General features: G+C 63.3%; 194 protein-coding genes, 1 other RNA gene and 2 pseudogenes (1 of these 197 running past the window's edge). 107 read left to right on the forward strand and 90 right to left on the reverse strand.

Features of this window, described 5'->3' with window-relative positions; all coding sequences use genetic code 11:
- On the forward strand, positions 1 to 639 hold the 3' portion of the coding sequence (fusA, locus tag GEV38_RS18245) for an elongation factor G (protein WP_054572494.1). Its footprint begins 1,473 nt before the window's first position; 639 of the gene's 2,112 nt are visible here — the last part of the coding sequence; its start codon lies off the left edge, out of view; its stop codon occupies positions 637 to 639.
- A 314-nt stretch (positions 640 to 953) separates the two neighbouring features.
- Here fusA and GEV38_RS18250 read toward each other — a convergent pair whose 3' ends face one another.
- Complete coding sequence (locus GEV38_RS18250; protein ID WP_054572493.1) at positions 954 to 2,396, reverse strand: SulP family inorganic anion transporter; 1,443 nt, start codon at positions 2,394 to 2,396, stop codon at positions 954 to 956.
- 134 nt (positions 2,397 to 2,530) lie between these two features.
- On the opposite strand from GEV38_RS18250, the gene GEV38_RS18255 reads away from it, so the two are divergent.
- Together GEV38_RS18255 and aceA are read left to right on the forward strand one after the other, a co-directional pair.
- A complete protein-coding gene (locus tag GEV38_RS18255; RefSeq protein ID WP_013973379.1) occupies positions 2,531 to 3,295 on the forward strand; it encodes a secretin N-terminal domain-containing protein in 765 nt (254 codons plus the stop codon).
- A 489-nt stretch (positions 3,296 to 3,784) separates the two neighbouring features.
- Entirely contained in the window at positions 3,785 to 5,110 is a 1,326-nt protein-coding gene (aceA, locus tag GEV38_RS18260) for an isocitrate lyase (protein ID WP_013973380.1), read from the forward strand.
- 229 nt (positions 5,111 to 5,339) lie between these two features.
- Here aceA and GEV38_RS18265 read toward each other — a convergent pair whose 3' ends face one another.
- Both GEV38_RS18265 and GEV38_RS18270 read right to left on the reverse strand, forming a co-directional pair.
- Entirely contained in the window at positions 5,340 to 5,603 is a 264-nt protein-coding gene (locus GEV38_RS18265; protein WP_015271050.1) for a DUF3077 domain-containing protein, read from the reverse strand.
- A gap of 156 nt (positions 5,604 to 5,759) precedes the next feature.
- The gene (locus tag GEV38_RS18270) at positions 5,760 to 6,002 is read right to left on the reverse strand and encodes a hypothetical protein (protein WP_054572492.1); all 243 of its coding nucleotides are present in this window, start codon (positions 6,000 to 6,002) and stop codon (positions 5,760 to 5,762) included.
- A gap of 524 nt (positions 6,003 to 6,526) precedes the next feature.
- Here GEV38_RS18270 and GEV38_RS18275 point away from each other — a divergent pair.
- The 14 genes from GEV38_RS18275 (at position 6,527) to nuoN (ending at position 22,552) form a co-directional block, all read left to right on the forward strand.
- The gene (locus tag GEV38_RS18275; protein ID WP_015271052.1) at positions 6,527 to 7,189 is read left to right on the forward strand and encodes a lysoplasmalogenase; all 663 of its coding nucleotides are present in this window, start codon (positions 6,527 to 6,529) and stop codon (positions 7,187 to 7,189) included.
- Positions 7,190 to 7,572: 383 nt separating this feature from the next.
- Entirely contained in the window at positions 7,573 to 7,986 is a 414-nt protein-coding gene (locus GEV38_RS18280; RefSeq protein WP_054572491.1) for an NADH-quinone oxidoreductase subunit A, read from the forward strand.
- Between the two features lie 9 nt (positions 7,987 to 7,995).
- The gene (locus GEV38_RS18285) at positions 7,996 to 8,673 is read left to right on the forward strand and encodes an NADH-quinone oxidoreductase subunit B family protein (protein WP_003251429.1); all 678 of its coding nucleotides are present in this window, start codon (positions 7,996 to 7,998) and stop codon (positions 8,671 to 8,673) included.
- A gap of 78 nt (positions 8,674 to 8,751) precedes the next feature.
- Positions 8,752 to 10,533, forward strand: a complete 1,782-nt coding sequence (nuoC, locus tag GEV38_RS18290; RefSeq protein WP_013973384.1) for an NADH-quinone oxidoreductase subunit C/D — start codon at positions 8,752 to 8,754, stop codon at positions 10,531 to 10,533.
- A gap of 2 nt (positions 10,534 to 10,535) precedes the next feature.
- Positions 10,536 to 11,033: an NADH-quinone oxidoreductase subunit NuoE gene (gene nuoE, locus GEV38_RS18295; RefSeq protein WP_003251433.1), complete on the forward strand. Its 498-nt coding sequence runs from the start codon at positions 10,536 to 10,538 to the stop codon at positions 11,031 to 11,033.
- Positions 11,030 to 12,409 (forward strand): NADH-quinone oxidoreductase subunit NuoF, encoded by a 1,380-nt coding sequence (gene nuoF, locus GEV38_RS18300; protein ID WP_015271053.1) that lies wholly within the window; start codon positions 11,030 to 11,032, stop codon positions 12,407 to 12,409. Before nuoE ends, nuoF begins: the two co-directional genes overlap by 4 nt.
- A gap of 132 nt (positions 12,410 to 12,541) precedes the next feature.
- Positions 12,542 to 15,256, forward strand: a complete 2,715-nt coding sequence (gene nuoG, locus GEV38_RS18305; protein WP_015271054.1) for an NADH-quinone oxidoreductase subunit NuoG — start codon at positions 12,542 to 12,544, stop codon at positions 15,254 to 15,256.
- Entirely contained in the window at positions 15,253 to 16,260 is a 1,008-nt protein-coding gene (gene nuoH / locus GEV38_RS18310; RefSeq protein ID WP_003251440.1) for an NADH-quinone oxidoreductase subunit NuoH, read from the forward strand. The genes nuoG and nuoH overlap by 4 nt, the downstream gene beginning before the upstream one ends.
- 11 nt (positions 16,261 to 16,271) lie before the next feature.
- Positions 16,272 to 16,820: an NADH-quinone oxidoreductase subunit NuoI gene (gene nuoI, locus GEV38_RS18315; RefSeq protein WP_003251442.1), complete on the forward strand. Its 549-nt coding sequence runs from the start codon at positions 16,272 to 16,274 to the stop codon at positions 16,818 to 16,820.
- A gap of 10 nt (positions 16,821 to 16,830) precedes the next feature.
- Positions 16,831 to 17,331 carry an NADH-quinone oxidoreductase subunit J gene (nuoJ, locus tag GEV38_RS18320; RefSeq protein WP_003261007.1) on the forward strand — a complete coding sequence of 167 codons (501 nt, stop codon included), beginning with the start codon at positions 16,831 to 16,833 and terminating at the stop codon, positions 17,329 to 17,331.
- A 3-nt stretch (positions 17,332 to 17,334) separates the two neighbouring features.
- Positions 17,335 to 17,643 carry an NADH-quinone oxidoreductase subunit NuoK gene (nuoK, locus tag GEV38_RS18325; protein WP_003251446.1) on the forward strand — a complete coding sequence of 103 codons (309 nt, stop codon included), beginning with the start codon at positions 17,335 to 17,337 and terminating at the stop codon, positions 17,641 to 17,643.
- A complete protein-coding gene (gene nuoL / locus GEV38_RS18330) occupies positions 17,640 to 19,493 on the forward strand; it encodes an NADH-quinone oxidoreductase subunit L (RefSeq protein WP_013973388.1) in 1,854 nt (617 codons plus the stop codon). The genes nuoK and nuoL overlap by 4 nt, the downstream gene beginning before the upstream one ends.
- Before the next feature lie 49 nt (positions 19,494 to 19,542).
- Positions 19,543 to 21,075, forward strand: coding sequence for an NADH-quinone oxidoreductase subunit M (gene nuoM / locus GEV38_RS18335; protein ID WP_015271056.1), 1,533 nt, complete (start codon positions 19,543 to 19,545; stop codon positions 21,073 to 21,075).
- Positions 21,076 to 21,082: 7 nt separating this feature from the next.
- Positions 21,083 to 22,552, forward strand: coding sequence for an NADH-quinone oxidoreductase subunit NuoN (gene nuoN / locus GEV38_RS18340; protein WP_013973390.1), 1,470 nt, complete (start codon positions 21,083 to 21,085; stop codon positions 22,550 to 22,552).
- 78 nt (positions 22,553 to 22,630) lie between these two features.
- Here the strand turns inward: nuoN and GEV38_RS18345 are convergent, their stop codons facing one another.
- On the reverse strand, positions 22,631 to 22,894 hold the full coding sequence (locus tag GEV38_RS18345; protein ID WP_023662582.1) for an ogr/Delta-like zinc finger family protein: 264 nt from the start codon (positions 22,892 to 22,894) through the stop codon (positions 22,631 to 22,633).
- 200 nt (positions 22,895 to 23,094) lie between these two features.
- Here GEV38_RS18345 and GEV38_RS18350 point away from each other — a divergent pair, with 200 nt between their 5' ends.
- Positions 23,095 to 23,487, forward strand: coding sequence for a helix-turn-helix domain-containing protein (locus GEV38_RS18350; protein ID WP_003261013.1), 393 nt, complete (start codon positions 23,095 to 23,097; stop codon positions 23,485 to 23,487).
- Here the strand turns inward: GEV38_RS18350 and GEV38_RS18355 are convergent.
- From GEV38_RS18355 to GEV38_RS18365, 3 genes and pseudogenes are all read right to left on the reverse strand, one after another.
- A pseudogene (locus tag GEV38_RS18355) lies at positions 23,484 to 23,845 on the reverse strand (hypothetical protein). The gene GEV38_RS18350 and the pseudogene GEV38_RS18355 overlap by 4 nt on opposite strands.
- A complete protein-coding gene (locus tag GEV38_RS18360; RefSeq protein WP_015271058.1) occupies positions 23,838 to 24,185 on the reverse strand; it encodes a head completion/stabilization protein in 348 nt (115 codons plus the stop codon). The pseudogene GEV38_RS18355 and the gene GEV38_RS18360 overlap by 8 nt, the downstream one beginning before the upstream one ends.
- Before the next feature lie 11 nt (positions 24,186 to 24,196).
- Complete coding sequence (locus GEV38_RS18365; RefSeq protein ID WP_003261017.1) at positions 24,197 to 24,445, reverse strand: helix-turn-helix domain-containing protein; 249 nt, start codon at positions 24,443 to 24,445, stop codon at positions 24,197 to 24,199.
- 220 nt (positions 24,446 to 24,665) lie between these two features.
- Between GEV38_RS18365 and GEV38_RS18370 the strand changes: the two genes are divergently transcribed.
- Positions 24,666 to 26,732, forward strand: a complete 2,067-nt coding sequence (locus GEV38_RS18370; RefSeq protein WP_054572489.1) for a TonB-dependent receptor domain-containing protein — start codon at positions 24,666 to 24,668, stop codon at positions 26,730 to 26,732.
- 172 nt (positions 26,733 to 26,904) lie between these two features.
- Here the strand turns inward: GEV38_RS18370 and GEV38_RS18375 are convergent, their stop codons facing one another.
- Positions 26,905 to 27,465, reverse strand: coding sequence for an NADPH-dependent FMN reductase (locus GEV38_RS18375; RefSeq protein ID WP_054572488.1), 561 nt, complete (start codon positions 27,463 to 27,465; stop codon positions 26,905 to 26,907).
- 157 nt (positions 27,466 to 27,622) lie between these two features.
- Here GEV38_RS18375 and GEV38_RS18380 point away from each other — a divergent pair, with 157 nt between their 5' ends.
- Complete coding sequence (locus GEV38_RS18380) at positions 27,623 to 27,841, forward strand: hypothetical protein (RefSeq protein ID WP_015271061.1); 219 nt, start codon at positions 27,623 to 27,625, stop codon at positions 27,839 to 27,841.
- On the opposite strand, the gene GEV38_RS18385 is transcribed toward GEV38_RS18380, so the two are convergent.
- From GEV38_RS18385 to GEV38_RS18400, 4 genes are all read right to left on the reverse strand, one after another.
- Positions 27,825 to 30,074: an Orn/Lys/Arg decarboxylase N-terminal domain-containing protein gene (locus tag GEV38_RS18385; protein ID WP_015271062.1), complete on the reverse strand. Its 2,250-nt coding sequence runs from the start codon at positions 30,072 to 30,074 to the stop codon at positions 27,825 to 27,827. The two genes, GEV38_RS18380 and GEV38_RS18385, sit on opposite strands and share 17 nt — an antisense overlap.
- Positions 30,075 to 30,340: 266 nt before the next feature.
- Positions 30,341 to 31,099, reverse strand: coding sequence for a DNA polymerase III subunit epsilon (gene dnaQ / locus GEV38_RS18390; RefSeq protein WP_054572487.1), 759 nt, complete (start codon positions 31,097 to 31,099; stop codon positions 30,341 to 30,343).
- A 51-nt stretch (positions 31,100 to 31,150) separates the two neighbouring features.
- Complete coding sequence (gene rnhA / locus GEV38_RS18395) at positions 31,151 to 31,597, reverse strand: ribonuclease HI (protein ID WP_054572486.1); 447 nt, start codon at positions 31,595 to 31,597, stop codon at positions 31,151 to 31,153.
- Positions 31,598 to 31,610: 13 nt separating this feature from the next.
- A complete protein-coding gene (locus GEV38_RS18400; protein ID WP_013973399.1) occupies positions 31,611 to 32,384 on the reverse strand; it encodes a class I SAM-dependent methyltransferase in 774 nt (257 codons plus the stop codon).
- Positions 32,385 to 32,469: 85 nt separating this feature from the next.
- Between GEV38_RS18400 and gloB the strand changes: the two genes are divergently transcribed.
- The 17 genes from gloB to GEV38_RS28070 all read left to right on the forward strand — a co-directional run bounded on the left by gloB (position 32,470) and on the right by GEV38_RS28070 (position 54,147).
- Positions 32,470 to 33,249: a hydroxyacylglutathione hydrolase gene (gene gloB / locus GEV38_RS18405; protein ID WP_054572485.1), complete on the forward strand. Its 780-nt coding sequence runs from the start codon at positions 32,470 to 32,472 to the stop codon at positions 33,247 to 33,249.
- Between the two features lie 100 nt (positions 33,250 to 33,349).
- Positions 33,350 to 34,780, forward strand: coding sequence for a lytic transglycosylase domain-containing protein (locus tag GEV38_RS18410; RefSeq protein ID WP_015271065.1), 1,431 nt, complete (start codon positions 33,350 to 33,352; stop codon positions 34,778 to 34,780).
- Between the two features lie 279 nt (positions 34,781 to 35,059).
- Positions 35,060 to 36,889, forward strand: a complete 1,830-nt coding sequence (locus GEV38_RS18415) for an extracellular solute-binding protein (protein WP_024087409.1) — start codon at positions 35,060 to 35,062, stop codon at positions 36,887 to 36,889.
- Complete coding sequence (locus GEV38_RS18420) at positions 36,886 to 38,721, forward strand: extracellular solute-binding protein (RefSeq protein WP_039613094.1); 1,836 nt, start codon at positions 36,886 to 36,888, stop codon at positions 38,719 to 38,721. The genes GEV38_RS18415 and GEV38_RS18420 overlap by 4 nt, the downstream gene beginning before the upstream one ends.
- Before the next feature lies 1 nt (position 38,722).
- Positions 38,723 to 39,796, forward strand: coding sequence for a microcin C ABC transporter permease YejB (locus GEV38_RS18425; protein ID WP_009686399.1), 1,074 nt, complete (start codon positions 38,723 to 38,725; stop codon positions 39,794 to 39,796).
- Position 39,797: 1 nt separating this feature from the next.
- Positions 39,798 to 40,817 carry an ABC transporter permease gene (locus tag GEV38_RS18430; RefSeq protein WP_013973404.1) on the forward strand — a complete coding sequence of 340 codons (1,020 nt, stop codon included), beginning with the start codon at positions 39,798 to 39,800 and terminating at the stop codon, positions 40,815 to 40,817.
- Position 40,818: 1 nt separating this feature from the next.
- Complete coding sequence (locus GEV38_RS18435; protein WP_054572484.1) at positions 40,819 to 42,429, forward strand: ABC transporter ATP-binding protein; 1,611 nt, start codon at positions 40,819 to 40,821, stop codon at positions 42,427 to 42,429.
- 390 nt (positions 42,430 to 42,819) lie between these two features.
- Complete coding sequence (locus tag GEV38_RS18440; RefSeq protein WP_054572483.1) at positions 42,820 to 43,062, forward strand: hypothetical protein; 243 nt, start codon at positions 42,820 to 42,822, stop codon at positions 43,060 to 43,062.
- 156 nt (positions 43,063 to 43,218) lie between these two features.
- Positions 43,219 to 43,482 carry a DUF3077 domain-containing protein gene (locus GEV38_RS18445; protein WP_015271070.1) on the forward strand — a complete coding sequence of 88 codons (264 nt, stop codon included), beginning with the start codon at positions 43,219 to 43,221 and terminating at the stop codon, positions 43,480 to 43,482.
- Between the two features lie 181 nt (positions 43,483 to 43,663).
- A complete protein-coding gene (locus GEV38_RS18450) occupies positions 43,664 to 44,131 on the forward strand; it encodes a helix-turn-helix domain-containing protein (protein ID WP_015271071.1) in 468 nt (155 codons plus the stop codon).
- Positions 44,128 to 44,703 (forward strand): PIN domain-containing protein, encoded by a 576-nt coding sequence (locus GEV38_RS18455; RefSeq protein ID WP_015271072.1) that lies wholly within the window; start codon positions 44,128 to 44,130, stop codon positions 44,701 to 44,703. The genes GEV38_RS18450 and GEV38_RS18455 overlap by 4 nt, the downstream gene beginning before the upstream one ends.
- Before the next feature lie 214 nt (positions 44,704 to 44,917).
- Positions 44,918 to 47,848: an aminotransferase gene (locus GEV38_RS18460; protein WP_015271073.1), complete on the forward strand. Its 2,931-nt coding sequence runs from the start codon at positions 44,918 to 44,920 to the stop codon at positions 47,846 to 47,848.
- Between the two features lie 363 nt (positions 47,849 to 48,211).
- Positions 48,212 to 49,117 carry a LysR family transcriptional regulator gene (locus tag GEV38_RS18465; RefSeq protein ID WP_013973410.1) on the forward strand — a complete coding sequence of 302 codons (906 nt, stop codon included), beginning with the start codon at positions 48,212 to 48,214 and terminating at the stop codon, positions 49,115 to 49,117.
- A gap of 122 nt (positions 49,118 to 49,239) precedes the next feature.
- The gene (locus tag GEV38_RS18470; RefSeq protein WP_015271074.1) at positions 49,240 to 50,199 is read left to right on the forward strand and encodes a hypothetical protein; all 960 of its coding nucleotides are present in this window, start codon (positions 49,240 to 49,242) and stop codon (positions 50,197 to 50,199) included.
- Entirely contained in the window at positions 50,196 to 51,446 is a 1,251-nt protein-coding gene (locus GEV38_RS18475) for a T6SS effector BTH_I2691 family protein (protein ID WP_173895911.1), read from the forward strand. Before GEV38_RS18470 ends, GEV38_RS18475 begins: the two co-directional genes overlap by 4 nt.
- Positions 51,443 to 53,377 (forward strand): hypothetical protein, encoded by a 1,935-nt coding sequence (locus tag GEV38_RS18480; RefSeq protein WP_173895913.1) that lies wholly within the window; start codon positions 51,443 to 51,445, stop codon positions 53,375 to 53,377. The genes GEV38_RS18475 and GEV38_RS18480 overlap by 4 nt, the downstream gene beginning before the upstream one ends.
- A 164-nt stretch (positions 53,378 to 53,541) precedes the next feature.
- Complete coding sequence (locus tag GEV38_RS28070) at positions 53,542 to 54,147, forward strand: DUF6708 domain-containing protein (RefSeq protein WP_308700760.1); 606 nt, start codon at positions 53,542 to 53,544, stop codon at positions 54,145 to 54,147.
- Positions 54,148 to 54,270: 123 nt separating this feature from the next.
- On the opposite strand, the gene GEV38_RS18485 is transcribed toward GEV38_RS28070, so the two are convergent.
- The 13 genes from GEV38_RS18485 to GEV38_RS18545 all read right to left on the reverse strand — a co-directional run bounded on the left by GEV38_RS18485 (position 54,271) and on the right by GEV38_RS18545 (position 68,147).
- Positions 54,271 to 54,966: a response regulator gene (locus GEV38_RS18485; protein WP_013973414.1), complete on the reverse strand. Its 696-nt coding sequence runs from the start codon at positions 54,964 to 54,966 to the stop codon at positions 54,271 to 54,273.
- On the reverse strand, positions 54,963 to 57,617 hold the full coding sequence (locus tag GEV38_RS18490) for a sensor histidine kinase KdpD (RefSeq protein WP_054572519.1): 2,655 nt from the start codon (positions 57,615 to 57,617) through the stop codon (positions 54,963 to 54,965). Before GEV38_RS18490 ends, GEV38_RS18485 begins: the two co-directional genes overlap by 4 nt.
- 162 nt (positions 57,618 to 57,779) lie before the next feature.
- On the reverse strand, positions 57,780 to 58,331 hold the full coding sequence (gene kdpC, locus GEV38_RS18495) for a potassium-transporting ATPase subunit KdpC (protein ID WP_015271077.1): 552 nt from the start codon (positions 58,329 to 58,331) through the stop codon (positions 57,780 to 57,782).
- A 10-nt stretch (positions 58,332 to 58,341) separates the two neighbouring features.
- Positions 58,342 to 60,396, reverse strand: a complete 2,055-nt coding sequence (gene kdpB, locus GEV38_RS18500; protein WP_173895915.1) for a potassium-transporting ATPase subunit KdpB — start codon at positions 60,394 to 60,396, stop codon at positions 58,342 to 58,344.
- A 9-nt stretch (positions 60,397 to 60,405) separates the two neighbouring features.
- Positions 60,406 to 62,100 (reverse strand): potassium-transporting ATPase subunit KdpA, encoded by a 1,695-nt coding sequence (gene kdpA, locus GEV38_RS18505; RefSeq protein WP_015271079.1) that lies wholly within the window; start codon positions 62,098 to 62,100, stop codon positions 60,406 to 60,408.
- Between the two features lie 9 nt (positions 62,101 to 62,109).
- Positions 62,110 to 62,199 (reverse strand): K(+)-transporting ATPase subunit F, encoded by a 90-nt coding sequence (gene kdpF / locus GEV38_RS18510; RefSeq protein WP_003251485.1) that lies wholly within the window; start codon positions 62,197 to 62,199, stop codon positions 62,110 to 62,112.
- Between the two features lie 239 nt (positions 62,200 to 62,438).
- Entirely contained in the window at positions 62,439 to 63,491 is a 1,053-nt protein-coding gene (locus GEV38_RS18515; protein ID WP_015271080.1) for an AI-2E family transporter, read from the reverse strand.
- Between the two features lie 12 nt (positions 63,492 to 63,503).
- Positions 63,504 to 64,298 carry a DUF4892 domain-containing protein gene (locus GEV38_RS18520; protein ID WP_054572520.1) on the reverse strand — a complete coding sequence of 265 codons (795 nt, stop codon included), beginning with the start codon at positions 64,296 to 64,298 and terminating at the stop codon, positions 63,504 to 63,506.
- 109 nt (positions 64,299 to 64,407) lie between these two features.
- The gene (locus tag GEV38_RS18525; RefSeq protein ID WP_015271082.1) at positions 64,408 to 65,262 is read right to left on the reverse strand and encodes an alpha/beta hydrolase; all 855 of its coding nucleotides are present in this window, start codon (positions 65,260 to 65,262) and stop codon (positions 64,408 to 64,410) included.
- Complete coding sequence (locus GEV38_RS18530) at positions 65,259 to 66,047, reverse strand: alpha/beta fold hydrolase (RefSeq protein ID WP_015271083.1); 789 nt, start codon at positions 66,045 to 66,047, stop codon at positions 65,259 to 65,261. Before GEV38_RS18530 ends, GEV38_RS18525 begins: the two co-directional genes overlap by 4 nt.
- 235 nt (positions 66,048 to 66,282) lie before the next feature.
- Complete coding sequence (gene sixA / locus GEV38_RS18535; RefSeq protein WP_015271084.1) at positions 66,283 to 66,741, reverse strand: phosphohistidine phosphatase SixA; 459 nt, start codon at positions 66,739 to 66,741, stop codon at positions 66,283 to 66,285.
- The gene (locus GEV38_RS18540; protein ID WP_013973424.1) at positions 66,738 to 67,085 is read right to left on the reverse strand and encodes a DUF4389 domain-containing protein; all 348 of its coding nucleotides are present in this window, start codon (positions 67,083 to 67,085) and stop codon (positions 66,738 to 66,740) included. Before GEV38_RS18540 ends, sixA begins: the two co-directional genes overlap by 4 nt.
- Positions 67,086 to 67,121: 36 nt before the next feature.
- Positions 67,122 to 68,147: an NAD(P)H-dependent glycerol-3-phosphate dehydrogenase gene (locus tag GEV38_RS18545; RefSeq protein WP_013973425.1), complete on the reverse strand. Its 1,026-nt coding sequence runs from the start codon at positions 68,145 to 68,147 to the stop codon at positions 67,122 to 67,124.
- A gap of 184 nt (positions 68,148 to 68,331) precedes the next feature.
- On the opposite strand from GEV38_RS18545, the gene GEV38_RS18550 reads away from it, so the two are divergent.
- From GEV38_RS18550 to fabB, 5 genes are all read left to right on the forward strand, one after another.
- Entirely contained in the window at positions 68,332 to 70,479 is a 2,148-nt protein-coding gene (locus GEV38_RS18550) for a TonB-dependent siderophore receptor (RefSeq protein WP_015271085.1), read from the forward strand.
- On the forward strand, positions 70,479 to 71,369 hold the full coding sequence (locus GEV38_RS18555) for an ABC transporter substrate-binding protein (protein WP_015271086.1): 891 nt from the start codon (positions 70,479 to 70,481) through the stop codon (positions 71,367 to 71,369). Before GEV38_RS18550 ends, GEV38_RS18555 begins: the two co-directional genes overlap by 1 nt.
- The gene (locus tag GEV38_RS18560; RefSeq protein WP_015271087.1) at positions 71,366 to 73,297 is read left to right on the forward strand and encodes an ATP-binding protein; all 1,932 of its coding nucleotides are present in this window, start codon (positions 71,366 to 71,368) and stop codon (positions 73,295 to 73,297) included. Before GEV38_RS18555 ends, GEV38_RS18560 begins: the two co-directional genes overlap by 4 nt.
- A 207-nt stretch (positions 73,298 to 73,504) precedes the next feature.
- Complete coding sequence (gene fabA / locus GEV38_RS18565) at positions 73,505 to 74,020, forward strand: 3-hydroxyacyl-[acyl-carrier-protein] dehydratase FabA (protein ID WP_003251509.1); 516 nt, start codon at positions 73,505 to 73,507, stop codon at positions 74,018 to 74,020.
- Between the two features lie 11 nt (positions 74,021 to 74,031).
- Positions 74,032 to 75,252 (forward strand): beta-ketoacyl-ACP synthase I, encoded by a 1,221-nt coding sequence (gene fabB, locus GEV38_RS18570; RefSeq protein ID WP_013973429.1) that lies wholly within the window; start codon positions 74,032 to 74,034, stop codon positions 75,250 to 75,252.
- A 94-nt stretch (positions 75,253 to 75,346) separates the two neighbouring features.
- Here fabB and GEV38_RS18575 read toward each other — a convergent pair whose 3' ends face one another.
- Positions 75,347 to 76,351 carry an amidohydrolase family protein gene (locus GEV38_RS18575; RefSeq protein WP_015271088.1) on the reverse strand — a complete coding sequence of 335 codons (1,005 nt, stop codon included), beginning with the start codon at positions 76,349 to 76,351 and terminating at the stop codon, positions 75,347 to 75,349.
- A 117-nt stretch (positions 76,352 to 76,468) separates the two neighbouring features.
- Here GEV38_RS18575 and GEV38_RS18580 point away from each other — a divergent pair, with 117 nt between their 5' ends.
- Positions 76,469 to 77,332, forward strand: coding sequence for a pirin family protein (locus GEV38_RS18580; RefSeq protein WP_015271089.1), 864 nt, complete (start codon positions 76,469 to 76,471; stop codon positions 77,330 to 77,332).
- 129 nt (positions 77,333 to 77,461) lie between these two features.
- Here GEV38_RS18580 and GEV38_RS18585 read toward each other — a convergent pair whose 3' ends face one another.
- The 4 genes from GEV38_RS18585 to GEV38_RS18600 form a co-directional block, all read right to left on the reverse strand.
- Complete coding sequence (locus GEV38_RS18585; RefSeq protein ID WP_015271090.1) at positions 77,462 to 78,187, reverse strand: dienelactone hydrolase family protein; 726 nt, start codon at positions 78,185 to 78,187, stop codon at positions 77,462 to 77,464.
- 79 nt (positions 78,188 to 78,266) lie between these two features.
- Positions 78,267 to 80,171 (reverse strand): molecular chaperone HtpG, encoded by a 1,905-nt coding sequence (htpG, locus tag GEV38_RS18590; protein ID WP_023661535.1) that lies wholly within the window; start codon positions 80,169 to 80,171, stop codon positions 78,267 to 78,269.
- Positions 80,172 to 80,242: 71 nt separating this feature from the next.
- On the reverse strand, positions 80,243 to 80,725 hold the full coding sequence (locus GEV38_RS18595; protein WP_054572521.1) for a PaaI family thioesterase: 483 nt from the start codon (positions 80,723 to 80,725) through the stop codon (positions 80,243 to 80,245).
- Complete coding sequence (locus GEV38_RS18600) at positions 80,722 to 81,198, reverse strand: PaaI family thioesterase (RefSeq protein ID WP_054572522.1); 477 nt, start codon at positions 81,196 to 81,198, stop codon at positions 80,722 to 80,724. Before GEV38_RS18600 ends, GEV38_RS18595 begins: the two co-directional genes overlap by 4 nt.
- A 154-nt stretch (positions 81,199 to 81,352) precedes the next feature.
- Between GEV38_RS18600 and GEV38_RS18605 the strand changes: the two genes are divergently transcribed.
- Positions 81,353 to 81,646: a hypothetical protein gene (locus GEV38_RS18605; protein ID WP_015271093.1), complete on the forward strand. Its 294-nt coding sequence runs from the start codon at positions 81,353 to 81,355 to the stop codon at positions 81,644 to 81,646.
- A 67-nt stretch (positions 81,647 to 81,713) separates the two neighbouring features.
- On the opposite strand, the gene GEV38_RS18610 is transcribed toward GEV38_RS18605, so the two are convergent.
- The 11 genes from GEV38_RS18610 to sdhC form a co-directional block, all read right to left on the reverse strand.
- Positions 81,714 to 82,463 (reverse strand): DUF599 domain-containing protein, encoded by a 750-nt coding sequence (locus GEV38_RS18610; protein WP_015271094.1) that lies wholly within the window; start codon positions 82,461 to 82,463, stop codon positions 81,714 to 81,716.
- A gap of 295 nt (positions 82,464 to 82,758) precedes the next feature.
- Positions 82,759 to 84,072, reverse strand: coding sequence for a branched-chain amino acid transport system II carrier protein (brnQ, locus tag GEV38_RS18615; RefSeq protein ID WP_015271095.1), 1,314 nt, complete (start codon positions 84,070 to 84,072; stop codon positions 82,759 to 82,761).
- A gap of 483 nt (positions 84,073 to 84,555) precedes the next feature.
- Complete coding sequence (sucD, locus tag GEV38_RS18620; protein ID WP_004376004.1) at positions 84,556 to 85,440, reverse strand: succinate--CoA ligase subunit alpha; 885 nt, start codon at positions 85,438 to 85,440, stop codon at positions 84,556 to 84,558.
- Positions 85,440 to 86,606, reverse strand: coding sequence for an ADP-forming succinate--CoA ligase subunit beta (gene sucC, locus GEV38_RS18625; protein ID WP_003254205.1), 1,167 nt, complete (start codon positions 86,604 to 86,606; stop codon positions 85,440 to 85,442). Before sucC ends, sucD begins: the two co-directional genes overlap by 1 nt.
- 172 nt (positions 86,607 to 86,778) lie before the next feature.
- Complete coding sequence (lpdA, locus tag GEV38_RS18630; RefSeq protein WP_013973439.1) at positions 86,779 to 88,215, reverse strand: dihydrolipoyl dehydrogenase; 1,437 nt, start codon at positions 88,213 to 88,215, stop codon at positions 86,779 to 86,781.
- 93 nt (positions 88,216 to 88,308) lie between these two features.
- Complete coding sequence (gene odhB / locus GEV38_RS18635) at positions 88,309 to 89,529, reverse strand: 2-oxoglutarate dehydrogenase complex dihydrolipoyllysine-residue succinyltransferase (protein WP_013973440.1); 1,221 nt, start codon at positions 89,527 to 89,529, stop codon at positions 88,309 to 88,311.
- A gap of 42 nt (positions 89,530 to 89,571) precedes the next feature.
- Positions 89,572 to 92,403 (reverse strand): 2-oxoglutarate dehydrogenase E1 component, encoded by a 2,832-nt coding sequence (locus GEV38_RS18640; RefSeq protein WP_015271096.1) that lies wholly within the window; start codon positions 92,401 to 92,403, stop codon positions 89,572 to 89,574.
- A gap of 245 nt (positions 92,404 to 92,648) precedes the next feature.
- Complete coding sequence (locus GEV38_RS18645) at positions 92,649 to 93,353, reverse strand: succinate dehydrogenase iron-sulfur subunit (protein ID WP_011534752.1); 705 nt, start codon at positions 93,351 to 93,353, stop codon at positions 92,649 to 92,651.
- Between the two features lie 11 nt (positions 93,354 to 93,364).
- On the reverse strand, positions 93,365 to 95,137 hold the full coding sequence (gene sdhA / locus GEV38_RS18650) for a succinate dehydrogenase flavoprotein subunit (protein WP_013973442.1): 1,773 nt from the start codon (positions 95,135 to 95,137) through the stop codon (positions 93,365 to 93,367).
- 3 nt (positions 95,138 to 95,140) lie between these two features.
- Positions 95,141 to 95,509, reverse strand: a complete 369-nt coding sequence (sdhD, locus tag GEV38_RS18655; protein ID WP_003254214.1) for a succinate dehydrogenase, hydrophobic membrane anchor protein — start codon at positions 95,507 to 95,509, stop codon at positions 95,141 to 95,143.
- Complete coding sequence (sdhC, locus tag GEV38_RS18660; protein WP_012315350.1) at positions 95,503 to 95,889, reverse strand: succinate dehydrogenase, cytochrome b556 subunit; 387 nt, start codon at positions 95,887 to 95,889, stop codon at positions 95,503 to 95,505. The genes sdhD and sdhC overlap by 7 nt, the downstream gene beginning before the upstream one ends.
- Positions 95,890 to 96,241: 352 nt before the next feature.
- Between sdhC and gltA the strand changes: the two genes are divergently transcribed.
- Entirely contained in the window at positions 96,242 to 97,531 is a 1,290-nt protein-coding gene (gene gltA, locus GEV38_RS18665) for a citrate synthase (RefSeq protein WP_013973445.1), read from the forward strand.
- A 114-nt stretch (positions 97,532 to 97,645) separates the two neighbouring features.
- On the opposite strand, the gene GEV38_RS18670 is transcribed toward gltA, so the two are convergent.
- From GEV38_RS18670 to GEV38_RS18710, 9 genes are all read right to left on the reverse strand, one after another.
- Positions 97,646 to 98,251 (reverse strand): START domain-containing protein, encoded by a 606-nt coding sequence (locus tag GEV38_RS18670; protein ID WP_054572523.1) that lies wholly within the window; start codon positions 98,249 to 98,251, stop codon positions 97,646 to 97,648.
- A 33-nt stretch (positions 98,252 to 98,284) separates the two neighbouring features.
- Positions 98,285 to 98,539 carry a YkgJ family cysteine cluster protein gene (locus GEV38_RS18675; protein ID WP_023661894.1) on the reverse strand — a complete coding sequence of 85 codons (255 nt, stop codon included), beginning with the start codon at positions 98,537 to 98,539 and terminating at the stop codon, positions 98,285 to 98,287.
- 130 nt (positions 98,540 to 98,669) lie between these two features.
- Complete coding sequence (locus GEV38_RS18680; RefSeq protein WP_015271098.1) at positions 98,670 to 99,161, reverse strand: hypothetical protein; 492 nt, start codon at positions 99,159 to 99,161, stop codon at positions 98,670 to 98,672.
- Between the two features lie 63 nt (positions 99,162 to 99,224).
- Positions 99,225 to 100,667, reverse strand: coding sequence for a PLP-dependent aminotransferase family protein (locus GEV38_RS18685; RefSeq protein ID WP_013973449.1), 1,443 nt, complete (start codon positions 100,665 to 100,667; stop codon positions 99,225 to 99,227).
- Positions 100,668 to 100,956: 289 nt separating this feature from the next.
- Entirely contained in the window at positions 100,957 to 101,769 is an 813-nt protein-coding gene (locus tag GEV38_RS18690) for an OmpA family protein (protein WP_015271099.1), read from the reverse strand.
- Positions 101,766 to 102,119, reverse strand: a complete 354-nt coding sequence (locus GEV38_RS18695; protein ID WP_013973451.1) for a DUF4398 domain-containing protein — start codon at positions 102,117 to 102,119, stop codon at positions 101,766 to 101,768. The genes GEV38_RS18690 and GEV38_RS18695 overlap by 4 nt, the downstream gene beginning before the upstream one ends.
- A gap of 9 nt (positions 102,120 to 102,128) precedes the next feature.
- A complete protein-coding gene (locus GEV38_RS18700; RefSeq protein ID WP_015271100.1) occupies positions 102,129 to 102,950 on the reverse strand; it encodes an ABC transporter substrate-binding protein in 822 nt (273 codons plus the stop codon).
- 77 nt (positions 102,951 to 103,027) lie between these two features.
- Positions 103,028 to 103,957: an electron transfer flavoprotein subunit alpha/FixB family protein gene (locus GEV38_RS18705; protein WP_013973453.1), complete on the reverse strand. Its 930-nt coding sequence runs from the start codon at positions 103,955 to 103,957 to the stop codon at positions 103,028 to 103,030.
- Positions 103,958 to 104,707, reverse strand: coding sequence for an electron transfer flavoprotein subunit beta/FixA family protein (locus GEV38_RS18710; protein ID WP_015271101.1), 750 nt, complete (start codon positions 104,705 to 104,707; stop codon positions 103,958 to 103,960). It abuts the gene before it with no gap.
- Between the two features lie 538 nt (positions 104,708 to 105,245).
- Here GEV38_RS18710 and GEV38_RS18715 point away from each other — a divergent pair.
- Entirely contained in the window at positions 105,246 to 106,928 is a 1,683-nt protein-coding gene (locus GEV38_RS18715) for an electron transfer flavoprotein-ubiquinone oxidoreductase (protein WP_075045849.1), read from the forward strand.
- Between the two features lie 182 nt (positions 106,929 to 107,110).
- Here GEV38_RS18715 and GEV38_RS18720 read toward each other — a convergent pair whose 3' ends face one another.
- The 3 genes from GEV38_RS18720 to GEV38_RS18730 all read right to left on the reverse strand — a co-directional run bounded on the left by GEV38_RS18720 (position 107,111) and on the right by GEV38_RS18730 (position 109,633).
- On the reverse strand, positions 107,111 to 108,436 hold the full coding sequence (locus tag GEV38_RS18720) for an MFS transporter (RefSeq protein WP_054572524.1): 1,326 nt from the start codon (positions 108,434 to 108,436) through the stop codon (positions 107,111 to 107,113).
- Between the two features lie 72 nt (positions 108,437 to 108,508).
- Positions 108,509 to 108,988 carry a hypothetical protein gene (locus GEV38_RS18725; RefSeq protein WP_015271104.1) on the reverse strand — a complete coding sequence of 160 codons (480 nt, stop codon included), beginning with the start codon at positions 108,986 to 108,988 and terminating at the stop codon, positions 108,509 to 108,511.
- A 168-nt stretch (positions 108,989 to 109,156) separates the two neighbouring features.
- Positions 109,157 to 109,633, reverse strand: a complete 477-nt coding sequence (locus tag GEV38_RS18730; protein ID WP_015271105.1) for a sigma-70 family RNA polymerase sigma factor — start codon at positions 109,631 to 109,633, stop codon at positions 109,157 to 109,159.
- Between the two features lie 234 nt (positions 109,634 to 109,867).
- Here GEV38_RS18730 and GEV38_RS18735 point away from each other — a divergent pair, with 234 nt between their 5' ends.
- The 3 genes from GEV38_RS18735 to GEV38_RS18745 are packed head-to-tail and all read left to right on the forward strand — an operon-like array spanning position 109,868 to position 114,427.
- On the forward strand, positions 109,868 to 111,040 hold the full coding sequence (locus GEV38_RS18735; RefSeq protein WP_015271106.1) for an efflux RND transporter periplasmic adaptor subunit: 1,173 nt from the start codon (positions 109,868 to 109,870) through the stop codon (positions 111,038 to 111,040).
- Entirely contained in the window at positions 111,041 to 113,005 is a 1,965-nt protein-coding gene (locus tag GEV38_RS18740; RefSeq protein WP_054572525.1) for a MacB family efflux pump subunit, read from the forward strand.
- Positions 113,006 to 113,008: 3 nt separating this feature from the next.
- Positions 113,009 to 114,427: an efflux transporter outer membrane subunit gene (locus tag GEV38_RS18745; RefSeq protein WP_015271108.1), complete on the forward strand. Its 1,419-nt coding sequence runs from the start codon at positions 113,009 to 113,011 to the stop codon at positions 114,425 to 114,427.
- A 136-nt stretch (positions 114,428 to 114,563) separates the two neighbouring features.
- Here GEV38_RS18745 and GEV38_RS18750 read toward each other — a convergent pair whose 3' ends face one another.
- Entirely contained in the window at positions 114,564 to 116,183 is a 1,620-nt protein-coding gene (locus GEV38_RS18750) for a hypothetical protein (RefSeq protein WP_054572526.1), read from the reverse strand.
- A 346-nt stretch (positions 116,184 to 116,529) separates the two neighbouring features.
- Here GEV38_RS18750 and pvdM point away from each other — a divergent pair, with 346 nt between their 5' ends.
- Both pvdM and GEV38_RS18760 read left to right on the forward strand, forming a co-directional pair.
- A complete protein-coding gene (gene pvdM / locus GEV38_RS18755) occupies positions 116,530 to 117,876 on the forward strand; it encodes a pyoverdine-tailoring dipeptidase-like protein PvdM (protein WP_054572527.1) in 1,347 nt (448 codons plus the stop codon).
- A gap of 17 nt (positions 117,877 to 117,893) precedes the next feature.
- Positions 117,894 to 119,180: an aminotransferase class V-fold PLP-dependent enzyme gene (locus GEV38_RS18760; protein ID WP_015271111.1), complete on the forward strand. Its 1,287-nt coding sequence runs from the start codon at positions 117,894 to 117,896 to the stop codon at positions 119,178 to 119,180.
- Between the two features lie 133 nt (positions 119,181 to 119,313).
- Here the strand turns inward: GEV38_RS18760 and GEV38_RS18765 are convergent, their stop codons facing one another.
- Positions 119,314 to 120,282 carry an alpha/beta hydrolase gene (locus tag GEV38_RS18765; RefSeq protein ID WP_054572528.1) on the reverse strand — a complete coding sequence of 323 codons (969 nt, stop codon included), beginning with the start codon at positions 120,280 to 120,282 and terminating at the stop codon, positions 119,314 to 119,316.
- A 142-nt stretch (positions 120,283 to 120,424) separates the two neighbouring features.
- On the opposite strand from GEV38_RS18765, the gene GEV38_RS18770 reads away from it, so the two are divergent.
- The gene (locus GEV38_RS18770) at positions 120,425 to 121,546 is read left to right on the forward strand and encodes a cupin-like domain-containing protein (RefSeq protein ID WP_173895917.1); all 1,122 of its coding nucleotides are present in this window, start codon (positions 120,425 to 120,427) and stop codon (positions 121,544 to 121,546) included.
- 141 nt (positions 121,547 to 121,687) lie between these two features.
- Here GEV38_RS18770 and GEV38_RS18775 read toward each other — a convergent pair whose 3' ends face one another.
- The 3 genes from GEV38_RS18775 to GEV38_RS18785 all read right to left on the reverse strand — a co-directional run bounded on the left by GEV38_RS18775 (position 121,688) and on the right by GEV38_RS18785 (position 125,299).
- Positions 121,688 to 123,079, reverse strand: a complete 1,392-nt coding sequence (locus GEV38_RS18775; protein WP_015271114.1) for an aspartate aminotransferase family protein — start codon at positions 123,077 to 123,079, stop codon at positions 121,688 to 121,690.
- Positions 123,080 to 123,296: 217 nt separating this feature from the next.
- Positions 123,297 to 124,619: an ATP-binding protein gene (locus tag GEV38_RS18780; protein ID WP_015271115.1), complete on the reverse strand. Its 1,323-nt coding sequence runs from the start codon at positions 124,617 to 124,619 to the stop codon at positions 123,297 to 123,299.
- Positions 124,616 to 125,299, reverse strand: coding sequence for a response regulator transcription factor (locus tag GEV38_RS18785; protein WP_015271116.1), 684 nt, complete (start codon positions 125,297 to 125,299; stop codon positions 124,616 to 124,618). Before GEV38_RS18785 ends, GEV38_RS18780 begins: the two co-directional genes overlap by 4 nt.
- A 297-nt stretch (positions 125,300 to 125,596) precedes the next feature.
- On the opposite strand from GEV38_RS18785, the gene GEV38_RS18790 reads away from it, so the two are divergent.
- From GEV38_RS18790 to GEV38_RS18800, 3 genes are read left to right on the forward strand one after another with little or no spacing between them, the layout of a single operon-like run.
- On the forward strand, positions 125,597 to 126,943 hold the full coding sequence (locus GEV38_RS18790) for a DUF6861 domain-containing protein (protein ID WP_015271117.1): 1,347 nt from the start codon (positions 125,597 to 125,599) through the stop codon (positions 126,941 to 126,943).
- Between the two features lie 19 nt (positions 126,944 to 126,962).
- The gene (locus tag GEV38_RS18795; RefSeq protein ID WP_173895919.1) at positions 126,963 to 127,574 is read left to right on the forward strand and encodes a GAD-like domain-containing protein; all 612 of its coding nucleotides are present in this window, start codon (positions 126,963 to 126,965) and stop codon (positions 127,572 to 127,574) included.
- Positions 127,575 to 127,596: 22 nt separating this feature from the next.
- Entirely contained in the window at positions 127,597 to 128,223 is a 627-nt protein-coding gene (locus tag GEV38_RS18800) for a GAD-like domain-containing protein (RefSeq protein WP_054571876.1), read from the forward strand.
- Between the two features lie 16 nt (positions 128,224 to 128,239).
- On the opposite strand, the gene GEV38_RS18805 is transcribed toward GEV38_RS18800, so the two are convergent.
- Genes GEV38_RS18805 through GEV38_RS18825 form a run of 5 tightly spaced genes read right to left on the reverse strand, consistent with a single transcriptional unit; the run spans position 128,240 to position 134,352 of the window.
- Positions 128,240 to 128,806, reverse strand: coding sequence for an NTP transferase domain-containing protein (locus GEV38_RS18805; protein WP_015271120.1), 567 nt, complete (start codon positions 128,804 to 128,806; stop codon positions 128,240 to 128,242).
- Positions 128,803 to 129,774, reverse strand: coding sequence for an XdhC family protein (locus tag GEV38_RS18810; protein ID WP_054571877.1), 972 nt, complete (start codon positions 129,772 to 129,774; stop codon positions 128,803 to 128,805). The genes GEV38_RS18805 and GEV38_RS18810 overlap by 4 nt, the downstream gene beginning before the upstream one ends.
- A gap of 3 nt (positions 129,775 to 129,777) precedes the next feature.
- Positions 129,778 to 130,989, reverse strand: a complete 1,212-nt coding sequence (locus GEV38_RS18815) for a cytochrome c (protein ID WP_015271122.1) — start codon at positions 130,987 to 130,989, stop codon at positions 129,778 to 129,780.
- A 2-nt stretch (positions 130,990 to 130,991) separates the two neighbouring features.
- On the reverse strand, positions 130,992 to 131,528 hold the full coding sequence (locus GEV38_RS18820; protein WP_025339998.1) for a (2Fe-2S)-binding protein: 537 nt from the start codon (positions 131,526 to 131,528) through the stop codon (positions 130,992 to 130,994).
- Positions 131,521 to 134,352, reverse strand: a complete 2,832-nt coding sequence (locus GEV38_RS18825) for a xanthine dehydrogenase family protein molybdopterin-binding subunit (RefSeq protein ID WP_054571878.1) — start codon at positions 134,350 to 134,352, stop codon at positions 131,521 to 131,523. Before GEV38_RS18825 ends, GEV38_RS18820 begins: the two co-directional genes overlap by 8 nt.
- Before the next feature lie 369 nt (positions 134,353 to 134,721).
- Between GEV38_RS18825 and dsbD the strand changes: the two genes are divergently transcribed.
- From dsbD to GEV38_RS18850, 5 genes are all read left to right on the forward strand, one after another.
- Positions 134,722 to 136,437 (forward strand): protein-disulfide reductase DsbD, encoded by a 1,716-nt coding sequence (dsbD, locus tag GEV38_RS18830; RefSeq protein ID WP_054571879.1) that lies wholly within the window; start codon positions 134,722 to 134,724, stop codon positions 136,435 to 136,437.
- Positions 136,437 to 137,273, forward strand: coding sequence for a TlpA disulfide reductase family protein (locus tag GEV38_RS18835; RefSeq protein ID WP_015271125.1), 837 nt, complete (start codon positions 136,437 to 136,439; stop codon positions 137,271 to 137,273). The genes dsbD and GEV38_RS18835 overlap by 1 nt, the downstream gene beginning before the upstream one ends.
- Position 137,274: 1 nt before the next feature.
- Positions 137,275 to 138,033: a thiol:disulfide interchange protein DsbG gene (dsbG, locus tag GEV38_RS18840; protein WP_015271126.1), complete on the forward strand. Its 759-nt coding sequence runs from the start codon at positions 137,275 to 137,277 to the stop codon at positions 138,031 to 138,033.
- A 716-nt stretch (positions 138,034 to 138,749) separates the two neighbouring features.
- On the forward strand, positions 138,750 to 139,502 hold the full coding sequence (locus GEV38_RS18845; protein WP_043935785.1) for an ABC transporter permease: 753 nt from the start codon (positions 138,750 to 138,752) through the stop codon (positions 139,500 to 139,502).
- Between the two features lies 1 nt (position 139,503).
- Entirely contained in the window at positions 139,504 to 140,232 is a 729-nt protein-coding gene (locus tag GEV38_RS18850; RefSeq protein WP_015271128.1) for an ATP-binding cassette domain-containing protein, read from the forward strand.
- A 214-nt stretch (positions 140,233 to 140,446) separates the two neighbouring features.
- On the opposite strand, the gene GEV38_RS18855 is transcribed toward GEV38_RS18850, so the two are convergent.
- Positions 140,447 to 153,400, reverse strand: a complete 12,954-nt coding sequence (locus tag GEV38_RS18855) for a non-ribosomal peptide synthetase (protein WP_054571880.1) — start codon at positions 153,398 to 153,400, stop codon at positions 140,447 to 140,449.
- 686 nt (positions 153,401 to 154,086) lie between these two features.
- On the opposite strand from GEV38_RS18855, the gene GEV38_RS18860 reads away from it, so the two are divergent.
- Positions 154,087 to 154,617 carry an RNA polymerase factor sigma-70 gene (locus GEV38_RS18860; RefSeq protein ID WP_015271130.1) on the forward strand — a complete coding sequence of 177 codons (531 nt, stop codon included), beginning with the start codon at positions 154,087 to 154,089 and terminating at the stop codon, positions 154,615 to 154,617.
- Between the two features lie 53 nt (positions 154,618 to 154,670).
- Here GEV38_RS18860 and GEV38_RS18865 read toward each other — a convergent pair whose 3' ends face one another.
- The gene (locus GEV38_RS18865) at positions 154,671 to 155,684 is read right to left on the reverse strand and encodes a GNAT family N-acetyltransferase (RefSeq protein WP_015271131.1); all 1,014 of its coding nucleotides are present in this window, start codon (positions 155,682 to 155,684) and stop codon (positions 154,671 to 154,673) included.
- Positions 155,685 to 155,747: 63 nt separating this feature from the next.
- On the reverse strand, positions 155,748 to 156,548 hold the full coding sequence (locus GEV38_RS18870; protein ID WP_015271132.1) for an ABC transporter substrate-binding protein: 801 nt from the start codon (positions 156,546 to 156,548) through the stop codon (positions 155,748 to 155,750).
- A 172-nt stretch (positions 156,549 to 156,720) separates the two neighbouring features.
- Here GEV38_RS18870 and GEV38_RS18875 point away from each other — a divergent pair, with 172 nt between their 5' ends.
- The gene (locus GEV38_RS18875; protein WP_003259919.1) at positions 156,721 to 157,272 is read left to right on the forward strand and encodes an exonuclease domain-containing protein; all 552 of its coding nucleotides are present in this window, start codon (positions 156,721 to 156,723) and stop codon (positions 157,270 to 157,272) included.
- A 74-nt stretch (positions 157,273 to 157,346) separates the two neighbouring features.
- The gene (locus GEV38_RS18880; protein WP_003259920.1) at positions 157,347 to 157,631 is read left to right on the forward strand and encodes a pyrimidine/purine nucleoside phosphorylase; all 285 of its coding nucleotides are present in this window, start codon (positions 157,347 to 157,349) and stop codon (positions 157,629 to 157,631) included.
- 113 nt (positions 157,632 to 157,744) lie between these two features.
- On the opposite strand, the gene GEV38_RS18885 is transcribed toward GEV38_RS18880, so the two are convergent.
- On the reverse strand, positions 157,745 to 158,437 hold the full coding sequence (locus GEV38_RS18885) for an alpha/beta family hydrolase (RefSeq protein WP_054572583.1): 693 nt from the start codon (positions 158,435 to 158,437) through the stop codon (positions 157,745 to 157,747).
- 50 nt (positions 158,438 to 158,487) lie between these two features.
- Here GEV38_RS18885 and ccoN (GEV38_RS18890) point away from each other — a divergent pair, with 50 nt between their 5' ends.
- The 16 genes from ccoN (GEV38_RS18890) (at position 158,488) to GEV38_RS18965 (ending at position 174,169) form a co-directional block, all read left to right on the forward strand.
- On the forward strand, positions 158,488 to 159,912 hold the full coding sequence (ccoN, locus tag GEV38_RS18890; protein ID WP_013973491.1) for a cytochrome-c oxidase, cbb3-type subunit I: 1,425 nt from the start codon (positions 158,488 to 158,490) through the stop codon (positions 159,910 to 159,912).
- 13 nt (positions 159,913 to 159,925) lie between these two features.
- Positions 159,926 to 160,534, forward strand: coding sequence for a cytochrome-c oxidase, cbb3-type subunit II (ccoO, locus tag GEV38_RS18895; RefSeq protein WP_013973492.1), 609 nt, complete (start codon positions 159,926 to 159,928; stop codon positions 160,532 to 160,534).
- Positions 160,535 to 160,539: 5 nt separating this feature from the next.
- Positions 160,540 to 160,734, forward strand: a complete 195-nt coding sequence (locus tag GEV38_RS18900) for a cbb3-type cytochrome c oxidase subunit 3 (protein WP_015271135.1) — start codon at positions 160,540 to 160,542, stop codon at positions 160,732 to 160,734.
- On the forward strand, positions 160,731 to 161,672 hold the full coding sequence (ccoP, locus tag GEV38_RS18905) for a cytochrome-c oxidase, cbb3-type subunit III (protein ID WP_015271136.1): 942 nt from the start codon (positions 160,731 to 160,733) through the stop codon (positions 161,670 to 161,672). The genes GEV38_RS18900 and ccoP (GEV38_RS18905) overlap by 4 nt, the downstream gene beginning before the upstream one ends.
- Positions 161,673 to 162,132: 460 nt before the next feature.
- Positions 162,133 to 163,575: a cytochrome-c oxidase, cbb3-type subunit I gene (gene ccoN, locus GEV38_RS18910; RefSeq protein ID WP_015271137.1), complete on the forward strand. Its 1,443-nt coding sequence runs from the start codon at positions 162,133 to 162,135 to the stop codon at positions 163,573 to 163,575.
- Positions 163,575 to 164,183 (forward strand): cytochrome-c oxidase, cbb3-type subunit II, encoded by a 609-nt coding sequence (gene ccoO / locus GEV38_RS18915; protein WP_013973496.1) that lies wholly within the window; start codon positions 163,575 to 163,577, stop codon positions 164,181 to 164,183. Before ccoN (GEV38_RS18910) ends, ccoO (GEV38_RS18915) begins: the two co-directional genes overlap by 1 nt.
- 5 nt (positions 164,184 to 164,188) lie before the next feature.
- The gene (locus GEV38_RS18920; RefSeq protein ID WP_015271138.1) at positions 164,189 to 164,386 is read left to right on the forward strand and encodes a CcoQ/FixQ family Cbb3-type cytochrome c oxidase assembly chaperone; all 198 of its coding nucleotides are present in this window, start codon (positions 164,189 to 164,191) and stop codon (positions 164,384 to 164,386) included.
- Positions 164,383 to 165,363, forward strand: coding sequence for a cytochrome-c oxidase, cbb3-type subunit III (ccoP, locus tag GEV38_RS18925; RefSeq protein ID WP_015271139.1), 981 nt, complete (start codon positions 164,383 to 164,385; stop codon positions 165,361 to 165,363). Before GEV38_RS18920 ends, ccoP (GEV38_RS18925) begins: the two co-directional genes overlap by 4 nt.
- 259 nt (positions 165,364 to 165,622) lie before the next feature.
- Entirely contained in the window at positions 165,623 to 167,038 is a 1,416-nt protein-coding gene (gene ccoG, locus GEV38_RS18930) for a cytochrome c oxidase accessory protein CcoG (protein WP_054572584.1), read from the forward strand.
- Positions 167,039 to 167,053: 15 nt separating this feature from the next.
- Complete coding sequence (locus tag GEV38_RS18935) at positions 167,054 to 167,578, forward strand: FixH family protein (RefSeq protein ID WP_054572585.1); 525 nt, start codon at positions 167,054 to 167,056, stop codon at positions 167,576 to 167,578.
- Between the two features lie 155 nt (positions 167,579 to 167,733).
- Positions 167,734 to 170,208: a heavy metal translocating P-type ATPase gene (locus GEV38_RS18940; protein WP_054572586.1), complete on the forward strand. Its 2,475-nt coding sequence runs from the start codon at positions 167,734 to 167,736 to the stop codon at positions 170,206 to 170,208.
- The gene (gene ccoS, locus GEV38_RS18945; protein ID WP_013973501.1) at positions 170,187 to 170,402 is read left to right on the forward strand and encodes a cbb3-type cytochrome oxidase assembly protein CcoS; all 216 of its coding nucleotides are present in this window, start codon (positions 170,187 to 170,189) and stop codon (positions 170,400 to 170,402) included. The genes GEV38_RS18940 and ccoS overlap by 22 nt, the downstream gene beginning before the upstream one ends.
- Positions 170,395 to 171,078 (forward strand): sulfite exporter TauE/SafE family protein, encoded by a 684-nt coding sequence (locus tag GEV38_RS18950; RefSeq protein WP_054572587.1) that lies wholly within the window; start codon positions 170,395 to 170,397, stop codon positions 171,076 to 171,078. The genes ccoS and GEV38_RS18950 overlap by 8 nt, the downstream gene beginning before the upstream one ends.
- 185 nt (positions 171,079 to 171,263) lie before the next feature.
- A complete protein-coding gene (gene hemN, locus GEV38_RS18955) occupies positions 171,264 to 172,646 on the forward strand; it encodes an oxygen-independent coproporphyrinogen III oxidase (RefSeq protein WP_015271144.1) in 1,383 nt (460 codons plus the stop codon).
- 184 nt (positions 172,647 to 172,830) lie between these two features.
- Positions 172,831 to 173,565, forward strand: a complete 735-nt coding sequence (gene fnrA / locus GEV38_RS18960) for a Crp/Fnr family transcriptional regulator FnrA (protein WP_015271145.1) — start codon at positions 172,831 to 172,833, stop codon at positions 173,563 to 173,565.
- A gap of 55 nt (positions 173,566 to 173,620) precedes the next feature.
- Positions 173,621 to 174,169 carry an adenine phosphoribosyltransferase gene (locus GEV38_RS18965; RefSeq protein WP_054573138.1) on the forward strand — a complete coding sequence of 183 codons (549 nt, stop codon included), beginning with the start codon at positions 173,621 to 173,623 and terminating at the stop codon, positions 174,167 to 174,169.
- A 142-nt stretch (positions 174,170 to 174,311) separates the two neighbouring features.
- Here GEV38_RS18965 and recR read toward each other — a convergent pair whose 3' ends face one another.
- The 3 genes from recR to dnaX form a co-directional block, all read right to left on the reverse strand.
- Complete coding sequence (recR, locus tag GEV38_RS18970; protein ID WP_003259670.1) at positions 174,312 to 174,914, reverse strand: recombination mediator RecR; 603 nt, start codon at positions 174,912 to 174,914, stop codon at positions 174,312 to 174,314.
- A gap of 290 nt (positions 174,915 to 175,204) precedes the next feature.
- A complete protein-coding gene (locus tag GEV38_RS18975) occupies positions 175,205 to 175,540 on the reverse strand; it encodes a YbaB/EbfC family nucleoid-associated protein (protein ID WP_003259671.1) in 336 nt (111 codons plus the stop codon).
- 64 nt (positions 175,541 to 175,604) lie between these two features.
- Entirely contained in the window at positions 175,605 to 177,677 is a 2,073-nt protein-coding gene (gene dnaX / locus GEV38_RS18980) for a DNA polymerase III subunit gamma/tau (RefSeq protein WP_054572349.1), read from the reverse strand.
- 123 nt (positions 177,678 to 177,800) lie between these two features.
- Here dnaX and GEV38_RS18985 point away from each other — a divergent pair, with 123 nt between their 5' ends.
- On the forward strand, positions 177,801 to 178,568 hold the full coding sequence (locus tag GEV38_RS18985) for an ABC transporter substrate-binding protein (protein WP_054572350.1): 768 nt from the start codon (positions 177,801 to 177,803) through the stop codon (positions 178,566 to 178,568).
- A 181-nt stretch (positions 178,569 to 178,749) separates the two neighbouring features.
- Here GEV38_RS18985 and GEV38_RS18990 read toward each other — a convergent pair whose 3' ends face one another.
- Together GEV38_RS18990 and GEV38_RS18995 are read right to left on the reverse strand one after the other, a co-directional pair.
- Complete coding sequence (locus GEV38_RS18990) at positions 178,750 to 179,025, reverse strand: hypothetical protein (RefSeq protein ID WP_054572351.1); 276 nt, start codon at positions 179,023 to 179,025, stop codon at positions 178,750 to 178,752.
- 359 nt (positions 179,026 to 179,384) lie between these two features.
- On the reverse strand, positions 179,385 to 179,873 hold the full coding sequence (locus GEV38_RS18995) for a DUF2938 domain-containing protein (protein ID WP_061304283.1): 489 nt from the start codon (positions 179,871 to 179,873) through the stop codon (positions 179,385 to 179,387).
- A gap of 81 nt (positions 179,874 to 179,954) precedes the next feature.
- Here GEV38_RS18995 and GEV38_RS19000 point away from each other — a divergent pair, with 81 nt between their 5' ends.
- The 3 genes from GEV38_RS19000 to GEV38_RS19010 all read left to right on the forward strand — a co-directional run bounded on the left by GEV38_RS19000 (position 179,955) and on the right by GEV38_RS19010 (position 181,603).
- Positions 179,955 to 180,389 (forward strand): helix-turn-helix domain-containing protein, encoded by a 435-nt coding sequence (locus tag GEV38_RS19000; protein ID WP_054572353.1) that lies wholly within the window; start codon positions 179,955 to 179,957, stop codon positions 180,387 to 180,389.
- Positions 180,390 to 180,513: 124 nt separating this feature from the next.
- Positions 180,514 to 180,939, forward strand: coding sequence for a hypothetical protein (locus tag GEV38_RS19005; RefSeq protein WP_015271150.1), 426 nt, complete (start codon positions 180,514 to 180,516; stop codon positions 180,937 to 180,939).
- A gap of 106 nt (positions 180,940 to 181,045) precedes the next feature.
- Positions 181,046 to 181,603 (forward strand): hypothetical protein, encoded by a 558-nt coding sequence (locus GEV38_RS19010; protein WP_223997978.1) that lies wholly within the window; start codon positions 181,046 to 181,048, stop codon positions 181,601 to 181,603.
- 154 nt (positions 181,604 to 181,757) lie between these two features.
- Here the strand turns inward: GEV38_RS19010 and ffs are convergent.
- From ffs to GEV38_RS19035, 5 genes are all read right to left on the reverse strand, one after another.
- Positions 181,758 to 181,854, reverse strand: an RNA gene (ffs, locus tag GEV38_RS19015) — signal recognition particle sRNA small type.
- Between the two features lie 330 nt (positions 181,855 to 182,184).
- Positions 182,185 to 184,515, reverse strand: a complete 2,331-nt coding sequence (gene ligA, locus GEV38_RS19020) for an NAD-dependent DNA ligase LigA (RefSeq protein ID WP_041505748.1) — start codon at positions 184,513 to 184,515, stop codon at positions 182,185 to 182,187.
- A 238-nt stretch (positions 184,516 to 184,753) separates the two neighbouring features.
- Complete coding sequence (zipA, locus tag GEV38_RS19025) at positions 184,754 to 185,644, reverse strand: cell division protein ZipA (protein ID WP_015271153.1); 891 nt, start codon at positions 185,642 to 185,644, stop codon at positions 184,754 to 184,756.
- A gap of 205 nt (positions 185,645 to 185,849) precedes the next feature.
- Positions 185,850 to 189,338, reverse strand: coding sequence for a chromosome segregation protein SMC (gene smc, locus GEV38_RS19030; protein ID WP_173895921.1), 3,489 nt, complete (start codon positions 189,336 to 189,338; stop codon positions 185,850 to 185,852).
- A 3-nt stretch (positions 189,339 to 189,341) separates the two neighbouring features.
- Positions 189,342 to 190,001 (reverse strand): GntR family transcriptional regulator, encoded by a 660-nt coding sequence (locus tag GEV38_RS19035; RefSeq protein WP_054573087.1) that lies wholly within the window; start codon positions 189,999 to 190,001, stop codon positions 189,342 to 189,344.
- Between the two features lie 268 nt (positions 190,002 to 190,269).
- Here GEV38_RS19035 and xdhA point away from each other — a divergent pair, with 268 nt between their 5' ends.
- The 4 genes from xdhA to guaD all read left to right on the forward strand — a co-directional run bounded on the left by xdhA (position 190,270) and on the right by guaD (position 196,448).
- Complete coding sequence (gene xdhA / locus GEV38_RS19040; protein WP_054573086.1) at positions 190,270 to 191,724, forward strand: xanthine dehydrogenase small subunit; 1,455 nt, start codon at positions 190,270 to 190,272, stop codon at positions 191,722 to 191,724.
- Positions 191,717 to 194,116, forward strand: a complete 2,400-nt coding sequence (gene xdhB, locus GEV38_RS19045) for a xanthine dehydrogenase molybdopterin binding subunit (RefSeq protein ID WP_015271157.1) — start codon at positions 191,717 to 191,719, stop codon at positions 194,114 to 194,116. The genes xdhA and xdhB overlap by 8 nt, the downstream gene beginning before the upstream one ends.
- 171 nt (positions 194,117 to 194,287) lie before the next feature.
- Positions 194,288 to 195,133 (forward strand): xanthine dehydrogenase accessory protein XdhC, encoded by an 846-nt coding sequence (gene xdhC / locus GEV38_RS19050; protein WP_015271158.1) that lies wholly within the window; start codon positions 194,288 to 194,290, stop codon positions 195,131 to 195,133.
- Positions 195,134 to 195,143: 10 nt separating this feature from the next.
- Entirely contained in the window at positions 195,144 to 196,448 is a 1,305-nt protein-coding gene (guaD, locus tag GEV38_RS19055; protein WP_015271159.1) for a guanine deaminase, read from the forward strand.
- On the opposite strand, the gene aqpZ is transcribed toward guaD, so the two are convergent.
- Both aqpZ and GEV38_RS19065 read right to left on the reverse strand, forming a co-directional pair.
- Positions 196,445 to 197,143 (reverse strand): aquaporin Z, encoded by a 699-nt coding sequence (aqpZ, locus tag GEV38_RS19060; RefSeq protein WP_013973527.1) that lies wholly within the window; start codon positions 197,141 to 197,143, stop codon positions 196,445 to 196,447. The genes guaD and aqpZ overlap by 4 nt on opposite strands.
- A gap of 234 nt (positions 197,144 to 197,377) precedes the next feature.
- A complete protein-coding gene (locus tag GEV38_RS19065; RefSeq protein WP_015271161.1) occupies positions 197,378 to 198,133 on the reverse strand; it encodes a GntR family transcriptional regulator in 756 nt (251 codons plus the stop codon).
- A 282-nt stretch (positions 198,134 to 198,415) separates the two neighbouring features.
- Here GEV38_RS19065 and GEV38_RS19070 point away from each other — a divergent pair, with 282 nt between their 5' ends.
- Entirely contained in the window at positions 198,416 to 199,765 is a 1,350-nt protein-coding gene (locus GEV38_RS19070; RefSeq protein WP_013973528.1) for an NCS2 family permease, read from the forward strand.
- 485 nt (positions 199,766 to 200,250) lie between these two features.
- On the opposite strand, the pseudogene GEV38_RS27790 reads toward GEV38_RS19070, so the two are convergent.
- A pseudogene (locus tag GEV38_RS27790) lies at positions 200,251 to 200,493 on the reverse strand (RHS repeat-associated core domain-containing protein); the annotation flags it as partial.
- A gap of 179 nt (positions 200,494 to 200,672) precedes the next feature.
- Complete coding sequence (gene uraH / locus GEV38_RS19080) at positions 200,673 to 201,026, reverse strand: hydroxyisourate hydrolase (protein WP_003259496.1); 354 nt, start codon at positions 201,024 to 201,026, stop codon at positions 200,673 to 200,675.
- 398 nt (positions 201,027 to 201,424) lie between these two features.
- On the opposite strand from uraH, the gene puuE reads away from it, so the two are divergent.
- The 7 genes from puuE to GEV38_RS19115 all read left to right on the forward strand — a co-directional run bounded on the left by puuE (position 201,425) and on the right by GEV38_RS19115 (position 208,439).
- Positions 201,425 to 202,351, forward strand: coding sequence for an allantoinase PuuE (gene puuE / locus GEV38_RS19085; RefSeq protein ID WP_013973531.1), 927 nt, complete (start codon positions 201,425 to 201,427; stop codon positions 202,349 to 202,351).
- Positions 202,351 to 202,866, forward strand: a complete 516-nt coding sequence (gene uraD, locus GEV38_RS19090; RefSeq protein ID WP_013973532.1) for a 2-oxo-4-hydroxy-4-carboxy-5-ureidoimidazoline decarboxylase — start codon at positions 202,351 to 202,353, stop codon at positions 202,864 to 202,866. The genes puuE and uraD overlap by 1 nt, the downstream gene beginning before the upstream one ends.
- A gap of 56 nt (positions 202,867 to 202,922) precedes the next feature.
- The gene (locus GEV38_RS19095) at positions 202,923 to 203,426 is read left to right on the forward strand and encodes an ureidoglycolate lyase (RefSeq protein WP_003259500.1); all 504 of its coding nucleotides are present in this window, start codon (positions 202,923 to 202,925) and stop codon (positions 203,424 to 203,426) included.
- Positions 203,427 to 203,485: 59 nt separating this feature from the next.
- Positions 203,486 to 204,814: a urate hydroxylase PuuD gene (locus GEV38_RS19100; protein ID WP_015271163.1), complete on the forward strand. Its 1,329-nt coding sequence runs from the start codon at positions 203,486 to 203,488 to the stop codon at positions 204,812 to 204,814.
- A gap of 209 nt (positions 204,815 to 205,023) precedes the next feature.
- Entirely contained in the window at positions 205,024 to 206,379 is a 1,356-nt protein-coding gene (locus GEV38_RS19105) for a nucleobase:cation symporter-2 family protein (RefSeq protein WP_013973535.1), read from the forward strand.
- Between the two features lie 140 nt (positions 206,380 to 206,519).
- Positions 206,520 to 207,305: an outer membrane protein OmpK gene (locus GEV38_RS19110; RefSeq protein WP_015271165.1), complete on the forward strand. Its 786-nt coding sequence runs from the start codon at positions 206,520 to 206,522 to the stop codon at positions 207,303 to 207,305.
- A gap of 351 nt (positions 207,306 to 207,656) precedes the next feature.
- On the forward strand, positions 207,657 to 208,439 hold the full coding sequence (locus tag GEV38_RS19115; RefSeq protein WP_025340033.1) for an outer membrane protein OmpK: 783 nt from the start codon (positions 207,657 to 207,659) through the stop codon (positions 208,437 to 208,439).
- 137 nt (positions 208,440 to 208,576) lie between these two features.
- On the opposite strand, the gene GEV38_RS19120 is transcribed toward GEV38_RS19115, so the two are convergent.
- Entirely contained in the window at positions 208,577 to 209,491 is a 915-nt protein-coding gene (locus tag GEV38_RS19120) for a DUF808 domain-containing protein (RefSeq protein ID WP_015271166.1), read from the reverse strand.
- 132 nt (positions 209,492 to 209,623) lie between these two features.
- On the opposite strand from GEV38_RS19120, the gene GEV38_RS19125 reads away from it, so the two are divergent.
- A complete protein-coding gene (locus GEV38_RS19125; RefSeq protein WP_015271167.1) occupies positions 209,624 to 210,235 on the forward strand; it encodes a TetR/AcrR family transcriptional regulator in 612 nt (203 codons plus the stop codon).
- A 139-nt stretch (positions 210,236 to 210,374) separates the two neighbouring features.
- Here the strand turns inward: GEV38_RS19125 and GEV38_RS19130 are convergent, their stop codons facing one another.
- Positions 210,375 to 210,815 (reverse strand): heme-binding protein, encoded by a 441-nt coding sequence (locus GEV38_RS19130; RefSeq protein ID WP_013973539.1) that lies wholly within the window; start codon positions 210,813 to 210,815, stop codon positions 210,375 to 210,377.
- Positions 210,816 to 211,072: 257 nt separating this feature from the next.
- Between GEV38_RS19130 and gcl the strand changes: the two genes are divergently transcribed.
- The 6 genes from gcl to GEV38_RS19160 all read left to right on the forward strand — a co-directional run bounded on the left by gcl (position 211,073) and on the right by GEV38_RS19160 (position 218,700).
- A complete protein-coding gene (gcl, locus tag GEV38_RS19135; protein WP_054573082.1) occupies positions 211,073 to 212,848 on the forward strand; it encodes a glyoxylate carboligase in 1,776 nt (591 codons plus the stop codon).
- Between the two features lie 68 nt (positions 212,849 to 212,916).
- On the forward strand, positions 212,917 to 213,699 hold the full coding sequence (gene hyi / locus GEV38_RS19140) for a hydroxypyruvate isomerase (RefSeq protein WP_003259508.1): 783 nt from the start codon (positions 212,917 to 212,919) through the stop codon (positions 213,697 to 213,699).
- Between the two features lie 74 nt (positions 213,700 to 213,773).
- A complete protein-coding gene (locus GEV38_RS19145) occupies positions 213,774 to 214,667 on the forward strand; it encodes a 2-hydroxy-3-oxopropionate reductase (protein ID WP_003259509.1) in 894 nt (297 codons plus the stop codon).
- 258 nt (positions 214,668 to 214,925) lie between these two features.
- Positions 214,926 to 216,200, forward strand: a complete 1,275-nt coding sequence (locus GEV38_RS19150; protein ID WP_054573080.1) for a glycerate kinase — start codon at positions 214,926 to 214,928, stop codon at positions 216,198 to 216,200.
- Positions 216,197 to 217,612 carry a pyruvate kinase gene (gene pyk, locus GEV38_RS19155; RefSeq protein ID WP_013973542.1) on the forward strand — a complete coding sequence of 472 codons (1,416 nt, stop codon included), beginning with the start codon at positions 216,197 to 216,199 and terminating at the stop codon, positions 217,610 to 217,612. The genes GEV38_RS19150 and pyk overlap by 4 nt, the downstream gene beginning before the upstream one ends.
- 212 nt (positions 217,613 to 217,824) lie before the next feature.
- Positions 217,825 to 218,700 (forward strand): urea transporter, encoded by an 876-nt coding sequence (locus GEV38_RS19160; protein ID WP_054573079.1) that lies wholly within the window; start codon positions 217,825 to 217,827, stop codon positions 218,698 to 218,700.
- A gap of 7 nt (positions 218,701 to 218,707) precedes the next feature.
- On the opposite strand, the gene GEV38_RS19165 is transcribed toward GEV38_RS19160, so the two are convergent.
- On the reverse strand, positions 218,708 to 219,535 hold the full coding sequence (locus GEV38_RS19165) for an RHS repeat-associated core domain-containing protein (RefSeq protein WP_054573078.1): 828 nt from the start codon (positions 219,533 to 219,535) through the stop codon (positions 218,708 to 218,710).
- 158 nt (positions 219,536 to 219,693) lie between these two features.
- Here GEV38_RS19165 and GEV38_RS19170 point away from each other — a divergent pair, with 158 nt between their 5' ends.
- Both GEV38_RS19170 and GEV38_RS19175 read left to right on the forward strand, forming a co-directional pair.
- Positions 219,694 to 220,515, forward strand: coding sequence for an ion transporter (locus GEV38_RS19170; RefSeq protein WP_054573077.1), 822 nt, complete (start codon positions 219,694 to 219,696; stop codon positions 220,513 to 220,515).
- 216 nt (positions 220,516 to 220,731) lie between these two features.
- Positions 220,732 to 221,733 (forward strand): sulfate ABC transporter substrate-binding protein, encoded by a 1,002-nt coding sequence (locus tag GEV38_RS19175; RefSeq protein ID WP_015271174.1) that lies wholly within the window; start codon positions 220,732 to 220,734, stop codon positions 221,731 to 221,733.
- 124 nt (positions 221,734 to 221,857) lie between these two features.
- Here the strand turns inward: GEV38_RS19175 and GEV38_RS19180 are convergent, their stop codons facing one another.
- The gene (locus GEV38_RS19180; RefSeq protein ID WP_043936224.1) at positions 221,858 to 222,784 is read right to left on the reverse strand and encodes a class I SAM-dependent methyltransferase; all 927 of its coding nucleotides are present in this window, start codon (positions 222,782 to 222,784) and stop codon (positions 221,858 to 221,860) included.
- Between the two features lie 246 nt (positions 222,785 to 223,030).
- Entirely contained in the window at positions 223,031 to 223,930 is a 900-nt protein-coding gene (locus GEV38_RS19185) for a DMT family transporter (protein ID WP_054573076.1), read from the reverse strand.
- 134 nt (positions 223,931 to 224,064) lie between these two features.
- Between GEV38_RS19185 and GEV38_RS19190 the strand changes: the two genes are divergently transcribed.
- From GEV38_RS19190 to GEV38_RS19200, 3 genes are all read left to right on the forward strand, one after another.
- On the forward strand, positions 224,065 to 224,502 hold the full coding sequence (locus GEV38_RS19190) for an Lrp/AsnC family transcriptional regulator (RefSeq protein WP_003260363.1): 438 nt from the start codon (positions 224,065 to 224,067) through the stop codon (positions 224,500 to 224,502).
- A 555-nt stretch (positions 224,503 to 225,057) separates the two neighbouring features.
- Positions 225,058 to 226,590 (forward strand): NCS1 family nucleobase:cation symporter-1, encoded by a 1,533-nt coding sequence (locus GEV38_RS19195; protein ID WP_039614451.1) that lies wholly within the window; start codon positions 225,058 to 225,060, stop codon positions 226,588 to 226,590.
- 16 nt (positions 226,591 to 226,606) lie between these two features.
- Positions 226,607 to 227,335: an aspartate/glutamate racemase family protein gene (locus GEV38_RS19200; RefSeq protein ID WP_015271178.1), complete on the forward strand. Its 729-nt coding sequence runs from the start codon at positions 226,607 to 226,609 to the stop codon at positions 227,333 to 227,335.
- Positions 227,336 to 227,473: 138 nt separating this feature from the next.
- Here GEV38_RS19200 and GEV38_RS19205 read toward each other — a convergent pair whose 3' ends face one another.
- The 4 genes from GEV38_RS19205 to GEV38_RS19220 form a co-directional block, all read right to left on the reverse strand.
- A complete protein-coding gene (locus GEV38_RS19205; protein ID WP_015271179.1) occupies positions 227,474 to 228,136 on the reverse strand; it encodes a hypothetical protein in 663 nt (220 codons plus the stop codon).
- Positions 228,137 to 228,838: 702 nt separating this feature from the next.
- Entirely contained in the window at positions 228,839 to 229,177 is a 339-nt protein-coding gene (locus GEV38_RS19210; protein ID WP_003254365.1) for an FKBP-type peptidyl-prolyl cis-trans isomerase, read from the reverse strand.
- A 112-nt stretch (positions 229,178 to 229,289) separates the two neighbouring features.
- Positions 229,290 to 229,697 (reverse strand): GFA family protein, encoded by a 408-nt coding sequence (locus tag GEV38_RS19215; protein ID WP_015271181.1) that lies wholly within the window; start codon positions 229,695 to 229,697, stop codon positions 229,290 to 229,292.
- Positions 229,698 to 229,871: 174 nt separating this feature from the next.
- The gene (locus GEV38_RS19220; RefSeq protein WP_015271182.1) at positions 229,872 to 230,660 is read right to left on the reverse strand and encodes a PhzF family phenazine biosynthesis protein; all 789 of its coding nucleotides are present in this window, start codon (positions 230,658 to 230,660) and stop codon (positions 229,872 to 229,874) included.
- Positions 230,661 to 230,686 lie beyond the last annotated feature (26 nt).

Raw genomic sequence — 230,686 nt, forward strand, 5'->3', positions numbered from 1 at the left:
CGAGAGAAAATCCGCAACACCTGCGAGATCGAGGGCCGCTTCGTCCGCCAGTCCGGCGGCCGGGGCCAATACGGCCACTGCTGGATCCGCTTCGCCCCCGGTGACGAGGGCAAGGAGGGCCTGGAGTTCATCAACGAGATCGTTGGCGGCGTGGTACCACGCGAATACATCCCGGCTATCCAGAAAGGCATCGAGGAGCAGATGAAGAACGGCGTGCTGGCCGGCTACCCGCTGATCAACCTGAAGGCGGCGGTGTACGACGGCTCGTACCACGATGTCGACTCGAACGAAATGGCCTACAAGATTGCCGCCTCGATGGCCACCAAGCAGCTGTCGCAGAAAGGTGGGGCGGTGTTGCTGGAGCCGGTGATGAAGGTGGAGGTGGTGACCCCGGAGGAGTACCAGGGTGACATCCTCGGCGACCTGAGCCGGCGCCGCGGGATGATCCAGGACGGTGACGAAACACCGGCCGGCAAGGTGATCCGTGCCGAGGTGCCGCTGGGCGAGATGTTCGGCTATGCCACCTCGATGCGCTCCATGACACAGGGCCGGGCCAGCTTCTCGATGGAGTTCACCCGTTATGCCGAGGCACCGGCGAGCATTGCCGATGCCATCGTCAAGAAGAACCGCGGGGAGTGATTCGTTCGCCTGTGCTGCCCTCTTCGCGGCTATAGCCGCTCTCATAGAACAACACATGACTCATTGGTTCGGCGAGGTTCTGTAGGAGCAGCCTTGTGCTGCGAAGAGGCCGGTACTGATAAAGCCTGTCTGTTGCTTGTACCAGCCTCTTCGCAGCACAAGGCTGCTCCTACAAAGGCCGCGTCAGACGAGCGATATTTGTTCTCTGCGCGACAGCGCAGCCCAAAAGGGCTGGGTAATCTCCCACAGGGAATGCATACCCCCTGTAGGAGCGGCTTTAACCGCGAAGAGGCCAGCACAGGCAACAACCCTTCTCAGTGCTGCTCCCCAGCCCGCTTCAGCAGCTTCTTGCAGCGCTCGGACAGATGCACCACCCGCAACTGCTTGCCCGCCCTCGCATACCGCTCTCGCAAGGTCTTCAACGCCGCAATCGCCGAATAATCGACAAAGCTCAAATGCTGGCAATCCAGGGTCACCTTGTCCGGGTCGTTAGCCGGGTCGAACTGGTTCAGGAACACCGTAGTCGAGGCAAAGAACAGCGTGCCATGCACCTGGTAATGCTTGCCCTCCTCTGCATCCTCATGGCTGTCGGCATACAGCTCCCGCGCATGCTGCCAGGCAAAGTTCACCGCCGCGATGACGATGCCGAACAGCACCGCCACGGCCAGGTCGGTGAACACCGTGACCACGGTCACCGCAATGATCGCCAGCACATCGCTCAGCGGCACTTTGTGCAGCACCCGCAAAGACGCCCAGGCAAAGGTCTGCTGCGCCACCACGAACATCACCCCGACCAGCGCCGCCAGCGGAATACGCTCGATCAACGGCGACAGGAACAACACGAACAGCAAGACCATAACCCCGGCCACCACCCCCGATAGCCGACCACGGCCATTGGAGCTGAGGTTGATCATGGTCTGGCCGATCATCGCGCAACCACCCATGCCACCGCACAGGCCGGAAACCATGTTGGCCGCGCCCAGCGCCACGCACTCGCGGTCCGGGTAGCCACGGCTCTCGGTGATTTCATCGGTCAGGTTGAGCGTAAGCAGGGTCTCAAGCAGCCCGACCATGGCCATCAGCACCGCATAGGGGGCGATGATCTTGAGGGTCTCGAGGTTCCACGGCACCTCCGGCAGGGCCAGCTGCGGCAGGCCACCGGCGATGCGCGCCATATCGCCCAGGGTGCGTGTGGGCAGGCCAAGCAGGTACACCAGCAAACCAACGCCAAGGATCGCCACCAGCGCTGGCGGCACCGTACGGGTCAACTTCGGCAGCACGTAGACCACCGCCATGGTCAGCGCCACCAGTCCAATCATCAGGTACAGCGGCGTACCGCTGAGCCAGTGCCCGCCCTCCTTGAAGTGTTCCAGTTGGGCCAAGGCGATAACGATGGCCAGGCCGTTGACGAAGCCGAGCATCACCGGGTACGGCACCAACCGCACCAGCTTGCCCAGGCGCAACAAGCCGAACAGCATCATCACTACGCCGCCCAGCAAAACCGTGGCCAGCAGGTACTGCGCACCGTGCTGCACCACCAGGGCAACGATCACCACCGCCATCGAGCCGGCGGCACCGGAAATCATCCCCGGTCGACCACCGAAAAGCGCCGTCAGGGTGCAGATGATGAAGGCGCCATACAGGCCCATCAGCGGGTTCAGGTGAGCCACCAGGGCAAAGGCGATGCACTCGGGCACCAAGGCGAACGAGGTGGTCAGGCCGGCGAGCACGTCGGCGCGAAGTCGGGCGGGTTTCATGGGCATCCTGTGAGGCGGTCCGGGCGGACGGTACAAAAACAAGGGGCGCGATGTTACGGAATTTGTCTGACAGCGGCCACCGCTCAAGGGGTTTTGTAACGTGAAACCAGCAGAAGCCGGGCAAATTTGCCATCATGAACATTCCACCTGCGGAGATCATGGACATGCCGCTACGCCCCCTATTCGCCGCCTTGCTGCTGGCCGCCAGCCTCACTGCCCAGGCCGCCACCGAGGTATTGCCGCTACAACACCGCAGCAGCGCCGAACTGCTGCCCGCCGCCCAGGCATTCATCGGCAAGGACGGCACGGTCAGCGCCTTCGAGAACAAGCTGATCGTCAACGCCAGCCCCGAACGCATCGACGACCTGCGCACCCTGCTGCAACAACTGGATACCGCACCCAAGCGCCTGCTGATCAGCGTCGACAACAACGACAGCAACTTCCAGGACAACCGTGGCAACGCGCGCGTCATCCACTATGGCACCAGCAACCGTGACGGCGGCATGCAGCAGATTCAGGCCAGCGAAGGCCAGCCGGCGCTGATCCAGATTGGCCAGAGCATCCCGATCACCAGCACCAGCACCGACGGCTACGGGCGCATCCAGAGCAATACCGAATACCGCAACGTGACCCAAGGTTTCTACGTCACCCCCAGCTTGAGTGGCGATACGGTTCGTCTGCAAATAAGCACCAATAATGACCGTATCAGCCAGGAACGTGCTGATGTAGTGAAAGTACAAAGCACCGACACGACCATCACCGGCAAGCTCGGAGAATGGATCACCCTGGCGGGCTACAACCAGCAGAGCCAAGCCGACCGTAGCGCATCAAGCCACAGTTACAGCACCCAACGGGGTGAAAACATGACTTTGCGCGTCAAAGTCGACCTTCTCGACTGATCCCAGGCAATTCAAGGCCTCGACCAAAGGCCTTGAAACTGACTGCCAAGTCGCATTAGACCAAAGATGTAGTAAGTGAAAAAAACCACTACAAAACATTTGACAGGGTCTTTTTCCCAAGGGCATGATGGCCTCGCTCCCGCTAATCAGGGGCCCTGGCAAGGGCCTTCGAGGCGCGCTCCTCCCACCCCTGGAGGCGTCTCGTGTCTATACGGCCCACAAGGCGGTTCGACGGGATTGCGACTGCAACGAAGAAGTTGTCCCGAGGGACGGAAGCGCATCACCGCAGTACTGGCAATCGCGTAGCACCGCAGCAAGGCAACCACGAGCCAACCTGCCGGAGCATCCTTTCGCCTGGCCTGCACACCCTTCCCCTTCGAGCCTTCGCGTTCGCCGCCGCACTCCTGCGAACAGGACAGCCGCCAGCTCCTGATCTGCTCCGAGCATCAGCACAATTACCCCAAGATCGATGCGACGAGGTTTATTTCCATGGCACTGACACGCGAACAGCAAATTGCAGCCCTCGAGAAAGACTGGGCCGAGAACCCGCGCTGGAAAGGCGTGACCCGTACCTACACCGCCGCTGATGTCGTTCGCCTGCGTGGCTCCCTGCAGCCGGAGCACACCCTGGCCCGCCTGGGTGCAGAAAAACTGTGGAAGTTGGTCACCGAAGGTGCCCACCCGTCCTTCCGCCCAGAAAAAGATTTCGTCAACTGCATGGGCGCCCTGACCGGCGGCCAGGCAGTGCAGCAGGTCAAGGCCGGCATCCAGGCCATCTATCTGTCCGGCTGGCAGGTTGCCGCCGACAACAACTCGGCCGAGTCCATGTACCCTGACCAGTCGCTGTACCCGGTCGACTCGGTACCGACCGTGGTCAAGCGCATCAACAACGCCTTCCGCCGCGCCGACCAGATCCAGTGGAAAGCCGGCAAGAACCCGGGTGACGATGGCTACATCGACTACTTCGCACCGATCGTGGCCGACGCCGAAGCCGGTTTCGGTGGCGTACTGAACGCCTACGAGCTGATGAAGAACATGATCGAAGCAGGCGCCGCCGGTGTGCACTTCGAAGACCAGCTGGCCTCGGTGAAAAAATGCGGCCACATGGGTGGCAAGGTACTGGTACCGACCCAGGAAGCCGTGCAAAAGCTGGTGGCAGCGCGCCTGGCAGCTGACGTATCGGGCGTGCCGACCATCATCTTGGCCCGTACCGACGCCAACGCCGCCGACCTGCTGACCAGCGACTGCGACCCGTACGACCAGCCGTTCGTGATTGGCGAGCGCACCCGTGAAGGCTTCTACAAGGTACGCGCCGGCCTCGACCAGGCCATCGCCCGCGGCCTGGCCTACGCGCCGTACGCCGACCTGATCTGGTGCGAAACCGCCAAGCCGGACCTGGACGAAGCCCGCCGCTTCGCCGAAGCGATCAAGAAGGAGTATCCGGACCAGATCCTGTCGTACAACTGCTCGCCTTCCTTCAACTGGAAGAAGAACCTGGACGACGCGACCATCGCCAAGTTCCAGCGCGAGCTGTCGGCAATGGGCTACAAGCACCAGTTCATCACCCTGGCCGGCATCCACAACATGTGGCACGGCATGTTCAACCTGGCGCACGACTACGCCCGCAACGACATGACCGCCTACGTGAAGCTGCAGGAGCAGGAATTCGCTGACGCCAACAAAGGCTACACCTTCGTGGCGCACCAGCAGGAAGTGGGCACTGGCTACTTCGACGACATGACCACCGTGATTCAGGGTGGCGCATCGTCGGTGACTGCACTGACCGGTTCGACCGAGGAAGAGCAGTTCCACTGATAGTGGGTTGCTGTTGAAGAAAGGCCCGAGGCTTGTTAAAGCCCCGGGCCTTTCTTTTGGGTCTGTACCCAGAAATACACGGAACCTGTAGGAGCGGCCTTGTGTCGCGAAAGGGCTGCAAAGCAGCCCCAGCATTTTTTGCCTCGATGCTTAAATCCTGGGGCCGCTCTGCGGCCCTTTCGCGACACAAGGCCGCTCCTACAAAGCAATCGCGAAGCCCTGCAATACCTCAGTGCTTCATGCCCAGCTCCGCATCATCCATCAGCGCCTTGGCCATCGCGCTCAGATAGTGGGCGGCCCAGATCATCATCGGTTTCTCATCCATCAGGCCGGTGATGGTCAGTTCGCGCACGTAACCCATCAATTCCGAAGACTGCTCGCGGGCGTCACGACAGGGAATGCCTGACTCGATGCGGAACAGTGGGTGGGTGCCGTTTTCGCCTTGGTAGAACGTGGTCTTGCCGACAGTGAATTGGGTGTCTTCTGTGGTCATTTTTGAATCCCCTGAAAATTCTCGACTGCCTGGACGGGCCCTTTCGCGGGTAAACCCGCTCCCACAGGGACTGTGCAAGCCTTGAAGACTGTGGTGATCCTGTGGGAGCGGGTTCACCCGCGAAGAGGCCCGCCCAGACAACACATCACTCAAGCCTCAGTGCAAAGTCCGAGGCTCAGCGGGCATCTGCACCTGGATCAATGCCGACTCAAGCAAAGCCCGCAGCGCCTCAAGCTCATGCATCGAGGTCATCATCAGGATCGACGCCGGTGATTTGGGCTGCACCAGCAAGGCCTTATGCACCACGGTCGCCGCGCACAGTGCGTAGTCGGTGGCCTGGATCAGGGTGTCTTCGAGGGAATGGGGGTTGTGGGGTGGATCGGGGACAACTTTCAGCATGACTCGCTCCTTTCTTTCCTGTTTGGCTACCATCCGCCCGCTGTCAAACGGTTGGGTGGCAGCTATGCGCGGGTTGACAGACCGGTGGAAAGAAAGAAAGACCGGCGCACGCGAGCGTGCCCACACGCACAGCCGCCATTGAGGCAAAGCGAGTGCACCTTCTTTCAATTCCGGCCTGTCAAAGCCGTGTCGTTGATGTGCAACGGCACGCCGAGACTAGAGCGCTGCCACAGCAGCCGCAACGGAAAAAAGGCGGCAAGAGTATGTTTGGGAAATGGCCTACATGGAAGGGGTTAAATCCGACATCTCAGGTGTTCTGCGCCCGGTTGCGTCAGGGCGGCGAGGTGCCTGCCTTGGTTTTTGCGGTGTTGCATAGATCGAGCGCCGCCCGCGCGGCGCTCGGTCTCACAGGCGCCACATTCCTTTCATCAAGCCCATGGCAGCCCCAACACAATCCAAAGGCATCACCGGCAAAACCCACGATCAGGTCTATGCTTGAGGCAGCCCAGCCGCAAGGACCGCCCATGCCTCGCCCAAGCCACCTGATGATTCTCGCCTTGGCCGCCGCCACCCTCTATATATATGCACTGGCCAGCGACAACACCTTGCTCGCCCTCCTGGCCAAACCGATCCCGGTACTGACCCTGATCGCCTGGCTGCGCAGCACCCCTGCCACACCTTATCGCCAGTGGATCACCCTAGGCCTGGCACTCTCGGTACTCGGCGACATCCTGCTGGCCATCCCCGCCGACCTGTTCGTGTTCGGCCTTGCTGCCTTCCTCTGCGCCCACCTGGCCTACCTGCGCGCCTATTGCAGCCAGACCCTGCGCCCAGCCCTGCCCGCACTGCTGCTGAGCGGCATCACCGGCATCACTCTGCTCGGCGTACTGGCCAGCCGCGGCCTCGGCCCACTACTGATCCCGGTCGTGCTCTACGCCTTGGCCATCAGCGCCATGCTCTGGCGCGCCCTGGCCTGTGGCGGGCTCGCCGCGCTCGGCGCCTGCCTGTTCGTGCTTTCCGACAGCCTGATCGGTATCGACCGCTTCGTCAGCCCGTTCGCCGCCGCGCCGTACCTGATCATCCTCACCTACTGGCTCGGCCAATGGGCGATCGCTTCATCAGCCAGTCATCGCTCAATCGGTAAAGTATTGACCCAGGGCGGGGCAAGCGGCGTCAGAAGCTGCTAGAACAGGCGTTTTTTGCATTTGCAAGTAGGGGGAATCGCCAGATGAACTTTACAAGACACAGAACAACGGAAATATCAGACATGAGATCAAATGATATTAATTATCATTTCGAAACTTGCAATTCGTTACCATTCGCAGGAAACATAATTAACAAAACCGCACGCAATGCCCGAATCTCAAGGCTTTCAGCCAGTTACAAGCGGCTTTTGTACTTAATCCTACGAATAAATTTGCTACAGAAATTTTACTTGCACGGGGTTTACCCATAAAATCAGCGCGATTGATTCAGCTGCGACATTTGGTCACTGCATGTGCGACACCAGGTCGCCGCTCTACACTTATTTCAGACTGCAGAGCTGGGTCTCTGTATAAGGATCTCTAGCATGTCCGATTCGGCAGGACTCATCGCCCACAACTGGGGCTTTGCCATCTTCCTCCTGGGTGTCGTCGGCCTGTGCGCCTTCATGCTCGGCCTTTCCAGCCTGCTCGGTAGCAAGGCCTGGGGCCGCGCCAAGAACGAACCCTTCGAATCCGGCATGCTGCCCGTCGGCAGCGCCCGCCTGCGCCTGTCCGCCAAATTCTATCTGGTCGCGATGCTGTTCGTGATCTTCGATATCGAAGCCCTCTTTCTCTTTGCATGGTCTGTGTCCGTCCGCGAAAGCGGCTGGACCGGATTCGTCGAAGCACTCGTTTTCATAGCAATTCTGTTGGCTGGTCTTGTCTACCTATGGCGCGTCGGGGCACTTGATTGGGCTCCCGAAGGTCGCCGCAAGCGGCAAGCGATGCTGAAACAATGAGGCTTTGGCATGCAATACAATCTCACCAGAATCGATCCGGATGCGCCCAACGAGCAGTACCCGGTCGGTGAACGGGAAACCGTCACCGATCAACTGCTGGAGGACCAGGTCCACAAGAACATCTTCATGGGCAAGCTTGAAGATGTGCTGCGTGGCGCGGTCAACTGGGGTCGCAAGAACTCCCTCTGGCCGTACAACTTCGGCCTGTCCTGCTGCTACGTGGAAATGACCACGGCCTTCACGGCACCCCACGACATCGCCCGCTTCGGCGCCGAAGTCATCCGGGCATCGCCGCGTCAGGCCGACTTCATGGTCATCGCCGGTACCTGCTTCGTCAAAATGGCGCCGATCATCCAGCGCCTGTACGAGCAGATGCTCGAGCCGAAATGGGTAATTTCCATGGGTTCGTGCGCCAACTCCGGCGGCATGTACGACATCTACTCGGTCGTTCAGGGGGTCGACAAGTTCCTCCCCGTGGACGTCTATGTGCCCGGCTGCCCGCCACGCCCTGAGGCTTTCCTGCAAGGCTTGATGCTGCTGCAGGAGTCGATCGGCCAAGAACGACGCCCGCTTTCCTGGGTTGTTGGTGATCAAGGTATTTACCGTGCCGAGATGCCAGCCCAGAAAGACCTGCGTCGTGAGCAGCGCATTGCAGTAACCAACCTGCGCAGCCCCGACGAAGTCTGATCCAGCGACCTGCCGCCCGCTCCCCTGGAGCCGGCGGCCTGGCTTCATTCTTAACGTTGACCCAAAGCGACCGAGACCATGACAGCGGACAACGCTATTTTCATTCCGCCCTACAAGGCTGACGACCAGGATGTGGTCGTCGAACTGCACAACCGTTTTGGCGCCGAAGCATTCGTCGCCCAGGAAACCCGCACCGGCATGCCCGTGCTGTGGGTCAAGCGCGAGCAGCTCAAGGAAGTGCTGAGCTTCCTGCGCGGCGTAGCCAAACCGTACAGCATGCTGTACGACCTGCACGGCGTCGACGAGCGCCTGCGCACCCAGCGCCGCGGCCTGCCAGCCGCCGACTTCAGCGTGTTCTACCACCTGCTGTCGATCGAGCGTAACAGCGATGTGATGATCAAGGTGTCGCTCAGCGAAGGCGACCTGAACCTGCCGACCGTGACCGGTATCTGGCCGAACGCCAACTGGTACGAGCGCGAAGTCTGGGACATGTTCGGCATCGACTTTGCCGGCCACCCGCACCTCAGCCGCATCATGATGCCGCCCACCTGGGAAGGCCACCCGCTGCGCAAGGACTACCCGGCCCGCGCTACCGAGTTCGATCCCTACAGCCTGACCCTGGCCAAGCAGCAGCTTGAAGAGGAATCGGCACGCTTCAACCCTGAAGCCTGGGGCATGAAGCGCCAGGGCGCCAACGAGGACTACATGTTCCTCAACCTCGGCCCCAACCACCCTTCCGCGCACGGTGCCTTCCGTATCGTCCTGCAGCTGGACGGTGAAGAGATCGTCGACTGCGTACCGGACATTGGCTACCACCACCGTGGCGCCGAAAAAATGGCCGAACGCCAGTCCTGGCACAGCTTCATCCCCTACACCGACCGTATCGACTACCTCGGCGGGGTAATGAACAACCTGCCGTACGTGCTCGCGGTCGAGAAGCTGGCCGGCATCAAGGTGCCACAGAAGGTCGACACCATCCGCGTGATGCTGGCCGAGTTCTTCCGTATCACCAGCCACCTGCTGTTCCTGGGTACCTACATCCAGGACGTCGGCGCCATGACCCCGGTGTTCTTCACCTTCACCGACCGCCAGCGCGCGTACACCGTGATCGAAGCGATCACCGGTTTCCGCCTGCACCCGGCCTGGTACCGCATCGGTGGCGTTGCCCACGACCTGCCGCGCGGCTGGGACAAGCTGGTCAAGGACTTCGTCGAATGGCTGCCCAAGCGCCTCGACGAGTACGAAAAGGCCGCCCTGCAGAACAGCATCCTCAAGGGCCGTACCATCGGCGTTGCCGCGTACAACACCAAGGAAGCCCTGGCCTGGGGTACCACCGGTGCCGGCCTGCGTGCCACCGGTTGCGACTTCGACCTGCGTAAAGCCCGCCCCTACTCCGGCTACGAGAACTTCGAGTTCGAAGTACCGCTGGCCCACAACGGCGATGCCTACGATCGCTGCATGGTCCGTGTCGAGGAGATGCGCCAGAGTATCCGCATCATCGACCAGTGCCTGCGCAACATGCCGGAAGGCCCGTACAAGGCGGATCACCCGCTGACCACGCCGCCGCCGAAAGAGCGCACCCTGCAGCACATCGAAACCCTGATCACGCACTTCCTGCAAGTCTCGTGGGGCCCGGTCATGCCGGCCAACGAGTCGTTCCAGATGATCGAGGCGACCAAGGGCATCAACAGTTACTACCTGACGAGCGATGGCGGCACCATGAGCTACCGCACCCGGATCCGTACCCCGAGCTACCCGCACCTGCAGCAGATCCCTTCGGTGATCAAAGGCAGCATGGTCGCCGACCTCATTGCGTACCTGGGCAGTATCGACTTCGTTATGGCTGACGTGGACCGCTAAGCATGAACAGCACGCTTATCCAGACAGACCGTTTCGCCCTGAGCGAAACCGAGCGCTCGGCCATCGAGCACGAAATGCATCACTACGAGGACCCGCGCGCGGCGTCCATCGAAGCCCTGAAGATCGTCCAGAAGGAACGTGGCTGGGTGCCGGACGGCGCCATCCACGCCATCGGCGAAGTACTGGGCATCCCGGCCAGCGACGTCGAAGGTGTCGCCACCTTCTACAGCCAGATCTTCCGTCAGCCGGTCGGCCGCCACATCATCCGCGTGTGCGACAGCATGGTCTGCTACATCGGCGGCCATGAATCCGTGGTCAGCCAGATTCAAAGCGAACTGGGCATCGGCCTGGGCCAGACCACCGCCGACGGCCGCTTCACCCTGCTGCCGGTATGCTGCCTGGGCAACTGCGACAAGGCCCCGGCGCTGATGATCGACGACGACACCTTCGGTGACGTGCAGCCGGCTGGTGTTTCCAAATTGCTGGAGGGTTACGTATGACCATTACTTCCTTCGGCCCGGCCAACCGCATCGCGCGCACGGCCGAAACCCACCCGCTGACCTGGCGCCTGCGTGACGACGGCGAGCCGGTCTGGCTTGCCGAGTACGAATCGAAGAACGGCTACGCTGCCGCCCGCAAGGCGCTGGCGCAGATGTCGGCCGACGACATCGTGCAAAGCGTCAAGGACTCCGGCCTCAAGGGGCGCGGTGGTGCAGGCTTCCCCACTGGCGTGAAGTGGGGCCTGATGCCCAAAGACGAATCCATGAACATCCGCTACCTGCTGTGCAACGCGGACGAAATGGAGCCGAACACCTGGAAAGACCGCATGCTGATGGAGCAACAGCCCCATCTGCTGGTAGAGGGCATGCTGATCAGCGCCCGCGCCCTGAAGGCCTACCGTGGCTACATCTTCCTGCGTGGCGAATACACCACCGCAGCGAAGAACCTGAACCGCGCCATCGAGGAAGCCAAGGCCGCCGGCCTGCTGGGCAAGAACATCCTCGGCAGCGGTTTCGATTTCGAGCTGTTCGTGCACACCGGTGCCGGCCGCTACATCTGCGGTGAAGAAACCGCACTGATCAACTCGCTGGAAGGCCGCCGCGCCAACCCGCGCTCCAAGCCGCCCTTCCCTGCCGCCGTGGGCGTGTGGGGCAAGCCGACTTGCGTGAACAACGTCGAAACCCTGTGCAACGTCCCGGCCATCGTCGCCAACGGCAACGACTGGTACAAGTCGCTGGCCCGTGAAGGCAGCGAAGACCACGGCACCAAGCTGATGGGCTTCTCCGGCAAGGTGAAGAACCCGGGCCTGTGGGAACTGCCTTTCGGCGTCACCGCCCGCGAACTGTTCGAAGACTACGCCGGCGGCATGCGCGACGGCTTCAAGCTCAAGTGCTGGCAGCCAGGTGGCGCCGGTACCGGCTTCCTGCTGCCCGAGCACCTCGACGCGCAGATGTACGCCGGCGGCATCGCCAAGGTCGGCACCCGTATGGGTACCGGTCTGGCAATGGCGGTGGACGACAGCATCAACATGGTTTCGCTGCTGCGCAACATGGAAGAGTTCTTCGCCCGCGAATCGTGCGGCTGGTGCACCCCATGCCGTGACGGCCTGCCATGGAGCGTGAAGATGCTGCGCGCACTGGAGAAAGGCCAGGGCCGCGCCGAAGACATCGAGACGCTGCTGGGCCTGGTCAACTTCCTCGGCCCTGGCCGTACCTTCTGTGCTCACGCACCAGGTGCCGTCGAGCCGCTGGGCAGTGCCATCAAATACTTCCGGTCCGAGTTCGAGGCCGGTGTCGCTCCAGCTGCGGCTGGCGATGCCCTGCGCCCCGACCTGGCCAAGCCAATCCAGGCCGGGCCGATCGTGGTCGGCGCATAACAAGATGATTAGGCGGGTGGTCCGTGCCACTCGCCAGCTTGCCGGCAGGCCCGAGAAATCGTGGCGTGTCGCAAGCTCACCGATTTCCATTAGCCACGCCCGCTCACGCGGGCCAACGAAGAACTTTGAACAATGGCCACTATCCACGTAGACGGCAAAGCGCTCGAAGTCAACGGTGCAGACAACCTGTTACAGGCCTGTCTGTCGCTCGGCCTCGACATCCCTTATTTCTGCTGGCACCCGGCGCTTGGTAGCGTTGGCGCCTGCCGGCAGTGCGCGGTCAAGCAGTACACCGACGAGAACGACACCCGCGGTCGTATCGTCATGTCCTGCATGACCCCTGCCTCCGACGGCACCTGGATCTCCATCGACGATGAAGAGTCCAAGGCGTTCCGCGCCAGCGTCGTCGAATGGCTGATGACCAACCACCCGCACGACTGCCCGGTGTGCGAGGAAGGCGGTCACTGCCACCTGCAGGACATGACGGTAATGACCGGCCACAACGAGCGCCGCTACCGTTTCACCAAGCGTACCCACCAGAACCAGGACCTCGGCCCGTTCATCGCCCATGAGATGAACCGCTGCATCGCCTGCTACCGCTGCGTGCGCTACTACAAGGACTATGCCGGTGGTACCGACCTGGGCGTTTACGGCGCCCACGACAACGTGTACTTCGGCCGCGTCGAAGACGGCGTGCTGGAAAGCGAATTCTCCGGCAACCTGACCGAGGTCTGCCCGACCGGCGTGTTCACCGACAAGACCCACTCCGAGCGCTACAACCGCAAGTGGGACATGCAGTTTGCCCCGAGCATCTGCCACGGCTGCTCCAGCGGCTGCAACATCAGCCCGGGCGAGCGCTACGGCGAACTGCGTCGGGTGGAAAACCGCTTCAACGGCTCGGTAAACCAGTACTTCCTGTGCGACCGTGGCCGCTTCGGCTATGGCTACGTCAACCGCAAGGATCGCCCACGCCAGCCACACCTGGCCGACGGCACCAAGCTTGGCCTGGACGCCGCCCTGGACAAGGCCGCCGACCTGCTGCGCGGACGTACCATCGTCGGTATCGGCTCGCCACGCGCCAGCCTGGAAAGCAACTACGGCCTGCGTGAGCTGGTCGGTGCCGAGTACTTCTACTCGGGTATGGAAGCCGGCGAACTGGCCCGCGTACGCCTGGCCCTGAACGTGCTGAACAACAGCCCGCTGCCGGTCCCGACCCTGCGCGACATCGAAGACCACGACGCCGTGTTCGTGCTCGGTGAAGACCTGACCCAGACCGCTGCCCGCGTCGCCCTGGCCGTGCGCCAGGCCACCAAGGGCAAGGCCGAGGCCATGGCCGAAGCGATGAAGGTGCAGCCGTGGCTCGACGCCGCCGTGAAGAATATCGGCCAGCACGCGCTGTACCCGCTGTTCATCGCTTCGCTGGCTGAAACCAAGCTGGACGACGTCGCCGAAGAATGCGTGCACGCCGCCCCGGCCGACCTGGCCCGCATCGGTTTCGCCGTGGCCCACGCCATCGACCCGAGCGCCCCTGCCGTCGAAGGCCTGGACGCCGAAGCGAAAGCCCTGGCCCAGCGCATCGCCGACGCCCTGGTCGCGGCCAAGCGCCCACTGGTCGTAGCCGGTACCTCGCTGGCCGACCCCGCGCTGATCGAAGCCGCCGCCAACATCGCCAAGGCGCTGAAGCTGCGCGAGAAGAACGGCTCGCTGAGCCTGGTGGTGCCTGAAGCCAACAGCCTCGGCCTGGCCATGCTCGGTGGCGAGTCGGTCGATGCCGCGCTGGACGCGGTCATCAGCGGCAAGGCCGACGCCATCGTCGTGCTGGAAAACGACCTGTACGCCCGCGTACCGGCCGCCAAGGTCGATGCAGCCCTGGCCGCGGCCAAGGTAGTGATCGTTGCCGACCACTCGAAAACCCCGACTGTCGACCGCGCCCACCTGGTGCTGCCGGCCGCCTCGTTCGCCGAAGGCGACGGTACCCTGGTCAGCCAGGAAGGCCGCGCCCAGCGCTTCTTCCAGGTCTTCGACCCGCAATACCTGGACAGCAGCATCCAGATCCACGAAGGCTGGCGCTGGATGCACGCCCTGCGTGCCACCCTGCTGAACAAGCCGGTCGACTGGACCCAGCTGGATCACGTCACCAGCGCCTGCGCCGAAGCCGCCCCGCAACTGGCCGGTATCGTCAACGCCGCGCCAAGCGCCGCGTTCCGCATCAAGGGCATGAAACTGGCCCGTGAGCCGCTGCGCTACTCCGGCCGTACCGCCATGCGCGCCAACATCAGCGTGCACGAGCCGCGTACTCCGCAAGACAAGGACACCGCGTTCGCCTTCTCCATGGAAGGCTACTCGGGTTCGGCCGAACCGCGTCAGCAAGTGCCGTTCGCCTGGTCGCCGGGCTGGAACTCGCCGCAAGCCTGGAACAAGTTCCAGGACGAGGTCGGTGGCCACCTGCGTGCAGGTGACCCGGGCGTACGCCTGATCGAACCGCAAGGCGACCGCCTGCACTGGTTCAATACCATTCCGGGCGCCTTCAACCCGGCCCGTGGTACCTGGACTGCCGTGCCGTTCTTCCACCTGTTCGGCAGCGAAGAAAGCTCCTCGCGCGCCGCACCGGTACAAGAGCGCATCCCGGCAGCCTACGTGGCCCTGGCCAAGTCCGAAGCCGACCGCCTGGGCGTCAACGACGGTGCCCTGCTGAGCCTGAACGTTGCCGGTGTGGCTCTGCGCCTGCCGCTGCGTATCAATGAAGAGCTGGGCGCTGGCCTGGTCGCGTTGCCGAAAGGCCTGGCCGGCATTCCGCCTGCCATCTTCGGTGCATCCGTCGAAGGTCTGCAGGAGGCAGCACAATGAGCTGGTTCACCCCCGAAGTGATCGATGTGATCCTGACCGTGCTGCGGGCCATCGTGGTCCTGCTGGCGGTGGTGGTCTGCGGCGCGCTGCTCAGCTTCGTCGAGCGCCGCCTGCTGGGCTGGTGGCAGGACCGTTACGGTCCGAACCGCGTCGGCCCGTTCGGCATGTTCCAGATCGCTGCCGACATGCTGAAGATGTTCTTCAAGGAAGACTGGAACCCGCCCTTCGTCGACCGCGTGATCTTCACCCTGGCACCGGTAGTGGCCATGAGCGCCCTGCTGATCGCCTTCGTGGTCATCCCGATCACCCCGACCTGGGGCGTCGCCGACCTGAACATCGGCCTGCTGTTCTTCTTCGCCATGGCCGGCCTGTCGGTCTACGCGGTGCTGTTCGCCGGCTGGTCGTCGAACAACAAGTACGCCCTGCTGGGCAGCTTGCGCGCCTCGGCACAGACCGTGTCGTACGAAGTGTTCCTGGGCCTGGCGCTGATGGGCGTGGTGGTGCAGGTGGGTTCGTTCAACATGCGCGACATCGTTGAATACCAGGCCCAGAACCTGTGGTTCATCATTCCGCAGTTCTTCGGCTTCTGTACCTTCTTCATCGCTGGCGTCGCCGTGACTCACCGTCACCCGTTCGACCAACCCGAAGCGGAACAGGAACTGGCCGACGGCTACCACATCGAGTATGCCGGCATGAAATGGGGCATGTTCTTCGTCGGTGAGTACATCGGCATCATCCTCATCTCGGCGCTGCTGGTAACCCTGTTCTTCGGCGGCTGGCACGGCCCGTTCGGCATCCTGCCGCAACTGTCGTTCCTGTGGTTCGCGCTGAAGACCGCGTTCTTCATCATGCTGTTCATCCTGCTGCGCGCATCGATCCCGCGCCCACGCTATGACCAGGTGATGGACTTCAGCTGGAAGTTCTGCCTGCCGCTGACCCTGATCAATTTGCTGGTGACCGCTGCGATCGTGCTCTACAACACGCCAGCCGTCGCGGCCCAGTGAGGATTTGACCCATGTTCAAGTATATCGGCGACATCGTTAAGGGCACCGGCACCCAGCTGCGCAGCCTGGCAATGGTGTTCTCCCACGGGTTCCGCAAGCGCGACACCCTGCAGTACCCCGAAGAACCCGTGTACCTGCCGCCGCGCTACCGCGGCCGCATCGTCCTTACCCGCGACCCCGATGGCGAGGAGCGCTGCGTAGCGTGCAACCTCTGCGCGGTGGCCTGCCCGGTCGGCTGCATCTCGCTGCAGAAGGCCGAGACCGAGGACGGCCGCTGGTATCCGGAGTTCTTCCGCATCAACTTCTCGCGCTGCATCTTCTGTGGCCTGTGTGAAGAAGCGTGCCCGACCACCGCGATCCAGCTGACTCCGGATTTCGAAATGGCCGAGTTCAAGCGTCAGGACCTGGTGTACGAGAAAGAAGATCTGCTGATCTCCGGCCCCGGCAAGAACCCTGACTACAACTTCTACCGTGTTGCCGGCATGGCAATCGCTGGCAAGCCGAAGGGCTCTGCACAGAACGAAGCCGAGCCGATCAACGTGAAGAGCTTGCTCCCATAAGGACAGAAAGATGGAATTCGCTTTCTACTTCGCATCCGGGATCGCCGTGGTCTCCACCCTTCGGGTGGTGACCGGCACCAACCCCGTGCACGCCTTGCTTTACCTGATCATTTCGCTGATTTCCGTGGCCATGATCTTCTTCGCCCTGGGTGCGCCGTTCGCCGGCGCCCTGGAAGTGATCGCCTACGCCGGCGCCATCATGGTGCTGTTCGTGTTCGTGGTGATGATGCTCAACCTCGGGCCGGCTTCGGTCGCCCAGGAACGGGGCTGGCTCAAGCCCGGTATCTGGGCCGGGCCGGTGATCCTCGCCGCCCTGCTGCTGCTGGAGCTGCTGTACGTGCTGTTCGTCACCCCGAGCGGCGCCGGCATCAGCGGTACCACCGTGGGCCCGAAAGAAGTCGGCATCAGCCTGTTCGGCCCTTACCTGCTGGTGGTCGAACTGGCTTCGATGCTGCTGCTGGCCGCGGCCGTCACCGCCTTCCACCTGGGCCGCAACGAGGCGAAGGAGTAAATCATGGGTGCTATCCCTCTCGAGCATGGTCTGGCGGTCGCCGGCATCCTGTTCTGCTTAGGTCTGGTTGGCCTGATGGTCCGCCGCAACATCCTCTTCGTGCTCATGAGCCTGGAAGTCATGATGAACGCCTCTGCCCTGGCGTTCGTCGTCGCCGGTGCCCGTTGGGTCCAGCCCGATGGCCAGGTGATGTTCATTCTGGTGATCAGCCTGGCAGCCGCCGAGGCCAGTATTGGCCTGGCCATCCTGCTGCAGCTGTATCGCCGCTTCCACACTCTCGACATCGATGCTGCCAGTGAGATGCGCGGATGAACCTTCTCTTCCTGACTTTCGTCTTCCCCCTCGTCGGCTTCCTGCTGCTGTCGTTCTCGCGCGGGCGGTTCTCGGAGAACCTGTCCGCCCTGATCGGCGTCGGCTCGGTAGGCCTTTCGGCCGCCACCGCCGCCTACGTCATCTGGCAATTCAATGTCGCCCCGCCTGAAGGCGGCGCGTACAGCCAGCTGCTGTGGCAGTGGATGTCGGTGGACGGCTTCGCGCCGAACTTCACCCTGTACCTGGACGGCCTGTCGGTCACCATGCTCGGCGTTGTCACCGGTGTCGGCTTCCTGATCCACCTGTTCGCTTCCTGGTACATGCGTGGCGAAGCCGGTTACTCGCGCTTCTTCGCGTACACCAACCTGTTCATCGCCAGCATGCTGTTCCTGGTGCTGGGCGACAACCTGCTGTTCATCTACTTCGGCTGGGAAGGCGTGGGCCTGTGCTCGTACCTGTTGATCGGTTTCTACTACAGCAACCGCAACAACGGTAACGCGGCACTCAAGGCATTCATCGTCACCCGTATCGGCGACGTGTTCATGGCCATCGGCCTGTTCATCCTGTTCGTCCAGCTGGGTACCCTGAACGTGCAGGAACTGCTGGTGCTGGCACCGCAGAAGTTCCAGGCTGGCGACACCTGGATGGTGCTGGCAACCCTGATGCTGCTGGGTGGTGCGGTCGGTAAATCGGCCCAGCTGCCACTGCAGACCTGGCTGGCCGACGCGATGGCCGGCCCTACTCCGGTCTCCGCGCTGATCCACGCGGCAACCATGGTGACCGCGGGCGTGTACCTGATCGCCCGTACCAACGGCCTGTTCCTGCTGGCGCCGGACATCCTGCACCTGGTAGGGGTGGTCGGTGGCGTGACCCTGGTACTGGCCGGCTTCGCCGCGCTGGTGCAGACCGACATCAAGCGTATCCTCGCCTACTCGACCATGAGCCAGATCGGCTACATGTTCCTGGCCCTGGGCGTTGGCGCCTGGGACGCGGCGATCTTCCACCTGATGACCCACGCCTTCTTCAAGGCCCTGCTGTTCCTTGCCTCCGGTGCGGTGATCGTTGCCTGCCACCACGAGCAGGACATCTTCAAGATGGGCGGCCTGTGGAAGAAACTGCCGCTGGCCTACGCCAGCTTCGTGGTCGGTGGCGCTGCCCTGGCTGCCCTGCCGATCGTGACCGTGGGCTTCTACTCCAAGGACGAGATCCTCTGGGAAGCCTTCGCCAGCGGCAACACCGGCCTGCTGTACGCCGGCCTGGTCGGTGCGTTCATGACCTCGCTGTACACCTTCCGCCTGATCTTCATCGCCTTCCACGGCGAAGCCAAGACCGAAGCCCACGCTGGCCACGGCATCAGCCACTGGCTGCCGCTGGGCGTGCTGATCGTGCTGTCGACCTTCGTCGGCGCCTGGATCACCCCGCCGCTGGCAGGTGTGCTGCCTGAAAGCGCCGGCCACGCCGGTGGCGAAGCCAAGCACGCGCTGGAGATCACTTCGGGCGCCATCGCCATCGCCGGTATCCTGCTGTCGGCCCTGCTGTTCCTGGGCAAGCGCCGCTTCGTCAGCGCCGTCGCCAACAGCGGTATCGGTCGTGTCCTGTCGGCCTGGTGGTTCGCCGCCTGGGGCTTCGACTGGATCTACGACAAGCTGTTCGTCAAACCTTACCTGCTGATCAGCCACATCCTGCGCAAGGATCCGGTTGACCGCAGCATAGGCCTGATTCCTCGCCTGGCTCGCGGCGGCCACGTCGCCATGAGCAAGACCGAGACCGGCCAGCTGCGCTGGTACACCGCTTCGATCGCCGTTGGCGCAGTGCTGGTACTCGGCGCTGTGGTAGTGGCCGCGGTATGACCATGAACCTTGCGAACCTTGCGACCCTGCAAAAGGAAACGAACCCGTCATGATTTTGCCTTGGCTGATCCTGATCCCCTTCATCGGCGGCTTCCTGTGCTGGCTGGGTGAGCGCTTCGGCGCCACCCTGCCGCGCTGGATCGCGCTGCTGACCATGTCCCTTCTGCTCGGCATCGGCCTGTGGCTGTGGGGTAACGGCGACTACACCCTGGCACCCGCTCCGGGCGCCGAGCCTGCCTGGGCCCTGGAATACAAAGTCCAGTGGATCCAGCGTTTCGGCATCAGCATCCACCTGGCCCTCGACGGCCTGTCGCTGCTGATGATCCTGCTCACCGGCCTGCTCGGTGTGCTGTCGGTACTGTGTTCCTGGAAAGAGATCCAGCGTCACGTCGGCTTCTTCCACCTCAACCTGATGTGGATCCTTGGCGGCGTGGTCGGTGTGTTCCTGGCCCTGGACCTGTTCCTGTTCTTCTTCTTCTGGGAAATGATGCTGGTGCCGATGTACTTCCTCATCGCGCTCTGGGGTCACAGCTCGTCGGACGGCAAGAAGACCCGGATCTACGCGGCGACCAAGTTCTTCATCTTCACCCAGGCCAGCGGCCTGATCATGCTGGTGGCGATCCTCGGCCTGGTGCTGGTCAACTACACCAACACCGGCGTGATCACCTTCAACTACAGCGACCTGCTCAAGGCCGAACTGCCAGCCGGTACCGAATACCTGCTGATGCTGGGCTTCTTCATCGCCTTCGCGGTGAAGCTGCCGGTGGTGCCGTTCCACTCCTGGCTGCCTGACGCTCACGCCCAGGCACCGACCGCAGGTTCCGTGGACCTGGCCGGTATCTTGCTGAAGACTGCGGCCTACGGCCTGCTGCGCTTCGCCCTGCCGCTGTTCCCGAACGCTTCGGCCGAGTTTGCGCCAATCGCCATGACCCTGGGCCTGATCGGTATCTTCTACGGTGCCTTCCTGGCCTTTGCGCAAACCGACATCAAGCGCCTGGTCGCCTTCTCCAGCGTCTCGCACATGGGCTTCGTGCTGATCGGTATCTATTCCGGCAGCCAGCAGGCCCTGCAAGGCGCGGTGATCCAGATGCTGGCCCACGGCCTGTCCGCTGCCGCGCTGTTCATCCTGGCCGGCCAGCTGTACGAGCGCTTGCACACCCGTGACATGCGCCAGATGGGTGGCCTGTGGCACCGCATCGCCTACCTGCCAGCCATCAGCCTGTTCTTCGCCGCCGCCTCCCTGGGCCTGCCCGGTACAGGCAACTTCGTCGGCGAGTTCCTGATCCTGATCGGCAGCTTCGCCAGCGTGCCTTGGATCACCGTGATCGCCACCACTGGCCTGGTGTTCGGTTCGGTGTACTCGCTGATCATGATCCACCGCGCCTACTTCGGCCCGGCCAAGACCGACACCGTGCTGGCCGGCATGGACGGACGCGAACTGATCATGGTCCTGGGTCTGGCGGTACTGCTGATCCTGCTGGGCGTGTATCCGCAGCCGTTCCTCGACACCTCTGCCGCCACCATGAGTGGTGTGCAGCAGTGGCTCGGTTCCGCTTTCACTCAACTCGCTTCGGCCCGGTAAGAGCGCTATGGAATTCACCACTCAACACTTCATCGCATTGGCGCCGATGCTGATCACCACCATCACCACGGTGGTGGTGATGCTGGCGATCGCCTGGAAGCGCAACCACTCGCAGACCTTCCTGCTGTCCACCGTGGGCCTCAACCTGGCCCTGCTGTCGATCCTGCCGGCGCTGAAGGTTGCGCCGCTGGCGGTCACCCCGCTGATCACCATCGACAAGTTCGCCTGCCTGTACATGGCGATCATCCTGGTGGCGACGCTAGCCTGCGTCACCCTTGCCCACGCCTACCTCGGTGAAGGCTCCAAGGGTTTCCCGGGCAACCGTGAAGAACTGTACCTGCTGCTGCTGATGTCGGCCCTCGGTGGCCTGGTGCTGGTCAGCGCCAACCACCTGGCCGGCCTGTTCATCGGCCTGGAGCTGCTGTCAGTACCGGTCTATGGCCTGGTAGCATATGCCTTCTTCAACAAGCGCTCGCTGGAAGCCGGCATCAAGTACATGGTGCTGTCGGCCGCAGGCTCGGCCTTCCTGCTGTTCGGCATGGCCTTGCTGTACGCCGACGCCGGCAGCCTGAGCTTCGACCAGATCGGCAAGGCCCTGGCCGCCACCAGCATGCCAAGCCTGGTGGCCCAGCTGGGCCTGGGCATGATGCTGGTCGGCCTGGCCTTCAAACTGTCGCTGGTACCGTTCCACCTGTGGACCCCGGACGTGTACGAAGGCGCCCCGGCACCGGTCGCCGCCTTCCTGGCAACCGCCAGCAAGGTTGCGGTGTTCGCCGTTGTCGTGCGTCTGTTCATGCTCTCCCCTGCTGCCAGCAGCGGCGCGCTGAGCACCGTACTGGCGGTGATTGCCGTGGCCTCGATCCTGATCGGCAACCTGCTGGCACTTACCCAGAGCAACCTCAAGCGCCTGCTCGGTTACTCGTCCATCGCCCACTTCGGTTACCTGGTCATCGCCCTGGTCGCCAGCAAGGGCCTGGCCCTGGAAGCCATGGGCGTGTACCTGGTCACCTACGTGATCACCAGCCTGGGCGCCTTCGGTGTCATCACCCTGATGTCCTCGCCTTACGGCGGCCGTGACGCCGATGCATTGTACGAGTACCGCGGCCTGTTCTGGCGCCGTCCGTACCTGACTGCGGTACTGACCGTGATGATGCTGTCGCTGGCGGGTATCCCGCTGACCGCCGGCTTCATCGGCAAGTTCTACATCATTGCCACTGGCGTCGAGTCGCACCTGTGGTGGCTGGTCGGTGCCCTGGTGATCGGTAGCGCCATCGGCGTCTACTACTACCTGCGCGTCATGGTCACCCTGTACCTGGTCGAGCCGAACCTGCGTCGCCACGACGCCCCGCTGAAGTGGGAACAGCGCACCGGCGGCGTCATGCTGCTGGCCATCGCCATTCTCGCCTTCGTGCTGGGTGTGTACCCGCAACCGCTGCTGGAAATGGTCCAGCAAGCCGGCCTGCAACTGATCGGCTGATCGCCTCGGCAAAACAAGACACCCCGCTTATGCGGGGTGTTTTTTTATCTGCACGCTTTTATCCGTGAGCATGAAGGCTTATTCACCAGGATTGTCCTGGACGGCCCCCGGCAGCGCTGCCTTGCGTAAATCACCGTTGGCCGAAGGCAGGTACACTTCCGGGTTGGGCATGCCGCTGGGCGAGAGCTCATGGGTCATCTCGAACTCGGCACGCACCGACCAGCCACAGGCCTCGTTGGTGCATTGCAAATAGGCGATCCGCAGGAAAATATGACGCCCTTCACTGGTGCGTATACGCATCCGGCTGTGGCAATGCGGGCAAACCAGCTTGTATGTACTCACGGCAAGTACCTGCAAGCATTGTTCGGGCTTACCTTCTGTGAGAATAGTCGTCCGGTTTTGTCAGTATTGGCTGCATATATAGGTGTATTCTTCAGTTTGATGCTTCTCATTGCAGGAATGCTCCTTAAAACGCAGGGCTGTATTCATAACGAGTAGTTTAAGCCCATGGAATATCATTAAACCAGTCATGGATATTTGTTATGAGTACCCACGTACTTGCTTCGGTGCTGACCAGGCTGAAGCTTCTGACCGCTACGGAATCTGACGCCGAGCTGTCCAGAGCGCTCTCGATCAGCCCGCAGACATTGAGCAGCTGGAAGGTGCGCGACAGCATTCCTTATTCACTTTGCATAGACATCGCCAGGCAGTATGCATGCTCACTGGACTGGCTTCTGCTGGGTGAACCCGAACGACATCGCGCAGGCCTGGACGACGAAGGCTGGGAACAGGACATGCTCGCGCGCCTGCGCACCCTGTCGCTTGCCGATCGCCAAGCCGTTCTCCTGCTGGTTCAGGACAAGCAACGCATCCAGCAGCTGGAGCGGCAATTGAGCGCGCTGACCAGTCGCTCGCCCAATGCCGCCAGCGGCTAGCCCCGGCGGCGCCAGCGCTGGATGAGTTCACGCGGGTCCAGCGTATCCAGCCAGACCATCACCTTGAGGCTGATGGGGATCACCACCACGGCAGCCACGAACCCCGCCATGCCACGGCTCAGCAAGGGCACCAGTGACGAAACCAGCGGCTCGAACAGATGGCCAACCCCACGGTCACGAACACCAACAAGAGTTTCTTGCCCAGCGTCAGGCGCCTGGCCGTGTTGGTGATCAAGCGGTCGCGCGCCGCACTCACCAGCAAAGCCCCCAGCAGCGCAGCGAACAGGACATTGCCATCCACGCCCAGCAACTCCACCAGCGCCGGGGCCAGGCTGTCGACAACAGATTTTTCAGTCATGGGCAGCCCCTCGGTGTGCGGCGGGCAGGTAGGCGGTCGAGCCCAGGTTACGCATGACCGCGGCTTCGACAAAGCGGATGTAGCACACCCGCAATGCACGCCCGTGGTCATGCCCGGCCACATCCTCGAGGCGCTTGTAGCCCCGTTCTCGCAACACCGCGCGCCAGCGCGCAAATTCGCGTGCCGCGTCGATGGCAGCGCAGCGTGCGGCCACTTCCAGCACAGCCTCACTGACAGGCCGCTTCAGGTTCAGGCGCTCACGCAGCCTGTCCAGTTCCACCCGTGGCCAGAAGGGGTCATGGCAATCGGCAAAACGCCGTAACCGAGGATCGTTGCCCATGCTTCACCCCCTCACTGCTCGGCCAGCATGCCGTAGCGAATGGCCTTGATCACCGCAGCCACCCGCGTGGGCACATCGAACTTGCGCAGGATGTTCGACACATGGAAGTTCACCGTCGATTCCTTGCATTCCAGGATCTGGCCAATCTCCCACGAGCTCTTTCCGTAGGCACACCACAACAGCACTTGCCGTTCACGTGGCGTCAGGCGAACCGGGGCGTCCGCCAGGGGTTGCTGCGAGTGTCGTGCGTTGTCAGTCATGTTTGAACTCCACGGGTGATTGAGCGAGGCATCGCTGCCGGTCTGCAATCACCTTACGAAGCGCAGGTCGCCCTGCTCCATCGCTGCGGCTTGTAAAGAACTTTCGTACAAAACCGTCTGACGAAGGTTGCGCGATATTTGTCGACTTTCCTCGTGCTCCAAGCGGCATTTCGCTCGTCTCAACGCCGTTGTCCATTCGCCTTTCGCCTGGAGTCGTACAATGCGTTGCGTTTTGCCCCCACCATCCTGCCTCGGCCTGCTGGCTGCTTTCGCTGCCTCCCAGCCCGCCCTGGCGGCACCTCCGGTCGAGTTGGGCCAGGTGCTGATTACCGATGAGGAGCAGAACGACCTGACTGCAGCCAGCGAACGCCTGCACGAAGTGCCGGGCGCAAGCAACCTGGTGGACATGCAGCGCGTGGGACAAGGCCGGGTTGCCAGCAACCAGGATGTACTGGCCTACCAGCCCGGGGTATTCGCCCAATCGGCGGGCAACGATGGCATCAAACTGTCGATCCGCGGTTCGGGCATCAACCGCGCACCGGGGGCCCACGGTTCCGGGGTGTACACGATGTTCGATGGCCTGCCCCTGACCGGCCCGGGCGGCACGCCCTACGAGCTGTTCGAGCCGCTGTGGCTTAGCCGTGCCGAAGTGCTGCGCGGCGCCAACGGCTTCGACCAGGGTTCCCTCGCCCTGGGCGGTGCGATCAACTACGTCACCCACACCGGCTACGACGCCGCGCCGCTGCAGGTGCGCTACGAAGTCGGCAGCCGCGGCTACCAGCATCGGCACATCAGCTCGGGGCAGGTACTGGGCAACCTCGACTACTACGTGGCCCTGACCGATTCGGAATATGAAGGCTACCAGGCGCACAGCAGCGGCAGTGCCAAGGGTGTGGCGGCCAATGCCGGCTACCGCTTCAACCCGAACCTGGAAACCCGCTTCTACCTGCGCTACCGGGAAACCGAGAACGAGTTGGCCGGGCGCCTGACCAAGGAACAGATCAAGCACCACCCCCGCGCCGCGAACCCGGCCTACCTGGCCCGCGACGACAGCCGCCCGCAACCGGGCAGTACCTGGGTGGGCAACAAGACCACCTTCTACCTCGACGACGATGCGCTCCTGGAAGCTGGCCTGGTCTACCACGACTACCCGATGGACCTGCGCGAAGGCCCGATGCGCCTGAAGGTGGCCTATACCGATGTGAGCGGCACCTTGAACTACTTCCGCCGTGACACTTTGTTCGGCCACGAGAGCAAGACCACCGTCGGCTGGCGCACCACCAAACATCTGCCCAACAGCGGTGCTTCACAGTTCACCCGTAATGGCGACGTGTTCGGTGAGCGCATCCGTGACTTCACCTACCAGGGCTCGGACACCGTGCTGCATGTGGGCAATGACCTGGAGCTGGTACCGAACCTGTGGCTGACCACTGGCCTGGCGATGATCTATACCCGCCGTGAAAGTGATGTCACTTACCACCCTGCCGGGGGCGGCAAAGTGAGCCAGCATGACTGGGACTATGCACCACGCCTGGGGCTGCGCTATGACATCAGCCCGGACTTGCAGGTGTACGGCAACCTGAGCCGCTCGGTCGAACCACCCCATCCCTGGGCCCTGATCTGGAGTGCGCCCACAGCCAACCAACCGATCGAGATGCAAAACCAGACGGCCACCACACTGGAATTGGGTGCACGCGGCGAATCGGCATTGGGGCATTGGGACCTGGCGTGGTACTACTCGCAGGTTCGCCATGAATTGCTGGCGGTGGAGATCGTGCAAGGCGCTCCGGCCAAGGAATTCAACGCCAGCGCCACCGTGCACCAGGGCGTGGAAGCCGGCCTCGACAGTACCCTGTGGGAACGCGCCGGTACTGGCAGGCTGAGTTTGCGCCAGGCCTACACCTTCAGTGACTTCCACTACCGCGATGACGACAAGTTCGGCGATAACCGCCTGCCGGGCATCCCCATGCACTACTACCAGGCCGAGTTGCGCTATGACTGGCCGAGCGGTTTCTACGCCGGGGTGAACACGCAGATGGCGTCGAAGGTGCAGGTGGACTACGCCAACAGTTACCACGCCGATGAATATGCCTTGCTCGGCGCACGCCTGGGCTGGGATTCACCGAAGCAGGACTGGCAGACCTGGCTGGACCTGCGCAACCTGACCAACAAGCGTTATGCGGCGACGGTGACACCTGGCTACAACGATGCCGGAAAGGATGAGGCCCGTTCGACGCCAGGCGAAGGCTTTGGCGTGTATGCCGGGGTTTCCTACAGCTTCCGCTAATCCGCTGCGCACAGCTTTTTGTAGGAGCGGCCTTGTGTCGCGAAAGGGCTGCGCAGCAGCCCCGGCAATTTATGTTGCGGAGCTGAAATCCTGGGGCTGCTGCGCAGCCCTTTCGCGACACAAGGCCGCTCCTACAGGGTTCGTGCGCTCAGCGATGATTGCTCAAGGCAGGTCAAACTGCCCTGTTCAACTTCACCCAGGAAGCGAACTTGTCGATAAACGCCTGCAAGAACGGTCGGGTCTTGTCACTGAGCTTGCCCGCATCGTCGAACAGGCTAGCCGCGCCGCCAATGTAGGCCTCGGGCATCTGCATGCACGGCATGTCCAGAAACACCAGCGACTGGCGCACGGCATGGTTGGCGCCAAACCCACCAATGGCACCAGGCGACACACTGACCACTGCCGCCGGCTTGCCACTCCAGGCGCTTTGCCCGTAAGGCCGCGAGCCCACATCGATGGCATTCTTCAGGCCGCCAGGTACCGAGCGGTTGTACTCCGGGGTGACGAACAGCACCGCATCACTGCGGCGGATCTCGTCGCGAAAACGCTTCCACGCTTCCGGCAGCGCTTCGGCCTCGACATCCTCGTTGTACAACGGCAAATCGCCAATCTCGACAATCTTCAGGGCAAGGCTGGACGGCGCCAGCTCCGAGAGTGCGCGGGCGATCTTGCGGTTGTAGGAGTCCTTGCGCAAGCTACCGACGACCACTGCTACCGAATACACCTGGCTCATGGCAATTTCCAACCTCTGCTGGGTAAAGGGACGTTGTAGTTATAGATGACCGTTCCTCGGCGCCTTGGTTTTTTTTCCACGGGGCGAAAACTTCCGACGCTGTTACACGGTCTATGCCTGCAGACATTTCCCACGTAATTCAGAGGTTTCCACCCAAATGGCAGCAGTAATGGTCGACCAATTCCACGCCCGTGACGCCGAAGGCCGCATCTACCCCGTGCACGAGTTCCAGGAGTCGACCCTGCAAACCGACGGCAGCACGCTGGGCGCGCCCATCACCACCTATCGCCTGGCCATCGGCGACAAGGTCAACCATCTGGGTGAAAACCGCTTCGAACTGGCGCGCAGCGGCGTCGAGATCATTCGCATTCCTTGATGCAGTCCACCGTGTAGCGGCCGCTTTCATTCTGCAGGCCGTGCACGTCGGCGACGAAACCTGGGAAGCCCTGGTTGAACGCCCGGGCGAAGGCCAGGTAATCGACTATCGAGCGGGTCGCCTCGGTAAACCGCTCCCCCGGCATGATCAACGGAATACCAGGCGGGTACGGCACCAGCATCACCGCTGCCACCCGCCCCAGCAGCGCCTCGATCGGCACCGCCTCCACCTCACCGCGCACCATCTGGTCATAGGCCCGGGCCGGGCTCACGGCTACCTCCGGCAAGCGCGTGAACAACCGTTTCAGTTGCTTGGCCGTGGCATTGGCGCGGTAGCAGCCATGCAACTGGTCGCACAGGTCGCGCAGGCCCATGCCCTGATAGCGCGAGGCATCGGCAGCCACCACGCTCGGCAGGCAGTTGCTCAGGGCGGTATTGCCGTCATAGTGGCGCTTGAACTCCAGCAACTCGGTGAGCAGGGTGCTCCACTTGCCCTTGGTGATGCCCATGGAGAACAGCACCAGGAAGCTGTACAGGCCGGTTTTCTCCACCACCAGCCCCCGCTCCCAGAGAAACTTGCTGACCACTGCCGCCGGGATGCCATGCTCGCCCAGTGCACCGCCCGCGCTCAGGCCCGGCATCACAAGGGTCACCTTCAGCGGGTCGAGCAGCACATAGTCATCCGCCACTTCGCCAAAGCCATGCCACTCCGCCCCCGGCTGCAGCAGCCAGTCCTGCGCGGCCAGGCGGTGGATGCCTTCGGCGCTCGGCGGCTGCCAGATGCTGAACCACCAGTCGTCGGCGGCGATGTGCTCGCGCAGGTTGGCCAGGGCACGGCGAAAGCTCAGCGCCTCGTCGAACATTTCTTGCAGCAGCGAACGCCCGGCCGGCCCTTCCATCATGGTCGAGGCCACGTCCAGCGAAGCGAGGATGCTGTACTGCGGCGAGGTCGAGATGTGCATCATGAACGCTTCGTTGAAGCGGTCACGGTCCAGCTGGCGCCTGGCCCCGTCCTGCACATGAATCATCGAGGCCTGGCTGAACGCGGCCAGCAGCTTGTGGGTGGAATGGGTGCTGAACACCAGCGGGCTGTCTGCCGCGCAGGCCGTGCCCATGGCATAGCGCCCGGTAAAGAACTCGTGGAATGCCGCATAGGCGAACCAGGCCTCGTCGAAGTGCAGCACCTCGACACTGGCGCCCAGGGTCTGCTTGATCAGCCCGGCGTGGTAGCACAGGCCGTCGTAGGTGGAGTTGGTCACCACCGCCAGCTTGATGCGCTGCCCGCGATCGCGAGCAAGAGGGTTGGCCTGGATCTTCGCCTGGATCGCCTCGGGGCTGAACTCGCTGAGCGGGATCGGGCCGATGATCCCGAGTTCGTTGCGCTCGGGGCACAGATAGAGGGGAATGGCACCGGTCATGATGATCGCATGCACCACCGACTTGTGGCAGTTGCGGTCCACCAGCACCAGGTCGTCGCGGCCGACCATGGCGTGCCAGACGATCTTGTTGGCCGTGGAGGTGCCGTTGATGACGAAAAAGGTGTGGTCGGCGCCAAAGTTGCGCGCAGCCCTGGCTTCGGCTTCGGCCAAGGGGCCGGTGTGATCGAGCAGCGAGCCCAGCTCCGGCACGGAAACGGACAGGTCCGAGCGTAGGGTGTTTTCCCCGAAGAACTGGTGAAAGGCCTGGCCCACTGGGCTTTTGCGATAGGCCACGCCGCCGCCGTGGCCCGGGGTGTGCCAGGAATAATTGGACTGCGCGGTGTGCTGCACCAGGGCCTTGAAGAACGGCGGCAGCAGGCCGTCCAGGTAGATATGTGCGGCACGCGCCACCTGGCGCGCAAGAAACGGCACGGTGTCTTCGAACAAGTACAGGATGCCACGCAGCTGGTTGAGCTCGCTCATGGCTTCGGCGGGGGCGTTTTCCAGGGTTACTTGTTCGCCCAGGGCGAAAATCGGCAGGCTGGGGGCGCGCAGGCGGGCCAGGCGGATCAGCTCGGCCATGTTCTGCAGCAGGTGGGTATTCTCGCCGACGCCCTCGGCGGCAATCAGCATGCAGGCCAGGCCATGGTGGGTGGCAGCGACCAGGCAGGCCTCGGCATGGTCGGCGGCGGCGAGGACGGCAAAGCCGTCCTGGCGCAGTTCCTCGGCGATGCCCCGCACACGCTCGCCAGCGACGCTGTCAACCTTGATGGCGCGGTGCACGATGAGGATGGGGAACTTGAGGTCCTTGTACATCAGGTGGCTACCTCCGAAGGACATGGCGTCTATTTCAGGGTAGTAGAACCTGTGTGGTCAGGACCGGTATCGCCTTCAAGACATGCGCAGGATCTGTAGGAGCAGCCTTGTGCTGCGAAGAGGCCATTTCTGCTGAAGAAGATCTGTTGCCCTACCGGCCTCTTCGCAGCACAAGGCTGCTCCTACAGGTACATCACCGGCTTCGGAACTTGTGATGAACCTGTGGGAGCGGGTTCACCCGCGAAAGGGCCGGAGCAGGCGAAAGATCAGCCAGCAGGTGTCTCGGTCAGAGCCTGCCACATGGATGGCCCACCCGCCGACTTGGCAATGGCCGCCAGGCGCTCGGCATGCGCTTCCAGCTCTTCGGCACTGGCCATGATCACTCGCCCTGGCACACGCCCGGTAATACGGCGAATCTCGCTGCCACCAGCACCCGACCCTTCATCCTCGGCTTCTGCCCCATGCGCGGCCAGCGACAGGCTGGTCTGGCCACCGGTCATTGCCAGGTAGACGTCAGCCAGCAATTCCGAGTCGAGCAATGCGCCGTGCAGCTCACGGCCCGAGTTGTCGATATCGTAGCGTTTGCACAGGGCATCCAGGCTGTTGCGCTGCCCCGGGTGGCGCGCGCGCGCCAGCAGCAGGGTGTCGAGGATGGTGCAGTGCTGCGAAATGTCCGCGCGGTCCTGCTGGCCCAGCAAGGCAAATTCGTTGTTGATGAAGCCAACGTCGAACGCCGCGTTGTGGATGACCAGCGTGGCGCCCTGGATGAACTCGAAGAACTCCTCTGCGACATCGCCAAAGCGTGGCTTGCCGATCAGGAAGGCATCGGTGATGCCGTGGACGTTGATGGCGCCCTCGTCACTCTCGCGGTCTGGCTGCAGGTAGACGTGGAAGTGCCGCCCGGTCAGGCGCCGGCCGATGACCTCGACACAGCCGATCTCGATGATCCGGTGGCCTTCGCTGACCGGCATACCCGTGGTTTCGGTATCGAGAATGACGAACCGTTTATCTTGCTGCTGCTCCACGCGGGGCGCTCCAACTTGCATCAGTTACAAAGGCCGGAATTGTACCCCAGCTCAACGCTTGGCGCGCACCTCATCGACCCCACGGTTGGCCAGCTGGTCGGCGCGTTCGTTTCCGGGGTGGCCGACATGCCCGCGCACCCACTTCCAGGTCACCTTGTGGCGGTTGACCTGCTCATCCAGCTGCTGCCACAGGTCGGCGTTCTTCACCGGCTCCTTGGCCGCGGTTTTCCAGCCGCGCTTCTTCCAGTTGGTCATCCATTCGTTGATGCCCTTCATCACGTACTGCGAGTCGGTGGTCAGCACCACTTCGCATTCGCGCTTCAGCGCCATCAAGCCCTGGATCGCGGCCATCAGTTCCATGCGGTTGTTGGTGGTTTCGCGTTCGCCGCCCCACAGTTCCTTCTCGACGCCCTTGTAGATCATAAGGACGCCCCAGCCGCCAGGGCCAGGGTTGCCCTTGCAGGCACCATCGGTAAACATCTCGACGCTTTCGCTCATGTACCACTCATGTTCAGTGCTTTTCAGTATCCGGGTTGGCCGCCGTGCGGTTGACCTTGGCAAGTGGCAGCGGCAGCAGCTTGCCCATCGGCTCGCGACGCTCCTGGCGCAACGGCCGCAGGCCCACCACCATCTTGCGCGCTACCAGCAGGTACACCCCGCCACCGGAACTCTGCCAGCCGCCAGCCACCCGTTCCCAGCCCGCCAGGCGCTGCTGCCAGGCCGGTGAGGCAAGCGGCGGACGATAGCACCCGAAGCGGCGTTTCTCCAGCGCGAAGCCCAGCAGGTTGAGCCAGTCGCCCACCCGTGACGGCGAGATGCAACGGGCCTTGCGCAGGGCGCCGTGGCTGAAGAAATGGCGCATGCCCCAGCTGCTCCAGGGGTTGATCCCGACGATCAGCAGGTGCCCGCCAGGGCGCACCGCGCTGGCCGCCTCGCGCAGCAGGCCGTGAGGCGAAAGGCAGAAATCCAGGCCATGCTGCAGCACCACCACGTCGGCGGCGTGCTCGCTCAGCGGCCAGGCCTGCTCCTCGCAAACAATCTCCACCCCCGGCAGCGGTGCACCGAGGCGCACGTTGCGCTGCACCTGGGGCGCGCTGGGCGGTGGCTCGGCGCAGGGCCCGTAGTGCACAAGGTAACCCCCGAAGAAGCGCCCGAGCTCTTCTTCCAGCAGTTTTTCCTCCTCCCTGAGCATCAGTTGGCCGAGTGGGCCGTTGAACCACTCACGGGCCAGGCTGATCAGCTTGACCCAGTCCGGGTCGGCCTGGGCAAAGGCTTGGTCGGTCATTGCGCTCTCCCTCGAAGGTTCTCGCACCGCGCCATCGCGGATAAGATGCCTTCATGTGCCACGCTAGGCGAATCGGATCCGCACCATGATACAGATCGATGCTCTCCCCGCTTTCTCCGACAACTACATCTGGTTGTTACAGGATACTGCCAAACGCCGCTGCGCGGTGGTCGATCCGGGTGACGCCGGCCCAGTGGAACGCTGGCTGTCGGCCAACCCCGGCTGGGTGCTGAGTGACATCCTGGTCACCCACCACCACAACGACCACGTCGGCGGCGTGGAAAGGCTCAAGCAGCTGACCGGCGCCCGGGTCTGTGGCCCGGCCCACGAGCGCATCCCCTGCCGTGACCTGGCGCTGGACGAAGGTGACCAGGTGACCGTGCTGGACGTGACCTTCCAGGTGCTGGCCGTGCCCGGCCATACCCTGGGGCACATCGCCTTGTTCAGCGACCAGCCGGCAACGCCGGTGCTGTTCAGTGGCGACACGCTGTTCGCCGCCGGTTGCGGGCGCATGTTCGAAGGCACTCCCGAACAGATGCAGCCAGCCCTCGCCCGCCTGGCAGCCCTGCCAGAGCAGACCGAGGTGTACTGCGCCCACGAATACACCATGAGCAACCTGCGTTTCGCCAAGGCGGTGGAACCCGAGAACCCGCACGTTCAGCAGCGGTTCGAGGACGTTACCCGTTTGCGTGCCGAAAATCGCATCACATTGCCATCAACGATCGGTCTGGAGCGCCTGACCAACCCCTTCCTGCGCACCTCTGAAACATTAGTTAAACAAAAAGCAGACGAATGGAAGGGACATTCAAACCCCTCGCATGTCGCTGTTTTTGCTGCCTTGAGGTCTTGGAAGGACACCTTCTGATAACCTCAAGATATATCGCAAGCGATGGTCAAAGGTTGACCAGGCCCGGAGCGGTTCCTAGAATCGCCGAAATTTTTCGCCCGGAAACCTGTGTCAGCCGATGTCTTCACGTAGCCGCAGAACCTCTCATTCCGTCGCCCTGACGCGCCTGGCCCAAATCAGTGCGCTGGCCCTGGCCGCCACCTTGGTGGGCTGCCAGAGCACCCGTCAGCTCGACGAATCCGATAGCGTTCGCGCGCACAACTACCAGGCGCGGATCAAGCACAAGCCTTCACCGCTGCTGGTAAAGCCGGCCGAACAGGCACCACAGGACGTGTGGGAACGCATGCGCCAGGGCTTCGCCCTGCAGGACAACATCGACGTCAACCCGCGCATCGAGCAGCAGCGCCTGTGGTTCGCCAGCAATCCAAGCTTCATCGAAAGCGCCGGTGAGCGTGGCAGCCTCTACCTGCACTACATCGTCGAGCGCCTCGAAGAACGCGACATGCCGCTGGAGCTGGCCCTGCTGCCAGCCATCGAAAGCGCCTACAACCCGATGGCCTACTCGCGCGCCCATGCCGCGGGCATGTGGCAGTTCATTCCGTCCACCGGTCGTCACTTCAACCTGCGCCAGACCAACTTCTACGATGGCCGTCGCGACGTGACCGCCTCGACCAACGCCGCACTGGACTACCTCAGCCGCCTGCACGACATGTTCAACGGCGACTGGTTGCTGGCCCTGGCTGCCTACAACGCCGGCGAAGGCACGGTCAGCCGAGCCATCGAGCGCAACGAGCGGCTCGGCCTGCCCACCGACTACTGGAACCTGCCGCTGCCGCAGGAAACCCGCGACTACGTGCCCAAGCTGTTGGCCCTGTCGCAGGTGGTACTCACGCCGCAAGCCTATGGCGTGAACCTGAACCCGATCGCCAACGAACCCTACTTCGAGGCGGTGGCCGTCAACGACCGCCTGGACCTGTCACGGGTAGCGGCCTTCGCCAACATCGACGAGGATGAGCTGATCCAGCTCAACCCGGCATTCAAGAAGCGCATGACCGTGGACGGCCCGCAGCAGCTGCTGGTACCCACTGCCAAGGCGCAGCTGCTGAGCGACAGCCTGTCCAACCTCAAACCCGAGCAGCTGGTCAGCCTGCAGCCGAACAAGGCCGTGTTCGCCCGCGCCGTGGCCGAAGCCAAGGCCCCAGTGGCGGCGCGCAGCTACCGGGTCAAGCGCGGCGACAACCTGGGCGCCATCGCCAAGGCCAACCGCGTTTCGGTCAAGGACATCAAGCGCTGGAACCGTCTCTCCGGCAACAACGTGCGCGCTGGCCAGGTCCTGGCCCTGCGCGGCGGCAGCGCGCCGAGCGCTGCTGGCAATCGGGTAGCCGCCTCCGGGCAGCGCTCCACGCAGTACAAGGTACGCAAAGGCGATTCGCTGTACCTGGTGGCCAAGCGCTTCAACGTGGAAATGAAACACCTCAAGCGCTGGAACCCGCGCAGCGGCCATGCCCTGAAGCCAGGCCAGACCCTGACCGTCTACCTCTCGCATTGATCCCCGCCTACCGCATTGACGCGGTGGCTGTAGGAGCGGCCTTGTGTCGCGATAGGGCTGCGCAGCAGCCCCAGATTATTGGAGGTGATGCCGATATCGCTGGGGCTGCTACGCAGCCCGATCGCGACACAAGGCCGCTCCTACAGCTACCGCGTCATTCCCATTGGACAGAAGCAGGCACGCCCGCCAACCCCACCTTCAAAACCTCTCTTTTTCCAACCCCACCAAGCTGTTACTGTACCCCGATCAAAGCCCAACGCCTCTGGATCGGATGCCGACTTGATACGTCCCCTCCTGCTGTCTCTCAGCCTGGCCTTGAGCTTTCCCGCAGCCGCGATGGTGAGCGAAAGCCACGGATACGCGCAGTTCGGCACGCTCAAGTACCCAGCCACATTCACCCATTTCGACTGGGTCAACCCGCAAGCGCCCAAGGGCGGCACCTTGCGGGCGATGGCTTTCGGAACCTTCGACACCCTCAACCCCTACACCTTCAAGGGGTCGAGCCCGATTACCACGCCCAATTTCCAGCAGTACGGCATCAGCGAGCTGAACGAGCCGCTGATGGTCGGCACCGGCCAGTACGACCCGTCCGGCGACGAACCGACCTCCAGCTACGGCCTGATCGCCCGCTCTGTGGAGTACAGCGAGGACCGCAGCTGGGTGGTGTTCAACCTGCGCCCGGAGGCCCGCTGGCATGACGGCAAGCCGATCACCTCGGCAGACGTGGCCTTCTCTTACCGCACGCTGCTCAAGGATGGCCACCCGATCTACCGCACCAACCTGCAGGAAGTGCAGCGGGTGGACATCCTTGGCCCGCTGCGCATCCGCTTCGTGTTCAAGCGCGCCGGCAACCCGCTGCTGATCCTGCGCCTGGGCGAAATGCCGGTGCTGCCCAAGCACTACTGGCAAAAGCGTGACTTCAAGGCCACCACCTTCGAGCCTCCACTGGGCAGCGGCCCCTACCGCATCACCCAGGTCCAGCCTGGGCGCCGGTTGGTGTTCGAACGGGTAAAGAACTACTGGGGCAAGGACCTGGCGGTGAACCGTGGCAAGTACAACTTCAACCGCGTGGAATACGAGTTCTACCGCGACGCCACGGTCGCCTTCGAAGCATTCAAGGCCGGCGAGTTCGACATCTATATCGAGCACCAGGCGAAGAACTGGGCCAACGGCTACAACTTCCCGGCCGTGCGCCGGGGCGAGGTGATCAAGGCGCAGATCCCGCACCGCATCCCCACGCAAACCCAGGGCCTGTTCATGAACAGCCGCCGGGCCACCTTCAGCGACCCACGGGTACGCCAGGCGCTGGGGCTGATGCTCGACTTCGAGTGGACCAACCGCGCGCTGTTCAGCGGCGCCTACCGCCGCTCGACCAGCTACTATCCCAACAGCGAATTCGCCGCCACCGGCCTGCCCACCGGCAAGGAATGGCTGTTGCTGGCACCGTTTCGTGACCAGTTGCCGGCCAGCCTGTTCAGCGAACCTTACAAGGTCAGCCATACCGATGGCCGTGGCATCAACCGCCAGACCCTGCGCCAGGCCCTCGGCCTGCTCGCCGAGGCCGGCTGGAAGCTGAACGGCCAACGTCTGGTCGACAGCAAGGGCCAGCAGCTGCGCATGGAACTGCTGCTGGTAAACCCCAACCTTGAACGCATCCTGCAACCTTATGTCGAAAACCTGGCCAGCATCGGCATCGATGCGCGCTTGCGTACCGTGGACCGCGCCCAGTACAAACAACGCCTGGACCAGTTCGATTTCGACATGATTCTGATGACCCTGAACCAGACCCTGAGCCCGGGCCTCGAACAGTGGCTGTACTTCCACTCCAGCCAGGCAACCACCAAGGGCAGCAAGAACTATGCTGGGGTCAAGGACCCGGTGGTCGACCATCTGCTCGACACCCTGCTGGCCGCCCGCACCCGCGATGACCAGGTCGCCGCCGCCCGCGCCCTGGACCGCGTGCTCTCATGGCAGTACTACATGATCCCCAACTGGTACCTCGACAATCATCGCCTGGCCTACCGCAACCGGTTCGCCTTCGTCACCACGCCGCCCTACACCCTTGGGCTGAACAGCTGGTGGATCAAGACTTCGGAGAAAGCCCAATGACGCCAACGCACCGACTGCGCCGGTTGGCCGGCAGCCTGTTGCTTGCCTGCCTGAGCCTTCCCGCCCTGGCCGCACCGCAACACGCGCTCACCCTGTACGACGAGCCCCCAAAATACCCCGCCGACTTCAAGCACTTCGCCTACGTCAACCCTGACGCACCCAAGGGTGGCACCTTCCGCCAGTCCAGCTTCGGCGGCTTCGACAGCCTCAACCCGTTCATCAACAAGGGTGTGCCGGCCGAGAACATCGGCAGCATCTACGACACCCTGATGCGCCAAAGCCAGGACGAGCCGTTCACCGAGTACGGCCTGGTGGCCGGCAAGATCGAAAAAGCCCCGGACAACAGCTGGGTGCGCTTCTACCTGCGCCCCGAGGCACGCTTCCACGACGGCCACCCGATGCGCGCCGACGACGTGGTGTTCACCTTCAATGCCCTGATCAAGGACGGCGCGCCGCTGTACCGCCAGTACTATGCCGACGTCGCTGAAGTAGTCGCCGAAGACCCGCTGACGGTACTGTTCACCTTCAAGCACAAGAACAACCGCGAGCTGCCGCTGATTCTCGGCCAACTGCCGGTACTGCCCAAGCACTGGTACGAAAGCCGCGAGTTCAACCGCGGCAACCTGGAAATCCCGCTGGGCAGCGGCCCTTACAAGGTTGCCGAGGTCAAGGCCGGGCGCTCGGTGCGCTACGAGCGAGTCAAGGACTACTGGGCCAAGGACCTGCCGATCAACCGCGGCTTCTACAACTTCGACGTGATGACCTTCGACTCCTACCGCGACACCACTGTCGCCCTGGAAGCACTCAAGGCCGGTGCGTTCGACTATGCGCTGGAAGTCAGCGCGAAGAACTGGGCCACCGCCTACAACGTACCCGCCGTGCGCGATGGCCGCCTGATCAAGGAAGAGTTGCCCAACGGCAACCCCACGGGCATGCAGGGCTTCATCTTCAACATCCGCCGACCGGTGTTCCAGGACGTGCGCGTGCGCCAGGCGCTGAGCCTGCTGCTGGACTACGAGTGGACCAACAAGCAGCTGTTCAACGGCGCCTACACCCGCACCGGCAGCTACTTCGAAAACTCGGAAATGGCCGCCCGCGGCCTGCCCAGCCCCAGCGAACTGAAAATCCTCGAACCGCTACGTGGCAAGGTCCCCGAGCAGGTATTCAGCGAAGCCTTCCGCAACCCGGTCAGCGACGGCAGCGGCATGATCCGCGAACAGCAGCGCCAGGCCTACAAGCTGCTGCAGGAAGCCGGCTGGAAAATCGTCGACGACAAGATGGTCGACGCCCAGGGCAAGCCGGTGAGCATCGAGTTCCTGCTGGCACAGACCGAGTTCGAACGCATCCTGCTGCCGTTCAAGCGCAACCTCGCCGACCTTGGCATCGACCTGAACATCCGCCGGGTCGACGTGTCCCAGTACATCACCCGCCTGCGCTCGCGCGACTACGACATGATCGTCGGTGGCTACCCGCAGTCCAACTCGCCGGGTAACGAGCAGCGCGAGTTCTGGTCCAGTGCCGCCGCCGACAACCCCGGCAGCCGCAACTTCATCGGCTTGCGCGACCCTGCCATCGACCAACTGGTGGAACAGCTGATCAATGCCGATTCGCGGCAGAGCCTGATCGACCACTGCCGGGCCCTCGACCGCGTGCTGCTGTGGGGCTACTACGTGATCCCCAACTGGCACATCAAGACCTGGCGCGTGGCCTACTGGAACCACATCGGCCACCCGGACGTCTCGCCCAAGTACGACATCGGCATCGACACCTGGTGGATCAAGCCCGGCGTAACCCCGGCCGTCAGCGAAACCACTGCGGACGAGGCCGAATAACATGCTGGCCTACATCCTGCGCCGCCTGCTGCTGATCATCCCGACCCTGTTCGGCATCCTGATCATCAACTTCATCATCGTCCAGGCCGCCCCCGGCGGCCCGGTCGAGCAGATGATCGCCAAGCTCGAAGGTTTCGAAGGCGCCACCAGCCGCATTGCCGGTGGCGGTGCCGAAGTGTCCGTGGCCGGCTCCAACTACCGTGGAGCCCAGGGCCTGGACCCTGCACTGATCGCCGAGATCGAACGCATGTACGGCTTCGACAAGTCGCCGCCCGAGCGCCTGTGGATCATGATCAAGAACTACGCCCGGCTGGACTTCGGCGACAGCTTCTTCCGCGATGCCAAGGTCATCGACCTGATCATCGAGAAGATGCCTGTGTCAATTTCGCTGGGGCTGTGGAGCACGCTGATCATGTACCTGGTGTCGATCCCGCTGGGCATCGCCAAGGCCGTGCGCCACGGCAGCCATTTCGACGTGTGGACCAGTTCGGCGATCATCGTCGGCTATGCCATCCCGGCGTTCCTGTTCGCCATCCTGCTGATCGTGCTGTTCGCCGGCGGCAGCTACTTCGACTGGTTCCCGCTGCGCGGCCTCACCTCCAACAACTTCGACGAGCTGAGCACCACCGGCAAGGTGCTGGACTACTTCTGGCACCTGGTGCTGCCGATCACCGCGCTGGTCATCGGCAACTTCGCCACCATGACCTTGCTGACCAAGAACAGCTTCCTCGACGAGATCAACAAGCAATACGTGGTCACCGCCAAGGCCAAGGGCCTGAGCCGACCACGGGTGCTCTACGGCCATGTGTTCCGTAATGCCATGCTGCTGGTGATTGCCGGTTTCCCTTCGGCGTTCATCGGCATCTTCTTCACCGGTTCCTTGCTGATCGAAGTGATCTTCAGCCTCGACGGCCTCGGCCTGATGAGTTTCGAGGCGGCCATCAACCGTGACTACCCGGTGGTCTTCGGCACCCTGTTCATCTTCACCCTGCTGGGGCTGGTGGTGAAACTGATCGGCGACCTGACCTACACCCTGGTCGATCCACGCATCGACTTCGCCAGCCGGGAGCACTGACATGGCCTTGTCCCCCCTCAACCGCCGGCGCTTCGAGCGCTTCAAGGCCAACCGCCGTGGCTGGTGGTCGCTGTGGCTGTTCCTGATCCTGTTCGGCCTGAGCCTGGGCGCCGAACTGATCGCCAACGACAAGCCGATTGCCGTGCGCTACGACGGCGAATGGTACTTCCCTGCATTCAAGCGCTACCCGGAAACCACCTTCGGCGGCGAATTCCCGCTGGAAGCCAACTACAAGAGCCCGTACATCCGCGAACTGCTGGAGAAGAAAGACAGCTTCGTGCTGTGGGCACCGATCCCGTTCAGCTACCAGAGCATCAACTACGACCTGCGCGTACCCGCCCCGGCCCCACCGTCGGCGGACAACTGGCTGGGCACCGATGACCAGGGCCGCGACGTGCTGGCACGGGTGATCTACGGCTTCCGCATTTCCGTGCTGTTCGCCCTGACGCTGACCCTGCTCAGCTCCATCGTCGGCGTGATCGCCGGCGCCTTGCAGGGCTTCTATGGCGGCTGGGTCGACCTGGCCGGGCAACGTTTCCTGGAAGTCTGGTCGGGCCTGCCGGTGCTGTACCTGCTGATCATCCTCGCCAGTTTCGTGCAACCCAACTTCTGGTGGTTGCTGGGCATCATGCTGCTGTTCTCGTGGATGAGCCTGGTGGATGTGGTACGCGCCGAGTTCCTGCGCGGGCGCAACCTGGAATACGTACGCGCTGCTCGCGCGTTGGGGATGCGCAACGGCGCGATCATGTACCGGCACATCCTGCCCAACGCCATGATCTCGACCATGACCTTCATGCCATTCATTCTCACCGGCGCCATCGGCACCCTCACCGCCCTGGACTTCCTCGGTTTCGGCCTGCCGCCGGGCGCACCATCGCTGGGCGAACTGGTGGCCCAGGGCAAGTCCAACCTGCAGGCCCCATGGCTGGGCATCAGCGCCTTCGCCGTGCTGGCGCTGATGCTGAGCCTGCTGGTATTCATCGGCGAATCCGCCCGCGATGCCTTCGACCCGAGGAAGTGACATGAGTGAACAGAACCTGATCGAAGTGCGCGACCTGGCGGTGGAGTTCGTCACCGGTGACCAGGCCCACCGCGTTGTGAACGGCATCAGCTTCGACATCCGCAAGGGTGAGACGCTGGCACTGGTGGGCGAGAGTGGCTCGGGCAAATCGGTCACCGCGCACTCGCTCCTGCGCCTGCTGCCCTACCCCCTGGCCCGCCACCCCAGCGGCAGCATCCGCTACGAGGGCAAGGACCTGCTGCAGCAGAACGAGAAGACCATGCAGCGCATTCGCGGCAACCGCATTGCAATGATCTTCCAGGAGCCGATGACCTCGCTGAACCCGTTGCACTGCATCGAGAAGCAGATCAACGAAATCCTCCTGCTGCACAAGGGCCTGACCGGCAAGGAGGCCACGGCGCGCACCCTGGAGCTGTTGGAGATGGTCGGCATTCCCGAGCCACGCAAGCGCCTGAAGGCCTTGCCCCATGAGCTGTCGGGCGGGCAGCGCCAGCGGGTGATGATCGCCATGGCCCTGGCCAACGAGCCGGAACTGCTGATTGCGGATGAGCCAACCACGGCGCTGGACGTGACTGTGCAGTTGAAGATTCTCGAACTGCTCAAGGAACTGCAGGCGCGTCTGGGCATGGCCCTGCTGCTGATCAGCCATGACCTGAACCTGGTGCGACGCATCGCCCACCGTGTGTGCGTGATGCAGCACGGGCAGATTGTCGAGCAGGCCGAATGCGCCAGGCTGTTCAGCGCACCGCAGCACCACTACACGCAGATGCTGATCAATGCCGAACCCAGCGGGCTGCCGGCGCACAACCCGGTGGGCGCGCCATTGCTGGAGGTGGATGACCTCAAGGTGTGGTTCCCGATCAAGAAGGGCCTGCTACGGCGCACGGTCGACCATGTGAAGGCGGTGGACGGGATCAACTTCAGCTTGCCGCAAGGGCAGACGCTGGGGATTGTCGGCGAGTCAGGGTCGGGCAAGTCGACTTTGGGTTTGGCGATCTTGCGGCTGATCTCCAGCCAGGGCGGCATTCGCTTTCATGGGCAGGATCTGGAAGGGCTGAACCAGAAGGCCGTGCGCCCGTTGCGCCGGGAAATGCAGGTGGTGTTCCAGGACCCGTTCGGCAGCCTGAGCCCGCGCATGTGCGTGGAGGACATTGTCGGCGAAGGGTTGCGCATCCACCGCATCGGCACGGCGCAGGAACAGGAAGCAGCGATTATTGCGGCCCTGGAGGAAGTGGGGCTGGACCCACGCACACGGCATCGCTATCCGCACGAGTTTTCCGGTGGGCAGCGCCAGCGCATTGCCATTGCCCGGGCGTTGGTATTGAAGCCGGCGCTGATCCTGCTGGATGAACCTACGTCGGCGCTGGACCGCACGGTGCAGCGGCAGGTGGTGGAGTTGCTGCGCAATCTGCAGCAGAAATACAACCTGACCTACCTGTTCATCAGCCATGACCTGGCGGTGGTCAAGGCATTGAGCCACCAGTTGATGGTGATCAAGCATGGGCATGTGGTGGAGCAAGGGGATGCACAGGCGATCTTCCATGCGCCGCAGCATCCGTATACCCGGCAGTTGCTGGAGGCGGCGTTCTTGAAAGTGGATGCGGCTAGTTAGCTTTTGACCGCGCCGGCTTCAAGCCATGCGCTATCCCTGTGGGAGCTGGCTTGCCGGCGATGGGCCGCAAAGCGGCCCGCTTTCGGCGAGGTAAAAAACAGACTTATCCGCTTCCTTGTAGGCCATTTCCCAAACATACTCCTGCCGCGTGTTTTCCGTTGCGGCTGTTCTGGCAGCACTCTAGTCTCAGCACGTCGTTGCTCATCAACGACACGGCTTTGACAGGCCGTAACGGTATATGCACACGGCTCGCCTGTTTTGGCGGCTGTACATGGGGCACGTTCGCGTGCGCCGGAACTTGCATAGTCCGCCGGTCTGTCAACCCATGTACAGCTGCCACCCAACTGTTTGACAGCAGCCAGGTGGAAGCCCCACCAAAGGTACTATGCGATGTTGAAGATGGTCCCCGATCCACCCCACGATACCCATTCCCTCGAAGACACCCTGATCCAGGCCACCGACTACGCGCTATGCGCGGCCACCGTGGTGCATCAGGCCTTGCTACTGCAGCCCAAATCGCCGGCTTCGATCCTGATGATGACCTCGATGCATGAGCTGGAGGCGCTTCGGACTTTGCTTGAGTCGGCAGTGGTTCAGGTGCAAATGCCCGCTGAGCCTCGGACTTTGCACTGAGGCTTTAGTGTTGCGTTGTCTGGGCCGGCCTCTTCGCGGGTAAACCCGCTCCCACAGGATCTCCACAGGCCTTGAGGTAGATGCAGTACCTGTGGGAGCGGGTTCACCCGCGAAAGGGCCCGTCCGGGCAGTCGAGAATTTTGAGGGAATTCAAAAATGACCAAAGAAGACACCCAATTCACTGTCGGTAAAACCACGTTCTACCAAGGCGAACACGGCACCCACCCACTGTTCCGCATAGAGCCCGGCATTCCCTGTCGCGATGCCCGCGAGCAATCTTCGGAGCTGATGGGCTATGTACGCGAACTGACCATCACCGGCCTGATGGATGAAAAACCGATGATGATCTGGGCTGCCCACTACCTGAGTGCGATGGCCAAGGCCCTCATGGATGACGCCGAGCTGGGCATGATGCGCTGATGCCGGGAATGCCTGGGACCGAATGTTGTGACGCCTCGAAGGAAAGTCACGCTACCCAGGCACCCAGCCATCATGAGGTATCGTTTCGTTTATTGCGATTTTCGAATATTTCGAATATAACTCGGTTAGGCTGTTGCACCGTCGCAGCAGCGCCACGATCGATATCCCACTGGAGATGCCCATGACCACCGCCGACCTCTCTCGCAAGATGCTTCCCGATGAGAAAGAGATTGCCGTGGCAGTCGAATCGAGCCGAACGCTAGCAGCCTTCCTCTCGACAAAATCAGATACCCAACGGATTGAGCTGCTCAATGAAGAGAATCAGCGCCAGGTTGTTGAAGTACCTACCTTCGCGCTGCGTCTGTTTGGCGAGATTCTCAGCGAGCTGGCTCTGGGGAACTCGGTCAAAGTCGTTCCAATCCACGCCGAATTGACTACCCAAGAGGCAGCAGACCTACTCAACGTCTCTCGGCCGTACTTGGTAAAACTGCTAGACGAATCTGTGATTCCTCACACAAAAACGGGTCGCCATCGTCGGGTCAAATTCTCCGACCTGGTTGCCTACAAGGACAAACGTGACGAGGTAAGCCGTGCCGCAATGGACGCGCTGGCAGCCGAAGCCCAGGAGTTACGGATGGGGTACGAATGAAGCACTCGCCCTTCACGGCCATTTACGACGCGAACGTTCTTTATCCTGCCCCACTCCGTGATTTCCTGATGAACCTTGCATTGACAGGTATTTACCGAGCACGTTGGTCAACGAAGATTCATGACGAGTGGAAACGCAATTTATTGCTCAACCGGCCTGACCTCACCCTCGAGCAAGTAGATCGGACGTCACGGCGAATGGACGCTGCTGTACCTGACGCACTCGTAACTGACTACGAGTCGCTGGTAGAAGGGCTGGACTTGCCAGATAAGGATGATCGACATGTCCTCGCTGCTGCAATCAAGTGCAACGCTTCCGTCATCGTCACCTTCAACCTGAAGGATTTCCCCGAAACGGCTCTCGACGTTTTCGATATCGAGCCCTTACACCCGGATGACTTCATCGCCGACCTGTGGGACCTGGACAAGGCAGCAGTACTTGAGGCTGCCCAGCGGCAGCGAATGTCCTTGAAAAACCCACCTCACAGCGTGCAGCAGTATCTCGACAGACTGCTTCAGCAAAAGCTTCCCGAGTCGGTGAAGTTGCTTTCAGAATTCAAATTCCTCCTCTGAACATGCTACTCAGACGCTTTCTTGGTCTGAAGGGTGTTTGGTAAGACCGCTCCCACAGTGGAAGCATACGCCCGCTAGACAGGTGATAGCTGGCAACCACTGCTCCGGGCAGCGAATCCAATTATCAAATTTTCTGACAACAATCGTCTTCCATCATCAGCCAGATCGGACATAAATTCTCCACCGTCAACCCCAGCAGCAACGGTAGAGCCCCATGTCCAGCCCACAACACCAGCCCGCCTCCCCTGCCCTGACCACGCTGATCCAGCGCTCCGGCCTGCCCAGCCCTGCGCTCGGCGAAGCCCAGGCACATGCCGTGCTGCAAACGCACTACGGCATTGCCGGCAACCTCTCGGCATTGGGCAGCCAACAGGACCTGAACTTCCGAGTAGACGCTCCACAAGGCCGTTTCGTGCTCAAGGCCTGCCACGGCAGCTACGCCCAGGTGGAACTGGAGGCCCAGCACGCCGCCCTGGCCTACCTGCGCGAACAGGGCTTGCCTGTGCCCGCCGTGCGCCCGGCTAGCGATGGCCAGATGCTGCTGGCGTTGGAAATAGACGGGCAACCGCTGCGCATGCGCCTGCTCGACTACATCGAAGGCCAGCCACTGACCCGCCTCAAGCACATGGAGCCACGCCTGATCGCCGAACTCGGCGGGCTCTGCGCGCGGCTGGACAAGGCCCTGGCCACTTTCGACCACCCGGGCCTGGCGCGCACCCTGCAATGGGACCCGCAACATGCCCAGGCACTGATCCAGCACCTGCTGCCCGTGCTGGGCAACGCCGAGCAACGCGCCCGTATCGAACGGGCCACCCAGCTGGCCGCCGAGCACCTGGCGCCGCTGGTCGACCAGCTGCCAAGCCAGGCCGTGCACCTGGACATCACCGACGACAATGCCGTCTGGGCCCGCGATGTCGAGCGCCAGTGGCAGTTGCAAGGGGTGATCGATTTCGGCGACCTGTTGCGCACATGGCGCATCGCCGACCTGTCGGTGACCTGCGCCGCATTGTTGCACCACGCCGAGGGCGACCCGCTGCGCATCCTGCCGGCCGTGCGTGCCTACCAGGCGCTCAATCCGCTGAGCGAAGCCGAACTGCGGGCGCTGTGGCCACTGGTGCTCAACCGCGCTGCCGTGCTGGTGCTGAGCAGCGAACAGCAACTCACCGTCGACCCCGGCAACCAGTACACCCGCGACAACATCGCCCATGAATGGGAAATCTTCGACACTGCCACCGCCGTACCTTTCGCGTTGATGGAAGCGGCCATCCTGCAAGCTGCGGGCCTGCAGCCAGCCACGCCGGACCTGAGCGGCTGCGCCCTTCTGCTCCCTGAACTGGGTCGGCAGGCAGTGACGCGCGTCGATCTGGGCGTGCTCAGCGTGCATTGCGAGGCGGGCAACTGGGAGCAACCGGGCTTCGACCAGCACCTGCTGACCACGCAACAGGCCCCGGCCTGCAGCCTGCACGGGCAGTATCGCCTGTCGCAAACCCATATCGATCGCCCCGAAGAGCCTGCCACCTGTGCCCTGGGCGTCGAGCTGCATGTACCCAACGGCAGCCTGGTGCAAGCGCCAGATGCCGGCACCTGGCAGCGCCATGGCGACGGCCGTGGCTGCCTGCGCAGCGCGCACTGGGCGTTGTGGCTGCAAGGCCTGGAAGACGCGCCTGCAGATGGCCAGGCCGTGGAAAAAGGCCAGTCGCTGGGCAGCAGTTGTGGCTTCCTCAGCGTGCAACTGTGCCTGGATAGCGGCATCCAGCCGCCGTTCTTCGCCACCCCATCCCAGGCAACCGCCTGGCTGGCCCTGTGCCCGTCGCCAGCTGCGTTGCTGGGCTTCGACTGCAATGCTGAGCCGCTGCCCGACCCGCAGGCCCTGCTGGCCCGCCGCGACGCCAGCTTCGCCCGCTCGCAGAAGCACTACTACGCGCAACCGCCTCACATCGAACGCGGTTGGCGCAACTACCTGATCGACATGCAGGGCCGCTCGTACCTCGACATGCTCAACAACGTCGCAGTGCTGGGCCACGGCCACCCGCGCATGGTCGCCGAGTCGGCACGGCAGTGGTCGCTGCTGAACACCAACTCGCGCTTCCACTATGCGGCCATCACCGAGTTCTCCGAACGCCTGCTGGAGTTGGCACCCGAAGGCTTCGACCGGGTGTTCATGGTCAACAGCGGTACCGAAGCCAACGACCTGGCGATTCGCCTGGCCTGGGCCTACAGCGGCGGGCGCGACCTGCTCAGCGTGCTGGAGGCCTACCACGGCTGGTCGGTGGCCACCGATGCCATCTCCACTTCCATCGCCGACAACCCGCAGGCCCTGGAAACCCGCCCGGACTGGGTGCACCCGGTCGAGGCGCCGAACACCTTCCGCGGCCGCTTCCGTGGCGCCGACAGCGCCACCCACTACCTGCGTGACGTCGACGCCAAGCTGGCCGACCTCGACGCCCGTGGCCGCCAGTTGGCGGGCATCATCTGCGAACCGGTGTACGGCAATGCCGGTGGTATTTCGTTGCCGGCCGGTTACCTGCGCGAGGCCTATGCCAAGGTCCGCGCCCGGGGCGGTGTGTGCATCGCCGACGAGGTGCAGGTCGGCTATGGCCGCCTGGGCGAGTACTTCTGGGGCTTCGAGGAACAGGGCGTGGTGCCCGACATCATCACCATGGCCAAGGGCATGGGCAACGGCCAGCCACTGGGCGTAGTCATCACCCGTCGCGAGATCGCCGAAGCGCTGGAGGCCGAGGGCTACTTCTTCTCCTCGGCCGGCGGCAGCCCGGTCAGCTGCCGCATCGGCATGGCGGTGCTGGATGTGATGCAGGAAGAAGGCCTGTGGGACAACGCGCGCGATACCGGGCGCTATTTCAAGGCGCGCCTGCAGGCACTGGTCGACAAGCACCCGCTGGCCGGCGCGGCGCATGGTTCGGGCTTCTACCTGGGGCTGGAACTGGTGCGCGACCGCGCAACGCTGGAACCGGCAACCGAGGAAACCATGGCCCTGTGCAACCGCCTGCGTGACCTGGGCATCTTCATGCAGCCGACCGGTGATTACCTGAACATCCTCAAGATCAAGCCGCCGATGTGCACCACCCGGGCGAGCGTGGACTACTTTGTCGACAGCATTGATCGGGTGCTGGGTGAAGGGCTGTAGGTGCTTGGCTTTGGTTTTTCAGCGCCTGTGAGATCGAGCGCCGCCCGCGCGGCGCTTCGCAGCACAAGGCTGCTCCTACATTTGTTTCGGGCCAGTAACGCCTGTACCAGTGCACGCGACCGCCTTGTTTGCCCGACACGATATCGAGGTGGACACCAAGGGGCCGCGCGCCCTCGCCTCAGGATTTATTGGCCCGAAACAAATGTAGGAGCAGCCTTGTGCTGCGAAGCGCCGCGCGGGCGGCGCTCGATCTCACAGGCGCTGACAATCCCCCGGCGAACCACTCTGCGCCCTGGCGCATTCTCAAACAAAAGCCCCATAATTTTCTTCCATAGAAATTCCCCGTCATCAGGTTTACTGACAATGGCCTTTACCAGCGACTCCCTGGCAATCTTCCTCGCGGTGCTGGAGGCAGGCTCGTTCTCTGCCGCCGCGCGCAAGCTGGGGCGTGTGCCTTCGGCCGTGAGCATGGCCATCGCCCAGCTGGAGGCGGAGCTGGACCTGGTGCTGTTCGACCGGGCCACGCGCAAAGCCTTGCCAACCAGCGCCGCCCTGGCCCTGGAGCCCCAGGCCAGGCAGGTGATCTGCCAGCTCAACCTGCTCGATGCCCAAGCCCTGCAACTGCACAAGGGGCTGGAAAAGCGCCTGACTATCGCCATGGCCCCCGAGCTGCAGACCGGCCGCTGGAGCCAGCCGCTGGAAACCCTCGCCCAGGAATTTCCCAGCCTGGAAATCGAGGTGCGTTCGGCCACCCAGGCCGAAGCCATCCGCCTGCTGCATGACGGTAGCGTGCAACTGGCACTGGTCTTCGAAAGGCCTGGCATCGACGAGCGCGAGTCATTCCTGGAAGCCGGCAGCCAGTTGCTGGTGGCCGTCGCCTCCCCCCGCCATCCGGCCGGGCAGAACAGCGGCACGCCGTTGCCGGAAGAGACTTTCGCCGAACAGCGGCAGATCATCGTGGCGTCGGGCAAGGCCACCGGGTCGGACCCACGCATGGTGCTGTCGCGGCGCATCTGGCTGACCGACAGCTACCTGGCCACGCTGGACCTGGTGCAATCGGGCCTTGGTTGGGCCTACCTGCCGCAGCCTTTGGTCGAGCCGTTGATTGCTTCGGGCGCGCTGGCGGAGGTGCGTTTCGACAACATGGCCAGCCGATTGCGCTTGTGGGTGGACATCATCTGGGTCAAGTCGCGCCCGTTGGGCCTGGGCGCGCGGCGTTACCTTGACGTGATGCGCCAATGCTTTGAAACAGAATCCCCGAGGTCCTGAGCGATACGACTGCCTCGTCCGACAGCGAAAAATCCTACAGCTGGTTAGGAAGCCGATAACTACCTGCAGCATTGATTCCCCGTTAGGTTTCTGCTCGCCATCAAGAAGAAAAGGAACTTCTCATGTCGAGCCAGTCCACGCAGGGCTACGTGCAGTCGGTCGATCACTTCGCCAACCAGCAGCGCCAACCAGAAGAAGCCCTCTACCTTTTACTGGACCCATTCGCCGGCTGCCCGCCTGAGCACCCGCTGGCCATCGCTGCCCTCAGCGAAGCGCTGGGTAGTGATGCCGTAACGCGCATCGACTGCAGCCGCCTGGTGCAGGATCCCGAGTGCTGGCCAGCTCTGGTGCGGCTCGCCGAACCCGGCGATGCGCCCACAGCCCTTGCCCTATTAAGCGCGACCTGCGCCGCTCGTGAATCGGCAGCTACCTGGCACCACGTGTGTGGCTGGCTGATCAGCGATCAACCCGCCGACCTCATCGCCCAGCACATCAGCCAACAGTGTCAGGTGCTGCACCAACCAGAACCGCACGGTATCACCGCCTGGTTCGAACCCGTGCGGCTGGCGCTGCTACGCGCGACCCTGAAAAACGCAGGCGAAGTCCTCGGGCCTGTTCGCAGCTGGCTACATCCCGATGGTTCTGGCAGTTGCGAGGTATTCGAGCGAGAACCCATGGCTGGCGAACTGGCCGTCCCCGAGGCCGTAAGGGCGACCCAGCACGTCGCACCGCAGATCATTCAACTGCTCGGTGCCTGGCATCGCCTGAGTGCCGTGCAGCATCCCCATGCACCCTGGCACTTCCCAGGTTCATCAGGCCTGCCGGAAAACGCACCCACCCATGCCATGAACCTGATCCTCAAGGCCTTCAGGCAAGGCCTGCGCGACCGTGCCGATATCCAGTGCATGTGCCTGCACATGCTCATGATTCACCCACTGCTCCTTCAGCACCCGACCATCCAGCACGAGGTGGAAAGGGCCGCGGCCGGCGAGCAGCGCCTGGCGGACCGCTTCGCCAGCTACGACGACTGCACCTGGTCGCACATCGTCGCCGGCCTGCCGAAGGCAAGGAGTTACCCATGAGCATCAGCAAAGCCATCCACATCGCCATGCAGGAAGAGATCCCCAACACCTACGGCACCTGCAATGCCTGCGAACGCTCCGGCCTGCCGATTCTACTGCTGCGCGAGGCCTACGCCCCACGCCCGGACACAGGGCGCCCCTATCGCCTGGCAGACGACAGCGAAATCATCTTCCACCCGATGCACACCGACCAATTGCGCCTCCTGCGCCAAGGTTATGTCTACGTACTGCTCGACCAGGAAATCTGGCAGGCCTACGAAGTAGCGGCGGAAGGTACCTTGCAGCGCTTTCCGGTGTCGCAGATGCCCTTTGGGCCACCCAGGTCGTTACCCAAGGTATGCGCCACCGAAGGCCACGATGTGATTGCCTCGTTCATCAACATCGATACCCTGCTCTACCGCAAGGCCTGGATCGCCTTCGCCAACGACCCCTGGCCCCGTTCGGTACTCGACCGCTATCGGCAAGGCATCGCCGACAGTGACCCGGGCACCCTCGCCCGCTTCGTCGAGGTGGACCTGAACACCGCACGCAACGACCCTGCCAGCCTCGGCATCGCCATGACCGATAGCTTCCGCTTCGGCCTGGAACAGGTGCTGGAGTTTTCCACCTTTTCCTCTGCCAGGTTTACCAGCGTTCATGGCTTTTACAGCCGCCTGGGCCGCTGGCATGAAACCCGCACGCATGTGCGCAATGTCATCCAGCAGGAACAACTGCCCAATGGCGTGCTGGCGCTGACACTGCCCGACCCGGTCGGCATGGTCATGGAGCTCAACGCGCAACGCACTGGCTGGGTGCAGGCCCTGCAGGAATGGCGGGCGCAGCCGCAGCGGCACTTCGAATACTTCACCTCGCAAGCACTACTGGGCATCCGCGAATTGCACGCGGCCATGGCTGCCGTGCAAGGTGCCGAGGACGCGCAGCGGGAAGCCCGGCAGATCGAGCAGTGGAACGACAGCCCGATCGCGGCCAAGGCGTATCTGCCGCCGGTGGACATCGACGCGCAGACCGAACGCAACACCGCGCGCAAGCAGCAGGACGCCCGCGAGCGGCTGGAAGAGCGTTACGACGAAAGCGCCCGCGCCGCGTTCCAGGCCGATTACGACCGCGAACTGAAAAACTGGCAGTCGATGATCGACCAGGTTGGCGATCTGTATGCGCGGCACTATGCCAAGCGGGCTTTCAGCAGATCGGCTACTACGACTATGACGCGACCTCCCCCGTTTCGGTGGAGTACTTCATCCAGATGATGGCCGCCTGCCTGGCCGGCGGGCCCACTGAAACCTTGCCGCAGGAGGGTCAGCCGCTCGGGATCACCCAGCATATCTGGCAGCAGCTGCTGGAAGACGACCGCAGCCTGTTGTACCAGGCACTGCTGGCCAAGAATCAGAAGCTGATGCAGCAGGTGGCCAGGGCGCTGTCCGGGGACGACTTCGGCAAGGTGTACGACATCATCAAGGGCATCGCCGGTACCGCCGATGGCCAACTGCTGATGATCAAGCCGATACAGGATGCCGTTGGCCAGTTGCTGGCCGCGACCAACAGCGCAGGGAATGCGCTCAGCCAGCACCTGGGTGAACGGACCAAGACCCTGATCGGTCATGTGCATCGCTCGGCGTTTGCACTGTTCGCCGGGCAGCAGGTAACGCCGCTGCGGGTGTCGCTGACAGTGGGCGAATACATGAGCCTGCTCAATGAAGCCCTGGAAGCGCGGACCGATGCGTTTCTGCAGCAGGTAGACAAGCAGTTCCGTGACCCACTGGGCCGCAAGGTGCGGGCCATGGTGCTGAGTGGGGCGATCAATATTGCGACAGCGGGTAACCGCAGCCAGATGATCGAGGTGATGCTCTGGACGCTCGAAAGCGCCGAGAGCCTGCAGGCGCGGCTGGTGCAGTTGCGCGAGGGTGCAGCCGGCGGCGTCGGGGCGCTGGTACGCAATGTTGCGATTGGTGCGGGTACGCTGCGTGCGCAGGTTACGGGTGGTTTGAAGATCAGTTCTACGGCCGCGCAAAGCGTGGCAAGCGATGCGATGCGCAGCCTGCGGGATGCTGCAGCGAGCAGTGGAAGTGTGAAGCTGATGCTTGCCTTGGGGGGCATATGGTTCCAGCAGGATAGTCTGGGCAAGAACTATCGGGCGTTGCAAGAAACACATCAGAACAATCCAGAGGCGCTTGCGGCGATCTGGTCTTCATCGCTTGGGTTGTTGGGAGTGAGTGTCGAAGTGGCAGGCCTTGCTGTCACACTTGTACGACCGAAGATACCGTGGCCCGGAACGGTAACCATAGCTTCACTAGGAAAGAACCTAGCCAAGTATGGCGGCGCCATCACTGCACTCGCCAATGCCATGGATGCAGTGCAATACGTGAATGCGCTCGCCAGAACTAATAACCAAGGGGACAGCACCTCTGCAAACCAGTACGCTCGCGCGGCCGTGCTTGCTACAGTTTCCACTGTCTCTGGTATTTACTCGGCATTATTCGCAAGTTCGCTACTCGGCCCCTTAGGCTTTACGATCATCCTTGGTCTGGCAGCCTATACGCTGGCGATGGATGCCAAAAATCAAGAATCTTCACTATTAGAGCTTTGGTCCCGACATAGTAGATGGGGAACACCAGAGGAACATCGGCGCTGGATGAATCCACAAGATCTGGATACCGCAATTGGCTCACTGAACGCGGCAGCCTTGGGAGTTCAAGCGCAGGCTTCAATTGAGACAAGATTTCAACCAACTCACAGTACGCACACGCCAGACCAAACAAAAGCCTTCATCAGCGATGACGCTGCTGTCGCGGCAGGCTTTTATCTCGATTTGTACATAAGCTTGCCAAATTTCAGTACTGAAGACGCACAGTACAAATGGCAACTGACTGTATACCCAGCAGGGCAAAATCGACTGCCTTTTTATCTCTCTGGTAATAGTTCACATCCAAAAGTAGTCGAATACGTGCCCGAAGAAACCAAAAAAATCTTTGCTAGCCCTGAAAGCGTCAGCGAACGAATAATTTTTAAAACCACCGATAAGACCCTGCACATCAGCACTTCAATTCCACTACTGGAAAACCATTGTACAAAAGCTATTGAGCTAACGCTCACTTATTGGCCCAACAAGCATGACATGTCAGGTTATGCAAAAGTGACAATGAGAGAAAACAATCTATCCTCGCTAAGGAGTCTATTCTAATGGCCCGCCCGCACCTTAACCCGCCATGTACAGGATGGATAGAGGACCTACCCCATCCTGACATTCCCATTGCGATCGAAGCCAGCCTGGGCAATCAATCCCCTAACCATCAGGATCTTATCTACCTTGAAGTACCCAGACCCCTCGGTTGGGCAAGAGAAGTAATGGCTTTCCTTTCGCTTCCAACTATCGCCATCACCACCCCTCTGTTCAGTTTCATAAACTCCAACTTAGAACGGAGAGACTTCGAATCCGTGCTAATTGATATATTAATACTTGCATGCGGAGTATGGGCATCCGTATTTTGCCTTCGAGTAAGCATATCCCCACCCCGAGATGAACCCCTTCGCTTCAACCGAGTACGTAAAAAATTGTATGCATACAATTTCAAGTACTGCTGGTGGAACCCCTTCACGAACTGGAAAGTAGAAACAGTTTGCTACGACTGGTCCCAAGTCCGCGCCGAGCGCTGGTCCCAGGCCGGCGCACTGCCAAACGGTGGGTTAATTTTCAAATGGGGTGTCACACTCTCCATCGTTGCACCAGGCACAAACAATGTCATCGACCGTTTTCCTCTGGTTACGATGGGGGCCGACCAGCATGCCTGGGCCTACATCTGCACCTACATGCAGGAAGGCCCCTCAGCCCTGCCACCACCCGGGGAACCCAAGGATCACAACGATGTGCTCTGGTGTGAGTTCGCCCTGCGCCTGGCACCCCGAGTAGAGTGGCCAGCGGAAATGGATCTGGAGTCGAGAACCGCCCCCTGAACTTACTGTGTTGCGCTGCTTGCGTTGGCCCCATCGCCGGCATGCCAGCTCTCATAGAACTGCACATAACTCATTGAATTAGCAGGGACCCTGTGGGAGCGGGCACGCCCGCTCCCACAGGGATTACATGGTGGGCGCCACCAACCTGTATCCCACCCCTGGCTCGGTGATGATGAACCGCGGCGCCGTGGGGTCATCTCCCAACTTCTGCCGCAGATGCCCGACCACTATCCGCAGGTAATGGGTGTCATCCACATGGGTAGGCCCCCAGATATCCTTGAGCAGTTGCTGCTGGGTAATCACCCGCCCCGGGTGCCCGGCCAGTTGCGCCAGCAACGCATACTCCTTGCGGGTCAGCGCCACTTCCACGCCATCCAGGGTCACCCGGCGAAAGGCAAAGTCCACCATCAGCGGCCCAAAGCTGGCCGCCACTTCCGAGCCACCGGCCTGCGGCACCTGGCGCAGCAAGGCACGCACCCGCGCCAGAAACTCCTGGATGCCGAACGGCTTGGTCACATAGTCGTTGGCTCCACCATCCAGCGCATCGACCTTCTGCACTTCACTCGCGCGCACCGACAACACCAGCACCGGCACCGCGCTCCATTCGCGCAGGTCACGCAGTACCTGCTGGCCGTCCATGTCCGGCAGGCCCAGGTCGAGTACCACCAGGTCCGGCTTGCCCAGCGCCGCCTGGGCCAACCCTTCCGCGCCGGTGGCGGCCTCGAGCACCTTGTAGCCTTGCGAGGCCAGGCTGATGCGCAGGAACTTGCGGATCTGCGGTTCATCGTCGATGACCAGGAGGGTGGCGGACTGACTCATGGGGTTTCGCTTTCGGTTTCAGGTTGAGGGGGCAGCGGCAAGCATAAAGTGATGCTGGTGCCCTGGCCATCGATGCCTTCGCCCACGAGGATCTGGCCGCCATGGGCGCCGATCATGCCCTGGCAGATCGCCAGGCCCAGGCCGGTGCCCTGCCCGCCGCGGTCACCGCGAGCGGCGGTGTAGAACATGTCGAAGATCTTCTCGCGGTCTTCCACGGGAATACCGGGGCCCTGGTCGCTGACGGCAAAGCACAACCGGGCGTCCTGCACCGACACCTGCAGCTCCAGCCGGCCATTGGCTGGCGAGAAGCGCGCGGCATTTTCCAGCACGTTGACCAGCGCCTGCTCGATCAACGCCGCATGCACGAACAGCAACGGCAGCTCGGCCGGCACGTCGGTGTGTACCCGCAGCGGCGCCAGCACCGCGCGCAGGCGGTTGAGTGCACTGCCGACGATGTCGGCAGGCGCCACCCAGTCGCGGGCCAGCTTGAGGCCGCCGTGGCCCAGGCGGGTCATGTCGAGCAGGTTCTGGATGTAGCGGTCGAGGCGTTCGGCCTCGTTGCGGGTGCCCTCCAGCAGTTCGCGGCGGTCGGCGGCGGGGATCGCCTCGCCCAGCGCCAGCAGGCTGTCGATGCTACCGCGCATGGCGGTCAGCGGGGTACGCAAGTCATGGGAAACGGACGCCAGCAAGGCGCTGCGCAGCTGCTCGGTTTCGCCATGCAGCCGCGCGGCCTCCAGTTGTTCGGCCAGCCGGGCGCGGGCCAGGGCCTGGGCCAGTGGTTGGCCAAGGGCGGTGAGCAGGCGCCGGCGCGGGTCGCTGAGAGGCTGGCCGGAGCGTGAGCGCACACCAAGCAATGCCAGGGGCTGCTCATCCACCGCCAGTGGCCACCACCACCAGCGGCCATTGGGCAGGGTGTCGCTGCCATGACCGGCGGCCTGGCCGTGCTGCCAGGCCCATTCTGCAGCGGCGCGTTCGTTATCGCTGAAAGCATGGGCTTCGCCGCTGACCACCTGCAACTGGCCTTCGACATTGCGCTCCAGCAGGCACACCTGCATGTCCTGCCAACCGTCCAGGTGCTGGCCGGCGGCGTTGAACACCGCCTGGCGGTCGGTGGCCACGGTCAGCCGGCGCGACAGGTCGAGCAACTGGCTGGTCTGCGCCTGGGTCTCGCGCAGCGCCTGCAACTGGCGGCGCTGGCGGGCGGCCAGGTTGCCGGTGAGCGCGGCCATCAACAGGAAGAACACCAGGGTCAGCACGTCTTCTTCGCGCTGGATCCTGAACGACAGGTTGGGCGGGATGAACAGGAAGTCGTAGGTCAGGAACGACAGCACCGCGCAGGCCAGCGCAGGCCCCAGGCTGCTGCGCACTGCCACCAGCAACACCGCGGCCAGGAACACCAGCGATATGTTGGGCAGCGCCAGCACACTCGACACCGCCCAGGCCAGGCCTGCGGCCATGACCGTGGCCAGCAGCGCCAGCAGGTAATGGCGCCAGACCCACACCCGCCGTACCGCCGAACGCGGCGCTTGCGGCTGCGCGTCGCGGTCCAGCACGTTGATTTCCAGGCCGTGGCTTTCGCGCAGCAGCCGCGCGGCCACACCGGCACCGAACAGGCGCCGGCGCAGGCGGTCGCGGGACTGCCCGACCAGCACCAGGCTGGCCCGCCGTTCGGCGGCATGCTGGATCAGTGTGCGCACCACTTCGCCGGCACGCAGCAGTACCACCTCTCCACCCAGGCGTTCGGCCAGTTGCTGGGCAGCTTGCAGGCGCTGGCGTGCGGTTTCGTCGCGCAGGCGGCCGTTGTCCACGTGCACCAGGCTCCAGGGCAGGTGGCGGCGTTGCGCCACGCGGCTGGCATGGCGCACCAAACGTTCCGCCTGGTCGTCGCCATCCACGCCCACCAGCAAGCGCCCACGCAGGGCCGGGGCTTCCTGGCCGCGCTGGCGATAGCCGTGGGCAAGGTCGGCATCCACCTGGGCGGCAGCGGTCTGCATGGCCAGCTCGCGCAGGGCGGTAAGGTTGGTTTGCGAGAAGAACGCATCAATGGCGGCCCGCGCCTGCTCGGGCACGTACACCTTGCCTTCGCGCAGACGTTCGAGCAGCTCGCGGGGTGGCAGGTCGATCAGCACCAGCTCGAAGGCTTCCTGCAGCACCCAGTCCGGAAGGGTTTCGCGCACTTGCACGCCAGTAATGTCGCGGACCTTGTCGTTGAGGCTTTCCAGGTGCTGGACGTTGACCGTGGTGTACACATCGATGCCGGCGGCCAGCAGTTCCTGTACGTCCTGCCAGCGTTTGGCGTGGCGGCTGCCGGGCGCATTGGTGTGGGCCAGTTCGTCGACCAGCACCAGGGCCGGCGCGGTCTTGAGAAGGCCGTCGAGGTCCATTTCCTCGAGGGTGACGCCGCGGTACTGGCTGCGCAGCAGGGGCTGTTGCTGAAGGCCAGCGAGCAATACCTCGGTTTCGGCACGGCCATGGGTTTCAACCACCCCGGCCAGCACCTGCACGCCCTGGCGTTGCTGGGCGTGGGCAGCCTGGAGCATGGCGAAGGTCTTGCCGACGCCGGGGGCGGCGCCAAGGAACACCTTCAACCGCCCCCGGCCGCTTCGCGGGAGGGTAGCCAACAGCGCGTCTGCGCGGGCGGAGTCACTCATCTTTCATCCTTTGGTGTGGCGGCGTCCTGCAGCCTCTTTTGGGCCTGCTTCGCAGGCCTTCGCGGGCTTGCCCGCTCCCACAGGGTGATCGCAATACTCGGAAGCTGCGCTGTACCTGTGGGAGCGGGCAAGCCCGCGAAGGGCCGCAAAGCGGCCCCCATATCAGTGGCCCAGATGCTCAAGTGCCTGGTTCAAGGCCAGCACATTGACCACCGGCGGGCCGATCAATGGGTGGAGGGTGGCCTCTTCCAGCAAGCCTTGCAAGCGCTCCACCGGCAACTGCCGTGCCGCGGCCACCCGAGGGATCTGGTAGGCCACGGCCTCCGGAGGCAGGTGCGGGTCGAGGCCGCTGCCCGAGGTGGTGAGCAGCGCCTGGGGCACCGGCCCCTGCTGCGCCTGGTACAACGCAGCCGCATCGCCCTTGACCCGCTCGGCCAGCGCCGGGTTGCTCGGCGACAGGTTGCTGGCGCTGCTGGCCACGGTGGCGTAGGCGCCTGCCGATGGCCGCGCGTGGAACCAGCCATCGCCCTGGAAATCCTGGGCGATCAGCGCCGAGCCACGTACCTGGCCCTGGTCATCGCGCACCAGGCTGCCATTGGCCTGGCTGGGGAAAATCACCTGGGCAATACCGGTCACCGCCAGCGGATACAGCGCGCCGGTCACCAAGGTCATCAACAGGGCCAGGCTCAATGCCGGGCGTACATAAGCATTCATGGTGGCCTCCTCAGACCAGGTGCAGAGCATTGAGCAGCAGGTCGATCAGCTTGATCCCGGCAAACGGCACGACAATGCCACCCAGCCCGTAGATCAGCAGGTTGCGCCGCAGCAGGTGCGCCGCACTGGCCGCCTGCACCCGCACGCCGCGCAGCGCCAGCGGGATCAGCACGATGATGATCAGCGCGTTGAATACGATGGCCGACAGAATCGCACTCTGCGGGCTGGCCAGGTGCATCAGGTTGAGCACGCCCAGCTGCGGGTAGATGGCGGCGAACAGCGCCGGCAGGATGGCGAAGTACTTGGCCACATCGTTGGCGATGGAGAAAGTGGTCAACGCGCCACGGGTCACCAGCAGCTCCTTGCCGACCTGCACCACATCCAGCAACTTGGTCGGGTCGCTGTCCAGGTCGACCATGTTGGCCGCCTCGCGCGCGGCCTGGGTACCGTCGTTCATGGCCATGCCCACGTCAGCCTGGGCCAGTGCCGGGGCGTCGTTGGCGCCATCGCCGCACATGGCCACCAGGCGGCCGTCGTTCTGCTCCTGGCGGATGCGCGCCAGCTTCTTCTCTGGCGTGGCCTCGGCCAGCACGTCATCCACGCCGGCCTCGGCAGCGATGGCGGCGGCGGTCAGCGGGTTGTCGCCGGTCACCATCACCGTGCGAATGCCGAGCTTGCGCAGCTCGGCAAAGCGCTCGCGAATGCCGGGTTTGACCACATCCTTGAGGTGGATCACGCCAAGCAGGCGCTTGTCCAGGCACACCAGCAGCGGTGTACCGCCGCTCTGGGCAATACGCTCCACTTCACGGGCCAGTGCTGGTGGCATTTCCAGGCGTTGCATGCCGACGAACGCCAGTACGGCATCGACAGCGCCCTTGCGGTAGCGGTGTTGCTGAAAGTCGATCCCCGACAGGCGCGTCTCGGCGCTGAAAGCCACGGCCTCGAACTGGCCGGCGGACGGTTCGACAAAATCATGCAGCTGGCGCAGATATTCGACGATCGACTTGCCCTCGGCGGTGTCGTCCGCCAGCGAGGCCAGCAAGGCGCACTCCCCCAGCTCGCGGGCAGTGATGCCCGGTGCCGCGTGCAGCGCACTGCAGCGGCGGTTGCCGAAGGTAATGGTGCCAGTCTTGTCGAGCATCAGCGTGTGCACGTCACCGGCCGCCTCCACCGCCCGGCCCGAGCGGGCGATGACGTTCAGCCGCACCAGCCGGTCCATGCCGGCAATGCCGATGGCCGACAGCAGGCCGCCGATGGTGGTGGGGATCAGCGTTACCAGTAATGCGGCGAGAAAGATCAGCGGCAGGCTGCCACCGACAAAGTGGGCGAACGGCTGCAGGGTCACCACCACGATCAGGAAGATCAGGGTCAGGCCGATCAGCAGGATGTCGAGGGCGATCTCGTTGGGCGTCTTCTGCCGCTTGGCGCCTTCGACCAGGGCAATCATGCGGTCGAGGGTCGATTCGCCCGGGTTGCTGGTGATGCGGATCAACAACCAGTCTGAGACCAGCCGGGTATTGCCGGTCACCGCTGAGCGATCGCCGCCGGACTCGCGGATCACCGGCGCGGACTCGCCGGTAATGGCGGCCTCGTTGACCGCAGCGATACCTTCAAGCACCTCGCCGTCACCGGGAATCATTTCACCAGCTACCACGCGCACCACATCGTCCTTGCGCAGCGCGCTGGCCGCTACGGTTTCGTAGCTGCCATCGCGCTTGCGACGCTGCGCGGTAAGCCCTTGGCTGCCAGCCTTGAGGCTGTCGGCTCGGGCCTTGCCACGGCCTTCGGCCAGAGCCTCGGCAAAGTTGGCGAACAGCACGGTGAACCACAGCCACAGGGCGATCTGCACGGCCACACCGGTACTCACACCGCTGCCGGGAGCGAAACACAGGACGGTGGTCAGTACCGCAGTCAGGGCGACCACCAGCATCACCGGCGAGCGCTTGAGTTGGCGCGGGTCGAGCTTGACGAATGCCTGCACCAGCGCCGGGCGCCACAATGCGGCGAAACGGGTCTGATCCTTGGCACTTTGCCGGGCTTTTACTTCAGCAATGGGCATGTTCATGGTCGGTCCTCAAAAACCCAGACTCAAATGTTCGGCGATCGGCCCAAGGGCCAGGGTCGGCAGGAAGGTCAGGCCACCGACCAGCAGGATGGTGACCAGCAGCAGGCTGGTGAACAGCGGGCCATGGGTGGGGAAGCTGTTAAGCCCCTGGGGCGCGCTTTTCTTCGCCGCCAGGCTGCCAGCCAGCGCCAGTACCGGCAGGATGTAGCCGAAGCGGCCGATGAGCATGGCCAGGCCGATCATCAGGTTGTGGTACACCGTGTTGGCACCAAAGCCGGCAAAGGCCGAGCCGTTGTTGGCCGTGCCCGAGGTGTAGGCATACAGCAGCTGGCTGAAGCCATGCGCACCCGGGTTGCTGACTGCACCTGCCGGGCCTGGCAGGCTGGCGGCAATGGCGCCGAGCACCAACACGCCGACCGGCATCACCAGCAGGGTCGCCACCAGCAACTGCACCTCGCGGGCCTGCAGTTTCTTGCCCAGGTATTCCGGGGTGCGGCCGATCATCAGCCCGGCCAGGAACACCGCGATCAGCACGAACAGCAGCATGCCGTAAAGCCCTGCACCGACGCCGCCGAAGATCACCTCACCGACCATCATGTTGACCATTGCCACCATGCCGGTCAGCGGGTTGAGGCTGTCGTGCATGGCATTGACCGAACCGTTGGAGGCAGAGGTGGTAGTCACTGTCCACAGCACCGAACCGGTGGTGCCGAAGCGGGTTTCCTTGCCCTCCATCGGGGCGCTTTGCTGTACCTGCGCGCTCTCGAGGGCCGGGTTGGGCTGGTACTCGGACCACAACGCCGTGCTGCCGCCGATCAGGAACAGCGCAAGCATGCAGGCGAGGATGGCGCGGCTCTGGCGCAGGTCCTTCACGTAGTGGCCAAAGGTGAACACCAGCGCCACCGGAATGAGGATGATCGAAGCCACCTCGAACAGGTTGCTCCAGGCCGTGGGGTTTTCGAACGGGTGCGCCGAGTTGACTCCGAAGAAGCCACCGCCGTTGGTACCCAATTGCTTGATGGCGATCTGGCTGGCGGCCGGGCCCAGCGGGATGGTCTGCTCGGTGCCCTGCAGGGTGAGCGCATGAGCGTAGTCGGCCAAGGTTTGCGGTACGCCCTGCCATACCAGCAGCAACGCCAGCAGCAGGCACAGCGGCAGCAGGCCGTAGAGGGTGGCGCGGGTCATGTCGACCCAGAAGTTGCCCAGCGTCGTGGCGCTGCGCCGTGCGATGCCGCGGCACAGGGCGACCAGCACGGCCAGGCCGGTGGCGGCGCTGACGAAGTTCTGCACGGTCAGGCCGAGCATCTGGCTCAGGTAGCTGACCGACGCTTCACCACTGTAGGCCTGCCAGTTGGTGTTGGTGACGAAGCTGACCGCGGTGTTGAACGCCAGCGACCATTCCTGGCCGGGCAGATGCTGCGGGTTGAATGGCAGGTAGCCCTGCAACAGCAGCACGGCGAACAGCAGCAGGAACCCGGCCAGGTTGAAGGCCAGCAGGGCCAGGGTGTACTGCTGCCAGTTCTGTTCCTGGCTGGCGCGCACGCCCGCCAGCCGGTAGCAGGCTTGCTCGACCGGGCCCAGCACGGGCGACAGCCAGGTCCGCTGGCCTTCCATGACCTTGAAGTAGAACCGCCCGAGCCAGGGTGCCGGTAGCAGCACGATGGCGAAAAATGCCAACAGCAAGGCGAAATCGTAACTGTGCATGGCCACTCCCTAGCTGCGATCGGCGCGCAGCAGCGCCACCAGCAGATAAAACGCCAATGCCACTGCCAGCAGCAGTGACAGCCCGTCGAGCATGTTCATGTGTGGTTCTCCCCGTGGTGCGGCTTGGGCCGCTTTGGGGAAATTGTCCGAGCGAGGGGCGTAAAGGGGCGAGACTGGGAGGTGGGGATGGCGATAAAGAAGGCGTAAAGATCGGGAGTTGAGGTTGCCTGAACCGGCCTCTTCGCGGGTAAACCCGCTACTACAGGGACCGCACCGCTCTCCCGGGCTGTGGAGATCCTTGTGGGAGCGGGTTCACCCGCGAAGAGGCCAGTACAGGTTTACTGCTGAGGCGGCTGCGGGACGGCGTTGCGGCTCCAGTCCAGCAGCAGGCTGTAGCCGACCGCCAGCAAGGTCGGCCCGATGAACAGGCCAATGAAGCCAAAGGCGATCAGGCCGCCGAACACGCCCAGAAGCACGATCACCAACGGCAGATTGCCGCCACGGCTGATCAGGTACGGTTTGAGTACGTTGTCCACGCCACTGATGATGAAGGTGCCCCAGGCTCCCAGGAACACCGCCATGCCGTATTCGCCTTTCCATACCAGCCAGCCGGTGGCCGGAATCCATGCCAGTGGCGGGCCCATGGGGATCAGGCTGAGCATGAAGGTCACCAGGCCCAGCACAATGGCCCCGGGCACACCGGCAATCAGGAAGCCGATCAACGCCAGCACGCCCTGCGCTGCGGCCGTACCGATCACCCCGTTGACCACCCGCTGCACCGTACCGGCGACCAGCTCCAGGTAGTACTCGGCACGGTCGCCCATCAGGCGGTGCAGCAAGCGCAGGACGAACGCCGACAAGCGCGGGCCATCGCGGTAGAAGAAGAACACGAACACCAGGCTAAGGGTCAGTTCCAGCACGCCGCTGCCGATCTGCGCGCTGCGCGCCAGCAACCAGTTGCCCACCTGCCCCAGGTGCGGCTTGACCGAGGCCAGCAAGGCCGCGCCCTGCTGGTCCAGCGATTGCCACCAGCTGACCAGGCGCTCGCCAACCACCGGGATGCCACCCAGCCACGCCGGAGCGTCGGGCAGGCCGTCCACCTGCACGTCACGCACGAACGCCGTCGCGTCGCGAATATGATCGGCCAGGTTGAACCCCAGCCACACCAGCGGCAGCGCCACGATCAGGATCCAGGCAGTGGTCAGCAGGCTTGCCGCCAGGGTTTCGCGCCCGCCCAGCGCTCGCGTCAGCAAGCGCATCAAGGGCCAGCTGGCAAAGGCCAGGATGGCTCCCCACAACAGCGCTGAAATGAAAGGTGCCATTACCCACAGGCCGGCACCCAGCAGCGCCAGTAGCAGAATCTGGACCAGCAAGCGGTCATTGTTAGCCATGGTGGTGCCCGTTCAACGGATCAGTTCAAGGTGCAGGCCGTCGGTAGGTGCACTACCGACTTCGAGGCGGCCATTGCGCACGCCCGCCTTGACCAGCGCCTCGCGCCAGGCTTCAGCCTGGGCCCCACTGAGGCTGGCACGCAGGGTGCTGTCGAGGTTCAGGCTGCGGGCCAGCAGGTTCGCCCAGGCGTCTTGCGGCGCGGCCAGGTCAGGGTAGTCGAGCTTGCCGGTGTCGCGCATTTCGCGCAGCACCGTGGCGGCGGTCGGCAGCAGTTCGCCCAGCGGGCTGCCGGCGACGAACTCTTCCACGTGCAAGTAGGCGCGGCGGTTGCCGCGGGTGACACTGTACAGCGCGACCAGGGTGTCGGCCTGCTCCGCCGAGCGGCGCAGCAGGATGAACGCCTGCTGCTCGTCGCCGCCGTTGAGGCGGGCATTGCCGAACACATCATTGGCCCACAGGCTGGCCTCGCCGCAATCGCGGCCCTGGCACCAGAACAGCGGGTAGCCGCCGTCGCGCTGCAGTGCTTCGCGAGCGCTGGTGAAGACTTCGCGAGCAGTACGCTCGACCGGCAGTTCGTAGGTTACCGAGCTGACCTGGCCACGGCTTTCGACCTTGTCCTCGACCCTCAGGCGGCCGCTGATCTTGCGCAGTGGGCCCATGGGGTAGACGCGCTCCTGCTCCACGGCCGGGCGCTGGTCGACCACCTTGGCGTCCACCGGTACCGGCAGGCTGCCGGCCCACAAAACGGGGCTGGCGAACACCAGGCAGGCCGCGAAGGCATTACGGATGGCAACAGGCGCGCTCATTGGCGAACCAGACGGCGCTCAGCGCCGAGATGAAGCTCCAGGATGTCTGGCAGTTGCATGGTTGTCTCCCTGTTCAACCCGCCAAGCCTCGACACTTGTCCGATGCAAGTCAAGCAAAGCCAAAGAAGCGATTGAAACAGTCTGCGACAAGGGCCGCGCCCTGCTCATCGTTCAGGTGCAGGTGATGGCCACCGGGCAGCGTCACCTGCTCAAAGGGTAGCTGCTCCAGCAACCCGGTGTGGCGCGCCAGCATGCCGTCGGCGGCCACGACCAGGCGCGTCGGGCAACTCACCCGGTGCACATAGGCCATGGCCTGGGCCTCGCTCAGGCGCACTGGCGAAGGCAGGGTCAGGCGGCTGTCGCTGCGCCAGCTGTAACCGCCGGGCACCGGCATCAGGCCACGCTGGGCCAACAGCTCGGCCGCCTCACGGCTGACTGCGACCATGCCTTTCATGCGTGCCTGCACGCCCTGCTCCAGTGTGGTGTATACCGACTTGCGCTTGCCATCCAGGCGCAACTGGGCCTGCAGTGCCATGCCCAGCCGCTCACCGGCATCCTGCTCGGCGCCGGTCGGCGGGATGACGCCGTCAATCAGGGCCAGATGGCTGACCCGATCCGGCAGCGCGCCAGCCAGTTGCACGGAAATGATTGCCCCCAGCGAATGGCCCAGCAGAGCAAAACGTTGCCAACCCAGCTGCTCGGCCACCCGCAGCACGTCATGGGCGTAGTCGGCCAGAGCATAGCCGGCACCGAGCGGCCGGTGCTCGGAGTAACCATGCCCGGCCAGGTCCAGGGCGACGATGCGCAGGCCTTTCAGCTGCGGCGCCAGGCGGGCGAAGCTGTTGGCGTTATCCAGCCAGCCATGCAGGGCGATCACCGGCAGCCCCTGCTCCGGGCCGAACAGGTGCGCCGCCAGTTCGATATGGCCCAGACTCAGTCGGATTTCCTCGACCTGCGCGCTCATGCCTGGCTCCAGCGGTCGAACAGGCCCTTGATCAGGCTGGCGGTGTCGGTTGGCCGCTCCAGCGGGAACATGTGCCCACCCGGCACGCTGTGGTATTCGCCCCTGGGCATGCCACGCACGGCCAGCGTGTGGTGGCGGCGAATGACGTTGCTGCGCTCGCCGCGGACCATGGCCAGCGGCACCTGCAATTGCCGCGCGGGCGCAGGGCTGGTATGCGGGATGCTGCGGTAGATGCTGATTTCCGTGGCCGGGTCGAAGCGCAACTGCAGCCCCTGCTCCATCGCCTGCAGGCCGTGCTCTATGTAGGCATCGAGGCAGTCGGGGTCGAAATGGCGGAACAGTGACTTGCCGGCGAAATAGTCCCGGGCACTGTCGCGGTCATTGAAGGTTTCGCGGCGCCCCAGGGTGCGGCCAGCCGGGGTGATACGGTCAATGAAGCCGAAGCGCTTGGCGGTGCGCAGCAGCCACTGGTCGGCGCGGGTGAGCACCGGAGAGTCGAGCATCACCACGCCGCGATAATACTCGGGGCAGCGCAAGGCTGCGTGCAGGTGCAACACGCCGCCCAGCGAATGGCCGACGCCCCATACTGGCTGGTCTTGCCGAGCCAGGTGGTGCAGCAGTTCATCGACCAGGCTCTGCCAGTTGTCGTCCACCGGAAAACGCGGATCGTGGCCGTGCTGGGCCAGGTGCTGCACCTGGTAGTCCGGTGCCAGGGCGGCGAACAGCTTGCCGTAGGTGGCCGACGGGAAACCGTTGGCATGGGCGAAGAAGATCTGCTGCGACATGGCGCCGGGTCCGGATGCGAGATGATGGCCCATTGTCGGTATCGCGGGGCGGTTCGGCAACGTCCGGAAAGGTCATCGGCGAGGGCTATCAGGTCAGGCTTGTGGGCGCGGGCACTGCCTGCAGGAGCAGCCTTGTGCTGCGAAGAGGCCATAACTGCCGGAGAAGAGCTATTGCCCTACTGGCCTCTTCGCAGCACAAGGCTGCTCCTACAGGAAACCTAGATAGCCTGAGAACTCAGGCCGGCGAGTTGATCGCCCGAAGGGTCATCAACCCAGCCAGCGGCCAGTCCCCTTCCAGCTCCGCCAGGCTTGCAGTGCTCATGCCCGCTGGTTGCTGCTGGTGGCCATGCTGCAACGCCCCTACCAAGGTACCCACCAGCGGCTGGTGGCTGACCAGCAGCACATGCTCCAGGCCCAGGCGCTCGATTTCACCGATAACCTGCTGCACATCACTGTCAGGCGTCAGCCAGGGCACGGTGCGCACCGGTTCGGCGAAGCCCAGGGTGTCATGCACCAGGGCAGCCGTTTGCTGGGCGCGTACGTAAGGGCTGGCGATGATCGCCTGCAGCGGCTGGCCCAGCAGGCGGGCGGCGCTATGCAGCACCTGTTCGCGACCATGGGCGGTCAGCCGGCGCTCGGCATCGCTGTTGGCGCGCGGCTCCGCTTCGCCGTGGCGCAGAACCCACAGCTTCACAGTTTGGGCTCCTCGTCACGCACCGGGTGCGGGGCCGGGGCCACCGCATGCGGCGCCTCGCCTTCCGGGGCACGCGGTGCCGGCCAGTCGGCGAACGGCCAGGGCTTCTGGTCGCTGTGGAAGCTGCCGAAGCGGCCGATCTGCGCCAGGTACTGGCTCAGGCTGTCACCGAAGTTCATCAGGCTGGCGCTGGGGGCGCCGTACACCAGGCGGTAGATCAATTGTACCAGCACCAGGCCACCGAGCAGCAGCTCGGCCAGCTGCCAGACCACCAGGAACACCAGCATCCACAGGGCCCGCAGGATGATCGACTCGCGCTGGGCGCGTTCGGGCGTATCGTTCATGTGTTGCTCCTTGCTGTTGTCAGAGCCGCTGAAGGCTCAGTTGAAACCGCTGATGGAAATGAAATCGACATCGGTCTTCGGCTCGGCACGCATCAGGTGCTCGATCACCTGGTTCAGCGTGCGGCCTTCGAACAGGATGGCATGCAGGCCTGCCACCAGCGGCATGTATACCTGCACTTCCTGCGCCTTGGCCTTGAGCACCTTGAGGGTGTTGACGCCTTCGGCTACTTCGCCCAGGCGGCTGACCGCCTGCTCCAGGCTCAGGCCCTGGCCCAGCGCGTGGCCGACCTGGTAGTTGCGGCTCTTTGGCGAGGAGCAGGTGACGATCAGGTCACCGACACCGGCCAGGCCGAGGAAAGTCATGGGGTTGGCCCCCTGGCTGACGGCGAAGCGGGTCATCTCGGCCAGGGCGCGGGTAATCAGCATGCTCTTGGTGTTCTCGCCCATGCCCAGGGCCACCGCCATGCCAGCAATGATGGCGTAGACGTTCTTCAGCGCCCCGCCCAGCTCGACGCCAAAGCGGTCGGCACTGGCGTAGACGCGGAAGGTACGCCCATGCAGCACGGCCTGCACCTGCTGGCACAGTTTTTCGTCCTCGCTGGCGACCACCGTGGCGGTCAGCGCATGTTCGGCGATTTCACGGGCCAGGTTGGGGCCGGACAGCACGCCGATGCGCGCCTCGGGGGCGATTTCCTCGAGGATCTGGCTCATCAGCTTGAAGCTTTGCGCTTCGATGCCCTTGGTCAGGCTGACCAGGCCCTTGCCGCGCAGCAACTCGGCATGCGGAGCCAGCACGCTACGCAAGGCGCTCGATGGCAGGGCGACGAAAATCAGCTCGCTGGCCTGCAGTGTGGCCAGCAGGTCGCTGACCGGCTCGACGCCGTCGTGCAAGCGGATGCCCTTGAGGTAGCGGGGATTCTCGCGATTGACCCGCATGGCCTCGGCCTGTTCCGGATCGCGCATCCATTGGCGCACCGGCACACCGTTTTCTGCCAGCAGGTTCGCCACGGCGGTGCCGAAGCTGCCGCCTCCCAGAACTGCAACAGGTTGCTGTTCAGTCATATCCAATCCGTTAAAGCCAAAAGTTAAGTGGCGACCCAGCCATTATACGGCTCGCCTGCTACAGAACCAGTGTCAGTACCGGCCCTTTCGCAGCGCAAGGCTGCTCCTACAGGTACCGTGCATGTCCTTAGATCGGGCTTCACTGGCAAGCAGATCACTGGCAAAACCCCCACGGTCAGTTACCATGCCTGTTTCAATCCTGATACAAGGCCGCTTTGTGTTCCCTGGCACGCCCTCGTACCCGCGCCTGCTCATACTGACTGCCCTGCTCGGCGGCCCGGCCGTGGCCGATGACCTGTTCATCGACAACACGGACCTGCCGCAGGTTCTGACCGCCACGCGCCTGAAACAATCCCCCGCCGCAGTACCGGGCAGCATGACCGTGCTCGACAGCGAGCTGATCCGGGCCAGCGGTGCCCGTGACATCCCCGAGCTGCTGCGCCTGGTGCCGGGCATGATGGTGGGCTACAACGCCGGCAACCAACCCACGGTCAACTACCACGGCAGCAACGTCAACGATGCCCGACGCATGCAGGTGCTGATCGATGGCCGTTCGGTGTACCGCGCCGGCCTGGCCACGGTGGACTGGAGCGACATCCCCCTGGCCATGGAGGATATCGAGCGCATCGAGGTGTTCCGCGGCCCCAACACGGTCAGCTATGGCGCCAACGCGCTGATGGCGGTGGTCAACATCCTTACCCGCAACCCTGCCGACAGCCATGGCACGCGGCTGAAGATGACCCGCGGCCAGGACGGCATCAACGATTTCTACGCCAGCCACGGCTTCGGTTGGGAGAGTGGCGACATGCGCCTGTCGCTGTCAGGCCAGCAGGACGATGGCTTCGACGAGAACCAGTTCGGCCAGGACTACCGCGACAGCCGCCGGCTGACCCGCTTCAATATCAACGCCAGCCACAGCCTGGCACACGACCAGACCCTGGAATGGCAACTTGCTGCGAAGGAAGGCAGCAACCAGCGGCCTTATACCTACCAGCCGGTGTTCGCCAAATACGAAGCCGGTAACAACGCTGACGTCAGTGCCAAGGACTACGCCGGCTCATTGCGCTGGACCAAGGACTTCAGTTCTGAGCACAGCCTGTATATCCAAGGCTCTGCCCAACATTTCGACCGTCAGCAGGTGTGGCGTGCCTGTGACGCTTTGCAGTCGTTCAGCCCGGAATTGACCCAGCTCTGGCAAATGAACCCCGATTTCGCCGAAAAAGTGGCACGCGGCATTGCTACCGGCGCGCCACTTTCGACCAACGATCCCGTCATGAGAGGGCTTCTGGAGAAGGTCCAGCAGCAATGGGCGAACGGTGGCAACCAGCAGGTCTGCGGCGACGTCGACCAGAGCACCCGCGAAACCCGCTACGACCTGGAAATCCAGGACACCCTGAGCCTGACCGACAGCCTGCGCCTGCTCAGCGGCATGAACTACCGCTATGATCGTGCCGACTCGCAGACCTACTTCAATGGCAGCATCGACGACCAGACCTGGCGCCTGTTCGGCCAGCTGGAGTGGCGCGCCGACGAACACTGGATCCTGCAGGGTGGTGCCATGTTCGAGGACTCGCGCCTGTCCGGCAGCTCGCTGACCCCACGCGTGGCGGTCAACTACCTGATCACCCCGCGCCATGGCCTGCGTGCAGTGTATTCCGAGGCAGTGCGCTCGCCAGACATGTTCGAGAACAACGTCAACTGGAGCTACACGGTCAAGAACCTGACCCCCAACGCTTTTGGCCTGCAAAACGGCGAATACTTCGTCAAGACCCGCGGCCCGGGCGACCTCGACCAGGAACGCATGCGCTCGCGCGAACTCGGCTACAACGGCTACTTCAGCGACATCGACCTGAACATGGATGTGAAGCTGTTCTATGACGAGATCACCGGCATGATCAGCGAGCCCCTGAAGAACAACCAGTACATCGCCAGCAATGCCAACAAGGCCCGTTTCAGCGGCAGCGAGGCGCAACTGGACTGGCGCCCGACCCTGCGCGACCGCCTGCGGGTGACCTACGCCTACGTGGATGCCTGGGCCAGCAACCCCGCCGACCGCCGCCTCAGCGCGCGCAACAGCGGCTCGGCCGGATGGATGCGCGAGTGGGGTGCCGGTTGGTCGAGCGCGCTGTTCTATTACGGTGACGATGCACTCAACCAGTATCGCTACGAGCGCCTGGACCTGCGCCTGGCCAAACGTTTCCGGGTGCATGGCAGCAACCTGGAGCTGGCGGCGCTGTGGCAACAGCGCCTGGACGATGAGCCGACCACGGCAATTCAGAACCGCTACGACAGCCGCCACCGCCTGAGCATCAGCGCGGAGCTGGAGTTCTGATGGCCCTGCTGCTGCGCCTGTTGCTGTTGTGCCTGTGGCCGATGGGGCCACTGTTCGCCAGCGAAATCCTGTTGGTAGGCGCGGAAGACCAGCCTGGCATTCGCAGTTTCGTCGCCGCGCTGGAAAGCCGCCGGCCGCACGACCATGTACATTTCCAGACCACCGCCGACCTGCCACCCCCGGGCAAGCTCAAGGCTGACCAGCGCCTGATCCTGCTGGACAACGCCGCACTGGAATGGCGCCTCGGGGAAACTGCCGGCCCGCCGGCACTGGCCATGAGGGTCAGCCGGGTGCAGGCTGAACAGCGCCTGGGAAAGTCGCGGCCCGCGTTCCTCACGCTGCTGTGGAGCGATCCGCCGCTGGGCCGGCAGTTGCGCCTGGCGCGCTACCTGCTGCCGCAGGCCCAGCGCATTGGTGTGCTGTACGGTGAGCACAGCAGCTTTCTGCTCGAAGAGCTGCGCCACGCCGCCCGCCCGCTGGGCCTGGAGATCATTGCCCAGGACTGGCCCGACCCGCGCGACAGCCGCCCTTTGCAACACTTGTTGGCCAACAGTGACGTGCTGCTGGGCCTGGACGATGCCGACCTGTACAACTCCAAGACTGCGAAAAACCTGCTGTTGAGCAGCTATGGCCGGCAGATGGCGCTGATCGGCCCGAACGCCGGGTTCGTCCGCGCCGGCGCCCTGGCCAGCACCTTCAGCGACCAGGACGATTGGCTGGCGGTGCTCGACCAGTTGCTCGACCAGCCACCGGCGCGCTGGCCACGCAGCCTGTACCCGGTACGCTTCGGCGTCAGCGGCAACCAGCAGGTGGCGCGCGCCCTGGGCCTTGAACCGATCGATCCGAACGCCGCCGCCAAGGCCCTGGCCGAAGGAGAACCCACCCCATGAGCAAGCGCCTGAGCTGGGACATTCACACCCGCACCCAGATCATCAGCCTCGGCCCTGCCCTGCTGCTGACCTTGCTGCTGATCAGCTTCTTCACCTTCGTGCGTATCCAGGACCTGCGCCAGGAACTGAACCACACCGGGCAACTGATCGCCAACCAGTTGGCGCCAGCCTCGGAATACGGGGTGATCTCGGGCAACAACGAAGTGCTCGAGGGCCTGATGCGCGCCACGCTCAGCATCCCCCACGTGCGCTTCCTCGAGGTGCAGGACAGCCGCAACCACATACTGGTTTATGTGGAGCAGTCCGACGAAAGCGCCAACCGCGCGCAGCGCGTCGAAGTGTTCCAGGCGCCCATCCGCCTGCAGCAGATCCGCCTGGACAGCGACTTCCTGCAACAGGGCAAGGCCACCAGCCCGGCCATTGGCGACGATTACCTGGGCAGGGTCATCGTCGGCATGTCCGATGACGCCTTCAGCCAGCGCCAGCAGGAAATCGTGATCAAGGCCGGTATCCTCGCGCTGTTCGCCCTGCTGTTCACTTTCCTGCTGGCGCGCCGCCTGGCCCTTAGCCTCGCCAAGCCGATCAGCGACATGGGGCACGCGGTCAAGGCCATCCAGCAGGGCGAGTACCACACCCTGTTGCCGGTGGTCGATGACAGCGAACTGGGCCATCTGGCACGCCACATCAATAACCTGGCCCATGGCCTGGCGCAGGCCAGCAATGAACAGAAGCAGGCGATTGCCGAGCTTATCCAGGCCCGCGAGGAGGCCGAACAGGCCAACCGCACCAAATCGGATTTCCTGGCGATGATGAGCCACGAACTGCGCACGCCGATGAATGGCGTACTGGGCATGCTGCAGTTGCTGGAAACCACGCAGCTGAACAGCGAGCAGGCCGAGTACACCGCGGTGGCCAGCGAATCCACCGGGCACCTGCTCAAGGTCATCAATGACATCCTCGACTTCTCGCGCATCGAACGCGCCGCGCTGCAACTGGAACACATCGACTTCAACCTGGGCGAACTGATCACCAGCAGCGTCCAGTCGTTCCAGCACAGCGCCCAACAGCGCGGCCTTGCCCTGCACCTGCAAATGCCGGCGGGTATCGAGCAGCTGCAGGTGAACGGCGACCCCACGCGCATCCGCCAGATCCTGCTGAACCTGGTCGGCAACGCGCTGAAATTCACCGAACGCGGCCAGGTTCAGGTCGAGGCGCGCTGGCAGGTGCTGGACCGCCAACTGATCTGGCTGACCTGCAGTGTGCGCGACACCGGTATCGGCATCGACAACGAACGCCTGGAAATGATGTTCGTCGCCTTCCAGCAGGCCGACAGCTCGATTTCCCGCCGCTATGGCGGCACCGGGCTGGGACTGTCGATCGCCCGCACCCTGGCCGAACGCATGGGCGGCAAGCTGCGTGGCGAAAGCCGTGAGGGCCTGGGCTCGACCTTTACCCTGGAGATGCCTCTGGCCCTGGCCAGCCCTGCCCCGCTCTCGCTGACGCAACCAAGCGCTGCGCCACCGGCGGTGGCCGACAATGATCAGGTGCTGCTGGTAGAGGACAATCCGGTCAACCAAAGTGTCATCGAGGCCATGCTGCGTAGCCTGGGGCTGGCGGTATGCACGGCCGAGGACGGCCTGGAGGCGGTCGAACGGGTCAGCCAGCAGCGTTTTGCCGCCGTGCTGATGGACTGCCGCCTGCCGCACCTGGACGGCTATGAAGCCACCCGGCGTATCCGCCAGCTGCCCAACGGCGCCAGGCTACCGATCATCGCCCTGACCGCCAACGCCTTGCAGGGCGACCGCGAGCGTTGCATGGCGGCCGGCATGGACGACTACCTGAGCAAACCCTTGCGCCGCACTGAACTGCAGCGCGTGCTGCAGCGCTGGCTACCCGGTCAGACAACCGCGACTGGCGATAAATGCTAAAGTGCGGCAGTCTTAAACACTGGACAGGACCTTCATCGGACCTGAAAATAGACGTTTCAGTGCACACCTGTACTTCTTTCACCGGGTGCACTGTGACTTTCACCACAACGCAATAGTCTACCTGTAGGCTGCCGCCCCGAACGCGATGCGTATCGGGCCGGCCGGGAAGATTCATCCCCTGCCGCAGGGGGTTATTGAGGAGCTCGCATGACCAAACAACACGCCTTTACTCGGGAAGACCTGCTGCGCTGCAGTCGCGGTGAGCTGTTCGGCCCAGGTAATGCGCAACTGCCCGCGCCGAACATGCTGATGGTCGATCGCATCACCCATATCAGCGAAGAAGGCGGCAAGTACGGCAAAGGTGAATTGGTCGCCGAGCTGGATATCAATCCGGACCTGTGGTTCTTCGCCTGCCACTTCGAAGGCGACCCGGTAATGCCGGGCTGCCTGGGGCTTGATGCCATGTGGCAGCTGGTAGGTTTCTTCCTCGGCTGGCAGGGCCTGCCAGGCCGCGGGCGCGCCCTGGGTTCGGGCGAGGTGAAGTTCTTCGGCCAGGTACTGCCGGAAGCCAAGAAAGTCACTTACAACATTCACATCAAGCGCGTCCTGAAGGGCAAGCTGAACATGGCCATCGCCGATGGCTCGGTCAGCGTCGACGGCCGCGAGATCTACACTGCCGAAGGCCTGCGGGTCGGCGTGTTCACCTCCACTGACAATTTCTAAGGGTTATTCGCATGCGCCGCGTCGTTATCACTGGTCTGGGCATCGTATCGTGCCTGGGCAATGACAAAGCTACCGTCACCGAAAACCTGCGCAACAGCCGTCCGGGTATCCGTTACAACCCGGAATACAAGGAAATGGGGCTGCGTAGCCAGGTTTCCGGGTCCATCGACCTCAACCTCGAAGAACTGATCGACCGCAAGGTCTACCGCTTCGTCGGCCACGCTGCTGCCTACGCCTACCTGGCGATGCAGGATGCGATCAAGGACGCCGGCCTGACCGAAGAGCAGGTTTCCAACCCGCGTACCGGCCTGGTGGCGGGCTCCGGCGGCGCCTCGACCCTGAACCAGATGGAAGCGCTGGACACCCTGCGTGAGAAAGGCGTCAAGCGCGTCGGCCCGTACCGCGTTACCCGCACCATGGGCAGCACCGTTTCGGCGTGCCTGGCCACCCCGTTCAAGATCAAGGGCATCAACTACTCGATCTCCTCGGCCTGCGCCACTTCGGCACACTGCATCGGCACCGCCCTGGAGCAGATCCAGTGGGGCAAGCAGGACATCGTCTTCGCCGGTGGCGGTGAAGAAGAGCACTGGAGCCAGTCGTTCCTGTTCGATGCCATGGGCGCCCTGTCGACCAAGCGCAACGAAACCCCGGAACAGGCCTCGCGCGCCTACGACGCCGACCGTGATGGCTTCGTCATCGCTGGCGGTGGCGGCATGGTGGTGGTCGAGGAGCTGGAACACGCCCTGGCCCGTGGCGCCAAGATCTACGCGGAAATCGTCGGCTACGGCGCCACTTCCGACGGCTACGACATGGTTGCCCCGAGCGGCGAAGGTGCTATCCGCTGCATGCAGCAGGCGCTGTCGACCGTCGACACTCCGATCGATTACCTGAACACCCACGGCACCTCGACCCCGGTCGGTGACGTTGCCGAGATCAAGGGCGTTCGCGCCGTGTTCGGCGACAAGGCGCCGAAGATCAGCTCGACCAAGAGCCTGTCGGGCCACTCGCTGGGCGCTGCCGGCGTACACGAGGCGATCTACTGCCTGCTGATGATGGAAAACAACTTCATCGCCGGCTCCGCCAACATCGACGAGCTGGACCCGGAAGTCGCCGACCTGCCGATCCTGCGCAAGACCGAAGAAAACGCCAAGATCGACACGGTCATGAGCAACAGCTTCGGCTTCGGCGGCACCAACGCCACCCTGGTGCTCAAGCGCTGGGAAGGCAAGTAAGACGCTGCTGCGGTAAACGAAAACGCCCCGACTGATTCGGGGCGTTTTCATTTGTATTGCCTGTACCGGCCCTATCGCCGGCACAGGAAAACCCTTATTTCCGCCTGGGCAGTACAGCCAGAAAATTCTCCCTGGCCACCTTGTTGGCAACTTGTTCCGGCAATGCGTCCAGAAACGGCCTGAACCCATGCATCTGCTCCCCAAGGCTGCCAAACCGCCCCACCACATCCGAACCCAGCATGAACCGTTCCGGGAACCTCTCGACCAGTGCCAGCCACGCCTTGCGCGGCACACCCCGGTCATCCAGCAGATAGGGTTTCAGCACGCTCCACGACAAATCGACATACAGGTTCGGGTAATCCTCCAGCAACCGCGTCAGCACCGGCAGCAGAAAGTCCATCTGCGTCTGGTGCCGGTGAATCTCCATGCTGCTGCCTGCATGCGCCCAGATGAACCGCGTGTGCGGGTGATTGCGCAGCGGCTGTTCGATCTCCGCCAGGTACAGCGGGTTGCGCTCGCGCTTGGAGGTGATGTTGGAATGCAGCAGCACCGGCAGGTCGCGCTCGGCCGCCAGGTGGTAGATACGCGCCATGGCTTCGTTGTTGGCGCGCGGCGTGTCACCGCTGGTCAGAGCAGTCAGGTCATCGTGGCGGGTGAACACCTCGCCAATGCCCTGCCACAGCCCCGGATGCAGATCGAGCATGCGCTCGATATGGCTGGCGGCGTTCTTGTCCACCGGATTGAAGCCGGCCAGGAACGGATGAAAGCGCTTGCGCTGCTCGTCGGGCAGTTGCTGTAGCGCCGCCGCCACGTAGGTATCGGTGGCGCTGTACCAGTAGGCTTCGGCGTCATCCCCAGCGTAATAGCGTGGGCGCTTGGGCTCGTCTTCATGCCACTTCTTGGCCACCGGGACGCCGGAAATCATCGACTGCTCGATACCGGCGGCATCCATGGCCTTGATCAGCGCAGGCATGCCTTCGCTTTCCTGGAAGAAGTCGACGTAGTGCAGGTGGGCATCACTGTAGCGGTAGTCGCGTGCCTGCGCCGCTTGGCACAGCCAGGTGGATAACAGCACGCAGGCCAACGCTCTCACGATCATGATGAAGCTTCCTTTTCCGGGTATCAGATCTCTAGACCGGCCGGCCTACGAGACGGTTCAGCCGGGGCGGGCAAACCGCTATGCTTGGGGCATTTCCACCTTGCCTGGAGCCTTCCCATGAGCAGCCCCCTGGTCATCCGCCCACGTGCCGAATCGGTCGAGGGCCAGCCGATCCTGCGCCCGCTGCCATCGGCCCAGTGTCGCAGCGTCGGCCCGTTCGTGTTTTTCGACCACATGCTCGAAACCGACTATGCCCCGGGGCATGGTATGGACATCCGCCAGCACCCGCATATCGGCCTGTCGACCCTTACCTACCTGTTCGAAGGGGCAATCCTGCACAAGGACAGCCTCGGCTCGGTGCAGCGGGTGCTGCCGGGCGACGTCAGCTGGATGACCGCAGGCAGCGGTGTGGCCCATGTCGAGCGTACTCCTGAAGATGCCCTGGCCCATGGCTCACGCCTGCACGGGCTGCAGGTATGGCTGGCATCGCCACGCGAGCAGGAACAAGGCCCGGCAAGCTACAGCCATCACCCGGCGGCGAGCCTGCCGGTCAGCGACAGCCTGGGAGTACGCATCTGCATGATCGCCGGCAGCGGGTTCTGCCTGGAATCGCCGGTGCCGGTGCTCTCCCCTACCCTGTACGCGCATGTACAGATGCAACCGGCAACCACGCTATTGGTGCCGAACGAGCATGCGCAGCGGGCGCTGTACCTGCTCGATGGTGAGCTGGTGATGAACGATGAGGATGTGGAACCCTGCAGCCTGGTGGTCCTGCCCGAGGGTAAAGAGGTGACGCTGTATGCGGAGGGTGAGTGCCAGCTGGTGCTGATTGGTGGCGCACCACTGGATGGGCCGCGGCGGATGAACTGGAACTTTGTCGCCAGTGATGTGGAGCTGATCGAACAGGCCCGGGCCAAGTGGGCTGCTGGGGAATGGCCGGTGGTGCCGGGGGAAACCTCCAGAATCGAGTTGCCGCGGTAATTGGGGCCGCTTTGCGACCCTTCGCGGGCTTGCCCGCTCCCACTGGGACGGCGTTGCACTTACGGGCAGTTCCGTACCTGTGGGAGCGGGCAAGCCCGCGAAGGGTCGCAAAGCGGCCCCAATGCGCCATCAGCGCTGGAACACTTCGGTCAGCAGGTTATGCATCGAGCGGAACGCCCGCTCCGAGGTACGCCGATCATACTGCATCTTGCCCGGCACATTGGCACTCGGGTCGGTAAACGAGTGCACCGCGCCGCCATAGCTCAGCAATTGCCAGTCAACCTTGGCCGCGTTCATCTCCTCCTCGAACGCCGGCAACTGCTCCTTCGGCACCAGTGGATCGGAAGCGCCGTGCAGCACCAGCACCGAGCCCTTGATGCGCTTGGCATCTTCCGGGTTCGGGGTATCCAGGGTGCCATGGAACGACACCGCCGCACGCAAATCGGCGCCAGTACGGGCCAGCTCCAGTGCACAGCAGCCACCAAAGCAGAAACCAAACGTGCCGACCTTGCCCGGTTCCAGCAGCGCCTTCGACTGCCCCAACAGTTGCGCCAGGGCTTCCTGCATGCGCTTGCGCAGCTCGCCTCGGTCATTCTTCAACGGCATCATCGCCGCGCCGGCCTCGTCGGCATTGGACGGACGCACCGATTGCCCGTACAGGTCGGCAATCAGCACTACATAGCCCTTCTCGGCCACTTCCTTGGCGATGCGCTCGGCACCTTCGCCTATACCCATCCAGTTCGGCGCCATCACCAGACCTGGCCGCCCCAGCGCGCCCGGCTCGTATACCAGGCGGCTTTCATACGCCTTGCCGGACAGGTGATAGACCAGCGATTCGACGATTACTTTGCTCATCAAGCACTCCTTTGGCACTCGTCATCAATATGCTCGCCATGAAAAAAGCCCGCCGAAGCGGGCTTTCCTATGCATCAACTCAAGCAGACAGTTCGACCAGCAGCTTGTTCAGGCGACGAACGTAAGCCGCCGGGTCCTTCAAGCTGTCACCGGCCGCGAGGGCTGCCTGATCGAACAGGATGTGCGACAGCTCGGCGAAGCGGTCTTCGCTCTGCTCGTTGTCCAGCTTCTCGATCAGCGGGTGGGTCGGGTTGAACTCGAAGATCGGCTTGGACTCCGGCACCTTCTGCCCGCTGGCTTCGAGGATCTGGCGCATCTGCAGGCCCAGGTCCTGCTCACCGATGGCCAGGATCGCCGGCGAGTCGGTCAGGCGGTGCGATACGCGCACTTCGGCCACGCTGTCACCCAGCGCGCCCTTCAGGCGCTCGACCAGGCCTTCCTTGTCCTTGGCGACTTCTTCCTGGGCCTTCTTGTCTTCTTCCGAGTCCAGCTTGCCCAGGTCCAGGTCGCCACGGGCGACGTCGACAAAGGCCTTGCCGTCGAACTCGTTCAGGTAGCTCATCAGCCACTCGTCGATACGGTCGGTCAGCAGCAGCACTTCGATGCCTTTCTTGCGGAAGACTTCCAGGTGCGGGCTGTTCTTGACCTGCGCGTACGACTCGCCGGTGAGGTAGTAGATCTTGTCCTGGCCTTCCTTGACGCGAGCCAGGTAGTCGGCCAGGGCGACGCTCTGCTCGCCGCTGTCGTCCTGGGTGGAAGCGAAGCGCAGCAGGCCGGCGATCTTTTCCTTGTTGGCGAAGTCTTCGGCCGGGCCTTCCTTCAGCACCTGACCGAAGTTCTTCCAGAAGCCCTTGTACTGCTCGGGCTCGTTCTTCGCCAGCTTCTCCAGCATGTCCAGCACGCGCTTGGTCAGCGCGGTCTTCATCGAGTCGATGATCGGGTCTTTCTGCAGGATTTCACGCGACACGTTCAGCGACAGGTCGTTGGAGTCGACCACACCCTTGATGAAGCGCAGGTACAGCGGCAGGAACGATTCGGCCTGGTCCATGATGAACACGCGCTGCACGTACAGCTTCAGGCCGCGTGGCGCTTCGCGCTGGTACAGGTCGAACGGCGCGCGGGCGGGCACGTACAGCAGCGAGTTGTATTCGAGCTTGCCTTCTACCTTGTTGTGGCTCCAGGCCAGCGGGTTTTCGAAGTCATGGCCGATGTGCTTGTAGAACTCCTGATATTCCTCGTCCTTGATTTCGGTACGCGGACGGGTCCACAGGGCGCTGGCACGGTTGACGGTTTCCCACTCTTCGGCCGGCTGCTCTTCGCCTTCGGCGGTAGCTTGCTCTTTCAGCAGCTGGATCGGCATGGCGATGTGGTCGGAGTACTTCTTGACCACATTGCGCAGGCGCCAGCCATCGGCGAACTCCTGCTCGCCCTTCTTCAGGTGCAGGACGATGCGGGTGCCGCGCTGTGGCTTGTCGATGGTGGCGACTTCAAACTCACCTTCGCCCTTCGACGACCAGTGCACGCCTTCAGCGGCCGGCTGGCCGGCACGGCGGCTGTACACGTCGACCTTGTCGGCAACGATGAACGCGGAGTAGAAGCCCACACCGAACTGACCGATCAGGTGCGAGTCCTTCTTCTGGTCACCGGTGAGGTTCTTCATGAAGTCGGCAGTGCCGGACTTGGCGATGGTACCCAGGTGGGCGATGACGTCTTCGCGGCTCATGCCGATGCCGTTGTCCTCGAGGGTCACGGTACCGGCGTCCTTGTCGAAGCTCAGGCGAATCTTCAGGTCGGCGTCGCCTTCGAACAGCTCTGGCTTGGCCAGGGCCTCGAAACGCAGCTTGTCGGCGGCGTCGGAGGCGTTGGAGATCAATTCACGCAGGAAGATCTCCTTGTTCGAATACAGGGAATGGATCATGAGGTGCAGCAGCTGCTTTACCTCGGTCTGGAAGCCCAGCGTTTCTTTTTGAGTCTCCACACTCATGGTCTTCAAAACTCCGATCTGATGGCAGTTGACGCCTGGCGGCCAGGTTGGCCAGCGTTTAGCGGCGGATGTCATGCAGATGGGGGCTGCCCGGATGATTTCAAGGGCTTTTCCGGTTCGATCTTGAAATGGGCCCGAGCCGTGGCGATCGGCGACTGCCTGTCCCCCTGCCAGGCGGTGATGGCCACATTGGTCACCCGCCGGCCCTGGCGCCAAAGCTGGCATTGGGCGTAGGTATCGCGAAAGTGCCCGGCGCGCAGGTAATCGATGGAAAAGTCGATGATCTTCGGAATGCTTGCGCTCTCGCTGAAGATCAGCAGGTACAGCGCTGCCGACAGTTCCATGAAGCCCGCGATCACCCCGCCGTGGATGGCCGGCAGCAGCGGGTTGCCGATGTTGTCCTGGTTGGCCGGCAGGCGGAACAGCAGGTCATCGCCCTGACGCTCGCATTCAATGCCGATCAGGCCGCCATAGGGGATCAGCGCCAGCAAGGGCCGATAGTCTCCCACCGCATGAGCAGCGTTGAGCTGTTGGCGAACATTGTGCGGAATCATGCTCCGCCCTCCTTCAGGCTGTTGCCGAAGCGGATGCCACCCTTGATCTCCTGGCCCAGGCGCATGAACGTGCCCACCACCTGGCAGATAGGCTGAGCGGGGTCATCCTGGTAGGCCGTGCCACGGGTGAAGATCACATCGCGGGTGACCCGGTAGCATTGGGCATGGCCGTAGATGTCTTTGCCGGCCTTGGCCGGATGCATATAGTCGATGCGCAGGTCCAGTGTCGGGCACACTTCGAAGCGCGGCAGCACGCACAGCGTGGCCATGCCGCAAGTGGTGTCCATCAGCGTGGTCAGCGCGCCGCCATGCACGGCGCCGGTCTGCGGGTTGCCGACAATGGCCGCAGACCAGGGCAGCACCAGGGTCATGCCATTGGCATTGGTTTGCACCACACGCATTTGCAACAACTGACAATGTTTCAGGGCCGAGAGAAAACGCTCGGCCATGGCCATCAAGGTTGAATCACTCATTGGCTGTTTCCCTGCGCATTGCCGCAGCGGCATAAAATCGTTAAAAAGTCTATATAGAACGGGACGTTATATATGTGTAATCTTCGCGGAACTTATTCCGTGTAGTTGCACTCGAAGGAACAAGTCACTTATTCCACCAAGGAGAAACACCCCCATGCGTAAACCTTTTGCTTTTGCTCTGATGCTGGCCGCTGCCATGGGCCTGGCCGCTTGCGATAAAGCGAGCGAAGACAAAGCCCAGGACGCACAGCAACACGCCGAGCAAGCCCAGGAAAAAGCGGGCGAAGCTCAGGATAAAATGAACGAGGCTGCCAAGGAAAACGCCGAAGCCGCCAAAGATCAGGCCGAAGCCGAGCAGAAGGCCGCCGAAGAAGCCGCTCCGGCTACTCCGGCTCCGGAAGCCGCTCCAGCTACCCCAGCTGCTCCAGCCGAACCTGCCAAGCAGTAATCGGCTAAAACAAAAAAACCCGACATTGTCGGGTTTTTTTGTGCCTGAAACTTATGGATTAAACGTTTCAGGTACCAGGAGCGGTGTTTTCCTTGGCGGGTTCGATCGAAACACTTTCGGTAGGTGTGAACACCATCACATCCAATACATCCGAATGGAACTCGCGGCGGTACAGAATCAGCACCACCCCGACACTCATGACCATGAATAACCATGGGCTGATGAACCAGCTCAACATGGCCATGCCGAAGTAATAGGAACGCAGGCCCAGGTTGAACTGGTTGGCGGCAAGCGACAGCACCCGCGCCGCCCGCGAGGCGAATGCCTTGCGTTCAAGCTCATTGACCAGCCGTTCACCGATCATCGGCGCCGACCCCACCAGTACTGCCGCGAAGTTGTATTGGCGCATGCACCAGCTGAAGGTGAAAAAGGCATAGACGAAGACCATGGCCAGGCACAGCAGCTTGATCTCCGACATGCCCTGGGAGGTCTGCTGCACCAGCGGCAGATCGGCCAGCAGCGACAGCGCCCGGTCGGAAGCCCCGAGCACGGTGAGGATACCGGCGAGGATGATCAGGGTGCTGGAGGCGAAGAACGAGGCGTTGCGCTCGAGGTTGCCGATCACGCTCGCATCGGCAATGCGGTTGTCGCGCAGCAGCATGCGGCGCATCCAGTCTTCGCGGTACAGGTGCAGCACGCTGGCCAGGCACGCGGTGTCGCGGCCCTTCCAGATGGCATAACGGGTGTAACCGCCCCAGCACAGGGCGAACCAGATGATGGCCAAAAGATTGTTGAAGTTGCTTTGGATGAAGTTCATGCACGGTTCCCGGGAGGGCCAGATACCTGAAGGATAGGGACCGGATTTCGACGCTGGCAAGCGGTAAAAGGCACACATCCACCCAGAAATCCGCACTGCCTGTTCTGGCCTCTTCGCAGCACAAGGCTGCTCCTACAGGTACGGCACTGCACTTGTAGGAGCAGCCTTGTGCTGCGAAGAGGCCAGTGCAGGCAAAGAAAAAGCCCCGCATCCTTTCGGATACGGGGCTCTGGAGTTTCCACCCTTGGCGAGCACCCTTCGGCTTGTGGCCGGTGCCGCCCTCAGGCTTCGACTATCAGGCCAGCGCTTCGCGCGGCTTGCCGAGCATGCGGTCGCAGGCCACGGCGCCAACCAGGGTCACCACCGAAGGCACCAGCCAGGCCAGGCCCTGGTCGCTCAGCGGCAGGTGAGCCATGAAGTCCGGCAGCACGTGGGCAATGCTGCTGCCCTTGATCGCATCGACCATGCCGAACAGCAGCGATACCAGCATCACTGGTGCCAGGATGCGGGTCGGCGAGTTCCACAGGTCCTTCACGAAGCTCAGCCCGACCACCACGATGCACGGCGGGTAGATCGCCGTAAGCACCGGGATCGAGAACATGATCAGCTTGGTCAGGCCGAGATTGGAGATCAACAGCGAGAAGCCCGCCAGAATCACCACCAGAGCGCGGTACGACAGCGGAAGGATCTGGCTGAAGTACTCGGCGCAAGCACAGGTCAGGCCAACGGCGGTCACCAGGCAGGCCAGCGCGATCAGCACGGCGAGGAAACCGCTGCCCAGCGAACCGAAGGTATGCTGCACGTAGGCATGCAGTACCGCCGCACCGTTGGTAGCGTCAGCCGCGATCTCGTGGCTGGTTGCACCCAGTCGGAACAGGCTGATATACACCAGGGCCAGACCGACGCCTGCGATCAGGCCGGCAATGATGGCATAGCGGGTGATCAGTTTCGGCGACTCGACACCGCGCGAGCGGATGGCGTTGACGATGACGATACCGAACACCAGGGCACCCAGGGTGTCCATGGTCAGGTAACCATCGGAGAAGCCCTTGGAGAACGCTGCGGCGGCATAGGCCGGCTGCGCTTCACCAATGGTGCCGGCAGGCAGCGCGAAGGCGGCGATGCCCAGCACCGCCAGGGCGATGATCTTCAGCGGCGCCAGGAAGCGGCCCACGGTGTCGAGCAGCTTGCCCGGGTACATCGACACGGCCAGTACCACGAGGAAGTACACCAGGCTGTAGATGAACAGCGCCAGCGGGCTTTCGCCGGTCAGCGGCGCAACGCCCACTTCGAACGATACGGTCGCGGTGCGCGGGGTGGCGAACAGCGGGCCGACCGACAGGTAGCACACGGCCGCCAGCAGGCCACCGAAGAACTTGCCGATCGGGCTGCTCAGGGCATCCATGCCGCCGCCGACCTTGGCCAGGGCGACCACGGTGATGACCGGCAGGCCCACGGCGGTAACCAGGAAGCCAAGGGCCGCCATCCATACGTGCGGGCCAGACTGCAGACCGACGATAGGCGGGAAGATGATGTTGCCAGCGCCCACGAAAAGCGCAAACGTCATAAAGCCAAGCGCCAGGATATCCTGGCCTTTGAGAACTTTCATTTAAGGTAGTACCACACTGCTGAAATCGGGATTCGAGAGGGGATTTCCCTTTGGATGAGGGGAAATGCTGCCCGGCTTGATAGGCCAGACCCGTTTAGCGTGTCGTTCCCTTTTGGGGTACGGGCACAGAGTGAGCGCGTAATGTAACTGTTTTGTCAGTCAAACGCACTGGCACAGTGCTGCTTGTCCGATGTGCGTACATGTTTGTCGTCTGTGCAACCGAGGACAGCGAGAATTATCCCGATATTGGGAAGTTTGTCTGCGTGAAAATCCCTATCAAACCCATCGAAAGTTCTTCGCAGTTTGCACTGGCCCTATCGCCGGCAAGCCAGCTCCCACAGGAGACCTTCACAATCAGGGCCTGTGGTGATCTCCTGTGGGAGCTGGCTTGCCGGCGATAGGGCCAGTGCAGGATTACCCAAGCCCCAGAAACGACAAAGGCCACCCGAGGTGGCCTCTGTGCGCGTGGGGGGTGTAGCAGTATTACTTCTTGACTTCCCAGCCAGTCAGCTCGGCCAGGGCCTTGCCGATGTCAGCCAGGGAACGCACGGTCTTCACACCAGCGTCCTGCAGGGCCGCGAACTTCTCGTCCGCAGTACCCTTGCCGCCGGAGATGATGGCGCCAGCGTGGCCCATGCGCTTGCCCGCAGGTGCGGTAACACCAGCGATGTAGGAAACGACAGGCTTGGTGACGTTGGCCTTGATGTAGGCCGCAGCTTCTTCTTCAGCCGAACCGCCGATCTCACCGATCATGACGATCGCTTCGGTCTTCGGGTCTTCCTGGAACAGCTTCAGGATGTCGATGAAGTTGGAGCCCGGGATCGGGTCACCGCCGATGCCGACGCAGGTCGACTGGCCGAAGCCGGCGTCGGTGGTCTGCTTCACAGCTTCGTAGGTCAGGGTGCCGGAACGCGAAACGATACCGACCTTGCCTGGCAGGTGGATGTGGCCAGGCATGATGCCGATCTTGCACTCGCCCGGGGTGATGACACCTGGGCAGTTAGGGCCGATCAGGGTCACGCCCAGCTCGTCGCACTTGACCTTGGCATCCAGCATGTCCAGGGTAGGAATGCCTTCGGTGATGCACACGATCAGCTTGATGCCGCCGAAGGCAGCCTCCAGGATCGAGTCCTTGCAGAAAGGAGCCGGAACGTAGATCACCGAAGCGTCGGCGCCGGTAGCTTCCACAGCTTCTTTCACAGTGTTGAACACTGGCAGGCCCAGGTGGGTGGTGCCACCCTTGCCTGGGGTTACGCCGCCGACCATCTTGGTGCCGTAGGCGATGGCCTGTTCGGAGTGGAAAGTACCCTGCGAGCCAGTGAAGCCCTGGCAGATGACTTTGGTGTCTTTATTGATCAGGACGCTCATTACTTGCCCTCCGCAGCTTTGACAACTTGTTGAGCAGCGTCGGTCAGGCTGGTTGCCGCAATGATGTTCAAACCGCTTTCTGCCAGTACTTTAGCGCCCAGTTCGGCGTTGTTGCCTTCAAGGCGAACGACAACCGGAACTTTCACGCCGACTTCTTTCACTGCACCGATGATGCCTTCGGCAATCATGTCGCAGCGAACGATGCCTCCGAAGATGTTGACCAGAACGGCCGCGACATTGCTGTCGGACAGAATGATCTTGAACGCTTCGGTAACGCGCTCTTTGGTAGCACCACCGCCAACGTCGAGGAAGTTGGCCGGCTTGCCGCCGTGCAGGTTGACGATGTCCATGGTACCCATGGCCAGGCCGGCACCGTTGACCATGCAGCCGATGTTGCCTTCGAGGGCAACGTAGTTCAGTTCGAACTTGGCAGCGTGGGCTTCACGGGCGTCGTCCTGCGACGGGTCGTGGAAGGTTTTCAGCTTCGGCTGACGGTACATGGCGTTGGCGTCGATGTTGATCTTGGCATCGAGGCAGTGCAGGTCGCCGTCGGCCTTGATCACCAGCGGGTTCACTTCCAGCAGGGCCAGGTCGTGATCCTTGAACAGCTTGGCCAGACCAACGAAGATCTTGGCGAACTGTTGAACTTGCTTGCCTTCCAGGCCCAGCTGGAATGCCAGCTCGCGACCCTGGAACGGCTGAGCGCCGACCAGCGGGTCGATGGTGGCCTTGAGGATCTTCTCAGGCGTTTCGTGAGCGACTTTCTCGATGTCCACGCCACCTTCGGTGGAAGCCATGAACACGATACGGCGGCTCGAACGATCGACTACAGCGCCCAGGTACAGCTCTTTGGCGATGTCAGTGCAGGATTCGACCAGAATCTTGGAGACGGGTTGACCGTTGGCATCGGTCTGGTAGGTAACCAGATTCTTGCCCAACCACTGTGCAGCGAACGCCTTGGCGTCTTCTTTGCTGCGAACCAGCTTGACGCCGCCCGCCTTACCGCGACCACCCGCGTGAACCTGGGCTTTTACCACCCACTCGTTCCCGCCGATCTTGTCGCAGGCTTCTGCAGCTTGCTCAGGGGTATCGACAGCGAAACCCTTGGAAACTGGCAGGCCGTACTCAGCGAACAGCTGCTTACCCTGATACTCGTGAAGATTCATGCTTTTTACCGTCTTCGTTAGGTACTGCGCTTCGGCGCTGCGCCATCACTGGCGCCGCACCACCTGTGACCGTTGACCCCGGGTTTTCCCGTGTGATCCGGTCCGGCGGACTTTCCGCGGTGAGTCATGCACGCAAGACTCACGACGGGCAGCCCGCCGTGGTTTCTTATAATTAACGCTTCTTACGGTTGGCCACGTGAATGGCGCCGCCATTCACTGCCAGCGCTGCTTCATGCAACGCTTCGGACAGGGTCGGATGGCTGAAGACCATCATGCCCAGATCCTCGGCACTGGTGCCGAATTCCATTGCGATTGCGCCCTGCTGCACCAGTTCGGCAGCCGATGGGCCAATCACGTGCACACCCAGGACGCGGTCGGTCTTGGCATCGGCGATGACCTTGACGAAACCACCGGTGTCGTTGGCAGCCATCGCACGGCCGCTGGCCGCGAACGGGAAGGTGCCCACGTTAACCTCAACGCCCTCGGCCTTCAAGGCCTGTTCGGTCTTGCCGACCCACGCGATTTCCGGGTGGGTGTAGATGACCGACGGAATCAGGTCGTAGTTCATCTGGGCCTTGTGGCCCTTGATGCGCTCGACCACCATGATGCCCTCTTCCGAGGCCTTGTGGGCCAGCATCATGCCGCGCACCACGTCACCGATGGCGTACACGCCAGGCACGCTGGTAGCGCAGTAGTCGTCGACGAAGATGTAGCCACGCTCATCGATGGTCACACCGCTGTCGGCAGCCAGCAGGTCGGTGGTCACCGGGCGACGGCCAACCGCGACGATCAGCTTGTCGAAGGTGATCTTCTGCTCGCCGTTGGCGTCGGTGTAGGTCACTTCGACTTCGTTGCCGTTGACTTTCGAGCCGGTGACGCGCGCACCCAGCTTGATGTCCAGGCCTTGCTTGGTCAGGGTCTTCTGGGCTTCTTTCGACACGGCGGTGTCGGCAGCCATCAGGAAGGTGTCCAAGGCTTCCAGAACGGTGACTTCAGCACCCAGGCGAGCCCATACCGAGCCCAGTTCCAGGCCGATCACGCCAGCTCCGATAACGCCCAGGCGCTTCGGCACGGCCTGGAATTCCAGGGCGCCGGTGGAGTCGACGATGACGTTCTGGTCGACCGGAGCCGGTGGAATGTCGATCGGGCGCGAGCCGGAAGCCAGGATCACGTTCTCGGCTTCGATGACTTCGGTGGTGCCGTCAGCCTTGGTGACTTCGACTTTCTTGCCGGCCAGCAGCTTGCCGTGGCCCTGGATGGAAGTAACGCCATTGGCCTTGAACAGGGTGGCAACGCCACCGGTCAGGTTCTTGACGATGCCAGCCTTGCGGCCAACCATCGCGGCGACGTCCATCTTCACTTCGCCAGTGGAGATACCGTGGACGTTGAAGCTCTCTTTGGCTTCCTTGTACTTCCAGGAGCTGTCCAGCAGCGCCTTGGAAGGAATGCAACCTACGTTCAGGCAGGTGCCGCCCAGGGCCAGCTTGCCCTCGGCGTCGGTGTACTTCTCGATACAGGCAGTCTTCAGACCAAGTTGTGCGGCCTTGATGGCAGCAACATAGCCGCCAGGACCTGCACCAATCACCACTACGTCGAATTTCTGGGTCATAAAAGATTCCTTATCAGCTACAAGCTACAAGCCGCGGACCGCGCGGCATGGCTTCCTGCGAAGCCAGGGCCGGCACGGTACGCAGCCAGAGGGTTAGATGTCCAGCAGCAGGCGAGACGGATCTTCCAGCAGGTTCTTGATGGTGACCAGGAAGGTTACCGCTTCCTTGCCGTCGATCAGGCGGTGATCGTACGACAGCGCCAGGTACATCATCGGGCGAATCACAACCTGACCATTGATGGCCATCGGGCGCTGGATGATGTTGTGCATGCCGAGAATGGCGGCCTGCGGCGGGTTGACGATCGGGGTCGACATCATCGAACCGAAGGTACCACCGTTGGTGATGGTGAAGGTGCCGCCAGTCATCTCTTCGATGGCCAGCTTGCCATCACGAGCCTTCTTGCCGAAGGTGGCGATGCCGTTCTCGATTTCCGCCAGGCTCATCGACTCGGCGTTACGCAGTACCGGTACCACCAGGCCACGGTCGCTGGACACGGCAACGCCGACGTCGGCGTAGCCGTGGTAGACGATGTCGTTGCCATCGATCGAGGCGTTGACAGCCGGGAAGCGCTTCAGGGCTTCGGTGGCAGCCTTGACGAAGAACGACATGAAGCCCAGGCGCACGCCGTTGTGGGTCTTCTCGAACAGGTCCTTGTACTTCGAACGCAGGGCCATGACTTCGGTCATGTCGACTTCGTTGAAGGTGGTCAGCATGGCCATGCTCGACTGGGCTTCGACCAGACGCTCGGCGATCTTGGCGCGCAGGCGGGTCATTGGCACGCGCTTCTCGGTGCGGTCGCCAGCGGCAACGACAACCGGGGCAGCAGCGGCAGCGGCGGCAGGCTTGGCAGCTGCAGCAGGCGCCGACTTCTTGTTGGCGACGGCAGCGACGACGTCTTCCTTGGTGATGCGACCACCTTTGCCGGTGCCGGCAACGGCAGCCAGGTCGATGCCGTTCTCTTCAGCCAGCTTGCGCGCGGCCGGGGCGGCAACCGGGTCTTCTTCGCCAGCGTCGGCAGCAGCGGCAGCCGGGGCAGCAGCGGCCGGGGCGGCAGCTGGTGCAGCGGCGGCAGCACCGCCTTCAACGATCGAACCCAGTACTTCGTCGGACAGGACGGTGTCGCCCTCGCCCTTGACGATTGCGCCCAGCACGCCGTCGGCGGTGGCCAGTACTTCCAGGACGACCTTGTCGGTCTCGATGTCGACGATCAGCTCGTCACGCTTGACGGCATCGCCCGGCTGCTTGTGCCAGGTGGCAACGGTGCCATCGGCAACCGATTCCGGGAAGGTTGGGGCTTTGATCTCGATAGCCATTATCTGTGTTTCCTTAAATTCGGTTTCAGGTGCGCGAAGGCATTAAACAGTGAAGGCGTCTTGCAGCAGTTTTTCCTGCTGTTCGGCGTGCTTCGATGCGTAACCACAGGCTGGCGCGGCGGAAGCGTCGCGGCCGGCGTATTCCAGGACCAGTGCCTTGTTGTGACGGCCCAGGATACGGCGCATGTGGTGCTGGCTGCTGTACCAGGCGCCCTGGTTCATCGGCTCTTCCTGACACCAGACCGCATGCTTGAGGTTGGTGTAAGGCGCCAGGATTTCGACCAGGTCGTCCTCAGGGAACGGATACAGCTGCTCGATACGCACGATGGCGATGTCTTCGCGGCCTTCGGCACGGCGTTTTTCCAGCAGGTCGTAGTAAACCTTGCCGCCGCACAGGACCAGGCGTTCGACCTTGGCCGGATCGAGGTTGTCGATTTCCGGGATAACGGTCTGGAACGAGCCTTCTGCCAGGTCTTCCAAGGTCGAGATGGCCAGCTTGTGGCGCAGCAGCGACTTCGGCGTCAGCACGATCAGCGGCTTGCGCAGCGGACGGATGACCTGGCGACGCAGCAGGTGGTAGATCTGGGCCGGGGTGGTCGGTACGCAGACCTGGATGTTGTGCTCGGCGCACAGCTGCAGGTAACGCTCCAGGCGCGCGGAGGAGTGCTCCGGGCCCTGCCCTTCATAACCGTGTGGCAGCAGCATGGTCAGGCCGCACAGACGGCCCCACTTGTGCTCGCCGCTGGTGATGAACTGGTCGATCACCACTTGCGCACCGTTGGCGAAGTCACCGAACTGGGCTTCCCAGATCACCAGCGCGTTCGGCGTGGTGGTCGAGTAGCCGTATTCGAAGGCCAGTACCGCTTCTTCCGACAGGAAGGAGTCGTACAGTTCGAACTGAGGCTGGCCCGGGAACAGGTTCTTCAGCGGTACGTAGGTGCTGGCGTCCTTCTGGTTGTGCAGCACCGCGTGACGGTGCGAGAAGGTGCCACGGCCGATGTCCTGGCCGGTCATGCGGATCGGGTGACCTTCGAACTGCAGGGTGGCGTAGGCCATGGTCTCTGCATAACCCCAGTTGATCGGCAAGCCACCGGCCTGCATCTTCTGGCGGTCTTCGTAGATCTTGGCGACCTGGCGCTGGACGACGAAACCTTCCGGGATCTCCAGCAGCTTGGCCGACAGTTCCTGCAGGGTCTTGAGGTCGAAGCGGGTGTCGTGACGCGCGGTCCAGGCATGGCCCAGGTACGGACGCCAGTCGACGAACAGCTCGCGGTTCGGCTCCTTGACCAGGCTCTTCACCACGTGCAGGCCGTTGTCCAGCGCGTTGCGGTACTCGTCGATCTTGGCCTGGGCGCGCTCGGCATCGATGCGGCCGGCCTGGATCAGTGCCTCAGCGTAAAGTTCACGCGTGGTGCGCTGCTTGCTGATCTGCTGGTACATCAAAGGCTGGGTGCCGTTCGGCTCGTCGGCCTCGTTGTGGCCGCGGCGGCGGTAGCAGACCAGGTCGATGACCACGTCACGCTTGAACTGCATGCGGTAGTCGATGGCCAGCTGGGTCACGAACAGCACGGCTTCCGGGTCGTCGCCGTTCACGTGCAGGATCGGTGCCTGGATCATCTTGGCAACGTCGGTGGCGTACTCGGTGGAGCGCGCGTCCAGCGGGTTGCTGATGGTGAAGCCAACCTGGTTGTTGATCACGATGTGCACGGTGCCACCGGTCTTGAAACCGCGGGTCTGCGACATCTGGAAGGTTTCCATGACCACGCCCTGGCCGGCGAATGCTGCGTCGCCGTGGATCGAGATCGGCAGTACCTTGTCGCCAACGGTGTCGTTGCGGCGGTCCTGACGGGCGCGCACCGAACCCTCGACCACTGGCGAGACGATTTCCAGGTGGGACGGGTTGAACGCCATGGCCAGGTGCACTTCGCCACCCGGGGTCATCACGTTCGAGGAGAAGCCCTGGTGGTACTTGACGTCACCGGAGCCCAGCTCGTTCATCTTCTTGCCTTCGAACTCGTCGAACAGCTCGCGCGGGTTCTTGCCGAAGGTGTTGACCAGAACGTTCAGGCGGCCACGGTGGGCCATGCCGATCACGACTTCCTTGGTGCCGTAGGAACCGGAGCGCTGGATCATCTCGTCCAGCATCGGGATCAGGCTTTCGCCGCCCTCGAGGCCGAAACGCTTGGTGCCCGGGTACTTGGTGCCCAGATATTTCTCAAGGCCTTCACCGGCGGTCACGCGCTCGAGCAGGTGGGCCTGCACGTCAGCGGAAAACTCCGGACGGCCGCGCACGCTTTCCAGACGCTGCTGGAACCAGCTGCGCTGCTCGGAATCGACGATATGGGTGAACTCGGCGCCAATGGTGCGACAATATGTCTTCTGGAGCGCCTCGAAGATCTCGCGTAGGCTCGCCTCCTCTTTGCCGATGAACAGGTCGCCGGCACGGAAGGTCGTATCAAGATCGGCATTGGTCAAGCCGTAGTGATTGATCGACAGGTCTACGGGCGCAGGACGCTGCCACAACCCCAACGGGTCGAGCTTGGCAGCCTGATGGCCGCGCATACGATAGGCCTGGATCAGTCGCAGAACTTCAACCTGCTTCTTCTCGTGTTCACTGCTCACGCTCCCGGCGGATACCGGTTGGGCGCGGCGCTGGTTCTTTGCCAGCAGTACGAAATGGTCGCGGATTGTCGAGTGCGATACATCGGTAGCGGTGCTGCCGTCGGCGGGCAACTTCTGGAAGTAGGTGCGCCACTCTTCTGGCACAGCGTTAGGGTCGTGCAGGTAGAGCTCATAAAGCTCTTCCACATATGCAGCGTTACCACCTGAAAGGTGGGCGCTTTCCCACATGCGCTGCATCACGCTTTCTTGCATGCTTGGTCACCCTCGGTTAGGGGACTGATCGGCGAGAGCCACAGCAAACCTGGAAAAGTCCGAATACAGCGACTGAACCACGCCACTTGGATCCTGCTGATTTTCCGGGTACCAGCCCGGAAGCCCCTGCTGGTCTCATATCTTCATAGGTAATGAACGCAGGCTTTGTGGGCCCTTGTTCGGGTTTTACCTCAGTGCGGGCTCACCACCCGCACCTCGGCTTACTGCAGGTACAACTCTTTGTATCAGGTGCCGCTTTGCAGCAGCATGTTACGTACGTGGCCGATTGCCTTGGTCGGGTTCAGACCTTTCGGGCAAACGTTGACGCAGTTCATGATCCCGCGGCAGCGGAATACGCTGAACGGGTCATCCAGGGACGCCAGGCGCTCCTGGGTCTTGGTGTCACGGCTGTCGGCCAGGAAGCGATAGGCCTGCAGCAGTGCGGCGGGGCCCAGGAACTTGTCCGGGTTCCACCAGAACGACGGGCAGGAGGTCGAGCAGCAAGCGCACAGGATGCACTCGTACAGGCCGTCCAGCTTGTCGCGGTCTTCCGGCGACTGCAGGCGCTCGATGGCCGGTGCCGGGGTGTCGTTCTGCAGGAACGGCTTCACCTTCTCGTACTGCTTGTAGAAGATGCTCATGTCGACGACCAGGTCACGAATGACCGGCAGGCCCGGCAGCGGACGCAGAATCAGCTTGTTGCCCTTCACCACCGCCGACAACGGGGTGATGCAGGCCAGGCCGTTCTTGCCGTTGATGTTCATGCCATCGGAACCGCAAACGCCTTCACGGCACGAGCGACGATAGGAGAAACCTTCGTCCTGTTCCTTGATCAGTGCCAGCACGTCCAGAACCATCAGATCCTTGCCGCCGGTATCGACCTGGAAGGTCTGCATTTTCGGCGCCGAATCGGTGTCCGGGTTGTAACGATAAACTTCGACTTGCAACATAGCGGCTACCCTTAGTAAGTCCGGACTTTTGGTTCGAAGGCTGGAACAGTCTTCGGCGCAAAGTTGACGCCACGCTTGGCGACGCGTTTCTCACCCGGGTAGTACAGGGTGTGGCACAGCCAGTTTTCGTCGTCACGGTCTTCGTAATCTTCACGGGCGTGAGCGCCGCGGGACTCTTTACGGGCTTCTGCCGCGATGGCGGTAGCTTCGGCGACTTCCAGCAGGTTCTGCAGCTCCAGCGCTTCGATACGCGCGGTGTTGAAGGCCTGGGACTTGTCGTTGATCTTGACGTTGGCGATACGGTCACGCAGACCGGCCAGCTGCTCGATACCCTTCTGCATGTATTCGCCAGTACGGAATACACCGAAGTAGTTCTGCATGCAGCTCTGCAGCTCGCGCTTCAGGCTGGCAACGTCTTCACCGGTGGTGCGCTCGTTCAGCTTGTTCAGGCGGTTCAGGGCAACATCGACGTCGGTGTCGCTGGCGTCGCGGTATTCCACGCCTTCGGTCAGCGCCTTCTCCAGGTGCAGGCCGGCAGCACGGCCGAACACCACCAGGTCGAGCAGCGAGTTGCCGCCCAGGCGGTTGGCACCGTGAACAGATACGCACGCCACTTCACCTACGGCGAACAGGCCCGGGATGATGTGATCGTTGCCTTCGGCGTCCATGGTAATGGCCTGGCCATGAATGTTGGTGGCAACGCCGCCCATCATGTAGTGGCAGGTCGGGATGACCGGTACCGGCGCGACCACAGGGTCGACGTGGGCGAAGGTCTTGGACAGCTCGCAGATACCTGGCAGGCGGCTGTGCAGCACTTCCTCGCCCAGGTGGTCCAGCTTCAGCAGTACGTGGTCCTTGTTCGGGCCCACGCCGTTGCCGGCGATGATTTCCTTGACCATGGAACGGGCGACCACGTCGCGGCCGGCCAGGTCTTTCGCGTTCGGCGCGTAACGCTCCATGAAGCGCTCGCCGTGGGCGTTGATCAGGTAGCCACCCTCACCGCGGCAACCTTCGGTAACCAGTACACCGGCGCCGGCGATGCCGGTCGGGTGGAACTGCCACATTTCGATGTCCTGCACCGGCACGCCGGCACGCAGGGCCATGCCCACGCCGTCACCGGTGTTGATCAGTGCGTTGGTGGTGGAGGCGTAGATACGGCCGGCACCGCCAGTTGCCAGCACGGTGGCCTTGGACTTGATGTACAGGGTCTCGCCGGTTTCGATGCAGATCGCGATCACGCCAACGAATGCGCCGTCCTGGTTCTTCACCAGGTCAACTGCGTAGTACTCGTTGAGGAAGGTGGTGCCGGCTTTCAGGTTGCCCTGGTACAGGGTGTGCAGCAGCGCGTGACCGGTACGGTCGGAAGCGGCGCAGGTACGGGCAGCCTGGCCACCCTTGCCGAAGTCCTTGGACTGGCCACCGAACGGACGCTGGTAGATGCGACCGGTTTCGGTACGCGAGAACGGCAGGCCCATGTGGTCCAGCTCGAAGACCGCAGCCGGGCCTTCCTGACACATGTATTCGATAGCGTCCTGGTCACCGATGTAGTCGGAGCCCTTGACGGTATCGTACATGTGCCAGCGCCAGTCGTCGTTCGGGTCGGCCGAAGCGATGGCGCAGGTGATGCCGCCCTGGGCGGATACAGTGTGCGAACGGGTCGGGAAGACCTTGGTGACTACGGCAGTCTTGTGGCCGCCTTGAGCCAGCTGCAGCGCAGCGCGCATGCCGGCGCCGCCGCCACCGATGATGATGGCGTCGAAGGAAATGGTTGGAATGCTAGCCATGGATCAGATACCCCAGAGAATCTGCACACCCCAGACGAAGTAAGCGAACATCGCAACGCCGCATACCGCCTGGAACAGGAAACGAATCGCAGTAGCCGACTTGCCGAACGACATAGGCGTCAGGTAGTCGGTCGCAATGGTCCACATGCCGACCCAGGCGTGAGCGCCCAGGGCAACGAGGGCCAGCAGACTGAAGATCCGCATCGCGTTGTTGGAGAACAGACCATGCCACTGGGTGTAGTCGATGCCTGGGTGGGCGACCACGTAGCCGATCAGGAAGAGGAAGTAAGCCGCGAGAACGACCGCAGAAACGCGCTGCGCCATCCAGTCATAGAGGCCCGAACGCGACAGGTTCGTGACATTGGTTACCATACCCAAACTCCCACCAGAACGATCAGCACCACGGAGATGACGATCACGATTTTCGAGCCCAGCTTGCCGCCTTCCAGCGTCTCACCGATGCCCATGTCCATGATCAGGTGACGAACACCTGCCACGAGGTGATAAAGCAGGGCGGACAGCAGGCCCCAGGTCACGAATTTGGCCAGCGGGCTGGTCAGACACGCCTTCACCTCACCAAAGCCTTCCTCGGAACCCAGCGACTTGCCCAGTGCATAAAGCATGATGGCAAGGCCGAGGAACAGGATGACGCCGGAGATACGATGCAGGATGGACGTGTACGCAGTGACGGGGAGCTTGATGGTCCTTAGGTCTAGGTTTACAGGTCGTTGGCTTTTCACGGCTTTTTTCACACTGAAGAGCCCCTAGCGAATCAGGGCAAAGTTGTTGGTAAGTGTACTGGTCAGGTACCCACCACCCAGGGAACGGCGACCCCCAGCAGTTCGGGCTTGCAAGCCCCTGGCGGTCGGGTTGCGAGTATAGACAGTTAGGCTGCTTATGACAACGTGACGGGGTAGCCCAAATAGCGCATTGCCTTTAGCGCACAAAAGGCGTAAATGGGCGAGAATTTCGCGAAAAATCAGGCCTCAATGCCTGTTTCAACAAGCCTTTAGGCAAATTGACATCTGAATTTATCCCTCTATAGTGGTGCGGGCCCTGCGTGGGGGGTCTGTCTGATGATTTCAAGCATTAATAGGAGGCCACATGGCTGACAAAAAAGCGCAGTTGGTCATCGAGGGCGCTGCCCCCGTCGAGCTGCCCATTTTAACCGGCACCGTTGGTCCTGATGTAATCGACGTCCGCGGGTTGGGGGCCACTGGTCACTTCACCTTCGACCCTGGTTTCATGGCGACTGCCTCGTGCGAGTCGAAGATCACCTACATTGACGGCGACAAAGGTATCCTGCTGCACCGCGGCTACCCGATCGAGCAGCTCGCCGAAAAGTCCGACTACCTCGAAACCTGCTACCTGCTGCTCAACGGAGAACTGCCGAATGCCGAGCAGAAGGCTCAGTTCGTCAGCACCGTGAAGAACCACACCATGGTTCACGAGCAGCTGAAGTCCTTCTTCAACGGCTTCCGCCGCGACGCCCACCCGATGGCGGTGATGTGCGGCGTGGTCGGCGCCCTGTCGGCGTTCTATCACGACTCCCTGGACATCAATAACCCGCAACACCGCGAAATTTCCGCGGTGCGCCTGGTCGCCAAGATGCCGACCCTGGCCGCGATGGTTTACAAGTACTCCATGGGCCAGCCGATGATGTACCCGCGCAACGACCTGTCGTACGCGGAAAACTTCCTGCACATGATGTTCAACACCCCGTGCGAGATCAAACCGATCAGCCCGGTGCTGGCCAAGGCGATGGACCGGATCTTCATCCTCCACGCCGACCACGAGCAGAACGCCTCCACTTCCACCGTTCGTCTGGCCGGTTCGTCGGGTGCCAACCCGTTCGCCTGTATCGCCGCCGGTATCGCCGCACTTTGGGGCCCGGCCCATGGCGGTGCGAACGAAGCGGTACTGACCATGCTCGATGAAATCGGCGATGTCTCGAACATCGACAAGTTCATCGCCAAGGCCAAGGACAAGAACGACCCGTTCAAGCTCATGGGCTTCGGTCACCGCGTGTACAAAAACCGCGACCCGCGCGCCACCGTGATGAAGCAGACCTGCGACGAAGTCCTGCGCGAGCTGGGCATCAAGAACGACCCGCAGCTGGAACTGGCCATGCGCCTGGAAGAGATCGCCCTGACCGATCCGTACTTCATCGAGCGCTCGCTGTACCCGAACGTCGACTTCTACTCGGGGATCATCCTCAAGGCAATCGGCATTCCGACCAGCATGTTCACCGTGATCTTCGCCCTGGCACGTACCGTGGGCTGGATCTCGCACTGGAAAGAAATGCTCTCCAGCCCGTACAAGATCGGCCGCCCGCGCCAGCTGTACACCGGCGAGCAGAAGCGCGACATCGTTGCGCTGCAGGACCGCAAGTAAGCTTCCCTAGCCGAACGCAAAAAGGCTGCCCTCGGGCAGCCTTTTTTTATTCATCCTGTGCTGGCCTCTTCGCAGGCAAACCCGCGAAGAGTCCAGCACGAGCGACACAAAGCCTTAGTTCTTCTCCGCCCGCTCACGCAGCGCTTTCAGAGTATTGAACGGCGCGTCCACCACGAACTTGTTGGCCACCATCGCCGGCACGCTGCCACCCGGCTCGGTGTGCACCTGATAGGTCACTTCCGTGCTGTCGCCCTTTGGCACCAGCTTCCAGAAGCCTTCGACCTTCGCCACCCGCACAAAGCCCTTCTCTTCCGGGATATAGGTCGGCTCTTCCTTCAGGTTGCGCACCAGGCTGCCATCAGCCTTCTTCACAGTAGTCACATGCAACACCGAGTCCCGCGGCGTCACCGGCCATGGCGTATTGAACTGGGTGTAGGTCCAGCTTTGGTCACCTTCGTGCTTGAGCAGCTTCTGCGACTTGCACTCGTGAATCCATGCACAAGCCCCGACCACGTCCTCCTGCAACGCCTGCACTTTGGCCAGCGGCGCCTTGATCACCGTGACACCTTGATAGGCCTTGTACTTGGAACCGGCCACTTCGCTAAGGGAAACCTTGATCCCCTCCTCGTCCTTGGCCACCTGCCAGTTTTCGGCCCAGGCCGCAGGCGACAGCAGAACACCCATGCCACACAGCAGAGCAATACGCTTGAACGATCTCATCATGTTTATCCTTGTTTTCGAAGATCCAGCCTGTCACGCCGCCGTTATCTGTTCCCACCAGCCGAGAATCCTTATGGCCTCATCACGATCACTGCCACACACCTCGACATCCGCCTTGAAACCACCACACACCGCAGGCCGTTCGGGCTTGCCGAACAAGTCGCAGAGGTTGTCGACAGTCAGGTGCAGGCAGCGCTCGCCAGCCGGCTTGCCATTGGGCATGCGCGGCATCGCGGAGGTGATGGACGGGGCGATGCAGCAGGCACCACAGCCCTCACGACAGTTCATGGCTATTCACCAAAATAAGGACTCCCTGAAACAAAACGGGACGAACGTCCCTGGATAGTAACCGCTCAAACAGGCGTTTGAAATTGCTGGCACGATGAAATCTGCTGTGACCCGGCAGTCAGTTCGCCAGCTACTGGCGGTACTCGAAATCGATGGCCGCCCCTTCCACTTCCCGACGGCTGTCATTGCGTAGCTGCAGCTGCATTTCATTGCTGATCAACCGGCCATTGAGCTGGAACGGGCTGTCGCTGGTCTCCGGCTTTTCAGTGAACATGGGGGGCAGTAGAGGTTTGCGACGCTGTATCGGCGACAGGCTGCCCACATTTGGCTCAAGGTTATCGACCATCTCGGCCGGCAGGCTGAGGTCGAGCTTTGCCTTGGGTAGCGGCTTGGCAACCTCCTTGCTCACCTGCTTGCGCGCCGGCCTGGCCTTGCTGTTACCGGCTTTTTTTGCTGGTTGCTTGTGCGCTGGCCTGGCTCCGGCCTTCTGCACCGGCTTGGCTTTCTGCACTGGCTTGGCCGCCTGCGCCTGGCCTGCCGGCTGCGCAGCCTGGGCAACACCAGCCAGGCTGCAGAGCGGTACAAGGCACAAGATCAGGGCAAAACGGCGCAGAGCATTCATGGCAAATGGACAGACTGGCAGGAAAAGTGCGTATGCTCCCTGTTCCACAGGCGCGTGGCAAGCCTATAAAAATGCTGCCGCTGGCTCCCGGCACAATTGCTGGGCCAGCAAACCGAGGGTGATCACCGCGCGCTCGGCTTCCTTGTTCCACGGTATACCGCAATTAAGGCGGATGCAGTGGTTGAATTGCTCGGTGTTACTGAAGATCAGCCCCGGCGCAATACTGATGCCCTGCTCCAGCGCACGCACATGCAGCTCCTGGGTGTTGACCCGCCCCGGCAGGCTCACCCAAAGGATGAAACCGCCCGTCGGCCGGGTCATCTGGGTACCCTCGGGGAAGTGTTGCTGCACCGCCAGCTGGTAGGCACTGAGGTTCTTGCGGTACTCCTGGCGGATGTAACGCAGGTGCCGGTCGTAGCCGCCATTCTCCAGGTAGGCCGCCACACCCATCTGCGTCACGCTGCAGGCCGAGTGGGTGGTGAAGGTTTGCAGGCGCTGGATCTCGTCCTGATAGCGCCCGGCGATCATCCAGCCAACGCGCACGCCGGGGGACAGGGTCTTGGAAAAACTCGAGCAATAGATCACCCTGTCCAGCCGGTCGAATGCCTTGAGCGCCTTGGTCTTGCCCTGCTCGAACATCAGCTCGCCATAGATGTCATCCTCGACGATCTGGATATCGAAGTCCGACGCCAGGCGCAGCAACTGTTTCTGCCGCTCTTCCGGCACAGTGCCACCCAGCGGATTGCTGAGGCGCGCGGTCAGGACCAGGGCCTTGATCGACCACTGGTTGGCCGCCAGTTGCAGCGCCTCGAGGCTGATGCCGGTGGACGGGTCGCTGGGGATCTCGATCACCTTCAGGCCCAGCAGGTCGGCCAGTTGCAGCAGACCGTAATAGGTGGGCGATTCGGCCGCGATCAGGTCGCCTGGACGAGTCAGCACGCGCAGCGACATCTGCAGCGCATCGACACAGCCATGGGTCACGATCACTTCACGCGGGTCGACCAGGACGCCGGCATCACGCATGCGAATGGCGATCTGCCGGCGCAGCGGCTCGAAGCCGGGGCTGAACATGTAGCTGAAGGCACGCGGGCTGTGGAAGCGCGTCACCTTGGCAATCTGCTGGTGCAATGCACGGACCGGCAGGTAGTCGACATGCGGCACAGCGGCGCCGAACGGGAACACGCCATCACGGCGAGCCTCGGTCAGTACCTGCTGGATGATACTGGCGCGGGTGACCAGGCCGGGGCGCTCCACGCGGGCGATGTCCGGGGTCTGCGCGGTCAGGGCCGGGGTCTGGTGCACGTAGTAGCCGGACTGCGGCCGCGCACGAATCAGCCCCTGGTCCTCGAGATTGGCATAGGCCTGCAGCACCGTGGCATGGCTGACATTGAGCTGGGCGCTCATCTTGCGCACGGAGGGCACCCGCTCGCCTGGCTGGTAGACACCACGACGGATGTCATCGGCCAGTTGCTGGGCGATACGCTGGTACAACAGCAGGTTGGTCATGGCTGGCTCTCGACGCGCGGACGGGCTCGTTGTTCTTGTGTCTGACGGTAGAGGATACCGTAACAGTTGCAAAGTGTACTGGGACAGATCGCAGGATAGTCAACAATACAGTTGCGTGACAGCCATGGAAACGATCAAGCCCGGGTAGCCCGACGAAAAGCGGGGCTGCTTCGCAGCCCATCGCCGGCAAGCCTGCTCCCACCTTGATGCATTGACCTCAAGCCCTGTTCATCACCTGTGGGAGCTGGCTTGCCTGCGATGGGCCGCAAAGCGGCCCCTTTCACATGATTCAGCGTGCTGGCGCCAGCTTGCCCTTGTCATCGGAGAACACGATCTCCACCCGACGGTTCTGCGCCCTGCCCCGCTCCGAGGCATTGGCCTCGATCGGGTACTGGTCGCCATACCCCTCGACCTGCAGGCGCTTCTCGTCGATACCCAGGTCTACCAGCATGTCGGCCACGGCTTGCGCCCGGTCACGGGACAGCTTCAGGTTGTCCTCGGCCGGGCCGGTGCTGTCGGTATAGCCCTCGATCCGAACCACCCGGCGCGGGTTGAGCTGGAGGAACTGCACCAGCTTGAGCACGGTACGGCTGGCTGAGTTCTTCAGGTCGGCGCGGCCGGTGTCGAACAGCACGTCCCCCAGGGTCATCACCAGACCACGGTCGGCCTGCTCCGAGGCCAGCGCGGCGATCTGCGATTCGACCCACTTGCCCTGCTGCTGAACACTGGCCAGCTTGGCCTCGCGCAGGGCCAGCTGCAGGCGCTGGCGCTCCAGGTCGAGCTTGGCCTGGCGCTCCTGGTTCAACGCCAGCTTGGCATGCTCGCTGGCAATTTCGCTGTAGCGCTGGCTCAGGTAGGCGTAATGGCGCACGTCGGCACCGGTGCCGATGTAGCTGGACAGGCGCTCGGCACGGGCCAGCGACTCGCCTGCGCGAATCACGTCGCGCGGCGCGCTGCGCAGCACATTGGAATCATCCTTGACCTTCTGGAAAGCTGCAGTGGCATCATCCAGCGCTGCGCTGCTGCGCTGGCTGGCGCAACCTTGCAAACCTGCCGCCAGCGCCAGCACTGCCAGCGCGGCCAATGGCATGCGACGGATCATGGCTGCACCTCCAACTGTTTGCGCAGGCGCTGGACCCGCGACTGCAGCAGTTGCAGTTGCTCTTCGCTCTTCTGGTTCAGTACCTGGGCCTCGGCCAGGCGCGCATCCAGCTCGGCCTGCTCGGCACGCATGCGCGCATCGCGGTAGTCTTCGGTGAGCATGTTGGTCTTGGCCCGGGCCAGCTTGTCTTCAGCCAGCTTGAGCGCATCGACCTGCTCGGTGGCACCGACGGCCCTGGCCTGCTCCAGTGCCTGTTCGGAGATGCGCATCTGCTCGTTAGGGGCCGGATCGTTGGCGCAGCCAGCCAGGCCGAGCACGGCCAGGGCAAGGATTAGTGGTTGGGTTCTCACGCAATCTTCCTAGTGTTTGGGGGCGTCCGACGGCACCTGCAGCTGCGCTTTCCAGCGCTCGACATTACGTTGCAGCACGGCCTCGGATGCTCCGGAGATCGGCAATTCTGTCAGTTTTTTCGCCAATTGCCCACGCAGCCAGCTGTCATTGCAGGCCGAATTGTGCGACAGCGCCAGGTACAGGCCCGGCCGATCCACCGGCAGGCCGCGGGTGATCAGGTCATTGCTCATGCCCAGGCTCTGGGCCATGGCGATGCCCGAATAGCGGCCAGCGAGCACATAATCCACCTGGCCGAGCACCAGCTTCTGGAATGCCTGGGTCAGGTTCTGTGCCGGCACCAGCTTCAGCTGGGCCTTGGCGAAAGCGGTAAAGGCCGGGGTCAGCCGCGCGCGCTCGGACAAACTGCCTTGGTACTGGGCCAGGTCAGCCGGGCCCTCGAAGGTCAGTGTGGCGTCGTGGCGCGTCCACACCAGGTATTCGTTGAGCTGCAGGGGTGGATGGATGTAGTCCAGCGCGGTCAGTTGCTCCACCTGCATGGGGGTGTCGAGCAGCAGGTCTATCCGCCCGCTACGTACTTCTTCCAGCGCCTGGTCACGACGGCCGGCGCTCAGCACCTCCACTTTCACACCCAGCTCGCCAGCCACCTGGCGCAGCAGGTCGACGTTGGCGCCGATCAGGTGTTTCGGGTCGTTGGGGTCCTGCCATGAATAGGGCGGTGAATCAGGGCTGCCGGTTGCCACCAGGCGTTCACACTTGCCCGCCGCCATGGCCAGCGGCGAAACCAGCACCGCCAGGCATGCCAGCACCCCGCCTGCTTTACGCAGCACCATTGCTCACTCCTTGTACAGACCAAAAAAAACCCGGCCCCTGTACAAGGGCCGGGTTCTTTATAAGTGAAGCAGGCGGATCAGACCAGCTTTTCCAGCTCCGGAACCGCTTCGAACAGGTCAGCGACCAGGCCGTAGTCGGCTACCTGGAAGATCGGCGCTTCTTCGTCCTTGTTGATCGCCACGATCACCTTGGAGTCCTTCATGCCGGCCAGGTGCTGGATCGCGCCGGAGATACCGACGGCGATGTACAGCTGCGGCGCGACGATCTTGCCGGTCTGACCGACCTGCATGTCGTTCGGCACGAAGCCGGCGTCGACCGCGGCGCGCGAAGCACCGACGGCAGCGCCGAGCTTGTCGGCCAGGCTGTACAGGTGCTTGAAGTTGTCACCGTTGCCCATGCCACGGCCGCCGGAAACGACGATCTTGGCAGCGGTCAGCTCTGGGCGGTCGGACTTGGCCAGCTCTTCGCCAACGAAGGCCGAGATGCCGGCGTTGTGCGCAGCGCCAACGGCTTCGATGGCAGCCGAACCACCTTCGGCGGCCACGGCGTCGAAGCCGGTGGTACGCACGGTGATGACCTTGATGGCAGCGCTCGATTGCACGGTGGCAATGGCGTTACCAGCATAGATCGGGCGCTTGAAGGTGTCGGCGGACTCGACCGAGATGATCTCGGAGATCTGGTCCACGTCCAGCAGCGCGGCAACGCGCGGCAGGATGTTCTTGCCGTTGGTGGTGGCCGGCGCCAGCACGTGGCTGTAACCCTTGGCCAGCTCGACGATCAGCGGCGCAACGTTTTCTGGCAGGACGTGGGCGTAGGCAGCGTTATCGGCAACCAGCACCTTGGCCACGCCAGCGATCTTGGCTGCGGACTCGGCAACGCCGCCCACGTTCTGGCCAGCGACCAGCACGTGCACATCACCACCGATCTTGGCGGCAGCAGCAACAGTGTTCAGGGTGGCCGGGGCTACGGCACCGTTCTCGTATTCAGCGACAACCAGGATAGTCATTTAGATTACCTTCGCTTCGTTCTTCAGCTTCTCGACCAGTTCGGCCACCGATTTGACCTTGATGCCAGCGCTGCGGGCAGCCGGGGCTTCAACCTTCAGGGTCTTGTTGGTGGAGGCGAGGGAAACGCCCAGCGCGTCTGGAGTAACAGTCTCCAGCGGCTTCTTCTTGGCCTTCATGATGTTCGGCAGCGACGCGTAGCGCGGTTCGTTCAGGCGCAGGTCGGTAGTGACGATGGCTGGCAGGTTCAGTGCAACGGTCTGCAGGCCGCCGTCGATTTCACGGGTGACGTTCAGCTTGTCGCCAGCCACTTCGACCTTGGAGGCGAAAGTGCCCTGGGCGAAGCCGGTCAGCGCAGCCAGCATCTGGCCGGTCTGGTTGTTGTCACTGTCGATGGCCTGCTTGCCGAGGATGACCAGCTGCGGCTGCTCTTTGTCGACAACGGCTTTCAGCGCCTTGGCCACGGCCAGGGAATTCAGTTCGTCAGCGGCTTCGACCAGGATGGCACGGTCGGCACCCAGGGCCAGGGCAGTACGCAGTTGCTCCTGGGCAGTGGCCGGGCCGACGGAAACGACGACGATCTCGGACGCGACGCCCTTTTCCTTCAGGCGTACGGCTTCTTCCACGGCGATTTCGCAGAAGGGGTTCATGGACATCTTGACGTTAGCAAGGTCGACGCCGGAGTTGTCCGCCTTGACGCGAACCTTGACGTTGTAGTCGACCACTCGTTTGACAGCTACAAGAACCTTCATGGATTCCTCGTTACTCTCCGGTGAATAGATAGTCGCCAGGGGCAGAGCCCTGCGATGCGCGTGGGTACAAGGGCACCTCTAAAAACGTACCGGGAGGCGGTAACTTCACAGTGACCGAACAGTCTTGTCCGGACTCTTGCGACAAATACTCACGGGTCATTTTCTGTCGTGGCGTGTAAACTCCACTACAAACCGGCCAAAGGCCGCAAAACCCTGCTCCACACCTGGTCTTTAGAGGTGTACCTGCGCCCGGCTGCAAGCCTACGGCGAACGTAAAACCGCTCGTATCTTGACCGTAACACCCAATCCGGTCAATACGGCAAATCGGTCACCCTCCAGCCGCGTTCCTGTGATTTTACTGGCCTGCGGCAAATTCAAACAAACGTTTGTATTGGACCCGCCAAGTGGTGTAGATATAATGCGCGGCCAAGACAAAACGGTGTAGTCCGTCATTTGCCCAGCTACAGTTCCGCCGTTGCGTAGAACCGCTGCGAATGCCCCGCGCACCCAATAAGACAAAGCAACAGCACGAGCCTTGATGAGTAGGAGAGAACCAGTGGAACGCGAATACATGGAATTCGACGTGGTCATCGTCGGCGCCGGCCCGGCGGGCCTGTCCGCCGCCTGCCGCCTGAAGCAGAAGGCCGCCGAAGCCGGTAGCGAAATCAGCGTCTGCGTGGTGGAAAAAGGCTCTGAAGTCGGCGCCCACATCCTCTCCGGCGCGGTGTTCGAACCCCGCGCCCTGAACGAGCTGTTCCCCGACTGGAAAGAGCTCGGCGCACCGCTGAACACCGAAGTGAAGCGTGACGACATCTACGTACTCAAGGATGCAGGCAGTTCGACCAAGGTGCCTGACCTGTTCGTGCCCAAGACCATGCACAACCAGGGTAACTACATCATCTCCCTGGGCAACCTGTGCCGCTGGCTGGCCCAGCAGGCCGAGAACCTGGGCGTGGAAGTCTACCCGGGCTTCGCCGCCCAGGAAGCGCTGTTCGATGAAAACGGAGTGGTGCGCGGCATTGTCACCGGCGACATGGGTGTGGACCGTGAAGGCAACCCGAAAGACGGCATGTACACCCCTGGCATGGAGCTGCGTGGCAAGTACACCCTGTTCGCCGAAGGTTGCCGTGGCCACATCGGCAAGCAGCTGATCAAGCGCTTCAACCTGGATAGCGAAGCCGACGTCCAGCACTACGGCATCGGCCTGAAGGAAATCTGGGAAATCGACCCGGCCAAGCACGAGCAGGGCCTGGTGGTGCACACCGCTGGCTGGCCGCTGGACGTCATGGCCAAGGACAACACTGGTGGTTCGTTCCTCTATCACCTGGAAAACAACCAGGTGGTGGTCGGCCTGATCGTCGACCTGTCCTACGCCAACCCGTACCTGTCGCCGTTCGACGAGTTCCAGCGTCTCAAGCACCACCCGGTGATGGCGCAATACCTCGAAGGCGGCAAGCGCATCAGCTACGGTGCCCGTGCCATCTGCAAGGGCGGTTTCAACTCGCTGCCGAAAATGGTCTTCAACGGCGGCGCGCTGATCGGCTGCGACCTGGGCACCCTGAACTTCGCCAAGATCAAGGGCAGCCACACCGCAATGAAGTCCGGCATGCTCGCCGCCGAAGCGGTGGCTGATGCACTGATCGCCGGCAGCGAAGGCGGTGACCAGCTCAACGGTTACGTCAGCGCCTTCAAGGCCAGCTGGCTGTACGAGGAGCTGTTCGCCAGCCGCAACTTCGGCCCGGCCATGCACAAGTTCGGCCCGCTGCTGGGCGCGGCATTCAACTATGTGGACCAGAACTGGTTCGGCGGCAAGCTGCCGTTCACCCTGCACGACACCAAGCCGGACTACGCCTGCCTGAAGCTGGCGGCGGAGTCGCAGAAGATCGATTACCCGAAACCGGACGGCAAGCTCAGCTTCGACAAGCTCAGCTCGGTATTCCTCTCCAGCACCAACCACGAAGAGGAACAGCCCTGCCACCTGAAGCTGACCGACCCGAACGTGCCGATCGCCAGCAACCTGCCGCTGTATGACGAGCCGGCCCAGCGCTACTGCCCGGCAGGCGTGTACGAGGTTGTCACCCAGGAAGACGGCAGCAAGCGCTTCCAGATCAACGCGCAGAACTGCGTGCATTGCAAGACCTGCGACATCAAGGACCCGGCCCAGAACATCACCTGGGTCACCCCTGAAGGCGCTGGCGGGCCGAACTACCCGAACATGTAAGGCCCCTGCCCTGCACTAACAAAAAGCCCCCGGTTCTCACGAGCCGGGGGCTTTTTGTTTTACCTGTACCGGCCTCATCGCCGGCAAGCCAGCTCCCACCTCGACCGCATCGACCTCGAGCCATGCGCTATCCCTGTGGGAGCCGGCTTGCCGGCGATGAGGCCAGAACAAACAACAGAAAACTATTTTTCACCACACATTACCGGCATCGGCTCTGCCGCGAACGCCAATGGTTCCCGACGCCCAAAGTACAAGGCCGTCAGCAACCCCACCGTGCCCATGGCAAGACAAAAGCCGACACACACCCACGGGCTCCACGGCATCAGCGCAATCAGCGCCAGCGGCGTGGTGCTGGCCCAAAGCGCGTAGGCCACGTTATAGGTGAAGGAGATGCCCGACACGCGGATCTCGGCCGGGAACAACCCGACCATCACTGACGGCACCACGCCCACCACACCGCAGGACAGGCCCGCCAGCGCATAGGCCAGCCAGGTCACGCCCCACTGTCCCACAAGGCTGGCATACAACGCGCCGATGCCCACCGGCAGCAACAGGCTGTAGAGCATCAGTGCGCGCCAGGCGCCTGCACGGTCGACCAGCAGCCCGGCCAGCACGCAGCCGATGTTGAGGAAGACGATGCCCACGCTGCTAAGGGCAAAGGTGTGCCCGGCACTCATGCCGAAGCGCTGCTGCATCACTGTCGGGGTAATCACCACCAGCACCACCACGGCGGAAGTCAGCACGCAGGTCAGCAGCGCCGCCGGGATCAACGCCCGGCGGTGTTCGCCCAGCACCCGCCGCAGCGGGAAGCTCACCGGCTGTTCCTGGCGCGCACGCAGGGCGAGGAACACCGGTGTTTCGCTGAGCCAACGACGCAACCACACGCCGATCACGCCGAATACCCCGCCGAGCAGGAACGGGTAGCGCCAGGCATAGTCGAGGATTTCTTGCGGGGTGAACACTTGCGCCAGCAAGGTCGCGGTCAATGCCCCCAGCAGATAGCCAAAGGTCAAGCCGGCCTGCAGGAAGCCCAGGGCATAACCGCGCCGCCCGGCTGGCGCGTGCTCGGCGACGAAGGTCCAGGCACTCGGCACCTCGCCGCCCACCGCCGCGCCCTGCAAAATACGCAGTGCCAGCAGGATCAGCGGTGCAGCGTAGCCGATGTCGGCGTAGGTCGGCATCACCCCGATCAACAGGCACGGCAGGGCCATCATCAGGATGCTCAGGCTGAAGACCCGCTTGCGTCCCAGGTGGTCGGCGAAGTGCGCCATAAGGATGCCGCCCAGCGGCCGCGCCAGGTAGCCGGTGACAAAGATTCCGAAGCTTTGCAGCAGGCGCAGCCACTCGGGCATCTCGGGCGGGAAGAACAACTGGCTTAGGGTCAGCGCAAAGAATACGAAGATGATGAAATCGTAGATCTCCAGCGCGCCGCCCAACGCCGCCAGGCCCAGGGTCCGGTGGTCGCCGCGGCTGAACCGTGGCGGGCGAGCGGTATCGATGGCAGTCATGGCAGGGTCCGCAAATCGGCAAAGGGCAAGAGGATAGCAAATAGCTGCCCCCTTGCCCCGCCCGCTGCGGCTTTAGCGGTTGAACATGGTATTGACGAAATTGGCCTTCGGCCGTGGCCGCGCCGTGGCAGCCGGCATGGCGCCCGGCAGCGGTAGCCTGCCGACCTGCAGCGGCGAATCGATGATCGCCATGAATGCCTCCAGTGCCTCGTTGTCGGGCACCTGGGGCAAGCTCATGCTGACGGCCTGGCGCTCGGTCTGCGGCACCAACGGCACTTGCAACTGGTTGGAGTGATAAAGCAGGGCATGCTGGATCTGCGTGCTGACGCGACAGAAGCGCGCCAGATCGACCCCGACATGGCTGGCCAGCTCGATATTGCCCAATAACAGGTGGAAAGGCTGCAAGGCACTCAGCACCAGGCGCTGCAGCTCCTCGAAGCTTTCCACTGGCGCTATCCGGTAGTAGCCCAGGCCGTTGAGCAGCCGCTCCAGTTGCAGGCGCTGGCAGGGGTGTGCATCGGCGATGAGGATGCGCAGGGTCTTGTTGGCCATGGTGGGACCTGGGCAGTTGGGAAATGGTTAGGCTCCATGACCATACTGCGCCAGTAACGGCTGCTGCCTAGGCTACGCCTGGCAAGGGTCTTCTTTGATAGAAGTCGGGAAAACCGTGGAAATCAAGTGATCGACTGACGGAATTTTCATCCGCCTTCAACCCGGCGATCAGGATTCCCACTCGCGCATGCGCACACGACAGTGCTTCATGGCGTTGACGATGTGCTTTTCCACCAGGCTGCGGGAAATACCCAGGTGCTCGGCAATCTGGTGGTGTGACAAGCCTTCGAGCTTGCGCAGCAGGAAGCAGTCGCGGCAGACCTTGCTCAGCTCATCCAGGGCACGCTGCATAAGCGCCAGGCGCTGGTCGAGCTGCATGTCATGGGTCGGCGCCGGGGTGTGCCAGCGCTCGTCGTTGTCCAGCACCTCCAGTGGCTCGGCCTGGCGCACCTGGTGCCGGCGGTGGCGGTCGACAACCAGGTTGAGCGCGGTGCGGTAAAGGAAAGCACGCGGGTGCTCGATGCGCTCGGCGTCGGTGCGCTCCAGCACTCGCAGGTAGGCATCATGCGCTACGTCTTCGGCGGCCTGACGACTGCCCAGGCGCGAAGAAAGGAAACCCACCAGTTCGCGATAGTAATGTTCCACGACGTTACCTGAGATCGTCCTGCCAGCCTATGCCAGAAAGCCCTTTCAGGCAGCAACGCGGGACCGAGTGATGTCAACGTGCGATCTTACAAATTATAATTATTCTCAGCAACAAGGGTATGTCATGGGCGATCTAGCGCCTGTCGCCATACACCTGTCAGCCCCTACTCAATATTCGCTAAATCCCCTCCTGCCGCTTTCGTCTATCTGGCACCCACTCGCCTGGATGTCTGCATGAGACCTTTAACCAACACCCGTCGCCGGCTCCTGCTCAGCGGCCTGGGCCTGCTAGGCCTGGGCAGCCTGCTGGCCTGGAAGGCCCTGCCCTACGGTGCACAGCCAATCAGCACGGTTGCCGTGACCCGCGCCGACATCGAAAGCAGCGTTACCGCACTGGGCACCCTGCAACCAAGGCGCTACGTGGACGTCGGTGCCCAGGCATCGGGGCAGATCCACACCCTGCATGTGGAGGTCGGCGACACGGTGCGCAAAGGCCAGCTGCTGGTCGAGATCGACCCTTCTACCCAGCAGGCCCGGCTGGATGCCGGCCGCTACTCGATCGACAACCTCAAGGCCCAGCTGGCCGAACAACGCGCTCAGTTCCAACTGGCCCGGCAGCAGCTCAAACGCCAACGGGAGCTGGCCACCGCTGGTGCCACCCGTGACGAGGACGTGCAAACGGCCGCCGCACAGCTGAAGGTCACCCAGGCGCGCATCGACATGTTCCAAGCGCAGATCCGCCAGGCCCAGGCCAGCCTGCGCAGCGACGAGGCCGAGCTGGGCTACACGCGCATCTACGCGCCGATGGACGGCACGGTAGTGGCGGTGGACGCCCGTGAGGGGCAAACCCTCAATGCCCAACAACAAACCCCGTTGATCCTGCGCATCGCCAAGCTCTCGCCGATGACCGTGTGGGCCCAGGTGTCGGAGGCCGACATCGGCAAGGTCACCCCGGGCATGACCGCCTACTTCACCACCCTGGCCGGCGGCAAGCGCCGCTGGACCAGCACCGTGCGGCAAGTGCTGCCGATCCCGCCCAAGCCACTGGAGCAGGCCAGCCAGGGCGGCGGCAGCCCGGCCAGCGTCAGCAATGGCAGTGCCGGCAGCCAGGTGGTGCAGTACAGCGTGCTGCTGGATGTCGACAACCCGGACGGCGCCCTGATGGCCGAGATGACCACGCAGGTGTTCTTTGTCGCCGGCAAAGCCAGCCAGGTGCTGACCGTACCACTGGCCGCGCTGGACGACGGCGATGGCCTGCGCCTGGCGCATGTGCTGACCCGCGACGGCAAGGTGGAACAGCGCCAGGTACGCACCGGCCTCAGCGACCGCCTGCGCGTGCAGGTGCTGGACGGCCTCAACGAAGGCGAACGCCTGGTGATAGGCGCCCCTGGCGTCAGCGGAGGTTGAATGAGCACACCCCTGATCGAGCTGGTCGACATCCGTAAATCCTACGGCGGCATCGAAACGCCCAAGGTCGATATCCTTCATGGCATCAGCTTGCGCATCCATCCCGGCGAGTTCGTCGCCGTCGTCGGCGCCTCTGGCTCCGGCAAATCGACCTTGATGAATATCCTCGGCTGCCTCGACCGCCCCACTTCTGGCAGCTACCGCTTCGCCGGCAAGGATGTGGCCGAGCTGGGCAGCGACGAACTGGCCTGGCTGCGCCGCGAGGCATTCGGCTTCGTGTTCCAGGGCTACCACCTGATCCCCTCGGGCTCGGCCCAGGAAAACGTCGAAATGCCGGCCATCTATGCCGGCATCGCCGCCAACGAACGCCACGCCCGTGCCAGCGCCCTGCTCGGCCGCCTGGGCCTGGCCAACCGCACTGGCAACCGCCCGCACCAGTTGTCTGGCGGCCAGCAACAACGGGTGTCGATTGCCCGGGCGTTGATGAACGGTGGCCATATCATCCTCGCCGATGAACCCACTGGCGCCCTCGACAGCCACAGCGGCACCGAAGTGATGGCGTTGCTCGACGAACTGGCCAGCCAGGGCCACGTGATCATCCTGATCACCCATGACCGCAATGTCGCGGCGCGGGCGCAGCGCGTGATCGAAATTCGCGACGGCCTGATCATCAGCGATTCGGCCGCCGACAAGCCCATGGTCGAAAACAGTCGCGGGCTACAGGCCGACCAGCTGCGCCAGCGCCTGGACCATGGCGCAACCTTGCACGGGGCATGGAAAGGTGAATTATTCGAAGCCCTGCAGGCGGCCTGGCGGGTGATGTGGGTCAACCGCTTCCGCACCGCCCTGACCCTGCTGGGGATCGTCATCGGCGTGGCCTCGGTGGTGGTGATGCTGGCAGTGGGCGAAGGCAGCAAGCGCCAGGTCATGGCGCAGATGGCAGCCTTCGGCTCGAACATCCTCTACCTGAACGGCAAGCCGGCGAGCCTGGGCGAGCAGGCCGGCACCATCACCCTCGACGATGTCGCTGCCATCGGCCAACTGCCGCAGGTCAAGCACGTGATGCCGGTGATCGGCGAAAAGATGATGGTGCGCCACGGCAACAACAGCCAGCGGTTCTATGTGGGTGGCAACAACACCGGGTTCCCCGAAATTTTCAACTGGCCGGCGGTGCAAGGCAGCTTCTACAGCGATGCCGATGAAGCCAACGCTGCCGCGGTGGCGGTGATCGGCCAGAAAGTGCGGGAAAAGATGCTCGACCCTGGGCGCGACCCGCTGGGGCAGTACCTGTTGATCGGCAATGTGCCGTTCCAGGTGGTCGGTATCCTGGCCGGCAAGGGCGCCAGCTCTGGCGACCAGGACAGCGACGGGCGCATCGTGGTGCCCTACTCCGCCGCAGCCATCCGCCTGTTCGGCCAGCGTGACCCGGACTACATCGCCGTTGCCGCCCTGGACTCCACGCGTGTCAACGAAGCCGAAGCGGCCATCGACAAGCTGCTGCGCCAGCGCCACAACGGCCGCCAGGACTTCGAGCTGACCAATGACGCGGCGCTGATCCAGGCCGAGGCGCGCACGCAGAACAGCCTGTCGCTGATGCTGGGGGCGATCGCCGCGATCTCGCTGCTGGTGGGTGGCATCGGCGTGATGAACATCATGTTGATGACCGTGCGCGAGCGCACCCGTGAAATCGGTATCCGCATGGCCACCGGCGCGCGCCAGCGCGACATCCTGCGGCAATTCCTCAGCGAGGCGGTGATGCTGTCGATGGTCGGCGGCCTGGCCGGCATCGTCCTGGCCCTGGCCATAGGTGGCGGCCTGATGCTGGCCGAAGTGGCGGTGGCCTTTGCCCTGCCTGCCATGCTCGGCGCCTTCGCCTGTGCTGTCGTCACCGGCATCGTGTTCGGCTTCATGCCAGCGCGCAAGGCCGCTCGCCTCGACCCGGTCAAAGCCCTTACCAGCGAATAACCCATGACTCTGCCTAGCCGCATCAGCCTGTTGCCCCTGTGCGTATGCCTCGCCGCCTGCAGCACGCCGCAAACACCCGCCAGCGGTATTGCCGCGCCATCTGCCTGGCAAGGCGAGGCCGCGTCACCCTCGGCCCAACTGCCAACGACGCAGTGGTGGCAAGCCTTCGCCAGCCGCGAACTCGACCGCCTGGTGCAGCACGCCCTGCACAATGCCCACGACCTGGCTGCTGCCACGGCACGGGTACGCCAGGCCCAGGCCCGCGCAGTCATCGCCGGCGCGCCGCTGCTACCGGAGCTGAAGCTGGGCCTGGATGGTAGCCGCCAACGCCTGCTGCACGGTGACGGCTACGACCAGCTGGATGTCAGCCGCGGCGAACCCACCAGCACCTCGTTCGACATGCAGCTCAGCGCCAGCTACGAAATCGACTTCTGGGGTGGCCTGCGAGCGACCCGTGACAGCGCCCTGCGCAGCCTGGATGCCAGCCGCTTCGACCGCCAGACCGTGGAGCTGACCCTGGTCAGCGCGGTGGCCGACAGTTACCTGCAGGGCCTGGCTTTGCAGGAACAGTTGCGCATTGCCCGCCTCAACCTGCGCAATGCCAAGGACGTGCTGGGCCTGGTCGAGGCACGCCAGCGCAGCGGTTCCGCCACGCGCCTGGAACTGGCCCAGCAGCGCAGTCTGGTGGCTGCGCAGCAACGTCAGTTGCCGTTACTGGAACAGAAGTGGCAAGACAGCCGGGTCACCCTGGCAACCCTGCTCGGCGACCCGGTGCAGTCGCTGCCCACCAGTCAGGACGCGATCAACACCCTGCAATGGCCCGCCATTGGCAGCGGCGTGCCCAGCGAGCTGCTCACCCGCCGCCCGGACATTGCCGCAGCAGAAGCTCGGCTCGCCGCCGCCAGCGCCAATGTGCAGGTCGCCCGCGCCGCCATGCTGCCCAAGCTCACCCTCGGGGCCAACCTGGGAGCTGGCGCCAATACCTTTGCCCATTTGTTCGACAGCTCCTACTACACCCTCACCAGCGGCCTGGTCGCGCCGGTCTTCAACAACGGCCGCCTGCGCGCCGCGCGTGAACTTGCCGAGGCTGAACAGGCAGAGTTGCTGGAGACCTACCGCAGCAGCATCCTGGCCGGTTTTGCCGATGTCGAAAAGGCGCTCAATGCGATCCAGGGCGTGGACCGCCAGCGGCAGTGGCAGGATGAAGAAGTGGCGCAGGCGCGCCTGGCATTCGACCTGGCGCAGCAGCGTTATGGCGCAGGAGCGGAGACGCTGTTGAGCGTGCTGGAGACTCAGCGCACCTTGTATGCGGCGCAGGACCAGCAGGCACAACTGCGCCTGGCCCGGTTGCAGGGTAGCGTGGCGTTGTACAAGGCATTGGGGGGTGGCTGGCAACTAGAACACCTGCGCGCCCCGTTGTAGGAGCGGCCTTGTGTCGCGATGGGCCGCAAGGCGGCCCCGGCATTATCCGCATCAACGCTGAAATCCGGGGGCTGCTGCGCAGCCCATCGCGACACAAGGCCGCTCCTACAAAAAGGCGGCGCAAGCCTCGGGGGCTTCAACGCGAGCGCTGCGCCACCTTCAGGTTGCGCGCATACCACGGCCGCTGCGGTACCTTGGGCCGCAGCTTGTCGAGCAGGTCGTCATCGCTGTAGATGATGCGCAACGCCAGCTTCATGGTCTCCGGGTCCATCTCTACACTGCGCCCGGGCCGCAAACCCGGCACCGTCGAGCAACCATGGGTATCCGGCCCCAGCCACGGGTCGGCCACCTCCACCCAGCGCCCTGGCGCAAACCATGGTACGCCATTGACTTCCAGGCGCCGTACCTCGCCTGGGTGCAGCCGCTCATGGGCGTGGAACCAGTCCTCGATGCGGTCGTCGATCCAGCCATGAAAGTGCCAGAACACCGGGTTCACATGGGATGAAAACGGGTCACCGAGAAAATCGTTCTGTTCTGCGAACCAGCGTTCGGCAAAATCATCCGGCGTGCGCGCCGTCGGCACCGGCATACCGTTTGACGGGTCGCGCGGTACCGACGCCCAGCGCATGTGCAGCCAGTCGTGCAGGCCCAGTTCCACTTCCGAACCGAACTGGCCCAGGGTCAAGGTGCTCAGGTACTCCGGATCGGTGTAGCGCGACTCCCAGACCTGGAAGTTGCCATGGAAGGTATCCGGCGTCTTGATGTCGCGCACCCACTGGGTGTATTCCGCATCACCGCTGGCCAGCCAGGTGGGCGGCAGGGCATTGCCGTCATGGTTGTCGAAGTAGCGGGCGAATCCGGCCCGGTCGCGCTCCAGTTCCGGCTGCGGCAGCGGGAAGCGCGTCCATGACGGTAAGTCCTGCAAGGCACGGGCTCTGCCAAGCATGTGCCGGTGCATGAATAAAAAGTCTTCTCCCGAGCCGTTGCGGTCCTTGTGCCGGCCCCGCGCGTCACGCTCGCGATCACGTGGCCCGGGCTGCCAGCCCAGGCCACGAAGGGCGCCCTGCTTGTCCTTGCCCAGCTTGTGCCATTTGTCCCGCGACGAGTGCCACAGCTGGTGGAACAGGCGATGCTCCGGGGTGGTCAGCCAGGCCAACAACTGCGGGTTCAGCGGGGTACGCTCGCGCGCCTCGGGGAAGGTGCGCTTCAAGGCCAGGAACTGGTTGTCCTCCACGGGCAATGTCAGAGCGCGGTGCAGGCGTGCAATGCGCCCGTTGAGGGTGGCCGGCCCGGCGTTGCCGAACCGGCCCCAGACCTCGTCGAGCACGATATGGCATTCATAGCGGGCCTGGGCCGAAAACAGGCGCCAGCGCAGGGTGCCCGGTTTGTCCGCCAGCAGGTCGCCTATCACGCGGTAGCGCGGCTCATCCTGCCCACGCAGGCGCTCGGGAGTATCCAGGTAGCCGCGCAGGGCGCGTCCGCTGGTTGCCACATCCAGGAACAGCTCCAGTTCACTCGTGGGTAGGCCGTCCAGCCCCGCATCCTTGCCCAGCAGCGTCCAGCGCCAGATGCCGCGCAGGGTATCGCCCAACTGCTGCAGGCGGGTATCGGCCAACTCGACGACGGCCTCGCCAGGGGTTTCCGGGAATTCCTCGGCGGCACGCTGGCGCTGCACATACAGCGCCCCCAGCGCACCGGGCACCACCACACCCGTCAGTGCCACACCGGCGATGAAACCGCGTCGGGAAATCGTCATTGCATACCTGTGCATTCATTGCGGCCATGGAGCACGGCCCGTCCAAGGCTAGAACGTTGCACGGCAGGCGAAATTTAGCGGCTTGCCACCCCCGCCCCTGAGGGCAACTCGGTCAATGTAGGAGCGGCCTTGTGTCGCGAAAGGGCCGCAAGGCGGCCCCGGCAATTTTGCAGAGGTGCGAAGATCCTGGGGGCGCTGCGCACCCCTATCGCGACACAAGGCCGCTCCTACAGGGCCCTGCGCCAGCGACCTGATAGCGGCTAAATTTCCCGGGTGCAAGCTCGTTCACTACAGGTAGCGGCGGCCTCTGTGCCCATCCCTCGACGGTGAACCTACTGAGACCAAGATGACGACTCCACGCTGGAAGAAAGCCCTGTTTATCAGCCTGGCCGCGGCGGTTGCCGCTGGTGCCGGGTTTGCCGCCTGGCACTACTTCGCCACACCCGCTGGCTATTCCAGGGAGGTGACCCGCCAGGCCAACGACCTGCAGGAACGCATCATCTCGTTCGACAGCCACGTCACCCTGCCGCTGACCTTCGGCACCGAAGGCAGTGAGGCCGACAAGGATGGCGATGGCCGCTTCGACCTGGCCAAGGCCGCACGCGGGCGTTTGTCCGGCGCGGCCCTGACCATCTTCGCCTGGCCAGAGTCCTGGACCGGAGACGGCGGTCCGCACCGCCCGACCCCAGGTTTCGTCGAAGCCGCCCGCCACACCCAGGAGGTGCGCTACAACGCCATCACCGCCATGGTCCGCGACTTCCCGCAGCAGGTGGGTATTGCCTATACCCCGCAAGACATGCGGCGCCTGCACGGCGAAGGCAAGTTCGCGGTGTTCCTCAGCATGCTCAACGCCTATGCGCTGGGCGATGACATCGACCAGCTCGACCGCTGGGCCGCGCGCGGCGTGCGCATGTTCGGGTTCAGCTATGTGGGCAACAACAGCTGGGCCGACTCCTCGCGTCCGCTGCCGTTCTTCAATGACACCGCCGATGCCCTGGACGGCCTGTCGCCGGTCGGCAAGCGCGCCGTGCAGCGGCTGAACGACCTGGGCGTGATCATCGATGTGTCGCAAATGTCCAGCAAGGCGCTGGCCCAGGCCGTTGCCCTCAGCCGCGCGCCGGTGGTGGCCTCGCACTCGGTGCCACGGGCGATGGTCGACATCAGGCGCAACCTTTCCGACAAGGAGCTGCAACTGATCAAGGACAGCGGCGGCGTGGTCCAGCTGGTGGCCTTCTCCACCTACCTCAAGCCCTTGAGCAGCAAGACCCAGGACAAACTCAACGCCCTGCGCGCCCGCTACGACCTGCCGCCATTGGCCAACCTCGACTACGCACTGATGCCAGGTGACCCGGTGATCGCCGGCTGGCCCGAGCAGAAGGTCGGCCAGTACGCCAACGCGCTGTACGGCATTCTCGAAGAGGAGCCGCCGGCCACGCTCAAGGACTATGGCGACGCCATCGACTACACCGTGCGCAAGATCGGCATCGATCATGTCGGCCTGAGCTCGGACTTCAACGAAGGCGGTGGCATCGACGGTTGGCAAAACGCCAGTGAAGCACGCAACGTCACCGCCGAACTGATCAGCCGCGGCTACTCCGAAGCAGATATCGCCAAGCTCTGGGGCGGCAACTTCCTGCGGGTGTGGGAGCAGGTGCAGCGCGCCGCGCATCCTGTCGCCACCTCATCCCCCTGACCCTTGCGAGCCATTTGATGAACGATCGTCGCACCTTTCTCAAGCAGGCCGGCCTGCTTGCGGCCGCCCTGCCCCTCACAGGCCCACTGCTGCCTGCCGCCCAAGCGGCGGCTGCGCAGCCTGCAACCGCCAGCGACTGGGCCGGGTTTCGCAACCTGTTCGAACTGGACCCGGCGTACGCGCACTTTGCCAACTTCCTGATCACCTCGCACCCACGGCCCGTGCGCGAAGCCATCGAGGCGCTACGCGCCCGCTTCGACCACCACCCGGCCCGCATGGTCGACTGGGACAGCCAATCGGAGTGGAAGCACGAGGCCGCCGTGCGTGAATGGGCAGCCCGCTACCTCGAAGTGACGCCCCGGCAAATTGCCCTGACCGGCAGCACCACCGAAGGCCTGGGGCTGATCTATGGCGGGCTGAAGATTGCCCCGGGGCAGGAAATTCTCACCACCGTGCACGAGCATTCGGCCGCCCGCCATACCATAGGCTTTCGCACCACGCGCGATGGCACACCGGTGCACCGGTTGCGCCTGTTCGACGACCCCGCCAAGGTCAACAGCGACCAGGTACTGACCACCATCGCCGCAGCCATCGGGCCGAAAACACGAGTACTGGGCATGACCTGGGTGCACTCGGGCAGTGGCGTCAAACTGCCCGTGGGCGAGATCGGCGCGCTGGTGCGCGAGGTCAATCGCCAGCGTGACGAGCAGGACCAGATCATCTACGTGATCGACGGTGTGCATGGCTTTGGCGTCGAAGACATGCGCTTTGCAGATCTCAACTGCGACTACTTCATCGCCGGCACGCACAAGTGGATGTTCGGGCCGAGAGGTACGGGGATCATCTGCGCGGCGTCCACCGAACTGAAGCAACTGAACCCGACCATCGCCACGTTTTCCGAGAACGAGGACTTTGCCACGGTGATGACGCCCGGGGGTTACCACGCGTTCGAGCACCGCTGGGCCTTGGGCAAGGCGTTCGAGCTGCACCTGCAGCTGGGCAAGGCGGCGGTGCAGGCGCGGATTCATGGGCTTAATGGCTATCTCAGGCAGCGGCTTGAGGCGCTGCCGGGGGTCGAGTTGGTGACACCGCGCAGCACGCAGTATTCGGCGGGGTTCACCTTCTTCCGGGTCACGGGGCAGGATGCTGACGAGGTGGCCCGGTATCTCAACAGCCAGCGCATCGTGGTCGATGCGGTGTCCCGGGATGTCGGGCCGGTGGTGCGGACGGCGCCTGGGCTGTTGAATACCGAGGCGGAGATCGAGCGATTGGTGGATATTCTGAAGCGCTACCTGCGCGCTTGATGGTTGCCAGTACCGGCCCTATCGCCGGCAAGCCAGCTCCCACCCCGACCGCACCGACTTCAAGTCATGTGCGGTGCCTGTGGGAGCCGGCTTGCCGGCGATAGGGGCGCAACGCGCCCCCGGCGAGCTCAAGTCAGGACTGGCCACCGACCCGCTTCAACCACTCCCCGACATCCCGGTAAATCCCCTCCACCTGCCCCACAATCCCCGACATGCGCAAGAAGTCATGGGTCAACCCCTCCACCCGGGCAAAGGTCACCGCCGTCCCACCCGCCACCAGCCAGTCACGATAGGCCACGCCCTCATCATGCAACGGGTCATATTCAGCCACGAACAGGCAAGCCGGCGCCAATGGCTCGCGCAGCGTCGACAGCAACGGCGATACCCGCCAGTCAAGGCGCTGCTCGCGCTGCGGCGCATAGTGCTGGTAGAACCACTCCAGGGTAGGTGTCTCCAGCAGGTAACCCTCGGCATGCTCGCGATGGGACTCACGCCAGCAGGAGATATCGGTCACCGGGTAGAACAGCAACTGTGCCAGCGGCTTGAACGCCAGCGCCTCGGGCTGCTCCACTGCCGTAATGGCCAGCACCGCCGCCAGGCTGGCACCCACGCTGTCCCCTGCCAGCACCACCCGGCGGTTGTCCAGGCCCAGCGAGGCCGCCTGCTCAGCGAGCCAGTTGGCGGCGTCCAGTACATCGTGCAGGGCCTTCGGGAACTGCTGCTCCGGCGCCAGCCGGTAGTCCGCCGCCAGCACCGCGAACTCGCCCAGGGCCGCCAGGCGACGGCACACCGAGTCATGTGAATCGAGGCTGCCGACCACATAGCCGCCGCCATGCAGGTACAGGATCACTGGCTGCAAGGCAGCACCAGCATCGCCCTGGCGGTACAGACGAGCAGCCAGACGGGCACCGTCGCGCGCGGTAATCTGCAACTCGCTGGCCCTGACGTTGCCGGGCGGGCTCGGGTCGAGTACCTGCGAGCTGCCTTCGAACTCGGCACGGGCCTGGGCCACGTCCATCGCGTACATGGGCAGGCTCCTGCCCGTCAGCCGGCCAAATTCGACCAGTTCCAGAAATGCCGCCAGATCAGGGTGCAGTGCCATGTGGGTTCCTTGGGTGAACAATGTGACTCGAGCCTCCCTACGGGACGTAGCAGCAACCCGGAAAATTACCCACCCAGACGGCTAAATCGTTGGTGCAAGCACTCGTTATCCCTGCACAACGAAAGACCGCCAGAGGCATACCGTGGACCTTCAGAGCATCCTCAGCAAACTGTTCGCCAACGCCCATGCCGTCGGCATCGAAGGCGTTTTCCAGTTCGTCTTCGGCCAGGACCGGGCCTTCTGGTCGGAGGTGCGCGACAGCAGCCGCACCGGTGCCGGCCGGCACAGCGCCCCGGACGTCACCATCGAGGTGGCCGAGCGTGCCTTCATCTGCATCATGGGTGGCACCGCCAACGTCGAAGAGTTGTTCGCCAGCGCCCGGCTGAAGATCAGCGGCAACATAGGCCTGGCCACCCTGCTGCCGCAGATCATCAGCAACGCCCGGCGCGGCGCGCCGGCGACCAAGGTGTCGATGAACCAACGCTACCCGACACCGGCACGCCTCAGCGAACGGGTGTCGGCCGCGCAACCGGTGCAGCGCGAGGTGGCACGCATTGCCCGCGCCGACATGCCGCTGGCGCGCTTCCAGGGCGATTACCTGGAGCACGGCACGCCGGTGGTCATCAGCGATGCCCTGCAGGACTGGCCGCTGTTCACCATAGGCCGCGAAGCTTCGCTGGAGCATTTCGCCGAACTGCAGGGCATCACCCGGCACGGCGACTACGTGAAGAAGACCTTCTCCACCGACCGCGACTTCCGTTCCACTTCCATGGCCGACTTCATCGCCTCGCTGGACACCCCTGCCAAACCCGGCGAAACCCCGGCCTACATGGGCAACAACATCCTGCCGGAAAAGCTGCTGACGCTGATTCGCTACCCGCAGTACTTCGCCCGCGAGAAGTTCATTGCGCCGCGTATCTGGATTGGCCCCAAGGGCACACTGACGCCGCTGCACCGCGACGACACCGACAACCTGTTCGCACAGGTATGGGGGCAGAAGTCGTTCATCCTTGCCGCGCCGCACCATCGCCCGGCCCTGGGTACCTGGTCGACCAGCCCCAAGGGCGGCCTGGACGGCTGCGACTTCAACCCCGACGCCCCGGACTACCAGCGCTTCCCGGCGGCGCGCGAGGTGCCGTTCCTGCGCGTGGTGCTGCAGGCCGGTGACCTGTTGTTCCTGCCCGAAGGGTGGTTCCACCAGGTGGAGTCTGTGACCACCTCGCTGTCGGTGAACTTCTGGGTGAATTCCGGGCGCGGCTGGTAGCCGGGATTGCCAGGGGGCGCTTTGCGCCCCTATCGCCGGCAAGCCGGCTCCCACAGGTACAGCGCAAGCCTTCCGGTCGGCGCAGTCCCTGTGGGAGCCGGCTTGCCGGCGATAGGGCCGCGCAGCGGCCCAGGCAATCGATCAGACCGCCGCGATCAACGCCTCGGCAAAGCGCTGCGCGACCTCATCGATCTGCTCGCCACTGATGATCAACGGCGGCAGGAAGCGCACCACCGCCCCATGCCGCCCACCGAGCTCCAGGATCAGCCCGCGCTTGAGGCACTCGCGCTGCACCTTCGCCGCCAACTCACGGTTGGCCGCCGGATGCCCAAGCGCATCCCTGTGGCCTTGCGGATCCACCAGTTCCACCCCAAGCATCAGGCCACGCCCGCGAATATCACCCAACTGCGGATAATCCCGCTGCAACTGCTGCAGGTGCTGGCGCAGGCGCTGGCCCATGGCCTCGGCATGCTCTGCCAGGCGATGCTCGACCAGGTAATCGATCACTGCCGAGCCCGCCGCCATGGCCATCTGGTTACCACGGAAAGTGCCGGCGTGGGCGCCCGGCTTCCAGGTGTCCAGCCAGTCGCGGTACACCACCACCGCCAGCGGCAGGCTGCCGCCAATGGCCTTGGACAAGGTGACCACATCCGGGATGATGCCGGCATGCTCGAAGGCGAACATGCGCCCGGTACGGGCGAAACCGCTCTGGATCTCATCGACGATCAACGCCACGCCGGCCTGCTCGGTGATACGGCGTACACCCTTGAGCCACTCGATATCGGCCGGAATCACCCCGCCCTCGCCCTGCACCACCTCGAGGATCACCGCCGCTGGCAGCGGCACGCCGCTTTCCGGGTCGAGCAGCAGGGTTTCCAGGTAATGCAGGTTGGCCCTGACCCCGGCTTCGCCGCCCAAGCCGAACGGGCAACGGTAGTCGTAGGGGTACGGCATGAACTGCACACCGTTGCCGAGCAAGGCCCCCAACGGCTGCTTCGGCCCATGGCTGCCCATCAGGCTCAGCGCCCCCTGGCTCATGCCATGGTAGGCGCCCTGGAAGGCCAGCACGGTGCTGCGGCCGGTGGCGCTGCGCACCAGCTTCAGCGCTGCTTCCACCGCATCGGTACCGGTCGGGCCGCAGAACTGGACCTTGGCTTCACGGCGTAACGCCTCGGGCAGCACGCCGAACAGGTCCTGGACGAAGCGGTCCTTGACCGGCGTGGTCAGGTCCAGGGTGTGCAGTGGCAGTTCATCGGCCAGTACCCGCTGGATCGCCTCGACCACCACCGGGTGGTTGTGGCCCAGCGCCAGAGTGCCGGCGCCGGCCAGGCAGTCGATGAACTGGCGGCCTTCGACATCCTCCACATGGATGCCACGGGCGCGCTTGAGTGCCAGGGGGATGCGCCGCGGGTAGCTGCGGGCGTTGGACTCCTGTTGTTGCTGGCGTTGCAGCAAGGGTGAATCGGTGAACTCGTACAAGGCACGCGGCGCGCTGGCCGGCGGGACCTGGGCAAGGCAGGAAGCGGTGGACATGGGTGAATCCTCGCAAGCAAGCGAAAGTGCTGGTGTTCGTCGCTTGGAAAACGCTTGAGTGCGGGGAGGATTTAGCGGTTGCTGTGGGATTTTTGAAAGCAGGCCCGGCCTCTTCGCGGGTAAACCCGCTCCCACAGGATTGGCACAGATCTCAGGGTTGATGCAGTACCTGTGGAAGCGGGTTTACCCGCGAAGAGGCCGGCACAGGCAATAAAAATCAATTCCCCGAGCGCGCCGGCACCTGCAACAACACCCGCAACCCATCACTGCGGCTGTCGAACTTCAGGCTACCGGCACAACGCTGCACGATCGCCTGTACGATCGCCAGCCCCAGCCCGCATCCACCACTCTGCCCGTTACGCCAGAAGCGCTCGGTCAGGTGCTCAAGGTCCGCCTCGGCAATCCCCGGCCCATGGTCCCGCACCATGAAGCCCACCTGGCCGTCAGCCATCTGCACCTCAAGCTCCACCGCCTCGTCGCCGCCATGGCGCAAGGCGTTGTCCAGCAGGTTGCGCAGCGCCGCCACCGCCAACGGCGCAGGCATGCCCAGGTAGATCTGCGTAGCGGCGTCAGGCAAACGCAACACGATGCGCCGGTTGTCACCGCCGCCGGCATCCTGCACCGCCTGCCGGGCCACCTGCTCGGCGCTGCACTGCACGCCATCCTCGAACGACAGGCTGCCTTCCACCCGCGCCAGCATCAGCAACTGCTCCAGCGTGCGGTGCATGCGGTCGGCGCCCTGCTCGGCATGCTCCAGCGCCTGCTCGCGCACGGCGCCATCGGTCATCCGTGCCACCTGCAGGTGGGTCTTGATCGCCGTCAGCGGGCTGCGCAGTTCATGCGCGGCATCGTCGGTCAGGCGCCGCTCACGCTCGATGGTCTGGGCAATGCGCAGGAACAGCTGGTTCTGGGTTTCCAGCAACGGTTGCAGTTCGCTGGGCATGCCCGCCACCTGCAGCGGCTCGACGCTGTCCGCGCGCCGGCGGCGCAGGGCATCGCGCATGCGGTTGAGCGGCTCCAGGCCCTTGCCCAGGCCGATCCACAACAACCCCAGGCTGCCAAGCAGGGCCATCAGCACCGGCGCCGAGGCCGCCAGCAGGATCGACTGGTTCAGTGCCTCGCGCTCCATGTGCCGGTCGGCGGTAGTAATGCGCACATCGCCATGGTTGTAGGTAAAGGTGCGCCACAGCGCGTCGTCGATAGTCTGGTCTCGGAAACCACTGCGTTCATCGTCCATGACGCCATCGTGCTTGTGGTTGCTGGCGAGAATCTCGCCACGCAGCGAGCTGACCTGGCAAGCCATGCCGTCCGGCACGCTGAACTGGTCGGCGGAAAAGTGCGCCTCCCCACCCTTGGCAGTCAGCGGCTGCGGCAGCTGGTCGATCAGCCCGGCGACCATGCGCGCCGAAGCCACCAGGCGCTGGTCGAGGGAGAACATCATCTGCTGGCGCAGGTCGCGCAGCATCCACGCGGCGGCCAGCGCCCAGATGATCACGAAGGCGCTGCCCAGGATCAGGCTCAGGCGTACCCGCAGGCTCATGATGCGGCCTGCTCCGGCGCCTGCGCCGGGCCCAGCCGGTAGCCCAGGCCGCGCACGGTCTCGACGATGCCGTTGCCCAGCTTGCGCCGCAGATGGTGGATATGCACGTTCAGGGCATTGCTCTCGACTTCGTCGCTGAAGCCGTACACGCAGTCTTTGAGCTGCTCGCTGGACAGCACCCGCCCGGGGTTCTGCAGCAGCGCCTGGAGCAATGCCTGTTCACGCCGGGACAGGTCGACCGGCTGGCCGGCCAGGGTTGCCTCGCAGCTGCTCGGGTCATAGCGCAGCGGGCCGTGTTCGATCACATTCACCGCCCGCCCGGCCACCCTCCGCAGCAGGGTGTGCAGGCGAGCAGCCAGCTCGCGCAGGTCGAACGGCTTGAGCAGGTAATCGTCGGCGCCGGCCTGCAGGCCATCGACCCGGTCGGTGACCGCATCTCGGGCAGTGAGCACCAGCACTGGCAGCGTCTCGCCTTTCTCGCGCAGGCGGCGCAACAGCTTCAGGCCGTCTTCGTCGGGCAGGCCAAGGTCGAGGATCATCACGTCGAACTGCGCGGCCTGCAGCATCGCCCGTGCATCGGCGGCGTTGCCCACACGGTCCACGGTCAGGCCCTGGGCGGTAAGGCCGGCGCAGATGCCGGCGGCGATCAGGTCGTCGTCCTCGCAGAGCAGAACGTGCATGGTGGGGCTCCCGGAATGGTGTAGCTGGCATTGCACCTTGGGCGGATTAAGGGGGGATTATGGACCTTTTGTGGGGGATTGGGGATGTATGGCGCCTGCGGCAACGAGCACCGCGCAACTGCCACACGCTCCCGGGAGCGACAAACATTTAAAGCCCCACCCAAGGCCCACCCCGACAGCCTAACTCCGCCGAACACGCCGGAAACGAAGTCGCATTTTCCTACAACTGGCTCAGAAACTTCCGATCCGAATCCATGATGGGATTTCCCCCTGCACACGCTGTCAGGGAGACACCTCATGTACCTGGATTACCTCGTGCCCTCCTGGCACGAGATCGAGTCACGTGTCATCGCCATGGTGGGCTACCAAAGCGGTGGCCAGTTCCGCACCAGCCTCAATGAAGAGGTCGCCTCGCTAGGCCTCAACCTGCGCCGGATAGAAGCCGTCCGCACCGCCTTCTACCACGCCGAATGGCAGGCGGCGCACATGCTGCGCCAGCGCTTCGCCGACCTCGACATCAACAGCATCGTCGACGAACTGCTGATGGTCGCGCGGCAGATGGCGATGATCGTCGCCGGCAGCACCATTACCGGTGGCCTGCTTGGCGCGGGGGTTGGCGCATTCGCCGGCGGCGCCGGAACCATTCCGTTTGCCGGCGCGGGCGCGGCCATGGGCCTCAAGGTCAGTGGCTGGATCCTCGGCGCGCTAGGGCTGGCTTCCATCGCCGAGTTCTTCATCGAGGGCTTGCCGCGTATCGGCGAGTACTACGTCGACGGCATTCGCTTCGCCTGGGAAGGCACCTGCGGCAATGAAGGCACGGGCCCGCTCTGCCGGGACGACCCCTATGCGATATCCCGGGCGACGCATCAGATTGCCCAAGCCCACGTGGAAGTCGTGCTGCTGTTGTTGGGGGCGATCGTGTCGTACCTCACCCGCGGCCGCGGTGATGCCCGGGTGCTCGCGCAGGAGATGGCGGCCAGCCGCAAAGGTGCGCGGCTGGGGCAATGGATGCTCAAGCATGAAGAGGGGTTGAAGAAACGGCCGGACCTGCAGGTGCCGGAGCGGCGCAAGGGGGCGGTGGGTGAGCCGCAACCGATGCAGCCTGATCGGCCGGCAGGGAAAGACAAGGAGCCCTCGACAGGGAAGCCCGGTAGCATGCCGTTGCATACCGTGGCGTGCTTCAAGGCCGACAAATTGCCACCCGCCAAGCATGGCGAGTTTGAACGGCAGTTGAAGGGGCAGCAGGATGGGTTGAATCGGCTGACGGTTGAGGAGTTTTTAGAAAACGTTGCCAATCCCGTAAAGCGAAACCCAATTGTAGCGCGCAAAGCTCGTAAACAGATGCAAGACAAGTTAGAGCAACGGATACTGGACGACTTGCCAGACGATTTGAGCCCACGTGAAGCCCAAAGGACGGCTGCAAAATTAGCGAAGGAGACGATGGCAACGCTCGCGGCATTGCACAACCCGGACCTGACCGCTGGAGGAAGAGATGTCATTGCCGATTTCGGTGACAAACAAGTCAACTCCACCATTGGCCCACAGTGGAAAAGCAAGATCAAGGGTATACAGCAAGCTGCCGAAGAAGCATTGAAATCAGGCGGAGATGCCTCCTTCATGAACATCAAACTGATCAAGTGCTAGATTGATATGGAGCCAAATGATGGATGACGTCTATTCCGTCTTTATCGATACAATTGGACCACCTATTCACAAGCAAGAGGTTCCTCCTTCAACCATCGAGCGTTACAGGAGAAAGCTGCCGAAGAAATTATTGGAACATTGGACGACACATGGCTGGTGTGGATATGGTGATGGTATTTTTTGGACCGTCGACCCCCAAGAGTATGAAGGCGTCGTTGCATCTTGGATTGACGGTACGTCCCTGGCCGAACATGACACCTACCATGTGATCGCGCGCGGGGCGTTTGGCGACCTCTACTTATACGGAGAGAGAACCGGTTTCTCACTATGCATTGCGAGCCATATCTCACACTATTGCGGCAACAACCGCCGAATAGCAAACATTGACAGGCACGTTCAATCTTTGTTTCTACAGGTTAAAAAGGACAGCAATGACTTCGAGGATTTATTCGAACCGTCAAGAAACAATCTAGGCCCACTCAATCACGATGAAATGTATGGTTTCGTCCCCGCACTCGTCTTCGGCGGAAAAGCAAGACTGGAGCGAATTAAAAAAGTAAAAACAATTGAACACTTGATTATGCTTTCACAACTTTCGGCACTGGTACCCTACAGCTTCTCCGACTTCTAAACACTAAAACGGACTTAATCAAATGGACGTCATCTTCAGCATCTTCCTCGAAACCTTCGGCGACCCCGTCGGCCACCAACCAGTACCGCCCTCTGCCCTCGATCATTACCAAGGCAAACTCCCCAATCGTCTCCTGGATTACTGGCAAGAGCACGGCTGGTGCGGCTACGGCGGTGGTCTGTTCTGGCTGGTAAACCCTCAGGATTACGAAGACGTAGTAGCGTATTGGCTGTCAGGCACGCACTTCGAAGCACGCGACACTTATCACCTCATCGCCCGTAGCGCTTTTGGCGACCTGTACCTGTGGGGTGAGAACACCGGCTCGGTGCTGACCATTGCGGCGTACCATTCCCGTTACCTCGATGGCGCCCACAGCTCAGGCGACGAAGAGCGGGACAACAAGATCCACGGCCTGCTCATGTGGCTGATGACCGAATGCATCTATTTCGACGACCTGTTCGAACCCGCCAGGGAACGGCTCGGCACGTTGGCCGCAGACGAAATGTATGGCTTTGTTCCTGCCTTGATGCTGGGAGGGTCAGACAGCCTCGAGCGGCTTGAAAAGCTCAAAGCAGTCGAGCATCTGGTACTGCTCGCCCAACTGAGCGAGCTTCAACCCTATGAGCTGGCTGACGAACAAGATGAATAGGCCCTGACAAGTGCGTTCACCGGTGCACCGCATCAGGCTTGTCGACATCCAGCAGCACACCGGTATCCGGCACTTCTACCCTGACACAACTCGCCGGGTTGGCCTTGACCACCGAACGCGCCCCTTCATCGCCGGTCAGGCGCGCAAGCGCCGGCCAGAAATCGCGCCCGAACAGCACAGGGTGCCCTTGCTGCCCTTCATGGCAAGGCAACACGATGGTCGACGCGCTGGCCCTGGAAGCCAGCCGGGCAAGGGTTGCCTGCTCCAGCCAGGGCATGTCACCCAACAGAATCGCTACTGCCTGCGCCTCACTGTCGGCCAGCGAGGCGGCGCCGGCCGCCAGGCTATGGCCCATGCCCAATGCGAAGTCCGGGCTGGAGATGACCCGGCACCCCGCAGGCAGCCCCAGATCCACGCCCCGCTCCCCCTCGCGCAACACCACCCGCACATCGTCGAACACTGCACAGGCCCGCTCCACGCTGTGCACCAGCAAGCTGCGACCATCAACCAACAGCGCCCGACGCTTGTCAGCCCCGAAACGCACGCTGCTGCCAGCAGCCAATATCAGTGCAACCACACTCACAGCGCCACCCGCTCGATACCATTGCGCACGCGAAGGATATCGGCCAGCACCGCCAAAGCGATCTCGGCCGGGGTCTTGCTGCCCAGGTTGAGGCCGATCGGGGCGTGGATGCGGCCCAGTTCGACCTCGCCCAGGCCACCGATCCGCCGCAGGCGTTCGCGGCGCTTGTCGGAGGTCACCCGGGAGCCCATCACACCGATATAGAACGCCTCGGTGCGCACCGCTTCGAGCATGGCCAGGTCATCGATCTTCGGGTCGTGGGTCAGCGCCACCACCGCAGTGTCGGCATGGCAACCGCCATGGGCGATGAACTCCGATGGCAGCTCACGGCGCACCTCGATGCCATCCAGCTGCACGCCGTCGAGCACTTCGTCACGCGGCTCGCAAAGGATGACTTCGAAGCCCATGCCCTTGCCGAACTCGGCACAGAAATGCGCGACGCTGGAGTACCCGGCCAGCAGCAGGCGCTGGGCGGCCCCCACACGCAAGCGTACACAGGCACTTTCACGCTCCACACGCAGCCCCTGGCTGTGGTCATCGGCAAGCAGGCGCTTGCCCTCGGGCAGGCTCACTTCACGCAGCACACGGCGCTGGCCCTGCAATGCGCTTTCCAGCTCACGCAGGTGCGCCTGTACCTCGCATTCGGCCGGCAGGTTCTCCACCAGCACTTCCAGCACGCCGCCACACGGCAGGCGGATACTCGAACGCGAGTCGCTGCCATCGCCATAACGCACGATGGCCACCGGCTCGGGAAACTCCCCCCGGCCCACGCGCTCGAGAAAGTCGTCCTCGACGCAACCACCGGACAGCGAACCCAGCCACTGCCCGCTGGTGTTCACCGCCAGCAGCGAACCCGGCGCACGGGGCGCCGAGCCGTAGGTGGCGAGTACCGTGCACAACCACACCCGCTGGCCGCCGCACGACCACTGCAACGCCTGGCGGACCACCTGTAGATCGAGATGCTGCACCCTTTACTCCGCCTTCAGCTCGGCGAGCTGCTGTACGCTCAGGTCACCGGGCAATCCACCCCAGGCCTGGCGCAGGTAGTTGACCATATCCGCCACCTGCTGGTCATCGAGCTTGTCGGCAAAGCCCGGCATCGGCTGCATGCGCTCGAAGCCGGTGAACTGCTGTTCACGAATGCCTTCGAGGACCACCTTGACCAGGTTGCGCGAGTCGGCCTGGCGTAGCACCGTGTTGCCGCGCATGGCCACGGCGATGTGCGGCTTGCCCTCGCCGTCCACCCCATGGCAGCCGGCGCAGACGTTCAGGTACTGCTGGCGGCCGCGCCTGGCGCTGTCGCTCATCTGCTCCAGTGCCACCGCCTGAATGGCCTTGGCCGACGGTGGCTGGTCGCCCAGCAGGTAGGTGGCCATGGCCGCCAGGTCGGCATCCTCCAGGTGCTGGGTGCTGTGGTGCACCACCGGGAACATTTCGTTGAACATGCTGCCCTGAGCACTGATGCCGTGCTTGAGGAAGGTGGTCAGGTCCGGCTGGGTCCAGCCGCGCTCGGCCAGGTCCTGGGCCAGCAGGCTCGGGGCCAGGTAGCCACCCAGCAGGCCGCCGCTCAGGCGCTGGTCCTGCTGCAACGCACCGATCGGGTTGCGCGGGGTATGGCACTCGCCGCAATGGCCCATGACTTCGACCATGTACTGCCCACGCTGCCAGGCCGGGCTTTTGCCCTCGGTCGGCTGCAACTGCACGCTTTTACCGTACAGCATGTTCCAGCCGCTCAGCCCCTGGCGCACGTTGAACGGAAAGCGCAACGCTGTCTGCGGTGCCGGGCGGTTGATTGGCGGCACGGTCATCAGGTAGGCGAGGATCGCGTCCGAATCTTCGCGCTTGATCAGGTGGTACGAGGTGTACGGCATCGCCGGGTAGAGGTTGGCGCCGTCCTTGCGCTTGCCCTCGGTTACCGCGGCGAAGAATTCATCGGCGCTGTAGTTGCCGATGCCATACTGCTTGTCCGGGGTGATGTTGCTGCCGTAAATGGTGCCGAACGGCGAATGGATCGGCAGGCCGCCAGCATACGGCGCACCGCCTTCAGCGGTGTGGCAGGCCATGCAGTCGGCCGCGCGGGCCAGGTATTCACCGCGCTTGACCTGCGCCTGGTCGGCTGCCTGGGCAAGCGAGGTAACGGCAAGCCCGAGAGCCAGCGCCATTGCGCTACGAACAAGACCCATGCTCAACCCTCCTTGACCAGGCCGAGGTCGTTGAGCACCGTACGGGTGGCGTCGTAGTAACGCACGTAGCCGGTGCAACGGCAGATGTGGTGGCCCAGGCTCGCCTCGATGCGGTCTTCCACCTCGCTCTTCTTCAGCGGTTGGCGCTGGGCGGTTTCCACCAGCACCGTGGCGGCATTGACGAAGCCCGGCGCGCAGTAGCTGCACTGGAAGGCGAACAGGTCGACGAACTTCTGCTGGATCGGGTTCAGCGTGAGGTTGCCGGCCTCGTCCTGTCTGGCATGGCCCTCGATGGTGCGGACCTTCTTGCCCTCGAAGTAATGCGCGCCGGTAATGCAGGTACGCACCTCCTCGCTGGTGCCATCGGGGTTGTCGACGATCACCACGCAGGCGTGGCAGATACCCTGGCCGCAGCCCAGGCGCGAGCCGGTGAGGTTCTGGTGTTCGTGCAGGTAGTCGATCATCGCCAGGTCGTCGGGGACCTCGACCGGGCCGACCGGTTGACCATTGAGGGTCAGTTGCAGTGGACGGTTAGCCATTGAGGGCCTCCTTGATACGGGCTGGGGTGATGGGGAGATCGCGAACGCGCTTGCCGATGGCATGCGCGACAGCATTGCCGATGGCCCCCACGACCGGGATCATCACCACCTCGGCAATGCCCTTGGACGGGTCGGTCGGTGACAGCGGCGGTAGGATTTCACTGGTCTGCTGCCAGACCGCCACGTCGCGCGCATGCGGCAGGCGGTAGCGGTTGAAGTTCCAGTCGCCCTCCCCGGGCCCGCCCTCGTACAACGGCATTTCTTCGGTCAAGGCATGGCCGATGCCCATGGCGATACCGCCCTCGAGCTGGCCCTTGACCAATTCCGGCACCAGCACCCGGCCGCACTCGACCCAGCTGTGATGGTTGAGTACCTGCACTTCGTGAGTGCCCTTGTTCACCTTGACTTCGACAATGGTCGCCACCGGGCTGTAGTAGGTGACCATGGCGTTGTTCAGCTGAGTGTCGGGGTAGGCGGCGTTCTGCCGGTCGAGCAGGTGGTAGCCGTGGCTGCTCATCTGCGCCTTCTTGGCGCTCACCGCGCCATCGCCGTATTTGACTGCCACCGCGTCGAGCGGGAAGCGTTCGCGCACGCCATCGATGACGAAGTCGGCCTCGGCCCAGCTCCAGCGGTTGAAGCCGTGCACGCTGACGCCGGTGACCAGGCCCATATCATGAGCCTTTTGGGCCAGCTGGGCGAACGGGATAGGTGACAGGCCGTTGCCGGTCAGCTCACCGTTGACCCATACCGCATTCTCGCGGCGCACCACCAGCGGGTTGGCTTGGCCGCCGTACGGGCCCTGGCGCCAGATGGCCATGGCCGCCGGCCACAGACCGTGATTGAACAGCACGCGTGCCGCTTCGCGGGTGGCATGGCTGAAGTAGAAGGCCGAGTTGGTCGCCGACGACGGCGAAGCGAGCTTGCCGACCCAACGCGGGTTGCGCAGCGCGGCGTCCTGCTCGGGCTGGCTGATCAGGTAGGGGTTGCCGCTGGTGGTCAGCTGCAGCTCCGGCCATTCGGTGACCGCGGTCTTCACCTCGTCGGCCGAGCGGCCGAGGAAATCGCTGACAACCAGGGCCTGGGAGGTGGACATGCCGGTACCCAGCTCGGTGCCGATGTGGCGCAGGCTGATGCGCCCGTCGCGGCTGAACTCGATGCTGGCCATGGGGGCTTCGGAGCCGGTGCCGAAGTCTTTCTGGCAGATGGCAAAGCCCACGCCATACCAGTGGTCCGGGTCCTTGGCATCCATCTGCTGCTTGCGCGTGTCGCGGTTGCGCCACCAGTCGTGCACGGCGGCCTTGTCGAGAATCTCGTACAGGCGCAGGGCGCCGGCCGGGACCGCGCCCTGGGTGTTCTTCATGCCCGACTTCAGCGCGTTGGCGCGGCGCAGGTCGATGGCATCGACGCCCAGGCGCCCGGCGATCTCATCCACCATCATTTCGGTGGCGGCCATGGTCTGCAGGGTGCCGTAGCCACGCATGGAGCCGGCCTCGACGCCACGGGAATGATAGGCAGTGACCGACAGATCATTCTGCGGCATGTAGTAGATCGACTGCGCCGCCGTGGCGCCGACCGCCGCCACCGAGGGGCTGTAGTTGATACGCCCGCCGCCGTCGCAAGTCATGTCGGCGCGGAAGATCTTGAAACTGTTGTCCTTCTTGTCCACCGCCAACTGGTAGCGGATATCGAAGGCATGGCGCTTGATACCGCTCTGAAACTGCTCGTAGCGGTCGTTGGCCAGGCGGATCGGCACACCGGCGCCATACAGCGCGGCCACGGCGGCGTAGAAGACGAAGATGTTGTTGTCTTTCGAGCCGTAGCCCACGGTATAGCCCGGGTGCATGTTCAGCGTGTTCAGGGCGAAGCGCGACGGCTTGATCATGTGCACGCATTCCTGCGCCACTTCGAACGGGCACTGGGTCGCCACCACAAAGTGCAGCGTGCCGCTGGCCGGGTCGTACCAGCCGTTGCCGTTGTCCGGCTCCAGGGCGGCCGGCTCGATGGACGGCGTCTTGTAGCGCTCGTCGAACACCAGCCAGTCCTCGGGTGGGTTGTCCAGCTGCTCGGCCATGCGCTTGGCGTAGAACAGGCCCTGCTCGGTCAGGTCGCCATGCTGGTTGGGCTGCTTCGACCACACCGGCTTGCGGTTGAGGATGGTAGGGAACAGCATGGAATTCTTCAGGCTGGAGAATTCATCGTCGTCGAACGGTGTGGCACCGCCCACGCGCACGAAGCGGAAGCTGCCGTAGGGGTCGCGCTGGTACAGCGGCGCCTGGGCGCCATAGCGGATCGCCTGGTCATTGAACTGCAGCTTGCGCTTGGCCTGACGGAAGCGCTCGAAGTCGTGCCAGATCAGGATCGCCACCGGGTGGCCGATGAACATAGGCACCTTGCCGGGCGGCAGCAGCGGGTCGGGCGAGTGGGCCTCGGGCCAGGCGATGCCGTCCTTTTCCAGGTCGGCAGCGGTGACGATGCGGTCCGGCTGCAGGTCGGCGCCAAGAAGGCTGAGGTCATGGCCGGCATAGATACGATCGGCCTTGGTCGCCTTGAGCAGCAGCGCATGGCCCTGTTGCGCGGGCCAGCCGGGCATGTCCTTGGCACGGATGTCGCGAGCGAACACCTTGTCGCCGCACACCTTGGACAAGGCATCGTTACGGAAACGTGCCTTGCCATCATGGTTCATCCACTTCTGCGGCGAGGTGGTGACGCGTTCCTCCATCAGCGCGGCGAATGCCTGGCTGCCGAGCGGCGCCATGGTCACGCCGACACCAGCGATCAGGCCGCCTTGCAGGAAGGCGCGCCGGGAAATATCACGGTTGGACATGCTTGATCCTCTGGGCAGCAGGGGGTCTGCCCTTTTTTTGATTCTGGTACTAGCCTGAAAAGCTGACCTGTACGTCAACTTTACAGCAATTGTGTTGGCGCAGGCAAAGTCAAGCCGACAATATGTCGCGACATGTCTGGGATCTGGGGCGGAATTTGCTCTGGGGCTGGTAGGCGTTCGTCTTAGGATCTTCGGCGCTTGGGAGACCGAGCGCCGCCCGCGCGGCGCTCGATCTCCCAGGCGCAGACAATCCCACGGCAAACACCTGCAAGCCCTGATGCGCCCCCCCTGACCAAAAACCAGAGTTAACCTTGGGTTAATCGACCCAAGCCAGCATGACCCCTTTCAACGTACTGCCAAGGCGAAGACATGCGCGTCCTCCTGCTCTTCCTGACACTACTGCTGGCCGGCCCATTGCAGGCCAACCCGTTCGATGTCAAACCGGACTTCCTGCCGGTCAACCAGGCCTTCGTGCTTACCCACGACCGCCAGGCCGACGGCCAGGTGCGCCTGTTCTTCCAGATCCAGCCTGGCTACTACCTGTATCAGAAACGCCTGAAGTTCGACGGCCTGCCTGCCGAACAGCACCCGCAACTGCCGGCCGCTCTCAACCACCACGACGAGTTCTTCGGCGACAGTGCGGTGTACCGCGACCAGCTCGAACTGCTGCTCCCGGCCGATGCCCAGGGCCAGCTGCGCCTGGGCTGGCAGGGCTGTGCCGACGCCGGCCTGTGCTACCCCCCGCAAACCACGTTGGTCGACCTGGGTGGCAGTGTGGCGCCGGCGGTCGAACAAGCCAGTGACCAGGCCCTGGCCAGCGACCTGCAAAAAGGCCACCTGGCCTGGAGCCTGCTCGCGTTCTTCGGCCTGGGCCTGTTGCTGGCCTTTACCCCCTGCTCGCTGCCGATGCTGCCGATCCTCGCCGGGCTGGTGCTGGGCAATGGCGCCAGCGCCCGGCGCGGCTGGATACTGGCCGGGGTCTATGTACTGAGCATGGCCCTGGTGTATGCCGCCCTGGGCGTGGTCGCCGCACTGCTGGGTGCCAGCCTGCAGGCCTGGCTGCAGCAACCCTGGCTGCTGGGCAGCCTGGCGGGGTTGTTCGTGCTGCTGGCCCTGCCGATGTTCGGCGCCTTCGAACTGCAACTGCCCGCCGCCGTGCGTGACCGCCTCGACCGCGCCGGGCAAGGCACCCGTGGCGGCAACCTGTATGGCGCGGCGCTACTCGGCGCGCTGTCCGGCCTGCTGATGGGCCCGTGCATGACCGCGCCGTTGGCCGGCGCGCTGCTGTACATCGCCCAGAGCGGCGACGTGCTGCAGGGGGCGCTGGTGCTGTTCAGCCTCGGCCTGGGCATGGGCGTGCCGCTGCTGTTGCTGGTAACCCTGGGCAACCGCTACCTGCCCCGCCCGGGCGCCTGGATGAACCGGGTCAAGGGCGTGTTCGGCTTCGTGTTCCTGGGCATGGCGCTATACACCTTGCGCAGCCTGCTGCCCGCAGCATTGCTGCTGGCCCTGAGCGGCGCCTTGCTGATTGCCCTGGCCTGGGCTGCCTGGCCGGCCCTGCAGCGGTTGCCGGCGTTGCGCGCCTTGCCACTGCTGGGAGCCCTGTGGGGCGGCCTGCTGCTGGTGGGTGCGGCGGCTGGTGGCGACGACCTCTGGCAGCCGCTGCGCCCGTTCGCCGGTGGCGGCGCTGCGCCGGCCACCGGCCAGCACATCGAGGACGCCTTCGTCACCGTCAGCCGCCCCGAAGACCTGCAACGCGAACTGGATGCGGCTAAGGCCCGTGGCCAGTGGGTGATGCTCGACTACTATGCCGATTGGTGCGTGTCGTGCAAGGTCATGGAAAAACAGGTGTTCGCCCGCAGCGACGTGCAGGCCGGCCTGGCCGGTGTGCACCTGCTGCGCCTGGACGTGACCGCCGACACCCCGGCCAGCCAGGCCTTGCTGCAGCGCTACCAGGTACCCGGCCCGCCCAGCATCATCTGGGTCGGCCCGGAAGGCGACGAACGCCGCGCGCGGCGCATCACTGGTGAGGTGGATGCAGCCGCCTTCCTGCAACACTGGACCCAGACCAGGAGCCAAGGCTGATGCTGACCGTAACCCTCGGGCCACTGACCATGGCCCTCAACCACCTGCTGATGCTCACCGCCCTGGTGATCGCCAGCATGGTCGGCTGGTGGGTCGCCCGGCGTGGCGGCGAGAGCCCGGAATCGGCACTGTTCAACCTGTTCCTGATCGGCCTGCTGTGCGCACGCGCCGGCTTCGTGCTGGCCTACTGGCCGATGTACCAGGACGATCTGCTGCAGATCATCGATATCCGTGATGGCGGCTTCCTGTTCTGGTCGGGCCTTGCCGGCATCGTGCTCGGCGCCCTGTGGCAGGGCTGGCGCCATCCGGGCCTGCGCCGCCCGCTGGGCTGGGCGCTGTTCAGCGGTGCGCTGTTCTGGGGCCTGGCCAGCCTCGGGGGCCACCTGTACAGCAAGGGCACCGAACTGCCCGATTTGAGCCTGCGCAAGGCCAACGGCCAATCCGTGGCGTTGCACAGCTACCGCGGCAATCCGCTGGTCATCAACATCTGGGCCACCTGGTGCCCACCCTGCCGACGCGAAATGCCGGTGCTGCAACAGGCGCAAAGCGCTTACCCGCACGTGACCTTCCTGTTCGTCAACCAGGGCGAGACCCCGGAAAACGTCAGCACCTTCCTCGCCACCACCGGCCTGAGCCTGACCCACGTGCTGTTCGACGGCACCGGTCTGCTGGCCCAGCGCGTCGGCTCCATGGCGCTGCCCACCACCCTGTTCTACGACGCCGACGGGCGCCTGGTCGGCAGCCATCTGGGCGAGCTGTCCCGGGCCAGCCTGCGCCACGCCCTGGAGCCTTTCGACCGGGCCACCGCGCCCGCCCCTGCCGCACAAGGAAACTGACATGCGACTGACTGCACTGCTGCCCCTGTCCCTGGCCCTGCTGGCTGCCCCCACCCTGCAGGCCGAAGAGCTGCCCAAGGCGATTGCGCAACTACAAGCCAAGGGCGCCGTGATCAAAGGCAGCTTCGACGCCCCCAACGGCCTGCGCGGGTATGCCGCCGAGTACCAGAACAACGGCCTGGCGCTGTACCTCACCCCTGACGGCAAGCATGTACTGGTCGGCAGCCTGTTCGACGAACAGGGCAACGACCTCAGTGCCGAGCCGCTGAAAAAGCTGGTGTATGCGCCGATGAGCAAGGAAATCTGGGCGAAGATGGAGAAAACCTCCTGGATCGCCGACGGCAAGGACGATGCACCGCGCAAGGTGTACCTGTTCAGCGACCCCAACTGCCCGTACTGCAACATGTTCTGGGAACAGGCGCGGCCATGGGTGGAGTCGGGCAAGGTGCAGTTGCGCCATATCATGGTCGGCATCATCCGCGAGGACAGCCCGGGCAAGTCGGCGGCGCTGCTGGCGGCGAAAGACCCGGCCAAGGCACTACAGGAACATGAAAAGGCCGGCAAGGCCAGCAAGTTGAAGGCACTGGAGCAGGTGCCGGAGGCGGTGCAGCAAAAGCTGGCGGCGAACATGGCGCTGATGGAAGAAATGGGCTTGCAGGCGACCCCGGCGATCTTCTATCAGGATGAGCAGGGCAACCTGCAGAGCCAGCAAGGCGCGCCGCGGCCGGAGTTGCTTGGGAAGATTCTCGGCAAGCGCTGATGTGAAATCGCCGGGGCTGCCTTGCAGCCCATTCGTAGCACAAGGCTGTGGCGGCCCTGTGGGAGCGGGCAAGCCCGCGAAGAACTCAACGCGGTGTTATGTCACCGGCTGCGCCGGTGTTCGCGGGCATGCCCGCTCCCACAGGTACAGCGCCAAACCTCGAAAACAACGCCGTATCTGTAGGAGCGGCCTTGTGTCGCGAAAGGGCCGCATAGCGGCCCCCAAATTGCTGCATAAAAGCTGAAAATGCTGGGGCTGCTGTGCAGCCCTTTCGCGACACAAGGCCGCTCCTACAAGGGGCGATGCAGACCTCACTTGTTCTGGTCACAACCCCTCCAGCTCGTCCTCGAGCACATCGGCCCAGATGCCAGCCAATGGCCAAGTTCACATTTAGCAACACTAAGTTATACCACCTAAGGCGACAAACACTTTTCCGAACCGATCATCGGAAAACAACGCCCGGCGATAAAACATATAACAATCCCACAACAATTTCAGATCCGCCTTACAAAAAACAGACGTCTTTTTCACTCCCATGACCAGTGAACAGATCGCGATCAGACATACCCCTCAGATACATCTCACAATACCAACTGCAATTCAAACAACTAGATTACACCCCAGCCAACACATTGCCCCATCAAACTTGACGTACATGCAGCCTGAATATAAAACCCTTACCCCCTGCATTCGCGAAGACACTAAAGGCGAGAAAAATGAACAAAAAGCCATACCCCATAACGCGAAGAAAACAGATCCTCATGATCACCAAGGTGTTGATCCTGGAACACCTGCGAGAACCCACTGCGTTGCTGTGGACAGCGGCGGCGCCTTGCTTGATGTTCATACTACTGAGGCAAAGCCGTTCCCTTGCAGCGCCACCAGACACTCTCTATATATCCTCTGCTGCGTGGTTCTACGCCTACATCGCTGCAAACGTTGCCTTCTTCGGCCTCGGCTTTTATCTAATCGGACGACGAGAAAGTGGCTTCGTCCGGTCATTCATTTACCAACGCGAGGCAATTGCACTTTTCCTCACATCGCACGCCGTCAGCTACACATTGGTCAGTGTCGTGTACTCCAGCTTTTTCTACTTCATCTCCAAGCCTCTATACGGATCCTACTCGCCATCAGAATTCCTGTACCTTACAGCCGCGTTCTATACGAGTTACCTGATATTCGCCTGCATCGGCTTGGCAATTGCAGCGATGCCCATCAAATTCAGCACAGCCGGGACGCTATTTTCGCTACTTTCATTCCTGATGTTACTTTCCGGCTATTTGGGCACCACACAAGACGAACTGACCCACTGGTCAACGTTGATCAACCCCTTGCACCTGAGCACAAGAATAATTACCGGAGAGATACCACTCACTATTAGTTTTCTGACAGCTTTTGCCATTTCAACAGCGGGGCTCTATGCAACAGGAAAGCTATTCAGAATCCACCCCATATGGAGCCGCTATTAAAATGCACCTTCTCACCATCAAAAACCTGGACTTCTCATACAACAGCAGCCCTCTTTTACAAAACATCACATTACAGTTGAAAAAAGGAGAGGCCGTAGGCGTACTGGGCAGTAACGGAGCAGGAAAGACCACGCTTTTCGACCTGATCTGCAACATCAGAAAACCAAGCAACGGCACAATCATAAATTCATCCAGACAGCAGGCTTATCTGACTCAAGTACTGACACCACCGCCCTTGCTCAGGATGAGCGAAGTCTACCAACTGATTACACAGTTAAACTCCAGATCAGCACCGGATCACTGCGAGGTGCTTTCACGCCTCTCTGAATGGTCACATTCCCTGTCGAAACGGTATGCTGAAATCTACAAGAAGAAGGCATCTACTTGCAGCTATGGCGAAGTCCGGAGCTTTGTCACACTGACGCTACTGCTCATGGGCAGTGACCTGATCATCCTCGACGAGCCTACTGCGGGGGTAGACCCAGAATTCAGACACCACATATGGCTAGGTATAAAAAACGCGTGCAAAAACGGGGCTAGTGTTTTGATTTCATCTCACTATACCGAGGAAATTGCCACAAACTGCCATCGTTTCTACATGCTCGCTCATCAACACCTCGAGCCATTTGAGAATGCTCATGAGTTTCTCGCTCGCTACCATGCGAACTCTTATGATGAAGCATTCATCAATGCGTCGATGTCGCAGGAAAAAATCGGGGCCGCATCATGACGGCGAAGAACCATGGGAAAGGTGGGGTTGCAGGTATGGCACCGGCTGCGCCGGTGTTCGCGGGCATGCCCGCTCACAGGTGCAGCGCCAAACCTCGAGAACAACGCCGTATCTGTAGGAGCGGCCTTGTGTCGCGAAAGGGCCGCATAGCGGCCCCAGCAATTTCAACTTTTGTGCACCAATCCAGGGGCGGTGCAGGCCTCACCTGCTCAGGTCACAACCCCTCCAGCTCAGCCATAAGGTCACTGAGCCGGTCGACTTTATCGTCATCCAGCACACTGCCCTGCAGCCCCCGCACATACACCGCCAGTTCCTCCACCGTGCTGCACTCGAACATCGCCCGCAGCGGCACGTTCAGTTGCAGCTGCTTCTGCACCCGCGAGGCGATTTGCGTGGCCAGCAGCGAATGCCCGCCCAGCTCGAAGAAGTTGTCGTGCACCCCGACCCGCTCGGCCTTGAGCACATCCGCCCAGATACCGGCCAGTACCTCTTCCAGCTCATTGCGCGGCGCCTGGTAGGCCTGGCTGTGCTGGCCACCGACGTCGATGGCTGGCAGGGCCTTGCGGTCGAGCTTGCCGTTGGCGTTGTGCGGCAGGCTGTCGAACCAGCCCCAGTGCAGTGGCACCATGTACTCCGGCAACTCGGCACGCAGGCGCTGCTTGAGCTGTTCCAGCAACGCAGCGTCGGCTGCAACGCCCTGATGCGCCACCAGGTAACCCACCAGGTGCTTGCCATTGACGCCCTCCTGCACGCCAACGGCAGCGTCGCGGATTTCCGGCTGTTCGTGCAGGCGGGATTCGATTTCGCCCAGTTCGATGCGGTAGCCGCGAATCTTCACCTGATGGTCGATGCGCCCGACATACTCCAGCACCCCGTCCAGGCGCTGCCGCGCCAGGTCGCCAGTGCGATACAGGCGTTCGCCCGGTGCACCATGAGGATGGGGAATGAACGCCAGCGCTGTGCGCACCGGGTCGCCGACATAGCCACGGCCCACGCCGGTGCCGGCCACGCACAACTCACCTGTCGCACCCAGTGGCACCAGTGCCTGGTCCTCGCCGTACAGGTACAGGCGGTTGTTGTCGGTCGGCGTGCCGATCGGCAAGTAACTGCCACGGGTCGAGGCGGCATCGACGCGGAAGAACGCCACGTCATCGGAGCACTCCGCCGGGCCGTAGGCGTTGACCAGGCCGATCTGCGGGTAGCGCTGCAACCACTGCGCCGCCAGCTCCGGAGGCATGGCCTCGCCGGTCGGCAGCATCCAGCGCAGGCCATCGAGGGCCTGGTGGTCGTTGGCCAACATACCCTGGATCAGCGACGGCACGCTCTCCAGCACGCTGATGCCGGTGGCCTGCACATGCGCCAGCAGGCCCTGCGGGTCATGGGCGATGGCATTCGGCACGATCTCCACCCTGGCGCCGAACAGCGGCGCGGCAAGGAACTGCCACACCGAAATGTCGAAGCTCTGCGAGGCCGTCTGGGCGATCACGTCCTGCTCGCCGAGCGCCAGGTACGGCACCTTGCTCAACTGGTTGTTGAGCATGCCGCGCTGCTCGACCATCACCCCCTTCGGCAGGCCGGTGGAGCCTGAGGTGTAGATCACATAGGCGAGGTTATCCGGCCCGCTGTGAATGCCGGGGTTGTGGCTGGCCACCGGGCTGGCCTGGATGTCTTCCCAGACCAGCAGCTGCGGCCGTGCCGCCAACGCAAGCTGGTCCAGCAACTGCCGCCCTTGCCCGGCACAGGCCGCGCTGCACACCAGCACGGGTGTACGGCTGAGCTGGATGATGCTTTGCAGACGCGCCGCCGGCAGGCCCGGGTCCAGTGGCAGGTAGCCGGCGCCGGCCTTGAAGCTGCCGACGATCATGCCCAGCAGCGGTAGCCCACGCTCGGCCAGCAGTGCCACCGGCTGGTCCACGTTCACACCCGCCGCGATCAAGGCATGGCCCAGACGGTTGGCCGCCAGGTTCAAGCCGGCGTAGTCGTAGGATGCGTCCAGGCAGCGGGCCACGGTACGTTGCGGATGCGCGGCCACCTGCGCCTCGAACTGCGCGATGTAACTCTGTTCCAACGGATAGGCGCGCGCGGTGCGGTTGCAGTCTTCCAGCAGGAAGCGCTGCTCTTCCGCACCCAGCAACGGCAGTGCGCTCATCTCCCCTTCAAAGCCTTGCACCAGCGCCAGCAGCAGGCGCTTGAACTCGGCCAGCAGGCGCTCGACGGTCGGGTAGTCGAAATAGCGCTGGTCGAACGACAGGTGCAGGCCAAGGTCATCGCCCGGGTAGCACACTGCGGTCAGCGGGAAGTTGGTGTGGGTACGACCCGAGTCGGAACTGGCATTCAGGTGCTGGGCGTGGTCGAGCACGGCGGTTTCCACCGGCGCGTTCTCGAACACGAACAGGCTGTCGAACAGCGGCTGGCCCTTGGGCAGTTCGCTGCATTCCTGGATGGCCACCAGCGGCAGGTACTCATGCTCGCGCAGCTCCATGTTGTGCTCCAGCAGGCCTTGCAGCCACTGCCGCACGCTGCAGCGCTCACCCGCCACCGGCAATTGCACGCGCAGGGCGACGCTGTTGATGAACAGGCCGACGGTACGCTGCATCTGCGGCATGCTCACCGGGCGCCCGGCCACGGTCACGCCAAAGGCCACGTCGCGGTCGCCACTGTAGCGCGCCAGCACCAGTGCCCAGGCCGCCTGGGCGAAGGTGTTGACGGTGAGCTGGTGGGCCTGGGCCAGTTCGCGCAGGCGCACACCGTCGCTCACCGCCAGGCGGGTGTAACAGTCGCCGACGATCATGCCGCTACCGGCATGGTCGTGGCGCAGCGGGCGGTCGCTGGGGATGGTGGTAGCGCGTTCGAAGCCGGCCAGGTTGGCCTGCCACCAGGCTCGCGCGTCGTCCAGGCCCTGGCGTTGCAGCCAGCCGATGTAGTCGCGGTAGCGCGGTGGCACCGGCAAGCGGGCCTGGCGCCCCTCGCCGAGGGCCTGGTAGATCTCGAAGAAATCGTTCATCAGCAGCGAACGGCACCAGGCATCGATGAGGATGTGGTGGTTGCTCATCATGAACCAGTAGCGCTCGTCGGCCACACGCACCAGGCGCAGGTGGAACGGCGCCTCGCTGAGCAGCGCGAAACCAGCCTCGCGTTCCTGCTTGTGCAGGGCCTGCAGGCGCTGTTCCTGGGCGTCGTCGTCGAGGCCACGCCAGTCCTGATAGTCCACCGGCATGTTGCCCGGTTTGTGGATGATCTGCAGCATCGCCTCGCCGGTGTTCCAGCTGAACGATGCGCGTAGCGCCTCGTGGCGTGCCACCACCGCCTGCCACGCCTGGGCGAAGCGTTCGGGGTCGAGCGCGCTGTTGATGCGGTAGCGGTCCTGCATGTAGTAAAGGCCGGTGCCCGGCTCCAGCAGGGTGTGCAACAGCATGCCCTCCTGCATCGGCGTCAGGGGATAGACATCCTCGATCTGCGCTGCCGGTACCGGCAGCGCGTCGATCTGCGCCTGGGTCAGGTGCGCCAGCGGGAAGTCCGATGGCGTGAAACTGCCGTTGCCATCAGCCAGGCAATGCTCGACCAGCGCCAGCAGCTCCTGACGATAGGCCTCGGCCAGGCAGGCGATGGTCCGCTCGTCGTAGCGTTCGGCACTGAAGGTCCAGCGCAGTTGCAGGGCACCGCCATACACCTGGCCATCGACACTCAGCCAGTTGGACAGCGGTGCATCGAGGTCGTGGGCCAGGCCGGCCGCGGCGTCCAGCGGCTGGAACAGGGCTGTGCTGTCGAACTGCTGGTCGAACTGGCCCAGGTAGTTGAAGGTGATGCGTGCCTGCGGCAGGGCCGCCATCTGCTCACGCACTGCCGTATCGGCCAGGTAGCGCAGCACGCCATAACCCAGCCCTTTATGCGGCACCTGGCGCAGTTGCTCCTTGATGCGCTTGATCGAGCCTGCCCGCGCTGCATCGTCCTCGCCTGGCAGCGGGCGCAGGCTCAGCGGGTAGGCGTTGGTGAACCAGCCGACGCTGCGGGTCAGGTCCATATCTTCGAACAGCCCGTCACGGCCATGGCCTTCAAGCTGTACCAGCACTTCTTCGTCGCCGCTCCAGCGGCACAGGGCACGCGCCAGCGCGGTCAGCAGCAGGTCGTTGACCTGGGTGTGATAGGCCGCCGGGGCCTGCTGCAGCAACTGCCGGGTCTGCTCCACATCCAGGCCGATGGCCAGGGTACGGGCATGGCAGTGCAGGTTGCCGCCCTGCGGGTGATCGCATGGCAGTTCGCGGCGCACGCCGCCCAACTGGCCTTGCCACCAGCCCAGCTCGTCGCGCAGCGAATCACTGCCGGCATAGATGGCCAGGCGTGCGGCCCAGTCGCCCATGGCGTGGGTCTTGGCCGGCAGCGGCTGGCCTCGGTACAGCGCCTGAAGGTCTTCCAGCAGCACGCGCCACGACACGCCATCGACCACCAGGTGATGGATAGCCAGCAACAGGCGCTGGCCGCCCTGCCCGTCATTAACCAGCAAGGCGCGCAACAGTGGGCCCTGTTCCAGGTCGAGGCTGCGTTGCAAATCGGTGTACAGCGGTTGGCAATCGGCGAAGTCGGCGACCGTGGCTGTCCACAGCAATTGCCCGGTGGCAAGCGAAGCATATTCGGCCTGCCAGCGGCCCTGGGCCTGACTGAAGCGCAGGCGCAGGCTGTCGTGGTGCTGCACCAGGTCGGTCAAGGCTCGCTTCAGTACCCCCTCATCCAGCGGCTTGCGTGCCTCCAGCAGAACAGCCTGGTTCCAGTGCTGCGGCTGTGGCACTTTACTGTCGAAGAACCAGTGCTGGATCGGCGTGAGGCCGGCCTGGCCCTGGCGCAGGCCCTGTTCGATGCTGCTGGCGGCTTCGCTGCGCTGAACGATGGCGGCCAGGGTCTGGATGGTCTGATGCTGGAACAGGTCGCGCGGGGTGAACTGCAAGCCGGCCTGGCGGGCCCGGCTGACTACCTGGATCGACAGGATCGAGTCGCCGCCCAGCTCGAAGAAGTTGTCCTGCACGCCGACCCGGGCAACGTTGAGCACGTCGCGCCAGATCTGCGCCAGTTGCGCTTCCACCTCGTTGCCAGGCGCCTGGTACTGCTGGCGTGCCTGTTCCAGGTCCGGCAGCGGCAGCGCACGGCGGTCGAGCTTGCCGTTGCCCATCAGCGGCAGGCTGTCGAGCAGCACCAGGTGCGCCGGCACCATGTAATCCGGCAGGTGCTGGCGGGCATCGGCTTTCACCGCGTCGCGCAGCATGCCCTGGACCTCGCTGTCGGCAGCGGCCTGCCTGCACACCAGGTAACCCACCAGTTGCTTGCCGCCCGGCAGGTCGAGGGCCAGCACCACAGCTTCGTCGACATCGGCATGCGCCTGCAGGCGGCTTTCGATTTCGCCCAGCTCGATACGGAAACCGCGAATCTTCACCTGCTGGTCGGCGCGACCGACGTACTCGACAAGGCCATCGCTGCCCAGGCGCACCAGGTCACCGGTGCGATACAGGCGCCCGCCTTCGCTGCCGAACGGGTCGGCGACGAAGCGCTCGGCGCTTAGGCCCGGGCGGTCGTGGTAACCCTGGGCCAGGCCGGCACCGCCGACATACAGCTCGCCAACACCGCCTTGCGGCAACAGGGCAAGGTCTTCATCGAGGATGTAGGCCGTGCGGCTACCGATGACGCGACCGATCGGTACGCTGCCCAGCTCCGCCGGCAGCGTCTGTGGTGCCAGGCAGGCCAGCGGCATGACCACGGTTTCGGTCGGCCCGTAGGCGTTGAAGAACTGCTGCGGCGCGAAGGACTGGCGGATGCGCTGCAGGTGTTCGCCGGTCAGCGCTTCACCACCGGTAATGACCAGGCGCACTGGCAACTGCTCGCCCTGCCCGGCCAGGTACTGCGCCAACTGGCTGCCGTAGCTTGGCGTGAAGCCAAGAATGCTCACCTGCTGCTCACGCACCAGCTGGCAGATGTCTTCGGCGCCCCACTGCCCCTGGGCACGCAGTACCACGCGGGCGCCACACAGCAGCGGCACCCACAGGCGTTCGCTGGCGGCGTCGAAATTGATCGAATAGAAGTGCAGCTCGCAGTCATCGCCGCGCATACCGAACGCGTCGATCACCGCCTGGCAATGCATGGCGAACTCGCCGTGGCTGACTACCACGCCCTTGGGCTTGCCGGTGGAACCGGAGGTGTAGATCAGGTAGGCCTGGTGCTGCGGCAGGTTGAGGTTGTCCAGCGGCGCATAGCTGTAGGCTGACAGGCTGGCGCTGTCGTCCTCCAGGCTCCAGTGCGCCACGCCTTCGGGCAGCTGCCCCAGGGTTTGCAGCAGCGCGCGCTGGCTTAGCAGCAGGCCGATGCGGCTGTCTTCGATCATGTAGCGCAGGCGGTCGAGCGGGTATTCGGGGTCGAGCGGCACGTAGGCGCCACCGGCCTTGAGGATGGCCAGCAAGCCGATGACCATTTCCAACGAACGCTCCAGTGCCAGGCCCACGCGCACCTGCGGGCCGACGCCACGCTCGCGCAGGGCGCGGGCCAGGCGGTTGGCCTGCTGGTCGAGTTCGGCATAGGTCATGTGCCGGCCGGCAAACGTCAACGCGCCAGCGTGTGGCGTACGCGCAGCCTGGGCGGCGAACAGGCCGTGCACGGTCTGGTCGAGAGCGAGACCCTGCTCGCCCTGCAACCGGCCAGCCAGCAACTGCTGCTCGGCGCTGCTCAGCATCGGCAGCTCGCACAGGCGCTGTTGCGGGTTGTCGAGCAGGCCCACCAGCAATTGCTGCCAATGCTCGGCCATGCGCGCGATGCGTGGTTCGTCGAACAGGTCACGGCTGTAGGTCAGGCAGCAACCCAGGCGGCCGTCGAGGTCGGTCACCTCCAAGTACAGGTCGAACTTGGTGGCGCTGGCGTCGTTGACCAGGTAATCCACCTGCATGCCGGCAAGCTGACGGCTTTGCTGGAAGGCCCAGCGCTGAACGTTGCACATCACCTGGAACAGCGGGTTGTAGGCGCTGCTGCGCGGTGGCTGCAGGGCTTCCACCAGCTGATCGAACGGCAGGTCCTGGTGCGACTGGCCTTCGATGGCAACCTGGCGTACCTGCTCCAGCAACTGTGCGGCGCTCATCTGGCCGTCCAGCTCGCAACGCAGCACCTGGGTGTTGAGGAACGCGCCAATCAGCCCTTCGCTTTCCGGGCGGATGCGGTTGGCCACCGGCGCGCCAATGCGCAAGTCACGCTGGCCGCTGTAGCGGTGCAGCAAGGCGGCCAGGGTGGCAGTCATGGTCATGAACAGGGTCAGGCCGCGCTGGCTGTTGAAGGCATGCACGCGGGAGACCAGCGCCGGGTCGAGCTCGAAGCGGTACAGCTCGCCACGGTGGCTCTGCACTGCCGGGCGCGGGCGGTCGGCAGGCAGCGCCAGTACCGGGTGTTCATCGCCCAGGCGGGCCTGCCAGTAGGCCAGCTGGCGGGCGCCCTCGCCGCTTTCCAGCCATTGCCGTTGCCACACGCTGTAGTCCAGGTACTGCACCGGCAGCGGCGCCAGCGGCGATTCGCGGTCATCGACGAAGGCCTCGTACAGCTCGCCCAGTTCGCGGGCGAAGATGTCCATGGCCCAGCCTTCGGTGACGATATGGTGCAGGGTCAGCACGAAGAAGTGCTCGCGCTCTTCGGCTTTGACCAGGCAGGCACGCAGCAGCGGGCCGCGCTCCAGGTCGAACGGCTGGTGCGCCTGGTCGTCGGCCAGTTGTTGCAGGCGTTGTTGGCGGGCATCGGCGGGCAAGGCGCTGAAGTCCTGCCAGTCGAGGTGCAGGCTGCTGTCTTCGGCCACGCACTGATACGGCACGCCATCGATGCTGGGGAAGGTGGTGCGCAGGGTTTCGTGGCGCACCACCAGCGCCTGCAGCGCTCGCTCGAAGGCATCCACATGCAGGGTGCCGCGCAAGCGCGCCATGCCGCCGACGTTGTACGCCGGGCTGCCCGGCTCCATTTGCCAGAGGAACCACATGCGCTGCTGCGAGTACGACAGCGGCACCGCCTGGCGGCGGTCGACGCGGGCGATTGAACCTTGCAGGTTGCGCTCACCGGCAGCACGAATACGCGTGATCTCGGCACAGAAGGCGCCCAGCTCGCTGGCGTCGAACAGGGCCTTGAGCGGCAGCTCGACATCGCAGGCCTGGCGCGTGCGCGAGACAATTTGAGTGGCCAGCAGCGAATGGCCGCCGAGGGCGAAGAAGTCGTCCTGCAGGCCGATGCGCGGCAAGTTCAGCACCTCGCGCCAGATGGCGGCGACCTGCTGCTGCAACTCGGTTTGCGGCTTGACGTGCTGCCGCTGCTGCCACACCGGGGCCGGCAATGCCTTGCGGTCGACCTTGCCGCTGGGGCCCAGTGGCATCTGCGCCAGCGGGATGAGTTGTGCCGGCACCATGTAGGCCGGTAGTTGTTCAGCCAGCACCGTCAGCAATGCATCAGGCTGGGCGCTGCCACTGTAGTAGCCGACCAGTTGCGCACCTACGGCATCCTTGTGAATCAGCACCAGCGCCTGTTCGACCCCCGCTTGCGCCAGCAGGCAGGCCTGGACTTCCTCGGGTTCGACACGGAAGCCACGCACCTTGACCTGCTGGTCGAGGCGGCCAAGGTATTCCAGCGCCGCGGTCTGCACCTGCCAGCGGGCGCGGTCGCCACTGCGGTACAGGCGCTCGCCATTGCCGTCGGCCCGGGGCACGAAGCGCTCGGCGGTGAGGCCCGGGCGGCCCAGGTAGCCACGGGCCAGGCCTGCACCGCCGAGGTACAGCTCGCCCGGCACACCGGGGGCGGACAGTTCCAGCTCGTCGTCCAGCACACGGCACAGCACATTGCCCAGCGGGCGGCCGATCGGCGAGCGTTCGCCATCGGTGGCCTGGCAGTGCCAGTGGGTGACGTTGATGGCGGTTTCGGTCGGGCCATAGCGGTTGTGCAACTGCACCTGTGGCAGCACCTGCAGCACGCGGTCACGCAGTGCCGCGGACAGCGCTTCGCCACCGGAGAACAGCCGGCGCAGGCTGCCGCAGGCACCCGCCTGCGGCTCCTGGACGAACACCTGCAACAGCGGCGGCACGAAGTGCAGCGTGGTCACGCCATGGGCCTGCACCAACGCGGCGATGCGCTGCGGGTCGCGGTGCTCGCCAGGGCCGGCGAGCACCAGCTTGCAACCGGTCACCAGTGGCCAGAAGCATTCCCACACCGAAACGTCGAAGCTGATCGGCGCCTTCTGCATCAGCACGTCGCTGTCGTCCAGCACATAACTGGCCTGCATCCATTGCAGGCGCTCGGCCAGTGCCGCGTGGGTATTGCCCACGCCCTTGGGCTGGCCGGTGGAGCCGGAGGTGTAGATCACATAGGCCAGGTTGTCGCCATGCAGATGCAACCCGGGGGCATGGCTTGGCCAGCTGTCCAGGTGCAGCTGGTCGAGGGCGATGGCGCTGACGCCATCAACCTGTGGCAGCTTGCCCAGCAGGCTGCTGTGGCTCAGCAACAGGCCAGCGTTGCAGTCGGCGAGCATGTAGGCCAGGCGCTCGGCCGGGTAATCGATGTCCAGCGGCACATAGGCACCACCGGCCTTGAGAATGGCCAGCAGGCCCACCAGCAGCTGCGGCGAACGCTCGATGGCGATGGCCACGCAAGTGTCTGGGCCCACGCCTTTGTCACGCAGGTAGTGGGCCAGACGGTTGGCTTGCTGGTGCAACTCTGCGTAATCCAGGCTGCCACCGTCCCACACCAGGGCGGTGCGCTGCGGGGTCAGGCGTGCCTGTTCATTGAGCTGCTCGACCAGCAGGCGCTGCGGCGGCGCAGCGGGTGCCTCGCCCCAGCTCAGCAGTTGCGCGCGGCCAGGCTCGTCGAGCAGTTGCACCTCGCCCAGCGCCCGCTGCGGCCCGGCACACACCTGCTCGAGCAGGGCCAACAGGTGCTGGGCCAGGCGCTTGACGGTACTGGCATCGAACAATTCGGCGGCATAGTCGAAGGCCAGGCTCAGGCGGCCCTGGTGGTCTTCTTCACTGTGCAGCTGCAAGTCGAACTTGGCTTCGCGACTGTGCCACGGCAGCTCTTCGGCCAGCAGGCCCGGCAGGCGGCGCAGCGCAGACAGGTCACGTTGCTGGTGGTTGAACATGACCTGGAACAGGCCTTGCTCGCGAGCCTCGGGCAGGGCTTCGAGCAGTTGCTCGAACGGCAGGTCCTGGTTGGCCTGGGCATCCAGGGTGGCCTGGCGCACCTGGGCCAGCAACTGGTCGAACGGCAGGCGGCCGTCGAGCTGCGCACGCAGCACCTGGGTGTTGATGAAGAAGCCGACCATGCCTTGGGTTTCCAGGCGCGGGCGGTTGGCGTTGGGCACGCCGACACGGATATCGGCCTGGCCACTGTAGCGGTGCAACAGCGCCTGCCAGCCGGCCAGCAGTACCATGAACAGGCTGGCCTGCTGTTCGCGGGCCAGGCCCTTGAGCGCTTCGGTGAGCCTGGCCGGTACCTTGAGGTTGAAGCGGGCGGCGCGGTGGCCGCGCTGGCTGGTGCGCGGGTGGTCGGTGCACAGGTCGAGCACCGGCAGATCATCCCCCAGACGCGCCTGCCAGTACTGCAGCTGACGCTCGGCTTCGCCTGCGGCCAGCCACTGTCGCTGCCAGGTGCCGTAGTCGGCATAACCCAGGGTCAGCGGTGCCAGGTTGGCCTCAAGGCCCTGGCAGTGGGCGGCGTACAGTTTGGCGAATTCGTCGAGCAGGATGTTCAGCGACCAGCCGTCGGCGACGATATGGTGCAGGGTCACCCATAGTTGATGGTGTTCATCGTCCAGGCGCGCCAGGGTCACCCGCAGCAACGGCCCCCGGGTCAGATCGAACGGCTGGCGAGCTTCGGTTTCACGTTGGGCGGCGACCTGTTCGGCGGCCTGGCCTTCGAGGTCCAGGCGGCGAAGGTCGAACGGCTGCTGCGCCTGGATGCGCTGCAGGGCCTGGCCGTTCTCTTCGGCAAATAGGGTGCGCAGCGATTCATGGCGCGCAACCAGCGCCTGGAAGGCTGTTTCCAGGGCGTTTTCGTCCAGCTCACCGCGCAACTGCAGGCCGGCCGGAATGTTGTAGGCCGCCGACTGCGGGTCCAACTGCCACAGCAACCACAGGCGGTTTTGCGCCAGCGACTGGGGCAGCGCCTGGGTGCGTTCCAGTGTAGCGATGGCACCGACCCGGCCACCGCCTTCGGAGATGATCGCGGCCACGGCCTTGGCGTAGTCAGCCAGTATCGGCGCTTCGAACAGGGTGCGCAGGCCCAGCTCGATGCCCAGTTCATCGGCCAGGCGTGCGGTGGCGTGGGTGGCGGCGATCGAGTTGCCGCCCAGCAGCAGGAAGTGGTCGTCTGCCGCCACCGCCTCGACCTTGAGAATGTCGCGCCACACATCGGCGATGCGCGCCTGCAGTTCATCGCCTGCGCCCACTGAAGCAACGGGCTCGTTCACCTCAGGGAAGCGGGCGTAGCAGTCCAGGCTGCCATCGTCCATGCGCAGGCGGCAGGCCGAACGCTGCAGCTTGCCGCTGGAGGTCTTGGGCAGCGCACCCGGGTTCAGCAGCAGGACCACGGCCGGTGCCTGGCGGCAGGCGTCGGCGATCACCTGGCGCAGGGTCTTGATCAGCTCCTGGGGCTTGATCGCCTTCTGCACGTTGCGGCTGATTTCCACCGCCACGCCAATGCCCTCCTCGCCTTGCTGCTCGACGGCGAACACTGCCACCCGGCCTTTTCGCAGCACATCCACTTCGCGCTCGAGGGTTTTTTCCAGGTCCTGCGGGTACAGGTTCTGCCCGCGCACGATGAGCATGTCCTTCAGGCGGCCGGTGACGAACACTTCGCCTTCGCGCATGAAGCCCAGGTCACCGGTACGCAGCCAGGTCTGGCCGTCCATGTCGACGAAGGTGCGGGCGCTGGCCTCGGGGTTGCGCCAGTAGCCCAGGGCGATGCTCGGGCCGGCGGCCCAGATCTCGCCCACCTGGTTGTCGTCCAGCACCTGCAGGCGTTGTGGTTCGACAATGCGCACGGCATGCCCGGGCTGCGGGTAGCCACAGCTCATCAGCACACTGCCCTTGCCAGGCTCCGCACGGTTGGCGGCGAAGGCTTCGGCGTCCAGCTCCAGCGCGGCGATGCCCTGGCCACGGCGACTACCGCTGACGAACAGGGTCGCCTCGGCCAGGCCGTAGCTGGCGAAGAAGCTCTGCGGGTCGAAGCCGCAGGCCTGGAACTTGTCGGCAAAGGCCGCCAGGCTGTCCTGGCGGATCGGCTCGGAGCCAGAATAGGCCACCCGCCAGCGGCTTAGGTCGAGCCCGGCCAGGGAGGCCTCGCTGACCCGCTCGCTGCACAACCGGTAGGCAAAGTCGGGGCCGCCGCTGATGGTGCCGCCGTATTCGCTGATGGCCTGCAACCAGCGCAGCGGCCGGGCCAGGAAGTAGCCCGGCGACATCAGCACACAGGGCACGCCGCTGAAGATCGGCTGCAGCAGGCCGCCGATCAGGCCCATGTCGTGGTACAGCGGCAGCCAGCTGACGATCACATCGTCTGGGTTGAGGTCGATGCCAAAGCCTTGGCGGATCAGTTGTTCGTTGGCCACCAGGTTGCCATGGCTGACCTGCACGCCCTTGGGCAGTGCTGTGGAGCCGGAGGTGTATTGCAGGAAGGCGATGTCATCACCCTTGAGCGCGGGTTCGCGCCAGTTTGCAGCCAGTGCCGGGTCCAGGCCATCCACCGCCAGCAGCTCGGGGGCGTTGGCCGCTGTCAGGGCCTCCAGGCCCTGCAGGCTGTCGCGCAGGGCCGCGACGGTCAGCAGCAGGCGCGGCTCTGCGTCGTCGATGATCGACAGCAAGCGCTGCTGGTGGTGCTGGCGCGCGGACTCCGGCGGGTAGGCCGGCACCGCAATCACGCCGGCATACAAGCAGCCGAAGAACGCCGCCACATAGTCTGGCCCGCTGGGGAACAACAGCACTGCGCGGTCGCCGAAACCGGCCCGGCTTTGCAAGGCAGCAGCGATGGTGCGTGCGCGCTGGTCGAGGTCCCGGTAGCTGAGCACGGCCTGCTCGCCGGGAGCGTCGGCCAGAAAGCGCAAGGCGACTTTGTCCGGGGTCTGCGCGGCGCGTTGCGCCAGGGCCTGGACCAGCGAGAGCGGGAGTTCGAAGGCGTCCGTCATGGGGTGTTCCTGCCAGTGTCTGGTTGGGTCGGGCCGGCTGCTGCGCGAACGTGGGCGCAGCGGCATGTGGCGGCCTGAGGTGTACACAGGGGAACGGATGGGCGGGGGGAGAAATTAGCGGTGGTGAGGCTTTGGGGGGGGCGTGAGGGTTGCCGGGGGTTTGCCTTGAGAGATGTTGCGCCTGGGAGATCGAGCGCCGCCCGCGCGGCGCTTCGCGAGTATTCACCTTGACACTTTCTGCGCCTGTGAGATCGAGCGCCGCCCGCGCGGCGCTTCGCGGGACAAGCCCGCTCCCCCACATTTGTTGCAACGTGGCCATGCCTGTGGGAGAGGCGTTGTCAGCTTTGGTACAAGGCTTGAGACAAGTGGGGCGACAGCAATGCCAACTCAGGAATCCAGCCAGCCCAACAAGGCTGGCAACCATGGCCTGTCAGGTTCGGCACGTTGCAACAAATGTGGGAGCGGGCTTGCCCCGCGAAGCGCCGCGCGGGCGGCGCTCGATCTCACAGGCGCTGAAAATGCCCTGACATGCACCTAGCCACCCTCACACCTTAGAACTGAAATCACATGAAACTAATTACATTTCGCATTTGACAATCATTATCATTCTGAATAGCTTGTCGCCCGTCGTAGGAAGCTTCCCAAATTTGGGTGCGTCCTTTCCCCTCTGTGACAAGGTGATTTCCATGGCGGAACAACTATCCACAAGTAAGTGCGATTCACCATTACTGCAGGCCTTCGTCGACAACCGCAGCATTCTGGTCAAGATCGCTGCCCGCATTACCGGCTGTCGATCGCGCGCCGAAGATGTGGTGCAGGACGCCTTTTTCCGGCTCAGCGCCGCCCCGCAGATCACATCGTCGTTCAAGGCGCAGCTGAGCTACCTGTTCCAGATCGTGCGCAACCTGGCCATCGACCACTATCGCAAGCAGGCGATGGAGTTGAAGTACTCCGGCAGCGAGGAGGAAGGCCTTAACGTAGTCGTGCAAAACGCCTCCCCCGAAGCCACCCACATCAACCTTGCCGCGCTGGATGACATTGCCGAGGCGCTGAACGAACTGCCCCAGCGCACCCGCTATGCCTTCGAGATGTACCGCCTGCATGGCGTGCCGCAGAAGGACATTGCCAAGGAGCTGGGAGTGTCGCCGACGCTGGTCAACTTCATGATCCGCGATGCGCTGGTGCATTGCCGCAAGACGGCCAGTCGGCAGGCCTGATCAGGCAGAGTCTGCTTCTTCGCGGGCACGCCCGCGAAGAAGCCACCCCGATATCAAGCCAGTTTGCAACGATCGAAAAACCGTTCCCGCCCCAGAATCATCAACGCCGCACGCTTGTGCGGGAAGTCGAACTCCTTGTCGCAATGGAAGCACTGGTCGTGCATGTAGCCGATCATCTTGCCGTTGTCGGCACGCGGCTCGGCCACCACCCGCTGGGTGCGCGGGTCATCCAGGAACAGGTAGTGCACCAGCGCCGATAGCCAGCTGGCCACCTTGTGCGGCCCGCGGTGGCTCTCCTCCCCCACCAGCATATGGATGCCACGGTCGTAGTCATCGGCCGGGTAGAACGGCGCAATGCGGTCTTCCTTGGCCCAGTACGCCTCGAAGTAGGCAAACGGCTGGTCATCGAAGCAACCGATCAGCGTCAGGGCATGCGGATCGGCCTCGAGCTTGCCCAGGTATTCGCGATGCTGCGCAAGGGTGCCACCCTCCTGCCAGAACGCCTCCACCCGCGGGTTGTTCTGCCAGCGGTTGAAGCGCTCCAGGTCATGCTCGATCTCCAAGGTACGCAGCGATACCCAACTGCCCAGGCGCGTATCGAAGCGCCGGTACACCTCGCCACGAGGCTTGGGCGCGCGGCGTGGGTGGCGCTTGCCGTTGCTGATCTGCATCTGCTGTGGGTAGGCCACGCTGGCCGACTCGCCCAGCCACGGCTGTGGCAGCTGCCAGAACAGCGCCCGCTCGCACAGGTATTGGCCAGGCTGCTCGCCGGCCAGCAGCAGGCCACTGGTCAATGCCTGAGGCAACGGCTCGGGCAGGTGCCAGGCAAGACGCTGGCAGGCCGCATCGCGGGCCAGCAGCCAATAACAGGCGGCCCACAAGGCCACATAGGGGCGCTCGGGGCACAGCCGCTCGAGGTGGACATGCAGAGTAGCACCCATCTCCAGGCGCAACTGGATCAACGCGCGGCCTTCGAGGGACAGGCTCAGCCAGCTGTCCCCCTCCTCGGCACTGAGGCTGCGCCAGCGTGGCGCTGACTGGGGCTGTGATGCGGCATCGAACGGCATGGGCTTGACTCGCGGCAATGAAAGAAAGGCTCACTGCTGAGAACGTTGCCGCATCACGGGAATTTAGTCGCGCGGGGCCGCTACCGTGATGCGGTAGGGCTCGAAGATGCGCGCCAGCTCGCCACTGTCGCGCAGGGCCCGCAGCAGCGCCGCGAACGACTGCTCGCCGATGGGCGCCCCCGGGCGCAACAAGGCGTAGTGATGGTAGACCTGGTCAATGCGTTGCGAGGGCACCAACCGCTCCCGGCTGGCCGGGTTGCGTGCCAGGAAATCGCTGAGGTAGGAACGCGTGACCAGGGCGATGTCGGCGCGGCCTGCCTGCACCATCAGCAGGTTGCTGTCGTGGGAGTAGGTCAGGGTCGCGTTGTAGGCGGTGCGCAGGTATTCGGGGTCGGAGTTGAAGCCGGCGAACGCATAGTGATAGCCATTGAACAACGCCAGGCGCTTGCCGTTCAAGTCGTCGAAGTAATGCGGGTCACCGCCATTGGCTTGGCGAGCGACGAACACCTCGGCGTCTTCCAGGCCCATGTCCACGGTCTTGTGGGGAATCTGCTGCCAGCCCCATTGCGGGTTCTCGAAAATGGCCATGTCGGTACGGCCTTGCTGGAAGTCGCCGAAACGCCTCTGAATGGACGTGGGTACCAGAACGAAGCGGTAGTGCTGCTGCGCGCGGTTGAGCGCGTCGACCAACTGCGGCAGAAGACCGGTGTCGGCACCCTGCTCCGGGCGCACGGTGTAGGGCGGAAAATGCGCCGCGCCAATCTTCACTTCAACGGTACTTGCCGCCCATGCCGGCACCGCCAGCCAGAACACGGCCAGCAGCATCAGGGAAGACAGGGCCTTCAGGCCGGTCGCTGGAGTCAAGACGGACACTCATCACGGTTCATGCCGGGGTCCGCCTAAGCTAGGCGTTTTCCGGGCCGGACACAACTGCCGGTTAGTGGCCCTTTGCGCCAAAGCTGCGGGCAAACTGCCAGGGGATGCCGGATGCCCGGAGTTTCGCTACGCTCTAGCAGGATCTGCAAGGGAGCCTGGTATGGGCCACTGGTTGGTGATCGACCTGGAAGCCACCACCGACGATGGTGGGTGGCCGGTCACAGAGATGGAAGTCATTGAAATCGGCGCAAGCCTGGTTACCCGCGATGGCCGCGAGGTCGACCACTTCCAGCGCTTCGTGAAGCCTCGGCGGCGGCCGCAGCTGACCCCGTTCTGCCGTGAGCTGACCCACATCAGCCAGGCCAGCGTGGACAGTGCCGCGTCGTTCCGCGAGGTATGGGCAAGCTTCGAGCGCTGGCTCGGGCACCACCGCGGGCAGCTTCAGGCCTGGGTCAGCTGGGGCGACTACGACCGCCAGCAGTTGCACCAGGAGTGGCAGCAGCATGGGCTGGACAGCCTGCTGCGGACCCTGCCGCACATCAACCTCAAGCAACGCTTCGCCAAGGCCCGCCACCTGCAGCGCCCCGCTGGGCTGAACGGTGCACTGCAGCTGGCCGGCATGCACTTTTGCGGGCAGCAGCACCGGGCCCTGGAAGATGCGCGCAATACCGCGCGGCTGCTGCCGTTGAGCCTGCCGGCAGACGCTACCTGAAAGCAGATGACGGAGCCGGTGGGCTTGGGCATACTGGCCAGCCCTTTTTCATCCCCCCTTTTCAGGAGTCGCCCATGTTCCAGGTCAACGAGTACTTCAACGGCACCGTCAAGTCGATCGCATTCGCGGGCGAAGAAGGCCCGGCCACTGTCGGTGTGATGGCCCCGGGCGAATACGAGTTCGGCACTGCCAAGCGCGAGATCATGCACGTGGTTTCGGGTGCGCTGACCGTGAAGCTGCCAGGTAGCGACAACTGGGAAACCTTCAAGGCGGGCGACAAGTTCAACGTGCCGGCTGACAGCAAGTTCCAGCTGCAGGTGAAGGTGGATACCGCCTACCTGTGCGAGTACCGCGACTAAGCGTCAGCCTGGTCCGGCCTCTTCGCGGGCATGCCCGCTCCTACAGGTTCACTACAAGCTTGCGGGCCTGTGCGGTACCTGTGGGAGCGGGCAAGCCCGCGAACAATCCAGCACTATTGCGACAGGAATGCCGCAACCTTCTCAGCCGCCGCCTGCAAGTGCTGCTCATGGCTGAACCCCGAGGCCTTCAGCGGCTTCAGGTCATGGTCCCCCGCCACCAGCCAGCTCACCTCGATCGCCGGCGATAACGCATACCCTGCCACCGCCTCGCGGTTACCCAGTGCATCCCGCTCGCCCTGCACGATCAACGTCGGCGTCTTCAATTCGGCCAGGTGCTCGACCCGTGGCTTTTCCGGTTTGCCCACCGCATAGAACGGATAGCCCAGGCACACCAGTGCATCCGCTTCCAGTTCATCGGCCAGCAGGCTGGCCATGCGCCCGCCCATGGATTTGCCACCCACTGCCAATTTGCCCGCGACCAAAGGTCGCACCTGCCGGTACACCTCGCGCCAGCATTCCAGCAACACCCTCTGCGGGTTCGGCGGCCGCTTGCCGCCGGCAACCCTGCGCTCGGCCATGTACGGGAACTCGAAGCGCACTACCGCTACCCCAAGCGCCGCAAGCCTTTGCGCCATTTCGTCCATGAACCCGCTGTCCATCGGCGCACCTGCGCCATGAGCCAGGATCAGGCAGCCCTTGTAGCCGTCCTTGCCCCGAACGTGCGGGGGATCGCAGCGCAAGCCTGGGACATTTCCGACCTTCGCCCATTGATCCCCGTCAATACCGGCACTTTGCCCATTAATCATGCTTGCCTCGCTGTAAAGCCTGCCAAATAACCGTGGATGGGAACCCATACATGAACACAACCAGCAGTACCGCCTATAACTACAAGGTGGTCCGCCAATTCGCCATCATGACGGTGGTGTGGGGAATCGTCGGGATGGGGCTCGGCGTCTTCATCGCCGCCCAGCTCGCCTGGCCCTCCCTCAACTTCGACCTCCCCTGGACCAGCTTCGGCCGCCTGCGCCCCCTGCATACCAATGCGGTGATCTTCGCCTTCGGCGGCTGTGCGCTGTTCGCCACCTCCTATTATTCGGTGCAACGTACCTGCCAGACCACCCTGTTCGCACCGGGCCTGGCCGCGTTCACCTTCTGGGGCTGGCAACTGGTGATCCTGCTGGCGGCCATCAGCCTGCCGCTGGGTTACACCAGCTCCAAGGAATACGCCGAACTGGAATGGCCGATCGACATCCTGATCACCATCGTCTGGGTGAGCTACGCCATCGTGTTCTTCGGCACGCTGATGAAGCGCAACACCAAGCACATCTACGTCGGTAACTGGTTCTTCGGCGGCTTCATCCTCACCGTGGCGATGCTGCACGTCGTCAACAACCTGGAACTGCCGGTCAGCCTGACCAAGTCCTACTCGGTCTATGCCGGTGCCACCGATGCCATGGTGCAGTGGTGGTATGGCCACAACGCCGTGGGCTTCTTCCTGACCGCAGGCTTCCTGGGGATGATGTACTACTACGTGCCCAAGCAGGCCGAACGCCCGGTGTATTCCTATCGCCTGTCGATCGTGCACTTCTGGGCGCTGATCACCCTGTACATCTGGGCCGGCCCGCACCACCTGCACTACACCGCCCTGCCCGACTGGGCGCAGTCGCTGGGCATGGTGATGTCGCTGATCCTGCTGGCACCAAGCTGGGGCGGCATGATCAACGGCATGATGACCCTGTCCGGCGCCTGGCACAAACTGCGCAGCGACCCGATCCTGCGTTTCCTGGTGGTGTCGCTGGCGTTCTACGGCATGTCCACCTTCGAAGGCCCGATGATGGCCATCAAGACGGTCAACGCCCTGTCCCACTACACCGACTGGACCATCGGCCACGTGCACGCCGGCGCCCTCGGCTGGGTGGCGATGATCTCGATCGGCGCGCTGTACCACACCATCCCGAAAGTGTTCGGCAAGGAGCGCATGTACAGCATCGGCCTGATCAACGCGCACTTCTGGCTGGCCACCATCGGCACCGTGCTGTACATCGCCTCGATGTGGGTCAACGGCATCGCCCAAGGCCTGATGTGGCGCGCGGTCAACAGCGACGGCACGCTCACCTACTCGTTCGTGGAAACCCTGGTGGCCAGCCACCCAGGCTTCATCGTGCGCTTCGTCGGCGGTGCGATCTTCCTCAGCGGCATGTTCCTGATGGCCTGGAACACCTGGCGCACCGTGCGTTCGCCGGCGCTCGATGTCGCCCCTGCGAACGCCCAGCTGGCTTGAGGAGACCTGCCTGATGAAACATGAAGTCATCGAGAAAAACGTCGGCCTGCTGGCCCTGCTGATGGTGTTCGCCGTCAGCATCGGCGGCCTGACCCAGATCGTCCCGTTGTTCTTCCAGGACGTCACCAACAAGCCGGTGGAAGGCATGAAGCCCTACACCGCGCTGCAGCTGGAAGGCCGCGATATCTACATCCGCGAAGGCTGCGTGGGCTGCCACTCGCAGATGATCCGCCCGTTCCGTGCCGAAACCGAGCGCTATGGCCACTACTCGGTGGCTGGTGAAAGCGTGTGGGACCACCCGTTCCTGTGGGGCTCCAAGCGCACCGGGCCGGACCTGGCCCGGGTCGGTGGCCGCTACTCGGACGACTGGCACCGTGCGCACCTGTACAACCCGCGCAACGTGGTACCGGAGTCGAAGATGCCGTCGTACCCATGGCTGGTCGCCCAGCAGGTCGACAACAGCCATACCGACACCAAGATGCGCACCCTGCGCACCCTGGGCGTGCCGTACACCGACGATGACATCGCCGGGGCCCGCGACGCGGTCAAGGGCAAGACCGAGATGGACGCCCTGGTCGCCTACCTGCAGGTGCTCGGCACCGCGATCAAGAACAAGAGGTGAATGCGATGGGAATGGACATCGGCATGATCCGCGGCCTGGGCACCCTGGTGGTGATGATCGCCTTCATCGGCCTCACCCTGTGGGTATTCAACCGCCGCCGCGACCGTGATTTCGCCGAAGCGCGCCTGCTGCCCTTCGTCGACGACCGCCTGCCCTCTGCCGGACAGAAACCTGCTGCAAAAAGGAGTAACGGGCAATGACCACCTTCTGGAGTACGTACATCTGCGTACTGACCATCGGTAGCCTGATTGGCCTGACCTGGCTGCTGCTCGCCACCCGCAAGGGCCAGAGCAACAACACCACCGACCAGACCATGGGCCACAGCTTCGACGGCATCGAGGAATACGACAACCCGCTGCCCAAGTGGTGGTTCTGGCTGTTCGTCGGCACCCTGGTGTTCTCGGTCGGCTACCTGATCCTCTACCCGGGCCTGGGCAACTGGAAGGGCATCCTGCCGGGCTATGAAAATGGCTGGACCGGCGCCAACGAATGGCAGAAGGAAATGGACAAGGCCGACGCAAAATTCGGCCCGATCTTTGCCAAGTACGCCGCCATGCCCGTGGAAGAAGTGGCCAAGGACCCGCAGGCGCTGAAAATGGGCAGCCGCCTGTTCGCCTCCAACTGCTCGGTGTGCCACGGCTCGGACGCCAAGGGTGCCTATGGCTTCCCCAACCTCACCGACAAGGACTGGCGCTGGGGCGGCGAAGCGGAAACCATCAAGGCGTCGATCATGAACGGTCGTCACGGCGTGATGCCGGCCTGGGCCGAAGTGATCGGCGAGCAGGGCGTGGCGGATGTGGCCGCGTTCGTGCTCACCAACCTCGATGGCCGCAGCCTGCCGGAAGGGGTCAAGGCTGACGCCGCCAAGGGCAAGGAGATCTTTGCCGGCAACTGCGTGGCCTGCCACGGACCTGAAGGCAAAGGCACCCCGGCCATGGGCGCGCCAGACCTGACTCACCCGCAGGCGTTCATCTACGGTTCGAGCTTTGCCCAGCTGCAGCAGACCATTCGCTATGGTCGCCAGGGTCAGATGCCGGCGCAGGCGGAGATCCAGGGCAACGACAAGGTGCACCTGCTGGCGGCGTATGTGTATAGCCTGTCGCAGGATGGTGCTGCTGAAACCGTGACTGCCAAGTAATACCGCCCAGGGGCCGCTTTGCGGCCCTATCGCGACACAAGGCCGCTCCTACAAGGGATTGCGTACTTCCTGTAGGAGCGGCCTTGTGTCGCGACGGGCTGCAAAGCAGCCCCATTCCCACCTTGCCCCCGCTCTACCCTCCCTTGCACCCCCTCCGAACAGAACTAAGCTTGTTGCCTCAGTGGGCCTCGCTCCGAAAGGACCGAAGCAGACGCGGCGCGTAGCCTGTCGCCGTCCCGATAAAAAGCTTGACCGATCGATCAGAAAAAGGCGAAAAACGGTACACATTACAAATATTTATTTGTGTACAATCGTCCAGACCCGATCGCTGCGGGACATCAGTGAACGGGCTCGGGCACGGGTCGGCGTACCAAAGTTGCGTTGCAGTAACCCCGGTGGTTATCAATACTGGCGCCGATTTTTCGACCAACAAGAACATCAAAACCGTGGAACCTTAGCAATGAGCACAGCAATCAGTCCGACTGCTTATAACTATAAGGTCGTCCGCCAGTTCGCCATCATGACGGTGGTCTGGGGGATCCTTGGCATGGGCCTCGGCGTCTTCATCGCCTCGCAGCTGGTATGGCCGCAACTGAACCTGGACCTGCCCTGGACCAGCTTCGGCCGTCTGCGCCCGCTGCACACCAACCTGGTGATCTTCGCCTTCGGGGGCTGTGCGCTGTTCGGCACCAGCTACTACGTGGTGCAGCGCACCTGCCAGACCCGGCTGATCTCCGACAGCATGGCCGCCTTCACCTTCTGGGGTTGGCAGGCGGTGATCGTCGGGGCGCTGATCACCCTGCCGATGGGCTACACCACCACCAAGGAGTACGCCGAGCTCGAGTGGCCGCTGGCGATCCTGCTGGCCATCGTCTGGGTCACCTACGGGTTGGTGTTCTTCGGCACCATCGTCAAGCGCAAGACCAAGCACATCTATGTCGGCAACTGGTTCTACGGCGCCTTCATCGTGGTTACCGCGATGCTGCACATCGTCAACCACATCTCGCTGCCGGTAAGCCTGTTCAAGTCGTACTCGGCCTACTCCGGCGCCACAGACGCGATGATCCAGTGGTGGTACGGCCACAACGCCGTGGGCTTCTTCCTCACCACCGGCTTCCTGGGGATGATGTACTACTTCGTACCGAAGCAGGCCGAACGCCCGATCTACTCGTATCGCCTGTCTATCGTGCACTTCTGGGCACTGATCACCCTGTACATCTGGGCCGGCCCGCACCACCTGCACTACACCGCCCTGCCTGACTGGGCGCAGTCGCTGGGCATGGTGATGTCGATCATCTTGCTGGCGCCAAGCTGGGGCGGCATGATCAACGGCATGATGACCCTGTCCGGTGCCTGGCACAAACTGCGCACCGACCCGATCCTGCGCTTCCTGGTGGTGTCGCTGGCGTTCTACGGCATGTCCACCTTCGAAGGCCCGATGATGGCCATCAAGACCGTGAACTCGCTGTCGCACTACACCGACTGGACCATCGGCCACGTTCACGCCGGCGCCCTCGGCTGGGTAGCGATGATCTCGATCGGCGCCGTGTACCACATGATCCCGCGCCTGTATGGCCGCGAGCAGATGCACAGCGTCGGCCTGATCAACGCGCACTTCTGGCTGGCTACCATCGGTACCGTGCTGTACATCGCCTCGATGTGGGTAAACGGCATCACCCAGGGCCTGATGTGGCGCGCCATCAACGATGACGGCACCCTCACCTACTCCTTCGTCGAAGCACTGCAGGCCAGCCACCCTGGCTATATCGTCCGCGCCCTGGGCGGTGCGTTCTTCGCCACCGGCATGCTGCTGATGGCCTACAACGTGTTCCGTACCGTACGTGCCGCCAACCCGGCACAGGCTGAGGAAGCCGCCAAGATCGTCGTCGTGGGAGCGCACTGATGAAGCATGAAGCCGTCGAGAAGAACATAGGCCTGCTGGCCTTCTTCATGGTCATCGCCGTGAGCGTCGGTGGCCTGACCCAGATCGTCCCGCTGTTTTTCCAGGACGTCACCAACAAACCCGTGGAAGGCATGAAGCCGCGCACCGCGCTGGAGCTTGAAGGCCGCGATATCTACATCCGCGAAGGCTGCGTGGGCTGCCACTCGCAGATGATCCGCCCGTTCCGTGCCGAAACCGAGCGCTACGGCCATTACTCGGTGGCCGGCGAGAGCGTGTGGGACCACCCGTTCCTGTGGGGCTCCAAGCGTACCGGGCCGGACCTGGCCCGGGTCGGTGGCCGCTACTCGGACGACTGGCACCGTGCGCACCTGTACAACCCGCGCAACGTGGTACCGGAATCGAAGATGCCGTCGTACCCGTGGCTGGTCGAGCACAAGCTCGACGGCAAGGACACCGCGAAGAAGATGGAAGTGCTGCGCACCCTCGGCGTGCCATACACCGACGCCGACATCGCCGGGGCCCGCGACGCGGTCAAGGGCAAGACCGAAATGGACGCCATCGTCGCGTACCTGCAGGGTCTTGGCACCATCATCAAGAGCAAACGGTGACGCTGATGGATATCGGGATGATTCGCGGCCTGGGCACCGTCGTGGTGATGGTGGCCTTCGTGGGCCTGGCGCTGTGGGTGTTCAACCCACGGCGCAAGAAGGACTTCGACGAAGCGACCCAACTGCCCTTCGCGGATGACCCCGAGGCCTGCCGCCACGTCGAGCAAGAGCACGCAAAAGCTTCTGGGAGCAAAAAACAATGACAACCTTCTGGAGTCTGTACGTTACCGTCCTGACCCTGGGCACCATCTTCTCGTTGACCTGGCTGCTGCTGTCGACCCGCAAGGGCCAGCGCGAAGAGGTCACCGACGAAACCGTCGGGCATGCCTTCGATGGCATCGAGGAGTACGACAACCCACTGCCGAAATGGTGGTTCTGGCTGTTCGTCGGCACCATCATCTTCGCCCTCGGCTACCTGGTGCTGTACCCGGGCCTGGGCAACTGGAAAGGCGTCCTGCCAGGCTACTCATACCTGGATAACGACAAGCAGACCGAGTTTTCCAACGGCCAGCCGGGCTGGACCGGCGTGCACGAGTGGGAAAAGGAAATGGCCAAGGCCGACGCCCGCTTCGGGCCGATCTTCGCCAAGTTCGCCGCCATGCCCATCACCGAGGTGGCCAAGGACCCGCAGGCCCTGAAGATGGGCGCGCGGCTGTTCGCCTCCAACTGCTCGGTATGCCACGGCTCCGACGCCAAGGGTGCCTATGGTTTCCCCAATCTTACCGACAACGACTGGCGCTGGGGCGGCGAGCCGGACACCATCAAGGCAACCATCATGGGCGGCCGCCACGGCGTGATGCCGGCCTGGGCCGAAGTGATCGGCGAGCAGGGCGTGGCCGACGTGGCTGCGTTCGTGGTCAGCAAGCTCGATGGCCGCACGCTGCCAGAGGGCGTGAAAGCCGATGCCGAAAACGGTCAGAAGATCTTCGCCGCCAACTGCGTGGCCTGCCACGGGCCCGAGGGCAAGGGCACGCCAGCCATGGGCGCGCCGAACCTGACCCATCCGCAGGCGTTCATCTACGGCTCGAGCTTTGCCCAGTTGCAACAGACCATCCGCTACGGTCGCCAGGGGCAGATGCCGGCCCAGGAGCAGCTGCAAGGGAATGACAAGGTGCACTTGCTGGCGGCTTATGTGTATAGCCTGTCGCAGCAGGACCAGGCACCGGCCAAGGCCGAGTAAGCAGGCCTGGCCTCTTCGCGGGTAAACCCGCGAAGAGGCCGGTACTGAAAACACATTTGTTGCAGGCCCCATGACCTGGATCAATTGACACCTGCCATAACACGATTCATACCACGAACCCAACGCGACTAAAGGTCGCAGTGCAGCCCCATACTGCCATCAGCGGCGTATCATGGGCCGCAGAGCGCTAGCAGATTGCGCGAGACTGCGGCCGGCATGCACTGGCTGCGGCACTTCTCCACTGCCGTGGGACTTGATGATGAGCAAGCAAATTCCGGTACATGATGTCACCCCGCCTGCCAACAAAGGGAAGGATTCCGTCGACCTCTACGCCTCCCGGGAAAAGATCTACACCCGCGCTTTCACCGGCCTGTTCCGACGCCTGCGCATGGTCGGCGGGGCTGTGCTGTTCATGCTGTACTTCGGCACGGTGTGGTTGAACTGGGGCGGCCACCAGGCCGTGTGGTGGAACCTGCCCGAACGCAAGTTCTACATCTTCGGCGCCACCATCTGGCCGCAAGACTTCATATTGCTCTCGGGCATCCTCATCGTTGCCGCCTTCGGCCTGTTCTTCATCACCGTGTTCGCCGGCCGGGTGTGGTGCGGCTACACCTGCCCGCAAAGCGTGTGGACATGGATTTTCATGTGGTGCGAGAAGGTCACCGAGGGCGACCGCAACCAGCGCATGAAGCTCGACAAAGCCCCCATGAGCGGCAACAAGTTCCTGCGCAAGTTCGCCAAGCACAGCCTGTGGCTGCTGATCGGTTTCGTCACCGGCATGACCTTCGTCGGCTATTTCTCGCCGATCCGTGAACTGGCCATCGAATTCTTTACCGGCCAGGCCGACGGCTGGGCCTACTTCTGGGTCGGCTTCTTCACCCTCGCCACCTACGGCAACGCCGGCTGGCTGCGCGAGCAGGTGTGCGTGTACATGTGCCCCTACGCGCGCTTCCAGAGTGTGATGTTCGACAAGGACACGCTGATCGTTTCCTACGACCCGCGTCGTGGCGAAACCCGCGGCCCGCGCAAAAAGGACCTGGACTACAAGGCCGCCGGCCTGGGCGACTGCATCGACTGCACCATGTGCGTGCAGGTCTGCCCCACCGGCATCGATATCCGTGACGGCCTGCAGATCGAGTGCATCGGCTGCGCCGCGTGCATCGATGCCTGTGACAACATCATGGACAAGATGAATTACCCAAGGGGGCTGATCAGCTACACCACCGAGCACAACCTGTCCGGGCAGAAGACCCACATGCTGCGCCCGCGCCTGATCGGCTATGCCGTGGTACTGCTGGTGATGATGGTCGGCCTGGCCACCGCCTTCGCCACCCGTTCGCTGGTCGGTTTCGACGTCAGCAAGGACCGCGTGCTGTACCGCGAGAACGCCCAGGGCCGGATCGAGAACGTGTATAGCCTGAAGGTGATGAACAAGGACCAGCGTGACCACGTCTACGTGCTGGACGCCACCGGCCTGCCGGACCTGAAGCTTGAAGGCCAGCGCGAGATCCGCGTGGACGCTGGTGATATCGTCAGCCTGCCGGTGCAGCTGTCGATCGCGCCCGAGAAACTGCCATCGACCACCAACGAAATTACCTTCATCCTCAAGAGCGCCGATGACAGCGACGCCCAGGTTGAAGCCAAGAGCCGCTTCATCGGCCCACAGATCCGCTAAGAGAGATAACCCACAATGCCTGCCACCGCCGCCAGCCCCTGGTACAAGCACCTCTGGCCCTGGATCATCATCGGCATTCTCGCCACCTCGGTGTGCCTGAGCCTGACCATGGTCAGCATCGCCGTGCACAACCCGGACAACCTGGTGAACGACAACTACTACGAGGCTGGCAAGGGCATCAACCGCTCGCTGGACCGAGAACTGCTGGCGCAGACGCTGGGCCTGAAGGCCGGCGTGCACCTGGACGAGCTGACCGGCGAAGTGGACGTGCGCCTGGCCGGCAACAGCGACCCGCAGAGCCTGGAGCTGAACCTGATCTCGCCAACCCAGCCGGAGAAAGACCGCAAGGTGCTGTTGAGCCGGGTCGAGGCTGGGCGCTATGTGGGGCAGCTGGAGGACAAGGTTGACGGGCGGCGCTTCGTTGAGCTGCTGGGTAGCGAAGGTGGCCAGGTTTGGCGCTTGTTCGAGGAAGAGAAAGTGGAGCATGGTGTCACTTTGCAACTGGGTGACGAAGCCATTCAAGGCGCCGAGCACCTGTAGGAGCGGCCTTGTGTCGCGAAAGGGCTGCAGCGCAGCCCCAGCGATTCATGCACCGCTGCTGAAGTCCCGGGGCCGCTTCGCGGCCCTTTCGCGACACAAGGCCGCTCCTACAGGGATGCGCGCCAGCCGGCCGATTTGTGTAAGGCAATGATGTGATGACCCAGCCCACCCCCTGCTACCACTGCGCAATGCCCGTCCCCGCCGGCAGCCGCTTCAACGCCGTGGTCCTCGGTGAGTCCCGGCAGTTCTGCTGCCCCGGCTGCCAGGCAGTGGCCGAGTCGATCGTCGCCGGTGGCCTGGAACACTACTACCAGCACCGCAGCGACAACAGCGCCAACCCCGAGGCCCTGCCCAGGCAGCTACAGGACGAACTGGCCCTCTACGACCGCAGCGACGTTCAGCAAACCTTCGTTCGCCATGCTGGCGACCTGGCCGAGACCACCCTGCTGGTCGAAGGCATCAGCTGCGCCGCCTGCGGCTGGCTGATCGAAAAGCACCTGCGCAACCTGCCCGGCGTCGCCGAGGCGCGCCTGAACCTGTCCAACCACCGCCTGCTGCTGAACTGGGATGACAAGCAACTGCCGCTCTCGCGCCTGCTCGCAGAGCTGCGCCAGATCGGCTACGCCGCCCACCCCTATCAGCCCGACCAGGCCGCCGAGCAACTGGCCCGCGAGAACCGCAGCGCCCTGCGCCGCCTGGGCGTGGCCGGGCTGCTGTGGTTCCAGGCGATGATGGCAACCATGGCCACCTGGCCGGAATTCAACATCGACCTGTCGCCCGAGCTGCACACCATTCTGCGCTGGGTGGCGCTGTTTCTCACCATCCCCATCGTGTTCTACAGCTGCGCACCGTTCTTCAAAGGCGCGGCACGCGACCTGCGTACCCGCCACCTGACCATGGACGTTTCGGTGTCGCTGGCCATTGGCCTGGCGTTCGGCGCCGGTATCTGGACCGCCATCACCGGCAGCGGCGAGCTGTATTTCGACACCGTGGGCATGTTCGCGCTGTTCCTGCTAACTGGCCGTTACCTGGAGCGCCGCGCCCGCGAACGCACCGCCGCGGCCACCGCGCAGCTGGTCAACCTGCTGCCGGCCTCGTGCCTGCGCCTGGACGCCGTCGGCCGCAGCGAACGCATCCTGCTCAGCGAACTGCAGCGCGGTGACACAGTGCAGGTGCTGCCAGGCGCGGTAATCCCCGCCGACGGGCGCATCGTCGAAGGCCGCTCCAGCGTCGATGAATCGTTGCTGACCGGTGAATACCTGCCGCAACCACGGCGGGTCGGCGAGCGGGTCACCGGCGGTACCCTGAACGTCGAAAGCACCCTGAACGTGGAAGTCGAAGCCCTCGGTCACGACTCGCGGTTGTCGGCCATCGTCCGCCTGCTGGAACGCGCCCAGACCGAAAAACCACGCCTGGCCGAAATCGCCGACCGGGCCTCGCAGTGGTTCCTGCTGTTCTCGCTGCTGGCCGCCGCGGCCATCGGCCTGTGGTGGTGGCACCTGGACCCGGCGCGGGCGTTCTGGATCGTGCTGGCCATGCTGGTAGCGACCTGCCCCTGCGCGCTGTCCCTGGCCACGCCAACGGCGCTTACCGCAGCCACTGGCACGTTGCACAAGCTCGGCCTGCTGGTGACCCGTGGCCATGTGCTGGAAGGCCTGAACCAGATCGACACGGTGATTTTCGACAAGACCGGCACGCTGACCGAAGGCCGCCTGACCTTGCGCAGCATTCGACCGCTCGGCAGCCTGCCCGCCGACCGCTGCCTGGCCCTGGCCGCAGCGCTGGAGAACCGCTCCGAACACCCCATCGCCCGTGCCTTCGGCCGCACCGCCACGCCTGCTGACGAGGTGCAGACCGTACCGGGCCTGGGCCTGGAAGGGTTGGTCGAAGGCCAGCGCCTGCGCATTGGCCAGGCCACCTTCGTCTGCGCCCTGAGCGGCGCGGAAATCCCCGGAGTGCCAGAGCCGCGCGGCCAGTGGCTGCTGCTGGGCGACCGCCAGGGCCCGCTGGCCTGGTTCGGCCTGGACGACCGCCTGCGCGACGATGCCCCTGCCCTGCTGGCGGCCTGCAAGGCCCGTGGCTGGCGCACGCTGCTGCTGTCGGGCGACAGCTCGCCGATGGTTGCCGAAGTGGCCGCGCAGCTGGGCATCGACCAGGCCATCGGCGGGCTGCGCCCGGACGACAAACTGGACCGGCTGAAGGCGCTGCAGGCGGCCGGGCGCAAGGTGCTGATGCTGGGTGACGGGGTCAACGACGTGCCGGTACTGGCCGCCGCGGACATCAGCATCGCCATGGGCAGCGCCACCGACCTGGCCAAGACCAGCGCCGACGCCGTGCTTCTGTCCAATCGTTTGCAGGCGCTGGTACAGGCCTTCGAGCTATCCCGCCGCACCCGCCGCAACATCCTCGAGAACCTGCTGTGGGCGACCCTGTATAATGGCCTGATGCTGCCGTTCGCCGCGCTCGGCTGGATCACCCCGGTATGGGCAGCCATCGGCATGTCGGTCAGTTCGCTGATCGTGGTGCTCAATGCCCTGCGCCTGACCCGCCTGCCCCCGGCATCGGGTTTGCCATCGACCGAAGCGCCCCTGCCTGGGAGGAAGTCGCCATGCCCGCCCTCTATGTCATGATCCCGGCGGCCCTGCTGCTGGTCGGCGTGGCCGTGTACATCTTCTTCTGGGCGGTGGACAGCGGCCAGTACGACGACCTGGAAAGCCCTGCCCACAGCATCCTGTTCGACGACCAGGACCCGCGCCATCAGGCGGCGGTGAAACCTGACGACAGCAAGGCCGACACCGACAAGGAAAACCCGCCCCGTGCCTGACCTGCTGCCCCTGCTGGGCTCGGCGTTGATCCTCGGTTTGCTCGGCGGCGGCCACTGCCTGGGCATGTGCGGCGGCCTGATGGGCGCGCTGACCCTTGCCATCCCGCCTGAACAACGTGGGCGGCGCATGCGCCTGCTGCTCGCGTACAACCTTGGCCGCATTCTCAGTTATGCCTGTGCCGGCCTGCTGCTGGGCCTGGCCGGCTGGGCCGTGGCCAGCAGCCCGGCGGCGCTGGCACTGCGGGTGGTGGCGGCGCTGCTGTTGATCGCCATGGGGCTGTACCTGGCAGGCTGGTGGAGCGGGCTGACCCGCATCGAGGCGCTGGGCCGGGGACTGTGGCGGCATATTCAGCCAGCGGCGTCGCGCTTGCTGCCGGTGTCCAGCGTGCCTCGGGCGTTGTTGCTGGGGGCGCTATGGGGGTGGCTACCATGCGGCCTGGTATACAGCACCCTGCTGTGGGCGGCCAGTCAGGGCAATGCCGGGTACAGCGCGGCGCTGATGCTGGTGTTCGGCGTGGGGACCTGGCCGGTGCTACTGGCCACGGGGCTGGCGGCTGAGCGAGTAAACAGGTTGTTGAAACGGCGCAGTGTGCGGGTGGCTGGCGGGGTGCTGGTGATGCTGTTTGGTATCTGGACCATGCCGGGGCCGCATCAGCACTGGTTGATGGGGCATTGAGGGGGCCGCTTTGCGGCCCTTCGCGGGCTTGCCCGCTCCCACAGGATCATGTGTACCCCTGTGGGAGCGGGCAAGCCCGCGAAGGGCTGCAGAGCAGCCCCTATGCTCTTGATACAAATCAACACAGATTCCTACAGACGGCCATAGACTCCGGGGCACTGCTGCTCTTTCCGGGGACCACCCTCATGCTCGACGACCTACGTTGGGATACCGACCTGATCCGCCGCTACGACCTGGCCGGGCCACGCTACACCTCCTACCCGACCGCCGTGCAACTGCACAGCGAAGTGGGCTCGTTCGACCTGCTCCACGCCCTGCGCGAGAGCCGTCGGGCCGTGCGCCCGCTGTCGCTGTACGTGCACGTGCCGTTCTGCGCCAACATCTGCTACTACTGCGCCTGCAACAAGGTCATCACCAAGGACCGCGCCCGCGCTGCGCCCTACCTGCAGCGCCTGGAGCAGGAAATCCAGCTGATCGCCTGCCACCTCGATCCCAAGCAGCGTGTCGAGCAGTTGCACTTCGGCGGCGGCACGCCAACCTTCCTCAGCCATGTGGAACTGCGCCAGCTGATGGCCACCCTGCGCCAGCACTTCCACCTGCTGGACGACGACTCCGGTGACTACGGCATCGAGATCGACCCGCGCGAAGCCGACTGGTCGACCATGGGCCTGCTCCGCGAACTGGGCTTCAACCGCGTCAGCCTGGGCGTGCAGGACCTCGACCCAGCCGTGCAGCGCGCGGTCAACCGCCTGCAGAGCCTGGAGCAGACCCGCACCCTGATCGAAGCCGCGCGCACCCTGCAGTTCCGCTCGATCAACCTCGACCTGATCTACGGCCTGCCCAAGCAAACCCCGGAAGGCTTTGCCCGCACTGTCGAAGAAGTGATCCGCCTGCAACCCGACCGCCTGTCAGTGTTCAACTACGCCCACCTGCCCGAACGCTTCATGCCGCAACGGCGCATCGACAGCAATGACCTGCCCAGCGCGGCCGCCAAGCTGGAGATGCTGCACGCCACCATCGACCAGCTGACCGCCGCCGGCTACCGCTACATCGGCATGGACCACTTCGCCCTGCCCGACGACGAGCTGGCCATCGCCCAGGAAGAAGGCACCCTGCAGCGCAACTTCCAGGGCTACACCACCCATGGGCACTGCGACCTGATCGGCCTGGGCGTGTCGGCCATCAGCCAGATCGGCGACCTGTACTGCCAGAACAGCAGCGACCTCAACACCTACCAGGACAGCCTGTCCAACGCCCAGTTGGCCACCCAGCGCGGCCTGCTGTGCAACCACGACGACCGCATCCGCCGTGCAGTGATCCAGCAACTGATCTGCCATTTCGAGCTCGATTTCGAGCCGATCGAACAGGCATTCACCATTGATTTTCGCGGCTACTTCAACGACCTCTGGCCAGAACTGCTGACCTTGCAGCGCGACGGCCTGATCCGCCTGGATGACAAAGGCATCCGCATCCTGCCGGCCGGCCGCCTGCTGGCGCGCTCGGTATGCATGGTGTTCGACGCCTACCTGGCGATGCACAACCGCCAGCGCTTCTCGCGGGTGATCTGAACCGAGTCGTTCAACCGCATGGACAAAGTTCCTTGCCAGGCACACCATGGGCACAGCGAAGGCCCCGGCGCACACCCGCCGGGGCCGGGCCAGCTCGCACCACAACAGCGCACGCTGGCCTACAACCTATGCCGTGAGTTACCCTTACGTCTTATGTGTGCTTTCCCACAAGGATCGAATGAAAATGTCCGAGCCAGTCAAACTGCGCCCACACAACCAGGCCCATTGCAAGGACTGCAGCCTGGCCCCCCTGTGCCTGCCTCTGTCGCTCAACCTGGAAGACATGGATGCACTGGATGAAATCGTCAAACGTGGGCGGCCGTTGAAAAAAGGCGAGTTTCTGTTCCGCCAGGGCGACAATTTCGGCTCGGTCTACGCGGTACGTTCCGGCGCGCTGAAAACCTTCAGCCTCAGCGACAGCGGCGAAGAGCAGATCACCGGCTTCCACCTGCCCAGCGAGCTGGTCGGCCTGTCGGGCATGGACACCGAAGCCTACCCGGTGTCGGCCCAGGCCCAGGAAACTACCTCGGTGTGCGAAATCCCGTTCGAACGCCTCGACGAGCTGTCGGTGCAGCTACCGCAGCTACGCCGCCAACTGATGCGGGTAATGAGCCGGGAAATCCGCGACGACCAGCAGATGATGCTGCTGCTGTCGAAAAAGACCGCCGACGAGCGTATTGCCACCTTCCTGGTCAACCTGTCGGCACGCTTCCGCGCCCGCGGCTATTCGGCCAACCAGTTCCGCCTGAGCATGTCGCGCAACGAAATCGGCAACTACCTGGGCCTGGCGGTGGAAACCGTGTCACGGGTGTTCACCCGCTTCCAGCAGAATGGCCTGATCCGTGCCGAAGGCAAGGAAGTGCACATTCTCGACCCGATCCAGCTGTGCGCGCTGGCCGGTGGAGCAATGGAGGCCTGAGGCCGGCGTTTAGCGGGTATACTTGGGCATTCGTTTTCCCAGGATACCCGCAACAATGCACAGCGACGCCTTCGACCTCAAAGCCCTGATCCGCCCGGTAGTGGACTTCCCCAAACCGGGCGTGATCTTCCGCGATATCACCCCGCTGTTCCAGTCGCCGCGCGGGCTGCGCTATGTAGCCGACCAGTTCATCGAGCGCTACGTCGAAGCCGAGTTCAGCCACATCGGTGCCATGGATGCCCGGGGCTTCCTGATCGGCTCGATCATCGCACACCAACTGAACAAGCCGCTGATCCTGTTCCGCAAGCAAGGCAAGCTGCCGGCTGATGTGCTGAGCGAGGGTTACCAGACCGAGTACGGCGAAGCCTTCCTGGAAGTGCATGCCGACAGCCTGTGCGAAGGGGATTCGGTGTTGATCTTCGATGACCTGATTGCTACGGGCGGTACGCTGCTGGCAGCGGCCAACCTGGTGCGCCGGACCGGTGCGCAGGTGTTCGAGGCGGCGGCGATCATCGATCTGCCGGAGCTGGAGGGGTCGCGCCGCTTGCAGGCTGCGGGTGTGCCGACCTTCTGCCTGACCGAGTTTTCGCTCAGCGAGTACTGAGTTGGGTTTTGGGCTGCTTTGCAGCCCATTCGCGGCACAAGGCCGCTCCTACAGGGACCGCGAACACCTGGATATTGCGCGGTGCCTGTAGGAGCGGCCTTGTGCCGCGAATGGGCCGCAAAGCGGCCCCAACAATTCTCGATCAGAGCGAAATCGGCCGACGCCCTGCAAACGCATGGGCCAAGGTCCCACCATCCACCAGCTCCAGCTCGCCGCCCAGCGGTACACCATGGGCAATCCGCGACGCCACCAGACCCTTCTCGCTCAGCAACTGGGCAATGTAATGCGCCGTCGCCTCCCCTTCCACCGTCGGGTTGGTCGCCAGGATCACCTCGGTGAAGGTGCCCTGCTCCTCGATCCGCGCCATCAGCTGCGGAATCCCGATCGCCTCGGGCCCCAGCCCGTCCAGCGGCGACAAGTGGCCCTTGAGCACGAAGTAGCGACCACGGTAGCCGGTCTGCTCCACTGCATACACATCGGTCGGCCCTTCGACTACACACAACTGGGTATCGTCACGGCGCGTGTCGGCGCATTGCGGGCACAGCTCCTGCTCGGTCAGGGTACGGCACTGACGGCAATGCCCAACCCCTTCCATGGCCTGGGTCAAGGCCTGTGCCAGGCGCAGGCCGCCGCTGCGGTCACGTTCGAGCAATTGCAGGGCCATGCGCTGGGCGGTTTTCTGACCGACACCCGGGAGAATACGCAGGGCATCGATCAGTTGGCGGATGAGAGGGCTGAAGCTCATGGGAAAGGCCTGACAAATCAATAAGAGGCGGTTTATACCCAGCGGGGGCAGTGGCGTCAAATCAGCCATGCGCACATCGCAAGGCTTGCGCGGTCCCTGTAGGAGCGGCCTTGTGTCGCGATGGGGCGCGAAGCGGCCCCAGGTTATCAGCTTCGCAGCATGGATTGCCGGGGCTGCTGCGCAGCCCTTTCGCGACACAAGGCCGCTCCTACAAAGACCGCGCAGGCTGCAGGAACGCACAAAAAAACCGCCGCTGTCATCAGCGGCGGTTTTCGGTAACGCAAATACCCTTAGAACGGCATCTTGAAGCCCGGCGGCAGCTGCATGCCAGCGGTCATGCTGCCCATCTTGTCCTGGCTGTTCTGCTCGACCTTGCGCACCGCGTCGTTCAGTGCCGCGGCGATCAGGTCTTCCAGCACTTCCTTGTCGTCTTCATCAGTCGACATCAGGCTCTGGTCGATGCTGACACGCTTGACGTCGTGACGACCGGTCATCACCACGCTCACCAGGCCACCACCGGACTGGCCGGTGACTTCGGCGTTGGCCAGCTCTTCCTGCATCTTCTGCATCTTTTCCTGCATCTGCTGGGCCTGCTTCATCAGGCCGGCCATGCCACCTTTCATCATGGGGGTATACCTCGATTGGGTCATGTGATGCGGCCCGGCACCGGGCCGGCCGCATGGTTATCCGTTACTGGCCCTGATTAACCAGGGCTTCTACAGGCTCAATAGTATCCTGCCGCACCTTGGCGCCGAACAACTTGATCATCTGCTGGATCAACGGATCCTGCTCGATCGAGGTGACTGCGTCCTGCTGGCGCTCGGCGCGTTTGCGCGCCGCCGCCTGGGCCGGGGTTTCCTGCTCGGGCAGGATCAGCTCGATGCGCAGGTTCAGCGTGCGCCCCAGGTGCTGGTTGAGCGCTTCGTTAAGGCGCCGTTGCTGGGTGGCGTTGAACAGCGCACCCTGGCCAGGGTCCAGGTGCAGCAGCCAGTCGTCGCCATCGACGGCAATCAACGTACAGTTTGCCGCGATGTTGCCTGTCATCCCGGATACAGGCAACTGTGGGAATAATTCCAGCCATTGCAGGGCCAGGCCGGTGGCCGGCTTGGCTGCGGGCAGCGGTTCGGCTGCCGGCTTGGGTGCTTCTTCCTGGACGTGTTCGGCCAGTTCGTCCAGGTAGCTGAAGCCGACCGGGTCGCTTTCGCCGCCGTAATAGTCCTCGTCCAGGGGCGGTTCGTCGTCGCGATCCATGCCCACGGCGGCATAGGCGGACGGGTCGAAGGGTGGCTCGTCATCGTGCGCCGGGGCGGCAGGTGCCGGCGTGGGCGCAGCGGCCGGTGCAGGAGCCGGCGCAGGCTCGGCCACTACCGGTGCGGGCGTTGGCGCGGGCTCTTCCCATGGCAGGTCAACCACCTCTGCCACGGGTTCTGGTGCTGGCTCAGGTTCACTGACCGGGGCAGGCTCAGCTGCCACCACAGGCTCGACAACCGGCTGTGGCGCTGGTTCGACCGGTGCGGGCGCCTGCACTTGTTGCTCGGCAACCGGTGCAACCGGCGCCACGACAGCAGCGGCCGGCGGCGCCACGGCAACCGCCGGCGCTGCCACCGGTGTTGCAGGATCAGCTGTGGCCTGGCTGATCCCCATTGGCTTTAGTACCGGCTTCGGCGCGTCGTCGGTGTCGGCGGGGCGGAACGCCAGCATGCGCAGCAGGACCATTTCGAAACCGCCGCGCGGGTCCGGCGCAAGTGGCAGGTCACGGCGGCCGATCAGGCCCATCTGGTAATAGAACTGCACGTCCTCGGCTGGCAATGCCGAGGCCAGTGCCAGCACCCGCTCACGGTCGCCCTGGCCGTTGTCCACCGCTTCCGGCAGCGCCTGGGCAATGGCCACGCGGTGCAGCACATTGAGCATCTCGGCCAGCACGCCACCCCAGTCCGGCCCCTGCTCGGCCAGGTTGCGCACGGCCTCGAGCAAGGCCCGGGCATCGCCTTCGAGCAGCGCCTGCAGCACCCCGTAGACTTGGCCATGATCAAGGCTGCCGAGCATGGCCCGCACATCGGCGGCCAGTACCTTGCCTTCGCCAAAGGCGATGGCCTGGTCGGTCAGGCTCATGGCGTCGCGCATCGAACCATCGGCCGCGCGCCCCAGCAGCCACAGGGCATCCGGCTCGAACGGCACGTTCTCGGCGGCCAGAACATGGCTGAGGTGCTCGACCACCCGCTCCGGGCTCATGTTCTTCAGCGAGAACTGCAGACAGCGCGACAGGATGGTGGCCGGCAGTTTCTGCGGGTCAGTGGTGGCGAGGATGAACTTGACGTAGGGCGGTGGCTCTTCCAGCGTCTTGAGCAAGGCGTTGAACGAGTGAGTCGAGAGCATGTGCACTTCGTCGATCAGGTAGACCTTGAAGCGCCCACGGCTCGGCGCGTACTGCACGTTATCGAGCAGTTCGCGGGTGTCCTCGACCTTGGTGCGGCTGGCGGCGTCGATCTCGATCAGGTCGACGAAACGGCCTTCGTCGATCTCCCGGCACACCGAACAGGTACCGCAGGGCGTTGAGGTGATGCCGGTTTCGCAGTTCAGGCACTTGGCGATGATACGGGCAATGGTCGTCTTGCCCACACCCCGGGTACCAGTGAACAGATAGGCATGGTGCAGGCGCTGGTTGTCCAAGGCATTGATCAAGGCCTTGAGCACATGGGTCTGGCCGACCATTTCGCGGAACGAGCGCGGACGCCATTTACGTGCAAGAACCTGATAACTCATCGAAAAACCATCGCAGCCTGATCGAGCGGAAGATCGCTAATGCTAGCGGAGCGGGGGCAAAATTGCACCCTGCGCAAGTCGTCTAAGCTTTGAAACTGGCGCGCCATCCAGGGAGGATCGCCTTTGCGAAGACTGCTGGCCCTGTTGCTGCTGTGGAGCACCTACAACCAGGCTGAACAGCCCGTGGTGCGTTTTTCTGTCGCCGAGAGCTGGAGCATGCCGCTGGTGCGCATCGAAGGCGACCAGCCGGTGGAAGGCATGCTGTACGACCTGATGCAGGCCTTGGCCAAGGGAGTGGGCATCCGCCCTGAATACCACGTCATGGCCCGCCTGCGCCTGCAGGAGGCGATGAACAGCGGTGATATCGATGTGCGCTGCTATGTCAGCACCCAGTGGTTCAATGACCGGCCAGGGGATTTTGTCTGGAGCATTCCACTGCTGCACCAGCGAGACCTGCTGGTAGGACGCGCTGGCAATAGTACTCCGCTGCCCCCGGAGCAATTGCCTGCCCAGGCCATCGGTACGGTGCTTGGCTACACCTATTCGACCTTGCAACCGCTGCTCGCCCAGGGTCGCCTGCACCGCGAGGACAGCCGCAGCCAGTTGCTGGTACTGCAGAAGCTGCAAGCCGGGCGCTATCGGCATGCGGTAAGCAACCAGCTGTCGTTGCAGTGGTTCAACCAGGGCCTGCCCACCGAACAGCAATTGCAGGCGCTGGCAGTACTGGAAGAACAGGACCTGGGGTGCATGGTACGCAATGACCCGTCGATACCGACCCAAGGGCTGCTGCGGGCGCTGGTGCGAATGAAGCAGTCGGGGGAGATCGAGCGGATTGTGCAGCGGTATGGGGGGACGGGCAACCAAGAACCCATGTCTGTGGCTCGCCCCTGAGCCACGCATACCTGATGAAAGACAAACCCGCCCGAAAATTGCACACCCGCTGTGGGAGCGGGTTCACCCGCGAACACCGGCAAAGCCGGTGCCATCCATCGCGTCGCGTTCTTCGCGGGTCAACCCGCTCCCACAGGGTTAATTGATATCCCTGCTATCTCTACTTACTCCAAGGCCGACTTCACTGGCTTCTACGCTCAACTGCCAGTGCCACAGCATCCGCCTGCCCCCAGGCAATCTGCATGGCCCGCAACCCGTGCTCCAGCAACTGCCGCGTCTCCTCGTCCTGGCTACGCTCCAGCGCACGCCGGCTGTCGCTATAGGCAAACATCAGGTAGTGGGTGACATTCATCAACGCGAACTCCATCGGCACGATGCCTTCGCTGATGGCGCGGGAAAGGGATTTACCTTGGGGAAGCTCGAAAACGTGGGGTGGATCGGGGACTAGTTTTTTCATGGGTTCACCATACCGGGCTGAGAACACCCTTTCGCTTCCACACGTAGGGCGACAGTTGTACGCGGGGTGGAAGACCAGGGGTATGGTGAGCCCGGCAGGCCGGAGGCCTCCCACGTACAACTGTCATGACGACAGCCACCACACCCCAGGCTTCCACACCCGATCGCTGAACCGACAGCGACCGCAAAAGCCTAGTGGGCGGTGATTCCCGGGACAATCAGACGGGAGTCGACAGAGTGCGTAGGATATTTCGACACCTCCTACAGAAAAAGCGGGAAATTGCCCTGACCGTTGTAGGAAGCATCCTGAAAGCAGATCGCATTCCTGCTACCGATTGCTCGTCTTGAGGAATGTCGCTCTCACACAGCCGCAACCAAACCCGCACTCAAGAACATCCCAACGCCAAACACAGAATGCGTGGCCAGGCTCTTCAAGCAGTTGCGCGCAGGCGTCGGCGTCCTCGACGCAAAGAACCCCGCGCCCATCGCCGGCTGCATGAAGCACAAAGGCGCCACGACCGTCACCACACCAACAACCAGCGCAGGCAACAATGTAGGTGCCAGCAACCAGCCCTCCCCCACGATCATGACCAGCAGCATCGCGAACAGCACGCCGATGGCGTAATGAATCCCCCACCCCAACGCCAGCTCATGCCGCACCGGTTCCGCCTTGGCAATCGCCTGGTGCCGCACACGCCCGTGCAGCAAATGCCCCGCCCAACGCCCGACCATGGCGAAGTTCAGCGTGGCGACACCCATCCGTTTAAGCAGCAGCCCCCACAAGTCCATCACCATCGTGGCACCGATACCAATCGGCAAGGCAGCGGAAAACATCGCAGTAAAGGTCATTGAACAAGCCCTCCAAGTTGACGGTCATCACCATGCCGCGCAGCATAGAAGTTGAAGTCAACTTCAAGTCAAGGGCCCGAAATGGACATTGCCGACGTCGCCAAGCGCACAGGCGTACCCGCCTCGACGCTGCGCTACTACGAGAAGAAAGGCCTGCTCAAGTCACTCGCCGGGCCTGGCCAGCGGCGGCAGTTCGCAGCCGATGTTGCAGACCGGCTGGCGCTGATCGCCCTGGGCCAGGCTGCGGGGTTTTCGCTGGATGAAGTGGGGGCGATGCTGGTGGACCTGCAGGTCGACCGGCAGATGCTGATCGCCAAGGCCGACGAACTGGATGCACGGATCAGGCGCTTGCAGGCAATGAGCAAGGGCTTGCGGCATGCGGCGCAGTGCCCTGAGGAAGATCACCTGGAATGCCCGAAATTCCAGCGGCTGATGAAGCTGTCGGCGGCTGGGCATGGAAAAAACAGAGCAGTTCAACAGCTACCTTTAAGCGCCCAGGATAAAACCACCATCTGAATGCTTCATCATCTGAATAGAGTAATGGCAATACGATATCAAAACGCCATTGCTCAGTGTAGAGTTACGCGCCTCCGCGCCCAGCCGTGCGCCGAGAACAGTACTCACACTCAGGAAATGTTGCATGTCCACAATTCGAAATCTGACCGCTGCCGCACTGATAGCGCTGACCACTGGTTGTGCTACCGGCCTCAATTCGGCCCAAGAGTCGGAACTTGCCAGCTATCGCGCCAGAAACCTCGCGGTTGAAGAAAAAAGCCCAGGGCTTGCTGCCGGCCTTGGCCTGCTTCCAGGTGGCGGCTCGTTCTATGGTCGTGCATATGGCTTTGGCGTGGTGAACCTGCTGTTCTGGCCGCTTTCCATTCTGTGGGACCCGGTGAGTGGGCATGACGCTGCAGAGATGATCAACTACCAAGCCACCAAAGCCCATGTTGCAACGCTGAAAAAGCACGACATGGACGAACTCGATGCCAAGCTGGAATCCGACTCGATCGACCTCAAGCGCTACACGCTCGACAAACGCAGAATCGATGAGAAATACAACCTGTAAAGGCATCTGCCGCACAGCGCGACGCTCGGCCTTTCAATAGTTGAAGCCATACACGATGTATGGCTTTCGTCTTGCACTACCGGCATCTCACTCAAGGATTATTAAAGTGACCTACTTCCGTGTGTTTCTGGTCTCGGTATTTATTGCCCTTTGCACAGGGTGCGCTTCGCCTGCTCAAATCTCCGGAATGTCCGTGGCATCCGACCAGACCGATGCGCAGTTTTACGATCAACGCCTGCATCGCAATATTCAGGTAACCGAAGTAAATGGCGGAGACGCCACCAACCCGCTCTGGACTTCGGAAATCGACGGCCCGGACTTTGGCGCTGCACTCAAACAATCACTTGCCAGTGCTGACCTGCTTGGCGAAGCACCAGCCGCCTACACCCTGCGCGCCAACCTGCTACGCGTCGACCAACCCATTTTTGGCCTGGACTTCGAAGTTACCTGCGAGGCTGAATATACGTTGACCGAGTCCGCTACAAACACCGTAATTTTCCGAGAGATCATCAGGACGCCCTTTACCGCTGGCGTTGGCGACTCCGTTATCGCGATCAAGCGCCTGCGCCTGGCCAATGAAGGTTCGGCACGCACAAATATCAACACGCTGCTGAAGCGCCTGAAGGAACTCAAACTTGAGACCAGACAGGTTTCTTTGAAGTAATGAACGCCTGCTGATAGCGGCTTTCGATGCGGGTAGGACGACAACGCCTACTCCGCTGCATCGGCGCGGTCGCGGCAGGACTGGCGGCCAAACCAGAGCGAAGTTGGGTAAAGCGAGAAATCCTTGAGAATTCAAGGACCTGAAATGGAGGCGGCCCCACCAGCCACACCCCGGCACTCGATGTTCCCGCTATGGCTGCTCCCTTCCGGGCCTGACCAGGTTAACGGGTAATCAATGCGGGGGGACCGATGGGGCCACCACTACAAGGCTCGCTGAGCAGCGAGTGGCGCCATTGTACCGGTCTTGGGGGCAGATACAACCTCTGGAGGAGAAAAAGTCATCATTTCTCAATGACTTGTCCGGGCCGGGGTGGCCTGGAGCTGCCAATTCGCGGGTGAACCCGCTCCTACAGGGTTAGCGCTGACAGCAAGACCAGCGCAGGACTTGTGGGAGCGGGCGTGCCGAGGCGTCGAACCGCCGCGAAGCAGGCGCCGCGGTGGATGGCACGGGCTTCGCCCGTGTTCGCGGGCATGCCCGCTCCCACAAGGACTGTGCAAGCAGCAACATCTGCCATTGGCCTGCTAGACAGCGATGCCCTGCTCGCCCAGGAAGGTGACGAAGGCATCTTCATCAAGCACCTTCACGCCCAACTCACTGGCCTTGGCCAGCTTGGACCCCGCCCCCGGCCCCGCCACCACGCAGTGGGTCTTGCCGGATACCGAACCCGCCACCTTGGCCCCCAGGCTTTCCAGCTTTTCCTTGGCGATGTCGCGGCTCATGCGCTCCAGGGTGCCGGTCAGCACCCAGGTCTGGCCAGCCAGCGGCAAGCCTTCGGCCACTTTCTTCTCGCTGCTCCAGTGCATGCCGAACGCCAGCAACTGTGCCTCGATGTCCCGGGCCAGCTTCTGGTTGGCTTCATCCTTGAAGAACTCGCGCACGGCTTCGGCCTGCTTGGCCGCCAGGGCCTGACGCAGGTCGATACCGTCGGCGGCGATGATCTTGTCCAGGCTGTCTAGCTTGGCCACCAGCTTCTCGGCACCGGTCGGGCCAACGGAGGCGATGTCGAGTTTGGCGATCATCCCGGCCAGGGTGGTGCTGGCAGCGAATTCGGCAGCCAGCTCGCCTTCGTCCTGCAGTTGCATGCCGCTGTCGAGCAGCTGCTTGATGACCTTGCGGTTGTGCTCGTCCTCGAAGAAGTTGTGGATCTCGTACGCAACCTCCAGGCCGATGTCCGGCAGGTAGGTGAGCACTTGCGGCAGCGCTTGCTGCACGCGCGCCAGGCTGCCCAGCGAGCGGGCCAGCACCTTGGCGGTCTCCTCGCCTACGTCCGGGATACCCAGGGCGTAGATGAAGCGCGCCAGGCCCGGGCGCTTGCTGGCTTCGATGGCATCCAGCAGCTTCTTGCTGGACACTTCGGCAAAGCCTTCCAGGCCGACGATCTGGTCGAATTCCAGCTTGTACAGGTCGGCCGGCGAGCCGATCAGGCCTTCGTCCACCAGTTGCTCGACGCTCTTCTCGCCCAGGCCGTCGATGTCCATGGCGCGGCGTGACACGTAGTGGATGATTGCCTGCTTGAGCTGGGCGCCACAGGCCAGGCGACCGACGCAGCGGTACACCGCCCCCTCGCTGGTGGTTTCCTTGCCCTTGCTACGCTTGACCAACTGGGTACGCTCGACCTGCGAGCCGCATACCGGGCACTCACTCGGCACCTGCACCGGGCGCGCATCTTCCGGGCGGCGCTCCAGCACCACCTGCATCACCTGCGGAATCACGTCACCGGCGCGGCGGATGATCACCGTGTCGCCAATGCGCAGGCCCAGGCGGGCGATTTCGTCCATGTTGTGCAGGGTGGCGTTGGACACGGTCACACCGGCCACCTTGACCGGCTTAAGGCGCGCCACAGGCGTTACCGCGCCGGTGCGGCCGACCTGGAACTCGACATCCAGCACCTCGGTCAGCTCCTCCATGGCCGGGAACTTGTGGGCAATCGCCCAGCGCGGCTCACGAGCACGGAAGCCCAGTTCGCGCTGGGCGGCCAGGCTGTTGACCTTGAACACCACGCCGTCGATTTCGTAGGGCAGGCTGTTGCGTCGCTCGCCGATGTCGCGGTAGTAGGCCAGGCATTCTTCGATACCGGCGGCATGCTTGAGTTCGCGGCTGATCGGCAACCCCCACGCCTTGAGCTGTTCGAGGATGCCGATGTGGCTGTCGCCAATGCTCGCAGACACCTGGCCGACGCCATAGCAACAGAACTCCAACGGCCGGCTGGCGGTGATTTTCGAGTCCAGCTGACGCAGGCTGCCGGCTGCGGCGTTGCGCGGGTTGGCGAAAGTCTTGCCACCGGCTTCGGCCTGGGCGGCGTTGAGCCGGTCGAAACCGGCCTTGCTCATGTACACCTCGCCGCGCACCTCCAGCACCGCAGGCCATCCCTCGCCTTGCAGCCTGAGCGGGATGTTGCGCACGGTGCGTACGTTGGCACTGATGTCTTCGCCGGTGGTGCCGTCGCCACGGGTGGCGCCCTGTACGAGCAGACCGTCGCGGTACAGCAAGCTCACGGCCAGGCCGTCGAGCTTGGGCTCGCAGCTGTAGTCGACCGCACCGGGCTGGTCGAGGCCGTCTACCACGCGGCGGCCGAACTCACGCAGGTCGGCTTCTTCGAAAGCGTTGCCCAGGCTGAGCATGGGCACTTCGTGGCGGACCTGGCTGAACGCGGCCAGGGCTGCGCCACCGACGCGCTGGGTGGGCGAGTCGGGGGTTACCAGGTGCGGGTATTCGGCTTCAAGCGCCTTGAGCTCGTTGAACAGGCGGTCGTATTCGGCATCGGGCACACTGGGCTCATCGAGCACGTAGTAGCGGTAGTTGTGCTGGTCGAGCTCGGCACGCAGTTCGTGGATACGGGTTTCGGCGGTCATGGAATTTGTCTTCTCTTGCAAAGCAAAAGAGCAGCCTGGGGGTGGTGCCGGGGGTTTGAGGTATTTATTGCCTGTGTCGGCCTCTTCGCGGGTAAACCCGCTCCTACAGGGACACCACAAACCTCAAGGGCTGTGGTGTCCCTGTAGGAGCGGGTTTACCCGCGAAGAGGCCGGAACAGGCGATAACAACACCCGAACCGACCAGCACGCCCTGAGGCTGCTCTTTCGTCTGGATCTGTCAGCGCTTCTGGGTCAGCGCACGGCGCTCGAACTCGACGATGCGCTGGCGATAGTGCTCGATGGTCTGGGCGGTCAGCACGCTGCGCTGGTCGTCCTTGAGCTCACCGTTCAGTTCGTGCGCCAGCTTGCGTGCCGCAGCCACCATCACGTCGAAGGCCTGCTTCGGATGACGCGGGCCCGGCAGGCCGAGGAAGAAGCTCACCGCGCGGGTGCTGAAGTGGTCGATGTCGTCCAGGTCGAACACGCCGGGCTTGACGGCGTTGGCCATGGAGAACAGCACCTCGCCGTGACCGGCCATGCTCTCGTGACGGTGGAAGATGTCCATTTCGCCGAAGCGCAGGCCGCTTTCCAGAATGTTCTGCAGCAGCGCCGGGCCCTTGAAGCCACCCTCGTCGCGGGAGATGACACTGATCACCAGCACTTCCTCGGCCGGCGGCAGCTCCTTGACGCTGCTGCTGGCAGGCGCAGCACCGTTGCTGCGGGTATTTTCCGCGGCAAAGTCGTCATCGCTGTCGGCAAACAGGTCGGGCTCGCGTGGCTCGGCGCTGAGGTTCAGGTCGCCCTGCTGTGCATCCGCAGCAGCGGTGGCGCGCTTGCCGCGCTTGGCAGCCTTGGCCGGCTTGGGCTCGCGCTCGCGATCACGCGCAGAAGCACTGAGCGACGGCAGGTCGCTTTCGTCCAGCTCAGGCTCCTTGTGGGTATCCAGCACCCGCGACGGGCCAAGCACTTCGGCATTGCCCTCTTCGTCCGGCAGGTTGGAATAACTGCGATCCAGACGGAATTTCAACTTGCCTTTCCCGCCGCGCATGCGGCGCCAGCCGTCGAAAAGAATCCCGGCAATGACAATGATGCCGATGACGATCAGCCACTCGCGCAGACCGATTTCCATGTAATCCCGTGCCTCTATAAAAATATGCTTGAAAACAAAGGGTTCAAAGCCCTTTAACACGTGGCGCCAACTCTATGTTCTGACAGGCGTTTTACCCACGCAAAAAACGAGTGACATTAAGCTAGCACGACCAAAGACAACTTTACACCGTCTGTCGCACATGGCGGGGGCATTTCGCTACGGAATATGCCCTTATCGTCGAGCATCAGGCATCGACCATGGCCATGGCCTCCTCCACGTCGACGGCAACCAGACGTGAACAGCCCGGTTCATGCATGGTCACCCCCATCAACTGATCCGCCATCTCCATGGCAATCTTGTTATGGGTGATGTAAATGAACTGCACGCTTTCACTCATTTCCTTGACCAGACGGGCGTAGCGCCCGACGTTGGCATCGTCCAGCGGCGCGTCGACTTCGTCGAGCATGCAGAACGGTGCGGGGTTCAACTTGAAGATGGCAAACACCAGCGCCAATGCGGTCAGTGCCTTCTCGCCGCCGGACAGCAGATGGATGGTGCTGTTCTTCTTGCCCGGTGGCCGCGCCATGATCGTTACCCCTGTATCGAGTAGATCTTCGCCCGTCAGTTCCAGATAAGCGCTGCCACCACCGAAAACTTTTGGGAAAAGTGCCTGTAATCCGGCATTTATCTGATCAAAGGTATCCTTGAAGCGGTTGCGGGTTTCCTTGTCGATCTTGCGAATGACGTTTTCCAGGGTCTCCAGGGCTTCGACCAGGTCGGCGTCCTGGGCGTCCAGGTAGCGCTTGCGCTCGGACTGCTGCTCGTACTCTTCGATGGCCGCCAGGTTGATCGCCCCCAGGCGCTGGATACGCGCCTCGAGCTGCTCCAGCTCCTGTTCGGTACCCTGCTCGCTGGCCTCGGCCTCGAGAGTGGCGAGCACACCTTGCAGGTCGTAGCCATCGGCCAGCAACTGCTCCTGCAAGGTCTTGCGCCGCACATCCAGGCCTTGGCACTCCAGGCGCAGCTGCTCCAGCTGGCCACGCAGCAATTGGGCCTGCTGCTCGGCCTGGGTACGACGCTTTTCGGCGTCACGCAGTTCGCGGTCGGCTTCGTCCATGTGCAGGCGGGCCTGGCGCATTTCCTCGTCGACGCTCATGCGCCGCTCCAACAGCTCTTCCAGCTTCAGGCGCAGTTCTTCCTGCGGGGCCTCGCCCTCTTCCAGGTTCAGGCTCAGTTGCTCCTGGCGCTCGATCAGGCGCGCGGCCTGCTGCTCCAGGCGCTCCAGTGCCTGCCGGGTGGAGTCGTGCTGGGCACGCAGCGAGCCCAGGCGGACAGCCAGCTGGTGGGCGTGATCCTTGTGCTGGCGGGCCTCCTGGCGCACGCGATCGAGGCTTTCGCGCAAAGTGTCGCGGCGGGCCATCAACTGCTCGCGCTGCTCGGTGTCCTGGGCCATCAGCTCCAGGGCCTCCTGCAGCAGCAGGCGGGCTTCGCCCAGTTGCTCATGTTCCAGAGCGCGCTGTTCTTCCAGTTCGGCCAGCTCTTCCTGCAGGCGCCGGCGGCGCAGTTCGACCTGCTCGGCACGTGCGCGGCCAGCCGACAGGTTGGCCTTCAGTTCGCCATGCAGGCGGCTTTCTTCCTGGGTGCGACGGCGCAGTTGTTCACGCTGTTCTTCAAGGTCCTGCTGCTGCTCGCGCAGGGCCTGCAGTTGCTGTTCCAACTGCTCCAGCGCCGCATCCTGCTCCAGCTGCTCCTGGCCGAGGCGCTCGATCTCCTGGCCGCGTGCCAGCACGCCGCCTTCGGCTTCGCCGCCACGGCGCACCCGCAGGAAGTGTCTACCAACCCAGTAGCCATCGCGACTGACCAGGCTCTGGCCTTCGCCGAGCGACGCGCGCTGTGCCAGCGCCTGGGCAAGGTCTTCCACGGGTTTGACCTGCCCCAACCAGGGCGACAGGTCGACACGGCCTTCGACCTTTTCCAGCAGGCTGCCGGGCAGCGACGAGCCGGTACCGCTCGCCAGCAGCAAGCGCAACTCGCCCTGCTCCAGGCCGGCAAAATCCAGATTACTGAAGTCGTCCACCAGTACAGCCTGCAGGTCGGCGCCAAGCACGGTTTCTACCGCAAGCTCCCAGCCCGGCTCAACCCGCAACCCTTCAGCCAGCCGCGGCCGTTGCTCCAGGCCTTGGCCCTGCAGCCAGTCCGCAGCACCTGCACCCGGCTCCAGGGCGGCCTGCTGCAAGGCTTCGAGCGAGGCCAGGCGGCCGCCCAGGCGTTGCAGGTCGCCCTGCGCCTGCTGTTGGGCCTGGGTGGCCTGCTGCAGTTGTTCACGCGCGCCTTCCAGGCGCTCGACCACCTGCTCTTCGGACAACTGCAACTCTTCCAGCAACATTTCGCTACTGGCCAGCTGCTCGGCCAGTTCGAGCATGGCCGCATCCTGCGGGTCGCTGCCCAGCAGCTCGCGCTCCTCGCCCAGCTTGCGTTGGCGCTCGGCCTGGCGTTCCAGGCTGGCTTCCAGCTGCTGCAGACGCGCCTGCTGCACTTCGGCCTGGCGGCGCGGCTCGGCGGAACGGCTGTTGAAGCTGTCCCACTGTTCCTGCCAGCCGTGCATGCCCAGCTCGGCCTCTTCAAGGGCAGCGGCGGCTTCTTCGGCAGCGGCCAGGGTCATTTCCTGCTCGGGTTCGAGCATTGCCAGCTCTTCGCCCAAGGTAGCCAGCAGGGTGCGGTCGTGCCCGAGGTGCGACTCGGTCTCCAGGCGCGTGCGCTCGGCTTCCTTGAAGTCATCCTGCAACTGGCGCAGGCGCTGCTGGCCGTGCTGGATGCTCTGCTCGACCCGGGCGATGTCACCGGCCACCGAGTAGAAGCGGCCCTGCACCTGGTTGAAGCGCTCGGACAATTCGTGATGGCCATCGCGCAAGCGCTCGATGCTGGCATCGGCATTGCGCTGCTCGGCCACCAGCGCCTCATGGGACACATCCTGGTCGCCGATCACCGCCTCGCGCTGGCGCACCCGTTCGTCCAGATCACGCCAGCGCAAGGCCGACAGGCGCGCCTTCAACTGGCGTTCCTGGGCTTTGTATTCCCGGTACTTCTCGGCTGCCTGGGCCTGGCGGTGCAGGCGCTCCAGCTGGCGTTCCAGCTCTTCGCGCAGGTCGGTCAGGCGCGCCAGGTTTTCCTGGGTGCGGCGGATGCGGCTCTCGGTTTCCCGGCGGCGTTCCTTGTACTTGGAAATACCGGCGGCTTCCTCGATGAAGTTGCGCAGCTCCTCGGGCTTGGCCTCGATCAGCTTGGAGATCATGCCTTGCTCGATGATCGAGTAGCTGCGAGGCCCCAGGCCGGTGCCGAGGAAGATGTCGGTGATATCGCGCCGGCGGCACTTGGTACCGTTGAGGTAGTAGCTGTTCTGCCCGTCGCGGGTGACCTTGCGGCGGATCGAGATCTCGGCGTAGGCGGCGTATTCGCCGACCAGGGTGGTTTCGCTGTTGTCGAACACCAGCTCGATGCTGGCCTGGCTGACCGGCTTGCGGCCACTGGAGCCGTTGAAGATGACATCGGTCATCGACTCGCCGCGCAGGTTCTTCGCCGAACTTTCGCCCATCACCCAGCGCACGGCATCGATGATGTTGGACTTGCCACAGCCGTTGGGGCCGACCACGGCCGCCATGTTGCTGGGGAAGTTGACCGTGGTCGGGTCGACGAACGACTTGAACCCGGCCAGGCGAATGCACTTCAGGCGCATCGGTCAGCCTCGGGCCAACGCCGCCAGCACCAGTTCGCAGCTGCGCTGGCCATAGGCGGTGAGCACCTCGCGAATGCGCGGCAGGTCACGGGCGATCACGGCGTCGAGCAGGCGGGCGAACAGGTCCAGGTAATCGATCATGTTGGCCTGGCGCTGGTCCAGCGACAGGTAGTAGGCACGGCTCATCGCCGGCTGCAGGTTTTCCACGGTTTCCTGCAGGAAAGGGTTGTCAGCGAACGGATAGGCCGCCCGCATGACCGCGAAGCTGTCGGCGACGAAGGCCTTGATGTCCAGCTGGTCATGGGCTCGCTGCAGGCGCTGCTGGATCTCCAGGAACGGGCGCAGGTCGGCATCGGTGCGCCATTTTTGCGCAACCGCGTTACCCAGCAGGATGTAGAACTCGCCCATCAGTGCACACAGGCTGCGCACACTGCGCTCGTCGAGCTTGGTCACATGGGCACCCCGGCGCGGCAGGATCGCCACCAGGTGGCGGCGTTCGAGGATCAGCAGCGCCTCGCGCACCGAGCCGCGGCTGACGTTGAGTGCCTGGGTGACCTTCTGCTCCTGGATACGCTCGCCTGGCGCCAGCTCGCCACGGATGATGCGTTCGGCCAGGTAATCGGCAATCTGCTCGGAGAGGCTGTCCGGGGCCTTGAACGTCATGGTTTTCCTTCAAAATCATTGAACTGGGCACAAGGAGCGGATTGTAGCGTACTTGGCCGCTGATCGCGCAGAGGGGCCTGGCGGTTTATTTGACCTGCAAGGCAACCACACGCCCGGCGCGATCTATGCTTGGAATATGGGCAATGTGTGCGGCCGGGCTTGGACATGAGCAATTTCTTGACCTTTGAGTCAGAAAAATATTGACCAGCTGGACAGCTCTTGCTTAGAGTCCGCCCAACAACAATAAAACCATTGCGAGGCCATCCCCGTGATCCAGTTTCTCGTAAACCAGGAGCTGCGTAGTGAGCATGCCCTGGACCCGAACATGACGGTGCTGCAGTACCTGCGCGAGCACCTGGGCAAACCTGGCACCAAGGAGGGCTGCGCCAGTGGTGACTGCGGTGCCTGCACCGTGGTGGTCGGCGAACTGACCCAGGACGACCAAGGCAACGACAGCATCCGCTACCGTAGCCTCAACTCGTGCCTGACCTTCGTCTCGTCGCTGCACGGCAAGCAACTGATCAGCGTCGAGGGTCTCAAGCACCAGGGCCAGCTGCACAGCGTGCAACAGGCCATGGCCGATTGCCATGGCTCGCAGTGCGGCTTCTGTACACCCGGCTTCGTCATGTCGCTGTTCGCCCTGCAGAAGAACAGCAGCGGCCCCGACCTGCACCAGGCCCAGGAAGCCCTGGCCGGCAACCTGTGCCGCTGCACCGGCTACCGGCCGATCCTCGACGCCGCCGAACAGAGCTGCCGCCAGCCCTGCCGCGACCAGTTCGATGCCCAGCAGGCACAGACCATCAGCCGCCTCAAGGCCATTGCCCCAACCCAGACCGGCGAACTGAACAGTGGCGACAAGCGCTGCCTGGTGCCACTGACCGTGGCCGACCTGGCCGACCTGTACAGCTCGCACCCCGAAGCGCGGCTGCTGGCCGGCGGTACCGACCTGGCACTGGAAGTCACTCAGTTTCACAAGACCTTGCCGGTGATGATCTACGTAGGCCATGTGGCCGAGCTCAAGCGCATCGAGAAAACCGCCAGCCACCTGGAAATCGGCGCCGCCACACCGCTCACCGACTGCTACGGTGCGCTGAACGAGGAATACCCGGACTTCGGTGCCCTGCTGCACCGCTTCGCCTCGCTGCAGATCCGCAACCAGGGCACCCTGGGCGGCAATATCGGCAACGCTTCGCCAATCGGTGACTCGCCACCCCTGCTGATTGCCCTGGATGCGCAGATCGTCCTGCGCCAGGGCGAGCGCCAGCGGGTGATGCCACTGGAAGACTACTTCATCGACTACCGCATCACCGCCCGCCAGGACAGCGAGTTCATCGAGAAAATCATCGTGCCGCGCGCCACCAGCGATTGGGCGTTCCGCGCCTATAAAGTGTCCAAGCGCCTGGACGATGACATTTCTGCCGTGTGCGGCGCCTTCAACCTGAGCATCGAAGACGGCGTGGTCAGCGGTGTGCGCATCGCCTTCGGCGGCATGGCGGCAATCCCCAAACGGGCCCGTGCCTGCGAAGCAGCGCTACGCGGCAAGCCGTGGAACCAGGCTGCCATCGAGCGCGCCTGCCAGGCCCTGGCGGAAGACTTCACCCCGCTCAGCGACTTCCGCGCCAGCAAGGAATACCGCCTGCTGACCGCCCAGAACCTGCTGCGCAAGTACTTCATCGAACAGCAAACGCCGTACATCGAAACCCGGGTGACCGCTTATGTCTAACCATCACGTAGCCAAGAGCCAGGCCGAGATGGCCGAACTGTTCAGCCAAGACCTGACCACCGGGGTCGGCCGCAGCGTCAAGCATGACAGCGCCGACAAGCATGTGTCCGGCGAGGCGGTGTATATCGACGACCGCCTGGAATTCCCCAACCAGCTGCACGTCTATGCGCGCACCGCCGACCGCGCCCACGCGCGCATCCTGCGCATCGACACCACGCCGTGCTATGCCTTCGAGGGCGTGCGTATCGCCATCACCCACGAAGACATCCCTGGCCTCAAGGACATCGGCCCGGTGGTGGCCGGCGACCCGCTGCTGGCCATCGACAAGGTCGAGTTCTTCGGCCAGCCGGTGCTCGCCGTGGCCGCCCGCGACCTCGACACCGCACGCCGTGCGGCCATGGCCGCCATCGTCGAGTATGAAGACCTGGAACCGGTGCTGGATGTGGTCGAGGCATTGCGCAAGAAGCACTTCGTGCTCGACAGCCACACCCACCAGCGTGGCGATTCCGCCGCTGCCCTGGCCAGTGCACCGCACCGCATCCAGGGCACCCTGCACATCGGTGGCCAGGAGCACTTCTACCTGGAAACGCAGATTTCCTCGGTGATGCCCACCGAAGACGGCGGCATGATCGTCTACTGCTCCACGCAAAACCCCACCGAAGTGCAGAAACTGGTCGCCGAAGTACTCGACGTGCCAATGAACAAGGTGGTGCTGGACATGCGCCGCATGGGTGGCGGTTTTGGTGGCAAGGAAACCCAGGCCGCCAGCCCGGCGTGCCTGTGCGCCGTGGTGGCGCGCCTGACCGGCCAGCCGACCAAGATGCGCCTGCCACGGGTCGAAGACATGACCATGACCGGCAAACGCCACCCGTTCTACGTCGAGTACGACGTGGGCTTCGACGACGACGGGCGCCTGCACGGCATCAACTTCGACCTGGCCGGCAACTGCGGCTACTCGCCCGACCTGTCCGGTTCGATCGTCGACCGCGCCATGTTCCACTCCGACAATGCCTACTACCTGGGCGATGCCACCGTGCACGGCCACCGCTGCAAGACCAACACCGCCTCCAACACCGCCTACCGCGGCTTCGGCGGCCCGCAGGGGATGGTCGCCATCGAGCAGGTGATGGACCACATCGCCCGCCACCTGGGCCGCGACCCGCTGGCGGTGCGCAAGGCCAACTACTACGGCAAGACCGAGCGCAACGTCACCCACTACTACCAGACCGTCGAGCACAACATGCTCGAAGAGATGACCGCCGAACTGGAAGCCAGCAGTGACTATGCCGAGCGCCGCGAGTCGATCCGCCGCTTCAACGCCAACAGCCCGATCCTGAAGAAGGGCCTGGCGCTGACCCCGGTCAAGTTCGGTATTTCGTTCACCGCCACCTTCCTCAACCAGGCCGGTGCGCTGATCCATATCTACACCGACGGCAGCATCCACCTGAACCACGGTGGCACCGAGATGGGCCAGGGCCTGAACACCAAGGTGGCACAGGTGGTGGCGCAGATCTTCCAGGTCGATTTCAGCCGTATCCAGATCACCGCCACCAATACTGACAAGGTGCCCAACACCTCACCGACCGCTGCCTCCAGTGGTGCCGACCTGAACGGCAAGGCAGCGCAGAACGCTGCGGAGATCCTCAAGAAGCGCCTGACCGAGTTCGCCGCGCGGCACTACCAGGTGACCGAGGAAGACGTCGAGTTCCGCAACGGCCATGTGCGCGTGCGCGACCAGATCGTCAGCTTCGAGCAGCTGGTGCAGCAGGCCTATTTTGCCCAAGTGTCGCTGTCCAGCACCGGTTTCTACCGCACGCCGAAGATCTACTACGACCGCAGCCAGGCACGTGGCCGGCCGTTCTACTACTTCGCCTTCGGCGCCGCCTGCGTGGAGGTGGTGGTCGACACCCTGACCGGCGAATACAAGATGCTGCGCGCCGACATCCTGCACGATGTGGGTGATTCGCTGAACCCGGCCATCGACATCGGCCAGGTGGAAGGCGGCTTCATCCAGGGCATGGGCTGGCTGACCACCGAAGAACTGGTGTGGAACGCCAAGGGCAAGCTGATGACCAACGGCCCGGCCAGCTACAAGATCCCGGCAGTGGCGGACATGCCGCTGGATTTGCGGGTAAAGCTGGTGGAAAACCGCAAGAACCCTGAGGACACCGTGTTCCACTCCAAGGCCGTGGGCGAACCGCCGTTCATGCTCGGCATCGCCGCCTGGTGCGCGATCAAGGACGCCGTGGCCAGCATCGCCGACTACCGCGTGCAGCCACAGGTGGATGCACCGGCGACGCCGGAGCGGGTGCTGTGGGGTTGCGAGCAGATGCGCAAGGCGGTGGCTGCAGCGCAACCTGCCGAGCCGGAGCTGGAAACCGTCACCCAGTAACTCCGCCGGCCCGCTTTTTGTAGGAGCGGCCTTGTGTCGCGAAAGGGCCGCGCAGCGGCCCCAAAAAACTGTACAGCAACATGGATTTCTGGGGCTGCTGCGCAGCCCTTTCGCGACACAAGGCCGCTCCTACACAAAGCGGACCGCGTTGTCCTGAAGAGGATCTGCATCATGCACCAATGGATCAACGCCCTCGCCGACCATCAGTCCCGTGGCGAAGCCTGCGTGCTGGTTACCATCATCGAGGAGCGCGGCTCGACCCCGCGCAATGCCGGCTCGAAAATGGTCGTCAGCGCCAGCGGCCTGTTCGACACCATCGGCGGCGGCCACCTGGAATACAAGGCCCTGCACATCGCCCGGCAAATGCTCGAAGAGCACCGCACCACCCCGCATCTGGAGCGCTTCAGCCTCGGTGCCAGCCTTGGCCAGTGCTGCGGCGGCGTCACTGTGCTGCTGTTCGAGCCCATGGCCGCGGTGCAGGCGCAGATCGCGGTGTTCGGCGCGGGCCATGTCGGCCGGGCTCTGGTACCCTTGCTCGCCGCGCTGCCCTGCCGGGTGCGCTGGATCGATTCGCGCGAGCAGGAATTCCCCGCCCTGATCCCCGACGGGGTGACCAAGGTGGTCAGCGAGGATCCGGTCGACGAAGTGGCAGAGCTGCCGCCAGGCTGCTACTGCATCGTCATGACCCACAACCACCAGCTCGACCTGGAATTGACCGCCGCCATTCTCAAGCGCAACGACTTCACCTGGTTCGGCCTGATCGGCTCGAAGACCAAACGGGTCAAGTTCGAACACCGCCTGCGCGAGCGCGGCTATGACGAGGCCGTGATGGCGCGCATGCGCTGCCCGATGGGCCTGGCCGAGGTCAAGGGCAAGCTGCCCATCGAGATCGCCGTGTCCATCGCCGGTGAAATCATCGCCACCTACAACGCCTGCTTCGGCCAGCACGACGCTGCCGCCAATGCCGGCCCCATTGCCCAGTTGCTGCCGCCCTCCCGGCGCAGCCAAGCCATTTGACGAGTGTGTTATGACCGTTACCCGCAAAGCCTACCGTGCCGCCATCCTGCACAGCATCGCCGACCCGGCCGAGGTGGGCCTGGAGGCTTCCCATGAATACTTCGAGGACGGCCTGCTGGTGGTCGACAATGGCCGCATCAGCGCCGTAGGCCACGCCGCCGAACTGTTGCCGACCCTGGACGCCGATATCCCGGTCGAGCACTACCAGGACGCATTGATCACCCCAGGCTTCATCGACACCCATATCCATTTCCCGCAGACCGGCATGATCGGCTCCTACGGCGAGCAGCTGCTGGACTGGCTGAACACCTACACCTTCCCCTGCGAAAAGCAGTTCGCCGACAAGGGCCACGCCGACCAGGTGGCCAAGATCTTCCTCAAGGAACTGCTGCGCAACGGCACCACCACCGCCCTGGTGTTCGGCAGTGTGCACCCGGAATCGGTCAATGCCCTGTTCGAAGAAGCCGAACGCCTGGACCTGCGCCTGATCGCCGGCAAGGTGATGATGGACCGCAACGCCCCGGACTACCTGACCGATACCGCAGAGTCCGGCTATACCGAAAGCAAGGCACTGATCGAGCGCTGGCACGGCAAGGGCCGCCTGCATTATGCAGTCACCCCGCGCTTCGCCCCGACCAGTACGCCTGAACAGCTGGCGCTGGCGGGCCAACTGCTCAAGGAACACCCGGGCGTGTACATGCACACGCACCTGTCGGAAAACCTCAAGGAAATCGATTGGGTCAAGTCGCTGTTCCCCGAGCAGAAGGGTTACCTGGACGTATACGACCACTTCGAGCTGCTGGGCGAACGCTCGGTATTCGCCCATGGCGTGCACCTGTGCGATGACGAATGCCAGCGCCTGGCCGAAACCGGCTCGGCGGTGGCCTTCTGCCCCACCTCCAACCTGTTCCTCGGCAGCGGCCTGTTCAACCTGCCCCAGGCCGAGCGCTTCAAGGTCAATGTGGGCCTGGGCACTGACGTTGGCGCCGGCACCAGCTTCTCGCTGCTCAACACCCTGAACGAAGCGTACAAGGTGATGCAACTGCAGGGCGCACGCCTGCACCCGTACAAGTCACTGTACCTGGCCACCCTCGGCGGCGCCCGCGCGCTGCGCCTGGACGACCGCATCGGCAGCCTGCGCCCGGGCAACGATGCCGACTTCGTGGTACTGGACTACAAGGCCACGCCACTGCTGGACTACCGCATTCAGCAGTCCAACAGCATCGAGGAAACCCTGTTCGTGCTGACCACCCTCGGCGACGACCGCACCGTGCGTGAAACCTACGCCGCTGGGCGTTGCGTGCACCAGCGCTAAGGTTCTTTTGCCAGACCCCGGTACAGTGCGCCGCCGATCGCAGCACCAATCAGCGGCGCCACCCAGAACAGCCACAGCTGTTGCAGGGCCCAGCCACCGACGAACAAGGCCGGCCCCGTGCTACGCGCGGGGTTGACCGAGGTATTGGTCACCGGGATCGAGATCAGGTGGATCAGGGTCAAAGCCAAACCGATGGCGATCGGCGCAAACCCCGCCGGCGCCCGGGCGTCGGTAGCGCCCATGATCACCACCAGGAACATCGCCGTCATCACCACTTCACTGACAAAGCCCGCCCCGAGCGTGTAGCCGCCAGGCGAGTGGTCGGCGTAGCCGTTCGAAGCCAATCCCGCAGACAGCTCGAAACCTGACTTGCCGCTGGCGATGAGGTAGATCACACCTGCCGCCAGAATGGCGCCGATCACCTGGGCGATCACGTAGGGCAGCAGCTCTTTGGCCGGAAAGCGCCCGCCCACCACCAGCCCGAACGACACCGCGGGGTTGAGGTGACAGCCGGAGATATGGCCGATGGCGAAGGCCATGGTCAGCACGGTGAGGCCGAAGGCGAAGGCGACGCCAAGTACACCGATGCCGATGGGGGAGCTGGCGGCGAGTACCGCACTGCCGCAGCCGCCAAGCACCAGCCAGAAGGTGCCGACCAGCTCGGCCCCCATGCGTTTACCGAGGGACATGCTCATGAGTCCATTCCTCAAGAAGTTGAACGCAACGAATGCGCAAGCCCAACTGCTTGATGAAGGTTTGCTCACAAGAATTTAGCAGACACCAGGCTAATGGCCAGAAATGGCTGGGCCGCTTCGCGCCCCATTTGCAGCACAAGGCTGCTCCTACAGGGGTTATGCGATGCCTGTAGGAGCAGCCTTGTGCTGCGAATGGGCTGCAAAGCAGCCCCCTTCAGTCAACCAGGCAAACGATCAACCCTTGGCAGAAACCTTGGGCTTTTTCAGCAAGTGCGAGAACACCGCGTGCAGGTCGTCCGAGGCACTCTCCTCGTCCAGGTTCAGCTTGCTGTCGATGTGGTCCATGTGGTGCATCATCAGGCTCACCGCCTGCTCGGCATCGCGCGCCTCGATGGCATCGATCAGCTGCATGTGCTCGTCATACGAGCAATGCGAGCGGTTGCCGCTTTCGTACTGGGCGATGATCAACGAAGTCTGCGACACCAGGCTGCGCTGGAAGCTGACCAGCGGCGCATTGCCCGCAGCCTCGGCCAGCTTGAGGTGGAATTCGCCGGAAAGACGAATGCCGGCACCACGGTCACCACGCGAGAAGCTGTCGCGCTCCTCCCGCACCATCTGCCGCAGCTCGTTGAGCTGCTCGAGGGTAGCGTGCTGCACGGCCAGTTCGGTAATGGCCCGTTCGACCATGCGCCTGGAGAAGAACACCTGACGGGCTTCTTCCACCGTAGGGCTGGCCACCACTGCGCCGCGGTTCGGCCGCAACAGCACCACGCTTTCATGGGCCAGCCGCGACAACGCGCGGCGAATGATGGTGCGGCTGACGCCGAAGATCTCGCCCAGCGCTTCCTCGCTCAACTTGGTACCCGGTGCCAGACGCTGCTCGAGGATCGCCTCGAAAATATGCGCGTAGACGATGTCGTCCTGGGTACCACTGCGGCCAGCCTTGCCGGTACGCGCAGGTTTCTTCAGAGGTTGCAGCTGTTCGTTCATGGGCTCTCGAGGCACGAAGGAAAGTATGGCGCCATTGTACACAGGCTGAGCCGTTTCTGCAGGTGGCCTTTTACCTATATAGCCGTTGTACGACGTATTTCGCACACAAAAGATAAAACATTATTTGCTTTATTTGTACACAAAAGCATAATCCACCGAGCAACTTCTTGACCAATAAGTCAACAAACCGGTCAGACGTCTGCCTTCCCTCGCGGAGCCGCCAAGTGCATTGCGCAGGCCCATGGTTCCAGAACAACAAGAAAGACTTGAGGAGTACTCGCTGTGGAAAGCCGCAAATCCGAAGCCCCTACGCTGGATCTTGCTCCACCGCTCGAAACGAGCTGGCTGGAGCGGATTTTCAAACTCAAGCAACACGGCAGCACCGTCAGAACCGAAATGATCGCCGGCGTGACCACCTTCATCACCATGGCCTACATCATCTTCGTCAACCCCAACATCATGGCCGACGCAGGCATCGACCACGGTGCCGCCTTCGTCGCCACCTGCATCGCCGCCGCGCTGGGCTGCCTGCTGATGGGCCTGTACGCCAACTGGCCGGTGGGCCTGGCGCCGGGCATGGGGCTCAACGCCTTCTTCACCTACACCGTGGTCGGCACCATGGGCTACAACTGGGAAACGGCACTGGGCGCAGTATTCGTCTCGGGTGTGCTGTTCATGTTCCTGACCTTGTCGAAAGTGCGCGAATGGTTGCTCAACAGCATCCCGGTCAGCCTGCGCCATGCCATGGGGGCCGGCGTCGGATTGTTTCTCGGGCTGATCGGCCTGAAGACGGCAGGCATCATCGTCGACAGCCCCGCCACGCTGATCAAGCTGGGCTCGCTGCATGAGCCAGGGCCGCTGCTGGCGGCGGTGTGCTTCCTGCTGATCGCCATCCTCAGCTACAAGCGGGTGTTCGGCGCGATCCTGATCAGCATCATCGGTGTCACCCTGGCCGGCTGGGGTCTAGGGCTGGTCAAGTTTGGCGGGGTGATGTCGATGCCGCCGAGCCTGGCGCCGACCTGGATGGCCATGGACGTGGCTGGCGTGTTCAACGTCAGCATGATCAGCGTGGTGCTGGCGTTCCTGTTCGTGCACATGTTCGACACCGCCGGCACGCTAATGGGCGTGGCGCAGCGAGCCAACCTGGTGGCACCGGACGGGCGTATCGAGAACTTGTCGAAGGCGCTGAAGGCTGACAGCGCTTCGAGTGTGTTCGGTGCCGTGGTCGGTGTGCCGCCGGTGACCAGTTATGTGGAAAGTGCTGCCGGTGTGGCCGCTGGTGGCCGTACCGGCCTGACGGCGGTGGTGGTCGGCCTGCTGTTCATTGCCGCCATGTTCTTCGCGCCATTGGCCGGAATGATTCCGGCCTATGCCACCGCGGGCGCACTGATCTACGTGGCAATGCTGATGATGGGCAGCATGGCGCATATCCACTGGGACGAGGCCACCGACAGCATTCCGGCGATCGTCACGGTGATCATGATGCCGCTGACTTTCTCGGTCGCTGATGGTATTGCCCTGGGCTTCATCAGCTATGTGGCATTGAAGGCAGGTACCGGCAAGTACAAGGAAATCTCCGCCAGCCTGTGGGTGCTGTGCGCAATCTTCATTGCCAAGTTCGTGTTCCTCTGAACCCTCCACATCCAAAAAGGGCGCTCCGGCGCCCTTCTCTTTTATTTAGCCGGTGCTGGTTTTTTCGCGAAGATGCCCGTTCGAGGGAGTTCAGCTGGCGTCACGCCTGAAGGAACGGTTTCCCGCACGCTTACAACCTCAAATGCCGCCGGCAAGATCGCTACTACATCAAATACATCCTTTTTATAACCTACACCGGGGACCAGATTAAGATCCTTGCGCACGAGTACCGGCAGGACAACACCATCGTCGTAGGCATTAGCGTATGTTTTGGCGTGTTCAGGGGTTGGCGCGACATAGAAGCCTTGCCCTTGGGCTTGCCTATGAGGCTCTGAATACACTGGCGATAGCCCCTTAGCCAATGAAGGAATATTTTTTCGGCTCGTCCCGTGCCAGCCTACCAGTTTTGTAAATACCCCCTTGTTAGCAACTGCAGCCAGAACCTCTACTCGCTTGGGCGGCTTTGCAACCCCCATCAGCCTTTTCCAAAGGCTATGACCGCTTGGATCCTGGTAATTCACTGGGTCGCCCTGGCAGTAGGCATACGCGTTCAAACCACCTTGATCGAACGGACTCAAGCTGTCCGGGCTGTTGAACCGCATCAAAGAGGGAATGAATGCTCGATAACCATTACCCAAGTGGTAATGCTCGGTGACTGGGTCCAGTTGTTCACCGTTGAAGCCGAGTACACCCTGATCAGGCAGATGGTAGCCATAGGGCGCATACGCATTTTTTGTGTCCATCAGGCTGGCTCCTCAACTTGGTAGCTGATCATCCCAGATGAACCAAAAAGAGAGTACTGGCAGAAATGTGAGTGATTTGACCTGATATAAAAAACGCAGACGAAAAAAAGCCCGCCAGTGTGAGAGCGGGCCAAAGGACCTACGAAGATTCTTCTAGCGACCAACTAGCTTCCACGATAGGTCGAATAGCTGTACGGCGAGATCAGCAGCGGCACGTGGTAGTGCTCCTGCTGCTCGTCGATACCAAAGCGCAGCACGACGACATCCAGAAACGCCTGGGCCGGCAACTGCACGCCGCGGGCACGGTAGTAGTCACCGGCGCTGAACTGCAGCTGGTAGACGCCAGTGCGATAATCGTCGCCCTGCAGCAGCGGCGCATCGACGCGGCCATCGCTGTTGGTCAGGGCGGTGTTCACCAGCTCAAGCTGCTGGCCTTCGACACGGTACAGCTCGACCTTGATCGAGCTGCCCGGGCAGCCATGCGCGGCATCCAGTACGTGTGTGGTCAAACGTCCCATTGCTTGTCGCCTCTTGTTCAATCTGTGGGCAAAAAATACTCAGCCGTCGCACCAGCATAGCGCCTGCGGCAGGCGGGAATGACGTCATTAAGACATTCCGAGCCAAGATTGTACACAATTTTTTCAACCCATCTGTCGCCCGCAGCGATTCTTGCCCCTGAGCGACCCACCGATCGCAAAGATAGGCCTGGTAACGACACCAACGTCATTAGCTGACCAATCAGGCAGGTTTCTTGCACTGTTTTTCCAGGTCGCTGCGAGGCGACAAAAGGGAAGAAATGCGGAAAAACAGGCTTACAAAAGATTTCAGAAGTTGTATACAATCAGCCCATCCGGTGGTGCGACATCCCGACGCGGTCCGCCCACCCCCGCACAAACGCACAAGAAGGAAGACTGCAGTGAGCGCTGACTACCCTCGCGACCTGATCGGTTACGGCAACAACCCTCCTCACCCGCAATGGCCGGGCAACGCTCGCATCGCGCTGTCTTTCGTCCTCAACTACGAGGAAGGTGGCGAACGCAACATCCTGCACGGTGACAAGGAGTCCGAAGCGTTCCTCTCGGAAATGGTCGCCGCCCAGCCACTGCAGGGCGTGCGCAACATGAGCATGGAATCGCTGTACGAGTACGGCAGCCGTGCCGGCGTGTGGCGCCTGCTAAAGCTGTTCAAGGACAGCGGCGTGCCGTTGACCATCTTCGCCGTGGCCATGGCCGCCCAGCGCCACCCCGACGTGATCCGTGCCATGGCCGAGGCCGGTCATGAAATCTGCAGCCACGGTTACCGCTGGATCGACTACCAGTACATGGACGAGGCCCAGGAGCGCGAGCACATGCTCGAAGCCATCCGCATCCTCACCGAAATCACCGGCGAGCGCCCGCTGGGCTGGTACACCGGCCGCACCGGCCCGAACACCCGTCGCCTGGTGATGGAGGAAGGCGGCTTCCTGTATGACAGCGACACCTACGACGACGACCTGCCCTACTGGGAGCCGAACAACCCTACCGGCAAGCCGCACCTGGTGATCCCCTACACCCTCGACACCAACGACATGCGCTTCACCCAGGTACAGGGCTTCAACTGCGGCGAGCAGTTCTTCCAGTACCTGAAGGACGCCTTCGATGTGCTGTACGCCGAGGGCGCCGAAGCACCGAAAATGCTGTCCATCGGCCTGCACTGCCGCCTGGTCGGCCGCCCGGCGCGCCTGGCCGCACTGAAGCGCTTCGTCGATTACGCAAAAAGCCATGACCAGGTCTGGTTCGCCCGTCGCGTGGACATCGCCCGCCACTGGCACGCCACCCACCCGTACAAGAAAGAGAACGCCTGATGACCGCCTTCAAGACCCTCAAGCCATCCGCCCTGGACCGCGACGCCTTCGTCAAGGCCTTCGCCGACATCTACGAGCACTCGCCGTGGGTAGCCGAAAAAGCCTATGACCTGGGCCAACTGGGCGAACTGGACGAGATCGAGGCGCTGCACCAGCGCATGAGCGACATCCTGCTCAGCGCCAACCACGCCGACCAGTTGGCGCTGATCAACGCTCACCCGGACCTGGCCGGCAAGGCCGCCATCCAGGGCGAGCTGACCGAATCGAGCACCAACGAGCAGGCCGGCGCCGGTATTCACCAGTGCACCGCCGAAGAGTTCGCCCGTTTCACCGAACTGAACGACGCCTACAAGGCCAAGTTCCAGTTCCCGTTCATCATGGCGGTAAAAGGCAGCAACCGGCACCAGATCCTCGCCTCCTTCGAAAAACGCATCCACAACGATGCCGATGCCGAATTCAAGGAAGCCCTGGCGCAGATCAACCTGATCGCCCTGTTCCGCCTGCTGCAGCTGTAAAGCCGCCGCAACGCTTGAGCCTTATCCAGAACAACGAACATAGAAGAGATATCCGCATGCGCACCCTGATGATCGAGCCCCTGACCAAAGAAGCCTTCGCCCCCTTCGGAGACGTGATCGAAACCGACGGCAGCGACCACTTCATGATCAACAACGGCTCGACCATGCGCTTCCACAAGCTCGCCACGGTCGAAACCGCCGAGCCTGAAGACAAGGCGATCATCAGCATCTTCCGCGCCGACGCGCTGGACATGCCGCTGACCGTGCGCATGCTGGAACGCCATCCGCTGGGCAGCCAGGCTTTCATCCCGCTGCTCGGCAACCCCTTTCTGATCGTGGTCGCGCCAGTTGGCGATGCACCTGTATCAGGTTTGGTCCGAGCCTTCCGCAGTAATGGCAGGCAGGGCGTTAATTACCATCGCGGCGTCTGGCACCACCCGGTGCTGACGATCGAAAAGCGGGATGACTTCCTGGTGGTTGATCGCAGTGGTTCCGGCAACAACTGCGACGAGCATTACTTCACCGAGGAACAGATGCTGGTCCTCAATCCCCACCAATAAGAAAAGGTCGGTCATTCAAGGGCATTGCCCGAGCGGGTGACCGGCAAGAGGTACATACTGTGGAAGCACACCTTCACGAATGGCTGAACCTGAGCATTCGCTGGGTTCACATGATCACCGGTGTCGCCTGGATCGGTGCATCGTTCTACTTCGTCTGGCTGGAGAACCACCTGAACCGAAGCAACCCGCGCGATGGGTTGTCGGGTGATCTCTGGGCAATTCACGGCGGTGGTATCTACCACCTGGAGAAATACAAGCTCGCCCCCCCGAAAATGCCCGAGAACCTGCACTGGTTCAAATGGGAGGCCTACTTCACCTGGATGTCCGGTATTGCCCTGCTGTGCGTGGTGTTCTACTGGAACCCGACCCTGTACCTGCTGGCCCCTGGCAGCACCTTGAGCGGTGCCGAAGGCGTGGCCATCGGTATCGGCTCGCTGATCGCCGGCTGGTTCATCTACGACTTCCTGTGCGACTCGCCCCTGGGCAAGAAGCCAGCGCTGCTCGGTGCAGTACTGTTCGTGCTGATCATCGCGGCATGCTGGGGCTTCAGCCTGGTGTTCAGCGGCCGTGGTGCGTACCTGCACACCGGCGCGATCATCGGCACCATCATGGTCGGCAACGTGTTCCGCATCATCATGCCGGCCCAGCGCCAGCTGGTTGCGGCGATCGAGAACAACCAGACCCCAGACCCGGTACTGCCGGCCAAGGGCCTCCTGCGCTCGCGCCACAACAACTACTTCACCCTGCCGGTGCTGTTCATCATGATCAGCAACCACTTCCCGAGCACCTACGGTAGCCAGTACAACTGGCTGATCCTGGCCGGTATCGCAGTAGCCGCGGTCCTGATCCGCCACTACTTCAACACCCGCCACGACAGCAACAAGTACGCCTGGACCCTGCCGGTCGGCGCACTGGCGATGATCTGCCTGGCCTATGTCACCGGCCCGAAACCGATGGCCGTCAGCCCTGAGCAAGCCGCGGCGAAGGTCGAGTACCAGCCACTGCCCGCGACCGCTGTAGGTGGCAAGACCGCCGCCGAGCAACGCGCCGAAGACGCCGCCAAGGCTGCCGCAGCGCCGGCCGCGCCGGCCGAAGCCCCTGCCCAGGCCAACGCCCAGGCTGGCGGCGAGAGCTTCGACAAGATCCACAATGTCATCCAGGAACGCTGCACCGTGTGCCACTCGTCCAAGCCGACCAGCCCACTGTTCAGCGCCGCCCCTGCCGGCGTGATGTTCGACACCCCGCAGCAGATCCAGGCCCAGGCCGCGCGCATCCAGGCGCAAGCGGTCGCCAGCCAGATCATGCCGCTGGGCAACATCACCCAGATGACCACCGAAGAGCGCAAGCTGGTCGGTGACTGGATCGCCAAAGGCGCCCCGGTCAACTGAAACACAATTGTCGGGATAACACCGCCCCCTGTGGGAGCGGGTTCACCCGCGAAGAGGCCGGCACTCCCGGCCTCTGTTTCAAGACATATGCAACAAGCAAGCATCGAGCGTTCAGCGTCAGGCGGGAACCCCAGGCTCTCTTTACAGCGAGCCTGCCGCCTGAGGCCGGCGCTTGGATCCGAGAATAAAAACAAAACTCGAGGTGCTGCATGTCCGAGTCACGCAAGGCGTACATCCCTGTTGCGCCGCCGCGCGAGCCCTTGCCCCTGTTCCAACTGATCCTGGTTGGCCTGCAACACGTTCTGCTGATGTACGGCGGCGCGATCGCCGTGCCGTTGATCATCGGCCAGGCCGCCGGGTTGTCCCGTGAAGAAGTCGCTTTCCTGATCAACGCCGACCTGCTGGTCGCTGGCGTCGCCACCATCATCCAGTCCTTCGGTATCGGCCCGGTGGGCATCCGCATGCCGGTGATGATGGGTGCCAGTTTCGCTGCCGTCGGCAGCATGGTGGCCATGGCCGGCATGCCCGGGGTGGGCCTGCAGGGGATCTTCGGTGCGACCATTGCCGCCGGGTTCTTCGGCATGCTGATCGCGCCGTTCATGTCCAAGGTCGTACGCTTCTTCCCCCCCCTGGTTACCGGCACGGTGATCACCTCGATTGGCCTGTCGCTGTTCCCGGTGGCAGTCAACTGGGCCGGTGGTGGCCAACAGGCAGATACCTTCGGCTCGCCGATCTACCTGCTGGTGGCCGGCCTGGTACTGGCGGTAATCCTGCTGATCAACCGCTTCATGCGCGGTTTCTGGGTCAACGTGTCGGTGCTGGTGGGCATGGGCCTGGGCTACATCCTGGCCGGCTCCATCGGCATGGTCGACCTGTCGGGCCTGAACGACGCACCGTGGCTGCAAGTGGTGACCCCACTGCACTTCGGCATGCCGACCTTCAGCCTGGCGCCGATCCTGTCCATGTGCCTGGTGGTGGTGATCATCTTCGTCGAGTCCACCGGCATGTTCCTGGCCCTGGGCAAGGTGACCGATCGTGAAGTTACCCCAGGGATGCTGCGTCGCGGCCTGCTGTGCGATGCCGGTGCGTCGTTCATCGCCGGCTTCTTCAACACCTTCACCCACTCCTCGTTCGCACAGAACATCGGCCTGGTGCAGATGACCGGGGTGCGCTGCCGCTATGTCACCATCGTGGCCGGTGCACTGCTGATCCTGCTCAGCCTGCTGCCCAAGGCGGCCTTCCTGATTGCCTCGATCCCGCCAGCGGTACTGGGCGGCGCGTCCATCGCCATGTTCGGCATGGTCACCGCCACCGGGATCAAGATTCTCCAGGAGGCGGACATCGGCGACCGTCGCAACCAGCTGCTGGTTGCAGTGAGCGTCGGGTTCGGGTTGATCCCCGTGGTACGTCCGGAGTTCTTCGCCCAGATGCCCCAGTGGATGGAGCCCATCACCCACAGTGGCATCGCCATGGCCACGGTCAGCGCCCTGGTGTTGAACGTGCTGTTCAACATCCTTGGTGGTGCCGACCGCGCGGTGCACAACGAAGCCTGTCACCAACATTGAGCCAGACGGGGCGGCGCATGGCCGCCCCGCATTCACACAGGCAGTAAACGCAACACCGTCGGCCCGCCGGAATGGGCCGCCCGGGGCGCCTGCGCGCCAAATAAACCGCCAACAAAAACAATAAGTCCGGGAATCACAACATGAAGCGCATCACCACGTCCCTGTTGCTGGGCAGCAGCCTGCTGGCCACCCTCCCCTCGCATGCAGGCGAATGGCTGCAATGGCACGGCGAAAGCCTGACCTACCTGTACGGCAAGGACTTCAAGGTCAACCCTGATATCCAGCAGACCATCACGTTCGAGCACGCCAACAAATGGAAGTACGGCGACACCTTCATGTTCGTCGACAAGATCTTCTACAACGGCAAGGCCGACGCCAGCAAAGGCGTCACCACCTACTACGGCGAGTTCAGCCCACGCCTGTCATTCGGCAAGATCTTTGACAAGAAGCTGGCCTTCGGCCCGATCAAGGACGTACTGCTGGCCATGACCTACGAGCGCGGCGAAGGCGACAACGAGGCCTACCTGATCGGCCCAGGTTTCGACCTGAACGTCCCCGGCTTCAACTATTTCACCCTGAATTTCTACGTGCGCAACACCGAGGGCAGCCGCCCGGGTGACAACGTCTGGCAGATCACCCCCGGCTGGTCCTACACCATCCCCGTGGGCAGGTCCGACATTCTGATCGACGGCTACATGGACTGGGTCACCGACAATGACCAGACCCGCCGTGGCACCTACCACGCCAACCTGCACTTCAACCCGCAGGTGAAGTACGACCTGGGCAAAGCGCTGAACCTGGGCGCCAAGCAGCTGTACGTGGGCTTTGAGTACAGCTACTGGAAGGACAAGTACGGCATCGACAGCCGCGGCAATCTGGAAAGCAACCAGAGTGTCGCCAGTGCGCTGATCAAAGTGCACTTCTAGAAAACTGACCAAACGCACAAGTTTGTTCCACTCTGCTCCAGGACGGAGCACTTGAGGCAAGGCGCGCAAGCCAGTAATCTGCGCGCCCCCTCGATCAGGGCAGAACGGATTCTGCCTGCGTTTACTGACCGCTCAGTCAATGAATACGGGCGGTTGGCCAACGTGTTGCCAGCCTGAAAGACCCTTTTCATCCGTTCAGAACGAAGTCGAGCAGGAAGGTTTTGCCAGCCCAGGAAAGTTGGCTCAACCCTTGCCAAACAGCTGTGGCCTATCGAAAAAAGCTGACTCAAAAGACAAAAAGCGCCAATAACGAGCGCTGACAACAGATCAATCAAGGGAGCGACATTCGCAATGCGTACCATCAACAGCCTGATCCTCGCCGGCGGCCTGCTGGCCTGTGGCACCACCTTCGGCGGCGACCTGCTGCAATGGCAGAACAACAGCCTGACCTACCTGTGGGGCAAGAACTTCAAGGTCAACCCGTCGATCCAGCAAACCGTGACCTTCGAGCACGCTGATGGCTGGAAGTACGGCGATAACTTCATCTTTGTCGACAAGATCTTCTACCAGGGCCAGAAAGATGAGGGCAACGGCCCGAACACCTACTACGGCGAAATCAGCCCGCGCCTGTCGTTCGGCAAGATCTTCGACCAGAAGCTGGCGTTCGGCCCGGTCAAGGACGTACTGCTGGCGATGACCTACGAGTTCGGTGAAGGTGATACCGAGTCTTACCTGATCGGCCCTGGCTTCGACCTGGACATCCCAGGCTTCGACTACTTCCAGCTGAACTTCTACAACCGCACCACCGACGGCAGCCGCGCCGGCGACAACGTGTGGCAGATCACCCCGGTGTGGTCGTACACCATTCCGGTCGGTTCGTCCGATGTGCTGATCGACGGTTTCATGGACTGGGTGGTGGACAACGACGAGAACCGCCGCGGCACCTACCAGGCCAACCTGCACTTCAACCCGCAGATCAAGTATGACCTGGGCAAGGCCTTGCACCTGGGCGAGAAGCAGCTGTATGTGGGTGTGGAGTACGACTACTGGAAGAACAAGTACGGCATCAAGGATTCCGATGCCTTCACCACCGACCAGAACACCATGAGCTTCCTGCTCAAGGTTCACTTCTGATCGGAGCATAGGGGCTGCTGCACAGCCCTTCGCGGCACAAGGCCGCTCCTACAGGTACGGCACAGGTTTCGGAAACTGTGTATTCCCTGTGGGAGCGGGCTTGTCCGCGAACCGGGGCAAAGCCCCGGCCATGCAAATCAGGTGGCCGGCCGAACCGCCCGCCACAATTTCCCCGCAATGCCCACCACGGCCAGCACCACGGCACCGGCCACAACCCCCACACCGCCGTTCAGCAGTGCCACGGTCAACGCCCCGCCACGCCCTTCGCTAAATGCCTCGATCGCATGATGCAGAGGTGCGATGCCATGCACCAGGATCCCGCCACCAACCAGGAACATGGCCGCCGTGCCGATCACCGACAGGCTCTTCATCATGTATGGCGCGGCACGCAGAATGCCGTTACCCACCGCCCTGGCCAGGCGTGATGCCTTGCGGGTCATCCACAGCCCCAGGTCATCGAGCTTGACGATACCGCCCACCAGCCCGTAGACGCCGATGGTCATGACCACCGCAATACCCGACAGCACGACGATCTGCTGGGTCAACGGCGAGTCGGCAACGATGCCCAGGGTGATGGCGATGATTTCTGCCGATAGGATGAAGTCGGTACGTACCGCGCCCTTGATCTTGGCTTTCTCGAACGCCACCAGGTCGACATTGGCATCGGCCACCGCCTCCTTGAGCGCTTCGTGCTCGGCGTCAGTCTCGGCCTTGCTGTGCAGGAACTTGTGCGCCAGCTTCTCGAAGCCCTCGAAGCAAAGGTAGGCACCGCCCAGCATCAGCAACGGCGTCACCGCCCAGGGAATGAACGCACTGATCAGCAGCGCCGCCGGCACCAGGATGGCCTTGTTCACCATCGAGCCCTTGGCTACTGCCCACACCACAGGGATCTCGCGCTCGGCACGTACCCCGGTGACCTGCTGGGCATTCAGCGCCAGGTCATCGCCCAGCACGCCTGCGGTCTTTTTCGCCGCCACCTTGGTCATCACCGAGACGTCATCGAGCACAGTGGCGATGTCGTCGATCAGTACCAGTAGACTGCTTCCTGCCATGTTTGCCTGCATCCAGAAGAGTGAGTGCCCAGGATTCTAGCCCAAAGCCGCTGCCTTGAGCGCCCGTCGAGCCCGGTGCTACCATGCCCGATCCCTCTTAGAGGTGGCCAGACACGAGGAAGATCCCTGACCATGAGCACCATTCGCGAGCGCAACAAGGAACTGATCCTGCGCGCGGCCAGCGAGGAATTCGCCGACAAGGGCTTCGCCGCCACCAAGACCAGCGATATCGCGGCCAAGGCCGGCCTGCCCAAGCCGAACGTGTATTACTACTTCAAATCCAAGGACAACCTCTACCGCGAGGTCCTGGAAAGTATCATCGCGCCGATCATGCAGGCGTCGACCCCGTTCAATGCCGACGGTGACCCGAAGGAAGTGCTGAGTGCGTACATCCGCTCGAAGATCCGCATTTCGCGCGACCTGCCGCATGCGTCCAAGGTGTTCGCCAGCGAGATCATGCACGGTGCCCCGCACCTGTCGCCGAACCAGGTAGCGCAGCTGAACGAGCAGGCGCGACATAACATCGAGTGCATCCAGCGCTGGATCGACCGCGGGCAAATCGCCCATGTGGATGCGCATCACCTGATGTTCAGCATCTGGGCAGCGACCCAGACCTATGCCGATTTCGACTGGCAGATCTCTGCCGTGACCGGCAAGGCCAAGCTGGCCGACAGCGACTATGACGCGGCGGCGGAGACCATCATCCGCATGGTGCTCAAGGGGTGTGAGCCTGAGCTAGCCTGACAGGGCCAGTGGGGCTGCCTTGCAGCCCTTTCGCGACACAAGGCCGCTCCTACAAGGGATCGCGTACTACCTGCGATCCCTTGTAGGAGCGGCCTTGTGTCGCGAAAGGGCCGCAAAGCGGCCCCAGCCATCTTCAGCCTTACGCCGCTACCCCGGCATCCGCCTTCAACCCCACCTCCTCGATCGCACTGATCGCGCACTGCTCGTCGATATCCGACGTATCCCCGCTGATCCCTACCGCACCCAACACCTTGCCGTCCTGATCACGCACCAGCACACCACCCGGCGCCGGCACCACCGGTCGCTCGCCCAACCCGTTCAGCGCGGCAAAAAATGCCGGCCGCTGCTGCGCGTCCAGCGCCAGCAGGCGCGACCCCTTGCCCAGGGCAATCGCCCCCCAGGCCTTGCCGGTAGCCACCTCCGGCCGGATCAGGCTGGCGCCATCCTCGCGCTGCAGCGCCAGCAAGTGGCCGCCGGCATCGAGCACCGCCACGGTCAGTGGCGCGGCGTTGATCTTGCGGCCCGCCGCCAGCGCGGCATTCACCAGGCTGACCGCGACTTTCAGGTTCAAAGCGTTCATGGAAAGGTCCTCTTCTTGTTGTGAGAAGCCCTGAGGGCAGGTGAAAAACCGATAAGCCAATAGAACACAACTGAATCTTTTTTTGTATACAATAAATTGAAACGATCGTATGCGAGATTGCAAACGCCCGTTTTCACGGGCGCTTGAACGAAAGCGGCCTCGTCCGACGAAAACCCGTTGACCTGAGCGGCCAGCCGTGAATACACTCTGGCACAAAGCAAGTTGTATACAATTACAAAATCGATGAGGCACAAACCATGAGCAAAATGAGAGCAATCGATGCAGCCGTTCTGGTCATGCGCCGTGAAGGTGTAGATACCGCGTTCGGCATCCCGGGGGCTGCCATCAACCCGTTGTACTCGGCCCTGAAGAAAGTCGGTGGCATCGATCACGTCCTCGCTCGTCACGTCGAAGGCGCCTCGCACATGGCCGAGGGTTACACCCGTGCCAACCCAGGCAACATCGGCGTGTGCATCGGCACCTCCGGCCCAGCCGGCACCGACATGGTCACCGGCCTGTACAGTGCCTCCGCCGACTCCATCCCGATCCTCTGCATCACCGGCCAGGCCCCACGTGCCCGCCTGCACAAGGAAGACTTCCAGGCTGTCGACATCACCAACATCGTCAAGCCGGTCACCAAGTGGGCCACCACCGTTCTGGAGCCGGGCCAGGTGCCTTACGCCTTCCAGAAGGCCTTCTATGAAATGCGCACCGGCCGCCCAGGCCCGGTACTGATCGACCTGCCGTTCGACGTGCAGATGGCCGAAATCGAATTCGACATCGACGCCTACGAACCGCTGCCAGTGCACAAGCCGTCCGCCACCCGCGTACAGGCCGAAAAAGCTCTGGCCCTGCTCAATGACGCCGAGCGCCCGCTGCTGGTAGCCGGTGGCGGCATCATCAACGCCGACGCCAGCGACAAGCTGGTCGAGTTCGCCGAACTGACCGGTGTACCGGTAATCCCGACCCTGATGGGCTGGGGCACCATCCCGGACGACCACGCACAGATGGTCGGCATGGTCGGCCTGCAGACTTCGCACCGCTATGGCAACGCCACCCTGCTGAAATCCGACCTGGTGTTCGGTATCGGTAACCGCTGGGCCAACCGCCACACCGGTTCCGTCGACGTCTACACCGAAGGCCGCAAGTTCGTGCACGTGGACATCGAGCCGACCCAGATCGGCCGCGTGTTCACCCCGGACCTGGGTATCGTTTCCGACGCTGGCAAGGCACTGGACGTGTTCCTCGAAGTGGCCCGCGAGTGGAAAGCCGCTGGCAAGCTGAAGTGCCGCAAGGCCTGGCTGGAAGACTGCCAGGAGCGAAAGGCCACCCTGCAGCGCAAGACCCACTTCGACAACGTGCCGGTCAAGCCGCAGCGCGTCTACGAAGAAATGAACCAGGTATTTGGCAAGGACACCTGCTACGTCAGCACCATCGGTCTGTCGCAGATCGCCGGTGCGCAGTTCCTGCACGTGTACAAGCCACGCCACTGGATCAACTGCGGCCAGGCCGGCCCGCTGGGCTGGACCATCCCTGCCGCCCTCGGTGTGGTCAAGGCCGATCCAAAGCGCAAGGTGGTCGCGCTGTCGGGTGACTACGACTTCCAGTTCATGATCGAAGAACTGGCGGTGGGCGCACAGTTCAACCTGCCGTACGTGCACGTACTGGTGAACAACGCCTACCTGGGCCTGATCCGTCAGGCGCAACGTGGCTTCGACATGGATTACTGTGTACAACTGGCGTTCGAGAACATCAACTCGACCGACGCCGCCACCTACGGTGTCGACCATGTCGCCGTGGTCGAAGGCCTGGGCTGCAAGGCCATCCGTGTATTCGAGCCGGCCGAGATCGCCCCTGCCCTGCTCAGGGCACAGAAGATGGCCGAAGAGTTCCGCGTACCGGTGGTGGTCGAAGTGATTCTCGAACGTGTGACCAACATTTCCATGGGCACCGAGATCAACGCGGTCAACGAGTTCGAAGACCTGGCCCTGGTCGGCAACGACGCGCCAACCGCCATCTCGCTGCTGGACTGATCGCCTGACGCCCCCGTGCCGGCCCCTACCTCAGGGCGCCGGGGGCCTTCATCGCTAGGAGACACAACATGCCTCGCTTCGCTGCCAACCTGTCCATGCTGTTCACCGAACAGGACTTCCTGGCCCGCTTCAAGGCTGCCGCCGATGCTGGTTTCAGCGGCGTAGAGTACCTCTTCCCGTACGATTTCAGCGCTGCCGAGATCAAGCAGCAGCTGGACGCCAACGGTCTGACCCAGGTGCTGTTCAACCTGCCGGCGGGCGATTGGGCCAAGGGTGAGCGCGGTATCACCTGCCACCCTGACCGCGTCGAGGAGTTCCGCGCCGGTGTCGACAAGGCCATCGAGTACGCCAAGGTGCTGGGCAACACCCAGGTCAATGCCCTGGCCGGCATTCGCCCACAAGGCCCGGACTGCGCCACCGTGCGCAAGACCTTCGTGGAAAACCTGCGCTACGCCGCCGACAAGCTGAAAGCCGCTGGGATCCGCCTGGTCATGGAAATGATCAACACCCGCGACATCCCTGGCTTCTACCTGAACACCACCAAACAGGCCCTGGAAATCCAGGCCGAGGTTGGCAGCGACAACCTGTTCCTGCAGTACGACATCTACCACATGCAGATCATGGAAGGTGACCTGGCTCGCACCATGGAAGCCAACCTGAAACTGATCAACCACATCCAGTTGGCCGACAACCCCGGCCGCAACGAGCCAGGCACCGGCGAGATCAACTACCGCTTCCTGTTCGAACACCTGGACCGCATCGGCTACCAGGGCTGGGTGGGCGCGGAGTACAAGCCACTGACCACCACCGAAGCGGGCCTGGGCTGGCTGAAGACCCATAACGCTATTTAAGGACCACACGCTCCTACACGGGGCCGCGTTGTCTGCTCCATCGAGATTCAACAAATACAACGAGGTAATCTCTCATGGCTAAAATCGGTTTCATCGGCACCGGCATCATGGGCAAGCCCATGGCTCAGAACCTGCAGAAAGCAGGTCACAGCATCTTCATTTCCACCCACCACGACGCTGCCCCGGCCGACCTGATCGCCGCCGGTGCCGTGGCCCTGGCCAACCCGAAGGAAGTTGCCCAGGAAGCCGAGTTCATCATCGTCATGGTCCCCGACACCCCGCAGGTCGAGAGCGTCCTGTTCGGTGACAACGGCGTGGCCGAAGGCGTGGGCCCGAACAAGGTCGTGATCGACATGAGCTCGATCTCCCCTACCGCTACCAAAGCCTTCGCCGAGAAGATCAAGGCTACCGGCGCTGCCTACCTGGATGCCCCGGTGTCCGGCGGCGAAGTCGGTGCCAAGGCCGCGACCCTGAGCATCATGGTCGGTGGCTGCCCGAAAGCCTTCGAGCGCACCCTGCCGCTGTTCGAAGCCATGGGCAAGAACATCACCCGCGTCGGTGGCAATGGCGACGGCCAGACCGCCAAGGTGGCCAACCAGATCATCGTTGCCCTGAACATCCAGGCCGTTGCCGAAGCCCTGCTGTTCGCCGCCAAGAATGGTGCCGACCCGGCCAAGGTACGTGAAGCCCTGATGGGCGGCTTCGCCTCGTCGAAGATCCTCGAAGTGCACGCCGAGCGCATGATCAAGGGCACCTTCGACCCAGGTTTCCGCATCAACCTGCACCAGAAGGACCTGAACCTGGCCCTGCAAGGCGCCAAGGAACTGGGCATCAACCTGCCCAACACCTCCAATGCACAGCAAGTGTTCAACACCTGCCAGGCCCTGGGCGGCGGCAACTGGGACCACTCGGCGCTGATCAAAGGCCTGGAGCACATGGCCAACTTCTCGATCCGCGACGACAAATGATCTAGATCCGGGGGCTGCTGCGCAGCCCTTTCGCGACGCAAGGCCGCTCCTACAACGGATCGCGGTCCCCTGTAGGAGCGGCCTTGTGTCGCGAAAGGGGCGCAAAGCGCCCCCAAAATCTCAGATCCAACACCTTTGAACCTGCGACCACAGCTTCAAGGGTGGCACCGAGCAACACCCGCCCCTGGTTCGGCCTGCACGGAGGCAGTTCCAGGGGCGTTTTTGATTCTGCAGAACAACAATAATTGGGAGCCTGCCATGTCGGTCGATCCGCAAAAACTTCTCCGCGAGCTGTTCGACACAGCCATCGCCGCCGCCCACCCCCGTCAAGTCCTCGAACCCTACCTGCCCGCCGACCGCAGCGGCCGGGTCATCGTCATCGGTGCCGGCAAGGCCGCAGCCGCCATGGCCGAAGTGGTCGAGAAGTGCTGGCAGGGCGAAGTCTCCGGGCTTGTTGTCACACGGTACGGTCACGGTGCCAACTGCCAGAAGATCGAGGTGGTCGAAGCCGCCCACCCGGTCCCCGATGCCGCCGGCCTGGCCGTGGCAAAACGCGTGCTGGAACTGGTCAGCAACCTCAGTGAAGACGACCGCGTCATCTTCCTGCTGTCCGGCGGTGGCTCAGCACTGCTGGCCCTGCCCGCCGAAGGCCTGACCCTGGCCGACAAGCAGCAGATCAACAAGGCACTGCTGAAATCCGGCGCCACCATCGGCGAGATGAACTGCGTGCGCAAGCACCTCTCGGCGATCAAGGGCGGCCGCCTGGCCAAGGCCTGCTGGCCGGCCACGGTGTACACCTATGCCATTTCCGATGTCCCGGGCGACCTCGCCACGGTGATCGCCTCCGGCCCTACCGTGGCCGACCCGAGCACCTCGGCCGATGCCCTGGCCATCCTCAAGCGCTACAACATCGAAGCGCCCAAGGCCGTTATCGACTGGCTCAACAACCCCGCCTCGGAAACCGTCAAGGCCGACGACCCGACCCTGGCCCGCAGCCACTTCCAGCTGATCGCCAAGCCCCAGCAGTCGCTCGAAGCCGCCGCGGTCAAAGCCCGCCAGGCCGGGTTCAGCCCGCTGATCCTCGGCGACCTGGAAGGCGAATCACGCGAAGTGGCCAAGGTGCACGCCGGTATCGCCCGGCAGATCGTCCAGCACGGCCAGCCGCTCAAGGCACCCTGCGTGATCCTGTCCGGCGGCGAAACCACCGTGACCGTGCGCGGCAATGGCCGTGGCGGGCGCAATGCCGAGTTCCTGCTCAGCCTCACCGAAAGCCTGAAAGGCCTGCCGGGCGTGTACGCCCTGGCCGGTGACACCGACGGTATCGATGGCTCGGAAGAAAACGCCGGCGCCTTCATGACCCCGGCCAGCTACGCCCGCGCCGAAGCCTTGGGCCTGTCGGCCAGCGACGAGCTGGACAACAACAACGGCTACGGCTATTTCGCCGCCCTGGATGCGCTGATCGTCACCGAGCCGACCCGCACCAACGTCAACGACTTCCGCGCCATCCTGATCCTCGAGACTGCCCAATCATGACGCCTGATAAAAAAGTAAAGATCCTCGCCACCCTCGGCCCTGCGATCAAAGGCATCGACGACATCCGCCAACTGGTAGAAGCCGGGGTGAACATCTTCCGCCTCAACTTCAGCCACGGCGAGCATGCCGACCACGCCCTGCGCTACCAGTGGATCCGCGAAGTCGAGCAGCAACTGAACTACCCACTGGGTATCCTCATGGACCTGCAAGGGCCGAAGCTGCGCGTCGGCCGCTTTGCCGACGGCAAGGTGCAGCTGCAACGCGGCCAGGCCCTGCGCCTGGACCTGGACAACACCCCGGGCGACAGCCGCCGGGTCAACCTGCCGCACCCCGAGATCATCGCCGCCCTCGAGCCGGGCATGGACCTGCTGCTGGACGACGGCAAGCTGCGCCTGCGCGTCACCGCCAAGCACAGCGACGCCATCGACACCGAAGTGCTGGCCGGTGGAGAGCTGTCCGATCGCAAGGGTGTCAACGTGCCGCAAGCGGTGCTCGACCTCTCCCCGCTCACCGAGAAAGACCGCCGCGACCTGGCCTTCGGCCTGGAGCTGGGCGTGGACTGGGTGGCCCTGTCGTTCGTACAGCGCCCCGAAGACATCACCGAAGCACGCCAGCTGATCGGTGACCGTGCCTACCTGATGGCGAAGATCGAAAAGCCATCGGCAGTCGAACAGCTGCAAGCCATCGCGGAGCTTGCGGATGCGATCATGGTGGCCCGTGGCGACCTGGGCGTGGAAGTGCCGGCCGAAAGCGTGCCGCAAATCCAGAAACGCATCATCGGCACCTGCCGCCAACTGGGCAAACCGGTGGTGGTGGCCACCCAGATGCTCGAATCCATGCGCTTCTCGCCAGCGCCGACCCGCGCCGAAGTCACCGACGTGGCCAACGCCGTGGCCGAAGGTGCCGATGCGGTGATGCTGTCGGCCGAGACTGCCTCGGGTGAGTACCCGCTGGAAGCCGTGCAGATGATGAGCAAGATCATCCGCCAGGTGGAGAACGGCCCGGACTACCAGGCCCAGCTCGACGTTGGCCGGCCGAAGGCCGAGGCCACCGTATCGGACGCCATCAGCTGCGCCATCCGCCGTATCAGCGGCATTCTGCCGGTGGCGGTGCTGGTCAACTACAGCGAGTCGGGCGCCTCGACCCTGCGCGCGGCACGCGAGCGGCCACGGGCACCGATCCTGAACCTCACCCCGAACCTGGCCACCGCGCGTCGCCTGAGCGTGGCGTGGGGCGTGCACTCGGTAGTCAACGACCGCCTGCGCCAGGTGGACGAGGTTGTATCCACCGCACTGGAGATTGCCCAGGCACAAGGCATGGCCAGCCGTGGCGACACGCTGCTGATCACCGCCGGTGTGCCTTTCGGCAAACCAGGGTCGACTAACACGCTGCGGATCGAGACCTTGATCTGAGATTTCGGGGGCGCCTTGCGCCCCATTCGCAGCGCAAGGCTGCTCCTACAAAGGGACCGCGAAAACCTCCCGCTGCGCGGTCCCTTTGTAGGAGCAGCCTTGTGCTGCGAATGGAGGGCAAAGCCCTCCTCGTACACAGAAACACCACAACTGCGGAAAACCCAAGGCCCAAAGAGGCCCACCGCGCCCCATCAACCTCACTGACTGCCCCGATGTACACCAAAAATTTCGTCAACCCGTGCCCCGACTGGGCCACGGCGTTACTCAACGGCTTCAGCCAGGTGCTGCTGCTGCGCAACCCCCTGTGCGGCCTGTGCTGCCTGCTGGCCATCCTGCTGACCGCCCCCGGCCTGGTCGGTGGCGCCCTGCTCGGCGCCCTGGCCGGCCTGCTCACCGCCCAGGCTCGTGGCTACGACCGTGCCGACCGCCAGGCAGGCCTGTACAGCTACAACGGCGTACTGATCGGCATCCTGATCAGCGCCGTGCTGCCCTGGTCGGTCATCCTGCCGCCACTGATCATCGCCGCTGGCGGCCTGTCCAGCATCATCACCCACCAGTGGCGCAAGCGCGGCGGCAAGCTGCTGATCGCCTACACCGCACCCTTCGTCCTGCTTGGCTGGGCCGTATTGCTGATCGCCAGCCCCTCGCCCAGCGGCTTCGTCGAAGCCGACCCGCTGTACGCGTTGGCGCGCGGCGTGGGCCAGATCTTCCTGCTCGACCAGCCGCTGGCCGGTCTGCTGATCGTCATCGGCATATTCATCGCAAACCCTTATGCCGCAATGTGGGCGGTGATCGGCTCGGCCATCGGCGGCGGCGTGGCACTGTTCGCCGACCAGGCGCAAGCCGCCTGGCTGGGCCTGTATGGCTTCAACGCTGCACTGGCAGCACTGGCGTTCAGCAGGCAAGAAGAGCGGCCGTGGGTAACAGTGTTGGCGATCGTGATGGCAATCGCTGTGCAAAGGACTACCGCGAGCCTGGATCTGCCTCTGCTGACAGCCCCTTTCGTCGTCGCCTGCTGGATCCTTGGCGTCGCCCTGGCTCGGTTGAAACGACATCAATCGCATCAAGACCTGACGCAACGTAGCTGAAGATTACTTAGCTCTCCTGCGAACCTCTGGTCCGCGCCACTTCAGCGACCGGATCTGTGGCGTAAAAGTTGCTGCGCCGATGCAGGCAGGGATTGGCCATTCCCCCGGGTTGGGCGCTCGCTGCTCCTGGGAACAGGGCGTCGACGTAGGTGTCAACGTCGAACCGGGTTAATGTAAAACCAGCCCTAGTGAGCCCGTCGACTGCTTCCTGGGGAACAGTCGACTGCGGAATATACAACTCGCCAGACCGATAAAAAGACTCGGAGCTCATGTAGGACTCGAACGCCGAACGCTCGGTGCGTCGTGCTCCGAGGATCTTCTTACCTGCCCCCATGAACTCGAAGTGTTCAAAATTGCCGTCCTTCAGCCGATACACGGAACGTCGCTGCTTGAGACTCTCGAGTCGACCCAGCGGTTTAAGATAGCCCCGTAGCTGCGGCTTCGGCAGGTCGAACTTAATCAACAGTTTGGTAAGGCCAGTCCTGGCACGGCCAGAAGGGTCGTGAAAATTAACGGGATCGCCAGAACAGTACACATAGCCATTGATTCCGCCCGCAGCGAATGGGCTCAGGCTGTCAGGGCTCAGGAACCGCATGATGGCCGGGATATACAACCTGAGCCCGTTGCCCAGGAAGTAACCCTGTACTACTGGGTCGAACCACTGCCCCACGAACCGCAGTGCGCCGACAGCCTGCTGCGAGGAAAGCTGTCCATAGGGCAGAAAAGACCATTCCCCTTGGCGCGAGCCTCGCTCGGCGACGATACTACCAACCTCATCAACCTGCAGCAGAGTTGTCTTGCCCGGACTCAGCAGCGAAAGCGGGACATCGGACATAGTGTTCGCTCCATACTCGATCGATTTTGCGCCCAATGATGCCCACTGGCGTAACTGAGGAAAACTATCAGTTCTATCAGGTCTGCCATGTGCCCCCACTCCCGTTACTTACCAAGACCCTCTAGGCTTGGCATTTTTTACCCGCGGAACCCGAGCCCATGTCCACCCCACAATCCCTGCGTGAACGCCTCTACATAATGGTCTTCCAGACCGACACCGTAGCCGGCCGGCGCTTCGACAAGATCCTCCTGCTGATCATCCTGGCCAGCCTGGTTACCGTCATCCTCGACAGCATCGACGAAGTGCACCAGGGTTACGCCGGCCTGCTGGCGGGTGTCGAGTGGGGCTTTACCGCGATCTTCCTGGCCGAGTACCTCACCCGCCTGTACTGCTCGCCCAAGCCTTTGCGCTACGCATTCAGCTTTTATGGCCTGGTCGATCTGCTGGCGATCGTGCCGGGGATCATCGCGCTGTACTACAGCGACGCCCAGTACCTGCTGATCATCCGCGTGATACGGATGCTGCGGATCTTCCGTGTGCTCAAGCTCAGCCCGTACCTCAAGCAGGCCCATTACCTGATGGAGGCGCTGCGCGGCAGCAAGCAGAAGATCATCGTGTTCCTGGTGACGGTATCGACCCTGGTGACGGTGTTCGGCACCTTGATGTATGTGATCGAAGGGCCTGAGCATGGCTTTACCAGCATTCCCAAGGGTATCTACTGGGCCATCGTTACCCTGACCACGGTAGGCTTTGGCGACATCGTGCCGAAGACCCCGCTGGGGCAGGTGCTGTCGTCGCTGGTGATGATTACCGGTTATTCGATCATCGCCGTACCGACCGGGATCTTTACCGCCGAGCTGGCCAATGCCATGCGCGGGGAGCAGCTGCAGCATGATTGCCCGACTTGCAGCAAGAAAAGCCATGAGCATGGCGCGGCGTTCTGTTCGCGGTGCGGGAATGTGCTGTTTCCCAAACAATGATTCCGCCTGTTCCGGCCCTGTCGCCGGCAAGCCCGCCCGCACAGGATCACCACAGGCCCGAACCCTGCGCTGTCTCTGTAGGAGCGGGTTTACCCGCGAAAGGGCCGGCACAGGCAGAAGCATAACCAAAGTGTTTTTTGTTCTTTAACCCCCACAAACCCACCCGCTATAGTCGCAGGCAAACTGCCAACACCTTCTCGATAACAAGGAAGCAACGTGAAAAAACTCTTCACCGCCTCGCTGCTCGCCGCAGGCCTTGCCCTGGGCAATTTCGCCCAGGCTGCCCCCACCCTGCTCAACGTTTCCTACGACGTGATGCGCGACTTCTACAAGGACTACAACCCGGCCTTCCAGAAGCACTGGGAAGCCGAGCACAACGAGAAGGTCAACGTGCAGATGTCCTTCGGCGGCTCGAGCAAGCAGGCGCGAGCGGTGATCGATGGCCTGCCGGCCGATGTCATCACCATGAACATGGCCACCGACATCAATGCCCTGGCCGACAACGGCAAGCTGGTGCCGGACAACTGGGTAACCCGCCTGCCGAACAACAGCGCGCCGTTCACCTCGGCCACTGTGTTCATCGTGCGCAAGGGTAACCCCAAGGCGCTGAAAGACTGGCCCGACCTGCTCAAGGATGGCGTACAGGTGATCGTACCCAACCCCAAGACCTCGGGTAACGGCCGCTACACCTACCTGTCGGCCTGGGGCTATGTGCTCAAGCAAGGCGGTGATGAAAACAAGGCCAAGGACTTTGTCGGCAAGCTGTTCAAGCAGGCGCCGGTATTGGACACCGGTGGCCGCGCCGCCACCACCACCTTCATGACCAACCAGATCGGCGACGTGCTGGTGACCTTCGAGAACGAAGCCGAGATGATCGCCCGCGAGTTCGGCCGCGACCAGTTCGAAGTGGTCTACCCGAGCGTGTCGGCCGAAGCCGAGCCGCCGGTCAGCGTGGTCGACAAGGTGGTGGCGAAGAAAGGCACCCAGGCAGCGGCCGAGGAATACCTGAAGTACCTGTGGTCGCCAGCCGCACAGGAAATCGCCGCACAGAACTACCTGCGCCCGCGTGATGCGACGGTACTGGCCAAGTACACCGACCGCTTCCCGAAAGTGGACTTCCTGTCGGTGGAGAAGACCTTTGGTGACTGGCGCACCGTGCAGAAGACCCACTTCAATGATGGTGGGGTGTTTGACCAGATCTACACCAACAATCAGTAATTGATGCATGCAGGTCCGGCCCTATCGCCGGCAAGCCAGCTCCCACAGGGACTCCACAGTACTCAAGACCTGTGCAGTACCTGTGGGAGCTGGCTTGCCGGCGATAGGGCCGGTACAGGCAACATCAGACCTGGCGGAATACCAGAGCCTTCAAGCCCCCCGCCGGGTCCACGTCAGGAAACTCCGGCGGGTTCTCCAGCCGCTCGACAAATGCCAGCGACGGCGCCTGCTCCGCCATCCCCTCGATCAGAAACTCTGGCCCGATGCCCGGGTCGTTCACGCATGCCAGCACCGTCCCGCCCTCGCTCAACAACTCCGGCAAGCGCCGCAGAATCTTCGCGTAATCCTGGGTCAGCACAAAACTGCCGCGCTGGAAGGTCGGTGGGTCGATGATGATCAGGTCGTAAGGCCCGTACTTGCGCACCTTGCCCCACGACTTGAACAGCTCGTGCCCCAGGTAGGCCACCCGCGACGCATCGTGGCCATTGAGGCGGTGGTTGTCGCGGCCCCGGGACAACGCCGACTTGGCCATGTCCAGGTTAACCACCTGCTGGGCGCCACCGGCAATCGCCGCCACCGAGAAACCGCAGGTGTAGGCAAACAGGTTCAGCACGCGCTTGCCCGCCGCCTGCTCGCGAACCCAGCGCCGACCATAGCGCATGTCGAGGAACAGGCCATTGTTCTGCCGCACGCCCAGGTCCAGCAGGTAGGCCAGCCCATCCTCGACCACCTCGCGCTGCTGGCACGGTTCGCCCAGCAGCCACTGGCCCGGGCTGTCGGGCAGGTAGCGATGCTGGAGAAGGATGGCTTGACCAGTCCACTGTGGACGCTCGGCGAGCGTGAGCAGCATGGATTCCAGTTCGGCTAGCTGGCCGTCAGGCGGCTCACGGAACAGGGCGACCGACAGCACGCCTTGCAGCCAGTCCACGGTGACCTGCTCCAGGCCCGCCCAGCAGCGGCCGCGGCCGTGGAACAGGCGGCGGGTTTCCTGCGGGGCAGGGTCGAGGGCGGCGAGCAGGTGTTGCTCCAGAGTCTGGATCGGCGAAGTCATCATGGGTCGCAAGCTGGCAAAAGCGGCATTCTACCTCCAGAGGGCGCTTCGCGCCCTATCGCCGGCAAGCCAGCTCCCACAGGTCCTGCGCAAGCTTTGAGAACTGTGCATTACCTGGGAGCAACTTGTACTGCCTGTACTGGCCTCATCGCCGACAAGCCAGGCTCCTATAGGTACTGCGCATGGCTTGAGCCCGATGCGGTCGAAGTGGGAGCTGGCTTGCCGGCGATAGGCCGCAAAGCGGCCTCAATGGCCCTTGACCGCTATCGTCCTGGGCCGGAACCACCACCCCTGCTGCATCCCCGCCGCCGCCAGCAGGATCAACGCCACCCCCAGCCACTGCAACGGTGCCAGCCGGTGCCCGAACGCCACCCAGTCCACCAGAATCGCCGCAATCGGGTAGATGAACGACAGCGCCCCGGTCAACGCCGTGGGCAAGCGCTGGATGGCGCTGTACAGCAACACATACATCAAGCCGGTGTGCACCATGCCCAAGGTCACCAGGCTGGCCAGCGCCGGCACTTCACCCGGCAACCCGCCAAGCTTGACCCACGGCGCCAGCAACAGCGCACCCGTGGCCACCTGGATCAGCGCGATCAGGTGCGGTGGCGTGCCACTCAGGCGTTTGATGATCAACGCCGCGATGGCATACAGGAAGGCCGCCCCCAGCGCCAGCGCAATGCCCAGCAAATAGTCCTCGCCGCCACCCTGCCCCGCGCCATGGGCACTGACGATGGCCAGCATGCCGAGGAACGCCACGCTCAGCCAGGTGACCTTGGCCAGGGTGATCTTCTCGCCCAGGAACACCGCCGCCAGCCCCACCAGCATGAACGGCTGCACGTTGTACACCGCCGTGCCGATGGCAATCGATGCCCGCGAGTAGGAGGCGAACAGCAACACCCAGTTGCCGACAATGGCCACACCGCTGGCAATCGCCAACAGGAACGCCGTACGGCTTATCGCGCCAGGCCGCAGAAAGCCGAACCCCGCGCAAATCGCCAGCAAGGTCACGGCACCGAACACGCAACGCCAGAACACCACCTCCAGCACCGGCTGGCCAGATACCAGCACGAACCAGCCGATGGTCCCGGAAATCAGCATGGCGGCAACCATTTCCAGCGAGCCACGACGCAATGAACTGTCCATCTCAAACCTCCTGTTGACGATGGCAACAGTATGCAAAGGTTGTCGGCGAGCCTTCCAGCGCATAACGAAGGAAGATTGGCCAGTTTGCCTTTACTATCAAGGCAAATAACGCGAATAACCTGATTGAGGTGACCATGACCGATGCCATCGACCAACTGCTGATCAACGCGCTGATGGAAGACTCGCGCCGCTCGCTCAAGGCCCTGGCGCAGATCAGCGGGCTGTCTTCACCCAGCGTCAGCGAACGCCTGCGTCGCCTGGAGGAACGCGGCGTGTTGCGCGGTTACACCGTAGAGGTCGACCCACGCGCCTTTGGCTACCAACTGCAGGCCATCGTACGCATCCGCCCGCTACCCGGGAAGCTGCAGGAGGTGGAACGGCAGATCATCGCCATTCCCGAATTCACCGAGTGCGACAAGGTAATTGGCGAAGACTGCTTCATTGCCCGCCTGCATGTTCGCTCGATGGAGCAACTGGACACCCTGCTCGACCGCCTCTATACGGTGGCCGAAACCAATACGGCGATCATCAAGAAGACACCGGTCAAGCGGCGGTTGCCGCCGATGGATTGAATCTGCCTGTGCGGGCCTCTTCGCGGGTAAACCCGCTCCCACAGGATTTCGACCGACCTGAATGCTACGGGGTACTTGTGTGCGGGTTTACCCGCGAAGAGGCCAGCACAGGAAAAAGTTGACCAATTTTTGTACACAAGAATGTCACCTTAAGTGCCGTTTTTGTGTGCACTTTTCAAGATTGCGCCCCAATAGGTTACACACTTCCCACAAATTATTCTGACCAAACGATCAACAAAATTACCTTCGGGAAATTTAAATCTGTTCATTTGGTCAACTTATACTCTCTTCATTTCATGAACTTACAACTCAACAAGGTAAGTTCAAAATGATGGCCAACTGAAGTTTGCTTTTTCCTTGGCATGGAACTCGCTTTTGTGTGTTCGTGTTTTGTATACAAACCAAGCAAAACATAAATACACAAGAACCCGCGACGCCGACTCAACATCGGCCGCCGCGCCCCAAACCCTGAGATGCCAACGCTGCACCGACGAGATGGCGAGCCCGTGCGCATGCCCGCTCATCGCAGTCCACGTGCATCAGGAGCCCGCCGGAATGAGTACCAGCTTCGACCTTGCCCCTGAACTATCCGTCGCCAGCACCCACCCCGCGTCCACTCTCGCCGGCAGCCAGCCGGAACTCGCCCTGAGCCCGCGCCTGCATAACCGCGACCTCGCGCCGACGCGCATCGAAGGTCGCCGCTGGGGCGGCTACAGCATCTTTGCGCTGTGGACCAATGATGTGCACAACATCGCCAACTACTCGTTCGCCATGGGCTTGTTCGCCCTCGGCCTGGGTGGCTGGCAGATCCTGCTGTCGCTGGCCATCGGCGCGGCGCTGGTGTACTTCTTCATGAACCTGTCCGGCTACATGGGGCAGAAGACCGGCGTACCATTCCCGGTCATCAGCCGCATCGCCTTCGGCATCCATGGTGCGCAGATTCCGGCGTTGATTCGTGCGGTCATCGCCATCGCCTGGTTCGGCATCCAGACCTACCTGGCTTCGGTGGTGCTGCGCGTGCTGCTCACCGCTGTATGGCCGCAAATGGCAGCCTACGACCACGACAGCATCCTCGGCCTGTCGAGCCTGGGCTGGGTGTGTTTCGTGTCGATATGGCTGGTGCAGCTGGTGATCCTGGCCTATGGCATGGAGATGGTGCGCCGCTACGAGGCCTTTGCCGGCCCGGTGATCCTGCTGACCGTCGCCGCCCTGGCGGTGTTCATGTACTTCAAGGCCGACGCCCGCATCGCCTGGTCGGTTGCCGAACCGCTGACCGGCTATGAGATGTGGCGCAACATATTTGCCGGCGGCGCGCTGTGGCTGGCGATCTACGGCACCCTGGTGCTGAACTTCTGTGACTTCGCCCGCTCCTCGCCATGCCGCAAGACCATCCGCGTCGGCAACTTCTGGGGCCTGCCGGTGAACATCCTGGTGTTCGCCGTGATCACCGTGGTGCTGTGCGGCGCGCAGTTCCAGATCAACGGCCAGATCATCGACAGCCCGACCCAGATCGTCGCGGCCATCCCAAGTACAGCGTTCCTGGTACTGGGCTGCCTGGCCTTCCTGATCGTGACGGTGGCGGTGAACATCATGGCCAACTTCGTCGCCCCGGCCTTCGTCCTCAGCAACCTGGCACCGCGTCACCTGAACTTCCGCCGCGCCGGGCTGATCAGCGCCACCCTGGCGGTGCTGATCCTGCCGTGGAACCTGTACAACAGCCCACTGGTGATCGTGTATTTCCTGTCCGGCCTGGGTGCCCTGCTCGGCCCGCTGTACGGGGTGATCATGTCCGACTACTGGTTGCTGCGCAAAGGCTGCATCAACGTGCCGCAGCTGTACAGCGAAGACCCGGCTGGCGCCTACCACTACACCAAGGGCATCAACCTGCGCGCCGTGGCCGCCTTCGTGCCGGCCGCCCTGCTGGCCATCGTCCTGGCCCTGGTGCCCAACTTCCATGGCGTGGCGCCATTCTCCTGGCTGATCGGTGCCGGCATCGCCGCCGCACTTTACCTGCTGATCGCCCCACGCAAACACCAATACCAGGACGTCAGCGGCGAATGCATCGCCGTGGACCACAGCAGCCATTGACCAGGGAGGACTACCCATGCGCATTCTGATCGCCAACGTCAACACCACCGAAGCCATCACCGAAGCCATTGCCGAACAGGCCCGTGCGGTGGCAGCGCCCGGCACGGAAATCATCGGCCTCACCCCATGGTTCGGTGCCGAGTCGGTGGAAGGCAACTTCGAAAGCTACCTGGCCGCCATCGCGGTGATGGACCGGGTACTGGCCTACGAAGGCCCTTATGATGCCGTGATACAGGCGGGTTACGGCGAACATGGCCGCGAAGGCTTGCAGGAACTGCTGAACGTGCCGGTGGTGGACATCACCGATGCAGCCGCCAGCACGGCGATGTACCTGGGCCATGCCTACTCGGTGGTGACCACCCTGGACCGCACCGTGCCGCTGATCGAAGACCGCCTGAAGCTCTCCGGCCTGTATGACCGCTGCGCATCGGTGCGGGCCAGCGGGCTGGCGGTGCTGGAGCTTGAAGCCGACCCACAGCGCGCCGTGGAGGCGATTGTCGAGCAGGCGGAACGCGCCGTGCGTGACGACAAGGCCGAGGTGATCTGCCTGGGTTGCGGCGGCATGGCCGGTTTGGACGAGCAGATCCGCCAGCGCACCGGCGTGCCGGTGGTGGATGGTGTGAGTGCGGCGGTGACCATGGCCGAATCGCTGGTGCGCATGGGCTTGAGTACCTCCAAGGTCCGTACCTATGCCACGCCACGGGTGAAGAAAGTGGTGGGTTGGCCGATGCGGTTCGGGCGCTAACCTTCTATTTGCCTGTGCCGGCCCTTTCGCGGGCTTGCCCGCTCCCACAGGCCCCCACCGCTCTCAAGGGCTGCGCTGTACCTGTGGGAGCGGGCAAGCCCGCGAAGAGGCCGGTACAGGCAAACCATCACCAGCGGATCAGGTCGGGCAACTATGCGCACCGTCATTCAGGCCCTGACGCACGTTGCGGCTGAGCAGGCTGGCCTTGCCGTCGTGCCAGGTCAGGGTCAGGACGTAGAGGGTGTCGAAGTCGTCGCCGCTCCAGTCCTCGGTGATCACCCGCTTTTCACCGAGGGCCTTGCCAGCCACGGCATTGATCAGGTCAGGGAGGTAGCCATGCGACCAGGCGGTGTACACGGTCGCGTTACGGTACTTGTCGCGCAGCAGCTCTTCGGCCAGCGCGTCGGTGTCGTTGGCGCCATAGTCGATGTTTACCGGCAGGCCCAGGCGAATGGCGCTGGGGCTGATGGTCATCAGCGGGCGAATGTAGCTGTAGCTTTGGTCCTTGCTGCCTTCCTCGACATGCCGCGAGGGGTTGGCAGCGAACACGTAGTCGGCCTTGCCAAAGCGCTCGGGGAGCAGGGTAGCCAGGTCCAGCGCACGGTTGAGGCCCTGGCAGTTCAACTGGCCCAGCCCCTCGCCCGGCTTCTCGGCGTGGCGCAGGAACACAAGGGTCTGGGTGCCATCCACCGGTTGCGCCCGGCTTTCGACTGCTTCCAGCGCCAGCGGTACGGCTATGGCTGTAAGCGTCAGGCTCAGCAACCAGTGACGACGACGGCGGAAGAATGTTGGCAACTTCATCAAAACAGGCCCATGTGGCAGAAAGAATCGGGTAGACCCGCCACATCACCCCGCCAACAGCACCGCGGGGCATCCTTGTAGTGAATGCCATCCTTGGCAACGAGTGAGGGTGAGAGTGCCCTGAACCCGTTTGGTTCCTCCCTGGAGGTGGATGCCGTTCCCTAGGCAAGGCTTAGATTAGAGGATGGGTGTTGCTGAAATGTGTCCGTTCGTTACTCGTTGCTCTCGCTGATTACCGTTACGGTGGCCCAGCTGCTTGTTCCATAGAGACAGAGTCGAGAATGGTTACATCAAATACCTGCTCGATAACCTGCTTTGGGCCTTGATTCAGACTCCAGGTGAAGAACACCAGAAAGCCCAGCAAGAACACGAAGAGAATCGAGCCCACGAGACTTTGTGCCACACCCGACCATATGGCTCTTACCCTTTGCGCAGGCGGGAATACGCAGCCTCGAATGCTGCCTTCAGTTCCGAACGGGTCTTTCGGGAGTTGGTAACCACACTCGCCAGTTCGCGTGGTAACGAGATTTCCATTCGCGCGCCTGATGCCACCAACAGCGCGTTCGCTTTGCGTACCACCCGTGAGGAAAAATGCGATTTCATGGATAGGCTACCCTCTTCACTCAGTGAGTCTGCAAGGTTAGCCGTACCCGGGAGGCACCTCAATCAGACACTGGCCGACAGCGCGTGTAGTCCTTTTCCTCAATCATCCCGTGTCAGCACTTCCAGCAATTCGATCTCGAAGGTCAAATCCGAATTCGGCGGAATCGCCCCCACGCTGCGTTCGCCATAGCCCAGGTGCGCCGGTACCAGCAACTTGCGCTTGCCGCCAACGCGCATACCCATCAGGCCTTGATCCCACCCCTTGATTACCCGACCAGTGCCGATCACGCACTGGAACGGCTTGCCGCGCGACCAGGACGAGTCGAACTCGCTGCCGTCGGCCAGCCAGCCGGTGTACTGGGTGGTGATCAGGGCGCCTTTGACGGCGGCTTTGCCATCCCCCTCCACAAGGTCGATGATCTGCAGTTCTTGGCTCACGGGGCATACTCCAACGCTGGAAACAAAGCCGCCCTTTTCTCAGGAATGCACCGGTTTGGCAAGTTCGCGTGGCGTTTCGTGCTGGCGCATCGATCACAGCACGCCGCCTGAATCAGCCGAGCTGCTCGAAGGCTTCCTGGCCAGTCAGTTCCTTGGTCTGGTTGGCGAAGCAATACCAGGCGGGTTTCTGTTCGACGAAGATCTGCAAGTCAAAATGCCATTCCTGGTCGCCGTCGAGCAGGCCGACCGGCACGGCGTGGAAGTCATTGGCCTTGAGCCGGTAGTACAGGTGCGTGCCGCACTGGCCGCAGAAGCCGCGCTGGGCCCAATCGGAAGACTCATAGATGCTGGGCGCGCGCCCTTCGATCACCGGTGGCTGGCTGCAATGCACCACCAGCAATGGGCCGCCGGTCCATTTGCGGCACATGCTGCAGTGGCAGGCGCTGATATGGGTATTGTCGACGGTGACCTTGAGCCGGGTGGCGCCGCACAGGCAGGTGCCGTGTTTTTCCAGGGCCATGGCTGGCTCCTTGAGCGGAAGATGGGCCAGCAAGTATAGATGCCTGTACCGGTCTCATCGCCGGCAAGCCGGCTCCCACCCCGACCGCGCCGTTCTAAGGCCAGTGCAGTACCTGTTGGAGCTGGCTTGCCGGCGATGAGGCAGGCACAGGCAGCACAAGACAGTTGCCCAAGGTCAGATGTACACCGTACCGCGCAGGTACAACGCCGCCCGCCCGCTGATGATCACCCGGCCGTTACCCGGCACTTCGCACTGCAGCTGCCCTTTGCGCACCCCACCCTGCTCGCAGCTCAGCACGTTCCTACCCAGACGCTCGGCCCATATCGGCGCCAGCGAGGTGTGCGCCGAGCCAGTCACCGGGTCTTCGTTCACGCCGACCCGCGGGCCGAACCAGCGGGTGACGAAATCAAAGCCACGGCCTGCCGCGGTAACGGCGATACCGCGCACATCGAAGGCCAACAGCGCAACGAAATCCGGCTTCAGGGTGTCGAGCAACAGGGCGTCATCGATCACCACCACATAGTCGTCACTGCGGTACAGCGCCTGTGCCTGGCCCAGGCCCAGCGCCTGCAACAGGCCCGGCAGCATGTCCACGGCGACCGGCTGCTTGGCCGGGAAGTCCATGGCCAGCAGCCCGTCAGCGTTGCGGCTGACCCGCAGCTCGCCACTGCGGGTGTTGAAACGCAGCACCTGCGCCTGCTCGCCCAGCTGTTCGAACAGCACATAGGCCGAGGCCAGGGTGGCATGGCCGCACAGGTCGACTTCCACGGTCGGGGTGAACCAGCGCAGGTCGAAGGTTTCGCCGTTGCGCACGAAGTAGGCGGTTTCCGAGAGGTTGTTCTCTTCGGCAATGCGCTGCAGCACGTCGTCCGGCAGCCAGCTTTGCAGTGGGATCACTGCCGCCGGGTTGCCCCCGAACGGCTCGGCGGAAAACGCATCGACCTGGAAGATTTCAAGTTGCATGCACACACTCCTTGTTGCCCGATCGC

Origin of the sequence: Pseudomonas sp. 13159349 (assembly GCF_013305685.1) — a bacterium.
Classification (GTDB): domain Bacteria; phylum Pseudomonadota; class Gammaproteobacteria; order Pseudomonadales; family Pseudomonadaceae; genus Aquipseudomonas; species Aquipseudomonas asiatica.

Bases quoted from the DNA above. Each gene is read 5' to 3' on its own strand.
- GEV38_RS18250 (WP_054572493.1), bottom strand. From the start codon at position 2,396: ATGAAACCCGCCCGACTTCGCGCCGACGTGCTCGCCGGCCTGACCACC.
- GEV38_RS18255 (WP_013973379.1), top strand. From the start codon at position 2,531: ATGAACATTCCACCTGCGGAGATCATGGACATGCCGCTACGCCCCCTA.
- aceA (WP_013973380.1), top strand. From the start codon at position 3,785: ATGGCACTGACACGCGAACAGCAAATTGCAGCCCTCGAGAAAGACTGG.
- GEV38_RS18265 (WP_015271050.1), bottom strand. From the start codon at position 5,603: ATGACCACAGAAGACACCCAATTCACTGTCGGCAAGACCACGTTCTAC.
- GEV38_RS18270 (WP_054572492.1), bottom strand. From the start codon at position 6,002: ATGCTGAAAGTTGTCCCCGATCCACCCCACAACCCCCATTCCCTCGAA.
- GEV38_RS18275 (WP_015271052.1), top strand. From the start codon at position 6,527: ATGCCTCGCCCAAGCCACCTGATGATTCTCGCCTTGGCCGCCGCCACC.
- GEV38_RS18280 (WP_054572491.1), top strand. From the start codon at position 7,573: ATGTCCGATTCGGCAGGACTCATCGCCCACAACTGGGGCTTTGCCATC.
- GEV38_RS18285 (WP_003251429.1), top strand. From the start codon at position 7,996: ATGCAATACAATCTCACCAGAATCGATCCGGATGCGCCCAACGAGCAG.
- nuoC (WP_013973384.1), top strand. From the start codon at position 8,752: ATGACAGCGGACAACGCTATTTTCATTCCGCCCTACAAGGCTGACGAC.
- nuoE (WP_003251433.1), top strand. From the start codon at position 10,536: ATGAACAGCACGCTTATCCAGACAGACCGTTTCGCCCTGAGCGAAACC.
- nuoF (WP_015271053.1), top strand. From the start codon at position 11,030: ATGACCATTACTTCCTTCGGCCCGGCCAACCGCATCGCGCGCACGGCC.
- nuoG (WP_015271054.1), top strand. From the start codon at position 12,542: ATGGCCACTATCCACGTAGACGGCAAAGCGCTCGAAGTCAACGGTGCA.
- nuoH (WP_003251440.1), top strand. From the start codon at position 15,253: ATGAGCTGGTTCACCCCCGAAGTGATCGATGTGATCCTGACCGTGCTG.
- nuoI (WP_003251442.1), top strand. From the start codon at position 16,272: ATGTTCAAGTATATCGGCGACATCGTTAAGGGCACCGGCACCCAGCTG.
- nuoJ (WP_003261007.1), top strand. From the start codon at position 16,831: ATGGAATTCGCTTTCTACTTCGCATCCGGGATCGCCGTGGTCTCCACC.
- nuoK (WP_003251446.1), top strand. From the start codon at position 17,335: ATGGGTGCTATCCCTCTCGAGCATGGTCTGGCGGTCGCCGGCATCCTG.
- nuoL (WP_013973388.1), top strand. From the start codon at position 17,640: ATGAACCTTCTCTTCCTGACTTTCGTCTTCCCCCTCGTCGGCTTCCTG.
- nuoM (WP_015271056.1), top strand. From the start codon at position 19,543: ATGATTTTGCCTTGGCTGATCCTGATCCCCTTCATCGGCGGCTTCCTG.
- nuoN (WP_013973390.1), top strand. From the start codon at position 21,083: ATGGAATTCACCACTCAACACTTCATCGCATTGGCGCCGATGCTGATC.
- GEV38_RS18350 (WP_003261013.1), top strand. From the start codon at position 23,095: ATGAGTACCCACGTACTTGCTTCGGTGCTGACCAGGCTGAAGCTTCTG.
- GEV38_RS18360 (WP_015271058.1), bottom strand. From the start codon at position 24,185: ATGGGCAACGATCCTCGGTTACGGCGTTTTGCCGATTGCCATGACCCC.
- GEV38_RS18365 (WP_003261017.1), bottom strand. From the start codon at position 24,445: ATGACTGACAACGCACGACACTCGCAGCAACCCCTGGCGGACGCCCCG.
- GEV38_RS18370 (WP_054572489.1), top strand. From the start codon at position 24,666: ATGCGTTGCGTTTTGCCCCCACCATCCTGCCTCGGCCTGCTGGCTGCT.
- GEV38_RS18375 (WP_054572488.1), bottom strand. From the start codon at position 27,465: ATGAGCCAGGTGTATTCGGTAGCAGTGGTCGTCGGTAGCTTGCGCAAG.
- GEV38_RS18380 (WP_015271061.1), top strand. From the start codon at position 27,623: ATGGCAGCAGTAATGGTCGACCAATTCCACGCCCGTGACGCCGAAGGC.
- GEV38_RS18385 (WP_015271062.1), bottom strand. From the start codon at position 30,074: ATGTACAAGGACCTCAAGTTCCCCATCCTCATCGTGCACCGCGCCATC.
- rnhA (WP_054572486.1), bottom strand. From the start codon at position 31,597: ATGAGCGAAAGCGTCGAGATGTTTACCGATGGTGCCTGCAAGGGCAAC.
- GEV38_RS18400 (WP_013973399.1), bottom strand. From the start codon at position 32,384: ATGACCGACCAAGCCTTTGCCCAGGCCGACCCGGACTGGGTCAAGCTG.
- gloB (WP_054572485.1), top strand. From the start codon at position 32,470: ATGATACAGATCGATGCTCTCCCCGCTTTCTCCGACAACTACATCTGG.
- GEV38_RS18410 (WP_015271065.1), top strand. From the start codon at position 33,350: ATGTCTTCACGTAGCCGCAGAACCTCTCATTCCGTCGCCCTGACGCGC.
- GEV38_RS18420 (WP_039613094.1), top strand. From the start codon at position 36,886: ATGACGCCAACGCACCGACTGCGCCGGTTGGCCGGCAGCCTGTTGCTT.
- GEV38_RS18425 (WP_009686399.1), top strand. From the start codon at position 38,723: ATGCTGGCCTACATCCTGCGCCGCCTGCTGCTGATCATCCCGACCCTG.
- GEV38_RS18430 (WP_013973404.1), top strand. From the start codon at position 39,798: ATGGCCTTGTCCCCCCTCAACCGCCGGCGCTTCGAGCGCTTCAAGGCC.
- GEV38_RS18435 (WP_054572484.1), top strand. From the start codon at position 40,819: ATGAGTGAACAGAACCTGATCGAAGTGCGCGACCTGGCGGTGGAGTTC.
- GEV38_RS18440 (WP_054572483.1), top strand. From the start codon at position 42,820: ATGTTGAAGATGGTCCCCGATCCACCCCACGATACCCATTCCCTCGAA.
- GEV38_RS18445 (WP_015271070.1), top strand. From the start codon at position 43,219: ATGACCAAAGAAGACACCCAATTCACTGTCGGTAAAACCACGTTCTAC.
- GEV38_RS18450 (WP_015271071.1), top strand. From the start codon at position 43,664: ATGACCACCGCCGACCTCTCTCGCAAGATGCTTCCCGATGAGAAAGAG.
- GEV38_RS18455 (WP_015271072.1), top strand. From the start codon at position 44,128: ATGAAGCACTCGCCCTTCACGGCCATTTACGACGCGAACGTTCTTTAT.
- GEV38_RS18460 (WP_015271073.1), top strand. From the start codon at position 44,918: ATGTCCAGCCCACAACACCAGCCCGCCTCCCCTGCCCTGACCACGCTG.
- GEV38_RS18465 (WP_013973410.1), top strand. From the start codon at position 48,212: ATGGCCTTTACCAGCGACTCCCTGGCAATCTTCCTCGCGGTGCTGGAG.
- GEV38_RS18470 (WP_015271074.1), top strand. From the start codon at position 49,240: ATGTCGAGCCAGTCCACGCAGGGCTACGTGCAGTCGGTCGATCACTTC.
- GEV38_RS18475 (WP_173895911.1), top strand. From the start codon at position 50,196: ATGAGCATCAGCAAAGCCATCCACATCGCCATGCAGGAAGAGATCCCC.
- GEV38_RS18480 (WP_173895913.1), top strand. From the start codon at position 51,443: ATGATGGCCGCCTGCCTGGCCGGCGGGCCCACTGAAACCTTGCCGCAG.
- GEV38_RS28070 (WP_308700760.1), top strand. From the start codon at position 53,542: ATGGCTTTCCTTTCGCTTCCAACTATCGCCATCACCACCCCTCTGTTC.
- GEV38_RS18485 (WP_013973414.1), bottom strand. From the start codon at position 54,966: ATGAGTCAGTCCGCCACCCTCCTGGTCATCGACGATGAACCGCAGATC.
- GEV38_RS18490 (WP_054572519.1), bottom strand. From the start codon at position 57,617: ATGAGTGACTCCGCCCGCGCAGACGCGCTGTTGGCTACCCTCCCGCGA.
- kdpC (WP_015271077.1), bottom strand. From the start codon at position 58,331: ATGAATGCTTATGTACGCCCGGCATTGAGCCTGGCCCTGTTGATGACC.
- kdpB (WP_173895915.1), bottom strand. From the start codon at position 60,396: ATGAACATGCCCATTGCTGAAGTAAAAGCCCGGCAAAGTGCCAAGGAT.
- kdpA (WP_015271079.1), bottom strand. From the start codon at position 62,100: ATGCACAGTTACGATTTCGCCTTGCTGTTGGCATTTTTCGCCATCGTG.
- kdpF (WP_003251485.1), bottom strand. From the start codon at position 62,199: ATGAACATGCTCGACGGGCTGTCACTGCTGCTGGCAGTGGCATTGGCG.
- GEV38_RS18515 (WP_015271080.1), bottom strand. From the start codon at position 63,491: ATGGCTAACAATGACCGCTTGCTGGTCCAGATTCTGCTACTGGCGCTG.
- GEV38_RS18520 (WP_054572520.1), bottom strand. From the start codon at position 64,298: ATGAGCGCGCCTGTTGCCATCCGTAATGCCTTCGCGGCCTGCCTGGTG.
- GEV38_RS18525 (WP_015271082.1), bottom strand. From the start codon at position 65,262: ATGAGCGCGCAGGTCGAGGAAATCCGACTGAGTCTGGGCCATATCGAA.
- GEV38_RS18530 (WP_015271083.1), bottom strand. From the start codon at position 66,047: ATGTCGCAGCAGATCTTCTTCGCCCATGCCAACGGTTTCCCGTCGGCC.
- GEV38_RS18540 (WP_013973424.1), bottom strand. From the start codon at position 67,085: ATGAACGATACGCCCGAACGCGCCCAGCGCGAGTCGATCATCCTGCGG.
- GEV38_RS18545 (WP_013973425.1), bottom strand. From the start codon at position 68,147: ATGACTGAACAGCAACCTGTTGCAGTTCTGGGAGGCGGCAGCTTCGGC.
- GEV38_RS18550 (WP_015271085.1), top strand. From the start codon at position 68,332: ATGCCTGTTTCAATCCTGATACAAGGCCGCTTTGTGTTCCCTGGCACG.
- GEV38_RS18555 (WP_015271086.1), top strand. From the start codon at position 70,479: ATGGCCCTGCTGCTGCGCCTGTTGCTGTTGTGCCTGTGGCCGATGGGG.
- GEV38_RS18560 (WP_015271087.1), top strand. From the start codon at position 71,366: ATGAGCAAGCGCCTGAGCTGGGACATTCACACCCGCACCCAGATCATC.
- fabA (WP_003251509.1), top strand. From the start codon at position 73,505: ATGACCAAACAACACGCCTTTACTCGGGAAGACCTGCTGCGCTGCAGT.
- fabB (WP_013973429.1), top strand. From the start codon at position 74,032: ATGCGCCGCGTCGTTATCACTGGTCTGGGCATCGTATCGTGCCTGGGC.
- GEV38_RS18575 (WP_015271088.1), bottom strand. From the start codon at position 76,351: ATGATCGTGAGAGCGTTGGCCTGCGTGCTGTTATCCACCTGGCTGTGC.
- GEV38_RS18580 (WP_015271089.1), top strand. From the start codon at position 76,469: ATGAGCAGCCCCCTGGTCATCCGCCCACGTGCCGAATCGGTCGAGGGC.
- GEV38_RS18585 (WP_015271090.1), bottom strand. From the start codon at position 78,187: ATGAGCAAAGTAATCGTCGAATCGCTGGTCTATCACCTGTCCGGCAAG.
- htpG (WP_023661535.1), bottom strand. From the start codon at position 80,171: ATGAGTGTGGAGACTCAAAAAGAAACGCTGGGCTTCCAGACCGAGGTA.
- GEV38_RS18595 (WP_054572521.1), bottom strand. From the start codon at position 80,725: ATGATTCCGCACAATGTTCGCCAACAGCTCAACGCTGCTCATGCGGTG.
- GEV38_RS18600 (WP_054572522.1), bottom strand. From the start codon at position 81,198: ATGAGTGATTCAACCTTGATGGCCATGGCCGAGCGTTTTCTCTCGGCC.
- GEV38_RS18605 (WP_015271093.1), top strand. From the start codon at position 81,353: ATGCGTAAACCTTTTGCTTTTGCTCTGATGCTGGCCGCTGCCATGGGC.
- GEV38_RS18610 (WP_015271094.1), bottom strand. From the start codon at position 82,463: ATGAACTTCATCCAAAGCAACTTCAACAATCTTTTGGCCATCATCTGG.
- brnQ (WP_015271095.1), bottom strand. From the start codon at position 84,072: ATGAAAGTTCTCAAAGGCCAGGATATCCTGGCGCTTGGCTTTATGACG.
- sucD (WP_004376004.1), bottom strand. From the start codon at position 85,440: ATGAGCGTCCTGATCAATAAAGACACCAAAGTCATCTGCCAGGGCTTC.
- sucC (WP_003254205.1), bottom strand. From the start codon at position 86,606: ATGAATCTTCACGAGTATCAGGGTAAGCAGCTGTTCGCTGAGTACGGC.
- lpdA (WP_013973439.1), bottom strand. From the start codon at position 88,215: ATGACCCAGAAATTCGACGTAGTGGTGATTGGTGCAGGTCCTGGCGGC.
- odhB (WP_013973440.1), bottom strand. From the start codon at position 89,529: ATGGCTATCGAGATCAAAGCCCCAACCTTCCCGGAATCGGTTGCCGAT.
- GEV38_RS18640 (WP_015271096.1), bottom strand. From the start codon at position 92,403: ATGCAAGAAAGCGTGATGCAGCGCATGTGGGAAAGCGCCCACCTTTCA.
- GEV38_RS18645 (WP_011534752.1), bottom strand. From the start codon at position 93,353: ATGTTGCAAGTCGAAGTTTATCGTTACAACCCGGACACCGATTCGGCG.
- sdhA (WP_013973442.1), bottom strand. From the start codon at position 95,137: ATGGCTAGCATTCCAACCATTTCCTTCGACGCCATCATCATCGGTGGC.
- sdhD (WP_003254214.1), bottom strand. From the start codon at position 95,509: ATGGTAACCAATGTCACGAACCTGTCGCGTTCGGGCCTCTATGACTGG.
- gltA (WP_013973445.1), top strand. From the start codon at position 96,242: ATGGCTGACAAAAAAGCGCAGTTGGTCATCGAGGGCGCTGCCCCCGTC.
- GEV38_RS18670 (WP_054572523.1), bottom strand. From the start codon at position 98,251: ATGAGATCGTTCAAGCGTATTGCTCTGCTGTGTGGCATGGGTGTTCTG.
- GEV38_RS18675 (WP_023661894.1), bottom strand. From the start codon at position 98,539: ATGAACTGTCGTGAGGGCTGTGGTGCCTGCTGCATCGCCCCGTCCATC.
- GEV38_RS18680 (WP_015271098.1), bottom strand. From the start codon at position 99,161: ATGAATGCTCTGCGCCGTTTTGCCCTGATCTTGTGCCTTGTACCGCTC.
- GEV38_RS18685 (WP_013973449.1), bottom strand. From the start codon at position 100,667: ATGACCAACCTGCTGTTGTACCAGCGTATCGCCCAGCAACTGGCCGAT.
- GEV38_RS18690 (WP_015271099.1), bottom strand. From the start codon at position 101,769: ATGATCCGTCGCATGCCATTGGCCGCGCTGGCAGTGCTGGCGCTGGCG.
- GEV38_RS18700 (WP_015271100.1), bottom strand. From the start codon at position 102,950: ATGGTGCTGCGTAAAGCAGGCGGGGTGCTGGCATGCCTGGCGGTGCTG.
- GEV38_RS18705 (WP_013973453.1), bottom strand. From the start codon at position 103,957: ATGACTATCCTGGTTGTCGCTGAATACGAGAACGGTGCCGTAGCCCCG.
- GEV38_RS18710 (WP_015271101.1), bottom strand. From the start codon at position 104,707: ATGAAGGTTCTTGTAGCTGTCAAACGAGTGGTCGACTACAACGTCAAG.
- GEV38_RS18715 (WP_075045849.1), top strand. From the start codon at position 105,246: ATGAGTAGGAGAGAACCAGTGGAACGCGAATACATGGAATTCGACGTG.
- GEV38_RS18720 (WP_054572524.1), bottom strand. From the start codon at position 108,436: ATGACTGCCATCGATACCGCTCGCCCGCCACGGTTCAGCCGCGGCGAC.
- GEV38_RS18725 (WP_015271104.1), bottom strand. From the start codon at position 108,988: ATGGCCAACAAGACCCTGCGCATCCTCATCGCCGATGCACACCCCTGC.
- GEV38_RS18735 (WP_015271106.1), top strand. From the start codon at position 109,868: ATGAGACCTTTAACCAACACCCGTCGCCGGCTCCTGCTCAGCGGCCTG.
- GEV38_RS18740 (WP_054572525.1), top strand. From the start codon at position 111,041: ATGAGCACACCCCTGATCGAGCTGGTCGACATCCGTAAATCCTACGGC.
- GEV38_RS18745 (WP_015271108.1), top strand. From the start codon at position 113,009: ATGACTCTGCCTAGCCGCATCAGCCTGTTGCCCCTGTGCGTATGCCTC.
- GEV38_RS18750 (WP_054572526.1), bottom strand. From the start codon at position 116,183: ATGACGATTTCCCGACGCGGTTTCATCGCCGGTGTGGCACTGACGGGT.
- pvdM (WP_054572527.1), top strand. From the start codon at position 116,530: ATGACGACTCCACGCTGGAAGAAAGCCCTGTTTATCAGCCTGGCCGCG.
- GEV38_RS18760 (WP_015271111.1), top strand. From the start codon at position 117,894: ATGAACGATCGTCGCACCTTTCTCAAGCAGGCCGGCCTGCTTGCGGCC.
- GEV38_RS18765 (WP_054572528.1), bottom strand. From the start codon at position 120,282: ATGGCACTGCACCCTGATCTGGCGGCATTTCTGGAACTGGTCGAATTT.
- GEV38_RS18775 (WP_015271114.1), bottom strand. From the start codon at position 123,079: ATGTCCACCGCTTCCTGCCTTGCCCAGGTCCCGCCGGCCAGCGCGCCG.
- GEV38_RS18780 (WP_015271115.1), bottom strand. From the start codon at position 124,619: ATGAGCCTGCGGGTACGCCTGAGCCTGATCCTGGGCAGCGCCTTCGTG.
- GEV38_RS18785 (WP_015271116.1), bottom strand. From the start codon at position 125,299: ATGCACGTTCTGCTCTGCGAGGACGACGACCTGATCGCCGCCGGCATC.
- GEV38_RS18790 (WP_015271117.1), top strand. From the start codon at position 125,597: ATGTACCTGGATTACCTCGTGCCCTCCTGGCACGAGATCGAGTCACGT.
- GEV38_RS18795 (WP_173895919.1), top strand. From the start codon at position 126,963: ATGGATGACGTCTATTCCGTCTTTATCGATACAATTGGACCACCTATT.
- GEV38_RS18800 (WP_054571876.1), top strand. From the start codon at position 127,597: ATGGACGTCATCTTCAGCATCTTCCTCGAAACCTTCGGCGACCCCGTC.
- GEV38_RS18815 (WP_015271122.1), bottom strand. From the start codon at position 130,989: ATGGGTCTTGTTCGTAGCGCAATGGCGCTGGCTCTCGGGCTTGCCGTT.
- GEV38_RS18820 (WP_025339998.1), bottom strand. From the start codon at position 131,528: ATGGCTAACCGTCCACTGCAACTGACCCTCAATGGTCAACCGGTCGGC.
- GEV38_RS18825 (WP_054571878.1), bottom strand. From the start codon at position 134,352: ATGTCCAACCGTGATATTTCCCGGCGCGCCTTCCTGCAAGGCGGCCTG.
- dsbD (WP_054571879.1), top strand. From the start codon at position 134,722: ATGCGCGTCCTCCTGCTCTTCCTGACACTACTGCTGGCCGGCCCATTG.
- GEV38_RS18835 (WP_015271125.1), top strand. From the start codon at position 136,437: ATGCTGACCGTAACCCTCGGGCCACTGACCATGGCCCTCAACCACCTG.
- dsbG (WP_015271126.1), top strand. From the start codon at position 137,275: ATGCGACTGACTGCACTGCTGCCCCTGTCCCTGGCCCTGCTGGCTGCC.
- GEV38_RS18845 (WP_043935785.1), top strand. From the start codon at position 138,750: ATGAACAAAAAGCCATACCCCATAACGCGAAGAAAACAGATCCTCATG.
- GEV38_RS18850 (WP_015271128.1), top strand. From the start codon at position 139,504: ATGCACCTTCTCACCATCAAAAACCTGGACTTCTCATACAACAGCAGC.
- GEV38_RS18855 (WP_054571880.1), bottom strand. From the start codon at position 153,400: ATGACGGACGCCTTCGAACTCCCGCTCTCGCTGGTCCAGGCCCTGGCG.
- GEV38_RS18860 (WP_015271130.1), top strand. From the start codon at position 154,087: ATGGCGGAACAACTATCCACAAGTAAGTGCGATTCACCATTACTGCAG.
- GEV38_RS18865 (WP_015271131.1), bottom strand. From the start codon at position 155,684: ATGCCGTTCGATGCCGCATCACAGCCCCAGTCAGCGCCACGCTGGCGC.
- GEV38_RS18875 (WP_003259919.1), top strand. From the start codon at position 156,721: ATGGGCCACTGGTTGGTGATCGACCTGGAAGCCACCACCGACGATGGT.
- GEV38_RS18880 (WP_003259920.1), top strand. From the start codon at position 157,347: ATGTTCCAGGTCAACGAGTACTTCAACGGCACCGTCAAGTCGATCGCA.
- GEV38_RS18885 (WP_054572583.1), bottom strand. From the start codon at position 158,437: ATGATTAATGGGCAAAGTGCCGGTATTGACGGGGATCAATGGGCGAAG.
- ccoN (WP_013973491.1), top strand. From the start codon at position 158,488: ATGAACACAACCAGCAGTACCGCCTATAACTACAAGGTGGTCCGCCAA.
- ccoO (WP_013973492.1), top strand. From the start codon at position 159,926: ATGAAACATGAAGTCATCGAGAAAAACGTCGGCCTGCTGGCCCTGCTG.
- GEV38_RS18900 (WP_015271135.1), top strand. From the start codon at position 160,540: ATGGGAATGGACATCGGCATGATCCGCGGCCTGGGCACCCTGGTGGTG.
- ccoP (WP_015271136.1), top strand. From the start codon at position 160,731: ATGACCACCTTCTGGAGTACGTACATCTGCGTACTGACCATCGGTAGC.
- ccoN (WP_015271137.1), top strand. From the start codon at position 162,133: ATGAGCACAGCAATCAGTCCGACTGCTTATAACTATAAGGTCGTCCGC.
- ccoO (WP_013973496.1), top strand. From the start codon at position 163,575: ATGAAGCATGAAGCCGTCGAGAAGAACATAGGCCTGCTGGCCTTCTTC.
- GEV38_RS18920 (WP_015271138.1), top strand. From the start codon at position 164,189: ATGGATATCGGGATGATTCGCGGCCTGGGCACCGTCGTGGTGATGGTG.
- ccoP (WP_015271139.1), top strand. From the start codon at position 164,383: ATGACAACCTTCTGGAGTCTGTACGTTACCGTCCTGACCCTGGGCACC.
- ccoG (WP_054572584.1), top strand. From the start codon at position 165,623: ATGAGCAAGCAAATTCCGGTACATGATGTCACCCCGCCTGCCAACAAA.
- GEV38_RS18935 (WP_054572585.1), top strand. From the start codon at position 167,054: ATGCCTGCCACCGCCGCCAGCCCCTGGTACAAGCACCTCTGGCCCTGG.
- GEV38_RS18940 (WP_054572586.1), top strand. From the start codon at position 167,734: ATGACCCAGCCCACCCCCTGCTACCACTGCGCAATGCCCGTCCCCGCC.
- ccoS (WP_013973501.1), top strand. From the start codon at position 170,187: ATGCCCGCCCTCTATGTCATGATCCCGGCGGCCCTGCTGCTGGTCGGC.
- hemN (WP_015271144.1), top strand. From the start codon at position 171,264: ATGCTCGACGACCTACGTTGGGATACCGACCTGATCCGCCGCTACGAC.
- fnrA (WP_015271145.1), top strand. From the start codon at position 172,831: ATGTCCGAGCCAGTCAAACTGCGCCCACACAACCAGGCCCATTGCAAG.
- GEV38_RS18965 (WP_054573138.1), top strand. From the start codon at position 173,621: ATGCACAGCGACGCCTTCGACCTCAAAGCCCTGATCCGCCCGGTAGTG.
- recR (WP_003259670.1), bottom strand. From the start codon at position 174,914: ATGAGCTTCAGCCCTCTCATCCGCCAACTGATCGATGCCCTGCGTATT.
- GEV38_RS18975 (WP_003259671.1), bottom strand. From the start codon at position 175,540: ATGATGAAAGGTGGCATGGCCGGCCTGATGAAGCAGGCCCAGCAGATG.
- dnaX (WP_054572349.1), bottom strand. From the start codon at position 177,677: ATGAGTTATCAGGTTCTTGCACGTAAATGGCGTCCGCGCTCGTTCCGC.
- GEV38_RS18990 (WP_054572351.1), bottom strand. From the start codon at position 179,025: ATGAAAAAACTAGTCCCCGATCCACCCCACGTTTTCGAGCTTCCCCAA.
- GEV38_RS18995 (WP_061304283.1), bottom strand. From the start codon at position 179,873: ATGACCTTTACTGCGATGTTTTCCGCTGCCTTGCCGATTGGTATCGGT.
- GEV38_RS19000 (WP_054572353.1), top strand. From the start codon at position 179,955: ATGGACATTGCCGACGTCGCCAAGCGCACAGGCGTACCCGCCTCGACG.
- GEV38_RS19005 (WP_015271150.1), top strand. From the start codon at position 180,514: ATGTCCACAATTCGAAATCTGACCGCTGCCGCACTGATAGCGCTGACC.
- ligA (WP_041505748.1), bottom strand. From the start codon at position 184,515: ATGACCGCCGAAACCCGTATCCACGAACTGCGTGCCGAGCTCGACCAG.
- zipA (WP_015271153.1), bottom strand. From the start codon at position 185,644: ATGGAAATCGGTCTGCGCGAGTGGCTGATCGTCATCGGCATCATTGTC.
- smc (WP_173895921.1), bottom strand. From the start codon at position 189,338: ATGCGCCTGAAGTGCATTCGCCTGGCCGGGTTCAAGTCGTTCGTCGAC.
- GEV38_RS19035 (WP_054573087.1), bottom strand. From the start codon at position 190,001: ATGACGTTCAAGGCCCCGGACAGCCTCTCCGAGCAGATTGCCGATTAC.
- xdhB (WP_015271157.1), top strand. From the start codon at position 191,717: ATGTCTAACCATCACGTAGCCAAGAGCCAGGCCGAGATGGCCGAACTG.
- xdhC (WP_015271158.1), top strand. From the start codon at position 194,288: ATGCACCAATGGATCAACGCCCTCGCCGACCATCAGTCCCGTGGCGAA.
- guaD (WP_015271159.1), top strand. From the start codon at position 195,144: ATGACCGTTACCCGCAAAGCCTACCGTGCCGCCATCCTGCACAGCATC.
- aqpZ (WP_013973527.1), bottom strand. From the start codon at position 197,143: ATGAGCATGTCCCTCGGTAAACGCATGGGGGCCGAGCTGGTCGGCACC.
- GEV38_RS19065 (WP_015271161.1), bottom strand. From the start codon at position 198,133: ATGAACGAACAGCTGCAACCTCTGAAGAAACCTGCGCGTACCGGCAAG.
- uraH (WP_003259496.1), bottom strand. From the start codon at position 201,026: ATGGGACGTTTGACCACACACGTACTGGATGCCGCGCATGGCTGCCCG.
- uraD (WP_013973532.1), top strand. From the start codon at position 202,351: ATGACCGCCTTCAAGACCCTCAAGCCATCCGCCCTGGACCGCGACGCC.
- GEV38_RS19095 (WP_003259500.1), top strand. From the start codon at position 202,923: ATGCGCACCCTGATGATCGAGCCCCTGACCAAAGAAGCCTTCGCCCCC.
- GEV38_RS19105 (WP_013973535.1), top strand. From the start codon at position 205,024: ATGTCCGAGTCACGCAAGGCGTACATCCCTGTTGCGCCGCCGCGCGAG.
- GEV38_RS19110 (WP_015271165.1), top strand. From the start codon at position 206,520: ATGAAGCGCATCACCACGTCCCTGTTGCTGGGCAGCAGCCTGCTGGCC.
- GEV38_RS19115 (WP_025340033.1), top strand. From the start codon at position 207,657: ATGCGTACCATCAACAGCCTGATCCTCGCCGGCGGCCTGCTGGCCTGT.
- GEV38_RS19120 (WP_015271166.1), bottom strand. From the start codon at position 209,491: ATGGCAGGAAGCAGTCTACTGGTACTGATCGACGACATCGCCACTGTG.
- GEV38_RS19125 (WP_015271167.1), top strand. From the start codon at position 209,624: ATGAGCACCATTCGCGAGCGCAACAAGGAACTGATCCTGCGCGCGGCC.
- GEV38_RS19130 (WP_013973539.1), bottom strand. From the start codon at position 210,815: ATGAACGCTTTGAACCTGAAAGTCGCGGTCAGCCTGGTGAATGCCGCG.
- gcl (WP_054573082.1), top strand. From the start codon at position 211,073: ATGAGCAAAATGAGAGCAATCGATGCAGCCGTTCTGGTCATGCGCCGT.
- hyi (WP_003259508.1), top strand. From the start codon at position 212,917: ATGCCTCGCTTCGCTGCCAACCTGTCCATGCTGTTCACCGAACAGGAC.
- GEV38_RS19145 (WP_003259509.1), top strand. From the start codon at position 213,774: ATGGCTAAAATCGGTTTCATCGGCACCGGCATCATGGGCAAGCCCATG.
- GEV38_RS19150 (WP_054573080.1), top strand. From the start codon at position 214,926: ATGTCGGTCGATCCGCAAAAACTTCTCCGCGAGCTGTTCGACACAGCC.
- pyk (WP_013973542.1), top strand. From the start codon at position 216,197: ATGACGCCTGATAAAAAAGTAAAGATCCTCGCCACCCTCGGCCCTGCG.
- GEV38_RS19160 (WP_054573079.1), top strand. From the start codon at position 217,825: ATGTACACCAAAAATTTCGTCAACCCGTGCCCCGACTGGGCCACGGCG.
- GEV38_RS19165 (WP_054573078.1), bottom strand. From the start codon at position 219,535: ATGTCCGATGTCCCGCTTTCGCTGCTGAGTCCGGGCAAGACAACTCTG.
- GEV38_RS19170 (WP_054573077.1), top strand. From the start codon at position 219,694: ATGTCCACCCCACAATCCCTGCGTGAACGCCTCTACATAATGGTCTTC.
- GEV38_RS19180 (WP_043936224.1), bottom strand. From the start codon at position 222,784: ATGACTTCGCCGATCCAGACTCTGGAGCAACACCTGCTCGCCGCCCTC.
- GEV38_RS19185 (WP_054573076.1), bottom strand. From the start codon at position 223,930: ATGGACAGTTCATTGCGTCGTGGCTCGCTGGAAATGGTTGCCGCCATG.
- GEV38_RS19190 (WP_003260363.1), top strand. From the start codon at position 224,065: ATGACCGATGCCATCGACCAACTGCTGATCAACGCGCTGATGGAAGAC.
- GEV38_RS19195 (WP_039614451.1), top strand. From the start codon at position 225,058: ATGAGTACCAGCTTCGACCTTGCCCCTGAACTATCCGTCGCCAGCACC.
- GEV38_RS19200 (WP_015271178.1), top strand. From the start codon at position 226,607: ATGCGCATTCTGATCGCCAACGTCAACACCACCGAAGCCATCACCGAA.
- GEV38_RS19205 (WP_015271179.1), bottom strand. From the start codon at position 228,136: ATGAAGTTGCCAACATTCTTCCGCCGTCGTCGTCACTGGTTGCTGAGC.
- GEV38_RS19215 (WP_015271181.1), bottom strand. From the start codon at position 229,697: ATGGCCCTGGAAAAACACGGCACCTGCCTGTGCGGCGCCACCCGGCTC.
- GEV38_RS19220 (WP_015271182.1), bottom strand. From the start codon at position 230,660: ATGCAACTTGAAATCTTCCAGGTCGATGCGTTTTCCGCCGAGCCGTTC.